Annotated in this window: 253 protein-coding genes and 1 other RNA gene (1 of these 254 only partly in view); 205 read left to right on the top strand and 49 right to left on the bottom strand. The window is 41.2% G+C overall.

The window, feature by feature from the left end:
- Window positions 1–77 precede the first annotated feature (77 nt).
- Window positions 78–1,300 (top strand): IS3 family transposase gene (locus tag ACQYAD_RS09440; RefSeq protein WP_430237610.1). Its coding sequence is split into 2 segments (ribosomal slippage): window positions 78–366 and window positions 366–1,300, totalling 1,224 coding nucleotides; the frame shifts between segments, so codons are not numbered across the junction.
- Between the two features lie 321 nt (window positions 1,301–1,621).
- Window positions 1,622–2,203, top strand: coding sequence for a nucleotidyltransferase family protein (locus ACQYAD_RS09445; RefSeq protein ID WP_430237611.1), 582 nt, complete (start codon window positions 1,622–1,624; stop codon window positions 2,201–2,203).
- 272 nt (window positions 2,204–2,475) lie between these two features.
- On the opposite strand, the gene ACQYAD_RS09450 is transcribed toward ACQYAD_RS09445, so the two are convergent.
- The gene (locus ACQYAD_RS09450) at window positions 2,476–2,679 is read right to left on the bottom strand and encodes a YqzH family protein (protein WP_430237612.1); all 204 of its coding nucleotides are present in this window, start codon (window positions 2,677–2,679) and stop codon (window positions 2,476–2,478) included.
- Between the two features lie 147 nt (window positions 2,680–2,826).
- Here ACQYAD_RS09450 and ACQYAD_RS09455 point away from each other — a divergent pair, with 147 nt between their 5' ends.
- Both ACQYAD_RS09455 and ACQYAD_RS09460 read left to right on the top strand, forming a co-directional pair.
- Window positions 2,827–4,086 carry a DNA polymerase thumb domain-containing protein gene (locus ACQYAD_RS09455; protein WP_430237613.1) on the top strand — a complete coding sequence of 420 codons (1,260 nt, stop codon included), beginning with the start codon at window positions 2,827–2,829 and terminating at the stop codon, window positions 4,084–4,086.
- Between the two features lie 20 nt (window positions 4,087–4,106).
- The gene (locus tag ACQYAD_RS09460; protein WP_430237615.1) at window positions 4,107–4,433 is read left to right on the top strand and encodes a YolD-like family protein; all 327 of its coding nucleotides are present in this window, start codon (window positions 4,107–4,109) and stop codon (window positions 4,431–4,433) included.
- A 46-nt stretch (window positions 4,434–4,479) separates the two neighbouring features.
- Here the strand turns inward: ACQYAD_RS09460 and ACQYAD_RS09465 are convergent, their stop codons facing one another.
- Window positions 4,480–4,686, bottom strand: coding sequence for a CDGSH iron-sulfur domain-containing protein (locus tag ACQYAD_RS09465; protein WP_430237617.1), 207 nt, complete (start codon window positions 4,684–4,686; stop codon window positions 4,480–4,482).
- Window positions 4,687–4,913: 227 nt separating this feature from the next.
- On the opposite strand from ACQYAD_RS09465, the gene ACQYAD_RS09470 reads away from it, so the two are divergent.
- Complete coding sequence (locus ACQYAD_RS09470; RefSeq protein WP_430237618.1) at window positions 4,914–5,240, top strand: iron-sulfur cluster biosynthesis family protein; 327 nt, start codon at window positions 4,914–4,916, stop codon at window positions 5,238–5,240.
- Here the strand turns inward: ACQYAD_RS09470 and ACQYAD_RS09475 are convergent.
- The 3 genes from ACQYAD_RS09475 to ACQYAD_RS09485 form a co-directional block, all read right to left on the bottom strand.
- Window positions 5,237–6,163 (bottom strand): alpha/beta hydrolase, encoded by a 927-nt coding sequence (locus tag ACQYAD_RS09475; protein ID WP_430237620.1) that lies wholly within the window; start codon window positions 6,161–6,163, stop codon window positions 5,237–5,239. The genes ACQYAD_RS09470 and ACQYAD_RS09475 overlap by 4 nt on opposite strands.
- 85 nt (window positions 6,164–6,248) lie before the next feature.
- Window positions 6,249–6,389 carry a hypothetical protein gene (locus ACQYAD_RS09480; protein WP_430237622.1) on the bottom strand — a complete coding sequence of 47 codons (141 nt, stop codon included), beginning with the start codon at window positions 6,387–6,389 and terminating at the stop codon, window positions 6,249–6,251.
- Between the two features lie 57 nt (window positions 6,390–6,446).
- Window positions 6,447–7,364, bottom strand: coding sequence for a hydroxymethylglutaryl-CoA lyase (locus tag ACQYAD_RS09485; protein ID WP_430237623.1), 918 nt, complete (start codon window positions 7,362–7,364; stop codon window positions 6,447–6,449).
- A gap of 179 nt (window positions 7,365–7,543) precedes the next feature.
- Here ACQYAD_RS09485 and ACQYAD_RS09490 point away from each other — a divergent pair, with 179 nt between their 5' ends.
- Window positions 7,544–7,783, top strand: coding sequence for a YqkE family protein (locus tag ACQYAD_RS09490; protein WP_430237624.1), 240 nt, complete (start codon window positions 7,544–7,546; stop codon window positions 7,781–7,783).
- Window positions 7,784–7,870: 87 nt separating this feature from the next.
- Here ACQYAD_RS09490 and ACQYAD_RS09495 read toward each other — a convergent pair whose 3' ends face one another.
- Entirely contained in the window at window positions 7,871–8,782 is a 912-nt protein-coding gene (locus tag ACQYAD_RS09495) for an aldo/keto reductase (protein WP_430237626.1), read from the bottom strand.
- A 13-nt stretch (window positions 8,783–8,795) separates the two neighbouring features.
- Window positions 8,796–9,032: a Z-ring formation inhibitor MciZ gene (gene mciZ, locus ACQYAD_RS09500; protein ID WP_430237628.1), complete on the bottom strand. Its 237-nt coding sequence runs from the start codon at window positions 9,030–9,032 to the stop codon at window positions 8,796–8,798.
- 71 nt (window positions 9,033–9,103) lie between these two features.
- Here mciZ and ACQYAD_RS09505 point away from each other — a divergent pair, with 71 nt between their 5' ends.
- From ACQYAD_RS09505 to ACQYAD_RS09595, 19 genes are all read left to right on the top strand, one after another.
- Complete coding sequence (locus ACQYAD_RS09505; protein WP_430237629.1) at window positions 9,104–9,658, top strand: NUDIX hydrolase; 555 nt, start codon at window positions 9,104–9,106, stop codon at window positions 9,656–9,658.
- The gene (locus ACQYAD_RS09510) at window positions 9,655–10,818 is read left to right on the top strand and encodes an endonuclease Q family protein (protein ID WP_430237631.1); all 1,164 of its coding nucleotides are present in this window, start codon (window positions 9,655–9,657) and stop codon (window positions 10,816–10,818) included. Before ACQYAD_RS09505 ends, ACQYAD_RS09510 begins: the two co-directional genes overlap by 4 nt.
- 98 nt (window positions 10,819–10,916) lie before the next feature.
- On the top strand, window positions 10,917–11,561 hold the full coding sequence (spoIIM, locus tag ACQYAD_RS09515) for a stage II sporulation protein M (RefSeq protein WP_430237632.1): 645 nt from the start codon (window positions 10,917–10,919) through the stop codon (window positions 11,559–11,561).
- A gap of 110 nt (window positions 11,562–11,671) precedes the next feature.
- Complete coding sequence (locus ACQYAD_RS09520) at window positions 11,672–12,133, top strand: Fur family transcriptional regulator (protein ID WP_430237634.1); 462 nt, start codon at window positions 11,672–11,674, stop codon at window positions 12,131–12,133.
- A 336-nt stretch (window positions 12,134–12,469) separates the two neighbouring features.
- Window positions 12,470–12,697 carry a YqzK family protein gene (locus tag ACQYAD_RS09525; protein ID WP_430237635.1) on the top strand — a complete coding sequence of 76 codons (228 nt, stop codon included), beginning with the start codon at window positions 12,470–12,472 and terminating at the stop codon, window positions 12,695–12,697.
- Between the two features lie 8 nt (window positions 12,698–12,705).
- Window positions 12,706–13,599, top strand: coding sequence for a site-specific tyrosine recombinase XerD (xerD, locus tag ACQYAD_RS09530; RefSeq protein WP_430237636.1), 894 nt, complete (start codon window positions 12,706–12,708; stop codon window positions 13,597–13,599).
- Between the two features lie 324 nt (window positions 13,600–13,923).
- Complete coding sequence (deoB, locus tag ACQYAD_RS09535; protein WP_430237637.1) at window positions 13,924–15,111, top strand: phosphopentomutase; 1,188 nt, start codon at window positions 13,924–13,926, stop codon at window positions 15,109–15,111.
- A 14-nt stretch (window positions 15,112–15,125) separates the two neighbouring features.
- On the top strand, window positions 15,126–15,944 hold the full coding sequence (locus tag ACQYAD_RS09540; RefSeq protein WP_430237639.1) for a purine-nucleoside phosphorylase: 819 nt from the start codon (window positions 15,126–15,128) through the stop codon (window positions 15,942–15,944).
- 35 nt (window positions 15,945–15,979) lie between these two features.
- Window positions 15,980–17,287: a pyrimidine-nucleoside phosphorylase gene (locus ACQYAD_RS09545; RefSeq protein WP_430237640.1), complete on the top strand. Its 1,308-nt coding sequence runs from the start codon at window positions 15,980–15,982 to the stop codon at window positions 17,285–17,287.
- A gap of 109 nt (window positions 17,288–17,396) precedes the next feature.
- Window positions 17,397–18,569, top strand: a complete 1,173-nt coding sequence (locus ACQYAD_RS09550; protein WP_430237642.1) for a D-alanyl-D-alanine carboxypeptidase family protein — start codon at window positions 17,397–17,399, stop codon at window positions 18,567–18,569.
- A 151-nt stretch (window positions 18,570–18,720) separates the two neighbouring features.
- Window positions 18,721–19,071: an anti-sigma F factor antagonist gene (gene spoIIAA / locus ACQYAD_RS09555; RefSeq protein WP_430237645.1), complete on the top strand. Its 351-nt coding sequence runs from the start codon at window positions 18,721–18,723 to the stop codon at window positions 19,069–19,071.
- Between the two features lie 3 nt (window positions 19,072–19,074).
- Window positions 19,075–19,515 (top strand): anti-sigma F factor, encoded by a 441-nt coding sequence (gene spoIIAB / locus ACQYAD_RS09560; protein WP_430237646.1) that lies wholly within the window; start codon window positions 19,075–19,077, stop codon window positions 19,513–19,515.
- Window positions 19,516–19,527: 12 nt separating this feature from the next.
- Window positions 19,528–20,286 carry an RNA polymerase sporulation sigma factor SigF gene (gene sigF, locus ACQYAD_RS09565; protein WP_430237648.1) on the top strand — a complete coding sequence of 253 codons (759 nt, stop codon included), beginning with the start codon at window positions 19,528–19,530 and terminating at the stop codon, window positions 20,284–20,286.
- Between the two features lie 92 nt (window positions 20,287–20,378).
- Entirely contained in the window at window positions 20,379–20,999 is a 621-nt protein-coding gene (locus ACQYAD_RS09570) for a stage V sporulation protein AA (RefSeq protein WP_430237649.1), read from the top strand.
- A 1-nt stretch (window position 21,000) separates the two neighbouring features.
- Window positions 21,001–21,411 carry a stage V sporulation protein AB gene (locus tag ACQYAD_RS09575; protein ID WP_430238766.1) on the top strand — a complete coding sequence of 137 codons (411 nt, stop codon included), beginning with the start codon at window positions 21,001–21,003 and terminating at the stop codon, window positions 21,409–21,411.
- A 29-nt stretch (window positions 21,412–21,440) separates the two neighbouring features.
- Window positions 21,441–22,019 (top strand): stage V sporulation protein AE, encoded by a 579-nt coding sequence (locus ACQYAD_RS09580; protein ID WP_430237650.1) that lies wholly within the window; start codon window positions 21,441–21,443, stop codon window positions 22,017–22,019.
- Window positions 22,003–23,487 carry a spore germination protein gene (locus ACQYAD_RS09585; protein ID WP_430237652.1) on the top strand — a complete coding sequence of 495 codons (1,485 nt, stop codon included), beginning with the start codon at window positions 22,003–22,005 and terminating at the stop codon, window positions 23,485–23,487. The genes ACQYAD_RS09580 and ACQYAD_RS09585 overlap by 17 nt, the downstream gene beginning before the upstream one ends.
- A 126-nt stretch (window positions 23,488–23,613) precedes the next feature.
- Complete coding sequence (gene lysA / locus ACQYAD_RS09590; RefSeq protein WP_430237654.1) at window positions 23,614–24,918, top strand: diaminopimelate decarboxylase; 1,305 nt, start codon at window positions 23,614–23,616, stop codon at window positions 24,916–24,918.
- 1,392 nt (window positions 24,919–26,310) lie between these two features.
- Window positions 26,311–26,670, top strand: a complete 360-nt coding sequence (locus ACQYAD_RS09595; protein ID WP_430237656.1) for a GNAT family N-acetyltransferase — start codon at window positions 26,311–26,313, stop codon at window positions 26,668–26,670.
- A gap of 16 nt (window positions 26,671–26,686) precedes the next feature.
- Here ACQYAD_RS09595 and ACQYAD_RS09600 read toward each other — a convergent pair whose 3' ends face one another.
- Together ACQYAD_RS09600 and ACQYAD_RS09605 are read right to left on the bottom strand one after the other, a co-directional pair.
- On the bottom strand, window positions 26,687–27,217 hold the full coding sequence (locus ACQYAD_RS09600; protein WP_430237657.1) for a DUF309 domain-containing protein: 531 nt from the start codon (window positions 27,215–27,217) through the stop codon (window positions 26,687–26,689).
- A 101-nt stretch (window positions 27,218–27,318) separates the two neighbouring features.
- Complete coding sequence (locus ACQYAD_RS09605) at window positions 27,319–27,411, bottom strand: YjcZ family sporulation protein (RefSeq protein WP_430237660.1); 93 nt, start codon at window positions 27,409–27,411, stop codon at window positions 27,319–27,321.
- 207 nt (window positions 27,412–27,618) lie between these two features.
- On the opposite strand from ACQYAD_RS09605, the gene ACQYAD_RS09610 reads away from it, so the two are divergent.
- From ACQYAD_RS09610 to ACQYAD_RS09690, 17 genes are all read left to right on the top strand, one after another.
- Window positions 27,619–28,392, top strand: a complete 774-nt coding sequence (locus tag ACQYAD_RS09610) for a segregation/condensation protein A (RefSeq protein ID WP_430238768.1) — start codon at window positions 27,619–27,621, stop codon at window positions 28,390–28,392.
- Complete coding sequence (gene scpB, locus ACQYAD_RS09615; RefSeq protein ID WP_430237661.1) at window positions 28,379–28,966, top strand: SMC-Scp complex subunit ScpB; 588 nt, start codon at window positions 28,379–28,381, stop codon at window positions 28,964–28,966. Before ACQYAD_RS09610 ends, scpB begins: the two co-directional genes overlap by 14 nt.
- Window positions 28,967–29,046: 80 nt before the next feature.
- Complete coding sequence (locus tag ACQYAD_RS09620; RefSeq protein ID WP_430237664.1) at window positions 29,047–29,466, top strand: hypothetical protein; 420 nt, start codon at window positions 29,047–29,049, stop codon at window positions 29,464–29,466.
- A gap of 15 nt (window positions 29,467–29,481) precedes the next feature.
- The gene (locus ACQYAD_RS09625; protein ID WP_430237665.1) at window positions 29,482–29,970 is read left to right on the top strand and encodes a YpuI family protein; all 489 of its coding nucleotides are present in this window, start codon (window positions 29,482–29,484) and stop codon (window positions 29,968–29,970) included.
- Window positions 29,971–30,089: 119 nt separating this feature from the next.
- Window positions 30,090–30,983 (top strand): superoxide dismutase, encoded by an 894-nt coding sequence (locus tag ACQYAD_RS09630; RefSeq protein WP_430237666.1) that lies wholly within the window; start codon window positions 30,090–30,092, stop codon window positions 30,981–30,983.
- A gap of 102 nt (window positions 30,984–31,085) precedes the next feature.
- Window positions 31,086–32,228 carry a D-alanyl-D-alanine carboxypeptidase family protein gene (locus ACQYAD_RS09635; RefSeq protein WP_430237668.1) on the top strand — a complete coding sequence of 381 codons (1,143 nt, stop codon included), beginning with the start codon at window positions 31,086–31,088 and terminating at the stop codon, window positions 32,226–32,228.
- Window positions 32,221–32,808 (top strand): nucleoside recognition domain-containing protein, encoded by a 588-nt coding sequence (locus ACQYAD_RS09640; protein WP_430237669.1) that lies wholly within the window; start codon window positions 32,221–32,223, stop codon window positions 32,806–32,808. The genes ACQYAD_RS09635 and ACQYAD_RS09640 overlap by 8 nt, the downstream gene beginning before the upstream one ends.
- A 65-nt stretch (window positions 32,809–32,873) precedes the next feature.
- Window positions 32,874–33,350, top strand: coding sequence for a spore maturation protein (locus ACQYAD_RS09645; protein WP_430238769.1), 477 nt, complete (start codon window positions 32,874–32,876; stop codon window positions 33,348–33,350).
- Window positions 33,351–33,612: 262 nt separating this feature from the next.
- Window positions 33,613–34,344 (top strand): 23S rRNA pseudouridine(2605) synthase RluB, encoded by a 732-nt coding sequence (rluB, locus tag ACQYAD_RS09650; RefSeq protein ID WP_430237670.1) that lies wholly within the window; start codon window positions 33,613–33,615, stop codon window positions 34,342–34,344.
- A gap of 163 nt (window positions 34,345–34,507) precedes the next feature.
- Window positions 34,508–35,032 carry a thiol-disulfide oxidoreductase ResA gene (gene resA / locus ACQYAD_RS09655; protein WP_430237672.1) on the top strand — a complete coding sequence of 175 codons (525 nt, stop codon included), beginning with the start codon at window positions 34,508–34,510 and terminating at the stop codon, window positions 35,030–35,032.
- Window positions 35,033–35,052: 20 nt separating this feature from the next.
- A complete protein-coding gene (gene resB / locus ACQYAD_RS09660) occupies window positions 35,053–36,675 on the top strand; it encodes a cytochrome c biogenesis protein ResB (protein WP_430237674.1) in 1,623 nt (540 codons plus the stop codon).
- A 13-nt stretch (window positions 36,676–36,688) separates the two neighbouring features.
- On the top strand, window positions 36,689–37,876 hold the full coding sequence (gene ccsB, locus ACQYAD_RS09665) for a c-type cytochrome biogenesis protein CcsB (protein WP_430237676.1): 1,188 nt from the start codon (window positions 36,689–36,691) through the stop codon (window positions 37,874–37,876).
- A 223-nt stretch (window positions 37,877–38,099) separates the two neighbouring features.
- The gene (locus ACQYAD_RS09670) at window positions 38,100–38,816 is read left to right on the top strand and encodes a response regulator transcription factor (protein ID WP_430237678.1); all 717 of its coding nucleotides are present in this window, start codon (window positions 38,100–38,102) and stop codon (window positions 38,814–38,816) included.
- A complete protein-coding gene (locus ACQYAD_RS09675) occupies window positions 38,813–40,597 on the top strand; it encodes an ATP-binding protein (RefSeq protein WP_430237680.1) in 1,785 nt (594 codons plus the stop codon). Before ACQYAD_RS09670 ends, ACQYAD_RS09675 begins: the two co-directional genes overlap by 4 nt.
- Window positions 40,598–40,816: 219 nt before the next feature.
- On the top strand, window positions 40,817–41,368 hold the full coding sequence (gene sigX / locus ACQYAD_RS09680) for an RNA polymerase sigma factor SigX (RefSeq protein WP_430237682.1): 552 nt from the start codon (window positions 40,817–40,819) through the stop codon (window positions 41,366–41,368).
- The gene (locus ACQYAD_RS09685; protein WP_430237684.1) at window positions 41,346–42,521 is read left to right on the top strand and encodes a hypothetical protein; all 1,176 of its coding nucleotides are present in this window, start codon (window positions 41,346–41,348) and stop codon (window positions 42,519–42,521) included. Before sigX ends, ACQYAD_RS09685 begins: the two co-directional genes overlap by 23 nt.
- A gap of 200 nt (window positions 42,522–42,721) precedes the next feature.
- The gene (locus ACQYAD_RS09690) at window positions 42,722–43,654 is read left to right on the top strand and encodes a LysM peptidoglycan-binding domain-containing protein (protein ID WP_430237687.1); all 933 of its coding nucleotides are present in this window, start codon (window positions 42,722–42,724) and stop codon (window positions 43,652–43,654) included.
- Window positions 43,655–43,718: 64 nt separating this feature from the next.
- Here the strand turns inward: ACQYAD_RS09690 and ACQYAD_RS09695 are convergent, their stop codons facing one another.
- On the bottom strand, window positions 43,719–44,213 hold the full coding sequence (locus tag ACQYAD_RS09695; protein WP_430237688.1) for an inorganic diphosphatase: 495 nt from the start codon (window positions 44,211–44,213) through the stop codon (window positions 43,719–43,721).
- A 193-nt stretch (window positions 44,214–44,406) separates the two neighbouring features.
- Window positions 44,407–44,655: a ferredoxin gene (locus ACQYAD_RS09700; RefSeq protein ID WP_430237689.1), complete on the bottom strand. Its 249-nt coding sequence runs from the start codon at window positions 44,653–44,655 to the stop codon at window positions 44,407–44,409.
- A gap of 247 nt (window positions 44,656–44,902) precedes the next feature.
- Here ACQYAD_RS09700 and ACQYAD_RS09705 point away from each other — a divergent pair, with 247 nt between their 5' ends.
- From ACQYAD_RS09705 to ACQYAD_RS09725, 5 genes are all read left to right on the top strand, one after another.
- Entirely contained in the window at window positions 44,903–45,955 is a 1,053-nt protein-coding gene (locus ACQYAD_RS09705) for a helix-turn-helix domain-containing protein (RefSeq protein WP_430237690.1), read from the top strand.
- A complete protein-coding gene (locus ACQYAD_RS09710) occupies window positions 45,949–47,436 on the top strand; it encodes a RecQ family ATP-dependent DNA helicase (protein ID WP_430237692.1) in 1,488 nt (495 codons plus the stop codon). Before ACQYAD_RS09705 ends, ACQYAD_RS09710 begins: the two co-directional genes overlap by 7 nt.
- Before the next feature lie 4 nt (window positions 47,437–47,440).
- Window positions 47,441–48,040, top strand: a complete 600-nt coding sequence (locus tag ACQYAD_RS09715) for a CPBP family intramembrane glutamic endopeptidase (protein ID WP_430237693.1) — start codon at window positions 47,441–47,443, stop codon at window positions 48,038–48,040.
- Entirely contained in the window at window positions 48,041–48,481 is a 441-nt protein-coding gene (locus tag ACQYAD_RS09720; RefSeq protein ID WP_430237695.1) for a hypothetical protein, read from the top strand.
- Between the two features lie 102 nt (window positions 48,482–48,583).
- Entirely contained in the window at window positions 48,584–49,042 is a 459-nt protein-coding gene (locus ACQYAD_RS09725) for a DUF2663 family protein (RefSeq protein ID WP_430237696.1), read from the top strand.
- Window positions 49,043–49,070: 28 nt separating this feature from the next.
- Here ACQYAD_RS09725 and ACQYAD_RS09730 read toward each other — a convergent pair whose 3' ends face one another.
- Genes ACQYAD_RS09730 through ACQYAD_RS09740 form a run of 3 tightly spaced genes read right to left on the bottom strand, consistent with a single transcriptional unit; the run spans window position 49,071 to window position 50,152 of the window.
- A complete protein-coding gene (locus ACQYAD_RS09730) occupies window positions 49,071–49,640 on the bottom strand; it encodes a manganese catalase family protein (RefSeq protein WP_430237698.1) in 570 nt (189 codons plus the stop codon).
- Between the two features lie 24 nt (window positions 49,641–49,664).
- On the bottom strand, window positions 49,665–49,925 hold the full coding sequence (locus ACQYAD_RS09735; protein ID WP_430237700.1) for a spore coat protein CotJB: 261 nt from the start codon (window positions 49,923–49,925) through the stop codon (window positions 49,665–49,667).
- Entirely contained in the window at window positions 49,922–50,152 is a 231-nt protein-coding gene (locus tag ACQYAD_RS09740; RefSeq protein ID WP_430237701.1) for a spore coat associated protein CotJA, read from the bottom strand. The genes ACQYAD_RS09735 and ACQYAD_RS09740 overlap by 4 nt, the downstream gene beginning before the upstream one ends.
- 211 nt (window positions 50,153–50,363) lie before the next feature.
- Here ACQYAD_RS09740 and ACQYAD_RS09745 point away from each other — a divergent pair, with 211 nt between their 5' ends.
- From ACQYAD_RS09745 to fni, 14 genes are all read left to right on the top strand, one after another.
- Window positions 50,364–51,002 (top strand): CBS domain-containing protein, encoded by a 639-nt coding sequence (locus ACQYAD_RS09745; RefSeq protein WP_430237702.1) that lies wholly within the window; start codon window positions 50,364–50,366, stop codon window positions 51,000–51,002.
- Window positions 51,003–51,153: 151 nt separating this feature from the next.
- Window positions 51,154–51,921: a metallophosphoesterase gene (locus ACQYAD_RS09750; RefSeq protein ID WP_430237704.1), complete on the top strand. Its 768-nt coding sequence runs from the start codon at window positions 51,154–51,156 to the stop codon at window positions 51,919–51,921.
- A 101-nt stretch (window positions 51,922–52,022) separates the two neighbouring features.
- On the top strand, window positions 52,023–52,607 hold the full coding sequence (locus ACQYAD_RS09755) for a genetic competence negative regulator (protein WP_430237706.1): 585 nt from the start codon (window positions 52,023–52,025) through the stop codon (window positions 52,605–52,607).
- 236 nt (window positions 52,608–52,843) lie between these two features.
- Window positions 52,844–54,121, top strand: coding sequence for a Glu/Leu/Phe/Val family dehydrogenase (locus ACQYAD_RS09760; RefSeq protein ID WP_430237709.1), 1,278 nt, complete (start codon window positions 52,844–52,846; stop codon window positions 54,119–54,121).
- 96 nt (window positions 54,122–54,217) lie between these two features.
- The gene (locus ACQYAD_RS09765; protein ID WP_430237711.1) at window positions 54,218–55,189 is read left to right on the top strand and encodes a YpdA family putative bacillithiol disulfide reductase; all 972 of its coding nucleotides are present in this window, start codon (window positions 54,218–54,220) and stop codon (window positions 55,187–55,189) included.
- Between the two features lie 86 nt (window positions 55,190–55,275).
- Window positions 55,276–56,232 carry an asparaginase gene (locus ACQYAD_RS09770; protein ID WP_430238770.1) on the top strand — a complete coding sequence of 319 codons (957 nt, stop codon included), beginning with the start codon at window positions 55,276–55,278 and terminating at the stop codon, window positions 56,230–56,232.
- 117 nt (window positions 56,233–56,349) lie between these two features.
- Window positions 56,350–57,195 carry a spore cortex-lytic enzyme gene (gene sleB / locus ACQYAD_RS09775; RefSeq protein ID WP_430237714.1) on the top strand — a complete coding sequence of 282 codons (846 nt, stop codon included), beginning with the start codon at window positions 56,350–56,352 and terminating at the stop codon, window positions 57,193–57,195.
- Between the two features lie 13 nt (window positions 57,196–57,208).
- On the top strand, window positions 57,209–58,558 hold the full coding sequence (gene ypeB, locus ACQYAD_RS09780; protein ID WP_430237716.1) for a germination protein YpeB: 1,350 nt from the start codon (window positions 57,209–57,211) through the stop codon (window positions 58,556–58,558).
- Window positions 58,559–58,639: 81 nt separating this feature from the next.
- Window positions 58,640–59,302: a flagellar brake protein gene (locus tag ACQYAD_RS09785; protein WP_430237718.1), complete on the top strand. Its 663-nt coding sequence runs from the start codon at window positions 58,640–58,642 to the stop codon at window positions 59,300–59,302.
- A gap of 56 nt (window positions 59,303–59,358) precedes the next feature.
- Window positions 59,359–59,538 carry a YpfB family protein gene (locus ACQYAD_RS09790; RefSeq protein WP_430237721.1) on the top strand — a complete coding sequence of 60 codons (180 nt, stop codon included), beginning with the start codon at window positions 59,359–59,361 and terminating at the stop codon, window positions 59,536–59,538.
- Window positions 59,539–59,728: 190 nt separating this feature from the next.
- Entirely contained in the window at window positions 59,729–60,409 is a 681-nt protein-coding gene (cmk, locus tag ACQYAD_RS09795) for a (d)CMP kinase (protein WP_430237723.1), read from the top strand.
- Window positions 60,406–60,999, top strand: a complete 594-nt coding sequence (locus ACQYAD_RS09800; protein ID WP_430237724.1) for a lysophospholipid acyltransferase family protein — start codon at window positions 60,406–60,408, stop codon at window positions 60,997–60,999. Before cmk ends, ACQYAD_RS09800 begins: the two co-directional genes overlap by 4 nt.
- Before the next feature lie 149 nt (window positions 61,000–61,148).
- Window positions 61,149–62,288, top strand: a complete 1,140-nt coding sequence (gene rpsA, locus ACQYAD_RS09805) for a 30S ribosomal protein S1 (protein WP_430237726.1) — start codon at window positions 61,149–61,151, stop codon at window positions 62,286–62,288.
- 12 nt (window positions 62,289–62,300) lie between these two features.
- On the top strand, window positions 62,301–63,332 hold the full coding sequence (gene fni / locus ACQYAD_RS09810) for a type 2 isopentenyl-diphosphate Delta-isomerase (protein ID WP_430237728.1): 1,032 nt from the start codon (window positions 62,301–62,303) through the stop codon (window positions 63,330–63,332).
- Between the two features lie 59 nt (window positions 63,333–63,391).
- On the opposite strand, the gene ACQYAD_RS09815 is transcribed toward fni, so the two are convergent.
- Window positions 63,392–63,535 carry a YpzI family protein gene (locus ACQYAD_RS09815; protein ID WP_430237729.1) on the bottom strand — a complete coding sequence of 48 codons (144 nt, stop codon included), beginning with the start codon at window positions 63,533–63,535 and terminating at the stop codon, window positions 63,392–63,394.
- A gap of 110 nt (window positions 63,536–63,645) precedes the next feature.
- Between ACQYAD_RS09815 and ACQYAD_RS09820 the strand changes: the two genes are divergently transcribed.
- The 30 genes from ACQYAD_RS09820 to ACQYAD_RS09965 all read left to right on the top strand — a co-directional run bounded on the left by ACQYAD_RS09820 (window position 63,646) and on the right by ACQYAD_RS09965 (window position 90,221).
- A complete protein-coding gene (locus tag ACQYAD_RS09820) occupies window positions 63,646–64,254 on the top strand; it encodes a YphA family membrane protein (RefSeq protein WP_430237730.1) in 609 nt (202 codons plus the stop codon).
- Window positions 64,255–64,522: 268 nt separating this feature from the next.
- Complete coding sequence (der, locus tag ACQYAD_RS09825; protein WP_430237732.1) at window positions 64,523–65,833, top strand: ribosome biogenesis GTPase Der; 1,311 nt, start codon at window positions 64,523–64,525, stop codon at window positions 65,831–65,833.
- A 17-nt stretch (window positions 65,834–65,850) separates the two neighbouring features.
- On the top strand, window positions 65,851–66,894 hold the full coding sequence (locus tag ACQYAD_RS09830) for an NAD(P)H-dependent glycerol-3-phosphate dehydrogenase (RefSeq protein ID WP_430237734.1): 1,044 nt from the start codon (window positions 65,851–65,853) through the stop codon (window positions 66,892–66,894).
- Window positions 66,895–67,115: 221 nt separating this feature from the next.
- A complete protein-coding gene (locus tag ACQYAD_RS09835; RefSeq protein ID WP_430237736.1) occupies window positions 67,116–67,301 on the top strand; it encodes a DUF2768 domain-containing protein in 186 nt (61 codons plus the stop codon).
- Between the two features lie 141 nt (window positions 67,302–67,442).
- The gene (locus ACQYAD_RS09840; protein ID WP_430238772.1) at window positions 67,443–68,096 is read left to right on the top strand and encodes a hypothetical protein; all 654 of its coding nucleotides are present in this window, start codon (window positions 67,443–67,445) and stop codon (window positions 68,094–68,096) included.
- 255 nt (window positions 68,097–68,351) lie between these two features.
- Complete coding sequence (spoIVA, locus tag ACQYAD_RS09845) at window positions 68,352–69,830, top strand: stage IV sporulation protein A (protein ID WP_430237738.1); 1,479 nt, start codon at window positions 68,352–68,354, stop codon at window positions 69,828–69,830.
- A gap of 430 nt (window positions 69,831–70,260) precedes the next feature.
- Entirely contained in the window at window positions 70,261–70,533 is a 273-nt protein-coding gene (hbs, locus tag ACQYAD_RS09850) for a non-specific DNA-binding protein Hbs (protein WP_034676225.1), read from the top strand.
- Window positions 70,534–70,780: 247 nt separating this feature from the next.
- Window positions 70,781–71,350: a GTP cyclohydrolase I FolE gene (folE, locus tag ACQYAD_RS09855; RefSeq protein WP_430237740.1), complete on the top strand. Its 570-nt coding sequence runs from the start codon at window positions 70,781–70,783 to the stop codon at window positions 71,348–71,350.
- Between the two features lie 26 nt (window positions 71,351–71,376).
- Window positions 71,377–71,613, top strand: a complete 237-nt coding sequence (gene mtrB / locus ACQYAD_RS09860) for a trp RNA-binding attenuation protein MtrB (protein ID WP_430237743.1) — start codon at window positions 71,377–71,379, stop codon at window positions 71,611–71,613.
- A 256-nt stretch (window positions 71,614–71,869) separates the two neighbouring features.
- On the top strand, window positions 71,870–72,709 hold the full coding sequence (locus ACQYAD_RS09865) for a heptaprenyl diphosphate synthase component 1 (protein ID WP_430237744.1): 840 nt from the start codon (window positions 71,870–71,872) through the stop codon (window positions 72,707–72,709).
- 5 nt (window positions 72,710–72,714) lie between these two features.
- On the top strand, window positions 72,715–73,419 hold the full coding sequence (locus tag ACQYAD_RS09870; RefSeq protein WP_430237745.1) for a demethylmenaquinone methyltransferase: 705 nt from the start codon (window positions 72,715–72,717) through the stop codon (window positions 73,417–73,419).
- A 43-nt stretch (window positions 73,420–73,462) separates the two neighbouring features.
- On the top strand, window positions 73,463–74,425 hold the full coding sequence (gene hepT, locus ACQYAD_RS09875) for a heptaprenyl diphosphate synthase component II (protein WP_430237747.1): 963 nt from the start codon (window positions 73,463–73,465) through the stop codon (window positions 74,423–74,425).
- Between the two features lie 111 nt (window positions 74,426–74,536).
- The gene (gene ndk / locus ACQYAD_RS09880) at window positions 74,537–74,983 is read left to right on the top strand and encodes a nucleoside-diphosphate kinase (RefSeq protein ID WP_430237749.1); all 447 of its coding nucleotides are present in this window, start codon (window positions 74,537–74,539) and stop codon (window positions 74,981–74,983) included.
- A gap of 101 nt (window positions 74,984–75,084) precedes the next feature.
- Window positions 75,085–75,858 (top strand): CheR family methyltransferase, encoded by a 774-nt coding sequence (locus tag ACQYAD_RS09885; protein ID WP_430237751.1) that lies wholly within the window; start codon window positions 75,085–75,087, stop codon window positions 75,856–75,858.
- Between the two features lie 132 nt (window positions 75,859–75,990).
- Complete coding sequence (aroC, locus tag ACQYAD_RS09890; protein WP_430237752.1) at window positions 75,991–77,163, top strand: chorismate synthase; 1,173 nt, start codon at window positions 75,991–75,993, stop codon at window positions 77,161–77,163.
- A gap of 1 nt (window position 77,164) precedes the next feature.
- Complete coding sequence (gene aroB, locus ACQYAD_RS09895) at window positions 77,165–78,253, top strand: 3-dehydroquinate synthase (RefSeq protein ID WP_430237754.1); 1,089 nt, start codon at window positions 77,165–77,167, stop codon at window positions 78,251–78,253.
- Between the two features lie 4 nt (window positions 78,254–78,257).
- Entirely contained in the window at window positions 78,258–78,629 is a 372-nt protein-coding gene (gene aroH, locus ACQYAD_RS09900) for a chorismate mutase (RefSeq protein WP_430238773.1), read from the top strand.
- 98 nt (window positions 78,630–78,727) lie between these two features.
- Window positions 78,728–79,825, top strand: a complete 1,098-nt coding sequence (gene hisC / locus ACQYAD_RS09905) for a histidinol-phosphate transaminase (RefSeq protein WP_430237756.1) — start codon at window positions 78,728–78,730, stop codon at window positions 79,823–79,825.
- 25 nt (window positions 79,826–79,850) lie between these two features.
- Window positions 79,851–80,954 (top strand): prephenate dehydrogenase, encoded by a 1,104-nt coding sequence (locus tag ACQYAD_RS09910; protein WP_430237759.1) that lies wholly within the window; start codon window positions 79,851–79,853, stop codon window positions 80,952–80,954.
- Entirely contained in the window at window positions 80,954–82,270 is a 1,317-nt protein-coding gene (gene aroA / locus ACQYAD_RS09915; protein WP_430237760.1) for a 3-phosphoshikimate 1-carboxyvinyltransferase, read from the top strand. The genes ACQYAD_RS09910 and aroA overlap by 1 nt, the downstream gene beginning before the upstream one ends.
- A gap of 106 nt (window positions 82,271–82,376) precedes the next feature.
- Entirely contained in the window at window positions 82,377–83,288 is a 912-nt protein-coding gene (locus ACQYAD_RS09920; protein ID WP_430237762.1) for a hypothetical protein, read from the top strand.
- A gap of 43 nt (window positions 83,289–83,331) precedes the next feature.
- Entirely contained in the window at window positions 83,332–84,597 is a 1,266-nt protein-coding gene (locus ACQYAD_RS09925) for a tetratricopeptide repeat protein (RefSeq protein WP_430237763.1), read from the top strand.
- Window positions 84,598–84,629: 32 nt separating this feature from the next.
- Window positions 84,630–85,178, top strand: coding sequence for a ReoY family proteolytic degradation factor (locus ACQYAD_RS09930; RefSeq protein WP_430237764.1), 549 nt, complete (start codon window positions 84,630–84,632; stop codon window positions 85,176–85,178).
- Window positions 85,179–85,309: 131 nt separating this feature from the next.
- Window positions 85,310–85,774: a YpiF family protein gene (locus tag ACQYAD_RS09935; protein WP_430237765.1), complete on the top strand. Its 465-nt coding sequence runs from the start codon at window positions 85,310–85,312 to the stop codon at window positions 85,772–85,774.
- 134 nt (window positions 85,775–85,908) lie between these two features.
- Complete coding sequence (locus ACQYAD_RS09940) at window positions 85,909–86,412, top strand: ubiquinol-cytochrome c reductase iron-sulfur subunit (protein WP_430237766.1); 504 nt, start codon at window positions 85,909–85,911, stop codon at window positions 86,410–86,412.
- Window positions 86,413–86,415: 3 nt separating this feature from the next.
- Entirely contained in the window at window positions 86,416–87,090 is a 675-nt protein-coding gene (gene qcrB / locus ACQYAD_RS09945; protein ID WP_430237767.1) for a menaquinol-cytochrome c reductase cytochrome b subunit, read from the top strand.
- A gap of 57 nt (window positions 87,091–87,147) precedes the next feature.
- A complete protein-coding gene (locus ACQYAD_RS09950) occupies window positions 87,148–87,921 on the top strand; it encodes a c-type cytochrome (RefSeq protein WP_430237768.1) in 774 nt (257 codons plus the stop codon).
- A 95-nt stretch (window positions 87,922–88,016) separates the two neighbouring features.
- Complete coding sequence (locus ACQYAD_RS09955; protein ID WP_430237769.1) at window positions 88,017–88,610, top strand: DUF1405 domain-containing protein; 594 nt, start codon at window positions 88,017–88,019, stop codon at window positions 88,608–88,610.
- A gap of 76 nt (window positions 88,611–88,686) precedes the next feature.
- Window positions 88,687–89,481 carry a sporulation protein YpjB gene (ypjB, locus tag ACQYAD_RS09960; protein ID WP_430237770.1) on the top strand — a complete coding sequence of 265 codons (795 nt, stop codon included), beginning with the start codon at window positions 88,687–88,689 and terminating at the stop codon, window positions 89,479–89,481.
- A 59-nt stretch (window positions 89,482–89,540) separates the two neighbouring features.
- On the top strand, window positions 89,541–90,221 hold the full coding sequence (locus ACQYAD_RS09965; protein WP_430237772.1) for a zinc metallopeptidase: 681 nt from the start codon (window positions 89,541–89,543) through the stop codon (window positions 90,219–90,221).
- Window positions 90,222–90,265: 44 nt separating this feature from the next.
- Here the strand turns inward: ACQYAD_RS09965 and ACQYAD_RS09970 are convergent, their stop codons facing one another.
- Window positions 90,266–91,138 carry a YitT family protein gene (locus ACQYAD_RS09970; RefSeq protein ID WP_430237775.1) on the bottom strand — a complete coding sequence of 291 codons (873 nt, stop codon included), beginning with the start codon at window positions 91,136–91,138 and terminating at the stop codon, window positions 90,266–90,268.
- A 168-nt stretch (window positions 91,139–91,306) separates the two neighbouring features.
- On the opposite strand from ACQYAD_RS09970, the gene ACQYAD_RS09975 reads away from it, so the two are divergent.
- The 17 genes from ACQYAD_RS09975 (at window position 91,307) to ACQYAD_RS10055 (ending at window position 106,250) form a co-directional block, all read left to right on the top strand.
- Window positions 91,307–91,642 (top strand): nucleotide pyrophosphohydrolase, encoded by a 336-nt coding sequence (locus tag ACQYAD_RS09975; protein WP_430237776.1) that lies wholly within the window; start codon window positions 91,307–91,309, stop codon window positions 91,640–91,642.
- A 22-nt stretch (window positions 91,643–91,664) separates the two neighbouring features.
- On the top strand, window positions 91,665–92,465 hold the full coding sequence (dapB, locus tag ACQYAD_RS09980) for a 4-hydroxy-tetrahydrodipicolinate reductase (RefSeq protein WP_430237777.1): 801 nt from the start codon (window positions 91,665–91,667) through the stop codon (window positions 92,463–92,465).
- Window positions 92,466–92,477: 12 nt separating this feature from the next.
- Entirely contained in the window at window positions 92,478–92,909 is a 432-nt protein-coding gene (gene mgsA, locus ACQYAD_RS09985; protein ID WP_430237779.1) for a methylglyoxal synthase, read from the top strand.
- Window positions 92,890–93,606 (top strand): bacillithiol biosynthesis deacetylase BshB1, encoded by a 717-nt coding sequence (gene bshB1 / locus ACQYAD_RS09990; RefSeq protein WP_430238774.1) that lies wholly within the window; start codon window positions 92,890–92,892, stop codon window positions 93,604–93,606. Before mgsA ends, bshB1 begins: the two co-directional genes overlap by 20 nt.
- Entirely contained in the window at window positions 93,603–94,748 is a 1,146-nt protein-coding gene (gene bshA, locus ACQYAD_RS09995) for an N-acetyl-alpha-D-glucosaminyl L-malate synthase BshA (RefSeq protein WP_430237781.1), read from the top strand. The genes bshB1 and bshA overlap by 4 nt, the downstream gene beginning before the upstream one ends.
- Complete coding sequence (locus ACQYAD_RS10000; protein ID WP_430237784.1) at window positions 94,699–95,943, top strand: CCA tRNA nucleotidyltransferase; 1,245 nt, start codon at window positions 94,699–94,701, stop codon at window positions 95,941–95,943. The genes bshA and ACQYAD_RS10000 overlap by 50 nt, the downstream gene beginning before the upstream one ends.
- Window positions 95,928–96,905, top strand: a complete 978-nt coding sequence (locus tag ACQYAD_RS10005) for a biotin--[acetyl-CoA-carboxylase] ligase (RefSeq protein ID WP_430237786.1) — start codon at window positions 95,928–95,930, stop codon at window positions 96,903–96,905. Before ACQYAD_RS10000 ends, ACQYAD_RS10005 begins: the two co-directional genes overlap by 16 nt.
- A 269-nt stretch (window positions 96,906–97,174) precedes the next feature.
- Window positions 97,175–98,011, top strand: coding sequence for a 3-methyl-2-oxobutanoate hydroxymethyltransferase (gene panB / locus ACQYAD_RS10010; protein WP_430237788.1), 837 nt, complete (start codon window positions 97,175–97,177; stop codon window positions 98,009–98,011).
- Window positions 98,008–98,853 carry a pantoate--beta-alanine ligase gene (gene panC / locus ACQYAD_RS10015; protein ID WP_430237791.1) on the top strand — a complete coding sequence of 282 codons (846 nt, stop codon included), beginning with the start codon at window positions 98,008–98,010 and terminating at the stop codon, window positions 98,851–98,853. Before panB ends, panC begins: the two co-directional genes overlap by 4 nt.
- A gap of 36 nt (window positions 98,854–98,889) precedes the next feature.
- Entirely contained in the window at window positions 98,890–99,273 is a 384-nt protein-coding gene (gene panD, locus ACQYAD_RS10020) for an aspartate 1-decarboxylase (RefSeq protein WP_430237792.1), read from the top strand.
- Window positions 99,274–99,395: 122 nt separating this feature from the next.
- Window positions 99,396–102,200, top strand: a complete 2,805-nt coding sequence (gene dinG / locus ACQYAD_RS10025; RefSeq protein ID WP_430237795.1) for an ATP-dependent DNA helicase DinG — start codon at window positions 99,396–99,398, stop codon at window positions 102,198–102,200.
- A gap of 184 nt (window positions 102,201–102,384) precedes the next feature.
- A complete protein-coding gene (locus ACQYAD_RS10030) occupies window positions 102,385–102,555 on the top strand; it encodes a YpmA family protein (protein WP_430237798.1) in 171 nt (56 codons plus the stop codon).
- Between the two features lie 13 nt (window positions 102,556–102,568).
- Window positions 102,569–103,042, top strand: a complete 474-nt coding sequence (locus tag ACQYAD_RS10035) for a DUF5590 domain-containing protein (protein ID WP_430237800.1) — start codon at window positions 102,569–102,571, stop codon at window positions 103,040–103,042.
- Between the two features lie 29 nt (window positions 103,043–103,071).
- A complete protein-coding gene (locus ACQYAD_RS10040) occupies window positions 103,072–104,268 on the top strand; it encodes a pyridoxal phosphate-dependent aminotransferase (protein ID WP_430237802.1) in 1,197 nt (398 codons plus the stop codon).
- Between the two features lie 155 nt (window positions 104,269–104,423).
- The gene (locus tag ACQYAD_RS10045) at window positions 104,424–105,125 is read left to right on the top strand and encodes a DnaD domain-containing protein (RefSeq protein WP_430237804.1); all 702 of its coding nucleotides are present in this window, start codon (window positions 104,424–104,426) and stop codon (window positions 105,123–105,125) included.
- Between the two features lie 116 nt (window positions 105,126–105,241).
- Complete coding sequence (nth, locus tag ACQYAD_RS10050) at window positions 105,242–105,904, top strand: endonuclease III (RefSeq protein WP_430237806.1); 663 nt, start codon at window positions 105,242–105,244, stop codon at window positions 105,902–105,904.
- A complete protein-coding gene (locus ACQYAD_RS10055) occupies window positions 105,897–106,250 on the top strand; it encodes a YpoC family protein (protein ID WP_430237808.1) in 354 nt (117 codons plus the stop codon). The genes nth and ACQYAD_RS10055 overlap by 8 nt, the downstream gene beginning before the upstream one ends.
- Window positions 106,251–106,264: 14 nt before the next feature.
- Here ACQYAD_RS10055 and ACQYAD_RS10060 read toward each other — a convergent pair whose 3' ends face one another.
- Together ACQYAD_RS10060 and recU are read right to left on the bottom strand one after the other, a co-directional pair.
- A complete protein-coding gene (locus ACQYAD_RS10060) occupies window positions 106,265–108,907 on the bottom strand; it encodes a PBP1A family penicillin-binding protein (protein ID WP_430237810.1) in 2,643 nt (880 codons plus the stop codon).
- Window positions 108,908–108,957: 50 nt separating this feature from the next.
- On the bottom strand, window positions 108,958–109,563 hold the full coding sequence (gene recU / locus ACQYAD_RS10065; RefSeq protein WP_430237813.1) for a Holliday junction resolvase RecU: 606 nt from the start codon (window positions 109,561–109,563) through the stop codon (window positions 108,958–108,960).
- A 104-nt stretch (window positions 109,564–109,667) separates the two neighbouring features.
- On the opposite strand from recU, the gene ACQYAD_RS10070 reads away from it, so the two are divergent.
- The 3 genes from ACQYAD_RS10070 (at window position 109,668) to ACQYAD_RS10080 (ending at window position 111,659) form a co-directional block, all read left to right on the top strand.
- On the top strand, window positions 109,668–110,648 hold the full coding sequence (locus tag ACQYAD_RS10070; RefSeq protein ID WP_430237816.1) for a DUF2515 domain-containing protein: 981 nt from the start codon (window positions 109,668–109,670) through the stop codon (window positions 110,646–110,648).
- A 342-nt stretch (window positions 110,649–110,990) separates the two neighbouring features.
- On the top strand, window positions 110,991–111,248 hold the full coding sequence (locus ACQYAD_RS10075; RefSeq protein WP_430237818.1) for a hypothetical protein: 258 nt from the start codon (window positions 110,991–110,993) through the stop codon (window positions 111,246–111,248).
- Window positions 111,249–111,302: 54 nt separating this feature from the next.
- Window positions 111,303–111,659 carry a DUF1798 family protein gene (locus tag ACQYAD_RS10080; RefSeq protein ID WP_430237821.1) on the top strand — a complete coding sequence of 119 codons (357 nt, stop codon included), beginning with the start codon at window positions 111,303–111,305 and terminating at the stop codon, window positions 111,657–111,659.
- A gap of 69 nt (window positions 111,660–111,728) precedes the next feature.
- Here ACQYAD_RS10080 and yppF read toward each other — a convergent pair whose 3' ends face one another.
- Complete coding sequence (gene yppF, locus ACQYAD_RS10085) at window positions 111,729–111,938, bottom strand: YppF family protein (protein ID WP_430237824.1); 210 nt, start codon at window positions 111,936–111,938, stop codon at window positions 111,729–111,731.
- 290 nt (window positions 111,939–112,228) lie between these two features.
- Here yppF and ACQYAD_RS10090 point away from each other — a divergent pair, with 290 nt between their 5' ends.
- Complete coding sequence (locus tag ACQYAD_RS10090) at window positions 112,229–112,786, top strand: YppG family protein (RefSeq protein WP_430237827.1); 558 nt, start codon at window positions 112,229–112,231, stop codon at window positions 112,784–112,786.
- A 77-nt stretch (window positions 112,787–112,863) separates the two neighbouring features.
- On the opposite strand, the gene ACQYAD_RS10095 is transcribed toward ACQYAD_RS10090, so the two are convergent.
- Entirely contained in the window at window positions 112,864–113,352 is a 489-nt protein-coding gene (locus ACQYAD_RS10095; protein WP_430237830.1) for an Hsp20/alpha crystallin family protein, read from the bottom strand.
- A gap of 191 nt (window positions 113,353–113,543) precedes the next feature.
- On the opposite strand from ACQYAD_RS10095, the gene hcp reads away from it, so the two are divergent.
- Window positions 113,544–114,842, top strand: a complete 1,299-nt coding sequence (gene hcp, locus ACQYAD_RS10100; RefSeq protein WP_430237832.1) for a hydroxylamine reductase — start codon at window positions 113,544–113,546, stop codon at window positions 114,840–114,842.
- Window positions 114,843–114,930: 88 nt separating this feature from the next.
- On the opposite strand, the gene ACQYAD_RS10105 is transcribed toward hcp, so the two are convergent.
- A complete protein-coding gene (locus ACQYAD_RS10105) occupies window positions 114,931–115,623 on the bottom strand; it encodes a Crp/Fnr family transcriptional regulator (protein WP_430237834.1) in 693 nt (230 codons plus the stop codon).
- A gap of 187 nt (window positions 115,624–115,810) precedes the next feature.
- Between ACQYAD_RS10105 and ACQYAD_RS10110 the strand changes: the two genes are divergently transcribed.
- The 11 genes from ACQYAD_RS10110 (at window position 115,811) to ACQYAD_RS10160 (ending at window position 129,002) form a co-directional block, all read left to right on the top strand.
- Window positions 115,811–118,111: a DEAD/DEAH box helicase gene (locus tag ACQYAD_RS10110; RefSeq protein WP_430237836.1), complete on the top strand. Its 2,301-nt coding sequence runs from the start codon at window positions 115,811–115,813 to the stop codon at window positions 118,109–118,111.
- Window positions 118,095–119,369 carry a ribonuclease H-like domain-containing protein gene (locus ACQYAD_RS10115; RefSeq protein ID WP_430237837.1) on the top strand — a complete coding sequence of 425 codons (1,275 nt, stop codon included), beginning with the start codon at window positions 118,095–118,097 and terminating at the stop codon, window positions 119,367–119,369. Before ACQYAD_RS10110 ends, ACQYAD_RS10115 begins: the two co-directional genes overlap by 17 nt.
- Window positions 119,370–119,732: 363 nt before the next feature.
- The gene (locus ACQYAD_RS10120; protein ID WP_430237839.1) at window positions 119,733–119,990 is read left to right on the top strand and encodes a CotD family spore coat protein; all 258 of its coding nucleotides are present in this window, start codon (window positions 119,733–119,735) and stop codon (window positions 119,988–119,990) included.
- Between the two features lie 118 nt (window positions 119,991–120,108).
- Window positions 120,109–120,669, top strand: a complete 561-nt coding sequence (locus tag ACQYAD_RS10125) for a DUF1273 domain-containing protein (protein WP_430237841.1) — start codon at window positions 120,109–120,111, stop codon at window positions 120,667–120,669.
- Window positions 120,670–120,817: 148 nt separating this feature from the next.
- Entirely contained in the window at window positions 120,818–121,120 is a 303-nt protein-coding gene (gene gpsB / locus ACQYAD_RS10130) for a cell division regulator GpsB (protein ID WP_430238775.1), read from the top strand.
- An 81-nt stretch (window positions 121,121–121,201) separates the two neighbouring features.
- Window positions 121,202–121,592: RNase P RNA component class B (gene rnpB, locus ACQYAD_RS10135), an RNA gene on the top strand.
- 137 nt (window positions 121,593–121,729) lie between these two features.
- Window positions 121,730–122,887: a THUMP domain-containing class I SAM-dependent RNA methyltransferase gene (locus tag ACQYAD_RS10140; RefSeq protein WP_430237843.1), complete on the top strand. Its 1,158-nt coding sequence runs from the start codon at window positions 121,730–121,732 to the stop codon at window positions 122,885–122,887.
- Window positions 122,888–124,413: 1,526 nt separating this feature from the next.
- Window positions 124,414–125,310, top strand: coding sequence for a metal ABC transporter solute-binding protein, Zn/Mn family (locus ACQYAD_RS10145; protein ID WP_430237844.1), 897 nt, complete (start codon window positions 124,414–124,416; stop codon window positions 125,308–125,310).
- Window positions 125,300–126,154 carry a metal ABC transporter ATP-binding protein gene (locus ACQYAD_RS10150; protein ID WP_430237845.1) on the top strand — a complete coding sequence of 285 codons (855 nt, stop codon included), beginning with the start codon at window positions 125,300–125,302 and terminating at the stop codon, window positions 126,152–126,154. Before ACQYAD_RS10145 ends, ACQYAD_RS10150 begins: the two co-directional genes overlap by 11 nt.
- Window positions 126,155–126,170: 16 nt before the next feature.
- Window positions 126,171–126,995 (top strand): metal ABC transporter permease, encoded by an 825-nt coding sequence (locus ACQYAD_RS10155; RefSeq protein WP_430237846.1) that lies wholly within the window; start codon window positions 126,171–126,173, stop codon window positions 126,993–126,995.
- Window positions 126,996–127,058: 63 nt separating this feature from the next.
- The gene (locus ACQYAD_RS10160; protein ID WP_430237847.1) at window positions 127,059–129,002 is read left to right on the top strand and encodes an ATP-dependent DNA helicase; all 1,944 of its coding nucleotides are present in this window, start codon (window positions 127,059–127,061) and stop codon (window positions 129,000–129,002) included.
- Window positions 129,003–129,035: 33 nt separating this feature from the next.
- Here ACQYAD_RS10160 and ACQYAD_RS10165 read toward each other — a convergent pair whose 3' ends face one another.
- The 5 genes from ACQYAD_RS10165 to ACQYAD_RS10185 are packed head-to-tail and all read right to left on the bottom strand — an operon-like array spanning window position 129,036 to window position 131,774.
- Entirely contained in the window at window positions 129,036–129,335 is a 300-nt protein-coding gene (locus tag ACQYAD_RS10165) for a metal-sulfur cluster assembly factor (protein WP_430237848.1), read from the bottom strand.
- Between the two features lie 13 nt (window positions 129,336–129,348).
- Window positions 129,349–130,593 carry a hypothetical protein gene (locus ACQYAD_RS10170; protein WP_430237850.1) on the bottom strand — a complete coding sequence of 415 codons (1,245 nt, stop codon included), beginning with the start codon at window positions 130,591–130,593 and terminating at the stop codon, window positions 129,349–129,351.
- Window positions 130,594–130,605: 12 nt separating this feature from the next.
- The gene (locus tag ACQYAD_RS10175; RefSeq protein ID WP_430237852.1) at window positions 130,606–130,812 is read right to left on the bottom strand and encodes a DUF2249 domain-containing protein; all 207 of its coding nucleotides are present in this window, start codon (window positions 130,810–130,812) and stop codon (window positions 130,606–130,608) included.
- A 6-nt stretch (window positions 130,813–130,818) separates the two neighbouring features.
- Window positions 130,819–131,055 carry a DUF2249 domain-containing protein gene (locus tag ACQYAD_RS10180; RefSeq protein WP_430237855.1) on the bottom strand — a complete coding sequence of 79 codons (237 nt, stop codon included), beginning with the start codon at window positions 131,053–131,055 and terminating at the stop codon, window positions 130,819–130,821.
- A gap of 26 nt (window positions 131,056–131,081) precedes the next feature.
- Entirely contained in the window at window positions 131,082–131,774 is a 693-nt protein-coding gene (locus tag ACQYAD_RS10185) for a Crp/Fnr family transcriptional regulator (RefSeq protein ID WP_430237858.1), read from the bottom strand.
- 266 nt (window positions 131,775–132,040) lie between these two features.
- On the opposite strand from ACQYAD_RS10185, the gene ACQYAD_RS10190 reads away from it, so the two are divergent.
- Window positions 132,041–134,371 carry a nitric-oxide reductase large subunit gene (locus tag ACQYAD_RS10190; protein WP_430238776.1) on the top strand — a complete coding sequence of 777 codons (2,331 nt, stop codon included), beginning with the start codon at window positions 132,041–132,043 and terminating at the stop codon, window positions 134,369–134,371.
- An 18-nt stretch (window positions 134,372–134,389) separates the two neighbouring features.
- Here ACQYAD_RS10190 and ACQYAD_RS10195 read toward each other — a convergent pair whose 3' ends face one another.
- Window positions 134,390–134,542, bottom strand: a complete 153-nt coding sequence (locus tag ACQYAD_RS10195) for a hypothetical protein (RefSeq protein WP_430237861.1) — start codon at window positions 134,540–134,542, stop codon at window positions 134,390–134,392.
- 187 nt (window positions 134,543–134,729) lie between these two features.
- Between ACQYAD_RS10195 and ACQYAD_RS10200 the strand changes: the two genes are divergently transcribed.
- From ACQYAD_RS10200 to ACQYAD_RS10215, 4 genes are all read left to right on the top strand, one after another.
- A complete protein-coding gene (locus ACQYAD_RS10200) occupies window positions 134,730–134,963 on the top strand; it encodes a DUF2249 domain-containing protein (RefSeq protein WP_430237864.1) in 234 nt (77 codons plus the stop codon).
- A 253-nt stretch (window positions 134,964–135,216) separates the two neighbouring features.
- A complete protein-coding gene (locus ACQYAD_RS10205; protein ID WP_430237866.1) occupies window positions 135,217–136,545 on the top strand; it encodes an MFS transporter in 1,329 nt (442 codons plus the stop codon).
- Window positions 136,545–137,918, top strand: coding sequence for an amidase (locus ACQYAD_RS10210; protein ID WP_430237868.1), 1,374 nt, complete (start codon window positions 136,545–136,547; stop codon window positions 137,916–137,918). The genes ACQYAD_RS10205 and ACQYAD_RS10210 overlap by 1 nt, the downstream gene beginning before the upstream one ends.
- A 111-nt stretch (window positions 137,919–138,029) precedes the next feature.
- The gene (locus tag ACQYAD_RS10215; protein ID WP_430237870.1) at window positions 138,030–139,535 is read left to right on the top strand and encodes a carboxypeptidase M32; all 1,506 of its coding nucleotides are present in this window, start codon (window positions 138,030–138,032) and stop codon (window positions 139,533–139,535) included.
- Window positions 139,536–139,725: 190 nt separating this feature from the next.
- Here ACQYAD_RS10215 and ACQYAD_RS10220 read toward each other — a convergent pair whose 3' ends face one another.
- Window positions 139,726–139,875: a cytochrome c oxidase subunit 2A gene (locus tag ACQYAD_RS10220; RefSeq protein ID WP_430237871.1), complete on the bottom strand. Its 150-nt coding sequence runs from the start codon at window positions 139,873–139,875 to the stop codon at window positions 139,726–139,728.
- A gap of 1,035 nt (window positions 139,876–140,910) precedes the next feature.
- Between ACQYAD_RS10220 and ACQYAD_RS10225 the strand changes: the two genes are divergently transcribed.
- The 3 genes from ACQYAD_RS10225 to ACQYAD_RS10235 all read left to right on the top strand — a co-directional run bounded on the left by ACQYAD_RS10225 (window position 140,911) and on the right by ACQYAD_RS10235 (window position 146,428).
- On the top strand, window positions 140,911–144,573 hold the full coding sequence (locus ACQYAD_RS10225) for a dynamin family protein (RefSeq protein ID WP_430237872.1): 3,663 nt from the start codon (window positions 140,911–140,913) through the stop codon (window positions 144,571–144,573).
- Between the two features lie 19 nt (window positions 144,574–144,592).
- Entirely contained in the window at window positions 144,593–145,423 is an 831-nt protein-coding gene (locus ACQYAD_RS10230) for a sulfurtransferase (protein ID WP_430237874.1), read from the top strand.
- 72 nt (window positions 145,424–145,495) lie between these two features.
- Window positions 145,496–146,428, top strand: a complete 933-nt coding sequence (locus ACQYAD_RS10235) for a 5'-3' exonuclease (protein WP_430238777.1) — start codon at window positions 145,496–145,498, stop codon at window positions 146,426–146,428.
- Between the two features lie 84 nt (window positions 146,429–146,512).
- Here the strand turns inward: ACQYAD_RS10235 and sspL are convergent, their stop codons facing one another.
- On the bottom strand, window positions 146,513–146,650 hold the full coding sequence (sspL, locus tag ACQYAD_RS10240; protein WP_430237875.1) for a small, acid-soluble spore protein L: 138 nt from the start codon (window positions 146,648–146,650) through the stop codon (window positions 146,513–146,515).
- A gap of 83 nt (window positions 146,651–146,733) precedes the next feature.
- Between sspL and ACQYAD_RS10245 the strand changes: the two genes are divergently transcribed.
- Window positions 146,734–147,228, top strand: coding sequence for a divergent PAP2 family protein (locus ACQYAD_RS10245; protein ID WP_430237877.1), 495 nt, complete (start codon window positions 146,734–146,736; stop codon window positions 147,226–147,228).
- Window positions 147,229–147,266: 38 nt separating this feature from the next.
- Window positions 147,267–147,536, top strand: coding sequence for a DUF6123 family protein (locus ACQYAD_RS10250; RefSeq protein WP_430237880.1), 270 nt, complete (start codon window positions 147,267–147,269; stop codon window positions 147,534–147,536).
- A gap of 16 nt (window positions 147,537–147,552) precedes the next feature.
- On the opposite strand, the gene ACQYAD_RS10255 is transcribed toward ACQYAD_RS10250, so the two are convergent.
- The gene (locus ACQYAD_RS10255) at window positions 147,553–148,479 is read right to left on the bottom strand and encodes a DMT family transporter (protein ID WP_430237881.1); all 927 of its coding nucleotides are present in this window, start codon (window positions 148,477–148,479) and stop codon (window positions 147,553–147,555) included.
- Between the two features lie 7 nt (window positions 148,480–148,486).
- A complete protein-coding gene (locus ACQYAD_RS10260; protein WP_430237882.1) occupies window positions 148,487–148,885 on the bottom strand; it encodes a reverse transcriptase-like protein in 399 nt (132 codons plus the stop codon).
- A 117-nt stretch (window positions 148,886–149,002) separates the two neighbouring features.
- Between ACQYAD_RS10260 and ACQYAD_RS10265 the strand changes: the two genes are divergently transcribed.
- Window positions 149,003–149,659 (top strand): reverse transcriptase-like protein, encoded by a 657-nt coding sequence (locus ACQYAD_RS10265; RefSeq protein WP_430237883.1) that lies wholly within the window; start codon window positions 149,003–149,005, stop codon window positions 149,657–149,659.
- A gap of 25 nt (window positions 149,660–149,684) precedes the next feature.
- Window positions 149,685–149,870 carry a zinc-finger domain-containing protein gene (locus ACQYAD_RS10270; protein WP_430237885.1) on the top strand — a complete coding sequence of 62 codons (186 nt, stop codon included), beginning with the start codon at window positions 149,685–149,687 and terminating at the stop codon, window positions 149,868–149,870.
- A gap of 47 nt (window positions 149,871–149,917) precedes the next feature.
- On the opposite strand, the gene cspD is transcribed toward ACQYAD_RS10270, so the two are convergent.
- Window positions 149,918–150,118, bottom strand: a complete 201-nt coding sequence (gene cspD / locus ACQYAD_RS10275) for a cold-shock protein CspD (RefSeq protein WP_256234034.1) — start codon at window positions 150,116–150,118, stop codon at window positions 149,918–149,920.
- Window positions 150,119–150,409: 291 nt separating this feature from the next.
- Here cspD and ACQYAD_RS10280 point away from each other — a divergent pair, with 291 nt between their 5' ends.
- The 5 genes from ACQYAD_RS10280 (at window position 150,410) to cydC (ending at window position 156,849) form a co-directional block, all read left to right on the top strand.
- Entirely contained in the window at window positions 150,410–150,697 is a 288-nt protein-coding gene (locus ACQYAD_RS10280) for a hypothetical protein (RefSeq protein WP_430237886.1), read from the top strand.
- A 288-nt stretch (window positions 150,698–150,985) separates the two neighbouring features.
- Complete coding sequence (locus tag ACQYAD_RS10285) at window positions 150,986–152,392, top strand: cytochrome ubiquinol oxidase subunit I (RefSeq protein WP_430237887.1); 1,407 nt, start codon at window positions 150,986–150,988, stop codon at window positions 152,390–152,392.
- Window position 152,393: 1 nt separating this feature from the next.
- Window positions 152,394–153,407 carry a cytochrome d ubiquinol oxidase subunit II gene (cydB, locus tag ACQYAD_RS10290; protein WP_430237889.1) on the top strand — a complete coding sequence of 338 codons (1,014 nt, stop codon included), beginning with the start codon at window positions 152,394–152,396 and terminating at the stop codon, window positions 153,405–153,407.
- The gene (gene cydD, locus ACQYAD_RS10295) at window positions 153,407–155,125 is read left to right on the top strand and encodes a thiol reductant ABC exporter subunit CydD (RefSeq protein WP_430237891.1); all 1,719 of its coding nucleotides are present in this window, start codon (window positions 153,407–153,409) and stop codon (window positions 155,123–155,125) included. Before cydB ends, cydD begins: the two co-directional genes overlap by 1 nt.
- Entirely contained in the window at window positions 155,122–156,849 is a 1,728-nt protein-coding gene (gene cydC, locus ACQYAD_RS10300) for a thiol reductant ABC exporter subunit CydC (RefSeq protein ID WP_430237892.1), read from the top strand. Before cydD ends, cydC begins: the two co-directional genes overlap by 4 nt.
- A gap of 153 nt (window positions 156,850–157,002) precedes the next feature.
- Here cydC and ACQYAD_RS10305 read toward each other — a convergent pair whose 3' ends face one another.
- Both ACQYAD_RS10305 and ACQYAD_RS10310 read right to left on the bottom strand, forming a co-directional pair.
- Window positions 157,003–157,596 (bottom strand): hypothetical protein, encoded by a 594-nt coding sequence (locus ACQYAD_RS10305; RefSeq protein WP_430237893.1) that lies wholly within the window; start codon window positions 157,594–157,596, stop codon window positions 157,003–157,005.
- A 92-nt stretch (window positions 157,597–157,688) separates the two neighbouring features.
- Window positions 157,689–158,051, bottom strand: coding sequence for a hypothetical protein (locus ACQYAD_RS10310; RefSeq protein WP_430237895.1), 363 nt, complete (start codon window positions 158,049–158,051; stop codon window positions 157,689–157,691).
- Window positions 158,052–158,895: 844 nt separating this feature from the next.
- Here ACQYAD_RS10310 and ACQYAD_RS10315 point away from each other — a divergent pair.
- The gene (locus ACQYAD_RS10315) at window positions 158,896–161,076 is read left to right on the top strand and encodes a DNA topoisomerase III (protein ID WP_430237896.1); all 2,181 of its coding nucleotides are present in this window, start codon (window positions 158,896–158,898) and stop codon (window positions 161,074–161,076) included.
- 94 nt (window positions 161,077–161,170) lie between these two features.
- Window positions 161,171–161,593 carry a transcriptional regulator MntR gene (gene mntR / locus ACQYAD_RS10320; protein ID WP_430237897.1) on the top strand — a complete coding sequence of 141 codons (423 nt, stop codon included), beginning with the start codon at window positions 161,171–161,173 and terminating at the stop codon, window positions 161,591–161,593.
- A gap of 41 nt (window positions 161,594–161,634) precedes the next feature.
- Here the strand turns inward: mntR and ACQYAD_RS10325 are convergent, their stop codons facing one another.
- Complete coding sequence (locus ACQYAD_RS10325) at window positions 161,635–161,847, bottom strand: DUF3892 domain-containing protein (RefSeq protein ID WP_430237900.1); 213 nt, start codon at window positions 161,845–161,847, stop codon at window positions 161,635–161,637.
- Between the two features lie 137 nt (window positions 161,848–161,984).
- Entirely contained in the window at window positions 161,985–162,893 is a 909-nt protein-coding gene (metA, locus tag ACQYAD_RS10330; RefSeq protein WP_430237902.1) for a homoserine O-acetyltransferase MetA, read from the bottom strand.
- Between the two features lie 166 nt (window positions 162,894–163,059).
- Between metA and ACQYAD_RS10335 the strand changes: the two genes are divergently transcribed.
- The 12 genes from ACQYAD_RS10335 to ACQYAD_RS10390 all read left to right on the top strand — a co-directional run bounded on the left by ACQYAD_RS10335 (window position 163,060) and on the right by ACQYAD_RS10390 (window position 175,895).
- Entirely contained in the window at window positions 163,060–164,742 is a 1,683-nt protein-coding gene (locus ACQYAD_RS10335; protein WP_430237904.1) for a formate--tetrahydrofolate ligase, read from the top strand.
- A 64-nt stretch (window positions 164,743–164,806) separates the two neighbouring features.
- Window positions 164,807–165,337, top strand: coding sequence for a hypothetical protein (locus ACQYAD_RS10340; RefSeq protein ID WP_430237906.1), 531 nt, complete (start codon window positions 164,807–164,809; stop codon window positions 165,335–165,337).
- Between the two features lie 140 nt (window positions 165,338–165,477).
- Window positions 165,478–167,364 carry an ABC-F family ATP-binding cassette domain-containing protein gene (locus tag ACQYAD_RS10345; protein ID WP_430237908.1) on the top strand — a complete coding sequence of 629 codons (1,887 nt, stop codon included), beginning with the start codon at window positions 165,478–165,480 and terminating at the stop codon, window positions 167,362–167,364.
- Between the two features lie 82 nt (window positions 167,365–167,446).
- On the top strand, window positions 167,447–168,586 hold the full coding sequence (locus ACQYAD_RS10350; RefSeq protein WP_430237911.1) for a conserved virulence factor C family protein: 1,140 nt from the start codon (window positions 167,447–167,449) through the stop codon (window positions 168,584–168,586).
- A gap of 77 nt (window positions 168,587–168,663) precedes the next feature.
- The gene (locus tag ACQYAD_RS10355) at window positions 168,664–169,098 is read left to right on the top strand and encodes a BrxA/BrxB family bacilliredoxin (RefSeq protein WP_430237912.1); all 435 of its coding nucleotides are present in this window, start codon (window positions 168,664–168,666) and stop codon (window positions 169,096–169,098) included.
- A gap of 157 nt (window positions 169,099–169,255) precedes the next feature.
- Entirely contained in the window at window positions 169,256–169,840 is a 585-nt protein-coding gene (locus ACQYAD_RS10360) for a YpjP family protein (RefSeq protein WP_430237915.1), read from the top strand.
- Between the two features lie 103 nt (window positions 169,841–169,943).
- On the top strand, window positions 169,944–170,525 hold the full coding sequence (locus ACQYAD_RS10365; protein ID WP_430237916.1) for a TerD family protein: 582 nt from the start codon (window positions 169,944–169,946) through the stop codon (window positions 170,523–170,525).
- An 82-nt stretch (window positions 170,526–170,607) separates the two neighbouring features.
- Window positions 170,608–171,378, top strand: coding sequence for a TerC family protein (locus ACQYAD_RS10370; RefSeq protein ID WP_430237918.1), 771 nt, complete (start codon window positions 170,608–170,610; stop codon window positions 171,376–171,378).
- Between the two features lie 81 nt (window positions 171,379–171,459).
- Window positions 171,460–172,656 (top strand): HpcH/HpaI aldolase/citrate lyase family protein, encoded by a 1,197-nt coding sequence (locus tag ACQYAD_RS10375; protein WP_430237920.1) that lies wholly within the window; start codon window positions 171,460–171,462, stop codon window positions 172,654–172,656.
- The gene (locus ACQYAD_RS10380) at window positions 172,598–173,971 is read left to right on the top strand and encodes a phosphoribosyltransferase family protein (RefSeq protein WP_430237922.1); all 1,374 of its coding nucleotides are present in this window, start codon (window positions 172,598–172,600) and stop codon (window positions 173,969–173,971) included. The genes ACQYAD_RS10375 and ACQYAD_RS10380 overlap by 59 nt, the downstream gene beginning before the upstream one ends.
- On the top strand, window positions 173,968–175,080 hold the full coding sequence (locus tag ACQYAD_RS10385; RefSeq protein WP_430237923.1) for a cysteine protease StiP family protein: 1,113 nt from the start codon (window positions 173,968–173,970) through the stop codon (window positions 175,078–175,080). The genes ACQYAD_RS10380 and ACQYAD_RS10385 overlap by 4 nt, the downstream gene beginning before the upstream one ends.
- The gene (locus ACQYAD_RS10390; RefSeq protein ID WP_430237925.1) at window positions 175,080–175,895 is read left to right on the top strand and encodes an HAD family hydrolase; all 816 of its coding nucleotides are present in this window, start codon (window positions 175,080–175,082) and stop codon (window positions 175,893–175,895) included. The genes ACQYAD_RS10385 and ACQYAD_RS10390 overlap by 1 nt, the downstream gene beginning before the upstream one ends.
- On the opposite strand, the gene ACQYAD_RS10395 is transcribed toward ACQYAD_RS10390, so the two are convergent.
- A complete protein-coding gene (locus ACQYAD_RS10395) occupies window positions 175,879–176,124 on the bottom strand; it encodes a hypothetical protein (protein ID WP_430237927.1) in 246 nt (81 codons plus the stop codon). The genes ACQYAD_RS10390 and ACQYAD_RS10395 overlap by 17 nt on opposite strands.
- 197 nt (window positions 176,125–176,321) lie before the next feature.
- Between ACQYAD_RS10395 and ACQYAD_RS10400 the strand changes: the two genes are divergently transcribed.
- The 22 genes from ACQYAD_RS10400 (at window position 176,322) to ACQYAD_RS10505 (ending at window position 195,336) form a co-directional block, all read left to right on the top strand.
- The gene (locus ACQYAD_RS10400) at window positions 176,322–177,959 is read left to right on the top strand and encodes a YceG family protein (protein WP_430237928.1); all 1,638 of its coding nucleotides are present in this window, start codon (window positions 176,322–176,324) and stop codon (window positions 177,957–177,959) included.
- Between the two features lie 3 nt (window positions 177,960–177,962).
- Window positions 177,963–179,066 (top strand): toxic anion resistance protein, encoded by a 1,104-nt coding sequence (locus tag ACQYAD_RS10405; protein ID WP_430237931.1) that lies wholly within the window; start codon window positions 177,963–177,965, stop codon window positions 179,064–179,066.
- A gap of 91 nt (window positions 179,067–179,157) precedes the next feature.
- A complete protein-coding gene (locus ACQYAD_RS10410; protein WP_430237933.1) occupies window positions 179,158–179,769 on the top strand; it encodes a TerD family protein in 612 nt (203 codons plus the stop codon).
- Between the two features lie 104 nt (window positions 179,770–179,873).
- On the top strand, window positions 179,874–180,452 hold the full coding sequence (locus ACQYAD_RS10415) for a TerD family protein (protein WP_430238778.1): 579 nt from the start codon (window positions 179,874–179,876) through the stop codon (window positions 180,450–180,452).
- A 111-nt stretch (window positions 180,453–180,563) separates the two neighbouring features.
- A complete protein-coding gene (locus tag ACQYAD_RS10420; RefSeq protein ID WP_430237935.1) occupies window positions 180,564–181,358 on the top strand; it encodes a thymidylate synthase in 795 nt (264 codons plus the stop codon).
- A complete protein-coding gene (locus tag ACQYAD_RS10425; protein WP_430237937.1) occupies window positions 181,355–181,843 on the top strand; it encodes a dihydrofolate reductase in 489 nt (162 codons plus the stop codon). Before ACQYAD_RS10420 ends, ACQYAD_RS10425 begins: the two co-directional genes overlap by 4 nt.
- Window positions 181,844–182,071: 228 nt before the next feature.
- Window positions 182,072–182,266 carry a twin-arginine translocase TatA/TatE family subunit gene (locus ACQYAD_RS10430; protein WP_430237939.1) on the top strand — a complete coding sequence of 65 codons (195 nt, stop codon included), beginning with the start codon at window positions 182,072–182,074 and terminating at the stop codon, window positions 182,264–182,266.
- A gap of 78 nt (window positions 182,267–182,344) precedes the next feature.
- Window positions 182,345–183,103, top strand: a complete 759-nt coding sequence (gene tatC / locus ACQYAD_RS10435) for a twin-arginine translocase subunit TatC (RefSeq protein WP_430237941.1) — start codon at window positions 182,345–182,347, stop codon at window positions 183,101–183,103.
- 187 nt (window positions 183,104–183,290) lie between these two features.
- A complete protein-coding gene (locus ACQYAD_RS10440; RefSeq protein ID WP_430237942.1) occupies window positions 183,291–184,367 on the top strand; it encodes a hydrogenase small subunit in 1,077 nt (358 codons plus the stop codon).
- A complete protein-coding gene (locus tag ACQYAD_RS10445; protein WP_430237944.1) occupies window positions 184,364–186,088 on the top strand; it encodes a nickel-dependent hydrogenase large subunit in 1,725 nt (574 codons plus the stop codon). The genes ACQYAD_RS10440 and ACQYAD_RS10445 overlap by 4 nt, the downstream gene beginning before the upstream one ends.
- Window positions 186,089–186,101: 13 nt before the next feature.
- The gene (cybH, locus tag ACQYAD_RS10450) at window positions 186,102–186,911 is read left to right on the top strand and encodes a Ni/Fe-hydrogenase, b-type cytochrome subunit (protein WP_430237945.1); all 810 of its coding nucleotides are present in this window, start codon (window positions 186,102–186,104) and stop codon (window positions 186,909–186,911) included.
- Window positions 186,898–187,392, top strand: coding sequence for a HyaD/HybD family hydrogenase maturation endopeptidase (locus ACQYAD_RS10455; protein WP_430237947.1), 495 nt, complete (start codon window positions 186,898–186,900; stop codon window positions 187,390–187,392). The genes cybH and ACQYAD_RS10455 overlap by 14 nt, the downstream gene beginning before the upstream one ends.
- The gene (locus tag ACQYAD_RS10460) at window positions 187,370–187,786 is read left to right on the top strand and encodes a hypothetical protein (protein WP_430237949.1); all 417 of its coding nucleotides are present in this window, start codon (window positions 187,370–187,372) and stop codon (window positions 187,784–187,786) included. The genes ACQYAD_RS10455 and ACQYAD_RS10460 overlap by 23 nt, the downstream gene beginning before the upstream one ends.
- 17 nt (window positions 187,787–187,803) lie before the next feature.
- Window positions 187,804–188,160 carry a hydrogenase maturation nickel metallochaperone HypA gene (locus ACQYAD_RS10465; protein ID WP_430237950.1) on the top strand — a complete coding sequence of 119 codons (357 nt, stop codon included), beginning with the start codon at window positions 187,804–187,806 and terminating at the stop codon, window positions 188,158–188,160.
- On the top strand, window positions 188,160–188,813 hold the full coding sequence (gene hypB / locus ACQYAD_RS10470; RefSeq protein ID WP_430238779.1) for a hydrogenase nickel incorporation protein HypB: 654 nt from the start codon (window positions 188,160–188,162) through the stop codon (window positions 188,811–188,813). The genes ACQYAD_RS10465 and hypB overlap by 1 nt, the downstream gene beginning before the upstream one ends.
- On the top strand, window positions 188,804–191,116 hold the full coding sequence (gene hypF / locus ACQYAD_RS10475) for a carbamoyltransferase HypF (RefSeq protein WP_430237951.1): 2,313 nt from the start codon (window positions 188,804–188,806) through the stop codon (window positions 191,114–191,116). The genes hypB and hypF overlap by 10 nt, the downstream gene beginning before the upstream one ends.
- Complete coding sequence (locus ACQYAD_RS10480) at window positions 191,089–191,325, top strand: HypC/HybG/HupF family hydrogenase formation chaperone (protein ID WP_430237952.1); 237 nt, start codon at window positions 191,089–191,091, stop codon at window positions 191,323–191,325. The genes hypF and ACQYAD_RS10480 overlap by 28 nt, the downstream gene beginning before the upstream one ends.
- Complete coding sequence (hypD, locus tag ACQYAD_RS10485) at window positions 191,297–192,409, top strand: hydrogenase formation protein HypD (protein ID WP_430238780.1); 1,113 nt, start codon at window positions 191,297–191,299, stop codon at window positions 192,407–192,409. Before ACQYAD_RS10480 ends, hypD begins: the two co-directional genes overlap by 29 nt.
- The gene (gene hypE / locus ACQYAD_RS10490) at window positions 192,409–193,410 is read left to right on the top strand and encodes a hydrogenase expression/formation protein HypE (RefSeq protein ID WP_430237954.1); all 1,002 of its coding nucleotides are present in this window, start codon (window positions 192,409–192,411) and stop codon (window positions 193,408–193,410) included. Before hypD ends, hypE begins: the two co-directional genes overlap by 1 nt.
- Window positions 193,411–193,567: 157 nt before the next feature.
- Complete coding sequence (locus tag ACQYAD_RS10495; protein ID WP_430237957.1) at window positions 193,568–193,819, top strand: DUF2535 family protein; 252 nt, start codon at window positions 193,568–193,570, stop codon at window positions 193,817–193,819.
- A 105-nt stretch (window positions 193,820–193,924) separates the two neighbouring features.
- Window positions 193,925–194,752 (top strand): SGNH/GDSL hydrolase family protein, encoded by an 828-nt coding sequence (locus ACQYAD_RS10500; protein WP_430237959.1) that lies wholly within the window; start codon window positions 193,925–193,927, stop codon window positions 194,750–194,752.
- Window positions 194,753–194,754: 2 nt separating this feature from the next.
- On the top strand, window positions 194,755–195,336 hold the full coding sequence (locus ACQYAD_RS10505) for a YpmS family protein (RefSeq protein WP_430237961.1): 582 nt from the start codon (window positions 194,755–194,757) through the stop codon (window positions 195,334–195,336).
- A gap of 25 nt (window positions 195,337–195,361) precedes the next feature.
- Here ACQYAD_RS10505 and ACQYAD_RS10510 read toward each other — a convergent pair whose 3' ends face one another.
- On the bottom strand, window positions 195,362–196,735 hold the full coding sequence (locus ACQYAD_RS10510) for an RsmF rRNA methyltransferase first C-terminal domain-containing protein (protein WP_430237963.1): 1,374 nt from the start codon (window positions 196,733–196,735) through the stop codon (window positions 195,362–195,364).
- A gap of 148 nt (window positions 196,736–196,883) precedes the next feature.
- On the opposite strand from ACQYAD_RS10510, the gene ACQYAD_RS10515 reads away from it, so the two are divergent.
- The 12 genes from ACQYAD_RS10515 (at window position 196,884) to ACQYAD_RS10570 (ending at window position 207,940) form a co-directional block, all read left to right on the top strand.
- Entirely contained in the window at window positions 196,884–197,498 is a 615-nt protein-coding gene (locus tag ACQYAD_RS10515) for a DUF4397 domain-containing protein (RefSeq protein ID WP_430237966.1), read from the top strand.
- Window positions 197,499–197,583: 85 nt separating this feature from the next.
- A complete protein-coding gene (locus tag ACQYAD_RS10520) occupies window positions 197,584–198,561 on the top strand; it encodes a S66 family peptidase (RefSeq protein WP_430237967.1) in 978 nt (325 codons plus the stop codon).
- 114 nt (window positions 198,562–198,675) lie between these two features.
- Window positions 198,676–200,022 carry an aspartate aminotransferase family protein gene (locus ACQYAD_RS10525; RefSeq protein WP_430237969.1) on the top strand — a complete coding sequence of 449 codons (1,347 nt, stop codon included), beginning with the start codon at window positions 198,676–198,678 and terminating at the stop codon, window positions 200,020–200,022.
- Window positions 200,023–200,715: a CoA transferase subunit A gene (locus ACQYAD_RS10530; RefSeq protein WP_430237971.1), complete on the top strand. Its 693-nt coding sequence runs from the start codon at window positions 200,023–200,025 to the stop codon at window positions 200,713–200,715.
- Entirely contained in the window at window positions 200,700–201,362 is a 663-nt protein-coding gene (locus tag ACQYAD_RS10535; protein WP_430237972.1) for a 3-oxoacid CoA-transferase subunit B, read from the top strand. Before ACQYAD_RS10530 ends, ACQYAD_RS10535 begins: the two co-directional genes overlap by 16 nt.
- Before the next feature lie 17 nt (window positions 201,363–201,379).
- Window positions 201,380–202,651 (top strand): peptidase, encoded by a 1,272-nt coding sequence (locus ACQYAD_RS10540; RefSeq protein ID WP_430237974.1) that lies wholly within the window; start codon window positions 201,380–201,382, stop codon window positions 202,649–202,651.
- A gap of 93 nt (window positions 202,652–202,744) precedes the next feature.
- Window positions 202,745–203,539 carry a putative beta-lysine N-acetyltransferase gene (ablB, locus tag ACQYAD_RS10545; RefSeq protein WP_430238782.1) on the top strand — a complete coding sequence of 265 codons (795 nt, stop codon included), beginning with the start codon at window positions 202,745–202,747 and terminating at the stop codon, window positions 203,537–203,539.
- A gap of 63 nt (window positions 203,540–203,602) precedes the next feature.
- The gene (locus ACQYAD_RS10550; RefSeq protein ID WP_430237976.1) at window positions 203,603–204,988 is read left to right on the top strand and encodes a sigma-54 interaction domain-containing protein; all 1,386 of its coding nucleotides are present in this window, start codon (window positions 203,603–203,605) and stop codon (window positions 204,986–204,988) included.
- A gap of 124 nt (window positions 204,989–205,112) precedes the next feature.
- Entirely contained in the window at window positions 205,113–206,561 is a 1,449-nt protein-coding gene (gene ablA / locus ACQYAD_RS10555) for a lysine 2,3-aminomutase (protein ID WP_430237978.1), read from the top strand.
- Window positions 206,554–206,835: a YokU family protein gene (locus ACQYAD_RS10560; protein ID WP_430237980.1), complete on the top strand. Its 282-nt coding sequence runs from the start codon at window positions 206,554–206,556 to the stop codon at window positions 206,833–206,835. The genes ablA and ACQYAD_RS10560 overlap by 8 nt, the downstream gene beginning before the upstream one ends.
- Window positions 206,836–206,887: 52 nt before the next feature.
- Window positions 206,888–207,115, top strand: coding sequence for a YozE family protein (locus tag ACQYAD_RS10565; protein ID WP_430237982.1), 228 nt, complete (start codon window positions 206,888–206,890; stop codon window positions 207,113–207,115).
- A 129-nt stretch (window positions 207,116–207,244) separates the two neighbouring features.
- The gene (locus ACQYAD_RS10570) at window positions 207,245–207,940 is read left to right on the top strand and encodes a hypothetical protein (RefSeq protein WP_430237983.1); all 696 of its coding nucleotides are present in this window, start codon (window positions 207,245–207,247) and stop codon (window positions 207,938–207,940) included.
- Between the two features lies 1 nt (window position 207,941).
- On the opposite strand, the gene ACQYAD_RS10575 is transcribed toward ACQYAD_RS10570, so the two are convergent.
- The gene (locus ACQYAD_RS10575) at window positions 207,942–208,109 is read right to left on the bottom strand and encodes a hypothetical protein (protein ID WP_430237986.1); all 168 of its coding nucleotides are present in this window, start codon (window positions 208,107–208,109) and stop codon (window positions 207,942–207,944) included.
- Between the two features lie 150 nt (window positions 208,110–208,259).
- On the opposite strand from ACQYAD_RS10575, the gene ACQYAD_RS10580 reads away from it, so the two are divergent.
- Window positions 208,260–208,433, top strand: a complete 174-nt coding sequence (locus ACQYAD_RS10580; protein ID WP_430237988.1) for a YozD family protein — start codon at window positions 208,260–208,262, stop codon at window positions 208,431–208,433.
- Window positions 208,434–208,506: 73 nt separating this feature from the next.
- Here the strand turns inward: ACQYAD_RS10580 and ACQYAD_RS10585 are convergent, their stop codons facing one another.
- Window positions 208,507–208,641 carry a hypothetical protein gene (locus tag ACQYAD_RS10585; RefSeq protein ID WP_430237991.1) on the bottom strand — a complete coding sequence of 45 codons (135 nt, stop codon included), beginning with the start codon at window positions 208,639–208,641 and terminating at the stop codon, window positions 208,507–208,509.
- Window positions 208,642–208,809: 168 nt separating this feature from the next.
- Between ACQYAD_RS10585 and deoD the strand changes: the two genes are divergently transcribed.
- From deoD to ACQYAD_RS10610, 5 genes are all read left to right on the top strand, one after another.
- Window positions 208,810–209,511 (top strand): purine-nucleoside phosphorylase, encoded by a 702-nt coding sequence (deoD, locus tag ACQYAD_RS10590; protein WP_430237993.1) that lies wholly within the window; start codon window positions 208,810–208,812, stop codon window positions 209,509–209,511.
- Between the two features lie 155 nt (window positions 209,512–209,666).
- Window positions 209,667–210,518, top strand: coding sequence for a M15 family metallopeptidase (locus tag ACQYAD_RS10595; protein WP_430237995.1), 852 nt, complete (start codon window positions 209,667–209,669; stop codon window positions 210,516–210,518).
- 86 nt (window positions 210,519–210,604) lie between these two features.
- Window positions 210,605–212,110, top strand: a complete 1,506-nt coding sequence (locus tag ACQYAD_RS10600) for a S41 family peptidase (protein WP_430237998.1) — start codon at window positions 210,605–210,607, stop codon at window positions 212,108–212,110.
- A 137-nt stretch (window positions 212,111–212,247) separates the two neighbouring features.
- Complete coding sequence (locus ACQYAD_RS10605; protein ID WP_430238001.1) at window positions 212,248–212,631, top strand: hypothetical protein; 384 nt, start codon at window positions 212,248–212,250, stop codon at window positions 212,629–212,631.
- A 110-nt stretch (window positions 212,632–212,741) separates the two neighbouring features.
- Window positions 212,742–213,566: a hypothetical protein gene (locus ACQYAD_RS10610; RefSeq protein ID WP_430238003.1), complete on the top strand. Its 825-nt coding sequence runs from the start codon at window positions 212,742–212,744 to the stop codon at window positions 213,564–213,566.
- 86 nt (window positions 213,567–213,652) lie between these two features.
- Here ACQYAD_RS10610 and ACQYAD_RS10615 read toward each other — a convergent pair whose 3' ends face one another.
- On the bottom strand, window positions 213,653–213,901 hold the full coding sequence (locus ACQYAD_RS10615) for a DNA alkylation repair protein (protein ID WP_430238006.1): 249 nt from the start codon (window positions 213,899–213,901) through the stop codon (window positions 213,653–213,655).
- 97 nt (window positions 213,902–213,998) lie between these two features.
- Between ACQYAD_RS10615 and ACQYAD_RS10620 the strand changes: the two genes are divergently transcribed.
- Window positions 213,999–214,289 carry a hypothetical protein gene (locus tag ACQYAD_RS10620; RefSeq protein ID WP_430238008.1) on the top strand — a complete coding sequence of 97 codons (291 nt, stop codon included), beginning with the start codon at window positions 213,999–214,001 and terminating at the stop codon, window positions 214,287–214,289.
- A gap of 120 nt (window positions 214,290–214,409) precedes the next feature.
- Here the strand turns inward: ACQYAD_RS10620 and ACQYAD_RS10625 are convergent, their stop codons facing one another.
- The 5 genes from ACQYAD_RS10625 to ACQYAD_RS10645 form a co-directional block, all read right to left on the bottom strand.
- Window positions 214,410–214,724, bottom strand: a complete 315-nt coding sequence (locus ACQYAD_RS10625; RefSeq protein ID WP_430238011.1) for a hypothetical protein — start codon at window positions 214,722–214,724, stop codon at window positions 214,410–214,412.
- A 68-nt stretch (window positions 214,725–214,792) separates the two neighbouring features.
- Entirely contained in the window at window positions 214,793–215,266 is a 474-nt protein-coding gene (locus tag ACQYAD_RS10630) for an Hsp20/alpha crystallin family protein (protein ID WP_430238013.1), read from the bottom strand.
- A gap of 77 nt (window positions 215,267–215,343) precedes the next feature.
- Window positions 215,344–215,814, bottom strand: coding sequence for an Hsp20/alpha crystallin family protein (locus ACQYAD_RS10635; protein WP_430238015.1), 471 nt, complete (start codon window positions 215,812–215,814; stop codon window positions 215,344–215,346).
- A gap of 23 nt (window positions 215,815–215,837) precedes the next feature.
- Window positions 215,838–216,080 (bottom strand): spore germination protein, encoded by a 243-nt coding sequence (locus ACQYAD_RS10640; protein ID WP_430238018.1) that lies wholly within the window; start codon window positions 216,078–216,080, stop codon window positions 215,838–215,840.
- Between the two features lie 15 nt (window positions 216,081–216,095).
- On the bottom strand, window positions 216,096–216,338 hold the full coding sequence (locus tag ACQYAD_RS10645; RefSeq protein WP_430238021.1) for a spore germination protein: 243 nt from the start codon (window positions 216,336–216,338) through the stop codon (window positions 216,096–216,098).
- A gap of 175 nt (window positions 216,339–216,513) precedes the next feature.
- On the opposite strand from ACQYAD_RS10645, the gene ACQYAD_RS10650 reads away from it, so the two are divergent.
- A complete protein-coding gene (locus tag ACQYAD_RS10650) occupies window positions 216,514–217,284 on the top strand; it encodes an SDR family oxidoreductase (RefSeq protein WP_430238024.1) in 771 nt (256 codons plus the stop codon).
- A gap of 129 nt (window positions 217,285–217,413) precedes the next feature.
- Complete coding sequence (locus ACQYAD_RS10655) at window positions 217,414–217,572, top strand: hypothetical protein (RefSeq protein WP_430238027.1); 159 nt, start codon at window positions 217,414–217,416, stop codon at window positions 217,570–217,572.
- Window positions 217,573–217,622: 50 nt separating this feature from the next.
- On the opposite strand, the gene ACQYAD_RS10660 is transcribed toward ACQYAD_RS10655, so the two are convergent.
- Together ACQYAD_RS10660 and ACQYAD_RS10665 are read right to left on the bottom strand one after the other, a co-directional pair.
- Window positions 217,623–218,183, bottom strand: a complete 561-nt coding sequence (locus ACQYAD_RS10660; RefSeq protein ID WP_430238030.1) for a GNAT family N-acetyltransferase — start codon at window positions 218,181–218,183, stop codon at window positions 217,623–217,625.
- A 282-nt stretch (window positions 218,184–218,465) separates the two neighbouring features.
- Window positions 218,466–219,593: an amidohydrolase gene (locus ACQYAD_RS10665; protein WP_430238033.1), complete on the bottom strand. Its 1,128-nt coding sequence runs from the start codon at window positions 219,591–219,593 to the stop codon at window positions 218,466–218,468.
- A gap of 159 nt (window positions 219,594–219,752) precedes the next feature.
- Between ACQYAD_RS10665 and ACQYAD_RS10670 the strand changes: the two genes are divergently transcribed.
- The 4 genes from ACQYAD_RS10670 (at window position 219,753) to dapF (ending at window position 223,457) form a co-directional block, all read left to right on the top strand.
- Window positions 219,753–220,073, top strand: a complete 321-nt coding sequence (locus ACQYAD_RS10670; RefSeq protein WP_430238036.1) for a DUF4870 domain-containing protein — start codon at window positions 219,753–219,755, stop codon at window positions 220,071–220,073.
- A 166-nt stretch (window positions 220,074–220,239) separates the two neighbouring features.
- Window positions 220,240–221,022, top strand: a complete 783-nt coding sequence (locus tag ACQYAD_RS10675) for a hypothetical protein (RefSeq protein ID WP_430238037.1) — start codon at window positions 220,240–220,242, stop codon at window positions 221,020–221,022.
- Between the two features lie 122 nt (window positions 221,023–221,144).
- Window positions 221,145–222,401 carry an EAL and HDOD domain-containing protein gene (locus ACQYAD_RS10680; protein WP_430238784.1) on the top strand — a complete coding sequence of 419 codons (1,257 nt, stop codon included), beginning with the start codon at window positions 221,145–221,147 and terminating at the stop codon, window positions 222,399–222,401.
- A 72-nt stretch (window positions 222,402–222,473) separates the two neighbouring features.
- Window positions 222,474–223,457, top strand: coding sequence for a diaminopimelate epimerase (gene dapF, locus ACQYAD_RS10685; RefSeq protein ID WP_430238039.1), 984 nt, complete (start codon window positions 222,474–222,476; stop codon window positions 223,455–223,457).
- 8 nt (window positions 223,458–223,465) lie between these two features.
- Here the strand turns inward: dapF and ACQYAD_RS10690 are convergent, their stop codons facing one another.
- Window positions 223,466–225,298 carry a DNA ligase D gene (locus ACQYAD_RS10690; protein ID WP_430238041.1) on the bottom strand — a complete coding sequence of 611 codons (1,833 nt, stop codon included), beginning with the start codon at window positions 225,296–225,298 and terminating at the stop codon, window positions 223,466–223,468.
- A gap of 140 nt (window positions 225,299–225,438) precedes the next feature.
- Between ACQYAD_RS10690 and ACQYAD_RS10695 the strand changes: the two genes are divergently transcribed.
- The 3 genes from ACQYAD_RS10695 to ACQYAD_RS10705 all read left to right on the top strand — a co-directional run.
- Complete coding sequence (locus ACQYAD_RS10695) at window positions 225,439–226,269, top strand: Ku protein (RefSeq protein WP_430238042.1); 831 nt, start codon at window positions 225,439–225,441, stop codon at window positions 226,267–226,269.
- A 130-nt stretch (window positions 226,270–226,399) separates the two neighbouring features.
- Window positions 226,400–227,056, top strand: coding sequence for a phosphatase PAP2 family protein (locus ACQYAD_RS10700; protein WP_430238043.1), 657 nt, complete (start codon window positions 226,400–226,402; stop codon window positions 227,054–227,056).
- A 214-nt stretch (window positions 227,057–227,270) separates the two neighbouring features.
- On the top strand, window positions 227,271–227,457 hold the 5' portion of the coding sequence (locus tag ACQYAD_RS10705; RefSeq protein WP_430238044.1) for a cold-shock protein. Its footprint extends 17 nt past the window's final position; the window shows 187 of its 204 coding nt (coding positions 1–187); its start codon is at window positions 227,271–227,273; its stop codon lies beyond the right edge, outside the window.

The raw sequence follows: 227,457 nt of genomic DNA on the forward strand, positions 1-227,457 counted from the left end.
TCATTAGCCCCAAAATGAACTTGGACAATAAGAGTGATCTATTTTATACTACTTAATGTACCAAGGAGGTTGTCATCATGGCACGAACAAAACATTCAAAAGAATTTAAACTACAAGTGATAAAAGAGGTTTTGGAGACTGGCAATAAAGCAATAGTGGCTCGTCGCTATAATCTTAATGCTAATATGGTAGGCCGTTGGTGTACCGAATATAAAAACGGGCAATACGGGGATGTAGATGTCACAGTTATGCCTGATCTTGATCCAAAAGAGATGTCAAAAGAAAACGAAAAACTAAAAATACTACTAGGTGAAAAAGATCTTGAAATCGCGATTTTACGTGATCTTATAAAAAAGAAAAACCCTCACTTGCTGAAAAACTTGAAGTAGCTGAAAAGTGGATTCAAAAAGGCTACTCCATTTCAGTGGTGCTAAAAATCATTGGTATTCCTCGTTCCACCTACTATTATCAAAAAAACTACCGTGTGGAAGAGAAAAAAGTAAGTGAGGGACGTCCAGCACCAGGCTATTCTTACAAAGAGGACGGCCAAAAAGTATCAGATGAACAGATCAAGGAGTTTTTATTAGAGGGGATTGCCGGCGATGCCTATAACTATGGCTATCGCAAGCTCACAAAGTTTCTTTATCGGAACCATAACCTCGTCATTAACAAGAAAAAAGTGTACCGATTATATAAAGAATTAGGGATCTTACGTCCACAGCGTAAGAAAAAAGTCTCGCATCCTAGAAAACTAGCACGAAATCGCATCATTACTAGCTCAAATCAAATGTGGGAAGCCGATATAAAATACGGATTTGTTGAAGGTGAAGACCGCTTTTTCTTTGTCATGTCAATTATTGACGTTTATGACAGGGGGATTGTCGATTATCATATGGGCTTGAGTTGTACAGGCAGCGATGTCAATCAAGCAATGCAACGAGCACTACTGAAACGCCAACTACTTAATGCTTTGGAAAAACCTGTTATCCGAACAGATAATGGACCACAGTTTATTTCTCATACTTTCGAGGAGTTTTGTGAAAATTATAAAATAGAGCATGAAAGAATACCGCCCAAAACGCCAAATATGAATGCCCATATCGAATCATTTCATCGGATTTTTGAGGACGATTGCCTATCTAGATGGCAATTTGAAACATATGCACAAGCATATGAAGTCGTCACAGAGTTTATGGTATTTTATAACGAAAGACGAATGCATTCAAGCATTCTAGATCTATCACCAAAAGAATTCTATGAGAATCAGGGTTCATTAGTAATTAAGGAAGTTCGAGTGTAACAGTGCCAAACTTCAGCCAAAGCACCAGCTTGATTAGGAGTGGCGGGCATGATAGCCTTGTTTGGCGATGCCGATGTTGTGACATCTGGCTGCTCGGCTGGGAAGTCATGCCCGCAGAGGCTCCTTGTCAAGCAGCATGGCCTTTTTGAAGAATAACGAAAGACAATCCAATTTTAAAAAACAATGGAAATGAGAGAATAAGAGAGATATTGTCCAAAATTCGGGGGTTAATCCGAGGAATACCTCTTTTGTCTTGCTCGAATTGCAATGAAAGAGGACAAAGAATGGTGAACGGAATACATGTTTGAGGAGCATTCTAAAATGTTGAATGAAGAAACAATTATTTCGATAATTAAAGATGATCAATGGATGATGGAAATATTGCAATCGGTAAGATCATTGAATTTGCCTGATTGGTGGATTTGTGCGGGATTTGTTCGATCGAAAATTTGGGATGCCTTACACCATTTTACTGAAAGAACTCCTCTGCCGGATGTTGATGTCATCTATTTTGCACCGGCAAATACGGATGAATTTGCAGAAAAGAAACTTGAAAAGGAACTTGAATTTCTTATGCCTCATGTTCCTTGGTCAGTAAAAAATGAAGCAAGAATGCATGTTAAAAGCAAAATGTCCCCGTATTCTTCAGCTGTGGACGCTATTTCCAAATTTCCCGAAACAGCGACAGCATTAGGCGTAAAATTGGATGAGAAAAAGCAAGTAATCATAACAGTTCCTTGGGGCATTGATGATCTTGTCAATTTAAAGGTGAAGCCGACTCCCTTTTTTACTGAGACAAAAGAACGAGCGGCCATTTATGAAGACAGGATAACAAAAAAGAATTGGAAAGAAACTTGGAATAAACTGAAAATTTACCACATTCACGATTTTATATCAAAATAAAGATGTTGCAAAAAGGAAAAAAGTGTTAAAATAAAAGAAGGTATTGCTCATTAAAGGAGGGGCTTACTATGAGTGCGGTTTTAACATTAATTGGTGATTTATTTGCGGTCATCTCCGTTTCGCTTGGGGCGAAAAAGAAAAAGAGCGAAAAAGGTAGCAAGAAGAATTAATTTTGAAAAATACTCGGATCTTTTAGAGTATTATTTTTTTTGCAATTTGCTAGGATATCTTTCGAACGCATGGCCGGAAAAGTTAAACAAGACCGCAAATTTTCAATTTTCCCCCGCTGTTAAAAATTCATAAACAACATCATTGACGATTTCATACAAATCCGCCTCAGGTTCCGCTGCTTTCACTGCATAAATTTGGCTGTAAAGCTTGTCCATTTCCCTTAAACCAACCGGCAGTGTTTCCCGATCGGAATCATATTGTTTTAAGCAATTTTGAATCATCTTCTCAATCAATCGTTTATCCATTGCATCCACCCCGTATACCTATTATAGCGTAAATTTTTCCATCCGAACCATCCCCAATAAAAATTTCCATTGAATACGAACGAATATTCGCCTAAAATAATGGGTAGAATGGTATAGAACTTATGTTTGGTTTTTGGAGGGGTTTCTATGATTGAGTATCAAGCATTGCCGCAGAACAAAATTTTATGCGTGGATATGAAAAGCTTTTACGCAAGCTGTGCGGCTGTGATCGAAGGACTTGATCCGCTTACTTGCTATGTAGCGGTTGTCGGCAATCAGGAGCGGCAAGGGAGTGTGGTGCTTGCCGCTTCACCCCGTTTAAAAAAAGAATTTGGCATCAAAACCGGTTCCCGGCTGTTTGAAATCCCAAATGATCCGCGAATTCGCGTAATCGAACCGAAAATGGCAACGTATTTGCGGATTTCCACGGAAATTTCCCGTGTTTTTAACCGCTATGTGCCGAAAGAGGCGATCCATACGTACAGTGTCGATGAAAGTTTTATTAAAGTCGATGGTGCCCTGCATCTGTGGGGGGATGCTAAGACGATCGCGCGAAAAATAAAGGACGATATTGAACGGGAATTTCAACTGCCCTGTGCGGTCGGGATTGGGCCGAATATGCTGATGGCAAAGCTGTGTCTGGACATTGAAGCAAAGAAGAAAGGGATTGCCGAGTGGACGTTTGCCGATGTTCCTGAAAAGCTGTGGAGCATTGCCCCGCTCCGCGAAATGTGGGGAATTGGCAGACGCCTTGAAAAAACGCTCAACAGCATGGGGATTTTCTCCGTCGGCCAACTAGCCCGCTATGATTTAGAAAAATTGGAAAAGAAATTTGGAATTATGGGCAACCAGCTTTATTATCACGCCTGGGGAATCGATCTTTCCGATTTGGGGGCACCGCTTATTGAAGGGCAAATCAGCTTTGGCAAAAGTCAAATTTTGCTGCGGGATTATAAAGATGATGCAGAAATTAGGCATGTCATTTTAGAAATGTGTGAGGAGGTTGCACGCCGGGCAAGAACCCATCGGAAAGCAGGAAGAACGGTCAGCCTTGGAATTGGCTACAGCAAAGAAGAATTCGGCGGTGGTTTTCATCGCGCACGAACGATCGAGCAGCCGACAAATGTGACGATGGAGCTTTATCGTGTCTGCCTTGAGTTATTTTATGAAAATTATACTGGGCATACGGTTAGAAATATTTCAATTACGCTTGGCGCTATCACCGATGATCGCGAAGTGCAGTTAAGCCTTTTTGATCTTGGTGCAGAGAAAAGAAGGCAGCTCGGCTATGTTGTCGACCGCATCCGCGATCGTTTTGGTTCAGGCGCACTGTTGCGTGCGGTTTCGTATACAGCTGCCGGAACCGCCAAACAGCGGGCAACGCTTGTTGGCGGGCACAAAATGTAATAAAGAAAGAAGTGAGGACCATGATTCGCGACCGTGGGAAAATTAAGTGGACAGCGATGATGCTTCCGGAGCATGTGAAATTGCTGCGGGACTGGGTAAAGGAAGATACGTATGAACAGAAAAAGGAGCTGGATGAGCAGCAGCTTGAACACATTAATGAGATTGCTGCTGAGGCGATGGAATTCAACGAGTGGGTGCATATTACGCACTATCAAAATCGAAACTATGAAATTTTGATTGGAAAAATTCATTATTGGGATGCGATTACCCAGACATTCCATGTGGTTGACAAGTTTGATGAACTGCATCGGGTTTCTTTGAACTCAATCGCAGATATCCGCTTTTAGCTAAGCATAAAAAGAGCGGCTTGTAAAAACCGCTCCCACCAATCCATTATTCATTTTCAGCAACGCGGACTTTCGACTCAAATTTGCCTTTGTGGCTGCCGTCGCAAAACGGCTTGTTATTGGATAAACCGCAGCGGCAAAGGGAAAAGCTTGGCTTCGTTTCGTACACATTGCCTTCGCCATCAAGCAATTCAACATCGCCCGTGATACGAAGCGAACCATTATCATTTACTTTAATTTGAACTTTTGACATGTTTCCACCCCTTTTTTGGCTAATCAGAATTTATATGGATAAATTCTGAACGCATAAATTCAACTACGCCTCTGTCTTCGTCCAAAGGACTCGCCAGTCGGCAAGTGTTCATTTAAAAATAGTTTCGTTTTTAAGAATAGTAAAAATAGGTTGAAGATGCAACAGTACAGCAGCCTGAAAAAACATGTGATACAATCATCTTATACCGATAAGGGGGAGATTTAAACATGGAAATTGCAATCACAGAGACAGCAATCACGAAAATCAATCAGAAAATCGGAGAGCAGACAGGTTATTTAAAACTTGTTTACGATACAGATGATTGCGGCTGCGCGGTAAATGGCGTTGTAGTCTTATGGTTTGTGCCAGAGCTGGAAGCAGACGATATCAAAATCGAAACGAACGACCGCCCCGTGTATATACCGAAAGCAAAGGAAGTCTTTTTTGATGAAAACATGACGATCGATTTTTCCAAAACGTCACAGGTATTTCAGCTGAAGAGCCCGCAGCAATTTTTAAATGGCCATATGAGCTTCATCCTGCAGAAAAATTAAGTCGGCATGGCCACGGATTCCGCATAGGTTTGCAGAAATTGATCAATTGCTTTTTCATATTCCTGGCTGTTTTCATTGAACGACTGGGCATGCAGGCCTTCTTTTGCAAGATAAAGCATTTTCGACCCCTGTTTTTGTTCGTATAACTCTTTTGTCATGGATGGCAGAATAAAATCATCTTTTTCGCTGTGAATAAATAGCACGGGTTTTTGAATGTTCTGGATGACCGAAATCGGTGCAATGTCAGCAAATGAATACTTGTCACGCAGCCGTAAAAAGAGATCGGTCAGCGGGACAAACAGGGCGGGCGGCAGCAGTTTGATTTCTCTTTTCAGCCGGTAGCGGAACTGTTCCTTGAAATCGGAAAATGGACAGTCGGCAATGTAAAAGTCTGCTCCGTCCTCAAGCATGCCGGCGTACAAAAGCATGGTTGCCGCCCCCATTGATTCGCCGTGAATTCCGAGAAAAAGATCAGCACCCTTTTCTTTTTTCAGCCAATCAACGACGGCTTTCAAATCAAACTTTTCGTAATAACCGTAGCTCGTTGTTTTTCCGCCGGATTCCCCGTGGCGCCGGTGGTCATAGATCAGCGCATTATAACCGCGCTTAAGGAAAAGATTCATATATTTGACCGAATTGAATTTATTTTCAGTTACACCATGAGCAATAATGATATAGCGGTTTGTGTCATGCGGTTCAACAAGGAACGCATGAAGCGGATAGCCGAAGGGAGAATGGATTTTGACCTCCCGTTTTGGAAGGGAAGAAAAATTCTTCATATTTAATCTTCCGGCCTTTACCTCTCGTTCAAGAATTTGCTGCTCTTCTTTCTTTTTTATGTACATCAGCCGATTGGAAATATACAAACCAATGGAAAGGAAAAAGAAGAGAGCGCTAACCAATATGCCCAAGGTTTTTTTCATCGAAAACACCTCCAGAACAAATCTATTCTCATTGTAGCATGAAAAAAAGCCGCTTCAACCATCAGCGGCTTACAAACAAGTGATTCTATTGCTCGGAATTTTGCCGTTTTGTCGGGTGAAGGGCTTTCTCCAGCTCTTCCGCCGCAATCAGTCGCTTTCCGCCACCTGCTGATTCTGCGTAGTCTTTTCCTTTTTGGCTGTATCCTTTATCACGCTTCTGACTCATGGTTCTTTCTCCTTCCATACTGGTGTCATTTCTTAAGATGGTTCATTGCAGCAAGGCTTATTCGCTGAAAGAAGCCGTTTGTTGATAAAAGCGAAAATACGTGCTTTCAATCGGTCTGGAAAGATGGGGTCGAATCACTTCAACCGCCCGAATCAGTTTCCCAAGCTCCACCCCGGTGTCAATCCCCATTCGCTCTAGCATGTAGACGACATCCTCTGTTGCCGCGTTGCCAGCCGCCCCCGGAGCAAACGGGCAGCCGCCCAGTCCTCCGGCAGAGGTATCGAAACGGTCGATTCCAGCTTGTAGACAAGCGAGGATATTGGCAAGAGCAAGCTTACGTGTATCATGAAAATGGGCGGTTAAAAGCGTGCGGGGAAATTCCTGCTTTAGCTGGGAAAATAAAAAATATGCTTCATTCGGCACAGCCATTCCGATGGTATCGGCAACACTCAATTCATCCACCCCAAAACGGACAAACTGACGGCATAACTCAAGCGTATCCGTAGAGTTGATTTTTCCTTCATAAGGGCAATAAAACGCAGTGGAAATGCAGGCGCGAACGAAATAACCTTTTTCTTTCAGCTCGCTGATAATGGGTTGAAGCTCAGAAAGGCTTTCCTTTGTCGTTTTGTTGATATTTTTTTGATTAAACGTGTTGCTGACGCCGACAAATACAGCAACGGCTCTGCAATTGGTCATGTAGACGCGGTCGATTCCTTTGCGGTTAGGGGCAAGAACGATGCTGCGGGCACCGCTCCCGAGACAATCGGCAACAATTTCAGCAGCATCGGTCATCTGCGGCACCCACTTAGGGGAAACAAAAGATGTTAACTCCATTTCTTTGATTCCTGCATTTCTAAGTTCGGCAATAAATTGCTTTTTAATGTCTGTTTGGATCAAGCTTTTTTCATTTTGCAAACCGTCGCGCGGTCCCACTTCAACAATCGTCACCTTTTTCGGCAGTTGAAAAGTCAAGATGTTCCCCTCCATTCGTTTTTATTGTATGGAAGGGTATTTCGGAAAAGAATAAATAATCTGAATTCTGGAAAATAAATACGGCAACGGCAGTGAAAAGCAGATGGTTGTTTGTTTCTAAGCTTTTCTATTGGAAAATGATATAATAGGTTTGAACGAGTTAAAGGAGTGCGTAGTGAATGAAAAAACACCAGAGGCAAAAACCAAAAAAAGACGATGCTGCGGTAACGCTCGGGGATCGTATGAATCAGGAGTTAGTAAAGCTGTTAAAGGAAAAGCAGCGAGAGCTAAAGGCGGCGGAGGAAAACCGCATGGAAGAAGAACAAAGAAAACGGGAAGAAAGAAGATTAAAAGAAAAAAAGAAATCCTTTGAAGAACTTTTGCAAGAAAGCGATATGAACTGGAAGGATTTTAAATAATGCTGCCGCGAAAGGTGGCGAGCTTTTGAGTGGAGCGGCCGCAAAAAGTAAAGGGCTCTGCTTCGATCAGCATGGAGCCCTTTTCGTTTACCGGTGTTCTTTATAAAGGGAATTCTTTGAAATTTCGCGGATCAAGACTAGTTCTTCCTCGGTTAGCGGTTTGCTTTGCACTGCTTTGACATTTTCTCTTACTTGTTCAGGACTGCTTGCGCCGGCAACAACAGAGGCTACAGCAGGATGGGCAAGATTGTATTGAAAGGCAATTTCATTAAACAGGCGGGAAGGTGCCAGTTTTTCTTTAAGTGCTGGCAAAAGCATATTTAACTCCTCTAAGCTGTAATCCAGATAACCGTTCGCAGACGCTTTTTCGAGCATTTTTTCACTTAAAAGGCCTTTCGCCAATGGCCCGCGGGTAACAACGCTGATCCCATGTTTATGGAGAAGCGGCAGCGCCTCTTCTTCCGGGCGGCGATCTAAAATACTGTATTGCATCATGACAGAGACGATGGAAGACTTTTTTATGTATTCCCGAATTACGTTCGGGCGAATGGATGAGATTCCATAATAGCGGATAAAGCCTTCAGATTTCAATTCTTCAAAAGCTTCAATCGTTTCTTCAATCGGATCCTCGATTGTCCCGCCGTGAAGCTGGTACAGATCAATATAATCGGTGCCAAGCCTTTTTAAGCTGCTTTTCACTTCTTCTTTTATATAGGCTTTTGATGGATCCCAGAACCAGCCCGCACCATTTTTATTCCAGCGATTACCAACCTTTGTTGCAATAACCACTTGGTCACGTACAGTTTTTAAGGCGTTTCCGACAATCCGCTCATTTTCGCCATGGTCATATAAATCGGCTGTATCAAAATAATTAATGCCTTCTTCTAAAGCTGTTGCAATAATCGTTTGGGCCGCTTTTTCATCTGTTCCAATCGACATGCACCCGAACCCTAATTCTGTCACATATATATCTGAGTTTCCAAGCCGGTTTTTCTTCATATTTCACCTCAGTCTAGTCTGTTTTCTTTATTTTAATAAAATTCGAGTGAGGTGACAAATTTTTCTGATAACGATTCAGCCGATATGTCATTAAATCGACTGGTGTGTCAGTTGATTCCGATCTATTTGCTTGTCCCGCCCATTCCGCTACCGTTGAATACAGCTTTTGATATTCTTTTAATTTTTCCCCAACCTCCCAAGCCTTTCCAGCCAAAACAACTCCTTGCGCATGAACATAGATTTTCACCATTCAACGCCTCCAATCGAATTATGATAAAATGTATGAGCAGATCTTAGTGGATTAGAACAGGAGTGAGGAATTTGAACCGCCTTGAAGAAAAAACGATCCAAACGAAAGAACTATTTTCAGGGAGAATTATTCGCCTGCAAATTGAAGAGGTGGAGCTCCCAAACGGAAAAATAACGGAGCGGGAAATCATTAAGCACCCGGGAGCCGTGGCAGTTATAGCATTAACAGATGACAATAAAATCGTCATGGTTGAGCAATACCGGAAAGCATTAGAACGAACAATCGTGGAAATCCCTGCGGGCAAGTTGGAAAAGGGGGAAGAACCAGCCGTTTGTGCGCGTAGAGAGCTGGAGGAAGAAACCGGCTATGTTTGTGAAAAGATGGAGCTGCTTGTTTCGTTCTATACTTCACCCGGGTTTGCTGATGAATTGGTTCACGTCTATATCGCAACCGGTCTATCAAAAAAAGAAAACGCCGCCTCTCTTGATGAAGACGAATTTGTGAACCTTGAAGAATTGACGCTTGAGGAAGCAGTCCAGTATATCAAAGATCAAAAAATTTATGATGCTAAGACTGTGTACGCGGTGCAATACCTTCAACTGCAAAAGGCGCTTGAACAAAAATGAACCGTTATTATGTTGATTTGCATATTCACATTGGTCGGACATGGACAGGCAAACCGGTCAAAATAACGGGAGCGAAATCGTTAACCTTTACAAACATTATTGAGCATGCCCGCAATGAAAAAGGGCTGAATATGATCGGTATTATTGACTGCCACTCGCCTGAAGTGATTCTTGAAATCGAAAGCCTGATGGAAAGTGGTGAAATCATCCAGCATCCTAACGGGGGATTGATTTACGATACATTGACGATTATCCCCGGTTCAGAGCTGGAAATTTATGATGAATATTGCCACGGACCGATTCATTTGCTTTGCTATTTTCCAACAATAGCAATCATGAGATCGTTCTCTACCTGGCTTTCAGGCCATTTGAAAAACGTTACGCTTAGCTCACAAAGGGTGTACACAACCGCAAAAGAGCTGCAGCAAAAGGTAAAGGAATTTGGCGGCCTATTTATTCCCGCCCATGTATTTACTCCATTTAAAAGTTTATATGGAAAAGGTGTTCAACGTTCGTTCAGTGAAGTTCTTGACCCGGGTCTCATTGATGGGATTGAGCTTGGACTAAGCTCTGATACGGAAATGGCGGATCAATTGGCTGAATTGCACCCATACCCATTTGTAACCAATTCAGATGCCCATTCACTAGCAAAAATTGCCCGGGAATATCAAGTCGTCGCGATGAAAGAACCAACTTTCAAGGAATTGGAAAAAGCTTTAAAAGGACAAGAAGGCAGAAAAATCCTTGCCAACTATGGATTGGATCCAAAGCTTGGAAAATACCATCAAACGGTTTGTGCCCATTGTTTAAACCAGTTGAAAACAGAAACGGGGAGCTGCCCGCATTGTGGCAAGGAGAGAATCATTAAAGGTGTGGCGGATCGAATAGTAGAATTAAAAACAGCAGAAGAGGGTCCAATATCAAGGCCGCCATATATCCACCAGATTCCGCTTGAATTCATCCCGGGACTTGGTCCAAAAATACTTGATAAACTTCTGCAACACTTTGGCACAGAAATGGCGATTTTACACGAAGTTCCATATGAAGCAATGAAGGCAGTTATCCCCGAAAAAATAGCCGATTTCATAATGAAAGCAAGGGAAGGAAATTTGAACTTGCACGCGGGAGGCGGAGGCAAATACGGAAAAATAGCTGAATAAGACAAAAACCGGTTGTTAAAAACGACATCCGGTTTTTTTGTCATAGTTGCGGCGGACAGGCATACAATTTAGTAACCAAATGTCAGGAGGAACCGCAATTGAAAAAACGAATCTACCAGAACGCTGCCGCCAGTTATTTCCGTGAGCATTCCTCAATTTTTTTATTTGTTGTCGTACTGTTTTTAATGGGGGTTATTTTTGGCGCGATCGTCGTCAACAGTATGAGCATTACCCAAAAGCAAGATCTCTTTTATTATTTATCACAATTTTTCGGACAAGTTTCCGATGGGAATATCCAGGAATCGACCGATCTGTTTATCCAAAGCCTTTTGCACAATAGTAAATTTATTGGCTTAATGTGGGTGCTTGGCATTTCAATCATCGGCCTGCCGATTATTTTGATTCTTCTCTTTTTAAAAGGAATGGTTGTCGGCTTTACGGTTGGTTTTTTAGTCAGTCAAATGAGCTGGAAAGGCTTCCTGTTGGCGGGAGTATCCATTTTGCCGCAAAACCTTATTATCATTCCGATTTTTATTATCATGGCCGTAATGAGCATCTCTTTCTCGATAAAAATGATTAAAAAGCAATTCATGAAAAAATTTGCACAGCCAATCTTGCCATTATTTAAGCAATACATCGTGGCTCTAACTGCTGCCGTCCTTTTACTTTCAGCAGCAGCAGCGGTTGAGGCATATCTTTCGCCAGGTCTAATGAAATCTGTTATCCATTCAATCAAACTATAATCATTATTATCTAATAAAAATTTTCGCATTGAGATTATAATAATTTTATTTTGAATCTAGTTTCCCATCTGTTATAATGAGAAAGAAAAGAGGCGAGGGAGGCACTTCGGATGGAAACTAGAATCGAGAGAATAAAAAAACAGTTGCATTCATCAAGTTATAAGTTGACACCACAACGTGAAGCAACCGTTCAAGTTTTACTGGAAAATGAAGAGGATCATTTAAGTGCGGAAGACGTATACCTCCTCGTGAAAGAAAAATCGCCTGAAATTGGTTTGGCAACCGTGTATCGAACGCTTGAATTGCTGACTGAATTGAAAATTGTCGATAAAATAAATTTTGGTGACGGAGTCTCCCGCTATGATCTGCGCCAAGAAGGAGCTGCTCATTTTCACCATCATCTTGTTTGTATTGAATGCGGAGCAGTGGATGAAATTCAGGAAGATTTACTCGAAGATGTGGAAGCAACTGTCGAAGAGAAATGGAAGTTTAAAATAAAAGACCACCGTCTGACCTTCCATGGCATATGCCATCGCTGTCAGGAAAAAAACCATTCAAAGGAAGAATCGTAGTAAAGTGTAAAAAGCCTTTGCAAAAGCAAAAAGGCTTTTTTCTTATACTATCAGAATTTATTTGTTGCCCCTTTTTTGTGAAAAGACGCCTTTATAGGGAAGAGCATTTCTATTAACCGATTCACCTGTTTTTCAGTGTAAACCGGTCACTACTGGCTTCGCCCGCACGTCGCCCGGAAAGCGAGTGCCTGGAGCGGAAATCAACAGCCTCCGTTTATCCGCCAAACTAAAAAGGACCGGGCGGTTTTTGCTGAGTTTTCTTTATAACGGGAGAGGTATAAAACCTGTCTAAATTGGCATACCTTGTACTAAACGTTTGTAACGGGGGAAAAAGGTATGTTTTCTTATTTGAAGCTTTTTTTGCAATCCTTAAAGGTTTTTATTTTATTCACAGGGTGCACGATTCTGTTTTATTATGGTATTATGTGGGTGAATGAAGAGTATCAAAATTATCATCGCTATGATGCACCAAAAGGGTCTGCGCTGAAAGTGTCGAACCCAGTCCAAGACGGGAATTCGTCTATGCTGGACCGATTAATTTTGTTTTATTTAAGTGGGGAGTAATGAATCGGATGGAAGATCAACTGAAAGACTTTATCCACTTTGTCATGGTTGAAAAGGGGCTGGCGAAAAATACAATCGCCGCTTATGAGCGTGATTTAAAAAACTACACGCAGTATTTGAAAAATGTTGAAAAAATAAACAGTCTGAACGAAGCACAGCGGGTACATATCGTTCATTTTCTTGGTTTCTTGAAAGAGCAAGGGAAGTCATCCAAGACGCTTGCAAGACATGTTGCATCAATAAGAGCTTTCCATCAATTTTTAATTCGGGAAAAGGCAACAGACCATGACCCGTCCGTCCATATTGAAACCCCCAAGCTCGAAAGATCCCTTCCAAAAGTATTGAATCAGCAAGAAGTTGAAACCCTACTGGAAGCGCCTAAACAAAATGATCACTACGGACTAAGAGACAAAGCAATGCTTGAAATTCTATATGCAACCGGAATGCGCGTGAGTGAACTAATCGGATTGAACATGGGAGATGCGCATTTAACAATGGGGTTTGTCCGCTGTATTGGAAAGGGTAACAAGGAGAGAATCATCCCGATTGGCCAAACAGCCACAAAAGCTCTCCAACATTATTTGGAGAACGGCAGACCAAAATTTATTTCGAAAAAACACCGAGAGAATGCCTTGTTTCTCAACCATCATGGACAACGCCTGACGCGCCAAGGATTTTGGAAAATCCTCAAGAAGCTGGCGAAGGAGGCCGGCATTGAGAAAGAACTGACACCGCATACTTTGAGGCATTCTTTTGCTACCCATTTACTTGAAAACGGGGCAGACCTGAGGGCTGTTCAGGAAATGCTGGGGCATGTAGATATTTCGACAACGCAAATTTATACCCATGTAACAAAGACGAGGTTGAAAGATGTGTACAGCAAATTCCATCCGCGAGCTTAACAGATTACCAGAATTAGAAGAACAGAAAGAAAATTCGCCGATTGGCGATCCTTCGAGCGATGATTAAGCTGCCGAAGAATTCCTTATCCTGCCCGTCGTGCGTTTAGAATTAATGGATATAAATTCTGTTGAGAACACAGCTATAGCTGCCAGAAAGAATGGCAGCTTTTTCTTGTGTTTTCAAATTCATTTGTTAAAATAAAGATGTCAGACTTCTGACATGTTACATCTATTTTTCGTTTAATCCATTCTAGAAAGGGAAACCCTAGTGATAGGAAAATGATTGATTATGGGAACGCATCCACAGAGGGAGGAAAAACATAAATGAGCTTACATACATTCAAGCGAATTTTTCTAATCGTAATGGATTCTGTTGGGATTGGCGAAGCGCCAGATGCCGAAAAATTCGGCGATAAGGGAGCAGATACATTCGGTCATATCGCTGAAAAAATGAACGGCCTTCATATGCCGAATATGGGAAAACTTGGGCTTGGTAATATTCGGCCAATAAAAGGGATAGAAAAGGCGGAAAAACCGCTTGCAGTGTATACAAAAATGATGGAAGCATCGAACGGTAAAGATACGATGACAGGACATTGGGAGATCATGGGGTTAAACATCAAAACACCTTTTAAAGTATTTCCGGAAGGATTTCCGCAGGAACTGATTTCTGAATTGGAAAAAAGAACGGGAAGAAAAGTGATTGGCAATAAGCCTGCAAGCGGAACGGAGATACTAGTTGAACTAGGTGAAGAACAGATGAAAACCGGGGCCTTGATTGTTTACACTTCAGCGGATTCCGTCCTGCAAATTGCCGCCCATGAAGACATTGTTCCAATTGAAGAACTGTACACAATTTGCAAAATCGCCCGCGAATTGACGCTTGATGAAAAATACATGGTAGGCCGGGTAATTGCAAGACCGTTTATCGGAAAACCCGGTAGCTTTAAACGAACTGCCAACCGTCATGACTATGCTTTAAAGCCATTTGGACGCACGGTCATGAATGAATTAAAAGACTCAGGCTTCGATGTGATTGCCATTGGCAAAATTTCTGATATATATGATGGAGAAGGGGTTACAAACGCAATCAGAACCGTTTCCAATATGGATGGAATGGATAAGTTGATTGACACCTTAAAGATGGATTTTACAGGTTTAAGTTTTGTCAATTTGGTTGATTTTGACGCACTGTATGGGCACCGCCGCGATCCAATTGGGTATGGGAAGGCGCTGGAAGAATTTGATGCCCGCCTGCCGGAAGTCTTTGCCAAGATGGAGAAAGACGATCTTTTGATCATTACCGCCGACCATGGAAACGATCCCGTCCATCATGGAACAGATCATACACGTGAATTTGTTCCATTGCTTGTGTATTCAAAACAGATGCAGGCAGGAAAAGAAATACCGCTCAGACAGACATTTGCGGATATAGGGGCGACTGTTGCCGAGAACTTCCAAGTAAAGCAGCCGAATTACGGGAAAAGCTTTTTGGATGAATTGATTCGTTAACTGGGGGAATAAAGATGGAATTCGAAAAAATTCAAAATGCTGCGCAATTTTTAAAAACGAAATACAGTCAAACACCGAAAATGGGATTGATATTGGGTTCAGGACTCGGTATGCTGGCAGATGAAATCGTCGATCCTGTTAAAATTCCGTATCAGGAAATTCCCGATTTCCCTGTATCAACGGTAGCGGGTCATGCGGGCCAGCTTGTCTTTGGACAATTGAATGGAGCAGAAGTTGTGGCCATGCAAGGGCGCTTTCATTTTTATGAAGGGTACAGTTTTGACAAAGTGACCTTCCCTGTACGGGTGATGAGACAACTGGGAGTAGAAATGTTAATTGTGACGAATGCAGCCGGCGGTGTAAATGAACGTTTTTCACCAGGAGACTTAATGCTGATCACAGATCATATCAATAATATGGGTTCCAACCCGCTAATCGGTCCGAATGATTCCCGTCTTGGGGTACGCTTTCCGGATATGTCCGAGGCTTATTCAAAAAAACTAAGGACAGCGGCGAAAGAAATTGCTTCCCGCTTGCAAATTGAAGTAAAAGAGGGTGTTTATGTCGGCAACACAGGGCCATCCTATGAAACCCCTGCAGAAATTCGAATGCTGCGAACGTTAGGCGGGGATGCGGTTGGAATGTCAACGGTTCCTGAGGTAATTGTTGCCCGCCACAGCGGTATGAAGGTTTTAGGAATTTCCTGCATTTCCAATATGGCTGCTGGGATTCTTGATCAGCCATTAACCCATGACGAAGTGATCGAAACAACCGAGAGGGTCAGGGAAAACTTCCTTAAATATGTAAAGGAAATTGTCGGCAATCTCGCTTAGAAAAGCTTTTAATTTCGATTGAAGTGGTGATATGAATGAGAATGGTGGATTTGATTGCAAAAAAACGGGATGGCTGCGAATTATCATCGGATGAAATACACTTTATGATTCAAGGTTATACAGAAGGTTCGATTCCTGATTACCAGATGAGTGCTTTGACAATGGCGATATTCTTTAAAGGGATGACTGAAAAGGAATGTGCCGATTTAACAATGGCGATGGTTCAATCGGGGGAACAAATCGATTTGTCGAAAATTAAAGGAATAAAGGTCGATAAACATTCAACAGGAGGCGTCGGCGATACAACGACCCTTGTTTTAGGCCCATTAGTCGCATCAGTCGGCGTACCAGTCGCGAAAATGTCGGGACGCGGCTTAGGACATACCGGTGGAACGATTGATAAGCTTGAGTCGGTTAAAGGATTCCATGTTGAAATTGCAAACGATGAATTTATTGAACTTGTTAATCAAAATAAAATTGCGGTTATCGGTCAAAGCGGGAATCTAACTCCAGCTGATAAAAAGCTGTACGCTTTAAGGGATGTGACAGCAACCGTTGACAGCATTCCGCTAATTGCCAGTTCGATTATGAGCAAGAAGATTGCCGCGGGTGCAGATGCAATTGTTCTTGATGTCAAGACCGGTGCCGGGGCATTTATGAAATCGCTCGACGATTCAAGGAAATTGGCCAAGGCAATGGTTCAAATTGGCAATAATGTTGGCAGAAAAACGATGGCCGTCATCTCAGATATGAGCCAGCCGCTTGGCTATGCAATTGGCAATGCGCTTGAAGTAAAAGAAGCCATTGATACGCTTAAAGGAAAGGGCCCAAAAGATTTAACAGAGCTATGCGTAACCCTTGGCAGCCATATGGTCTTTCTCGCAGAAAAAGCTGGTTCGCTAAAAGAAGCCCGTGAACGGCTAGAAAAGGCAATCGAAGAGGGAAAGGCATTGGAAAAGTTTAAAACGTTTGTACGTTCGCAAGGCGGAGATACATCGATTGTCGATCATCCTGAAAAATTGCCGCAGGCAAAGTATCAAGTTGAACTTGAAGCCCAAGAAGATGGCTATGTTGCAGAAATGACTGCCGATGAGATTGGAACGGCGGCCATGCTTTTAGGAGCAGGAAGAGCCACAAAAGAATCCTCGATCGATCTTGCGGCCGGGCTTGTCTTAAGAAAGAAAATTGGCGACAAAGTCGTAAAAGGGGAATCATTGGTTACGCTATACAGCAATTTTGAAAATATAACAGAGATTAAAGAGAAGCTTAACCACGCTATTACCATTTCCGCTTCAAAAGTAGAAGCGCCGATTTTACTCTATGAAGAAATAACAGAGCCATGATGATTCGGGAGAACTCTCCCGGATTTTTTTTACAAAAGAGGAGGAAAAGATTGTATAAAAGTGTCCGATTTGGAAAAAATGGTGCGTATAAAGAATGGAGGGTTATGGAATGAAACGTATCGCCACCGTATTTTTCGTGATCACTAGTCTGCTTTTAGCAATGTGGAATCCTTCGGCCTTTGCGAAGGAGAGCAGTAGTCCGGATTTAGTCAATAATGTTCGCTCTGCAATTTTGATCGAGCGGGATACCGGTAAAGTTTTATACGAAAAAAATAGCAATCAAGAGCTTCCACCGGCGAGCATGACAAAAATTATGACCATGCTGCTAATTATGGAAGCAATGGATGAAGGGAAACTCAGTTGGAATGAGAAAATTCGTGCAAGTGAATATGCCGCTTCAATGGGCGGTTCGCAAATCTTTTTAGAGCCGGGCGAAGAGATGACAGCAAAACAGCTGTTAATGGGTATTGCGATCGGTTCCGGAAATGATGCATCTGTTGCCATGGCCGAAAGAATTGCCGGTTCTGAACAGGCTTTTGTTGAAAAAATGAATGAAAAGGCAAAAGAATTAGGATTGAAAAATACGCATTTTAAAAATGTTACCGGTCTGCCAGTCAGCGGCCATTACAGTACTGCCCACGACATGGCCATCATGGCGAAAGAACTTTTAAAGTATGAAGATATTACAAAGTTTACAGGAATGTATGAAGCATACCTCCGTGAAAATACCGATAAAAAATTCTGGCTTGTTAATACCAATAAATTGGTTCGTTTTTATCCGGGGGTAGACGGTTTAAAAACCGGTTTTACGGCAGAAGCCAAATATTGCTTGACTGCCACTGCACAGAAAAACGGTATGCGGGTGATTGCGGTTGTGTTTGGGGCACCTACTTCCAAAGAACGGAACGCTCAGGTGACGAAAATGCTCGATTACGCTTTTAGTCAATATGAAACCCATCCGGTAATGAAACGCAATCAAACGGTAGGAAATGTCCGTGTAAGCAAAGGAAAAACAAAAACAGTTGAAGCTGTTACAAGTGAGCCCCTTTCCCTGCTTACAAAAAAAGGTGAAAAAACAGATGCCATTCAAAAACAGGTTGTTTATAACAAGAACATAAAAGCCCCCATTCAAAAAGGCGACACATTGGGGACGATCAGGCTTGTAAAAGACGGGAAGGTGCTGCTCGAAAGCCCGATTGTTGCCAAACAAAATGTAGCAGAAGCTGGCTGGTGGTCTCTTTATAAACGTGCCTTCGGTTTGTTTACAAGAGCGGGAGAATAACAGCAGGCTCTCTTAGTTGAACAAGTCATTGTCGAATTCTTGCCGTCAGACACTTTTTTTAGCGAATATCAACTAGTTTTGTCTTAGATGAAGGAGATTGAGCTATCGATAGAGAATTGACTCACTATACCAGATAAGGAGGCCAGGCATAGTGAGTCTAACTGTCGAAATGGAAAGAATCCATGATGTTTTGTGCATTCGATTAAGCGGAGAATTGGATCATCATACTGCTGAAGAGCTTCGCGAAAAAGCATCGGAAGCGATTGAAAGGAATCATATTCGCCATCTTGTCTTGAATTTGGAGCAGCTGACTTTTATGGACAGCTCAGGGTTAGGTGTGATTTTGGGCAGATATAAACAGATCAAGCAAGCGGGCGGAGAAATGGCAGTATGCGCAATTTCCCCAGCAATTCAAAGATTATTCGATATGTCGGGCTTGTTTAAAATCATCCGCCTGGACCCGACAGAAGAATTTGCTTTGCAAAGATTGGGGGTTGCTTAATCGATGAAAAACAAAATGAAGCTTCAATTCAGTGCTCTTAGCCAAAATGAATCATTCGCCCGGGTAACAGTTGCGGCTTTTGTCGCACAGCTAGACCCAACAATGGACGAGTTAACCGAAATTAAGACGGTTGTTTCAGAAGCGGTTACGAATGCGATTATTCACGGATACGATCATGATCCAAATGGCATTGTCTATATTGAGGTAACGATTGACGATCAAGTTGTTGAACTCAGTATAAGAGATGTTGGAATTGGCATTGAAGATGTGGAGGAAGCTCGTCAGCCATTATTTACAACAAAGCCGGATTTAGAACGTTCCGGTATGGGTTTTACAATCATGGAGAATTTCATGGATGAAATAGAGGTTCATTCACAGCCGGGCAGCGGAACCGAGGTCAAATTACGAAAGCATTTACAATCCCGCAAAATGCTGTGCAATTAAGGAGACTTGCCTATGGATGTGGAGGTCAAGAACAATAAAAGTCAAACGTATTTAAAAGATCATGAGGTCAAGGAACTGATTAAAAAAAGCCAGGAGGGAGATCAGGCTTCCCGCGATAGGATTGTTGAAAAAAATATGCGGCTTGTTTGGTCAGTTGTCCAACGCTTTTTAAATCGGGGATACGACCCAGACGATCTCTTCCAAATTGGGTGTATCGGTTTACTTAAATCGGTTGACAAATTTGATTTAACCTATGATGTGAAATTCTCAACGTATGCGGTGCCCATGATTATCGGGGAAATCCAGCGATTTATCCGTGATGATGGGACAGTCAAAGTGAGCCGATCGTTAAAAGAAATGGGAAATCGAATCCGAAAAGCAAAAGATGAATTGTCCAAGATTTTCGGTAGAACGCCGACAGTAAATGAACTATCCGAACATCTGCAACTTTCACCTGAGGACATCATTCTTGCCCAGGAAGCAAGCAGAGCCCCCTCTTCCATCCATGAAACCGTCTATGAAAATGACGGCGACCCCATCACACTTTTGGATCAAATTGATGATGGGAATGAAGGAAAATGGTTCGATAAATTTGCTTTAAAAGAAGCAATTCTTGAATTGGAAGAACGTGAGAGACTCATTGTTTATTTGCGGTATTATAAGGATCAAACGCAATCAGAAGTTGCCGCAAGGCTGGGGATTTCCCAAGTACAGGTATCAAGGCTCGAAAAAAAAATCTTAAAACAAATGAAAAATCGTATGGATTCTTAATTCATACGATTTTTTATTTTTACTTTTATAAAATACTTCTGATTTACTCATACTATCCATACGAGGAAATCAATGTTTGGGAAGTGAGTGTCTTGGAGAAAACGATTTACATTCGCATGCGTAATCGCGTACAAGCCCGGCTTTACGAAAAAGTGCGATTAGAGGATACAGCCCAAATTATTGCCCCAGAACAGATATTACCCGCATTACAAAACCTTGTTGTTCATCAAGTTTCGAAACAAGATAAAAACATTGTCATCATTGATGTGATGAAAGTAATTGGGATGATCACCGAATTGATCACCGAAACGGATATTCAAACCATTGGTCCTGCGCAGACTATTATTGAAGTGATCTATAAGAAAAAGGGAGTCTCCATTCCTTTTTTTCTTTTAATTTGGTTTTTGTTATTTTTCGGGTCGGCAATGGGAATTATGAATTTCCATGATGATGTAAGTATGCAAAGTGTGCAGGAAAAGCTCTACACGATGATTACTGGTTTGAAAAATCCGAAACCCCTTCTTTTCCAAATCCCCTACTCAATTGGACTAGGTCTTGGGATGATCTTGTTTTTTAACCATGTGTTTAAAAAGCGGATCAACGAAGAGCCGAGTCCATTGGAAGTGGAGATGTTCAACTACCAGATGGATTTGGATAGTTACGTGATTATTCATGAAAACAAAGAGAGTATGAAACGCCTTGATAATCATTAAAATGGCAGCAGTGGTGTTTATTGGGACAGCGAGCGGGTTGGCCGTTGGTGCTGGGTTTGTAGCATTCCTGTCCGTGCTTGGGATTATCCCCAGATTGACTCAACTATCGAAGACGATGAAAATGATTCATTTGTATGAATGGGCTGTAGTGATCGGGGCGCTTGCAGGCGTGATGGCCAGTCTAAGAAATCCTGTTATAGGGCTATCCAAGTATTTTTTAATTCCGATTGGACTAACAGGGGGAGTGTTTTACGGAATGCTGGCAGCCGGTTTGACGGAAGTGCTGAATGTGCTTCCGATTTTGGCGAAAAGAATGGGGATTGATGGGAAAATTATCTCTTTGTTGATGGCGATTGTACTCGGTAAAATCTTTGGCTCTATTTTTCAATGGGTATATTTTATTCACCACTAGATGATTTCGCCAAGAAAGGATAGTTAGGTATGAGTATTCAAAGGCGCGTGATTTTAATAACAGATGGGGATGAATATGCGAGGCGCACAGTAGAATATGTAGCAAAAGAAAACGGCGGACGCTGCATTTCGATGTCACAAGGAAATCCTTCTGTTCATACCGGGCCAGAACTTGTTCACTTAATCAAACAGACACCTCATGATCCAGTGCTTGTGATGTTTGATGATAGTGGATTAGTTGGGGAAGGTCCTGGAGAACAGGCCTTGAAATACGTTGCCGGGCACCCCGACATTGAAGTACTTGGGATCATCGCAGTTGCCTCGAAAACAAGACAGGCAGAATGGACAAGGATTGACGTTTGCATTGATCGTGATGGTGAATTAACGCCATATGGCGTTGATAAATTTGGCATACCGGAACTTGAAATGGGCCGGTTAAATGGCGATACGGTTTATTGTCTTGATCATTTAGATGTCCCATTGATTGTCGGAATTGGCGATATTGGAAAAATGGCAAAACGGGATCATTTTGAACGGGGAGCGCCGATTACGAGAAAGGCAGTTGAACTGATTTTAGAAAGGAGTGGTTTTTTTGACAAGAGAAACTGAGCAAAAATGGCCTATTCCGGAATCTGTACATGAAGTAGAAAATTTCATGAAACAGCGGGTTGGCTTGGGAATTAGCTTTGATTTAGGTGTCAGAAAGCTGAAAGTATTAAAAAAAGATGTACATATCTACTATGTAAATGGTCTGTGTGACACCCGCTATATCATTGAGCTGATTGAAGAATTAGTCGAACTGAATGATCATGAAAAACTGTCAACAAATTTATACAATCTTGTTTATAACAGGCTTGTCAACCAATCGGTACAGCCAATTGAAACGCTTGATGAGCTCGTGCTTTTTGTTCTTTCAGGCCAGATTGTCGTTGTTTTGGAAGGAACAGGAACTGCTCTTGCAGTAGATGTCAGAAGCTATCCAGGGAGACAACCGCAAGAGCCGGATACGGAAAAAGTTGTCCGAGGCTCACGCGACGGGTTTGTTGAGAATATTATTTTAAATACGGCATTAACAAGAAGAAGAATTCGCGATGAACGGCTAAGGTTTGAAATGCTAAAGGTTGGTGAACGTTCTAGGACGGATGTATCCATTGCGTACTTGGAGGATGTAGCTGACCCGGAGTTGATCAATATTATTCGCAAAGAGATTACATCGATTAACACTGATGGAATACCGATGGCAGATAAAACCATTGAGGAGTTTTTGGTAAAGCAAGGATTTAACCCATATCCGCTTGTTAGATACACAGAACGGGCAGATGTAGCAGCAGCACACCTTCTTGAGGGGCATGTTATTATTTTTACCGATACATCACCGAGTGTGATCATCGCTCCGACAACTTATTTTCACCATGTACAACATGCCGAAGAGTACCGGGAATCACCGGCGATGGGTACATTTGTCCGTTGGACGCGCTTCCTCGGCGTACTTACTTCGATCTTTTTGCTGCCGCTTTGGCTTTTATTTGTATTAGAGCCATCGATGCTGCCGCCAAATCTTTCGTTTATCGGGCCAAATGAACAAACGAATATTCCGATTATCATCCAAATTTTCCTTGCTGATTTCGGAATTGAATTTTTAAGGATTGCCGCGATCCATACACCAACACCTCTGTCGACGGCGATGGGTTTAATTGCAGCCGTGTTGATCGGGCAGATTGCGATCAGCGTTGGCCTGTTTGTACCGGAAGTGATTCTGTATGTTGCCGTAGCTGGTATCGGTACGTTTACAACACCAAGTTATGAATTAAGCGTAGCCAATAAAATTGCCAGATTAACGCTGCTTATTTTAGTATCGCTATTCCATACCCCTGGTTTTGTAATAGGAACAGCATTGCTTTTCATCTTCCTTGTTCATACGAGGGCACTTAATACGCCGTATTTTTGGCCTTTTTTGCCATTTGAACCAAAAGGTTTTCTGCAAATTATTATCCGTCGGGCTGTCCCGGGGTCGATGCTTAGACCAAGTATTGTCCATCCGAGAAATCAATATCGGCAGCCGCCAAATGAACAATAAAATTTCATTGCAGAAATTGCTTTGTTATGCTAAAGTAATTTTAATTATATAAGGTGACTATGGATGGAATAGGCAGCATCTTTATGGGATTCTGCCTATTTGTTTATTGAAAAGAGAGGGAAAGCAATGTATTTGTATGGAACGACAAAAATCAACCAAAATGGACATTTGGAAATAGGCGGCGTTGATACGGTTCAACTGGCAGAGCAATATGGAACACCGCTTTACGTATATGATGTAGCATTGATCCGCGAAAGGGCAAGAGGGTTTAAACAAGCGTTTATCGAGCAAAATGTCACTGCTCAAGTTGCTTACGCCAGCAAGGCATTTTCAACCATTGCGATGGTACAGCTTGCTGAGGAGGAAGGATTATCACTTGATGTTGTTTCAGGCGGTGAACTTTATACGGCGCTGACGGCGGGATTCCCGGTTGAACGCATCCATTTTCACGGCAATAATAAAAGCCGCGAAGAGTTAGCGATGGCTTTAGATCATGAGATTGGCTGTATAGTTGTTGATAATTTCACCGAACTGCAGCTGCTGAAATCGCTTTGTTTGGAAAAAAATACTACTGTGAAAATTTTATTAAGAGTTACCCCTGGCATTGAGGCCCATACCCATGATTATATTTTAACAGGACAGGAAGATTCGAAGTTTGGCTTTGATCTGCAAAACGGTCAGGCGGAAGAAGCCCTACAACAGGTACTTTTATTTCCATCATTTGAGGTTTTAGGGATTCATTGTCATATTGGATCGCAAATTTTTGAAACGACAGGCTTTTTACTGGCGGCAGAAAAGGTCTTCGAAAAGCTGCATGAGTGGAAGCAGAAGCTTTCGTTTGAAGCGAAAGTATTAAATTTAGGCGGCGGCTTTGGCATCCGGTATACAAAAGAGGATGAACCGCTTGCTCCTGCGCAATATGTTACTGAAATTATTCGCGACGTAAAAAAATGGTCCGACCTCTACTCAATGAAACTGCCGGAAATTTGGATTGAACCCGGACGCTCGCTAGTTGGGGATGCAGGAACCACTCTTTACAAAGTAGGTTCGCAAAAAGAAGTTCCCAATGTCAGAAAGTATGTGGCTGTTGACGGCGGAATGAGTGACAACATCCGCCCGGCACTGTATCAGGCGAAATATGAAGCGGTTCTGGCCAACCGCCCATTAGCGGAGTCAAAAGAAACAGTTTCAATTGCGGGGAAATGCTGTGAATCCGGGGATATGCTGATTTGGGATTTACCGCTGCCTGCTGCTGAGCAGGAAGACCTTCTTGCTGTTTTTTGCACAGGTGCCTACGGTTATTCAATGGCAAATAACTACAACCGCCTACCGCGCCCTGCAGTCGTCTTCGTCGAAAAGGGCGAAGCCAGACTTGTTGTAAAAAGAGAAACATACGAGGACCTTGTCCGACTGGACGTTTCATTAAAATAATAGAAAGCATTGATAGTGTGTAAACTAAGAAAAACCGGGCAAAAACCGCCCGGTCCCTTTTAGTTTGGCGGATAAACGAAGTCTGTTGATTTCCGCTCCAGGCACTCGCTTTCCGGGGGGCAGAACGCCTGAGCCTCCTCGTCGCTAACGCTCCTCGAAAATGCATCCGCATTTCCTTCGTGCGATGTTATTTCTAGGAAGCTTATTCAATGTCCTGCGGGGTCTCGCCTGTAACGCTAATCCCCCAGGAGTCGGCGCCTTCCGCTCCAATCAACAGGATGCCATAAACGAATGAACCCTAGGATTCGAAGCAATCTTTTGCTAGAGGACATCAGATCGTTTGTACTCCTTTGCGGAACACTTTTTTCCTTATTCGCATTGCTTTGGCAATGATGAAATACGCAATCATCCCTTGTGCTCTTAGTAACATAAGCAAATTGATCAGGCCATCGGGTCTTTACCAGTTTGACTCTTTATTCCTTGGCTCCAGATTCTCATTCGAAGCTCGTCATTTGATAACTGTAATACCAAGAAGAAAGGCGTTAGCCGTACTTACAAAGGTGACGACGGCTATAACCCTATTTTTGCATATCTTATGTTGTTCAAGAAACACAAAGGCTAAGGAGTCTCCGTTGAAAAAATATTTCGCAGAAGAAGTGAGACTGTTATACAAAATGGTGTAGCATGCAAGATTGAAATCGTTGAAGTTGGAGTACATAGAAGACATTTACGCAAGTATATCTCTCATTTTTAACCTAAACCATGCATGTGAATAGCCTGAAAAGACCTGATACATGCCTATTTGGCAATCCAAAAAATTTAGTATCGTAGAAATTTGATAAAGAATCACTCTCATTTTACTTATGGTTGGTTCCGCTCACTTTTTGGAGCGGAAATCAAACAGTCAACCACGAAACACCCTACTAATAGAATAAATTCTTTTCATGTCACAGATTCATGATTTTGGTCAAAAAGATTCGTTTCAGAATATTGGACTCCATGTCTTAGTCTTCCGGCAATCGTTAAAAAGGGTCAACATATAAATTCAGATATTATAAAGAAGGATAATACGCCTATAAACTGGCATTTATCCTTTTTTTATGAAGAAATTCGGCTTGAAAACGAAAGAAGAAGCAACTTTCTATAAAAACAACTTAACCTTTTTTCCCGAAAGGTTTATAGTTGAAACTGAATAGGAAGGAAGCTTACAACTTATGAGAAATGGAAAAAATCAATAAAATAGTGTAGAATGATGTTTAAAGGTCGTAAGAATCCTCAAGAGGATTGCTGAATGGTGAAGAATTATGTATGATGGTGTGGAGCGCACAATTCGAAAATTTACATACACTAAAGAAACGAAAATATTGGCTATTCAAATAATGAGGGGTCTATATGTTAATTCGCTATAAGAAGACATTTGAAAAAATTGCAATGGGTTTATTGTCCTTTATGCCAAATGAAAAGGATTTAAAGAAATTGCAGCAAACAATGAAACAGTATGAAACAGAGGAAAATTGGCAACTCTTTCTGTGGAAAGAAGAAGACATTATCGGCTTAATTGGGGTTCAATTTATGGGTGCAGGCCAACTGCAAATTCAGCATATTTCGGTTAATCCATCGCATCGGCAGCAAGGGATTGGGAAAAGAATGGTAAAAGCTCTGCAAGAAATGTATCCGGAAAAAGAAATAACCGCTACTGTGGAAACAGCAGCTTTTGTGGAAAAATGTGAACATTGTGATCCAGGAGAATGAGGCGGCAGCGAATGACTTACTCGCTGCCCCTTTTCTTTTTGAGAGCTTCCTTTCGAGCACGGATCACCCATGTTCGATCGCGCAACCGATGGCGGTGAACAATTTTCTCATCCGTTACGTCACTCGTTTGTTTCATATCGAATCCGTGAAGATCGGCTGCCCTTTGACATTCATCCATTAAAATAGGATCCCAAACCGGCAAGCGGAAACTTTTATATGGATTGTGATGATCGATTCTGTCGCGAAGCTGTTCGAGTATCGCGGCCATCTCGTCTGGATCCATTCCAAGGTTAAGAAGGTTTTGCTCCTGCTGTGAAAAAATACGTTTTGCTTTTGCCAGCGTTTTTTGGGCACCGGCAAAATTACCACGGCGGTGGTGATAGCAGGAAACAGCCAATTGAATAAAACCGACCCAGATTGACTCCTTGTTTGCGGCATCAATCCGTTTCCAATAATCTTCAAGAATTTCATGGCATTCAAAGTAATCCCGGCTTCCATGAAAATGAACTAAGTATTCAATGTATTCTTTTGGGTACAGGAAAAACACCCCCGGATTTGTTGATTACGTATAGTTTACCATACGTTTTGTTAAAAACGAGATGAACAAATGCGAAGAACCCGCCTTGCTTGACGGGTTCTTCTGCATTCTTAGTAAATCCAAGCAGCACCAACGATAATTAACAAAATGAATAAAACAACAATTAACGCGAATCCGCCGCCAAATCCAACGCCATCAGCCATGTGAAATACCTCCTATTGATTTAATTTCTTTTCCCTCCCATCATATGTTGCGGTTTTCAAATATGTTATGGGCAAATCACCTGTTTTCGTCATCCTGCGGCGCTGCAGGTTGATTTTTCTATTGGATAACGTATTTGAATCCTCTATACTATTAATAGTCATACGAAGACATAAATGCGATAAATGATGGAATTTTGGTGAGAAATGATGCAATATAGCGTAAAGATTGATGCATTTGAAGGGCCGCTTGACTTGCTCCTTCATTTAATCAATCGCCTGGAAATAGATATTTATGATATCCCGGTAGCTCAGATTACAGAACAATATTTCATGTATATTAAAACAATGAAAGAGCTGCAGCTTGATTTGGCGAGTGAATTTCTCGTTATGGCAGCCACTTTGCTTGCAATTAAAAGCAAAATGCTGCTGCCGAAGCAAGAGGAAGAACTGCTTGATGACGATCACCATGAATTTGAACTAGATGGGGATCCACGGGAAGAACTGGTCGAACAGCTCCTCGAATACCGCAAATTTAAAGAGGCGGCACATGGCCTTAAACAAATGGAAGAAGAGCGTGGCTTAATGTACACAAAGCCTCCGAGTGATCTTTCCGTCTATGCGCAGGAAATCGAACCGGAGAAAACCGAGCTGAACGTTACGTTGTATGATATGCTGGCAGCTTTTCAAAAATTGTTGCGCCGCAAAAAATTACAGCGCCCGCTCACAACAAAAATAACCCGCCAAGAAATTTCGATTGAAAAACGAATGAGCGAAATTATGAGTGAGTTAACAGGAATAAAGGGGCGGAAAAACTTTACCGAGTTATTTCCGCATCCGGAAAAAGATCAAATTGTCGTTACTTTTCTTGCGATTCTTGAATTAATCAAAAGAAAGGAAATTGATGTGACTCAAGAAGCGAATTTTAGCGAAATTTATATTGAAGCTGTAGTGGAAGGAGAAACAATGGTTGGAAATTATTAATTGGAGCAGTATCCTTGAAAGCTTATTATTTGCAGCGGGCGATGAGGGACTCTCGTTGAAACAAATTGTTGAAGTGCTGGAGGTTGACGAGCCAATTGCAAGAAATATTATTGAAAGTTTGCGGCAGGAATATGAGCAGGATGCGAAGCGGGGATTGACAATTGTTGAATTGGCAGGAACGTTCCAGCTCGCTACCAAGAAAGAACATGCTGACTATTTAAAGCGTTTAGTTGACTCGCCAAGCACAACGACTCTTTCGCAGGCATCACTTGAAACGCTTGCGATTATTGCATACAAACAACCGATTACCCGGGCTGAAATTGAAGAAATTCGCGGTGTAAAAACAGAACGTCCGCTGCAGACGCTCATGTCCAAAGCGTTAATCAAGGAAGTTGGCCGGGCAGAAGGTGCCGGAAGGGCATATTTATATGGAACAACGAAAGAGTTCCTGGATTATTTTGGGTTGCGGAGCCTGAAAGAACTTCCTCCATTACCGGAAAAAGTCCAAGAGGAATTTGTACAGGAAGAAGCGGATCTCTTTTTCGAGAAGTTTCAGGAATCCATCAACTCTTAATTTTCAAAACATTAATTCTCCTTTTGTGGTAAAATAGAGATGCGGTTTCATTGTAAATTGTCGATAAGGAGAGGGGAAAGTTGGAAATTATTCAATGTTCGGGATATGAGCTGGAAAAAGAAAAATCAAATACTTCTGAGGATTTTTTTAATAGAAGCGAAATCACATATATTGATGATGGTGTGGAAAAAACCTTGCATGTGCTGTACGTAAGGTATTTTGATGAAATTTTTACAGAATTCACCCCATTTCAGCAAGACCCTGTTTTTTCAGCAGGAGAAAACCCCGTTTATTTTAAAGAAATTGTTGCCCTTGTCTGTCTGCTGAAAAATCCAAGTTTGCGGCAGAGAAAACGGGTTTATGTAAATGATCAGCAAGAGTTTGCCGCCTATTTTAAGAATGTGAACGTGGAAAAGATTGCTGACGTATTTCAAGCATTGAAGCAAAATCAAAGCTACAAACTCCGATCTCCGCTTGAGTTTATTTTACAGCCAAATTAATTGGGGGTGTTGATGATGGGAAACACACTGGTAAAAACACAGCTAAATGAAGTGGATTCGTTTTTAACGAATACGATTAAGACGCTTGAAGATTTTTTAAACGAGACAACCCTCAGCAAGCTTCACAATGAAGAAGCAGAAGATCGAAACTATTTAAAAGTGGTTCTTTCCAATTTACGCAAGCTGCTCGTCTATAGTGAGGAAAGTCTTGATGCATGTAAAGTGATTTTGCAAAGCGAGCCATTTCAAAAAGCGGCTGCAGAAAAAACGCTTTATCGAATCTATCATCAATGTATCGTAGAATTTTTCTCGCCAAAAAACGATGCTTGGTATGAAGACAGCCGTTCGGCCTATACAGGTAGAAATTCAATCAAGTTTTACAAAGGTGTACCGGAGGATCTTCGTCAGCTAGTCAAAGGGCTTGAAGGGGAATTTCAGCGAATTCGTGAGGACTTGGAGTTTTACGAAACGGACTACCGCACAAAAATTATTCAATCAAAATAAGAGTTCAAAGAGGCTTGCCCAATGAAAAAAGGCGGCCTCTTTTTGTTCTGTTTAAAAAGAATATTGTTGCGAGTTTTTCATACCCTTTACTAATCAAAAGACGAGAGGGGGAAGTTCCCTTGGACCGTTTTAGCAAGTATGTCCACGATCTGTTTCAATGGAATGAGGAGATGAAGAAATTCCTTGAAACAGAGAATGCGCGAAAAGATTCAGCAGAACTTTGGGGAAAGCTGGATGGGTTTACCGAAGTAATGGAGAACCTCAATCAACCAATGACCGATCAGGATCTGTTGGAGCTGCAAGCAAAAGCAGAGGTAATCCAAGCAGAAATGGAAGGATATTTCACAAGAAAACAAGACGCAGGAAATATATGGGTGGTTGGGACGGTTCTCTCGCCAGGCAGCCATAGGCTTCCAAATTTACCGTATGAATACTCTGCACTTGAACCCTATTTTTCAGAGCAAATGATGAAACTGCATCATCAACACCATCACCTTGTACATGTAGATGAATTAAATAGAGCTGAACTGCAGCTGAAAAAAGCAAGAGAAACGAATGATTACCGTTTACTCAAACATTGGTCGCGTGAGCTGTCCTTTCATGGCTCAGGACATTATTTGCATATGCTATTTTGGAACAATTTATCGCCCGCTGGTGGAGGAAAACCGAACGGCCGGCTATTAAAAGAAATCGAAAGCTATTTTGGCAGTTTTGCTGCTTTTAAGAAACACTTTACAGAAGCGGCGATTCAAGTAGAGGGGAATGGGTGGGCACTGCTCGTATGGTCGCCAAGGGCAAGGCATTTGGAAATCGTGCAAACTCAAGAAAATACCCACTATGCGCAGTGGGATACGATTCCACTGCTAGCAGCCGATGTATGGGAACATGCCTATTCATTGCAGTATAAACAAAAGCGGGAGGAATATGTCGAAAATTGGTGGAAAATCGTTAACTGGAGCGAGGTTGAAAGACGCTTTGAGCAGGCATCTGAATTAAAATGGCAAGCCTATTAATCGTAAAAAAAATTCCTCCCCCTTTATTCTGCTTTTTTCTGTCATAATGACCCTTGTCCAGCATAAACTTGTACAAACTAATCAAAGAGACGGGGTTGCATAATGAACATGAACCGAAGATTGATCATTTTTTCCCTCGTGTTCATCTTCTTCATCGCGAATATTCCAAAAAAGGCTGAGGCAGCTGTTTCGATGAGTGTAAATGCGCAAAGCGCTATTTTAATGGAACAGAAATCAGGCCGGATTCTTTTTGAAAAAGATGCGTATACAAAGAGAAGAATTGCTAGCATAACAAAGATCATGACAGCAATCCTTGCAATTGAATCAGGGAAAATGAATCAGTACGTTACAGTAAGTGAACAGGCAACAAGGACAGAAGGATCCTCTGTCTATTTAAAGCCGGGGGAAAAAATAAAGTTAAAAGATTTAGTCTATGGGCTGATGATGAGATCGGGAAACGATGCGGCTGTCGCTATTGCTGAGGCTGTTGGCGGGAGTGTAGAGGGCTTTGTGTATATGATGAACGAGCGAGCCCGGGAAATTGGAATGCTGAACACCCATTTTGCAAACCCACACGGACTTGATGATTCAAAAAACCATTATTCAACTGCATATGATATGGCATTGCTAACTAGATATGCAATGGACAATAAGACCTACCGGCAAATAGCCGGGACAAAGGAGTACCGGGCTCCAAATCCTACTGAGAATTGGGATCGAATCTGGAAAAATAAAAATCGGCTGCTGACAATGTACCGCTACACCACCGGCGGAAAAACAGGATTTACAAAATTGGCGAAGCGTACGCTTGTTTCAACAGCTGCAAAGGGCGATATGTCATTAATCGCCGTCACACTTAATGATCCAGATGATTGGAACGACCATATTGCAATGTATGAGAATGGCTTTAAAAATTTTGATATGGCGGAAGTCCTTCCAAAAGGGGATATTGATACCGGGAAAAAGAATTCGTACAACGGCCGTTTGTATTTGAAAAAGGCTTATGATTATCCGGCAACAGCAAAGGAGATGGATTTGTTCAGGGTCGAATACAGACTGAAAAAGCCTCCATTGGCCAAGACGGAAACCGTTGCAGGTAAGGCAATGATTTTCCTGGATGACAAATTAATTGATGAGGAACCGATATACTTTCAAAGCAAGCAGCCCAGAAAAGAAAGAAAAGGCTTGTTCTCTTTTATGAAAGAAATGTTTCTGGCAATTTTAGGTGTGAAAACGGATGGTTAATTATATTTGGGTGATTTTAACAGTTGTTGGTATTGTATTTGGAATGATCAATGGAACAATGGATGAGATCAATAAGGCGATTTTTACGGGAGCAAGTGAAGCAGTCACCCTTTCAATTGGTTTGATTAGCATTCTCGTTTTTTGGTTAGGGATGATGCGAATTGCCGAACAAGCAGGGCTGCTAAACGCCCTGGCTAAAGTTTTTCGTCCTCTCGTCAGACGGCTTTTCCCGGAAGTCCCTGCAGAACACCCCGCATTGGGGTATATTTTATCCAATATGATTGCCAACATGTTCGGGCTGGGAAATGCGGCGACACCACTTGGGATAAAAGCGATGGAGCAATTGCAGGAATTAAATGGAGGCGACATAACTGCGAGCAGGTCAATGGTTACCTTTTTAGCCATCAATACTGCGAGCATTACAATCATTCCCACAACAGTCATCGCAATCAGAATGCAGTACCATTCATCTTCACCAACGGAAATCGTGTTTCCAACATTCATTGCTACGATCCTATCAGCAATAGGAGCCATTTTAATTGATCGCTATTTTTATTATCGAAGAAGCCGCAAAGGATGATTCACATGGAAATCGTATCGTATCTATCTCTTGCGTTTATTCCGGTTCTCATCGGGTTTATTTTAATCTATGGCACTTTTAAGCGTGTTCCGACGTATGAAACGTTTGTCGAAGGAGGCAAAGAGGGGATCAAAATTGCGATCTCGATTATTCCTTTTCTTGTTGGAATGCTTGTAGCGATTTCCGTCTTTCGTGCATCCGGGGCATTAGAAGCCTTAATGAATTGGATTCGTCCGCTAACCGACAGGTTCGGAATACCGGCAGAAATAGTCCCGCTTGCCTTGATTCGCCCGATTTCCGGAACAGCCGCACTTGGCATGACAAGTGATTTAATTGCGACCCATGGCCCGGATACGTTTATTGGCCGGCTTGTTTCTGTTTTACAAGGGAGTACGGATACGACGTTTTATGTTTTAACTGTATATTTTGGCGCAGTTGGAGTCAAAAAAATGAGTGATGCCTTAAAGGTCGGGCTTTTGGCAGATGTAGTCGGGATCATTGTTTCCATCGCCGTAGTTGCATTCCTTTTCGGAACGAAATAAATAGCACAGCGTCATCCTGCTCTTCGGATGGCGCTTTTTCATGGATTTATAAAGAAGAGCCTGAAAACTGGCTGCGTGCAGATTGGCAGATATCTTTCCCGAGAAAAGATCATTGCTTTGAAAAGCGGGTCAATTATGGCATAATTCATAAAGAAGTGAATGAATTCCTTGAATGGCAAGTAAGTGAAACAATGGTAAAAGAAGAGCAAAACGATAAACCAGCTGGCATGCTGAATCAGATTGATTGAGGTGGAATTATAGAATGGAAAGATTACAGAAAGTGATCGCAAGAGCCGGGATTGCGTCAAGAAGAAAATCAGAAGAGTTAATTAAAGACGGCAAAGTAAAGGTTAATGGAAAAGTTGTAACCGAGCTTGGCGTAAAGGTCGGAGCATCGGATAAAGTGGAAGTAAATGAAATACAAATAGAAAGAGAAGAACCGGTGTATTTTCTGCTGTATAAACCGCGCGGAGTGATCTCGAGTGTACGTGATGAAAAAGGGAGAAAAGTGGTGACCGATTTTTTCCCTGAAGTAAATGCGAGAATTTATCCAGTCGGCCGATTGGATTACGACACTTCCGGCCTGCTGATCGTAACAAATGATGGGGAATTTGCGAATTTGCTTATGCACCCAAGCGGCGAAATTGAAAAATTGTATGTCGCAAAAATTAAGGGCATACCGACAAGAGAGAATTTGCGAAAGTTGGAGCGCGGCATTCGTTTAGAGGACGGAAAAACAGCTCCTGCTAAAGTAAAACTGCTCTCGGTTGATCGAAAAAAGCAAACGTCCATTGTTGAAATTACGATCCATGAAGGCCGGAACCGCCAAATAAGGAGAATGTTTGAGGCAATTGGGCATCAGGTGATGAAGCTAAAGCGAGAGCGATATGGTTTTTTAGCCTTAACAGGCCTTAATGCTGGCGAAGCTCGGGAACTGACTCCCCATGAGGTTAAGCAGCTTCGCGCCTTAGCGATGAAGACGCCAAAAAAATAGAAATTTTTTCGCTCATTTCTTTTATTATTTTCACTATGAATTTATTGAAAAGTGATATAATTTAAATAAATCAAACTTTTCTTTTTTAAAAATAATGGGAAATTCATGAGTCATTTCGAACTAAAAAATGATGAAAGAACAATTCATTACTGTGGGGGGAACTATGAAAAGAAAGCGGTTGGTTGTCCGGTCTGTGATTTTACTTCTTTTAATTGGTGCAGTTGGTTACACATTGTACGCCAATTTCACGAAGGATCAACAAACGAAAATCGCCATCGGTGAACAAGCGCCCGATTTTGTGTTAACCGATATGCAGGGGCAAAAGCATCGCTTATCTGATTATAAGGGGCAAGGGGTGTTTTTAAATTTTTGGGCAACATGGTGCAAGCCTTGTGAAATTGAAATGCCTTATATAAACAACCAATATCATCAATTTAAGGACAAAGGAGTACAGGTTTTGGCTGTAAATGTTGGCGAATCCAAGCTGGCAGTGAACAAATTTGTCCAGCGGCATCAGCTTGACTTCCCGATCGTTATCGATAATGAAGCTCAGGTGCAAACCGCTTATGGAATTGACCCGCTTCCTGCGACTTTTTTACTAGATAAAAACGGGAAATTGGTCAGGTATTTTACCGGGCAGATGACGGAAGAAACAGTCAGAAAATTGATGAATGAAATCAAACCTTAACAATGTTGGGAGTTTTTTGAATGAAGGATGTAAAATGCGAATGTGGCCATGTCAATCCGCATGGAACCGTTTTCTGTGAAGCGTGCGGGAAAATAATGGAGGAACAAGCGCATGGCAAACAAGTCATCGATATGCGCTATGAAGGCAGTGCTAGAAGGTCGCAAACCTATCAAAAAACCATCATCGATAAGATTTGGAACTTCTTTTCTTCCGTTAAAGTTGGGGTTTGGCTTATTGTCATTACATTAATTGCTTCTGCAATTGGTACAATCCTTCCACAAGAAATGTACATACCGCCAACAGTGCCTGCCAACGAGTTCTATCAGCAGCAGTATGGCTGGATAGGAAAACTGTATTATCAATTGGGGTTTAATAATCTTTATAGTTCCTGGTGGTATTTGCTGCTAATTGCCTTGATCGGAATTTCCTTAGTGATCTGCAGCCTTGACAGAGTGATTCCGCTTTATAAAGCATTAAAAGCACAAGGAGTGACGCGTCATGAAGGGTTTCTTAAGCGGCAGCGGCTTTTTGGAATCGCCGGAGACACTGTTTCAAACAAGGATCTTGAGATGGTACGAGAACGGTTGAAGGCAAGGCATTATCGCGTGCGGGAAGAAAATGGCGATCTATTAGCCGAAAAGGGGCGGTTTTCCCGCTGGGGACCATATGTCAATCATATTGGATTGATTGTTTTTTTAATTGGCGGCATGTTGCGATTTATTCCGGGGATGTATGTGGATAAAGTGATGTGGATACGTGAAGGGGAAACGAAAGTTATACCGGAAACAAAGGATCAATACTATCTTATGAATAAAAAATTTATTCTACAAGTCTATGACAAGAACAAAGATCAGCAATTTGGGGCAGCAATTGAACGTGCCGGAAATGTCCCGAAGAATTATCAATCGAATGTCATTCTTTACAAAAAGGCCGGGAATACGATTGCAGGTGAGACGCCAAAGCTGAAAAAAGTAAAGGAATACAAGATCCGTGTCAATCAGCCTCTATCGTTTAATGGCTACTCAATTTATCAAGTAGACTACAAACTTAATGAACTGAACAAAATGACATTTTCCCTTCTCAACAAAAAATCCAATCAAGAGTTTGGTGATTTGACAATTGATTTAAATGACCCGAAATCAAAATATGATTTAGGTAATGGATATACAGTTGAAATATTGGGCTATTTCCCGGATTTCGAGTTTTCGGATAAAAACGAACCGACGACAAAATCAAAAGTGCCAAATAACCCCGCATTTGTTTTTCGCATGACCGCACCAGATAAGCCAAAAGGAGAAACAAGCTTTGTCGCGATTCGCCAAACGATTGAACCATTTGGTGATAATGAATACAAGATGAAATTTAAAGGTGTTGAAACAAAAAATGTATCCGGGCTGACTCTACGTAAAGATTCCACTTTGTGGGTGATTATTTTAGGCGGCATTCTTTTTATGTTTGGTGTCATTCAAGGTGCTTATTGGAATCATCGGCGCATCTGGATCCAGCGGAAAAATGGGGAGACATGGATCGCAGCCCACACAAATAAAAACTGGTACGGTTTAAAACGGGAAATTGAAATGCTGATGGAAGGGACGTATTTGTCGATGCCAGAGGATCAACTGGAAAATAAGAACAACGGGTAAGGGGGTTATCAGTTTGGTTGCAATCAGCAGTAATTTACTTTATTTTGCTTTTATTCTGTATTTAGTAGCAATTTTATTTTTTGGCGGGGCAATCAAAGGGAAAAAAGGAATGGATGATCAGAAAGGATTGAACCGTTGGGCAAGAATAGCCGAAATTCTTACGTTTATCGGCTTCCTTTCTCAATTGGGCTATTTTATCACAAGATGGATTGCGGCGGGCCATGCACCTGTCAGCAATTTATTCGAATTTACTACTTTTTTCGGAATGGCATTAGTCGGTGCCTTTATTGTGATCAATTTTATCTACCACACACCGCTTCTCGGCTTGTTCACCATGCCAGTGGCCGTCCTGGTCATTGCCTATGCGAGTATGTTCCCCCGGGAAATTACACCGTTAATTCCTGCTCTGCAAAGCGACTGGCTGAAAATTCACGTAACGACGGCGGCAATGGGCGAAGCCATCCTTGCCATTAGTTTTGCCGCCGGATTAATCTACCTAGTAAAAGCAATTGACCAATCAAAGGCAAGCATGCGTACTTTTTGGCTTGAGGTGATTTTGTTTGGTCTAGTGATGACAATTGGCTTTGTCGCTGTTTCTTCCGCTTTTGCGGGGATGGGCTACAGTGAGAAGTTTAATTGGGTGGATAAAAATAATGCCTCGGCAACGGTCGAATACACGATGCCGGCACTGGTGGGTCCCAACAAATATGAACTGGCAACAGCAGGTAAATTTAAGCCTTTGGTTGAAACACCGGCAATTGTCAATGCAAAGAAAATGAACACCGTTATTTGGTCTTTCATCGGCGGAGTGATCATTTACACACTTTTGCGCCTTCTATTGAGAAAACGGATTGCCGCCGCGTTGCAACCGTTCGTGAAAAATATAAAACTCGAGTTTGTCGATGAAATCAGTTATCGATCGGTCCTCATTGGTTTTCCTGTTTTTACGCTAGGTGCCATTATTTTTGCGATGATTTGGGCACAAGTTGCCTGGACCCGTTTCTGGGGCTGGGATCCGAAAGAAGTTTGGGCACTGATCACATGGCTTTTCTATGCTGCATTTTTGCATCTCCGGCTCTCAAAAGGCTGGCATGGAGAAAAATCCGCTTGGTTGGCTGTGATCGGTTTTGGAATCATCATGTTTAATCTGATTGCTGTAAATTTGGTCATTGCCGGTCTCCACTCCTATGCAGGTTCCTAACAAACAATTATAAATCATTTCTCTCCCAACCCTCACCTAAAAGGTAAGGGTTTTTCTTATGTTTTTATTTTGTCAACTATTTTTCACATTTTTAACACAAAATATTGTTTAGAATGTAACATTTTTGTGAAAACATAAATACTTTTTTCATGTGCTATTCCTTGAAAACCATAGCAAAACAGCTAGCCTTTTTGTAAAATAAACACTATGGGGGGATTTATTAATGGAAAAAGAAGTGAAAATTTTAGTGGTGGATGATGAAGAACGAATTCGCCGTTTATTAAAAATGTATTTAGAGCGTGAAGAATATTCCATTGATGAAGCAGAGGACGGAAACGAAGCGTTATCGAAGGCAATTGCCAATGATTACGATGTTATTTTATTGGATTTAATGATGCCCGGAAAAGACGGAATAGAAGTTTGCCGGGAGTTAAGAGAAAAGAAGGCAACACCTGTTATCATGTTGACGGCTAAGGGTGAGGAAGTCAATCGGGTTCAAGGATTTGAAGTTGGAACCGATGATTATATTGTAAAACCATTTAGTCCGCGTGAAGTTGTCCTTCGGGTTAAAGCACTTTTGCGGAGGTCATCCCAAACAACCTATTTGCAAACCGAAACAACCACGAAAGATGTCATCGTTTTTCCGCATTTAACAATTGATAACGATGCACATCGAGTGACAGCAGACGGGATTGAAGTGAGTCTAACACCAAAAGAATACGAACTGCTTTATTTCCTTTCAAAAGCGCCTGACAAGGTGTTTGATCGCGAACAATTGTTAAAAGAAGTATGGCATTATGAATTTTTTGGCGATCTGCGCACAGTTGATACGCATGTCAAGCGCCTTCGCGAAAAATTAAATAAAGTATCAGAACAAGCAGCGAGAATGATTGTAACGGTTTGGGGCGTTGGCTACAAGTTTGAGGTTGTAAATGAATGATCTTATTACGAAGCGTTGTTGGTAAACTTTGGTTTACCATTCTTTTATTAGTATCTTTCGTACTTTTCATTTTAACCGTGATGTTGCTTGAGTATTTTAATAATTACAATATTGATTTGACTAAAAAAAATCTTGAAATAACAGCGGAAAAAATTGCCCATGTCCTTGAAGAACATGAAAAGGATAATTTTTCTCTCGGACTGGAAGTGTCATGGCAAATTATCGACGATGTTACAAAAGTCGTTGTCGTTAAAAGTGATCAAGAGATCTACTATTCCCCAAGTAAAACGAACACGAAATTGCTTACGATTGATGATATACGAAAAGATAAGGAACTGGCCAAAGTTTTAAAACAACACAAAACAGTCGAAAAAATCACTGCCCTTTCCACTTCCCCATTATCCAAAAAAGATATATCAAGTTACTCGATTATTGGGGTTCCGCTTGATCTGTCCAATGGTAAAAAGGGAGCGGTCTTTATTTACCAATCGATGAAGGTCATGAAAGAAACAACCCGGACCACAACTAATTTTATTCTTCTCGCTGCTGGTGTAGCCATTATTTTAACGACCATTTTTGCCTTCTTCTTATCAACCAGGATTACGGCGCCGCTTCGCAAAATGCGGGAAGCTGCTTTTGAGGTGGCAAGAGGGAAATTTGATACAAAAGTCCCGATTCTATCCCGTGATGAAATTGGCGAATTAGCAACGGCCTTTAATCAGATGGGCAGGCAGCTAAAATATAATATGAATGCACTTAGTCAAGAGAAAGAGCAGCTGGCAAGTATTTTAAGCAGCATGGCCGATGGAGTGATTACCTTTAATCGCGATGGCACCATCTTAATTACCAATCCTCCGGCCGATCGTTTCCTTCAATACTGGTATTATGAAAAAGGAAATTCGAGTTCCAATACGGAAGCGATCCCATCAAGAGTAATGGATTTATTTCAGTTAGCCGTTAACACAGAGAAGGAGCAAATCGGAGAAATTTCCTTGCAAGGAAGGCATTGGGTCATTCTTGTCAGTCCTCTTTACAGCAACCAATTTATTCGTGGTGCAGTTGCTGTTGTGAGGGATATGACAGAAGAACGAAAGCTGGACAAGCTGAGGAAAGACTTTATTGCAAATGTATCGCATGAACTGCGGACCCCGATATCCATGCTTCAAGGATATAGCGAGGCCATCGTGGATGATATTGCAGAAACGGAAGAAGAAAAGAAAGAGATGGCGCGAGTTATTTATGATGAATCACTTAGAATGGGCCGTCTAGTGAATGAGCTTCTTGATCTGGCACGGATGGAATCAGGCCATATTCATTTAACAATTGAAGAGGTCGATCTTACTTCTTTTTTCAATCGCATCGTTCGTAAATTCCAAGGAATGGCAAAAGATAATGGAATCTTTTTTGGCGTGCAAGTTGTTGGGGAAATCAGCCATTTTTCATTTGATCCTGATCGGATTGAACAAGTGCTGACAAATCTAATCGATAACGCATTCCGGCATACTCCGAAAGATGGAAAGGTGTTGTTAAGAATTATTCCAGAGGAAAAAGGAATTACGATCGAAGTGGAAGATTCGGGTTCTGGCATTCCAGAGGAAGATTTACCCTTTGTTTTCGAGCGCTTTTATAAAGCAGACAAAGCACGAACACGTGGCAGAGCCGGAACTGGACTCGGGCTGGCAATTGCCAAAAACATCATCGAAGCACAACGAGGCCATATTTCCGTACAGAGCAAAGTTGACCATGGAACGACATTTTCCTTCTTTATACCGCGAAAATAGGCAAAAAAACGATAATTGTAGCGATTTTTCTTGATTCACAAGAAACATTCTTTAAAACCCTATCCAACATTTGGATGGGGTTTTGTCTGTGTAAAACGACAGCTTTTTAGATAAATTCCAATTTATTCCTTCCATTATGTTAGGAAACAGTCTATATTAAAATAGTGAAACTTTTTAGATTTTAAGAACGACTAATTGAGTGAACGGGGAGGGGTATTGGTGAACTCCGTTTTTGATGAATTATACAAACAATATCATCATGATCTTTATCAGTTTTTATTTTATATGGTGCGAAACAAAGAACATGCAGAGGATCTGGTTCAAGAGGTTTATATACGTGTGCTGAAATCATATGATCGCTTTGAGAAGCGAAGCAGCGAAAAAACATGGCTGTTGTCGATTGCAAGAAATGTTGCAATTGATTTTTTCCGGAAACAAAAAGGCTGGAAACAACGATTGCTGGAAAAATTCGATTGGTCCGCGCAGCAAGTTAAAGATGAGTCACATCCGATTCCAGATGAGATTGCTATTCAAAAAGAAGAACTTAAATGGGTTTATGAATGTTTGAATCATTGTACATATGATCAGCGAATGGTCATTATTCTCCGCTATTTACATGATTTATCCATTGCAGAGACAGCGGAAGCGCTCGGTTGGACGGAGAGTAAAGTGAAAACAACACAACACCGTGCGCTGGGGGTTTTGAGGAAGCAGATGAAACAGCTGGATGAAAAGGAGGTGCGGTTAAATGAAAAAATTGGAGTGGAGTGACGAGCAGCTCGAAGCACTGCTGAGACAAATGCCTAAGCTTCAAGATCGGCGCAAACAGCAGGAAATTTACCAGTGCCTTACACTGAAAATGACACGGCGCAAGAAGATCGTATGGCTATTGCCAAGTACAGTAGCTCTGGGAGCTTTTCTGCTGTTCTTGCTCCTTGCTCCTTATTTAGATAATGATCAAAGCAAACTCGAGAGCCATCTAAAAATTGCATCCCTCACAGCTACTTCTCGTTTCAGCAACCTTTCGTTTGACCATGACCAGCTCGCCCAAATGGGTGCAAAAGCGCTAGGAACAAATGAAAGGCTTCCTGTATCAGATGGAAAAACGGCCGTTTATCAAAAAGATATTGGAAGCGGCAAAGTGTTGACCTATTGGATTCCCGATCAACAAGCAAAAATACTCGTGCCTGTGTCAACGGTTGTTCTTCATCTCGGAAGAAAAACGCGGCTGGAGCTTTTTACTGAAAAAATGCAGCGGCTTCGTGAACAAGAATGGGGACTGAGAGAATATTATCCAATTCATGCCAATCTGAAGCAGGATAAACAATCAAGCAGTGTATTGATCAATGTCCCGGCAGCGAGTCCATATAAGCTAGAATCAGATGCTGAAACGGGCTTTGTGCATGCGATGATAAGAAATGTTGACTCGAATAGCAATATGAAAAAAATTACGATCACTGCCAATGACCGGTCTGGAAATTTACTTGATAACAACGAAAAGAAATCAGAAATGATTGTCGGCCATGAACGAAACCGAGCCTATTTTTTCTATTTTCCTGCTGGTAAAAAAGTACCGTTTTTAGTGCCTTCAGTGAAGAGTTACCCAGACATAAAATCAGCTTTCGAGGCAATGGGTAAGGACAATGCCCGGTTAAGGCTGAGGGCATCGATTCCTCCTGGATTAAAAGTTTCGTTTTTTATGATGAAAAATAAAACCTTGTATCTAACAGTTTCCGGACACGATCCGTTAAAGAATACTGCCGAAGCGATCTACTCCTATGAAGCGATTCTGCTTACTGCAAAGGATTTTGGGATGGAACGCGTTAAACTTGAAAACCCAAATTTAAAGCACCTTGGGCCTTTTGATTTAACAAAAGAAAACCATGTGCCAGTAGCAGCAAACTTGCGGCAAATCGAAGACTAGCCAAACAGCTAGTCTTTTCTATGTCTTAGGATGCTATTTCGGCGATACGAAGAAAACCAACATTGTCTGACGGGGTTTTTTGAATAAAATCGCAAAAAATTCATATGCTATCAAGTATGCTTGAAGCCTTATTAGTCTAAGTTCTAAATGGGTCCAAGCTTTCATATTGTGAAAAAGGGACAAGATGAAGGAGGAATAGGATGCGTGACTACATAAAGAGGTTTTTAATTGCTGGCATTATGGCGATTTTTGTCAGCTTGTTATTTTTAGGTGGAAGACATCCACAAGCAAGTATGCTAAACCCTAATCCGGAAAAAAGCCAATGGATTTGGCCAGCTGATGGAGTCATTTCTGACACCTTTGGCACGAGACAAGGAAAACATAAAGGTCTTGACATTGCGGGCGAATTGAATTCGCCTATTTTTGCCGTTGAAGCAGGCACCGTTGAAAAATCTTATTATTCTGATACATACGGGAATGTTGTCTTTGTTAACCATCCGAGCGGATATGTGACAGTATATGCTCATCTAAGCAGCCGGCTCGCCAATGAGGGGCAGAGAGTAAAAAAGGGAGAAATCATTGGAAAAATGGGGATGACTGGACAAGCAACAGGCGTTCATCTTCACTTTGAAACACATAAGAGTGAATGGACGTTTGACAAGAAGTACGCGCTTGATCCGGAAGGGCTGCTAGGAAATGCAAAGATGGGAGATGTTGTTCAGGCGGGGGCAGTGAAAGAAGGGCAGCCTGTTTTGGAAGCTAGTTCCCATTTACGCGATCAAGCAGAAAAGCAAACCTTCGTGTCCGAAGTGCTCAAACAAAATCCATCCACCACTTCGCAGCAGCAAGCTTATCTTGTAAAAAACGGTGATACCTTGTGGTCGATTGCTGAAAAATTTCAACTGAATGTACACGAACTTCAGCAGCTTAATCATTTAACGGGATCCACGATCACGATAGGTGCAAAGCTAATTGTAAAAAATAAAGTAGAAAACCAATATACCGTTAAAGAAGGGGATACCCTGTCATCCATTTCCAGACAATATCATGTCTCAATCGAGAAAATAAAAGAACGTAATAAACTTTCATCTGACCAGATTTTACCTAATCAAGTTTTAACCATAACAAAATAGAAAAAGGCGCACCCGACTCGGGGCATGCGCCTTTTTATTTGGTCATACATCAGCGAAGCTTCGCCTATTTCGCTTGATAACGTGCTTTGCACTCTTCGATTAATTTTGCAGCAGCTTCTGGACCTTCCCATGCACCAATTTCTGTTTTTTTGCCTTGTAAGTCTTTATAGCGTTCGAAGAAATGGGCGATTTCTTTCAGTTTATGCTGCGGCAGATCCTCCAGTGAACGAATGTCTTCAAAACGGGGGTCTTCCACCGGAACCCCGATTAGCTTTGCATCTTCTTCACCGCTGTCAATCATATTTAAGAAACCAATTACTCTTGTATCGATAACGCAACCAGGGAAAGTGGGATTTGTCACAAGTACAAGAATATCTAGCGGGTCTCCATCAAGTGCTAACGTATTTTCAAGATAGCCGTACTCTGCAGGGTAGAACATAGGTGAAAACAGGACGCGGTCCAGTTTGAAAATCCCGCGCTCTTTATCAAATTCGTACTTATTTTGGCTTCCAGTTGGTATTTCAATAAATGCTTCAACTACTTTGTTTTCAAAAGCCATTCTATTTTTCCTCCTTTTTATGTACATATGCTTTACTATTATAGTTGAATGGGCTTTCGGCTGCAAATAAATTTAAGAGAGCAACCTTTAAAAGATGGATTGGGTAAAAAGAAGTAAGCCATTGTTTTGGGCAGAAAAATACCCCCAAAGCAATGGGGGCAAGAGCTTAACTATATTCGTTTTCTAAGCAGGCTTACTCGAACTTGTTTGGATTACCGTCAAATGATTCATCAGCTACTTTAATAGAGTCTGTAGGGCAGCCTTCAAACGCATCCATCATGTCGTCAATTAACACATCAGGAATTTCAACAATTCCTTGATTTTCATCCAATGTTACATATGCAATGCCTTCATCATCGTAATCGTAAATATCAGGTGCTGCTGCTCCGCATGCACCGCAGGCAATGCAAGTTTCTTTGTCAACGATTGTGTACTTTGCCATGGAAAAAACCTCCCGAGTTTATAAACATATGTACTGCTTACTGCAATTCCATTTTTTGAATGGAAACGCAATTCCCAATCTTATTGTAAAACTGAATCAAGAACTTTTCAATAGAAAATTGCTTATTCATAAGAGGGATAAATATCTCGATTCTTTGCAACTGATCAATTTTTAACAACCGAATGGCAAATTTCGTGCTAAAATAATGAGTGAAAAATGAAGAATAGGATCGAAAGGTGTGAAATGGATGAAGTTAATAGAGGGAATCATTTTATATTGCCTTTACCAATTAAATGGAGAAAGAACGATCTATTCCATTTATCACCTATTCAAAGGAAAAAAATCTTCACAAACCATTCAAGATGCACACTTATATGGAATCAAAAAATATTTTGGCGTCTATCATCCTATCACTCGTGAAATGCTTGAAGAATGGGTTGGCACAGCCTTCAATCGAGGAGTCCTAGAACAAGCCGGAGATCAACGCTTTATCTTATCGGCACAAGGAAAAATCGAATTGGAATCTTTTTTGAAAAACAATCACTCTCTTGCTTGGTTAAACGGATGGAAATACCAACAAACAGGTCTGTTTTGGGAAAGACTGTCCTTACTTGTACAAGTTATCTCGAACCTAGTAAAAAGGGAAACGAATTATCTTCCCATTCAAAAAAATAAAAACGCTCATGAATGGCTGAAACATTTTCTGCGAACAAGCGGTTATCCAAGAGCTGTAATCGGACGAAAGCTTTATGAAGAACTGGTTGCCTGTCTTGAAAATCCTAACGTCCCGGACCCTCATATCCTCGTTGTCCGGTTTACAGGGCATCAGCAGATTGGCTTAACTTCTTCGCAGGCAGCTGATTCGCTGCAATTGGATTTGCCAAGCTATCACATAAAATTTGCAACCTTACTGCATTATATGATCCGTCAGCTGGCCGAAAACGCAAAGGCATACCCGCTGCTTTCCCGTCTAGCAGCCGATTTAAACCCCGATCAGTCACTGACCCTTTCCGCAAGGCGAACACAATCGTTTCTTTATCAAGGATATTCCCTGGAAGAAATTGCGAACATTCGCGGGCTAAAAATAAGTACAATAGAAGATCACGTTGTTGAAATTGCTCTTAATGATGAACAATTCTCCATCGATCATTATATTGAGAAACCGGTCCAAGAGAAGATTCTCCTTGCTGCAAGGCAAGGGGGCAGCAGGCAATTAAAGCAAATTCGAAATACCGTACAAACGGCAAATTATTTTGAAATCCGGCTTGTGCTGGCGAAGTATGGTGTGGCTCAATGTTAGAGGAGATATTAGAAAAGTATTTTGGCTACCGGTCGTTTAAGAAAGGACAAAAAGAAACAATAGCCTCGATTTTAGCCGGGAAGCATACGCTGGCAATGCTGCCGACTGGTACAGGCAAATCGCTTTGTTATCAACTCCCAGGTTATCTCTTCGACGGTGCAGTAATTATTGTATCACCACTTTTGTCTTTGATGCAGGATCAGGTCGAACAAATGATGAAGTTTAAAGAAAAACGGGTGATCGCTTTAAATTCGTTTTTGACTGGAACGGAAAGAAGAATGGCACTCAAAGAGCTGGAAAACTACAAATTTATCTTTATTTCTCCGGAAATGCTTCAGACCGAGCCTGTGCTGAAAAAACTGAAAATGCTTTCGATATCACTTTTCGTCGTTGATGAAGCGCACTGCATCTCTCAATGGGGCTATGATTTTCGCCCGGACTATTTAAAATTGGGAGAAATCCGGCGGCAGTTGGGTTCTCCCTTAACCCTTGCTCTTACGGCAACAGCCACGAAAGAAGTACGTGAAGACATTTTGCGCTCGCTTCAGCTGCATGATGCTGCGAAAATTGAATCAACGGTTGATCGGCCGACGATTGCCTTTTCAATTGTGCAGACAAGCGATTATCTGGAAAAGCAGATGCATACCTTGGAGTATGCGCAAAATTTGGAAAAACCGGGCATTATTTATTTTTCCAGCAAGAAAATAGCGGATCAAATGGCGCAATTTTTAAGAGAGAATGGACTTGGCAGGGTGATGGCGTACCATGGCGGACTGGATCAGGAACAACGGACACTGATACAGCAGCAATTTATCCATCATCAGCTTGACATCATTTGTGCAACAAGTGCTTTTGGAATGGGAATTAACAAAGAGAATGTCCGCTTTGTCATTCATTTTCATATGCCGCTTCAAATCGAGTCCTATCTGCAGGAAATTGGCAGAGCAGGACGTGATGGACTTCCGAGCATTGCCATTTTGCTTTATTCTCCTGGAGACGAGCAGCTGCCAATCCAGCTCGTTGAAAGCGAGTTACCGGCCAATTGGCAAATAGACTGGGTCTTTCGCTATATAAAAGAACAAAGACCAGACAATCTTTCCTTTATGCAAAAGGAGCTGCTGGAGATGGGCGGTTTTTCCGAAACCCAGCTGCGACTGATGGAAGAATTTTTAAATGGCGTCCCTTTCCCTCTTTCCAACCTAGAAGAAATACAAAGAAGAATGGAACAATATGTGGAAAGACGGCTGAGTATAAAGAAAACCAATATTGCGAACGTGAAAAAATGGGTGGAGGCTAAGCGGTGCAGGCGGGAAATGATCCTCGACTACTTTAATGAAACGGTTGGAACGAAAGTAGCCAACTGCTGTGATCATTGCGGAATTGATTTAGAGATGTACGAGGCAAAACCGTTGAAGCCCGCTAAAGACGAGCCGGTTAGTTGGAAGAACTATTTGCGCAAGATTTTAGTAAATGAGAGTTGATTAAATGAAAAAGAAATACACGGATATGGTAAATGAATTAACTGATCGAGAATTGCTGTTTCATTTGTACGTCACTCAAGCCATTCTGTTCGGAATAACACTCGTCCTCGGAATGATTTTGTTTGAGCCATTCGCTTTTTTTCGTCATATTCGTTTGGATGATCGAAATATTATTACGGTAGGTGCAAGTGCAGGCGTTTTGGTTGTCGTCATTGACATCCTTTTAATGAAAGTGCTGCCGAATTCTTTTTATGATGATGGGGGCTTAAACGAAAGGATTTTTCGAAACCGATCGATCGGGCACATTGCCTTTATTGCGCTGCTTGTGGCCATTAGTGAAGAATCGCTTTTCCGCGGCATCATCCAAGTTAAATTTGGCTTGATGGCAGCAAGCATCCTGTTTGCTGTGATTCATTTTCGTTATTTATTTAACTGGTTTTTATTAGTGGATGTTGTACTGCTCAGCTTTTTTATCGGTATCGTTTTTTGGTTGACGAATAATTTAGCGGTAACAATTGTAATGCATTTTTTCATCGATTTTCTTTTAGGTATTTATTTGAGATGGAAGTGTAAAAAAACGAACAAGAACAGGCAGGGGTGCTGAATGAATAAGGAAAATCCATATAGAGACCAGGCTGAACGTTTGCGCAAGCGAATTGAAAAAGTTCAGGAGACGAAAAATCAAGCTGCCAGCTTGCCCCCTCGAAGCGAATTGCACCGTCATCAACGTAAAAGGACGAAATGGAAGCTGAAATATCCCGTCATTCGGTTACTCGTGTTATTTTTTATTTTGCTGCCGATTGTCAGCTTTAGTGTTTATTCATACTTTAGCGGTTCGAAAAATGGAAAAGCCGTAAAAGCAACAGTTGATTCAAAAGGCTACGAAACCATTAAATTTGAAAAAGCAAAACCGGAAAAAAAGCCAAAGAGTCAAAAAGAGAAAACTGCTAAGCCGGACAGCCAGCAACAACCAGATAATGCTGGAAAAAACGAAACAAAACCAAATGAAAATCCTGCTCCTGCCTCACCGAATCCCACAAGTTAAATACTATCGCTCACAGAAAAGCCGATCAGCAAATGATCGGTTTTTTGTTCTACTTTAACGGACAAGTTCATAAAGTTTAGAAGGGGAAATGGAGGGGACCATGTGGAAACGCCTATTTTGCTGTTTGATGATAAAATGGATAAAGCAACAAAGAAAATCCTTGAAAATGTGATAAAAAGAAAAAAGAAGTTTGACAAGTATAAACAACGCCATAATTTGGCGATTTGGGGAACATTCATTCTTGCTTTTATTTATATTAATTATTTATATTTTACCATTGCTAAAGTATACTCCTATTCATTTGCTGCCATGTTTTCGGCATTTGTGCAAGATTCAAATAATCTAATATTCCTGTTTATTACAATTGGAATGTACGGATGGATGAACTTGTTAAAAGAAAAGATGGATAAAGCAGAAAAAGAATTTCATGAATTGCGATGTGAAATTGTTGAACGCAGTAAGGATTTATGGGGGACTGAGGAAGAATGGAAAAATCGCCATGTTGTTTTTGAACAGATGAAAAAAATTTTTGATATTAATCTTTACCACCAAAAAAAATAAGAAGCAGCTTAAACTGCTTCTTTAATCATTAAAAAACCTTCTTCTGTTCACGGTCGTCTTTCAAAATTTCGACAGCCTCGCGAAAACGCTGGGAATGGATAATTTCTCTTTCCCTCAAAAAGCGGAGGCCATCGTTTAAGTCAGGGTCATCGCTTAAATTAATCAGCCACTGGTAGGTAGCCCGTGCTTTTTCTTCGGCAGCGATATCTTCGTACAGATCCGCAATTGGATCACCTTTTGCTTGAATATACGTGGCCGTCCAAGGAATACCGGCAGCATTATGATAAAACAGTGCTTTGTCGTGATCAGCATAATGACCATCCAGGCCAGCCGCTTTCATTTGCTCAGGAGTAGCATCTTTTGTTAATTTATAGACCATCGTTGCAATCATTTCTAGGTGGGCAAATTCTTCTGTTCCAATATCCGTTAACAGCCCAATTACTTTATCCGGAATGGTATAGCGCTGATTTAAGTACCTTAGCGCTGCAGCCAGCTCGCCGTCAGCACCGCCATATTGTTCGATGAGAAATTTGGCAAGAGTAGGGTTGCAAGTACTGACTCGTACCGGGTACTGCAGTTTTTTTTCATAAACCCACATGTGTTTCTTCCCTCCTTTTTGGATCTATACTTGCCAAGGCCAAGGGGAATCGCTCCAATTCCATGGATAGCCGGAATAACTGTTGCCATACTGCAGCAACGGCCCAAATTGGCTTTCAAACGACTTTTTGATTTTTTTACGTTCTTTTGCATAGTGGTTAAATTGATTAATGGCTTCAAAATCGTTTGGGTGGGTATCTAAATAAAGAGTAAGTTCGACTAGAACAAAGTCTACTGTTTGCAGTTGTTCCATTAATTGATAATACTCAGCCGGGACTTGCTTCATGACAGATCCCCCTCCTGTGTTCGTTCGTAAGGACTGTAAAAGGGGTCATAAAATGGTTTCCAAAGAGTTCCTGCCTTTAGTGCTTCTGCTGGAGTAAACTGCTGTAGGTTCGGCTGCTGATATCCCAAGTATAAATGCGGGGGAGTAGAATACGTTTTTGTTTTCATTGGCATGCAGGGATCAAATGGACTGATATAAGGTTCATACGTCTTATGATGGGTATACATCATTGCCCTCCTTTTTGTTCGCATCAGAAAAATGGGGAGTTTTGATCAAATACGAATTTTTCTGGCGCGATTTACTGGCATGCATCCTTTCCATCACTTCATTTTATGTCCTTTTTATGTATTCATGTCATTATTTTTCGCACAGGAAAGGGATTTGCCAGGATTTGTGGAATATAGTAACGAGGTAGGATTTTATGTTGAGGTGATGGAAATGTTTGTAAAAAGCCTGATGATTCCGAAGCATCATTGTGTTACGGTTGAGCATGATCAACCGCTTAAAGTAGCATTGGAAAAACTTGAAACACACAAGATTGACGGCCTTCCAGTTTTAAATGGCGATGAATACGCAGGAATTATGACAAGATATTCAATCTATGAGCGTTTTTTTCTTTCCGGTAAACAAAAAGAATCTTTTCTGAACGAAACAATGGTAGCGGATATTGCTATCCATTCTGAACAATTTTTAGAGGGCGGGGAAATTTTTGAAAAAACGCTTCTTGACTTAAAGGATTTTCCCTTACTCGCTGTCGTAGACACGAAAAGGAAATTTCTGGGCATCCTTACACGAGCAGATGTTCTTGATCAGTTTCGAAGCGCTTTTGGTGTCAACCGTCCTGGAGTCCGTATTGCATTCACCACAGTAGAGACAGAGGGCCGAATTGCCAGGCTGGCGGAAATTGCCCATCATTTTCAAGAACAAATTATTTCGCTTGTAACGTTTGATGAAACGGATAAGCTTGTAAGAAGAATTGTGATGAAAGTAGAAAAAAATCAAAACCTTGACCGGTTTACGAAAAAGTTGGAAGAACACGGCTTTCGAATTTTAAGTATTCAAGAAGATTTGGAGTAATCCAAAAGAAACAATCAAGGAACTTCCCATACATCGGTACGGGAAGTTTTTTTGCTAATGTCTAAGTTGGGAGGATGACGTTGCTTGTGCTTTTGTTTGCTTGTTCCTTTGTTTCATGATAGATTTTTACCATGAAAAGGGGCGATTTGCAATGGTGTTTTTGCTGATGATTGGAGCCGGGGCTTGTTTGCTTCTATCGAGAATGGTGTGGGAAGCGTTTTTAAACCGTGTGATCAAACATGAACTTGCCTTTCCTGATTTCCCGTCCACCTTAAGGGAAATTTCGATTTTTTTTATTTCTGATGTCCACCGCCGCACGATTTCAAATAAAATCATTGCGGATGTAAGCGGAAAAGCCGATTTTGTTGTCATTGGCGGGGATCTAACGGAAAAAGGAGTACCGATCCATCGCGTCCGAGCCAATCTGGAAAAATTAAAAATGCTCGGTCCGGTTTATTTTGTTTGGGGCAATAATGATTATGAGGGGGACTACCATGAACTCGATGCTGTGTTGCTTGAAAGCGGTGTGAAAATTTTGGATAATACGGCAGTCATTTTCGAGTCGGAACAAGGCGAAAAAATCAGTCTTCTCGGAGTCGATGACTTAAATCAGCAACGGGATCGAATTGACTTAGCCCTCATGGATGCAGAAGAGGATAGTTTTAAGATCCTGGCCTGTCATTATCCAAACATTGCCGAAAAAATTTTGCCGGAGCATAAGATTCGGCTCGTACTCAGCGGCCATACGCATGGTGGTCAAATTCATCTTCTTGGCTATAGTCCGTATGAGCGGGGATCCATCAAAAAACAAAAACATACCACTTTGTTGATCAGCAATGGCTACGGAACAACCGCAGTCCCATTAAGATTAGGAGCACCTGCTGAATGCCACCTGGTTACGATTCGAAACACCCGGTAAAAATGTGAAGACCATGATGAATTGGTGAATAGACAATTCACCAACCTTTTGCGGTGACATAAACTAAAGATTATAGAAATGTCACGGCAGGGGGCAAAAATATGCGGCTGGAACGCTTAACATCCAATAAAATTAAAATTTTTTTAACGACCGATGATCTTTACGACAGAGGATTGACAAAGGAAGATATTTGGGTTGATTCGATGAAATGGCGCCAACTTTTTCACGATATGCTGGAAGAAGCAAGTGAAGAATTTGATGTTGACTTTCATGGTTCTGTGGCTGTCGAGATTTTTTCGATCCAGGCTCAGGGGATGATTATGATTATTACAGTTGATGATATTGGCGGGGAAGAAGAAATGTTACTATATGACAGCTTTCTCGACATGCACGTAATGGGTGAAGAAAACGAGGGTCTTTTATATACTTTTGATAGTATTGAAGAGGTTATTGAGCTTTCCAAACGGCTGCTGCCGATGAATATTGGTGGCGGATGTTTGTACGGTTATGAAGAACGGTATTATTTATTTTTCAAGGATGTCCACCCAGATGAACTGGAAAAAACAGCTTCAATATTATCTGAATATGGGGATGCATCAATTTTAAGCCCGCATGTTCTTTCTGAATATGGGAAAAAAATCATTGAAAATCAAGCGATAGAAACCATTTATCACTATTTTGGCTAAGGGCTCCCCTGGCTAATGCCGGTTCTATCGTTTTTTTTGTTAAAAAATAAAGGGTAGCAGCATTTTTGTACCGATCCGCAAACAGGATACAACACACGATGTGGCAGCGTTTACATAAACCTGTTCAAAATCGTTGAAATGTGCGTATTTCATCTTGCATAAATCAAGCAAACGTGTATACTTGTGTCTGAAAGCGGACAACATTCGTAAAAGTGATTTCTTTAGGAGGTTTACAGATGGTAGCCGAGAATGGTACAGAACAGCAAAATCACGAGGAAAAGCACGATGTGTTAAAGTCAACACAGACGGTTATTCATAAGGCTTTACAAAAGCTTGGTTATCCAGAAGAAGTATATGAGCTCTTAAAAGAGCCGCTGCGTATGATGACGGTGAAAATTCCCATTAGAATGGACGATGGTTCGATCAAAATTTTTACAGGCTACCGTGCCCAGCACAATGATGCAGTGGGACCGACAAAAGGTGGAATTCGCTTCCACCCGGGTGTGACAGAGAAAGAGGTAAAGGCACTTTCCATTTGGATGAGTTTAAAATGCGGTATTGTCGATTTACCTTACGGAGGAGGAAAAGGCGGCATTGTTTGTGATCCGCGGGATATGTCCTTCCGCGAACTTGAAAGACTGAGCCGCGGCTATGTACGCGCAATCAGCCAAATCGTAGGGCCTACGAAAGATATACCTGCACCGGATGTTTTCACAAATTCACAAATAATGGCTTGGATGATGGATGAATACAGCCGAATTGATGAATTCAACTCTCCAGGATTTATTACCGGAAAACCGCTTGTTCTTGGCGGTTCACACGGGAGAGAATCGGCAACTGCCAAAGGCGTTACCATCTGCATTCGCGAGGCTGCAAAAAGGAAAGGACTTGAGCTAAAGGGAGCCAGGGTTGTTGTCCAAGGGTTCGGTAATGCAGGAAGTTATTTGGCAAAATTTATGCACGACGCAGGCGCAAAGGTCGTTGGCATTTCGGATGCATATGGAGCTCTTTATGATCCGGATGGCCTTGATATTGATTATCTTCTTGACAGACGTGATAGTTTTGGAACGGTTACGAAACTCTTTACTAATACCATTACAAACAAGGAACTTTTAGAGCTTGAATGCGATATCCTCGTTCCGGCGGCAATTGAAAATCAGATCACTGAAGAAAATGCCCATAATATTCGTGCCAGCATTGTCGTTGAAGCAGCCAACGGCCCGACAACCTTGGAAGCTACTCAAATTCTGACTGACCGTGGGATATTGCTTGTTCCCGATGTGCTCGCTTCCGCTGGTGGTGTAACCGTGTCGTACTTTGAATGGGTTCAGAATAATCAGGGGTATTACTGGACAGAGGAAGAAGTAGAAGAAAGATTGGAAAAAGTGATGGTAAAGTCCTTTAAAAATATTTACGAAACAGCGCGCACCCGCAGGGTAGATATGCGCCTTGCAGCCTACATGGTTGGTGTCAAAAAAATGGCCGAAGCAAGCCGCTTCAGAGGGTGGATTTAAAGCTTGTAAATATTCGGCACCATATCCATTGAAACGAAGTCTTAAATCTCCTATCATTAAATGATGGGAGTTTTTTATTTTCAAGGAGTGATTGAAATGAAGCATGAAGAGGTTATTATAATTGGCGCGGGACCATGCGGTATGGCGGCAGCCATTGCTTTACAAGAGATCGGGAAAAACCCGTTAATCATTGAAAAAGGAAATATTGTGAATGCAATTTACAGCTACCCAACACATCAGACTTTTTTCAGCACAAGTGAGAAACTGGAGATTGGCGACATCCCGTTTGTTACTGAAACATATAAGCCTAAACGGAACCAAGCACTTGTCTACTATCGCGAAGTGGCACTAAGAAAGCAGCTGCGCATCCATTCTTTCGAAAAAGTCAATAAAGTGGAAAAAAATAGAGACTTTTTCGAAGTCATAACAGACAAGGGAATTTACATTGCTTCCTATGTTGTCGTTGCCACAGGCTATTACGACCATCCAAACGAGATGGGCGTTCCAGGTGAAGAACTGCCAAAGGTCAGCCACTATTTTAAAGAAGCACACCCTTATTTTGATCAAGATGTTTGTGTCATCGGCGGGAAAAATTCAAGCGTTGATGCAGCAATTGAGCTTGTAAAAGCTGGAGCGAGAGTGACGGTGTTGTACCGGGGAAGCAGTTACTCGAGTAGCATAAAACCGTGGATACTCCCGGAGTTTGAGTCCCTTGTTCGAAATGAAAAAATAGCAATGGAATTTTCGGCGGAGGTGATTCGAATTACGGAAGATAAGGTTTATTATACAAAGGATGGAAAAGAAAAGGTCATTGCGAATGATTTTGTGTTTGCGATGACTGGCTACCACCCGGATCATCCGTTTTTAAAAGAAATGGGGATCTCGATTGACGAAGAGACTGGAAGACCTGTGTATGACCAAGAGACAATGGAAACAACTATTGAAGGCATTTTTATTGCCGGGGTTATTGCGGCTGGAAACAATGCCAATGAAATTTTTATCGAAAATGGCCGCTTCCATGGCGAACAAATAGCCAAAGCCATTGCCGCAAAAGAGTTGAAAAAATAAGCACCGTGGGGAACTTTCGAACCGAATCGCGGGCTTGCAAGCAAAAACTAACAAGGAAAATTAAGGAAAGATAGCTGGTGAGAAAATTGAAAAAAGTTATTTTATTAACAACCGGTGGAACCATCGCAAGCAAACCGAATAAAGAATCAGGTAAATTAGCGTCAGGAGCTATTACTGGAGAAGAATTGGCGTCTATGTGCCAGCTCCCGGAAAATATTGAAGTGATTATTGAATCGGTTTTTCAAAAACCTAGTATGCATATTACATTTGACGACTGGATTGTGTTAAAAAAGAAAATTGAAGGTTATTTTCGAGACCAAAATGTTTCTGGTGTTGTTGTAACGCATGGAACAGATACAATGGAGGAGACTGCCTACTTCCTTGACTTAACCATCCAGGATGATCGGCCTGTTGTTGTTACAGGCTCACAGCGCTCACCAGAAGACTTGGGCAGCGATGTCTACATCAATTTGCGCCATGCTATTTTTTCTGCTTGTGCAGATGATCTGAAGGGTGCAGGAACGGTTGTTGTATTTAATGAACGGATCTTTGCCGCGAGGTATGTAAAAAAAGAGCATGCTTCAAATATCCAAGGATTTAACGCTTTTGGATTTGGTTATTTGGGGATCATTGATAACGATGAAGTCCATGTCTTCCAGAAACCAATAAAACGTGAATTTTATTCCATTCAATCAGCGATTCCAGCTGTAGATATTATTAAATGCTATATCAATTCAGATGGAAAGTTTATTAAGGCTGCAAGGGAGGCTGGAGTAAAAGGAATGATCCTTGAAGGGGTCGGCCGCGGGCAAGTTCACCCGGATATGGTTGAGGAGATTGAAAAAGCGATCCAAGCAGGGATAAAAATCGTGATCACAACAAGTGCAGAGGAAGGGGCTGTCTACACAACATACGACTACGAAGGCAGCGCATATGATTTATATAAAAAAGGCGTCATCCTTGGCAGTGACAGCGATTCAAAAAAAGCAAGAATAAAACTGGCAACAGCACTAGCGAGTGGGGTTGAGGCTATCAAGTTTTAATTTTTTTTTAGGAAACTCTTCATTTCGAAAATGAAGAGTTTTTTTTGAATAAAATTTCCTGCCAAACAAAAAATAGGATCATTGAACAAAAGTTTTACATCATGGGGGTTGCTTTGCATGAATCGGAAACAAATCATACTCAAGTTATTCATTCTTTTCTCCCTTTGTGTGCTGCCGTTTACAATGCTCGCGGAACGAAACAAAGTCTATGCCTTTACAAATCAAGTAATCCAGCGTGGTGCAGTTGGGGACGATGTGATTGAGCTTCAATCAAGACTCCAATACATTGGTTATTTTAAAGGTCAAATTGACGGCGTATTTGGCTGGGGAACCTATTGGGCGTTAAGAAATTTTCAAAAGGAATACGGTCTGCCAGTTGATGGCCTTGCAGGCGCAGATACAAAAGCAAAACTTGTTAAAGCGAGTAAATATAATGAACAGTTTGTTAAAAACCAAGTCCGCCAAGGAAAGAAATTCACCTATTATGGCGGTGTGGACTTAAAAAAGCAAACATCGCCAAATGCCAACAAGAATGCAAATAACAATCAATCTGCAAACCAAGCGCCAAAGCCGAACAAACCAACCGCTGCCAATACACCGAACGGCTTCTCGCAAAACGATATTCAACTAATGGCAAATGCAGTACACGGTGAATCAAGGGGCGAACCCTATATTGGCCAAGTAGCTGTTGCAGCTGTCATTTTAAACCGCGTTAAAAGCCCATCTTTTCCAAACACAGTTTCAGGGGTCATTTTTGAGCCAGGTGCCTTCACGGCGGTTGCGGATGGGCAAATTTGGCTTACTCCGAATGAAACTTCGAAAAAAGCGGTGTTGGACGCAATCAACGGCTGGGATCCTTCAGGTGATGCGTTGTATTATTTTAATCCAGCTACGGCCACAAGCCCTTGGATCTGGAGCAGGCCGCAAATCAAAAAAATTGGCAAACATATATTCTGTAAGTAAGAGGTGAACTATTTTGATTAGAGGAATTTTAATCGGCATTCTTGCTCTTGGTGTTGCGGGTACGGCCTACTGGGGTTACCAGGAGCATCGGGATAAAAATGCGGTCCTGTTAAATGCTGAAAATAACTATCAACGGGCATTTCATGATTTAACCTATCAAGTCGATTTGCTTCATGACAAAATCGGCACGACGCTGGCGATGAATTCGCGGAAGTCGCTTTCTCCGGCACTTGCCGAAGTTTGGCGAATCACTTCGCAAGCACACGGGGATGTAGGGCAATTGCCGCTAACCTTGCTGCCGTTTAATAAAACAGAAGAATTTCTGGCGAATATCGGAACTTTTAGTTATAAAACAGCGGTTCGCGATTTGGATAAAACGCCGCTTTCAGATCAGGAATACAAGACATTGCAAACCCTTTATAAACAATCCGGGGATATTCAAAATGAGCTCCGCAATGTTCAACATATGGTTTTAAAAAATAATCTGCGCTGGATGGACGTGGAAATGGCGCTCGCTTCAGGCAAGGAAGCAGCGGATAATACGATCATTGATGGATTCAAGACAGTTGAAAAAACCGTTTCCGGCTATGATGAAACGAATTTTGGTCCAACGATGACCAATATGAAGAAAACAGATCTAAATTATAAAAAAGTCCAAGGCAAAAGAATTTCTCGTACAGAGGCTGTAAAGATTGCAAAGCAATATTTGCACTTCGATGGAGATACAAAGGTAAAAGTAACGGAAAACGGCAAAGGTTCGAATTATGGTTTTTATAGCATTGCTTTAAAAAACACAAATACTGGGATGGAAGCCAGCATGGATCTAACAAAAAAAGGTGGACACCCGATTTGGTTTATCAATGCAAGGGATGTAAAAAAACAATCGATCAGCTTAAATGAAGCAAGTAAAAAGGCGGTTGATTTTTTGCAGCAAGCCGGTTTTAAAGGGTTGGAACTATACGAGAGCACACAGTATGACAATATAGGTGTTTTCAATTATGTTACAAAGCAAAACAATGTGCGGATTTATCCTGAAGCGATTAAACTGAAAGTTGCGTTAGACGATGGAAGTATTATCGGTTTTTCGGCTGAAGAATACTTAAAATCATTGCAGAAAAGAAAACTTCCTGCGCCTGCAATGACAATTGAGCAAGCGCGGACAAAGTTAAATCCCGGCTTGAAAGTCATGGAGGAAGGACAGGCGGTAATCGTAAATGATTTAAATGAAGAAGTTCTTTGTTATGAGTTTTTAGGCACGATTGGCGAAGATACGTACCGGATTTTTATCAATGCGAATACAGGCCAAGAAGAACAAGTTGTAAAATTAAAAAATGCTGAAGCCGTTTATAAGGATGTTCTCTAGGAGAAGCAAGAAGTGCTTTTCCTTTTTTTTTTTAATGTAATAATAAGGATGCAGGATGGGGGAAGGAAGTGATGGTACGCCATGATCCAAATTGGCGATAGTTTAACATTGGAACTGAAAAATGCGGAGCAGGTTGAAAAGCTGAAATGCCGCATAGTCGATCGCAAAGACAACTTGCTTTATATAGACTATCCAATTAATTTACGTACAAACAAAACGGCTTTTTTATTTGACGGAACTCAGTTGAATGCCACGTTCATTGACCAAGATGGAACCTCTGTTTATTTGTTTAAATCGGAGATTGTCGGACGGGTGAAAATCAATATTCCAATGCTTGTTCTTACGTATCCGGGTTCAGATGGTTTAATCAAAATTCAGCGAAGGAACTATGTTCGAATTGAAGCGGCAGTGGATGTTGCGATCCATCCATTGGGAAATGAATTCGAACCGTTTACTGCCGTTACGGATGATATTAGCGCAGGGGGCGCTGCTGTGTTGATTCCGCATGAAATAACGCTGCAACCGGATATGATGGTTAAAACATGGATTGTACTTCTATTACAAAATGGAGAATTCCATTATCTGTCGCTTCGAAGCCGAATTGTCAGAGTCATCCGCTATAACGAGACGATGAACAAACTTTCATTGCAATTTAATGACATATCCAATATGGAGCGGCAACTGCTGCTTCGTTTTTGCTTTGAACGGCAGCTTGAAATCAAGAAGAAGGGGCTTCTCACCTAGAATAAAAACGCCATCGGGTTGAATAATAGAAATAGATTAAGTGGCGGGGTGTTCGCATGAAAACAGTTGAGAGAATCATGATAAAAGTTGTGATCATTCAATTTGGTGTTCTTTTGTTTTCACAATGGTTTTTTCATCAGGTGAATGCTTTTCCGAAATTGACGCAAATGGCAAAATATGAAGGGGTAAACGAAAATACCAAGGTGGAAATCCTTGAAACGTTTAAGCGAAAATAAATTTGACACTTTTTGAATAAGGGCAAGCGAAAAAAGACAGGTTCATTTGTTCTTATGGTACAATAAATAACGGGATACATAAGTGAGCTTTTTTGCGTTTTCTTTCTAAATGATTCTGTATATTTTTGCTTCAGACAAATGGGAAAAGCCGTAAAAAGTGTTTGACTAGCTTTTGAATTTAGGAGGAACTATGGAGAAAAAATTATCCATTGCAATAGATGGCCCGGCAGCTGCCGGAAAAAGCACTGTAGCGAAAATTGTTGCTGAAAAATTGGCTTATATTTATATCGATACGGGTGCGATGTACCGGGCTTTAACATATAAAGCAATTGCCGACCATGTGAACCTTGAGGATGAAAATGCTTTATTAAATGCATTGCTTGCCATCGATATTCAGCTCGTTCCATCTGAAAACGGCCAGCTTGTTTATGTGGATCATCAAGATGTTACAATGGCAATTCGAACGAGTGAAGTGACCAATTCTGTTTCGCTTGTGGCCAAACAAGAGAAAGTCCGGAAAGAAATGGTGAAAAGGCAACAGGAATTTGCCAAAGAAGGCGGAGTTGTGATGGATGGCAGAGATATTGGCACCTATGTTTTGCCGCATGCGGAAGTAAAAATCTTCTTACTTGCCAGTGTCGAGGAACGGGCGAAACGCCGCCATGAGGAAAACATTCAAAAAGGATTTTCTTCCAATCTTGAACAGTTGAAGGATGAAATTGCTAAACGGGATCAGATTGATTCAGAACGGGAATTTGCCCCCTTAAAAAAAGCTGATGATGCAGTCGCAATTGACACCACGTCGCTTACCATTTCCGATGTTGTTGGAAAAATAATGGCCATTGTGTATGAAAGGATGGAAAATGAATGACCTTTTATTCATTTGCACGATCGGTTGTTAAATCGATTTTCACGCCTCTATTTCGCATTGAAATTATTGGACTGGAAAATTTTCCGAAAGAAGGGGGGGTGCTTCTCTGCACGAACCATATCCATAATTTTGATCCGCCGGTAGTCGGAATCACGACACCAAGACCCGTTTATTTTATGGCAAAAGAAGAGTTGTTCAACGTTCCTGTACTAGGTGGAATCGTTGGAAAATGCAATGCTTTTCCGGTGAAAAGAGGAATGAGTGACCGTGAAGCGTTACGAAAAGGTTTAAATGTATTGAAAGAAGGGCATGTATTAGGGTTGTTCCCGGAAGGAACAAGAAGCAAGACAGGCGAACTAGGAAAGGGTCTCGCTGGAGCGGGCTTTTTTGCATTGCGTTCACAGGCAGCAGTTGTTCCTTGTGCGATCATCGGTCCATATAAGGCTTTCCGGAAACTAAAAGTCGTTTATGGAAAACCGATTGAGATGGATGAATTAAGAAAAAACAGGGCGTCGGCGGAAGAAGCGACTGAATTAATTATGTCCGAAATTCATAAACTTATTACTGGGCATAAACAGTTTTCTGCTTGACAAAACAAGGCTTTTATAAGAAGTTTATTAAAAGGGTCTTTTTTTGAATTTTCTTTTTGTTGCTGAATCTGTTTTTTATCCAGCGTGCATGTTGGACATGCACCAAAAGATATATTTTTTATCAGTCAAGTGATTAAGGAGGAGTACATATGACGGAAGATATGAACCAGATCGAAGTTAAAAATTTTGAAATTGGTGACACTGTAACCGGAAAAGTTACAAAAGTAGAAGAGAAACAAGTGATTGTCGATATTCAAGATAGCAAGCTTGATGGCATCATTCCGATTAGCGAGCTTTCAAGCCTCCATATTGAAAAAGCATCAGATGCTGTTGCTGAAGGAGATGCGCTTGAACTAGAAGTGCTAAAAGTAGAAGAAGATGCGCTAATTTTATCAAAGCGCAAAATCGATGCAAAAAAGGCCTGGGAAAAATTGGAGCAAATGTTTGGAAAGGGCGAAATTTTCGATGCTGAAGTGAAGGATGTTGTAAAAGGAGGCCTCGTAGTTGATTTAGGTGTGCGCGGCTTTGTTCCGGCTTCCCTTGTTGAAGCCCATTTTGTTGAAGATTTCTCCGACTATAAAGGACGTACTCTTTCCTTTAAAATTGTAGAATTGGACAAAGAGAAAAACCGCTTAATTTTATCCCATCGTGCAGTAGTGGAAGAAGAAAAAGGAAGAAAAAAACAAACCGTTCTTGACTCCCTTGCTCCTGGACAGGTACTGGAAGGTACGGTTCAGCGGATCACGGACTTCGGTGCGTTTGTAGATCTTGGCGGGATTGACGGCCTTGTGCATATCTCCCAGCTTTCCCATGAGCATGTTGATAAGCCTGCCGATGTTGTTCAAGAAGGGCAAAAGGTGCAAGTAAAGGTTTTAAATGTGGATCGTGACAATGAGCGAATTTCGTTGTCCATTAAGGAGACATTACCGGGGCCATGGGCGAATGTTGCAGAAAGAGCGCCTAAAGGCAGTGTGCTTACAGGTGCAGTCAAGCGCCTTGTTTCCTATGGTGCGTTTGTAGAAGTCTTCCCTGGAGTAGAGGGACTTGTTCACATTTCCCAAATTGCCCATAAACATATAGGAACACCGCATGAAGTACTGAAAGAAGGACAGGAAGTAAAAGTAAAAGTCCTTGATGTAAATGAAGGAGAACAGCGTTTATCCTTAAGTATAAAAGATCTATTGGAAAAAGATGTGGAAGAAAACTTGGATTACGAGCTGCCGGAAGAATCCAAGGGCTTCCAGCTTGGTGAAATGATCGGGGATAAATTAAAGAATCTGCGAAAATAATGGTGATAATTCGTGTCTAGGTCAGATCGGAAATGGGATCACATCCGCTATGCCGCTGAAGAAGAACAAAAGCATACGAAAGCTTTTGCTGACATTCATTTTGTCCACCAAAGCCTGCCGAATTTAAGTGTGAACGATATTCAATTCGATTTAAAAATTGGCGAACTTTCTTTAAGTTCGCCAATTTTTATCAATGCCATGACAGGTGGCGGCGGTGAGAGGACTTACCAAATAAATAAGGGACTTGCGCAGGCAGCGAATTTGTCGGGTGTAGCAATGGCAGTCGGTTCGCAAATGTCAGCCTTAAAAAATGCCAAGGAAAAATATACATACGAAGTGGTTCGCGAGTACAATCCAAACGGCATCGTCATCGCCAATCTTGGAAGTGAAGCAACGGTTGAGCATGCGCAACGAGCCATTGATATGATCGAAGCAAACGCTTTGCAGCTGCATTTGAACGTAATTCAGGAATTGACAATGCCAGAGGGGGATCGCGATTTCACAGGTGCGTTGAAAAGAATCGAAACCATTGTAAAAAATGTTTCTGTCCCTGTAATCGTAAAAGAAGTAGGATTCGGAATGAGCCGCGAAACCGTTTTGTCGTTGAACTCTGCTGGAGTGACGATCATTGATATTGGAGGCGCAGGTGGCACCAACTTTGCAAAAATTGAAAATCGAAGAAGAAGTCAAGCTCTTTCCTTCTTTAATGATTGGGGCATTCCTTCTGCAGTATCGATTGCAGAGGTAGCCGATAGTGCGCCGGAACTGGCAATCATTGGTTCAGGAGGAATTCGTTCTGCTCTCGATGCAGCGAAAGCCATTGCCCTTGGAGCGGATGCAGTCGGGATCGCGGGGGCTTTTTTAACCATCCTTTTGGAGCAGGGGTGTGAAGGCCTTCTCGAAGCGATTAACACCTTTCATATGGAATTAGCCTTGATCATGACCGCACTTGGGACTAAAACAGTAGCTGAACTGCAACAAGCTCCACTTGTCATTGCTGGAAAACGGACCATTGGCTTAAACAAAGAGGGATTGACACAATAAAATACAGCATCAGATAAAAAGGTAAAAAGCTCTCGCGGCTGCGAGAGCTTTTTGCCTTTTTAGTCCGCTTTGGAATCGTTCATTGAGCGGGCTTCTTCCGGGCTTTGCAGCTTTGTTGCTCCCGGGTAGTGCAAGGCCTGATCACGGTCAGACTCAACTCTTCTGCTTGCTTTAAGTTTTTTTTCCTGACGATCTTTACCCATCATCCTACACCTCCTCTTTTTAAGATGGTGCAGATTGGAAAGATTATTCCGGGAAGTATGAAACTCCTGTTGTTGTACCGATAATGGAAAACATAGGAGGTATGCAGGGTATGGAAGGATCCATGTTTTATTTTCTTTTTTGGTGTTCGTGGATTTATATAACATTTATAATGAAAAAAGAAAATCCTTTTCGGACAAAACTGGCTGCTGCTGTGTTAATCGTCATCATCTTGGCTGATTTTTCAATACCAATCGGAAATAATAAGGTGTATGCAGGCGGTCTTTTTTTATTAATCATCACCTATATGGCTGCAAAGAAAGTGAAAGGGAAATCTTTGGCCTATTTTTTTATTTGTTCCTTCATCATCCTGATTGCTTACGTAACATTCCACTTGTTCGAACTATTTGATCCAGTATGGCTTATTTTAAAAAAAGAGTGGATGATGGGCATCATCCTCGGTTATTTAGCCATTTTGCTGCAAAAAAATATTTGGGGGCGGCTTTTCATTTTGATCAGCGGAACGATGCAAGGTGAGATTCTCTATGCTTTTATATTAAGTAAATATGGTTTCGGTTATCCAATAGCAGGTCTGGCCTATTTGGATTCGTTTTCCTTAACAGCAGTGCTGCTGATTCTTTGGAGTGGAATGGAGAATTTCAGCGTTTTATTTGAAAGGCATATCAATGTTGCGGAACGCGGAAAAGAAAAATCATCTTAAGCCTACGCAAGAAGAGGTGTTGATGTTGCGCTCACCAAGGGCGAGAAGGCTCTTAATCGACGGGCTGACCAGGATCCTTTCGCCTTTTGTTCTTGCGGGAGAGGATTAACATTTGTTACTATAATAAAGTTAAGCCCTTCTTCTTCAGGAAGGGTTTCTTTAGCGAAAAGGCATTTAATTTAGAAATGATACTGCGGATAGCTTTTGTTATCGTTGAAAAAAATAGATGGAGCATTTGTTGTTAGTAGTAGAGAAAGGGTGGTTTTAAATGGTGAAACCTGTGATTGCGATTGTTGGCCGTCCGAACGTCGGTAAATCAACGATTTTCAATCGGATTGTTGGCGAAAGAGTCTCCATTGTCGAGGATATTCCGGGAGTAACACGTGACCGGATATACAGTTCGGGAGAATGGCTGACACATGAATTTAATGTAATTGATACAGGAGGCATTGATATTGGCGACGAGCCTTTTTTAGAGCAAATTCGCCAACAAGCTGAAGTTGCGATTGATGAGGCAGATGTCATTATTTTTATTACAAACGGGCGTGAAGGTGTGACAGCTGCTGATGAAGAAGTAGCCAAGATTTTGTATAAGTCAAAAAAACCGGTTGTATTAGGTGTCAATAAGATTGATAATCCGGAAATGCGGGATCAGATCTATGATTTCTACTCCCTTGGATTTGGAGAACCGATCCCGATCTCCGGGTCACACGGGCTAGGTTTGGGAGATCTTCTTGATGAGGCGGCAAAGCATTTTCCGAAAACGAATCAGCAGGATTATGATGACGACATGATTAAGTTTTCCTTAATTGGGCGGCCGAATGTTGGTAAATCTTCGTTAGTAAACGCCATTCTTGGTGAAGAACGAGTGATTGTCAGCGATATAGCTGGAACGACAAGAGACGCGGTTGACTCCATTTACACGTATAATGGGGAAAAGTATGTCATAATTGATACGGCGGGAATGCGAAAAAAAGGAAAAGTATACGAAAATACCGAAAAATACAGTGTACTCCGGGCATTAAGAGCGATTGAGCGGTCGGATGTGGTACTTGTTGTTATAAATGCAGAAGAAGGAATTATTGAACAAGATAAAAAAATTGCCGGATATGCTCATGAAGCAGGCCGAGCTGTCGTAATAGTTGTCAATAAATGGGATGCTGTTGAAAAAGACGAAAAAACAATGAAGGAATTTGAAGAAAAAATTCGCGATCATTTTCTCTTTCTCAGCTATGCACCTATCGTGTTTTTGTCGGCCAAAACAAAGAAACGAATCCATACGTTGTTGCCAATGATTAATCTGGCGAGTGAGAACCATGCAATGCGGGTCGAAACGAGTGTATTAAATGATATCATTATGGATGCAGTAGCAATGAATCCGACGCCTACTGACAAAGGGAAACGGCTGAAGATTTACTATACTACCCAAGTTTCGGTTAAACCGCCAACCTTTGTGGTTTTCGTCAATGATCCGGAATTATTGCACTTTTCCTATGAACGGTTTTTGGAAAACCGGATCCGCGATGCTTTTGGATTTGAGGGTACACCCATCCGGATTTTTGCAAGGGAAAGAAAATAAGAGAGGGCGTGAAAGAAATGCAGCGAACTGGCGAGAATATGACTGTGCTGGGAGCGGGAAGCTGGGGAACAGCACTGGCCATGGTGCTGGCTGATAATGGCCATCAAGTAAGGCTGTGGAGCCACAATGAAAAGCAAGCTGAAGAGATTAACCTCCATCATACGAATAAAAAATATTTGCCCGGAATCTCTTTGCCTGAGTCAATCAGAGGTTTTGCATCCTTGAATGAAGCATTAGCAGAAATCGAAACGATTATTATAGCCGTTCCGACAAAGGCAATCCGCGATGTTGCCGCGAAAATTCGCTCTGTGCAAAAAAAGCCGCTTACGATTGTCCATGTAAGCAAAGGAATAGAGCCAAATACGCTTTTACGTATTTCGGAGATGATTAAACAAGAGGTTCCGAAAGAAATGGTAAAAGATGTAGTGGTTTTATCCGGTCCAAGCCATGCGGAAGAAGTCAGCTTGCGCCATCCAACGACCGTAACGGTTTCTTCGGAAAATATGGCTGCGGCGGAAAGGGTTCAAGATCTGTTTATCAACCAAAACTTTCGCGTTTATACGAACCCGGATATCATTGGGGTGGAAATCGGCGGTGCTTTGAAAAATATTATCGCCCTTGCTGCAGGTATTACGGACGGTCTCGGTTATGGCGACAATGCGAAAGCGGCGTTAATGACAAGAGGATTGGCGGAAATTGCCCGCCTTGGAACGAAAATGGGGGCAAATCCATTAACGTTTTCAGGCTTAACAGGAATCGGCGATTTAATTGTTACGTGTACAAGCATACATTCTCGAAATTGGCGCGCAGGGCATTTGCTGGGAAAAGGCCGTACCCTTGATGAAGTTCTTGAAAATATGGGCATGGTGGTTGAAGGAGTTCGAACAACCAAGGCCGCATACCAGCTTGCTGAAAAGTACGAAGTTTCAATGCCGATCACGACTGCTCTTTACCATGTCCTATTTGACCATGTAAAGCCAAAAGAGGCTGTTGACGCTCTCATGGCACGCGGAAAAACAAATGAAATGGATGATCTGATCAACATTTTGGTAGAACGATAATTTTAATGCACAAATTCAGCTAAAATAGGCATTCTAACGATACCTAAAGCATTGGAATTGCATAAAATGCAACGAAGCAAACTGGTAAAATGAAACGGGAGTTTGGGTATGTTTAGTCAATGGACTGAAGTCAGAGTTTCGCCCCTCTAGCTTTCAGTCTTTTTCTTTTTTTGAAAGTTATGACTATGGTATAATAAGCCTCTAGAAGGGGAGGGGTTTGTTTGTCGCCAGGGATAGTGAAAATGTGGATTTCCATTGTTGGGATGGGGTTAATGTTTATGGCAATTGCTGCGATTTACTTAAGCCGCTTTAAACTTAAAGGGGTACTGCGCATTTTCACCGCTGTACTTGCTTATATCTTCTTGATGATTTCGGGAATCATTCTATTTCTTGTCCTTTTTACATAACGAAAATTGCTGATCGTATCACATTCTTGCTTTACTTAATCCAAAGAAAAAATCCTGCTATAAAACAAAGGGTGAAGGACATTGAGGGTTGCCGCAATAGCAATAGTGCTTGCCGGGGTGGCGGTATTTTTATCAGGGTGCATGTACCCTAAAGAAGAACTTGCAAAAAATCGAACACCTTACAAGGATCAAGTCCAAGCAGTACAAACCGCAGTCGATTCGTTTCAGAAGGATAATGGGGGAATTCTGCCGATTAAAACGAAAGACGCTGACACGCCAATCTATCAAAAATATCCGATAGATTTTAAAAAAATAGTTCCAAAATACCTCGTCGATCCTCCGGGAAATGCTTACGAAAACGGGGGCGTTTTTGAATATGTTCTGATTGACGCAGAAACAAAGCCAACGGTAAAGTTGCTTGATGTTCGCATGGCCGATGCGATACGGGATCTCAAATTAAGAATAAAAGCCGGCGGATACCCTCCGTATAAAAAAAGACTGGCAGATAATGTGTATACGCTTGATTATCATCAATTAGGGCTTGAAAAGCCGCTCTATGCAGTTAGTCCTTTCACACACCGAAACCTTCCATTTGTCATAACTGGAACAGGTGAAATTTTTGTCGATTACCGTGCAGACCTCTTTCAGGTAATCCAAAAAGGAAGGTATACGCTAAAGCCGGGGGTGGATATCCGATGGATTTTAACGAAAAATTCGCTTTTCGTTCCTGCCTACTCGCTGCCGTATACGATTGATGCCAAAACGCAAGAGCCGGTTTTTTTAAATGGGAAATAAGAACCTTTTCGCTTTTAAAAGTTAACACATGAAAAAAGTCATAACCCTTTTCCTTAGAAATATATTGTAGGAGAAGGGTTATTTGTTTTGTGTACTCTTATTTTTTGAATAAATAGGTGAGTATCGGTAAGGAGGTAAATAAATTTTTAGAAAAAATGTCATAACAGCATAGGACAACATCATAAATATATACTGTCCAAAAATACCTAGATGGATAATATTATCCCACTAACTCTATGATCGGGAGGGGATCATTTGGAAAAAGTAGATATTTTCAAAGATATTGCGGAACGAACTGGCGGCGATATTTATTTAGGCGTTGTTGGTGCGGTTCGGACTGGCAAATCAACGTTCATAAAAAAATTCATGGAACTGGTTGTTTTGCCAAATATGACAAATGAAGCCGAGAGAACACGTACACAGGATGAATTGCCGCAAAGTGCGGCAGGCAAAACCATTATGACAACTGAACCGAAATTTGTTCCAAACCAAGCGACGACGATCCATGTTGATGAAGGTCTTGAAGTAAATATTCGTCTTGTCGACTGTGTCGGCTATACGGTTCCAGGAGCAAAAGGATACGAAGATGAGAATGGGCCAAGAATGATCAACACTCCATGGTATGAAGAGCCGATTCCGTTCCATGAAGCAGCAGAAATCGGTACCCGAAAAGTTATTCAAGAGCATTCAACAATCGGTGTAGTTATCACAACAGACGGAACGATTGGAGAAATTCCGCGAGCCAACTACTTGGAGGCGGAGGAACGGGTTATTGAAGAACTGAAGGAAGTCGGTAAGCCGTTTATTATGGTCGTAAACAGCGCCCAGCCGCACCACCCAAATACGGAATCATTAAGAGCAAGCCTAGCAGAGAAATACGATATTCCTGTTATTTCGATGAGTGTTGAGAGTATGCGTGAAAGCGACGTATTAAACGTATTAAGGGAGGCGTTGTATGAGTTTCCGGTGCTCGAAGTCAACGTCAACCTTCCTAGCTGGGTTATGGTGCTTCGAGAAAATCATTGGCTCCGTGAAAACTATCAGGAAGCCGTTAAAGAAACGGTTAAAGATATTAAAAGGTTAAGAGATGTAGATCGAGTGGTCCAACAGTTCAGTGATTTTGAATTCATTGAAAGAGCTGGTCTTGCCGGAATTGAAATGGGGCAGGGGATTGCGGAAATTGATCTTTTCGCACCTGACGAGTTATACGACGAAATTTTGAAAGAAATTGTCGGCGTCGAAATCAGAGGGAAAGATCATCTGCTTGAACTGATGCAAGATTTCGCCCATGCGAAAGCGGAGTACGATCAAATCGCGGATGCTTTGAAAATGGTGAAACAAACGGGGTACGGAATCGCTTCACCATCGCTTGCAGATATGAGCCTGGAGGAGCCGGAAATTATTCGGCAAGGTGCCCGCTTTGGTGTCCGCTTAAGGGCAGTAGCTCCATCGATTCATATGATTAAAGTCGATGTTGAGTCTGAATTTGCCCCGATTATCGGTACAGAAAAACAGAGTGAGGAACTGGTTCGCTATTTAATGCAAGATTTTGAAGAGGATCCACTATCCATTTGGAATTCTGATATTTTTGGACGCAGCCTCAGTTCCATCGTCCGCGAAGGAATTCAGGCAAAACTGTCATTAATGCCGGAGAATGCAAGGTATAAATTAAAAGAAACCCTTGAGCGCATAATCAATGAAGGTTCAGGCGGATTGATCGCAATCATTTTATAATCAGACTCTCTCAAGCAGAGGGTCTTTTTTTTATATATGAACAGAAAACAAACTTCATCAGCAAGAAATCATCCGTCAAATGAAACACCTAAAAACAAAAACCGCATTGCGTATGATTCGCCAGAAACAGACAGGATATTACAAATTTATTGCAACCATGAAAAGATTGCCATTATTTCTTGAAATGTTCTTGATATGGGGAATTGATTATGATAATCTTTTAACAGAATTAACGTCATAACGCTAAAAAACCTTTATTTTACAAGGTTATTGTCAAAAATGATTTGCAGTTTGGCAACCGTTCCTTTAAACTATTTTTTAGAAGTAAAAAAGGCATCATGACGTATAGAAACATGCAAATTTGTTTAAGAATGTAGATAAGTAAACTTATTTACTATGAATTCAACTTTTTTGGGAGGAGGTGAATGGCATGAACAAGACAGAACTAATTAATGCAGTTGCTGAAGCTAGCGAACTTTCTAAAAAGGATGCTACAAAAGCAGTTGATGCTGTTTTTGATTCAATTCTAGATGCTTTAAAAAATGGTGATAAAGTGCAATTAATCGGTTTTGGTAACTTTGAAGTCCGTGAGCGTGCAGCCCGCAAAGGCCGCAATCCTCAAACTGGCGAGGAGATCGAAATCGGAGCAAGCAAAGTTCCAGCATTTAAACCAGGTAAAGCGCTTAAAGATGCAGTTAAATAATTACATATTCTAATTGTTTTAAGCGAATGTTTAACCAGAAGGCCATGGAAAAATTCCATGGTCTTTTCACTTAAACGAAACCTCGACAGTTGGAGCATCGGACAAAGTCAGAGGTACTTACGTCTGCTAAAGAAATATAGCTACTCTTTCATTCGGCTGACGAGAGAAAGTTTTTCGTTTTGCTTGCGGTTAAAGGGTTATGCTAAGATGTATTATATTAGATGGATGTTTGCTAGGAGGCTGTAGGATGACAGAAGTCAATCGTGCCCAAATTGAAGATGCGGTGCGTTTAATATTGGAAGCGATTGGAGAAAACCCCAATCGAGAAGGATTGCTTGATACTCCAAAACGTGTTGCAAAAATGTATGAGGAAGTTTTTAGTGGGTTGAACGATGACCCGAAACACTATTTTGAAACCATTTTTAGCGAAGACCACGAGGAACTTGTCCTTGTAAAGGACATCCCTTTTTATTCAATGTGTGAACATCATTTGGTTCCGTTTTATGGGAAAGCGCATGTAGCCTACCTTCCGCGCAATGGACGTGTTACCGGTTTAAGCAAACTGGCAAGGGCGGTTGAAGCTGTCGCCAAACGTCCGCAGCTTCAAGAAAGGATTACTTCTACGATCGCGAATGCCATAATGGAAAAGCTGGAGCCGCAAGGTGTGATGGTCGTAGTGGAAGCGGAACATATGTGCATGACGATGCGCGGTGTGAAAAAACCTGGTGCAATCACGGTCACTACTGCTGTTAGGGGATTGTTTAAAGAGAATGCCGAGGCACGGTCTGAAGTTCTCGCCCTTATCAAGAAAGGGTAATCACGAATTACCGAATGGGGGATAATATGGAAAAGGTTAACTCGCAAAACAATGATTATGTTGTCATTAAAGCAATTGAAGATGGGGTTAGTGTGATCGGTTTAACAAGAGGGTCCGATACAAGATTTCACCATTCGGAAAAGCTTGATAAAGGTGAAGTCATGATTGCGCAATTCACTGAACATACTTCAGCGATAAAGATTCGTGGAAACGCGAAAATCTTTACGCGGTTTGGCGAAGTAAGCAGTGAATGGAAAAAATAATCAATTGATACGTGCTCGCCAGTTGGCGAGTTTTCATTTCGCATAACAAGCATACGTCTCTTTGAACCTCATTTATACAGATAATTGTTTTTATTTTGTGAAACGCTGCTCAGGAGAAGTCTTTTATGATATAATTGTGACTGCCTTGTTTAATGTGGAAAGAATAGTGAAAATAATAGTACAATGAATGGAAGTTTTTAAAAATCGGATGTTGATCGGGAACATTCAGTATAAATGATACTTTGGGGAAGCAAGGGTGATCAATTTGCAAGACATTCGACAAAAGTTAAAGGATATTAAGGAGCAGGTGGAGCAAAGAGTTACCCATCCCTACTTGACTCAATTTATTCAAACGCCCATTATTGATGAAGACAAACTTCTACTCCTTATCTCGATAATGGATCAGCTTGACTTGCCGTACAGCCAGCTGAAAAATTACGCAGTCACTACCATGTTAATCCAAATTGCCCTTGATACCCATGAAACTGTCTCCAATTCACCTGTTACCGAAAGCGAAAAGAACAGCCGGATAAGCAGGCAGCTGACCGTACTTGCCGGAGATTATTATAGCGGTTTATATTATAAACTTCTGGCAGAAACAAGTGATATTTCTTTAATTAAGATTTTGGCGCATGGAATTAAAGAAGTAAATGAGCATAAAATCTCGGTTTATCAAAAAGAGTATGATGGCATTGAAAACCTCATGACAAGCATCAAATTAATTGAAAGTTCGCTGGCTAATAAAATTGTAGACTATTTTCAAGTGACAATTTGGGATGAAGTGGCGGCAAACTTTCTGTTTGTCAAGCGTCTTCTCTTTGAAAAGAAGCAGTATAACCAGAAGGGAAATTCCCTTGTTTTTGAAGGACTGAAAAAGATTGTTTTTCCAAAAAACGGCTCAAAGCTATCGGATCTTTCTAATGAGCAAAGCCGCTATTTAATGCATATTTGTGACCGTTATATTGAGTTTTCAAAAAATATCATTGAAGATGGAATCAAACAATTACCCGGAATCAGTCAAGTGCTAAAAGATCGAATTTTAATGATTCTACATCAGCATCAGCCTATTGCCAAATCTTTTGTGGAAGAAGGTTAGGATTCATGCAGCAGTCGAAAGAAGAAAGAGTTCATCACGTTTTTGAAACAATATCCGAAAACTACGATAAGATGAACTCTGTCATCAGTTTTCAACAGCATATTAAATGGCGCAATGATACAATGAAAAGAATGAATGTGCAGCAAGGTTCAAAAGCGCTTGATGTTTGCTGTGGAACAGCGGATTGGACCATTGCATTAGCTGGGGCTGTCGGACCTTCCGGAAAGGTTATCGGGCTGGACTTTAGTCAAAATATGCTTAAAGTCGGAAAAGAAAAAGTGAACGAATTAAAGTTGGAGCAAGTAGAATTGATCCATGGAAATGCAATGGAGCTTCCCTTTCCAGATCATCAATTTGATTATGTAACAATTGGATTTGGTCTTAGAAATGTCCCTGATTATATGCAAGTTTTAAAAGAGATGCATCGGGTTTTAAAGCCCGGAGGCATGGCTGTATGTCTTGAAACATCACAGCCAACAATGAGTGGATACAAACAGCTGTATTATTTTTATTTTCGGTATATTATGCCATTATTTGGTAAATTATTTGCTAAAAGTTATAAGGAATATTCATGGCTGCAAGAATCGGCACGCAGCTTTCCAGGGATGAGGGAGCTTGCGCGAATGTTTGAACAGGCAGGCTTTAAAGATGTATATTATAAGCCGTATAGCGGTGGGGCAGCCGCTGTTCATATTGGTTTCAAAAATTAAGACAAATGAGTGCAAACAGGATGAAAAAGCAGGGTGAATACAAATGAAATTAAAAATGATGTATTCATTTTTGAATTCGGATATTGACATAATTGAGAATACGCTAGAAGAGACGATACAAGCGGATTCTCTTCTTTTAAGACAAACTTCATTGCATACATTGCAAGCCGGAGGAAAAAGGATTCGTCCTGTTTTTGTTTTGCTTGGTGGGAAATTTGGCCATTATGATATACATATCATGAAAAATGTGGCTGTTGCCCTGGAACTGATTCACATGGCATCCCTTGTGCATGATGATGTGATCGACGATGCCGAAATTCGCAGGGGTAAACCGACGATAAAGGCAAAATGGGGAAACCGGGTTGCGATGTATACGGGTGATTATATTCTTGCACTTTCTTTAGATATGATCACCAATATTAACAAACCGGTTGCGCACCAAATTCTGGCAAATACGATTGTTGAGGTATGTATTGGCGAGATTCAGCAGATTAAGGATAAATACCGTTTTAATCAAAACTTTCGCGATTATTTCCGCCGAATCAAGCGGAAAACAGCACTCCTCATTGCAACAAGCTGTCAATTAGGGGCAATTGCAGCAGGTGTGGAGGATACGATACATAAGAAACTTTACCGGTTTGGGTACTATGTGGGCATGTCTTACCAAATTATTGATGATATTTTAGATTTTACGTCTACAGAAAAAACTTTAGGCAAACCTGCTGGAGGCGATCTATTACAGGGAAACGTAACAGCGCCTGTTCTGTTTGCGATGGAAGATGAAACGATTCGCAAACAGATTGAAACAGTGACTGAAAATATGGGGCAAGCGGGAATTGAAAAAATAATTGCTCTCATTAATCAATCGGGGGCAATCGAGAAATCAATGGCATTAAGTGACCTGTACTTGGACAAGGCGCTTAAAATCCTTGAAGAGCTGCCCGCAAATAAAGCAAAACGAACATTGCAGGATATAGCAAAATTTATAGGCAAGCGCAAATTTTAATTCTAAATGTTTTCTCAATTCGGAGTTGCGAAATTTTCTAAACAATGGTACTATTTTCGTGGATTGTTCACTTAGGCAATCAGTATACATAATGATTTAGGAGTGGAGTTCATGGAAAAGACATTTTTAATGGTAAAACCAGATGGAGTGCAGCGTAATTTAATTGGCAGTATTGTTTCCCGTTTTGAAAGTAAGGGCTTTCAATTGGTCGGTGCAAAGCTCATGCAAATTTCGACAGAGCTTGCCGAGGAGCATTATCGCGAGCACAAAGAGCGTCCATTCTTTGGCGAGCTTGTCGGCTTTATTACATCTGGACCGGTGTTTGCAATGGTTTGGCAAGGGGAAAATGTTATAGCAACTGCACGGAAAATGATGGGCTCAACCAATCCAAAGGATGCTGCCCCGGGAACAATTCGCGGCGATTATGGTTTAACGGTTTCTAAGAATGTAATCCATGGCTCTGACTCTCCGGAGAGTGCTGAGCGGGAAATCGGCCTATTTTTTAAAGATGGCGGTTTACTTGAATATTCGAAGCTGGCTGACGAGTGGGTTTATTAACTTGAAAAAAAAGCGCTTGTATCCTATTGCATACGAGTGCTTTTTTTTGCATCCGTTTCCAAGTTAGAAACTTATGCTGGTTAAAATAAGGAGAAAGAAAGATGTCACAAGACTATCAGGAATTTATTGCAAACATCAAGAAAATGACCGGGATTGATCTTTCGCAGTACAAGGAAGCTCAAATGAAGCGCAGGCTGACTTCTCTTTACGAAAAAAAAGGACTTGCTTCATTTCATGAATTTTTTCGGGAAATAAGGAGAAGCCAGCACCTTTTAACTGAGTTTCTTGATCGAATGACCATTAATGTCTCTGAATTTTATCGGAATTATAAGCGCTGGGAAGTCCTTGAAACGAAAATCATACCAAAAATCTTGGATAAAAATAAGCGGCCGAAAATATGGAGTGCCGCCTGTTCAACGGGGGAAGAACCATACACGATTGCAATGGTGATGTCGCGGTTTTTGCCTCTTCAGGACATTTCAATTACAGCAACTGATCTTGATGAAAATGCGCTGATCCGGGCAAAAATGGGACACTATCATGAAAGATCGTTAAATGAAGTTCCGGATGTAATCAAACGCAAGTATTTTAAAAAAAACGGTGAATTTTATCAAGTTGTCGATGAACTAAAACAGACGGTCACCTTTAAAAAGCATAATCTCCTGGCTGATCCATTCGGTGGGCCATATGACCTGATTGTTTGCAGGAATGTGCTTATTTATTTTACGGAAGATGCGAAAGATAAACTATATACAAAGTTTAGTGAGGCATTACGGCAAGATGGCATCTTTTTCGTTGGCAGCACCGAACAGATTTTTAATCCAGGCAATTATCAGTTTGAAACAGAAGATACATTCTTTTACCGAAAAAAATAAGGAGTCCAAAAGGCTCCTTATTTTTAGTTAACAGAGCGAAATTATATTATTTTGAATAATTTTACTATGTTTCTTTTTAGCCATATGGTATATTGATACAAAATCCTTTAATGAGTTGAAGGGGGAAAGAGAATGAGATATTTAACTGCGGGAGAATCACATGGTCCGCAATTAACGACCATTTTAGAGGGTTTGCCGGCTGGAATGCCGCTTGAAGCAACAGATATTAATCAGGAACTGGCCAGACGGCAAAAGGGATATGGTCGTGGTAGAAGGATGCAGATCGAAAAAGATACTGTCCAGATTACATCTGGTGTTCGCCATGGCTATACACTAGGATCACCAATTGCGTTAATTGTCCAAAACGACGATTGGAAACACTGGACACAAATAATGGGTGCTGAGCCACTGGAACAAGGGGCTGAAGAAGAAGTAAAAAGAAAGATTACAAGACCCCGCCCAGGTCATGCTGACCTAAACGGAGCCATTAAATACGGACATCGTGATATGCGGAATGTGCTTGAGCGATCATCAGCGCGGGAAACGACTGTCCGGGTAGCTGCCGGAGCTGTAGCCAAAAAACTGTTATCCCTAGTAGGTGTAGAAATAGTTTCCCATGTTGTCGAAATTGGCGGGATAACCGCAGAAGTGGATTCCTCGCTGCCAATTGATGTTTTAAAAGATCAAACGGAGGCTTCCCCTGTCCGCTGTGCGGATCCTGATGCAGCAAAGAAGATGATGGAGGCAATTGACATTGCGAAATCGAATGGCGATTCCATCGGAGGCGTGGTTGAAGTGATTGCAACCGGGATGCCGGCTGGTGTTGGAAGCTATGTTCATTACGACCGTAAATTGGATGCGAAAATTGCTGCAGCCATTGTTAGCATTAATGCGTTTAAAGGGGTGGAGTTCGGGATAGGCTTTGATGCTGCTAAAAAACCTGGAAGTGAAGTCCACGATGAAATTACATGGAATAGCGAACAGGGGTATTCTAGAAGGACAAATCGTCTCGGCGGATTCGAAGGTGGCATGACAACCGGGATGCCAATTGTGGTACGCGGCGTCATGAAGCCGATCCCAACCTTATATAAACCGTTAAAAAGTGTCGATATTGAAACGAAGGAACCATTTTCCGCCAGCATTGAACGGTCGGACAGCTGCGCGGTTCCGGCAGCAAGTGTTGTAGCTGAAAACGTTGTTGCATGGGAATTGGCCAGCGCGTTGGTCGAACAGTTTTACAGTGACCGCTTCCAAACGTTTGCAGAAGAAATCGAGCGAGAGCGGCAATTTGCGAGGGATTTTTAAAATGGATACAGTTCAAATCCAAACCGATTCAAAAAGCTATGATGTCTATATTGGCGAAGGGGCATTGGACAGGATCCTTCCTTTTTTAAAGAAGCACTTCCCTCGGCTTACAAAACTGCTGATCATCACGGATGAAACTGTTGCAGCATTGCATCTTGAAACATTGCAGGAAGCTTTACAAGGGAGCAAGTCCAGTGTGTTTATCGCTCCTAGCGGTGAAAAAGCAAAAACGTTTGATATGTTCTACCAGGCGCTAACGACCGCTTTGGAGAACAGGCTTGACCGCTATTCCGCTATTCTCTCTTTTGGAGGCGGTGCAGTTGGCGACCTTTCCGGGTTTGTAGCGTCTTCATTTATGAGAGGAATTCCGTTTATCCAAATTCCCACAACCATACTGGCTCATGATAGTGCAGTTGGCGGAAAAGTCGCGATCAATCATCCGCTTGGGAAAAATATGATTGGTGCTTTTTATCAGCCCGAGGCGGTTTTTTACGATTTGAAACTAATCAAGACGCTGCCGCAGGCCGAAATTCGCTCGGGTTTTGCCGAGGTCATTAAACATGCGCTTATTCGGGATCCTGATTTCTATCAATCGCTTGTAAACGATATTCAAAATCTTGGTTCGTTATCGACCGAGCAGCTTCGAAAGGCATTAGTCCGCGGCGTTGAAATCAAAAGGGAATTTGTTTCAAGGGATGAGCGAGAAACAGGTGTTCGGGCATATTTGAATTTTGGCCATACTCTTGGTCACGCAATTGAAGCCGAAATGGGATACGGGAATAGTACCCACGGCGAAGCAGTTATGATCGGAATGATCTTTGCGTTATCGCTGAGCAGGGAATTATTTGATTTGACCTTTGATTTGCAACAGTTTAGAAAATGGGTTCGCAGCCTTGGATATGAAACAAACATTCCACCGCATCTTCTAGATGATCGTTTAGTGCAAAGAATGAAGCAAGATAAAAAGGCGATTGGCGAGTCGATTCACTTTGTTTTGCTTGAACGGCCAGGCAGCCCTATACTTCAAACCATTTCGGATGAGTTGGTACTGGAGCAGCTGAAACGGTTTAAATTACAAAAGGAGGATTAAGATGGTGCTCAGAGGGGTGAGAGGAGCAACGACAATCGAGCAAAACTCAGAAACCGTCATTCTTTCAGCAACGGAAGAACTTTTGGCGAAAATGATCGAGGTGAATGGCATTGAACCTGAAGCGGTGGCCTCGGTGTTTATTTCAGCAACAGATGATGTAAACGCCGTTTTTCCTGCTAAAGCTTTAAGAAGGTTTCCTGGGTGGACATATGTGCCTGTCATGTGCATGCAGGAGTTGCATGTTCCCAATTCACTGGAATATTGTGTTCGGGTAATGATGCATGTGAATACCGATAAAACACAGAAAGAAATTGTCCACGTTTATTTAAAGGATGCTCAATCGCTAAGGCCGGACTTAAACGAACCGAGTTTATAAAAAAGAGCGAACAATTCTCCTTGATTATGATAAAATAAGGATGGAAATTGCTTTAATCTATTAGTAAAGTAAAGTGAGTTTAAATGAGGTGAAGAACCATGAGGTGGAAAGAACAACTTCTTTCATTAAAACCTTATCAACCGGGAAAATCGATTGAAGAGGTAAAAAGACAATTTCATTTGGAAAAAATAACGAAGCTTGCGTCAAATGAAAATCCGTTTGGATGCTCAAAAAAGGTTTTGAATGCAATCACAGATTACCAAAAAAGTCTGGCAATTTATCCGGATGGATATGCTACAGATTTAAGAGAAAAAGTAGCTTCCATACTAAATGTGGGACAAGATGAGCTGATTTTTGGCAATGGTTCGGATGAATTGATTCAAGTCATTTCAAGAGCCCTCCTTGGACCAAATGCTAATACGGTAATGGCTGCCCCTACTTTTCCACAATACCGCCATAATGCTACTTTGGAGGGAGCAATTATAAAAGAAATTCCGCTTGTTAACGGGAATCATGATTTGGACGGAATGCTCGCCGCCATTGACGATCAGACAAATGTCGTCTGGCTCTGCAGTCCTAATAATCCGACAGGCACCTATATACCCGAAGGGGAATTAGTTGAATTTTTGGAGAAGGTGCCGGTTGATACGCTCATAGTGCTTGATGAAGCCTATAATGAGTATGTTGTGGCGGATGACTACTACAATTCAATTGAATTAGCCCGTCAGTTTGAAAATTTGATCGTGCTAAGAACTTTTTCGAAAATTTATGGTCTTGCTTCCTTACGAGTTGGGTATGGTATTGCCAATCCGGCCATTATTCGTGCATTAGAGCCGGCAAGAGAACCATTCAACTTGAATACATTTGCACAACTTGCTGCACGAACAGCGATTGAAGATCAGGAATTTGTTCAGAATTGTAAAGATGTGAATCGCGAGGGATTGAATCAATTTTATCAATATTGTGATGAACATAAGCTTTTTTATTATCCTTCTCAAGGAAACTTTATTTTAATTGATTTTCAGGTTGATGCAGACGAAGTCTTCCAGTATTTACTGCAAAAAGGATATATCGTCCGTTCCGGAAAAGCGCTCGGCTTTCCAACTTCTGTGCGGATAACAGTCGGTTCAGCCGAGCAAAACGAAGGGGTACTAAGCGCAATCAGTATGTTTTTGGCAAGAGAGCTTCAGAAATAAAGATTGGAAAAATGGGGGAAAGCAATTGAATGGCCGTGTTTTTGTTATAGGGTTGGGATTAATTGGCGGCTCGTTGGCGTTATGCATTAAAAAAAAGCATCCGAATGCTGAAATAGTCGGCTACGATATTAACAGCAAACAAGCAGGTCTTGCAAAAGCGCTTGGTGTGATTGATGCAAGCGTCCAGACCATCCGAGAAGGTGCTGTGAGAGCCGATTTAATTATCATTTCAGCACCGGTAAAAGAAACAGCTGACATTATCCGGCAGCTTGCCGATCTTCCGTTAAAGCAGGATGTGTTAATAACTGATACGGGCAGTACAAAACAAAAAATTGTTGCCCAAGCTGAAAGCCTAAAGACCCGCAAGATCACCTTTATCGGAGGTCATCCGATGGCAGGCTCGCACAAAAGCGGGATCACAGCAGCAAAACAAATCCTGTTTGAAAATGCTTTTTATTTGTTGACACCGGATGATCATGTTCCAGCAGAAAAAATTCAATTACTAAAAAAATGGCTAGCCGCGACGAAGGCAAAATTTTTAATCCTTCCGCCGGACCAACATGATTATCTTACTGGAGTTGTGAGCCATTTCCCCCATATTATTGCTGCATCGATTGTCCAGCAAACGGAGAAACTTGCCCATTCCCAAGGTTTAATCCCGCGTTTGGCAGCTGGCGGTTTCAGGGATATTACTCGCATTGCTTCAAGCAGTCCGGGAATGTGGCGGGATATCTTGCTTGAAAACAAAGATGTATTACTGGAACTTCTCGATCAATGGCAAAAGGAAATGGATGCAGTAAAATCATTGTTGGAGGAAGAAAGCGGCCAGCGAATTTATCAATATTTTCAAGAAGCAAAGCAATTTCGCGACGGCCTACCGGTTCAGGAAAAAGGAGCCATTCCTGCTTTTTATGATTTGTTTGTTGACGTTCCGGACTATCCCGGGGTCATTTCAGAAATTACTGGTTACTTGGCTAAAGAAGAAATCAGCATCACCAATATTCGTATTCTGGAATCACGTGAGGAAATCTATGGAGTGCTCGTGATCAGTTTCCAAACAGAAGAAGATCGATTGCGAGCCGAAAATTGCATTAAAACCTATACAACTTACGCTACTTTTATTAGCTGATGAATGGCAGGATAGGGAGTGGTTTTTTGGAATCATTAAAAATTCAGGCGAATCTGAAACGCTTGCAAGGTTCGCTCCGCATTCCCGGAGATAAATCGATTTCCCACCGGTCGGTGATGTTCGGTGCCATTGCCCATGGTGTGACGACTGTTTCAAACTTCCTCCCCGGGGATGATTGTCTAAGTACAATTGCCTGTTTTCGGCAACTCGGAGTGAAAATTGAAAGAAACCAAAAGGAATTGCGCATCTACGGAAATGGCTTTGCCGGGCTTACTGAGCCTGGTGAAATGCTGGATGTCGGCAATTCAGGCACAACGATCCGGTTAATGCTTGGGATTTTGGCAGGAAGGGATTTTTTTGCCGCGTTGCAAGGCGATTCCTCGATTGCCCGAAGGCCGATGACAAGGGTTGCAAAGCCGTTAAAAGAAATGGGAGCTTTCATTGATGGGCGAAAAGGCGGGGGGTATACACCGATCGTGATTCGCGGCGGTCATTTAAAAGCGATAAACTACCAACTCCCCGTTGCCAGTGCACAAGTAAAGTCTTCACTGATCTTTGCCGGTCTGCAGGCGAACGGAACAACTACCATTATTGAAACGGAGCAAACGCGGGATCACACGGAACGAATGATCCGCCATTTTGGTGGCGAAATTGAAAAAAGGGGAACTGTAATCGCGGTGAAAGGCGGTCAGGAGCTGGAGGCTCGCGATGTTCAAGTTCCCGGCGATATTTCATCTGCTGCATTTTTCCTTGTTGCCGGAGCAATTGTACCCAATAGCGAAATCATATTGGAAAGGGTGGGCTTGAACCCTACAAGAACGGGGATCCTTGACGTAATGAAAAAAATGGGTGCCCAGCTTGAAATTTTCGAAGCGGAAGATGGCGGCTTTGAGCCGTATGGCGACATTCTTGTCAAAACCTCTGAGCTCAAAGGGACAGTAATTGAAGGAGAGATGATTCCGCGGCTAATTGATGAAATACCGATTATTGCCCTGCTTGCAACCCAGGCAGAAGGAACGACCATTATAAAAGATGCACAGGAACTTAAAGTAAAGGAAACGAATCGGATTGATACGGTTGTCAATGAACTGTCAAAGCTCGGTGCAAAAATTCAAGCAACCGAGGACGGTATGATTATCCATGGCAAAACCCAATTATCGGGCGGAAGGGTTTCCAGCCACGGCGACCATCGAATTGGCATGATGCTCTCCATTGCCGCGTTCATTTGTGATGGTGATGTTTTCCTTGACAAATCGGAGGCAATTGACGTCTCCTACCCAGAATTTTTCGATCACTTAAAAAAATTGCAAGATTAAAAGCCGTGTGTCCATCACGGCTTTTCTTTTTTAAAAATTGCTTTACGTTGGCATATTTTCAGTTTTGTGACATAGCTTGTCTTAACAACAGAAAAGGATGGGTTATATGGCGTACATTATTGAGAATGCCGCAATTTTAAAAGAGGATCAATTCTGGCCGGAACAATCGATTTTAATTGAAGAAAATCGTATTGCTGGACTGCACAACAGCTATAAGCAATACCAATTTATGAAAATGAATGCTGAATCGTTTCTAATGACCCCCACATTTGCTCTTTTAGACACCAAACTTCCGCTAGCCGCTTCTTATCAAACTTTTAAAGCATATATGATTGAACATTTTTTAGCAAAAGGCTGTACAACACTAGTAACGTATGTAAATGTTTCTTTCCACTCGGAGCTTTCCAAAAAAGTGAACGATGCAAAAACCGCGTTAATCAGCAGCCCTGTTGATTTTCTAATTGGCGTACGAGTTCCATTGAAGCTTGTTACCTCCCAATTGATCCGAATTTGTAAAAAAGAAAGGATTCCGGCCATTTTTGTAGAAGTTATAGACAAGCAAGAACTTGAGGCAATTCCGTGGAGCTGGATTCGCGAGGCACTTTTTCCTTACAATTGCCCGCTCATTCCAATTTTTTTGGAAAGTAAGCAAAAAAGCTTAAAAGAAATCCAAAAAAATTGGACGGACATCATGCAAAAGGAGAAAATCCCGGCTCTTTATGATGAAATGAAAGAAAATATCCCGCTTTCAGCAGCAGTGCTAAATCAGATCGGAGTTTATAACAAAAAATTAAGCCTGCACCACGGAGCAGAAGTTAGCTATAATTTATATGTAAAATGCAATGAGATCAAGAATGTTGATACTCGGCAATTATTTCTTTATCATAGGGATAGGCTTGCCATTACTGTTCATAAAGGAAAAGTCATTCGAGCCGGGAATCAAGTGGAATTCAAACCGGGAAATGGAGAATTTGTGAAAGTGATTACCCCAGCTTATTTTTCCTTTTCGAAACAGTGAAGGTCTGATGAATTGTTTGTACAGGAATGAGAGGATATCAACGATGGAACAGATGAAAAAAATAATCGCATTACTTGAAAACGGTCAACATAAGGAAGCATTAAATGAATATAATGAAGTATTAAAATACGGCATGCCGGATGAGAAATTCCTTCTTGGAGAAGAACTGTTTCAGTTAGGATTTTTGGATGAAGCAAAGGCTTTGTTTGAAAACTTATTGGAATTGTATCCGGAGGAGGGAGAATTGCTAGTCCTTCTGGGTGAAATTTTCATCGAGGCAGGGGATGAGGAAGAGGCAATCTTAATGCTTGAGCGTATACCGGAAACCGATTCGGTTTTTCCAGAGGCGCTCTTGCTGCTGGCAGACTTATACCAATTTCAAGGACTATTTGAAGTCAGTGAACAAAAACTTTTACAGGCAAAGGAAATCCTTCCAGATGAAATTGTGATTGATTTTGCCTTAGGGGAGCTCTACAGTGAACAAGGAGAGATTACAAAGGCAATACTTGCTTATGAAAGCGTTTTAAAAGAGAAAACAGAAGTAAATGGTGTCAACATTTATCACCGCCTGGCTGATTTACTCAGTACTTCCGGAGCGTTTGAAGAGGCATTGCCTTACTATGAAAAAGCTTTGGATGAAAAATTGGAGATCGATACATTGTTTGGGTATGCATTTACAGCTCTTCAAGGGGAATATTATCGTGCCGCAATCGAAAAATTTCTCGCTTTAAAAGAACTGGATCCAGAGTATCATTCTCTTTACTTGCCGCTCGCCCAAGCATATGAACGGGAAGAGGAGCTGGAAAAAAGCTTTGAAACCATAATGCTAGGGATCAATCAAGATGAATTTAATAAAGAATTATATCATTTTGGCGGTCGTATTGCTGTTAAATTAGGCAAGGAACAAGAGGCGGAAGAGCTCTTTCGTGGTGCACTGGCACTGGATCCAGGCTTTATTGAGGCTGCCTTAGCATTAAATAAGCTGTTTCTTCACCAAGAAAAGTATGAAATGGTGGTAGACTTAATCAGGGCGCTCGAAATTCAAGAAGAGGAAGAACCCCAGTTGATTTGGGATGAGGCTGTCGCCTTGCAAAGGCTTGAAGATTATCGAAATGCATTAGACAAATATGAGCTGGCATATACTTATCTTAAGAATAATGAAGGATTTTTGACAGATTACGGTTATTTTCTTATCGAAGAAGGAAAAACAGAGCGCGCTGGCGAAATTTTTAAGCAGTTAGTCAAAAAAGATCCAACAAATGAAGAGTATTTAGATGTACTTGCAAGATTGACTGACATGGAATATTAGCCAAGAAAAGGATGCAGAGGAGGGAATCGAATATGGCAACCCCTGTTTCTGTCAACGAGAAGAAGGACTTTATTCGCTGGTTTTTAAATCATTATCAGTTAAAGCGCCGTGAGTGCGTGTGGATTTTAAATTATTTGATGAGTCACGATCAATTAATGGAAAAGGTTCATTTTGTTGAACAGGCGCAGTATTGTCCAAGAGGGCTGATCATGTCTACCCATTGTGTAGATAAAGTACCGTTTCGATTCTATAAGGAAAATGTGATGACAACCGATGCAGAAAAATCGTTTCATGATATTCGCCTAAATCGGGACGAAGATATCTTTATTCAACTGAACTTCCATGCTTCGAACCAAGTACCGCAATATGCTGCGGTTCTTGAGGAAAATCCTTTTATGCCAAAACACTTGCAGATAAACGAAAAGGATGGCTTGCTGGCTGAGCAGATTTTGCAATACAGCATTGAACGTTTTCAGCATGAAAAACTTCTAGCCCTTATCGACGAAGCGCTGGACCGCCATGATGAAGAAGCGTTTAAAAGGTTAACAGATCAACTGAATCAGATCGCTAATCCGCAATAAAGTGAAACTTCAATCAGCGGGGTTTTACTGTCCATTAATGGGAGATAAAGTGGAAGCTTGCATCAGCAAGCTTCCACTTTGTTACTAGCAAAAATCGCTCTTCCACATCAATTTTTCATGGAGGGATGAAGATGAAATGGGCGGCAAAAGATATAGAAATTTACATAAAAGAGAAAGCCTTTATTGATACCGTGGTGATTCCCCTCCTGCCGGTTTCCTTTGGGGAAGAAATAAAGGAGAGTGCATCACAATCAGAATTTATAACACTGCTTTCAACATTGCTTGAAAAGCAGTTTGCCGGCCGGGTTTTACTGGCTCCGCCGTTTACCTATTTGCAGGTGGATGGGATAAAAACAGCAGCTTTATCCTTAGAAAAATGGGCGATGAACATAAAAGAGAATGCGATTCCCCATATTTATTATTTGACGTCTGACAGCGGATGGAAAATGATAGAACAGCATCTGAAAGGGACACTTCTTTGGGTGCCGGCATTGCCGATTGATCAGTTCAATCATTCTCAAAAATGGACAATAGTAGAAAATCAGGCGAACCAGCTTGTCAATTTTTTTATCAAAAAATGGCATGAAAAAGAATAGGGAATATTTACACTATTCTGTTTTATTGTATTGACCTAGTTGAAATATTGATATATCATGATTATGTCCTAGTTTAATCTGTGTTTTGTAAAGGTCCAATATGGACTTATTATCGGTACAGAGGGGGGATAGGTATGAGTAACCAACGAGTTTCAAGACGCCAATTTTTAAGCTATACGCTAACAGGTGTAGGCGGTTTCATGGCAGCGGGGATGTTAATGCCAATGGTTCGCTTTGCTGTAGATCCTGTTTTGAAGGCGGATTCAAGTGGGGATTTCACCGCAACAAAGCAAAAAGTTTCAGAATTGACGGACGAACCTGTTCGTGTCGACTTCACATTTAAACAGAAAGACGCCTGGTATGTGTCAGAGGTTACCAATACCGCCTGGGTATACAAAGAGAAAGATAAAATTGTCGCACTTTCGCCAATTTGCAAGCATTTGGGCTGTACGGTCAACTGGAACACAGATAAAGCTCATCCAAATCAATTCTTTTGCCCATGCCACTTTGGCAGGTACACGAAAGACGGTACAAATGTACCCGGGACACCGCCGCCGGCTCCGCTTGATGTATATCCATACAAAGAAAAGGATGGATACTTGTATTTAGGAAAAGCACAACCACGGAAGGAGGCGTAATAATTGTTAAACAAAATTTACGATTGGGTAGATGAACGTTTGGATATTACGCCGCTGTGGCGCGATATCGCCGACCATGAAGTGCCTGAACATGTCAATCCTGCGCATCACTTCTCCGCGTTTGTATACTGCTTCGGCGGTCTGACATTCTTTGTAACGGTTATCCAAATTCTTTCAGGAATGTTCCTCACAATGTACTACGTACCAGACATTAAAAATGCCTGGGAATCTGTGTATTATCTGCAAAATGAAGTAGCCTTCGGCCAGATTGTCCGCGGAATGCATCACTGGGGTGCAAGCCTTGTCCTGGTTATGATGTTTTTACATACATTGCGCGTATTTTTTCAAGGTGCGTATAAAAAGCCTCGTGAACTAAACTGGATTGTGGGCGTTTTAATTTTCTTCGTTATGATGGGGTTAGGCTTCACTGGCTATTTATTACCGTGGGACATGAAAGCGCTTTTTGCAACGAAAGTCGGTTTGCAAATTGCAGAAGCAACACCGTTGATAGGATCCTATATTAAGATTTTGCTTGCTGGTAACGAACACATTGTCGGTGCTCAGACATTGACCCGGTTCTTTGCCATCCATGTCTTTTTCCTGCCTGGGGCATTGCTCGGTTTAATGGGTGCCCATTTCTTAATGATACGCAAACAGGGGATATCAGGCCCCCTTTAAACATGCATGTTTAAAATATGCGCAGGTTAGTTTTCTATGAAGGAGGGGGATTGATCGATGCATCGCGGCAAAGGCATGAAATTCGTCGGTGATTCGCGCGTGCTGGCACCATCGGAACGAAAGCCGAACATTCCAAAAGATTACTCGGAATACCCTGGCAAAACGGAAGCATTCTGGCCAAACTTCCTTTTAAAAGAATGGATGGTAGGAGCGGTTTTCCTTGTCGGGTTTTTAAGTTTAACTGTTGCAAATCCGGCTCCGCTCGAGAGGATAGCGGATCCGACTGATACAGGCTATATTCCGCTGCCGGACTGGTATTTTTTGTTCTTGTACCAATTGCTGAAATATTCATATGCTTCAGGTCCATACACGGTTGTCGGCGCAATGGTTATCCCTGGAATTGCTTTTGGTGGATTGCTGCTTGCTCCGTTTATCGATCGCGGACCGGAACGCCGGCCAATAAAGCGCCCTGTTGCAACTGGATCGATGCTGTTGGCCCTTGTAGCAATGGTATTTTTAACCTGGCAGGCCGTTGCCACCCATGACTGGAAAAAAGCCGAAGAACAAGGCAAGATCGTTGCCAAGGTAAATATCAATAAAGCAGATGAAGGTTATCAAGTCTTTAAGAATCAAGGTTGTATCAATTGCCACGGGGAAAACCTTCAAGGGGGAGCAGGAGCACCTACGCTAATTAATACTGGCCTTAAGGCGGAAGAAATCGCTAAAATCGCCAAAAATGGTAAAGGAAAAATGCCGGCTGGAATTTTCAAAGGAAATGACGAACAATTGAAAAAACTCACAACCTTCATCGAAGGACTCAACAAAAAATAAACAATAAAAAAGGCTGACGAAGTTTCGTCAGTCTTTTTTTCTTTTAAAAATCTGTTATGATACATTTATAACGATGATGGAAATGAGGTATTTTAGTGGGAATGATTTACACTTTTTTGGCCAACCGAACTTTTTTAAAGCTATTATTGGTTGTTAATATCGCCGGAACGATTTACGGTTATTATTGGTACGGCTGGCAGCTTGCTGAAACGCCGCCGATTTTTCTGCCATTTGTTCCGGACAGCCCTACCGCCAGTTTGTTTTTTGTTCTTGTTCTGCTTGGATTTTTATTGAAAAAAAACTGGCCGATATGGGAAGCGTTGGCCCTTGTCACCTTGTTTAAATACGGGATATGGGCAGTGGTCATGAACATTCTTGTTTACTTTGTTCAAGGACAATTGGATTTTGCCGGTTATATGCTGATTTTTTCCCATTTTGCGATGGCCGTGCAAGGAATCTTGTATGCCCCTTTTTACCGGATGAAATTATGGCATCTTGTCATTGCTGCAGTTTGGACGCTTCACAATGATGTGATTGATTACGTATTTTTTATGATGCCACGCTATAGCATGCTGGATAAGTTTACACCACAAATTGGCTATTTTACTTTTTGGCTCTCTGTTTTCTCGATTGGAATAGCGTACTATTTGGCTGTCCGTTCCAGCCGTTTCAAGCTTTCGCTAAAATAAGAAAGTTGTTTGATAATCATGGTCTAACCTTGTCCATCCCTTCATACATTTTAATAGAATGAAAGGGGGGACAAGAGTGAAAGGAAAATGGCTACTCATCGTTGTTGTGATTATGCTTTTCGGTCCAACAATGACCCTGGCTGCACAGCAAACGCCAATCGAAAAACTCGACAATATTTCGGACGAAGCACTGCAAATGGTGAAATCGAAGCGTTATGATGACGCAAAGAAATTGCTTGATTATTTTACAGATCAATTTCCAAAACTAGCTAGTAGAGAACGACCCCTTACATTGGATCAACTGCGAATTGTAAATGTTTCTCGGAATGAAGCTGTTGAGGCTACTGTTAACCCGAACATGAAATACGAGGAAAGAATAAATAAATTAACGAAGTTCAGGCTTGTGATTGATGCGCTGGCAACGAGCAAACGGCCATTATGGACCGGGCTGGAGGAACAGATTTTAACGACTTTTCATCAAGTACAGAATGATGCCAGTCAAAATCAAACGGCTGAATTCAACAGTCATTTTAATTCGTTTTTGTCATTGTATAACATGATTTATCCAAGTATGAAAATCGATGTGCCGGCAGAAACGATCCAACAGTTGGACACGCGTATCAATTTTGTGGATGATTATCGGTTGCAGATCATTGGAAACAAGAAAAAATCACAGGAATTGGCTAGTATAGAAACAGATTTGAAACGCATATTTGAACAAGTCGACGATGATCAAACAGAACCGTCCATATGGTGGGTTATTATTTCAACTGGCAGCATAATTATTATGACCTTATCATATGTCGGATTTAGAAAATATCAAGGCGATCCTATTGCGAAAAAGAACCGCTCACGAGAGTCTAAATATTGACATGAATGAACACCATGAATACAATGTTAGCAAGAAAGGCTTAAAAAGGAGGTTCTCAAATGTCTTATCTTATTTATTTTGCGATTATCATTTTAATTCCACTATGGGCACAAGCCAGGGTTAAATCGGCATTCGCAAAATATTCCCGAGTACCTTCTTCCAGGCAGCTTCGCGGTGCCGAGGTGGCGAGGGAGATTTTAAATGCGAATGGTTTATACCATGTCAGCATTGAAGAAGGAAGAGGGTTTTTAAGCGACCATTATGATCCAAGATCAAAGACGGTTCGTTTATCCCCGGAAATTTATCATGGTCATTCCATTGCAGCTGCAGCGGTCGCTGCCCATGAATGCGGACATGCGATCCAAGACGCCCGGGAGTATGCTTTTTTGCGCTTTCGTCATGCGCTTGTACCTGTGGCCAATATTGGTTCCAACTTTTCATGGGTTTTGATCATGATTGGTATTTTTGCGCAAATGAGCGGTATGCTGCTTTTAGGTATTATTTTTATGGCAGCGGCTGTTTTGTTTCAAGTCGTAACCCTTCCTGTGGAATTTAATGCATCCAATCGTGCCATGCAGCAAGTTGTTTCGCTTGGCTTGATTCATGGCAGCGAAAAACCTGAAACAAAAAGAGTGCTGGATGCAGCGGCGTTGACATATGTTGCAGCCGCAGCAGTCGCCGTGTTGGAATTGCTGCGGCTTGTGCTTATTTATACTGGCATGAGCCGGAGTGATGATTAAAAATTGCTAAGAAAAGCGGACGCCCTATGTCGGGTGCCCGCTTTTTAGCTTTCAATCGGCTTTTTGTTTTCATCTAGGGTAAAACCTTCGCCGTGAACGTCATGGACAATCGTAATCGAGACAAATGCATGCGGATCAATCGAAGTGATTAAATTTTTCAACCGGACGATTTCATTTTTGGCGACAACACAATACAGCACATCCCGCTCGTTTTTCGTGTACGAACCAAAACCTTTAAGAATGGTAACCCCGCGATCCATTTCGAGCATGATTTTGTCAGCAATCGCTTCATTTTGTTCCGAAATAATCATTGCACCCCTTGCAGTATACGCACCTTCCTGCATGAAATCAACCACTCTTGCGCCAACGAGCACAGCAACAAGGGTATACATTGCCTGCTTGTAATTGAGGTAAGCAAGAAGTGAAAGCGTGATAACACACGCATCAAAAAGAAACATCGTCTTCCCCATACTCCAGCCAACATATTTATGTACCAACCGGGCAATAATGTCAACGCCGCCTGTTGTCCCGCCATATCGAAAAATGATTCCCAAGCCAATTCCTGTGAAGCCTCCCGCAAACAGAGCGGCAAGTGTTAAGTCATTCGTTAAAGGCATATTGATTGTGTTGCGTTGAAAGATCCACAAAAACAAGGAGACACTAAAGGTGCCTATAAGTGTGTAAAAAAACGTGTTTCGACCCAATAGCTTCCAGCCGATAAAGAAGAGGGGAATGTTTAATAGCAGATTTGTGTAGGAAGGATCCCAATGAAACAAAAAGTAGAATAAAAGCGTGATGCCGGTAAAGCCGCCTTCGGCCAATTTGTTTTGCATATTGAAATTAACTAGTCCGAATGACATGATCGCCGCACCAATTAAAATGAAGAAGATATTTTTGAGTTTTAAATGAAACAACATAGCGATTCTCCTTGTCCAAAAGTCTCGGTAAAGCGGTTTAATTATAACCAATTAACCGGCCAGGGGCAATCTCGGCAGAAATAAAACATAGCATAGGGAAAAACATTTGTAAAACCGGACTAATTTAGCTAACATGAGAAATGTAGCTGGATTTAAAGAGGTGAGGAAATGGCAACAGAAAAAACGGTAAAAGACTTGCAGATGGAAGTTGATACATACATAAGTCAATTCAAGGAGGGCTATTTTAGCCCGCTCGCCATGCTTGCGAGAATGACAGAAGAACTCGGCGAATTGGCACGGGAAGTCAATCATTATTATGGAGAAAAACCAAAAAAAACGGATGAAGTCGAAAAATCGATAGAAGAGGAGCTTGGCGACCTGCTTTTTGTCCTGATTTGTTTTGCGAATTCATTAAAGATTGACCTTCAGCAAGCACACGACATTGTGATGGAAAAGTTCAAGACACGTGATCAGAATCGCTGGACGAAAAAGGATGCGGAATAAGGAATAAAAGGAGAAGACAAAGATGAATACAATTCGAATCGCTATTGCCGGTCCCCGTGGACGAATGGGACGAGAGGCTGTAAAACTTGTGCAGGCAACAGATCAGTTTGAACTTGCTGCTGTGGTTGACCATAAATACGACGGCTTGTTGCTTAGTGAACTTGATGGATTTTCCCAAGTCAATGTTCCTATTTACACCGATTTGGCCAAATGCCTTCAAGAGTCAAATGCGGATGTTCTTGTTGATTTAACTACCCCTGAAGTGGGAATGTACCATGCGAAAACGGCGCTTTCCTATAATGTCCGTCCTGTTGTGGGGACAACCGGGTTTTCGAAAGAAGACTTAAAAGAATTAGAGAATATTTGCCGGGAAAAAGAGCTAGGCTGTATCATTGCTCCGAATTTTGCGATTGGTGCAGTTCTAATGATGAAATTTTCACAAATGGCCGCAAAATATTTTCAAGATGTTGAAATTATTGAATTGCACCATGATCAAAAACTGGATGCACCATCCGGTACAGCTGTAAAAACAGCAGAAATGATTGCCGAAGTCCGCGAGCGAAAGGTTCAAGGTCACCCAAATGAAAAGGAAACCCTTAGAGGGGCAAGAGGAGCCGATCTTGAAGGGATGCACATCCATTCTGTCCGTCTGCCTGGATTGATCGCCCATCAGCAAGTATTGTTCGGCTCAGATGGACAAACACTGACAATCCGCCACGATTCTTACCATCGCGGCTCGTTTATGTCTGGCGTAAAAATTGCGGTTGAAACGGTCATGAAACTTGATTCGTTTGTTTATGGGCTAGAAAATATTTTAGAATAAGGGGTTTTTGCCATGAACATTGCACTAATCGCACATGATAAAAAAAAGGATGATCTTGTTCAATTCGTTACTGCCTATCAGGCGACTTTTTCAAATCATACATTGTATGCCACCGGAACAACGGGTCTGAGAATTAGTGAAGCAACAGGGCTGAATGTTCATCGTTTTCAATCAGGACCGCTCGGAGGAGATCAGGAAATTGGAGCAATGATCGCGAAAAATCAAATGGACGCTGTTTTCTTTTTCCGTGATCCGTTAACTGCCCAGCCGCATGAGCCTGACGTTACCGCACTTGTTCGCCTTTGCGACGTTTATTCAATACCGCTTGCCACCAATATGGGCTCAGCGGAACTATTAATTCGGGGGCTGGAACAAGGCATGCTCGAGTGGCGAAATATTGCGAAAAGAAACAGTGGTGATGAAAATGGAAACAAAATCGTTTGATATTCTTGCATTTGGCGCCCATGCTGATGATGTCGAGATTGGTATGGGCGGAACGATCGCAAAATATGCAGCTTTAGGGAAAAAAATCGCCATTTGCGATTTAACCGATGCTGATTTGTCATCGAACGGAACAGTCGAATCAAGAAAAATCGAAGCTCGTGACGCGGGCCAAATTCTTGGAGTGGCTGAACGCATTTCCCTCGGCATGCCCGATCGCGGGTTGCTGCTGAACAAAGATTATATTCGGACAATTGCCGGGGTAATCCGCATGTTTCGTCCAAAGCTTGTCTTTGCTCCGTATTTTACCGATCGTCATCCGGATCATGGCAATTGCGCCCGTCTTGTTGCAGAAGCTGTTTTCTCTGCAGGAATCCGGAAATTTCAAACGGAGCGGGGGGAAGCTTCCCATCGCGTTCAAAATGTTTATTTTTACATGATTAATGGATTTCATCATCCCGATTTTACAATTGATATCTCGATGTACATGGAGACCAAAAAGAAGGCCCTCAACGCCTACAAAAGCCAGTTTGTCAAAACGGAGGGAACGGTTGATACACCACTTGTCAACGGATATATCGAAACAATTGAAGCGCGGGAAAAAATGTTTGGGCAGCAGGTTGGCGTTGAGTTTGCAGAAGGGTTTAAAACCGACAAGCCGCTTCTTCTTGATCGGGATTTGTTAGGAGAGTCATCATGAAAAAATTAAAGATTGGCATCACGTGCTACCCTACGGTTGGCGGCTCGGGGGTTGTTGCAACAGAGCTTGGAAAAATGCTCGCTGAAAAAGGCCATGAAATTCATTTTATATCATCAAGCCTTCCTTTTCGTCTAAAAAGGATGTACCACAATATCTCATACCATCAGGTGGAGGTGAATCAATATTCTGTTTTTCAATACCCTCCATACGATATTGCTCTGGCCAGTAAAATGGCAGAAGTAGTAAACCGCGAAAAATTGGATCTGCTCCATGTCCATTATGCAATTCCCCATGCCGTGTGTGCGATTTTGGCCAAACAGATGGCAGATCATGATATAAAAATTGTTACAACCCTGCATGGAACCGATATCACCGTGCTTGGCTATGACCCATCGCTTTCGGATGCAATTAAGTTTGGCATTGAGAAATCAGATATTGTGACCGCTGTGTCAAACGCCTTAATTGAGCAGACATACGACTTGATTAACCCGGACAAACCGATTCAAACGGTCTATAATTTTATCGATGAACGCGTATATCAAAAAAGTGATGCTGCCCACTTAAAGGAAGAATTTTCGATTGCTGCTGACGAAAAAGTTATCATTCATGTGTCGAATTTCCGGACGGTTAAACGGGTTCCGGATGTTGTAAAAGCATTTGCAGAAATTGTAAAAGCCATGCCAGCAAAGCTATTGTTAGTCGGTGACGGGCCGGAAGTAACAACAGTAGCCAAACTTGTCAAAACACTTGGAATAACAGATAAAGTATTGTTTTTAGGAAAGCAGGAAAATCTTGAAGAATTGTACTCCATCAGCGATTTAATGCTGCTGTTGTCTGAGAAGGAAAGCTTTGGACTCGTGCTTCTTGAAGCGATGGCTTGCGGTGTTCCGTGTATCGGCACAAATGTCGGCGGAATCCCCGAAGTCATTACAGATGGTGTAAATGGGTATATCAGTCAACTTGGCGATATTCAGGATATTGCTCAAAAAGCGATCCATCTTTTACAAGACGAGGATTTTCATCAAAAAGTTTCGCAGCAAGCCCTTGAGACAGTGAAGCAAAAATTTAAAGCAGAAGCGATTGTGGCACAATATGAAGATATTTATTCCACGCTTCTGGATCAAGGTGAAACCAATGCTTGAGCCGTTTGTATCGGCGGTGCCGCTGCTTGAAAAATTGGAGAATGCAGGGTTCGAGGCGTATTTTGTAGGGGGATCTGTCCGCGATTTTCTTTTAGGGAAGCCGATTAACGATGTTGATATTGCTACTTCGGCAACACCTCTAGAGATGAAGCGGATTTTTCCGAAAACGGTTGATGTGGGCATCGAGCATGGAACAATACTTGTCCTTGCAAATGGTATCGGCTATGAGATCACCACCTTTCGGGCAGAAGCGGAATATGTAGATTACCGAAAACCGAAGCAAGTAATCTTTATCCGATCCTTAATAAAGGATCTAAAGCGCCGTGATTTTACGATGAACGCGATCGCCATGGATCGCCACGGAAAACTGATTGACCCTTTTAACGGGCAAATTGCTATTAAGCAAAAGCGGATTGAAACGGTTGGCAAGGCGAAGGAACGTTTTCAAGAGGATGCTCTAAGAATGATGAGAGCGGTTCGTTTTGTCAGTCAGCTTTCTTTTTCGGTAGAAGCTAAGACTTTACAGGCTGTAGCGGAACATGGATATTTGCTAGAGAAGATAGCTGTTGAGCGGAAACAAGCGGAGTTTGCCAAGCTATTGACGGGAAGTTCAAGACGCGAATCGGTAAAAGTATTATTGGAAACCAATCTATACCGATTTTTACCAGGACTTCAACAGCAGAGAGCAGTGTTTGAAAAACTTCTTCACTTCCGCTGTGAGACACTCAATCTGAACGAAATGTGGGCGTTATTAATCCATTTGGCCGAATATAACACCGCTAAAGAAACCGATGATTTTCTGCGCAAATGGAAGCTGCCTGTAAAACAAATCAAGGAGATTAACTCGATCTTGGCATTTTTGAAAATCAGGCTGAAGCATGATTGGACTTCCTATGATTTATATTGCGCCGGGCGAAATAAAATTGAATCAACTGAAAAACTTTTTCAAGTGATTTCCGGTGTTCAAGATGATGCAGTTCTAACACAAATTTTAGCCCGGTATTTGCAATTGCCAATCAAAGAACGTTCACAGTTGAATGTTACAGGCCAGAATTTAATTGATTGGCTGAAAAAACCGGGCGGACCATGGGTTAGAAAGTTAATTGAACAAATCGAGCTTAAAATTATTGAGAATGAATTAAAGAATGAAAAACAGGCAATAAAGGAGTGGCTGCTGAAGTGCAATCAGAACTAAGGAAAGAACTGCTTGATGCCTTCACAAAAGCTGGCGATTCGTTTCTGTCAGGGCAATCGATTGCTGAACTGATCGGCTGTTCCAGAACAGCTGTATGGAAACATATTGAAGAACTCCGCAAAGACGGTTTTGAACTAGAAGCGGTACGAAGAAAAGGGTACCGGATTATTAAAACACCTGATAATATAAAGCCGGATGAAATTCGTTTCGGGTTAACAACGAAATACATTGGGCACAACCTGTATTACGAAGATCAAGTAGATTCAACCCAAAAAATTGCACACCGGCTGGCAAATGAAGGTGCTAAGACAGGAACGGTTGTCATTGCTGAAGAACAATTATCGGGGCGGGGAAGAATGGAGCGTAAATGGTATTCGCCAAAATTCACTGGCATCTGGATGAGTCTGATTTTAAGGCCGAATATACCATTGATAAAAGCCCCGCAATTAACGCTGCTAGCGGCGGTTGCAATCGTTCAAGCGATGGAAGAAATGGCGGGCGTTTCTCCGGAAATTAAATGGCCAAATGATATTTTGGTTAACGGCAAGAAAGTCACCGGAATTTTAACAGAGCTTCAAGCCGAAGCAGACCGCATCCACTCGATTATCATCGGTATAGGGATCAATGTAAATCAGCAAATAACTGATTTTCCTATAGACCTTCAAAATACGGCAAGCTCCCTAGCGATTGAAACAGGTAAGAAAATTTCCCGCTCAGACCTAATTCGCAGCATTTTCTCTCATTTTGAAAAAATGTACGAGCTTTATTTGGCTGAAGGCTTCTATCCAGTCAAGCTTCTCTGGGAAAGCTATGTCCGCAGTATTGGCCGGGAGATCACTGCTCACACATTAACGGCGACAATTAAAGGAAAGGCGCTTGGAATAACGGATGATGGCGTCTTGCAGGTGGAGGATGAGAACGGAAAAATCCATTCTATTTATTCTGCCGACATAGAAATCTAAGATTGGAATGAATTCATAGTAGTAAATTTTCTTGCGTTTCTGCTATAATGCAATTGGGCGGTATCTTATCGAACTGCACCTGAATGACTCGTCTTAGAAAATGAAAAGGTTTCTGCCTAGATCCGTTTGGACGGACCGGGACAGAGGGATAAAGCACATCGACTTTGGGTAACGAAGATCCTCTCTGCCTTTTGCAGAAGGGTCTTTTTTAATTGCTGCAAAAGGGTGAGCGTTTTATCTCCTCTTCCGAAAATAAGGGAGGGAAAAGAATGAGGAAAACAACGGATTTTTTGCAAATGAAACAGCGGAACGAAAAAATTGTCATGCTGACGGCATATGATTATCCATCTGCGAAACAGGCAGAACAAGGTGGCGTCGATATGATTTTGGTCGGCGATTCACTCGGAATGGTCGTTCTAGGCTATGATTCGACGATACCGGTAACAATTGAGGACATGGTTCATCATGCCAAAGCGGTAAAACGAGGGGCAAAGGACACGTTTATTGTAGTTGATATGCCCTTTTTAACGTATCACTTGTCGATAAACGATACGCTTTTTAATGCGGGGCGATTGATTCAGGAAACAGGTGCCCATGCTGTAAAAGTAGAGGGTGCCGATGAAGTCATTGAAAAAATTGCCGCATTGACAAAAGCGGGGATTCCCGTTTGTTCCCATTTAGGTCTGACGCCGCAGTCTGTCGGTGTGCTCGGAGGCTATAAAGTTCAAGGTAAAGAATTAGATTCTGCAAAAAAATTAATGGAGGATGCAAAAAATTGCGAACAGGCAGGTGCGTTTGCACTTGTTCTTGAGTGCATTCCAAAGCAGCTTGGAGCGGAAATCGCAAGAGCCCTATCGATTCCTGTAATTGGAATTGGCGCGGGAAAAGATGTGGATGGTCAAGTGCTTGTGTATCATGATGTACTTGGTTACGGCGTTGATCGGGTGCCAAAATTTGTAAAAAAATACCATTCGCTTGAACCATTGGCAATAGAATCAATTCAGTCGTATGTACAAGAAGTTAAACAGAATCAATTTCCTGAGGAACAACATACGTTCACAATGAAAGAACAAGAACTGCAAGGTTTATACGGAGGAAAAAAATGAAGGTTGTAACAACAATTAAAGAAATGCAGGCATTGGTCGCCCGAGAGAAAGCCAGCGGGAAGACGGTTGGCTTTGTACCGACAATGGGTTTTTTGCATGAAGGGCATTTAAGATTGCTTCGCCAAGCAAGGGAAGAGAACGACCTAGTTGTGTTAAGCATATTTGTAAATCCGATCCAATTTGGACCAAATGAGGATTTTTCGACCTATCCAAGAGACTTTGAGCGTGATCAGTCTCTGGCGGAAGGGGAGAATGTGGATTACCTTTTTTATCCTTCTGTTGAGGAGATCTACCCAAGTTCAACTTCTGTAAAACTTACCGTTCATCAGCGTACAGGCGTGTTGTGTGGAAAATCAAGACCCGGTCATTTTGACGGAGTTGCAACCGTGTTAGTAAAATTATTCAATATCACCATGCCCACCCGCGCTTATTTTGGGAAAAAAGATGCACAGCAGGTGGCGGTTGTCGAAGGTTTAATTGCTGATTTCAATATTCCAATTCAGCTTGTTCCGGTGGATATCGTCCGGGAAAAGGACGGCTTGGCCAAGAGTTCGCGAAATGTGAATTTGCTTCCAAACGAACGAAAACAAGCACCGGTTCTGTTTAAATCCTTGCAAACGGCGAAAGAGCAAATCGAGCGAGGGGAACGCGATCCTAAGGTGATAAGGAAGACAATTTGCCGCATGATTGAAGCAGAAACGGACGCGGTGATCGATTATGTTGAAATCTATATTTATCCTGAATTAACACCGCTTGATCAATTGGCTGGCACAATCATCATTGCCCTCGCTGTTAAATTTGCCAATGTTCGTCTCATCGATAATATCATCTTAACCATTTGATCATTGAAAACGATCAAGGAAAATAGGAGGTAAAAAATGTTTCGCACCATGATGAATGGCAAAATTCACCGTGCTCGGGTGACAGAGGCCAATTTAAACTATGTAGGAAGTATAACAATCGACGAAGATCTGCTCGATGCTGTCGGAATGACCGCAAATGAGAAAGTAGCAATTGTGAACAACAATAACGGAGCTCGGCTAGAAACCTACATTATTCCAGGTAAAAGAGGCAGCGGGGTTATTTGTTTAAACGGTGCAGCCGCTCGGCTAGTGCAAGAAGGAGATATCGTCATTATTATTTCGTATGTTCTCGTTCCAGAGGAAAAAGTAGCTGACCACAAACCAAAAGTAGCTATAATGGATGAACACAATCGAATCAAAGAACTCCTACACGCAGAACCAGCCCATACCATTCTCTAAATCCCCGTAATCGGGGATTTTTCTTATTTGTTTTCTCATTTTTCATCTCAGGGTCGTCTTTTTCTTTGTTGGTTTTTATGATACGTTTATGTTAAGAAAGTTTTAAAGGTGTTGTTACGCTCATGTTTAATAAATTTGTGGTAATCGATTTAGAGACGACTGGCAACCAGCCAAAAAAAGGTGACCGGATTATTCAATTTGCCGCAGTTATCGTCGAAAACGGAAAAATAACTGATAAATTTTCTACTTTGGTAAATCCATACCATCCGATTCCGCCGTTTATAGAGGAATTGACCGGAATAAACAATGAAATGGTTCAAGAAGCTCCAGAATTTGCAGAAATTGCGCCGAAAGTGGTTCAAATGCTGGATGAAGCTTATTTTGTTGCCCACAATGTGCTATTTGACTTGTCGTTTCTGCAAGAAGAACTGATCCAAGCGGGATTTGCTGGTTTTTATGGACCTGTGTTGGATACAGTCGAGATGGCGCGAATTCTGTACCCAACTGCAGACGGGTACAAATTGGGCGATTTGGCAGAAATGGCAAACATAGTGCATGAACGCCCGCACCAGGCAGATAGTGATGCAGAAGTGACCGCTTTGCTTTTACAGCTCATGCTTGACCGGTTTTTTCAAATTCCCCGGAAAACCTTGACCCAGCTTGCCAAGCTGTCAGGCGGGTTAAAAAGCGATCTTGATCTATTGCTGGAGTCCTTCCTGCGTGAAAAAGAAAAGACGATTGAAGAACTTCCCGCTTCATTAGAAGCAGTGCATCACCTAATTTTAAAAAAATTACCTTCTCTCGACATAATGGCAGAAAACAGCGAAAACGTCCTGGAATATCCATCGAGAGTTGAAGAAAAATTGGCGCTTTTCGAAAAAACGTTTGCCGGGTTTGAAAAGAGGTCTGGACAGTTTCAGATGATGGATGAGGTGTACAGTGCTTTTCAATCAAACTGCCATTTGCTGATCGAAGCGGGAACTGGGATCGGGAAATCGCTGGGCTATTTACTCCCGGCTGCATTTTTTTCCATTCATAGAAATCAGCGTGTTGTCATTAGCACCCATACAACACAGCTGCAAGAACAATTAATCCGGAAAGAAGTGCCTATACTAGCTTCATCCATTCCACACAAAATTAGAGTTGCTTTGCTAAAAGGCCGAAATCATTATCTTGATCTTGAAAAATTCAGCCGATCCTTATTGGATCCCCAAGATAACTATGATTCTGTGCTGACCAAAATGCAAATTCTCATTTGGCTGACTGAAACAGAAACGGGTGATAAAGATGAACTCAATTTACCCAGTGGCGGAGAAATTTTTTGGGACAAGGTTAAAAAAGATGATTCCAAACTTAGAGGATCCGAGAGCTGGGCGGGAAGGGATTTTTATGAAAGGGCACGAAAATATGCTAATCATGCAAACCTCATTATTACCAATCACTCCTTGCTTTTAAGGGATGCTACGGAAAGAAAAGGTATTTTGCCGCCGTTTTCCTATGCGGTTATTGATGAAGGCCACCATTTAGAAAAAGCTGCGGCAACGTTAGTAGGCGAATCGCTTGATTATATGTCTGTCCGCCTTCTTTTGTCCCAGCTGGGTCAGTATGAACAAGGCCAGTTATTTTATAAGCTTGAACGGGCTATCGAGCCGCTGAATGTGAGCAAAAAATTAATTTCCCAAACGTTTGAAGTTACCCAGTTAATGACTGATTTACAGTATGAAATGGATGAATTTTTCAAACTTCTTGCTTCCTATGTTCAAAAAAACAAGGGGAATAACCAAAGTGGAACAAAAGTAAAAGTGAGATTTTACCGCAATCGGCACGATAAAAAGACTGCTGCCATCATGAACAGTGGGGAACGGTTTGCCTTCATGCTCAAAGATTTAGCTGCTATGTTAACGGAAAGAGTCCAATTAGCCGAGAAAGAAAAGCAGATGGCAACAACGCAAGATCTTCTCTTTCAAGAACTAACTGCTTTTTTGGAGGAAATAGGAAAATTATCACAAGCAATCCATCGTCTCATGTTAACTGAATCCGACATGGTTCTTTGGATAGAGGTTGATTTTCGGGCGCCGCAAAATACAACGAGTCTCTATGCACAACCAGCTTCTGTTGCTGAATATTTGCAAAATAAATTTTTCGAGGCAAAGAATAGCATTGTGCTCACATCAGCAACCTTGACAGTCAATCAATCATTTTCCTATATTTTGGAAGTATTAGGATTAAAAAGGGAGAAAACGAACGTTTCAGCCATTCCCTCTCCTTTTCCTTACAAGCAACAAGTGCAGCTTTACATACCAGAAGACTTGCCTGACATAAAAGCGGTATCCATTGATGAGTACGTCATCGCGATTACCGAACAGATTATTACCATCGCTGAGGCGACAAAAGGAAGAATGCTTCTTCTCTTTACATCGCACGAAATGCTGAAAAAAACATACGAGTTAATTAAGGAAAGCGGGTTTTTAGAGGATTTTGTCCTGGTTGCCCAAGGAATAACCGGCGGAAGCCGCTCAAGGTTGACAAGGAATTTTCAAAAATATGATAAAGCAATCTTACTTGGGACAAACAGTTTTTGGGAAGGGATTGATATTCCCGGTGAAGATTTAACCTGCCTCATTATTGTCCGCCTCCCATTTAGTCCACCAAATGAGCCGTATACTGAGGCGAAATGTGAATATGTTAAACAGCGTGGAGGAAATCCGTTTATGGATTATTCTTTACCAGAGGCTATCCTTCGATTTAAACAAGGGTTTGGGCGGTTGATTCGTACAGAAACTGACCGGGGGATTATCTTTGTATTTGACCGGCGGATTATCACAACGAAGTATGGACAAGTGTTTCTACAGTCCATACCAGAGATTGAAGTAAAGGAGGCACCGATCGGAGAGCTCGTAAAAAACATCCACTTATGGCTTAGTTAGCTCATTTAAATGGAAATAATTAAATAGAGCGCAAAAAGACATAAAAAGTTTACTGAATTCTTTTTGTTTTGCTGGCTAATTTATTTGCAGCTGTTATAATGATTGAGTAGAATTCTTCTGTAGTGGCTGTTCGGATCAATGATCGGTTCAATAAAGATGAGAAAAATTGGAGGAAACGCTCTAGATGGAAAGCAAAATTGAAATTCTTTCAACTGTTAAAGTTCAGCATAGCCCTGATTTATATAAAATTGTTGATTTATTAAATCGAACACTGAAAGAAAAAGATTTAATGTTTGGACTCGCTCTTGATAGTGAAAACCAAGAGAAAGCTGTTTTTACGATATATCGTACATAGTGAAGTGAAAAACGTGAAAAAATGGATTACGATTTTGATTGTTTTTGTAGTTATTTTGGTAGGAGTTTTTGTCAAAGTGTACATTACTGCTCGGGAACCGTTAAAAGCAGCTGAAAAGAAGGCTGTTGCGATTGCTGAAAAAAAGGCAAGTCTTGCAAAAGTCACCTCCTTCCATCTCTATCATGGGCTTGAAACGGTTGATGTCATTGAAGGAACAAACAAAAAAGGCGAGAACATTGTTATTTGGATACCAGAAAAGACAAAACAAGTAATTGTGAAAAGCGCTAAAAGCGGGCTTTCGAAAGCAGATGCCATTAAAAAATTGCTGCAGGAGAAAAATCCGAAAAAAATTGTCTCTGTACGTTTAGGGATGGAAAAAAACATACCATTTTGGGAAATTTATTATCTTTCAGATAATAATTTAATAAATTATTATTATGTTCACTTTCAAACGGGTGAGTGGCTAAAAAAGATTGAAAATCTATAATATTTTTCGGTAGAACGGAGGAAACAAACATGGAAGTAGTGCTGGCAAACAGGGTTAAGGCGCTAACCCCGTCATCGACATTGGCCATTACAGCCAAGGCAAAAGAATTAAAAGAGCAAGGTGTGGACGTAATTGGTCTTGGCGCTGGAGAGCCCGATTTTAACACACCACTGCACATCATTGAAGCAGCATATCAATCAATGACGGAAGGGAAGACGAAATACACCCCTTCTGCAGGATTACCGCTTTTAAAACAAGCGATTATTGAGAAATTCAAGCGCGATCAGGAGCTTACGTACGAACCATCAGAAATTATCGTAGGCAGTGGTGCAAAGCATGTGCTTTACACACTGTTTCAAGCTATTTTGAACGAAGGTGACGAAGTTCTGATTCCGACACCTTACTGGGTAAGTTATCCCGAGCAAGTAAAGCTGGCTGGAGGGGCTCCAGTCTATATTGTCGGAGAAGAAAGCAATGAATTTAAAATCACTGCCAAACAATTGCAGGGAGCATTGACTGATAAAACAAAGGCAATCATTATTAATTCTCCGAGCAATCCAACAGGGGTTTTGTATACAGCAGATGAGCTGAAGGAAATCGGTGAAGTCTGTTTGGAAAACGATATTCTGATCATTTCAGATGAAATATATGAAAAATTGATCTACAATAACCAAAAACATGTTTCCATTGCCCAGCTGTCTCCGGAATTAAAAGAGCAAACAATCGTAGTAAATGGTGTATCCAAATCGCATTCAATGACAGGATGGAGGATTGGGTATGCTGCAGGGAATGCAAAAATAATTAAAGCAATGACAAACCTTGCCAGCCATAGTACCTCGAACCCGACAACGACTGCACAATATGGAGCAATCGCGGCCTATAATGGACCGCAGGAACCTGTTGAAGAAATGCGCCTTGCCTTTGAAAAGAGACTCGAAGTTATTTATGATCACCTCGTATCGATCCCGGGTATTAGTTGCGTAAAGCCGCAAGGAGCTTTCTATTTGTTCCCAAATGTTAAAAAGGCAGCTGAGCTTGCGGGATTTGACAATGTCGATGATTTTGCCACAGCGTTGCTGACAGAAGCAAACGTCGCTGTCATTCCTGGTTCAGGATTTGGAGCAGCAGACAATATCCGCCTTTCATATGCCACTTCATTGGAACTTTTACAAGAGGCAGTTAAAAGAATCCGTGAATTTATCCAAGCAAAAGCACAAGTGAACTAAATAAGATTTAAAACAAAAAAAAGATGGATCCACAGACCTGTGGCCATCTTTTTTTAATCATGACGAGGTGTGGCAGGGAGCTGCTTTAGCGGAAATCAAATCCAGCTACCTTCTTGCTGTTTGTTCGTGTTATACTAGAAAGGAGGTGTCATGTTATGAAGACAAGTTTAATGTCATGGGTACAGGAAGGCCATCTAACAGTACCAGCCGTCCTTTTTTCAGAATACAAAAATCTTCATTTAGATGAGTATGAATTAATTTTACTTTTACAACTGCTATCATTTATTGAAAAAGGGAATGAATTCCCTACTCCCGAAGAACTTTCCTCACGAATGACCATTTCCACTACGGAATGCACAAAAATGCTAAGAAAGTTGATTCAAAAAGGGTTTATCGAAATAATCGAAGGATTTTCCCAAGATGGAATCCGATTTGAAAAGTATTCACTTGCGCCATTATGGGAAAGATTAGTAGAACAATTTCTATTAAATGAAAAGAAAACGGCCAACATGCAGGTGCAGGCAGAAGAAACTGATTTATACACTTGCTTTGAAAACGAATTTGGCAGGCCGCTATCACCGTATGAATGCGAAACGCTCGCATTGTGGATGGACGATGACCATCATGATCCGTCAATTATAAAGGCGGCGTTAAGGGAGTCTGTCATGTCTGGTAAGTTAAATTTTCGCTATATCGATCGAATTTTATTTGAATGGAAGAAAAATGGAATTAAAACAGTCGAACAGGCAAAACAGCAAGGACGAAAGTTTCGGCAAAAGCAAACACAAAGCCGGACAGCTTCCGCAGAATCCCAGTCTTCTGTATCGGTGTCTTTCTATAATTGGCTTGAGCAATAGAAACGGCTGATCACTTAAGTTTTTCATTTTCTCTAAGGATATTGGATTATGGCGAGGGAAGCCACTTCTCTCGTTTTCTTTTTGTAAATAAACTATACTGGATTGTGGGTGATTCGATGTTAAATAAGATGCAAATCCGTTATTGTCTTGATAAAATGGGCGAAATGTTTCCAGCTGCGCATTGCGAGCTGGTTCATTCAAACCCGTTCGAGCTTGTGATTGCTGTTTCGCTGTCAGCCCAATGTACAGACGCACTCGTGAATAAAGTCACAAAAGATTTATTTCAAAAATACAAAACACCTGAGGATTATTTAAGCGTCCCATTGGAGGAATTGCAAAACGATATTCGCTCAATTGGACTATATCGCAACAAAGCAAAAAACATTCAAAGCCTTTGCCGGATTCTTTTAGATAACTATAATGGACAGGTTCCAAAAGATCGGGACGAACTGACGAAGCTTCCGGGAGTTGGCAGAAAAACTGCGAACGTGGTTGTCTCTGTCGCTTTCGGGGAACCGGCGATTGCCGTCGACACACATGTTGAACGAGTAAGTAAGCGATTGGGGATCTGCCGATGGAAAGATTCCGTGTTAGAGGTTGAAAAAACGCTTATGCGAAAAATTCCAAAAGATGAATGGTCGATAACCCATCACCGCCTGATTTTTTTCGGCAGATACCATTGCAAAGCCCAAAATCCTAAATGTGCGGAATGTCCATTGCTTGATCTTTGCAGGGAAGGCAAGAAACGGATGAAAGGGAAGGCGGATCACGATGGATAAAGTTGTCGAAGAACTGCTAGGGGAATGGGAAAAAATAAAAGCAGTACTTATAAATGACCAACGATCCCGAAACAGAGAAAAGGTGATTGAACGAATGGAAGCAGGAATCAAGTTATTTAAACAGTTTTTGCTTCACAGTAATGAAATGAACCAAAATAAAGGCTCGGCAATTGTCTTTTCTGAATTGGATGTTAAGCCGATCAATGTTGCTGAACGATTGGAATTTATCTCTTCAAGACCCGTGCTTTACCATTCCTTTATCCAGTTGTCGGAATTGATGGTGGAACAGGAAAAACTTTATCGAAAGAAATTGGCCATGAAAAAAGCGTCTAGGAAAACTACCTAGACGCTTTTTATTTTTTATTGGCCAGTTTTGGGAGAAGGTGTTCCGGTTGGATTGGTAGGAGTTCCGTTCGCCGGCGTTCCTGTACCGCTAGTAGGGCCGGTGCTTCCGGTTCCGGAAGTTGTGCCTGTACCGCTTCCCCCATTTCCACCGCCAGTTCCGTTTCCATCTCCACCATTGCCATTTCCATTATTTGGATTACCTGCATTTGGATTCCCGGTATTTGGATTTGCCGGAGGCGGTGTTGTTGCATTCGGATTTCCCTGACCTCCTTGGCCTCCGTTTGCATTTCCTTGGTTGCCTGAAGGCGGTGCAGGGATGTCAACAGCAGCAGTCGCTGGGTCACTTGCCTGCTGGCCGTTTACTGCAATGATTTTGAACAAATACTTTGCCCCTGGTGTTGGGTTTGCAATCTTTAAGCTCTTATCGGAAGTCGTTGTCAATTTTTGTTCGGCTCCGTTGTTGATTGAAACCGATACATCAAATTGAGCCGATTTTCCGTAATCCCATGAAAGGGTTATTTCATTTTTCGCCTGATCAAAGTTTGCTGCAGCGTTTCCAGGTGCATCAGGTTTTGCAAACTTGGTAGATACTTCTTTAGGTGCATAGCCTTTTACGGCATATTCTGTAAGAACTTCGCTATCCGGTGTATAATCGCTGGCCAATTGCATGGTCCCTTTTTCAATTCTTACTTTTTGAACGCTCTTTGGCATCGTAAAGTCAGGTGTGTTTTTATCTTTTGAAACATAGGCCATTAAATTTTTAAAGATCAGTTGTGCGATTTTTTGGTCCGACCCTGGCTCAATCGGTGTTGAGCGGCTGCTGTAACCGGTCCAAACGGATGCAGTGTAATTGGTTGTATAGCCAGTAAACCAGGCGTCAGGAACGGCTTTCTTGTTCGTGATATTGTATTTTTTCATATCCGCCTCAGTATAGTTGGTTGTTCCAGATTTACCGGCAATCGGAAGCCCGGGCACTTTCGCTGCCGTACCGGTTCCCGGTGGTTCTAAGACGCTTTTTAGCATATCCGTAATCATGAAGGCCGTGTAATCTTTCATCACGACTTTTGTTTCCGGTGTAGTATTAATTTCTGTTCCGTCACGAAGCTTAATTTTAGTAACAGTATGCGGCGGTGTGTAAAAACCGTTGTTGCCGAATGCGCTGTAGGCGCCTGCCATTTCCATTGTTGATAACCCATCGCCCAAACCGCCGATTGCATACGATTCAAATACTTCCTTTAAAGGAATGCCAAGTTTATTTGCAAACGTTTTTGCTTTGTCCGTACCAACTTGCTGCAATGTTTGAACAGCCGGCGTATTGCGCGACATTTGCAGCGCTGTCCGAATCGTCATCGGTCCCAAATAGCGGCCATCCCAGTTTCCATAAGATGTACCGTTTGAATACTTACTTGGCTTATCGACGATCATATGGTACGTTCCCCATTGCAAATATTCGATTGCCGGACCATAATCAAGAATCGGTTTAATCGTTGAGCCTGGCTGGCGCATGCTGTCAATCGCATAGTTAAACCCGCGGCGGACTTTTTGATTGCGGCCGCCACCAATTGCCCGGACTTCGCCTGTTTTTGTATCAAGCAGGGTAATGCCGGCTTGAAATTTGTCATCCGGATATTTAACAACTTCATTTGTGTTTAAAATTTTATCAACATAAAGCTGAGCGTTTGGATCCAATGTCGTATAAACAGTTAGTCCATCGGAAAATATATCAAAGTCGCCGGCTTTTTTAACCTCATCGATTACTGCATCTACAAAAGAATCATACGGTTTTTCGTTCAGTTTCCGTTGATCTTCTTTTGCAAGGGTGGACTGTACCGGCACTTTTTGCGCTTGCTCCATTTGCGCCTTCGAAATATAGCCGTGCTGATACATTAAGGATAATACAACATTGCGCCGTTTTTCGGCTAAATCAGGATGGACAAATGGGTTGTAATTATTTGGACTTTGAGGAAGTCCTGCGAGCAATGCCGCCTCCGGTAAGGTGACATCTTTTAATGGCTTGCCAAAATACACTTTCGCTGCGGTTGCAACCCCATAAGTATTTCCGCCCATTAAGATTTTATTTAAATACATCTCTAAAATTTGGTGTTTCGTGTACTTTTGCTCGAGCTGATAGGCGAGCCAAGCTTCCTGTACTTTTCTTTTTAATGTTTTTTCTCTGGTTAAAAATGTATTTTTGACAACTTGCTGCGTGATCGTGCTGCCGCCCTCAGAACCAAAGCCATTTTTAAAATTGGCTAGTACGGCTCCGCCAAGACGAATAGGGTCAATCCCATGGTGCTGGTAGAAACGATAGTCCTCCGTTGCTAAAAACGCGTTCTCGACAACGGATGGTATATCCTTATAAGCAACATATTCCCGGTTTTCGGCTCCGACCTCGGCAATAAGCTTGCCGTTCATGTCCAAAACCTTTGAGGCGATTGGGTCTTTTAATAATTTTGGATCAAGTTTCGGAGCATCCTTTACCATATAAGCAACTGTAGCTACTCCGGCAAGCATTCCAACGATACCAAGCGCAATCAGTGTCAAAAATATTTTTTTGAAAATTCCGCCTGATTTTTTCTTTTGCTTTTTGCTGCCTTTAGCGTTGTTCGCCTTAAGTTGCTTCCGGCGTTCCTCCCTTGATTGAGATTGTTCTGCCATTCTAAAGTTCCTTCCTTTCTAAACCTCACCAAACTTTAGCCTAAGACAAGCTATAAGAGATTGTCTATTACTTTAATATAGTCAATTCTCGGCTGAAATCCAAGCGGAATGTAGTGAGCCAATTGTTCTATTTCTTTTTTTGTGATCGATTTCCTGCCGCCAGACTCCATTCTCTTCCAAAAATCCAATAAATGCTTTGCTTCAAGTAAATAGACTTGTTGAAAAACGGAAAAACGAACAATGACGAAGCAAACACCACCTTGCCGGATAACGGCCTCCATATGGCGGATTTGGTGTTCATGAAAATTTTTTAACGGGAAGGAAGTTGCACTTTCCGTTTCTTTTGCTTCAAAGTCAATGTATTTTCCTTTGTAAATTCCATTGTAATCCGTTGTAGATGCTTGTTTGAAATACGCTTCAGTTATCACCGCCGCGCTTCTCTTTGGATAATTGACGTGAACAATTTGCACCGGAGTTGGTTTTTTATGGATCACGGCAATATTTTGCGACAGATAGTACTCGTTCGTCTCATTTAAATCATCTTCAAGGGTCATCCCCCTGTTGCTGAATGAGACATTTTTTTGCCGCGGTAATGAAGTTTTTGCATGATTTTCATTTGGGATAAATCGTTTTCCATTCGGATAATGATAAGTCAATTGGAACACCTCGCAAACTATTACTTATCATAACAAATCTCGGCGGACTTTGGAGGTATAAAATCCATTCCATGCCGCAAGCTAACGGTAAAGGAAAGAGGCCAATGAACCATTTAACATTACAGGATAAACAAATTATTCGTCAAATTCAATCAATAACCGAGCAAAAAAACATGGACAATATTTCGCGAACAGACGCCTATTTTGCCTATTACAAAAGGAATCCCGAAATTTCCTGGTTGTTCCTCGCCAGTATGGTATCCAGAAATGGCGGCTGGAATATGTGTGACCTAAAGGGTTCGATTTTTCCCCAATTCCTTTCGCCTAATACGATAAATCAGCTGTTTTTAACATATGAAAGGGCAAATTGGTTAATTTTTCATGATGTATACCCTCAGCTTTTGCTGTATGAATATTCGACGAAACAAAATAAGAGGTTGTTTCACTTGCTTCCCTATTTTCATGTTTCCGTTTTTATGCAAAAAGAGTGGGAAAAATATTGGCGGGAAAAGAATTCACTAAGGTTGTTGACATCTTTGATTATTAATGAACAAAATGTCATTCAAAAGCCGGTACTTGAGCATCCGGTCTATCGAAACAAAGTGTTTCATTCCCTAATTTTCTCCTTTCAAGATTGGCTGCATTTTAGCAGTGTTTTGTTTCCGACTTGCGGCGGGGAAGTTTATGGAGCAAGTGTGAATGGTTTTCGCCGTCTTTCCAATCGCATTTATTTAGGTAAACGGTTGGCAAAAATCCTTTTTGATCAAAGGCTGTTTCCTTACTTTTTAGAGTTTGCTGAAAAAACGGCACATACGGGTTCAAGATATGATTATGAACAATATTTTAGAAGTTCAAACCAGAAAAGGGATACCCCGTTTTTGCGGGCAACTTTCCCCGTTGTCCAACATCATCGTCATCAAGTTGAGGATTGGAGTTTAACAAGGCGTGTTCCGTTTTTCTGGCGGTATAGCCGGATCAGTCATAAGCATCCAATTCATTTAACAGACTGGTATTTAACAAAGAAAGATCAGCTTAACGGCCTAGTGATCGCGAAGCGGCTGCTGCATCTGAGCCAAAAATGGTAAAAGCAAGGGGATGCCCCTTGCTTTTTGTGATGGTCTGATTATTCTGCCGGACGGTTTGGACCTTCCAATTTTTTATCGCCATAGCCTGCCTTTTTCTCAGCACCTGTTTGCATTTGCTTTTTGTTATTGTTTGCTTTTTTTGCCATTGTCTAACCACCTCCAACTGTAGCTTGCACCCATTGCCTTGATTTCATTCAAGGCTTTGAAAATGTCGAAAAAAATAGGAAAAAGGCTGCTGCAGCCACTTTCTTTGCCGAATTGCTTCTAGTTTTGTCAACGCGGAAGGAAGCAGGAAAAAAGGGGAGAATAAAGTATAGCATTAACTGGTAGGAGGTCTGGAAAATGACAAACACGGCGGTCCCGAAAGAAACCCTTGTTGCAATGCTGAGTGAGATTTACAGCCAGCTTGAAGAATTAGAGAATGAAATCGAAACAAGTTTTTCCAAACTTGAGGACCAATTGAAAACGGAAGAAGCGAATAAACGATTCAGGGCAGAACAAAGGTTGGCTATGCTGGAGCAAAAAGTTTTTGCTAAAAAGGAAGCAAGTGAATATCTCGATTGTCACCACGTACCACTAAAACTTGAACTTGGTTATTAAAATAGCCATAATGGAAGTAGCTACTTTTATTTTCGCAGCAGGTGGGATTTAGGGATGCAGGAACAGCTTGTTTACTTAACAAAACAGCTTTACGAGTACAATCAAAAATTTTTGGTTTATTACAATGAAGTCAGGGGAACAAAGGAACAAAAACCCTTTTTTGAATTTGTTAAACCGTTCGCCGATGAGGTTGCCAAAGTGACCGGCGATTGGAAGACCTTGATGAAGGCGTGGCTGATAGAAAATGAAACAAGCCATATCCATTTGCATCAGCTGGAATCCGTCTCAGAGCATCTCGAGCGATTGGCGATTCAGGCTTTTTTCCCGGAAACAAGACGATCGAGATTTTTAAACGCTCAGCGGACAGTTGAGTACTTTCTAACCGAAACAATCAATCAATTGAAAAAATAAAACCGGGATGGCTTTAGAATTTAAAAGCAAACAGCATCCCGGTTGAGTATATACCGTCATTCATTCATTTTATTTTTTTTCAAAGGAGAGATGGAGTTCATCATTGAGTGGACTTACTGCGCCTTGCGCTTCTAAATCGCGAACAAGTAATCGATATTCGTTGATGGTGATTTCATTGTGAACATAAGCCTTTTTAGCAAAATCCATTAATTCATTAACATGCTCTGCTGGATAATTTCGGACTTGAATAAACATGTTCTTTAATTCGCGAATGTCCATATCGATCCTCCTCAATAAAAGTAGGTAGTTTAAATGAATTGAGCCTAGCGCCTTGCTATAATCAACTATTGAACGTTTAGTTGTTTAAGAATGTAAGCGCTGTCTGTTTTTTTAAAAAGTTTTGTCCTTTTCACTATCTTAACATGGAAAAACATATTTCTTTTGTTTTTAAAAAATTGAAACTTTCGACACTTTTCGTCACTTCCCATTGTTTGCCATTTGTGATTTTTTTTCACCTTTTTGATGAAGAAGCATAAGGTGTAGTAAAAAAGCGGAGGAGATGTTTGCCCATGTTTGCGAAATGGAATCGGAAAACCCCCTTTTACAATCAATCTCCGGGGCAAATAGTGTATAGAAATCCGTATGAATTTCGCATGTTTCAACAACCCTGGCGGCAAACCTTTTATCCTGTACCTGCCCAGCAAGCGAATTGGCAAGCTTACCCAGTGCAAAATCCTTATTATCCGCAACAATATCAGCCGCTCGGGCAAAGCTTTCAGCAAGGGTACAATCAGCAGCCTCAGCCATATTCCAATCAAAACCAATATTATCCGCCAAAAGATGCCCAGTTTCTTTTTCAAAATCCATTGCAGCCTCAAGAGGAAATGTACCCGATCCCGAATCAGTACCCGCAGATGATGAACGGTTTTCCTAACGCCAACCCTTATCCAAAGCAAAATTATATTCCGAAGACTTCTGGTGGGATGCAATCATTGATTAATTCTTTTAAATCACAGGATGGTTCGGTTGATTATACCAAAATGATGAATACAGCCGGGCAGATGATGAACGCAGTTAATCAAGTTACCTCTTTGGTGAAAGGGTTGGGTGGAATATTTAAAGTATAGAATCATAAACAGAAAGAAAACAGGCGATCAACAAACGCCTGTTATTTTTTTGAAATGAAATGAATTAGGGGCAATAACTATCCATCAATCTGAATGGTTTTACCTTTATCGTGGCGGATGCGAATTTCGAGTAGTCCGTCTTGATAGGCAGCTTTGACGTTCTTTTCTTTAACTGGACGTGGAAGGGAAACGGTTCTTGAGGATTGCTGCCAAAATTGACTTTGGCGGAATACGTTGTTGACTTCATCTTTTTCTGTCGAAACCTGTTTGTTATCAACCGTAATTGTTAATAAATTTTCGTAAAGATCAAGATGGATTTGTTCTTTTTTAATCCCTGGAAGCTCAGCGGTAACAATGTACTCTTCTCCATTATCAATGGTTTTTACCGAAAATGCTCCAGCTGATCCAGGTGGGAACGGAGACCGAAAAAAATCATCAATCGTTTGCAAAAAACCCTTTACTGGCTTTTCGTTGAAAAAATTGTTCATCGACTTAATCAGTTCATTAAAAGGCTCTGGTTTGCCTTTTTTTTGATTATTTTGGTCACTGGGCAGCATCGACGACATGTTGAATCCCTCTCTTTTCGAAATTTCACATAATAACATATGACATATTTTAAGCATCTGTGACATTTTCGGATCAACTCCAATATTTGAACGAATTATTACAATTGATTTTTGAGTGACAAATATCACATGAAATTGACCCGGGGGTTTGTATGCTAGAAAAGTATTGAAAAGGAAAGCGAGGAAAAAGGATGTTTTGTTATCAATGTGAGCAAACCCCTACAGGAGGCTGCAAAGTGGTTGGTGTTTGCGGAAAAGATGAGACGATTGCAAGCTTGCAGGATACGATTATTTTTGGTTTAAAAGGAATTGCCGCCTATCGCACGCACGCAAATCAGCTTGGATTTACAGATCCTTTTGTTGATGCAACAACTCATGAAGCGCTTTATATGACTTTAACGAACTCAAACTTCAATGTTCAAGAACATATTGACATGGCCATGAAGGTTGGCCAATCGGCTGTAAGAGTAATGGAGCTGCTTGACGAAGCCCATACGTCAAGACTTGGAATCCCTCAGCCAATTCGCGTTAGCCAAAATAAAATTGAAGGCAAAAGCATCGTTGTAACCGGGCATAACTTGTTTGCGCTTGAAGAGCTTTTAAGGCAGACAGAAGGGATGGGCATTAACATTTATACCCACTCGGAAATGCTTCCAGCCCATGGCTATCCTGCATTAAAAAAATACTCCCATTTAAAAGGGAATATCGGGAAAGCGTGGTATGACCAGCGTCGTCTGTTTGAGAAATTCCCTGGCGCCATTTTAGCAACAACTAACTGTGTCATGCCAATTAAAGGTACATATGCTGACCGCATGTTCAGTTATGAAGTGGCAGGACTTGAAAATGTTCAAAAAATTGTCAATGATGATTTTTCGCCACTGATTTCAAAAGCATTGGAACTTCCTGAAGCCAATATTGAATCGGATGAAACTTTAACGACTGGATTCCATCATCAAACAGTCCTGAATCTTGCACCTGAAGTAATCGAGGCAGTGAAATCTGGAAAAATTAAACGATTTTTTGTGATTGCAGGTTGCGACGCTCCTGGAAAAGGGGGAGAATACTATCGGGAACTGGCAACATCACTTCCTCCAGAAGCCGTTATTTTAACAACATCGTGCGGAAAATTCCGTTTTAACGATGTGGATTATGGAGTGGTGCCTGGCACGAATATTCCTCGTTATATGGATCTTGGCCAGTGCAATAATTCGATTTCAACTGTGAAAATTGCGAAAGCTCTTGCAGATGCGTTCGAATGCAGTGTAAATGAACTACCAGTAAGTATTGTGCTTTCATGGTTTGAACAAAAAGCAGTTGCCATTCTGCTAGGATTGTTCAGTCTCGGCATTCAAGATATCCGGATTGGACCAAAGCCGCCAGAGTTCATATCAGAAGGCGTCATGAACGTACTCCAAGATACATTCAATTTAAAACTGATTGGGACAGCAGAAGAAGATTTAAACGACATGCTTCAACTCTCAAAATCATAAAAAAACAAAGCGCAGACCTGGATTCAGGCTGCGCTTATTTAATCTTTGGTTCAATTCAGAGTGTGCAAAACAGAACAGTACCGTCGTTTTAAATAATTTCATCAAGAAGCTCGTCGGGGTTTAAAATGATATTTCCGTTTTCGTCTTCTTCAATTAATTGTTCCTTCTTCATTTTCGTTAATGTCCGGCTGATTGTTTCTCTCGTTGTCCCAATCATATTTGCCAAATCTTTATTCGTAAAATCTGCTTTAAGCCATATTTTGCCGTCATCCCGCTCTTTCCCGTCTTTTTGAGCAAGCCGAATCAACAACTTAACGATTTGTTCGTATGTATTGTTTAAAATTTGCTCTTCAAGCCGGTTTTGTAAGTCAATGATTTTTTCCCCGAGAACTTTAAACACTTTAATCGAAAGCTCGGGATTTTCAATTAATACATTTTCAAACTTTGAGATCGGGATTGCAATCAAAATGGATGGTTCGAGCACTTCTGCATAGGCAGGATAATCGCCTTTACGGAAAAAACCTACATGTGGGAACATTTCGCCTTTTTTCATTATCCCAACAATTTGTTCTTTTCCGTTAACATCACTTTTATATATTTTTATTCGGCCATCAAAAATGAAGTATACGTTTAACAAGGGATCTCCTTGCAAGAAAACATGACTATGTTTTTTCCATTCCCTCGTAATGGCTATTTCTGTAATTTTATTCAGTTCGTAATCATTTAACTCGCGAAACAAGGAAAACTCCGAAAGGACTTTTTTAATTTCTTCTATTTTCATTCTATTCATCTCCACAACTGATCGATGTTTATCTTTATTTTAACAAAAGTGGATCATCTAGAAAAATATTTGTTTGCCAATATTGCAGGATGGTTGAAACTGGTAAGAATTGAAAATAAAAAAATTGAGCCAGATGCTTTCGCCGCGAACGTCTATTCGCTAAAATAAAGATATTGAGGTGATAAAAATGTTCGGTAAAGCTGATTTACAAGAACTCATTGCGATGCTAAAGATAGATGACCAATACAAAAGGAATATTGTCAGTTGGAAAACAATTGAAGCAAAACAAGCGCAGACAGATGATCTTCCGGAAAACTTGCATCCCCTTTTGATGCGGGCACTAACAGGAAAAGGAATTGAAAGGTTATATACGCATCAAAAATCGGCATACGAGACCATTTCGGCTGGGCAAAGCATTGTCGCCGTGACGCCTACTGCATCAGGGAAAACATTGTGTTATAATTTGCCAGTTCTTCAGCGGATTTTAACCGATTCGAATACAAGAGCCCTTTATCTGTTTCCTACAAAGGCACTGGCACAGGATCAAAAAAGTGAAATAAACGAATTGATTCAAGCTGCCGGAATGGAGATTAATAGTTATACATATGATGGCGATACACCGGCGAACATCCGCCAAAAGGTTCGAAAAGCAGGCCATGTTGTGATTACAAACCCCGATATGCTTCATTCGGCGATCCTGCCGCATCACACGAAATGGGTTTCGCTTTTTGAAAATTTGCGATTTGTGGTGATTGATGAGCTGCATACTTATCGCGGTGTGTTTGGAAGCCATGTCGGAAATGTAATCAGGAGATTAAAACGAATTTGCCGCTATTATGGGAGCAATCCGATCTTTATTTGTACATCTGCTACCATTGCAAATCCATTGGAGCTTGCAGAGGCGCTAACAGAGGAGAAAATGTGCTTAATAGACAACAATGGAGCACCGAGTGGGAGGAAACACTTTGTTTTTTACAACCCGCCCGTTGTCAATAAGCCGCTAAACATCCGCCGAAGTGCAACCTTGGAGGTTCGCAAGATTGCCGGGGAACTTTTAAAGAACAAAATTCAAACCATTGTTTTTGCCAGGAGCAGAGTCAGAGTAGAGATCATCCTAACCTATCTTCAGGAATTGCTGAAAAATCAATTGGGTTCCAAATCGATCATGGGCTACAGGGGCGGTTATTTGCCAACAGAGCGAAGAAAAATTGAAAAAGGACTTCGCAATGGAGACATTTATGGGGTTGTCAGCACGAACGCATTGGAATTAGGTGTCGACATCGGTCAATTGCAGGTTTGTATAATGACCGGTTATCCCGGAACGATATCGAGTGCATGGCAGCAAGCGGGACGGGCTGGCAGACGGCATGGAGAGGCGCTAGTGATTATGGTGGCAAGCTCCAGTCCGCTTGATCAATACATCATTCAAAATCCTGATTATTTTTTTCATAACAGTCCGGAAACAGCACGGATCAATCCTGATAATTTAATCATCTTACTTGATCATATGAAATGTGCGGCATATGAACTTCCATTTAAAAAAAATGAACAGTTTGGCTCTGTTGAGACAGAAGAGCTGCTTGACTATTTAGTGGAAGAGCGTGTCCTTTATCAAAATAGAGACAAATGGTATTGGATGAACGATTCTTTTCCAGCGCATACTATTAGCCTTCGTTCTGCATCGCAGGAGAATATTGTCATTATCGACCAAACGAATAGAGGAAAAGTAAAAGTGATCGGTGAAATGGATCGCTTTTCTGCCATGACCCTCCTTCATGAAGAAGCAATCTATTTACACCAAGGCGTTCAATTTCAAGTGGAAAATCTGGATTGGGAAGAAAAAAAGGCCTATGTCCGGGAAGTAAGTGTGGACTATTACACAGATGCCAATCTGGCAGTTCAGTTGAGAGTACTGGAAATTGATCGGCAAAATACAATGAAGGCAACGGAGATCGGTTATGGGGATGTAAGTGTTCGGGCAATGGCAACGATCTTTAAAAAGATTAAATTTGAAACCCATGAAAATATCGGTTCTGGTCCAATCCATTTGCCAGAGGAAGAACTCCATACAAATGCTGCTTGGATTTCACTCGACAAAACGTTAAAAGAATTTTCAGCGGAACGTTTGGAACAAGGGCTTATTGGTGCAGCTCATGCCCTTAACCATATTGCGCCCCTGTTTGTTATGGCCGACCCGCAAGATCTTCACGTTATTCCTCAGGTAAAAGCAGACCATAATGAAAAACCAACGATATTCTTTTATGACCGATATCCTGGCGGCGTTGGCCTGAGCGAAAAAATATTTGAAGGAATGGCCGAAATTCTTGAAGAGACAAAGAAAATGATGCATCAGTGCCAATGCGAACACGGTTGCCCATCGTGTATTGGAGCTGAAATTGCAAGTGAAACGGCCAAAGACGATGCCCTTAAAATGATTCAGATTTTTTTACAAACTAGCGAGGAGAAGCAAGATGTCGCTGAAAAATAAGTTAGCCAGATTAAAACCGCATCTCTCCGCAAACCCAGTGGCAAAAGAAGATGAGAAAGTTAAAACGAATCAAACGAGTATGGCTGGTCAAATTCCATACCAGGACCACTGGGAAAAGGAGAATGTGTATCCCTTTTTCTTTGACAACAATTACTGTCTTGTTCGGGAAACAACTTATCCTCTGGATCAGCAGCATGGAAATTATTGTTTCAGAGACTTTCTGAAGGCCGTTGAAATGTGGAATGCTCATTCAATTGAGCATCCGTTATCTGCCAAAGAGTATTTGCCAGAAGAGTTGTTTTTCTTTGACACAGAAACAACTGGCCTTGGCGGTGGAGTTGGCAACACCATTTTTTTGCTTGGGTATGCCAGCGTATCGGGCGATCAGCTGATCCTCAGGCAGCATATTCTTGCCAATCCGGGTGCAGAGGTGCCGCTCTATCAAAGTTTTTTGGAAAGCATCAATTACAAAACGCTTGTTACATACAATGGGAAATCTTTTGACTGGCCCCAAGTAAAAACGCGTCATACCCTTGTTAGGGACCATGTTCCAAAGCTCCCGCAGTTTGGTCATTTCGATTTGTATCATGCTGCTCGAAGGCTCTGGAAACACAAGCTGGAACGATTGAAATTATCCGTTGTAGAAAAGGAAATTTTAGGCGTAGAAAGGGTCGATGATGTACCAGGCTTTTTGGCGCCAATGATCTATTTTGATTTTGTAGAGAGCAGGCAGCCTGACGGAATGCTTGGCATTTTGAAACACAATGAAATCGATATTTTGTCGCTTGTCACATTGTATGCTCATTTAACATTCCAAATATTTGGTTACGATACGAAGCAAACGAGGAGAGAGACATTCGAAGTCGGCCGCTGGTTTGCTCATTTAGGTGACAGCAGTGAGGCGGAAAAAGTGTTTAACAAACTTTCAGACGGCACAGATTGGAGCTCACAACGCGCCAAATTCGAGCTTGCCATGCAGCACAAAAAACAGCAAAAATGGGATCTGGCTCTTGAATTATTTAAAGAGCTTGCAAGTGAAATGGACGGAGAAGATGTGGCAGAAGCTTGTATTGAAGCAGCCAAGATTTTGGAGCATCGATATAGAAATTACTCATTGGCCTTGGATTATAGTTTAAAAGCAGGGGAACTGCTAAAAAAAATGGCCTATCGTGACCGGAAAAAGGGCTTGAAATTTCAGAAAGCGCTTCAAACACGAATAAGCCGCCTTGAAAATAAAAGAAAGAAATTTCCCGGGTAACCGCAAATTTCGCTATATTTTCATTGTTTATGCCAACATTCAACAAGCTTCTACTTTTTGTAACAAATTGTTCATATTATTTTACCAAAAAACCAGAATTTCCATATTGTCTGTACAGTCAGAACAGCGTAAAATAAGAATCTGTATTGACGTAACAACTATAAAATATGGGGCTGGTTCTATGTATAAAGCAATCTTGTATTTGTTTTTTGTTGTCGTTTGTTTGACTGCCGTGATGTTTACTAGCTTGAAAGACAGCTTCTATTCGATTCTATAAAAAAATAGGTATTTTCATTAGTACAAGAATATCCCCTCTTACATAGGCTGTTAATGTAAACAGTACAGAGGAAAGGGGAGCTAAAAATGTATCTTGGAACAAATTATATGCCGCCAGTCATTCATCCGACAAAATTCAATGTGAACCACACTTTTTCAACAACTGTGGTACCGCACATCCATCCAACACACACAACAACCATTAATCACCATCTGTATCAGCATAAACACTATTGTCCGCAAACCTATTCATGCGAAAATGAGGTGTGCAACCAGCAGTACAATTGTTGTGCACCAGGAATGATGCCACCGGCAGGACCAGGATTCGGGCCTATGCCTTATTGATTTAAAACTTTTACAAGGGCTATTGGCCCTTGTTTTCTTTTCTATACAATATGTTATGCTTTTACATGGAAAATGTTTGTCCATTTTTAAAAATTTTTTACCATGGGGAGAAGGACAAGTGTATAAAGTGATCGCATTATCGGGGTACAAACCTTATGAAATTGGCATTTTTCAAAAAGATCATCCTTCTGCTGCGTATATTAAAAAAGCGATTCAAAAGGAGCTATTAAGGATGATCGATAATGGTCTGGAATGGGTGCTGATCAGCGGGAAATTAGGGGTTGAATTGTGGGGGGCGGAAGCGGTGTTTGCAATTCAAACGGATTATCCCAACCTTAAACTGGCTGTTCTTACCCCGTTTTTAGGTCAGGAAGAGAATTGGAATGACGCGAACAAGGAATGGTATGAATCGGTGCTTGCACAAGCTGACTTCGTTGATTCCATTACCAAGAAAAGCTATGAAAAGCCATGGCAATTTCGCCTGAAAAACCAGTTTTTTATTGAAAAAAGCGATACGCTTCTCCTCGTTTATGATCATGATAAGGAAGGCAGCCCGAAATATTTATACGAAATGGCGCAAAATTATCAAACACATCAAGAATATCCAATCCATTTAATCACATTCGCTGATTTGCAAGATTTAATTGAAGAAGATGCATCGAATCATTGGAATCCATAAATTTTTTTGGAAAGTCTGCCAAAATGCTACATATAATGGAATTGGCTTGCAAGTCCGTAAAATGGAATTCGTACCGTAAAAATTGACAAAAGCAGTTATTTTAGAAATAATAATAGGAAATGACGGGTGAAATACTGAGGTGAATGAAATGCTGTCTGATAAAGTGAAACTAACAGCAAAAGACATTTTAGAAAAAGAGTTTAAAACAGGTGTCCGTGGCTACAAACAAGAAGATGTGGATAAATTTCTCGATCTAATTATTAAAGATTATGAAACATTTCACCAGGAAATTGAAGAACTGCAGCAGGAAAACCTTCGCCTTCGCAAGCAGTTGGAAGAAACAGCCAGAAGGCAGCCAGTTGCCCAGCCGGCAGGAACAACCAATTTTGATATTTTAAAGCGGCTTTCGAATTTGGAAAAACATGTATTTGGCAACAAATTGTATGATTAATCATTGATTGTTTTTTTAACAATAATTTACCATTGCTTGATTTGAATCGAATACATATAATAGAGAATGTATTCAATAATAGCGTTCGGGTAATCGCTGCATCAATTTGATGCAGAGGAAAGTCCATGCTCGCACGGGCTGAGATGCCCGTAGTGTTCGTGCCTAGTGAATTCATAAGCTAGGGCAGCCGGCCATCATCCCGGCTGACGGCAAGGAAAATGCCTAAGTCTTCTAAAGATATGGCATGATACCTTTTAAAGTGCCACAGTGACGTAGCCTTTTCAGAAATGAAAAGGGTGGAACGAGGTAAACCCCGCGAGCGAGAAACCCAAATTATGGTAGGGGCGCTTTCTCTGAGGAAATCAACAAGGAGAAAGACAGATTCATTCAGAATCTGTAGATAGATGGTTACCACCTGAGTACGAGATGAAAATCGTTTGGAGTACAAAGGTACAGAACATGGCTTACAGAACGCTGTTCAAGTGATGATTTGAAAATGTGCTTAAAAAGGGCTCTCCCATAGGCGGAGGGTTTTTTTATTTGCTTCTCTATCCGGTATAATAGGAAAGATGCAAAAGAATTATACATAAACTTGCTAAGGGTGAAAATATGGGAAAATATCAATTGATCGCTACGGCGGCGATGGGACTTGAAGCGCTTGTCGCAAAGGAAGTCCGTTCGCTCGGATATGAATGCGAAGTGGAGAATGGGAGAATATCATTTGAGGGTGATGAATACGCCATTGCGCGCAGCAACCTGTGGCTTCGCACAGCAGATCGAGTAAAGATTAAAGTAGGCGAATTTAAGGCATATACTTTTGATGAACTATTTGAAAAAACGAAGGCATTACCATGGGAGAAGTATTTACCGGAAGATGCAGAATTCCCTGTTAGCGGGAAATCGGTAAAGTCAAAACTTTTTAGTGTATCTGACTGCCAGGCAATTGTAAAAAAAGCAATCGTCGAACGGATGAAAAAACAGTATAAGCGCAATAGCAGGTTTGAAGAAAATGGTGCCTTATTTCGGATCGAGGTTGCTTTATTAAAAGATGTTGCAACCATTACGCTTGATACAAGTGGTCAAGGACTTCATAAGCGGGGCTATCGGACGGATCAGGGAGAAGCTCCGTTAAAGGAAACGCTTGCGGCCGCTTTAGTTCAATTGACAAATTGGAAGCCGGAATTTCCATTTGTTGATCCGTTTTGCGGTTCTGGAACCATCCCGATTGAGGCAGCGATGATTGGTCAAAATATCGCACCAGGCTTTAACCGCGATTTCGTTTCAGAAACGTGGGGCTGGATACCAGGCCAAGTTTGGGATGATGTCCGAAATGAAGCTGAAAGTCTTGCCAACTACGACCAAGAACTGGACATAACTGGAACCGACATCGACCACCGCATGGTAAAAATGGCTCAGGAAAATGCGTTTGAAGCAGGGTTTGGAGGAATCATACAGTTTAAACAAATGCGTGTTCAGGATTTCACAACGGCAAAGCAATATGGTGTTATTGTTGGAAACCCCCCATATGGTGAAAGACTTGGCGAGAAAAAAGCAGTCGAGCAAATGTATCAAGAAATGGGGCAAGCATTTGCCAAATTGGATACATGGTCGATCTATATGCTGACATCAAATGAAAATTTTGAACAACTATATGGGAAGCCGGCAACAAAGAAAAGAAAGTTGTTTAATGGATTTATTCGTACAGATTATTATCAGTATTGGGGTAAAAGGCCTCCGCGTATCGGCGCGGAAGAGAATAAGGAGTAATTGATGTAAAACGTTGTGCATTCTTCGCCAACGTTTTTTTCAAAAATCATTTTTTAGCTAATCAAAATTTATATGGATAAATTCTGAACGGACGATGGACAGGGCGTCCTAGTCAGGCGAGTGCCACAGGATGTGGCAGGTATACGAGCGTGGTAAATTCAACTACGCCTCTGTCTTCGTCCAAAGGACTCGCCAGTCGGCGAGTTTTCATTTATAATATCAGAATTTATATGTTGCCCCTTTTTAACGATTGCCGGAAAAGTAAGACATGAAGTCTAATATTCTGAAACGAATCTTTTTGACCAAAATCATGACTCTGTGACATGAAAAGTAAACATGCAAGGAATTTATTCCATAACTAGGGTGTTTCGTGGTTGACTGTTTGATTTCCGCTTCAGGCGGCTTCGCTTTCCGCGGGCGTGCCGGGGAGCCTCCTCAGCGCTTTGGCGCCTGCGGGGTCTCCCCTGCCCCTTACTCCCGCAGGACATTGAATAAGCTTCTTGAATCATCACCGCACGAAGGAAAGGCGATAGCATTTTCGAGGAGTCTTCGCCGCCTTCCGCTCCAATCCAAAAAGTGAGCGGAATCGACCAGAAGTAAAATGATAGCGAATCTTTATCAAATTTCTACGATAATATATTTTTTGGATTGCCAAAAAGGCATGTATCAGGTTTTTCAGGCTATTAACTTGCATGGTTTAGGTTAAAAATGTGTCTTAAATGAGGTATATGGTTTCCAAACTTCAACGATTTCAATCTGGCATGCATCACCATTTTGAATAACCGACTTACTTGTTCTGTGAAACATTTTTTTAACGGAGCTTCCTCAGCCTTTAGCGTTTCATGACCAGCATAAGATATACAAAAGTGGTGGCATATCCGTCGTCACCATTGTAAGTACGGCTGACGCTTCCTTCTTGGTATTACAGTTATCAAATAACGAGTTTCAAAAGAGAGTTTGGAGCTAAGGAATAAAGGACCAAACTGGTAAAGACCCGATGGCCTGATCAAAGTGCTTATGTTGTAAGAGTACAAGGGATAATGCGTATTTCATCATTGCCAAAGCAATGGAAATAAGGAAAGAAATGTTTCGCAAAGGAGTACATGGCGTAGTGTACAAACTATCCGATGTCCTCTAGCAAAAGATTGCTTCGAATCCTAGGGTTCATTTGTTTAGGGCATCCTGTTGATTGGAGCGGAAGGCACCGACTCCTGGGGGATTAGCGTTACAGGCGAGACCCCGCAGGAGCGTTAGCGACGAGGAGGCTCGGCGAACGCCCCCCGGAAAGCGAGTGCCTGGAGTGGAAATCAACAGACCTCGTTTATCCGCCAAATTAAAAGGATCGGCGGTTTTTGCCCGGTTTTTCTTAATGCGAAATATATAATCGTAATTATTCTTATTTACATTTTACTGTCCTTTCTTATATAATGAATGAGTTAAATCGTATTTATTACGATTTTTCGATATGTCTAAGAAAACCGGAATGAACGAAGAATATGTAAATTAGTACATAAGGAGGAGTTACAGTGAAATTTCGCTTTATTTATATTCTATCCCTTATCGGGTTAGTATGGTTTTTATCTGGATGTGCTTCATCTTCTGCTCCAACGCCAGCAGAGGGAAAGAAAATGAATATTGTTGCTGCCGAAAATTTCTATGGCGAGGTAGCGAAAACGGTTGGAGGGGACAAAGTTAATGTTCGTTCCATTTTAAATGAGCGCGTCATGGATCCGGAAGATTTTTCGCCTACACCACAAGATGCACGGGAAGTCGCGGGAGCGTCCATCGTCATTTATAATGGAATAGGATATGATGCCTGGATGGAGAAGCTTCTATCTGCCTCAAAAGAAAACAATCATCGGGAAATAGCAGTAGCAACGGATTTGCTCAAGCTAAAAAAAGGAGATAACCCGCATGTTTGGTATAATCTTGAAATGATGCCCAAGTTAGCTTTATCATTAGCCGATGAGTTAGCAAAAATGGATCCGCAAAATGCTCAGACTTATCAGCAAAATGCCCAAAACTATGTGAAAAAGCTGGATGCATTAATTGGAAAAGAAACAGCGCTTGTTCAGTCTGCACCAATTCCAATTGAAACAACGGAAACCATTTTTGAGTATATGGCAAAGAAGTTAAATCTTGCCGTGCAAACACCTGGTTTTGCACAAGCAATATTTAATGGGGTCGATCCTACTCCTGAGGAGCTTATCTCAATCGAAAAAAATATAAAAGAAAAAAAGATTAAACTTTTGATTTATAACAAGAATACAAAAAGCCAAGAGGTTGATCGGTTGACTCGCCTAGCAAAAGAAAATGGAGTCCCAATTGTTTCGGTTACTGAACAAAAACCGGCTAATACAACGTACATTTCATGGATGACAGATGTATTAAATAAATTGGAGGCGGCATTAAATGGTGACTGATGTTCTTTCAAAAACCGAGAAGAAAACAAATAAGGAAAAGTGTACGATCGATTTGTCCCATGTAACGGTCTCGTTCGGACACAAAGTAATCCATCGCGATCTAACCTTTTCTGTTGCTGAGGGAGAGCTGCTTGGAATAATCGGTCCTAATGGAGCAGGAAAGACAACATTGCTTCGGATGCTGTTGGGGTTGTTAAAACCGGAGAAAGGCTCTATCACCATCTGCGGGAAAGAAGTGAGGGGCCGAGGATCTTCCTTGCTCGGATACGTTCCACAATCCCGACTGATCGATCCTGATACACCGCTTGAAGCATGGGATTTTGTCAGCTTTGGTCTAAACAAAGGTTTCCTCCGCCCATGGTTAACGAATAATGAGCGAGCGCAAATTAAGGAAATCTTTCGGTTGGTTGGAGCAGAGGCTTATATGCACAAATCAATTGGTCTTCTTTCAGGCGGTGAAAGGCAGCGTCTGTTTTTGGCTCAAGCACTATTATCAAATCCGAAATGTTTGCTTTTAGATGAGCCCACAGCTGCACTTGATCCTGGTTCCCAGGAAAGGATAGTGGAATTAGTGGATCATGTGCGCCGGCAATTGGGAATTACCGTTATTTTTATCAGCCATGATATTAATTTAATTGCCCGATATGCCGACCGTATTTTGTACTTGGCTAATGGAGAATACGCACTTGGCACCCGTGATGAAGTCATGACCGCAGAAGTGTTATCACGTTTATATCGAATGCCAACGGAAGTGATCCGATCTGAAGGCAAAATTATTGTGTCAACAGCAGCTTCAAAGGATCACGCTTCGATTTGCGTGCATCCCGATTCTGACACGTTTTGAAAGGAAATGAGCTAGTATGGAGATATTTTCTTTTCCATTTATGCAAAATGCATTTATTGCAGGGACATTTGTGGCAATACTCGCTGGAACAATTGGCGTCTTTGTCGTAGCAAGAAATCTTTCGTTTATTGCGCAAACTTTTTCAGAAATTGGTTTTGCCGGAGCCTCTTTGTCCATTTTTATGGGCTGGGATCCGATGGTTGGCTTACTGGCATTTACGACTGGGAGTGCTCTCGCAGTTTCCCAGTTAGGGTTAAAAACCTTCCAGCGAGAAGTTGCAATTGGTGTTGTTTTCAGTTTTTTTATGGGCTTAGGCCTCTTATTTCTATCTCTTTCCACAAGACAATCCAATTCAGCGGTCAGTCTGTTATTTGGCAGCATCTTAGGTATCAGCCGTAGCCAAGTCTGGATTTTGCTCGTTTTGTCAATGATCGTCCTGCTCGTTTTGTTTTTAGGATATCGTCTGCTCGTTATCGATACTTTTGATCCAATCGGAGCAGAGGCAAGAGGGTTACCGGTACGAGTGATTTCTTTAAGTTTTCTATTGATTTTATCGCTTGCAGTTGCAGGCACAATCCAAATAGTTGGCGCATTGCTCGTATTTGCTTTAATGATTACTCCGGCAGCGGCTGCTCGGCATTTAACACACCGGTTGCCGCTGATGATTTTCCTGTCGGCATTTCTTTCTGTTGCCGGTGTTTGGCTCGGCTTGTTCCTAAGTTATGTTGCAAACTGGCCTGTTACCTTTTTTATCACCTTGATCGAGACAATCTTTTACTTTGCTGCATTCAGTTGGCAAAAATATCGCTTTATCTTGCCTTTCGCAAAGAAAAACCATTAATCAACGAATCGATTCCAAAGTCATTAACAGGATGGCCGAGAGAATTGTTTTTGGAGGGATTTTGTGCAAAATCGACTGCCGTTTACGGTTTCAAAAAAAGAATCATTTTATGATAAATTAAGTGAATGGGTTGGCGATTTGTTTTACGATGTATTGCCAACGGCTGGATTTGAAGAAAGAGATGAACAAATTTATATGGCTTTTCAGCTTGAAAAAGCCTTTAAAGAGAAAAAAATAATGTTTGCCGAAGCAGGCGTCGGAACAGGGAAGACGATCGCTTATTTGCTTTATGCTATTATGTATGCCCGTTATACCAATCAGCCGGCAATTATCGCGTGTGCTGATGAGACACTGATTGAGCAATTGGTGAAGAAGGAAGGGGATATTGCCAAGCTGGAGAAACTATTGGGTCTTGATATCGATGCTCGGCTGGCAAAATCCAGGGAGCAGTATTTGTGCTTGCAAAAGCTGGACAATGAACGTCTTTCAAATACAGTAGATGAAATCAATGAGATCAATGAAATTAATCAATTGCTGCCGGATTTTGTCCATTCTGGCGCGTCGATGCAGACCTTTGAACGATATGGGGATCGCCGCGACTATCCGGCGCTATCGGATGAAAAATGGGAGAAAATAAGCTGGGATCCTCTGCAAGATTGTTTTGCTTGTGAAAAGCGGCATCGCTGCGGGCTTACATTGCATCGCGAATACTATCGCCATGCGAAAGACTTAATCATCTGTTCCCACGATTTTTACATGGAGCATATTTGGACAAAAGATTCTCGCAAACGGGAAGGCCAGCTTCCCCTTTTGCCCGAACATTCAGCCGTTGTGTTTGATGAAGGGCATTTAGTGGAGTATGCCTGCCAGAGAGCCTTAAGCTACCGGTTTACTGAACAAACACTCGAAACGTTGCTAACAAGGCTGTTGGAAAACGATGTTCGGGAGGAAACATTAAATACGATTGAAGACATCTTGATAGAAAATGAGAAGTTTTTTACCGTTCTCTCGGAACAGTCTTACTTAGTAAATGGATCAGAGAAGCAATTTATTAAAAAGACAGATCGGGTCGTCAAGCAGGGGAAAAAACTGCTGAGCCAACTAGAACGGCTTGAAGAAGAGTTAGTATTTGACAGTGAGCTCTATGTCATCAATGAATATGATTTGAAAATTGTTGAGGAATACATCGAACAGATTACTCATTCGCTAAGACTTTTCTCGCAAACCATCAATGGGATTACTTGGTTTGAAGAAAAAATGGCGGAAAGAACGCTTGTGATTATGCCGAAGATGGTAGAAGAAGTGATGCGCGATGAAGTATTTTCGCAAAAGAAACCGTATATCTTTTCGTCGGCAACTCTTTCCAATCAAAAGTCATTTGACTATATTGCTTCAAGCTTAGGTATTGATGATTATTTGTCTTTTTCAGTTGCCTCACCCTTCCAGTATGAAGAAAGAATGCGCATTTACTTGCCCAAGTTCTCCGCTGGGGATTTCTTAGGGAAAGTTGACTATTTAATGGAGCAAATTCAGCAGACAGATGGCCGGGCATTGATTTTGGTTACGAACAAACAAGAATTAACCGATCTCAAGAAAATGCTTGGCAATCGACTAAGTTATCCACTTTATTTTGAAGGAGATGCGGAAATTAGTACACTTGTCTCCAAATTCCAAAATGATGAACACGCTGTTTTGGTTGCCATGAATTTATGGGAAGGACTTGATATCCCGGGCCGTTCACTGGAAAATGTGCTGATTTTTTCTTTGCCTTTTCCTCCAAATGATCCAGTATTTACTGCAAAGCGGGAAGGGGTTCGTAATCCGTTTGCAGAAGTTGAGCTTCCTTACATGCTGCTTCGTTTGCGGCAAGGAATCGGGCGCTTAATTCGCAGTGAAGAAGATTATGGAGAAGTGCATATTTTATTGGATATCGATATTGATCCAATGCTGGAAAAGTCCATTATTGAAATACTGCCAACCGCACCGGAAAATGAAGAAAAGCCCTAGCTAAATTGCCAGGGCTTTTCTTCATTTAAAAGTTTATCCGCGCAACTGTTTTAATCCTTCTGGGGTCATTCTTTCTGGTGTCCATGCCGGTTCCCAGACGAGGTGAACATCAACGCTTCTTACTTCTTCAAGACCTTCAATCCGGTAACGTACGCCTCTTTCAATGCTATCATGCAGCGGGCAGCCTGGAGTTGTTAAAGTCATTGTGATCTCAACGTCCGCATCATTGCTGATTTCAATATTGTAAATCAAACCAAGATCAATGACATTGATATTTAGCTCTGGATCGTAAACCGTTTTTAATTCATCTCTGATTTTTTCGAGTAATTCCATGATAAACACCTCACTATTTTTTGATCACACTGATAATATTGAGCGCCATTGTAATAAATACGACCGCAATGATGATCTGACCGATCGTAAACAGCAGCGAAAGTTTTAAACTTAAGGCAAAGAAAACGAGAATGGCTGACCCGATGAATACGCCGAACAAAGGCAAAATAGTTTTCTCATTGATCATTTCTTTAAGTGTTGGGACAGATTTTTTGCCTATATTGCTGCTGTATTTATGGGTCCACCAAAGGAAAGGCACAATTTTATACAAATAGCCAAGAATGCTAAGCACAATCCATAACATTAAATAGGCATAAATCAGTGGACCTAAAAAATCGGAAACATAATTTGTCCACAACAATAAAAAGGCAAGTAAATGGATGACATTCCCAAACCCTATAGCTGCAATCGAAAAGCGGAATGGTTTATCCAGCTTTTTTTTCAGTCTTTTTTTCAAGATGATTTTTACATGCCAACTAAATGTTGTAAAACCCAACAGCATTAAAAAGAAACCGAGTTTCAAAAGGATCGGGCTTCCGCTAAATAGGGCGGCAAGCGTAACCAAAAGGCCGGAAACGTAAAATCCGTAAACATATCTTGCCTGGATCATTGAGAAGCCATGTGATAATGAAAACATCGGCACCATTTTATAGGAAAACCCGAAAATCAGTAATGTAAACCAGCCGGTTATGCCCATTAACATATGGCTTTTAAAAATTGCCTCATGGCTTTCCCCGCCCATGCCTGTTTTAAAGAAATAAATTAAGTTGAGCCCCAAGAAAATGGTTACGAGCAAGCTAACAAGTGCCGAGCCGACAAAGGCAGTAAGAATAGTTGGCTTTGCCTGCTTTTTTAAGGTCATAAACATCTGCAGCAAGAACATTAAAATTCCTATCAAGGCGATGATTCCCGGGATAAATGCCTTCTGCGGCGACCAATAAAGCATGGCGGCAAAGGAAATGACCCCAATTGCCATCGTAAAAAATTGCACAAAACCGAAGCGTTCATTCCAAATTTTAGTTAAAAATGCAACAGGGACAAGCTGGTACATTGCTCCCATTGCAATCATGAGTGCCCATCCCAATATAAGGAAGTGAGCAGCAGACCAGATAGCAGGATTTTCAAAACTTCCTTGAACCATCAGCTTTCCGTCACCCAATAGGATAATTTGGGAGATGATGAGTGCTAGCAAACTGAAAAAGATAAAAGAAAATGGAAGTTTAATATTTGTTTCACTGCTAAGATTTTGCTGTATCATGTTACCACCTGCTTACCGGAAGATCTCAATCTTGAAACTTCCATCATTTTGCGGTTCTGTTCGATGCTTCAACCCAAGCTCCTCAAGCTGTTCATAAAGGAACATCGGCCGGCGGTCATTAATGATCGTTAAGGTCTCACCCGGTTCTAAATCCTCAAGGGCGGCAAGGGTTCGCATCATTGGCTGCGGCGGTTCCAACCCGCGGTTATCCAATATCATATTGCGTCACTTTCCTTTCTTCGTGAATGTGATCTTCCAATGCTTTTTTTCCAATTCTTCTGCCTCATGTGTAAAACCTTTTGCCTTCATAACTGCAAATAATGGGACGGGTTTAAAAGTGGCATGCAAAACAAATACGTCATTTTCTCCTAGCCCTGAGATGGCATCCATAATTTTTTGAAAAGGCTCCAGCTTATTGTTTAAATCTTCGCGCACATCAAGTTCAATTGTTTTTGATTCCATTTATTCCATCTCCTCTTTTGAGTTAATTAATAAAATAATTCTTGCTTCAGTGCTTCTTGATCGATTAAGTAGCAACCATTTTCATTTTGTGAAATAAATTGTTTCTTTTTCAAATGGTTAATTGTCCTGCTCACTGTTTCACGAGACGTGCCAATCATATTGGCGAGCTCCCGGTTCGTGAACTGTGTCGTTAACTGATACAATTGCCCGGTTTTTTCCCCATTTGATTTGCAAAGTCTAATCAAAAGCAAAATAATTTGTTCATACGTATTATGAAGAATCTGTGCTTCCAGCCTGCCTTGCAAATCAACAATTTTCTCACCCAATACTTTAAACAATTTAATACACAGTTCAGGATAGGAAATTAAGATCTCCTCAAACTGATCAATCGGTATAACAATTAAGGTTGCATCTTCGGTAACCTCAGCGTGTGCCGGGAATTTTCCTTGCCGGAAAAAACCGGCATGCGGGAACATTTCCCCGGGTTCAAGCACGGAGACAATCTGTTCTTTTCCGGAAAAATCGGTTTTATAGATTTTGATCTTTCCAGTATGGATAAAAAACACCCGATCAAGGGGATCATCCTGCATAAATACATACATCTTATGCTTATAAAAGCGGACTTGAGCAATTTCGATTATCGGCTCCAATTCCTCGGCCGATAACTCTTTAAACAAAGGCACCGCCGCGAGCCTTTTTCGGATATCTCTTTGCTCCATTAAGTTAATCACCTTCTCCAATACGAAAAATTTATCCAAGAATTTTCTATATCTGCTATTTTACCAGTGTTGTTTTTCTAAATAAGTGACCTCCATCATAGAAATGAATTTTTTTGAAAATCATTCTCATTGATATGAGAAAAATCACAGTAATGGAATGAGGAGTTTCACTTAATGCTTTTTCCTTGAACGGTACAATATGGAATGTAAACAAACAGGAAGGGGTGTAGGAATTGGATATTCAACCAGGAATTCCAACAAAAAATATGGTGAAGACAAATAAGAATGCACTATTAAAATCCATTTTAATTTTTACGATTTTAATTAGCTTCACCGTACTGCTTGGCGGCGGATATTGGATCTTTAAAGAGCAAGCGCCAAGACCGCTAAAAGTAACAAATGTGAAAGGTGATTTGCTTTTCTCAAAAGAAACCATTATGGGAGGCCAGGCTGTTTTCCAAAAGTATGGTTTAATGGATTACGGAACTGTACTTGGCCAAGGTTCCTATATGGGGCCTGATTATACTGCCGAAGCGCTTAAGATTTATACAGAAGGAATGCAGGACTATCGGGCGAAAGAAAAGTTCGACAAACCGTTTTCTTCCTTAAATGACGATGAAAAGGCCGTAATTCGGAGCAATGTTATCAAGGAAATGCGTGAAAACCGATACGACAGCAGTAAGGATACGCTTCAGTTAACAGATGCGCAGGCGTATGGACTTGAAAAAGTAAGAGCGTATTATAAAGGCGTATTTACAAAAGGCGATGGCTGGGGATTGAAGGCCGGCATTATTAAGGATAAAGATATGCCAAGCCAAAATCGGGCCTATGTTGCCAGCGGTGATCAAATCAAACAAATCTCCGACTTTTTCTTTTGGACAGCATGGCTTTCAAGCACTGTTCGTCAAGGGGATAAAATAACGTATACCAACAACTGGCCATATTATCAGGATGCCGGAAACAACTTATCTTTCTCGGCCATTTGGTGGAGCGGAGCAAGTGTTACCATTTTAATCTTAGCAATAGGGATTATTCTTTTCGTATTCTATAAATATCATCTTGGAATGCAAGAAGCTTATAAAGAAGGAGAATTTCCGCAAATCAATATAAGGAAGCTGCCGGTTACTTCCTCACAAATAAAGGCTGGTAAATATTTTGTTATTGTTGCAGCGCTATTCTTTGTCCAATCCATGTTTGGGGCATTGCTTGCCCACTATTACATTGAGCCGGACAGTTTCTTTGGGATTAAGTGGATTAATGATATTCTACCGTTTAATATTACAAAAGGCTTTCATTTGCAACTGGCGATTTTCTGGATTGCTACAGCTTGGCTGGGCATGGGGATTTACGTCGCACCGCTTGTGGGTGGACATGAACCGAAGAAACAAGGCTTGCTCGTCGATATTTTGTTTTGGGCGTTAGTCGTTCTCGTCGTTGGAAGCTTAATTGGAGAATGGCTTGGTGCAAAAGGATATTTAGGGAACAACTGGTTCCTACTCGGAAACCAAGGATGGGAATACTTAGAACTCGGAAGAATATGGCAATACATTCTTGCGATTGGTATGGGTATTTGGTTAATCATTGTCTATCGCGGCATTAAATCAGGCTTAAAGAGGGAGAACGATAAAGGCGGCTTGATCCATCTATTGTTCTACTCTGCGATTGCGGTTCCGTTTTTCTATATTTTCGCGTTCTTTATTAATCCAAATTCAAGTTTTACGATGGCTGATTACTGGCGCTGGTGGATTATTCACCTATGGGTTGAAGGTATTTTTGAAGTGTTTGCCGTTGTGGTCATTGGTTTCTTAATGGTTCAAATGAAGCTTGTAACAAAGAAATCGACCATAAAGGCCTTGTACTTCCAATTGATCTTATTGCTCGGCAGCGGTGTTATCGGCATTGGCCACCACTACTACTATAATGGATCAGCAGAAGTATGGATCGGTTTGGGAGCGGTATTTTCTGCATTAGAAGTCATTCCGTTAACCTTGTTAATTCTTGAAGCATATGACCATTATAAAATGATGCGTGCTGGTGGAATCGACTTCCCATATAAAGGCACATTCTGGTTTTTAATCTCTGTAGCGATCTGGAACCTTGTTGGTGCCGGAGTGCTCGGATTCCTAATCAATCTGCCTGCAGTTAGCTATTTTGAACATGGTCAATTTTTAACGCCGACACATGGCCACGCTTCAATGATGGGCGTATATGGTATGTTTGCGATCGCTGTTCTTCTCTATTCGCTTCGCAATATTGTAAAACCGGAGGCATGGAACGACAAATTGATTAAGTTCAGCTGTATCATGCTGAACATCGGTCTTGCCGGAATGGTATTTGTAGCCTTGTTGCCGACAGGATTTTTGCAAATCAAGGAAGCGTATTTTAATGGATATGCAGCATCGCGCTCAGCCTCGTTTTTACAGCAAGGCATTGTCCAAAACTTATTAACATGGCGTGCTGTTCCAGATACGATTTTCTTAATTGGTGTTGTCGCCTTGCTTGTCTTTGCCGTTAAAGCTCTTTTCAATTTACGAAAACCAACACATAATGAAAATGAAAAACTGCCGGTAAAAGACTTGGCTGTTGACGAAGAATAGATAAAAATCCGCAAAGCCTTAGCTTTGCGGATTTTTATTTTCTTTCCCTTCTTGTTCCAGGCAGTCATAGCAAAGAATTTTTTGTTCATCTGTATGAACGCCATTAAAAAAACCGTCCATGCAAAAGAGTTCTTTCCCGCATTTTGAACACAATCCAACCAATTCCCGCATTTCCATTCCCCTTTAATTATTTTTCCATCCATTAGTACAGTTAATGTTAATTGCTGGCAGCACGGCTGTCAATCACTTCTTACTATTAACAAAATCATCTTAAGAGTGTGATGTGACTCACTAGTAAATGATATTCATTTTCATATAATAAAAAAGAAGTAGTGATACTATTTAAGGAGTGAAAAAGATGCAAACTTTTGCAAAAGTCATCAATGTACCGGATTATCCACCACGGGAAAAGCACCCAACAATTTTAAACGCTTTTGACGAACTGAAACCAGGGGAAAAGATTCAAATTGTGAATGATCATGATCCTCGTCCGCTTCAGTATCAATTTATGATGGAACGAACCGATCAATTCACATGGGAATACCTTGAAGAAGGTCCCGAAACGTGGAAGGTTGCCATCGGCAAAAAATAACCAAGATTAACGAATAAAATATAAACGTGACGAACCATCGGAGCTTCCCTTTCCCCCTACACAATTTTGCAACAGAACATGTTTCTGTTGTTTTTTTATTGTCTGAGTTTTTTTGTTTACAAAAATTTCGAATAGTTGTAATGTTTTCTGTGAAGGAGGCGGTCAAACAGAAGGGAAGAACAACAAAAGGGGAAGCAAAATGTTTTACTTAAATTTGTAAGGGTTTACATCGAGAATGGGGAGGAATTTTATTATGCGGGAAAACTATCGTTATAAGATTATGTTGATGATGGTTCTCATGGTTATTATCAATTACATTGACCGCGGAGCCATTTCCTATGGCTCAAAACAAATTATCGGGGAATTTGGTTTTGATACCATCGCCTGGGGGGCAGTGCTAGGATACTTTGGTTACGGCTATTTATTTGGTTCATTATTTGGCGGTGTCCTTTCAGACAAAAAAGGTCCGAAGTTTGTCTGGATTATCATTGGGATCAGCTGGTCCGTTTTTGTTATTTTAACTGCATTTGCAGGCGATATTGGAAAAGCGCTATTTGGCGGTTCGGCTTTAGCCGGTTTCGCTGTTGTCCGTATCCTGTTCGGGTTTTCCGAAGGACCGACGTTTTCAACAATCAATAAAACAAATGCAAACTGGGCTACGCCGAAGGAACGCGGCTTTGCAGCTTCTGTCGGACTGTTGGGAACTCCGCTTGGGGCGTTGTTAACAGCTCCAGTTGCAGTCGGACTGTTATCAATCGCGAACTGGAAAACGGTTTTTATTATCCTTGGCAGCTTGGGATTGGTATGGATTATCGGTTGGGCAAAAATGTTTAAAGATGTTCCGGAAAAGCATCCGAAAGTTTCAAAAGAAGAGCTTGCCAAAATTCGTGCCGAACAGGATTTATTGCCAGATGAAAAGTTAATTACCCAAACGGATCATTCTGTTAAATGGTATTATTTCTTTAAAAATCCTACATTGGTGTTCAATGCAATTGGTTACTTCGCTTTCCAATACGTAAACTTTTTGCTGCTTACATGGACGCCAAAATATTTGCAGGACCAGTTCCACTTCGAATTGTCTTCCCTTTGGTACTTGGGAATGATCCCGTGGATTGGCGCTGTCTTTACCGTTCTACTTGGTGGGAAAATTTCAGACATGCTCCGTTTAAAAACAGGCAGCCTGCGGATTGCGCGCGCGGGACTAGCGGTTGTTTCATTATTATTAACGGCCATTTGCTTTTTGCTTATTCCGACTCAGCAAACAATTTTTGGTGTGATGACATTAATGTTCATTGGCAATGCCTTTAACTTTTTGCCAAACTCAGTTTACTGGACAGTTATTATCGACACAGAGCCAGGACGCGCTGGTACTTTTGGCGGGATTACGCATTTCATTACGAACACGGCAACGATTATTGCTCCAACATTAACCGGATTCTTGGTTGTTAGCTTCGGCTATTCCTCCATGTTTGTAGCAGCAGGAATTGCCGCCGCAGTTGGAATGTTAGCAATGGCTTTCGTTAAACCGGGAGCAAAGAAAGCAAGCACTGAAAATCTTGCTTCTGCACAGGTGAACAGCTAATGGATGTTCTCACAACGTCAGAACTTATTCGAAAAAGAGAATGCTCACCTGTTGAACTCGTAAAAAAAACATTAGCTAAAATTGCCGAAGAAAATCCGAAAAACAATTCGTTTATTACAGTTTCTGAAGCGGAATCTATTCATGAGGCCATCAAGCTTGAAGAGGAGTTAATAAGTGGAAAATATAGAGGCATTCTGCACGGGATTCCAATTGCGCTAAAGGATTTAATTTTCACAAAGAAGCTTCGAACAACGATGGGCTCAAAAGTGTTTAAAGATTATGTTCCGGATATTGACGCAGCCGTTGTTGAAAAATTAAAGGAAGCCGGAGCCATTATCATCGGAAAAACGAATACTCATGAATTTGCCTATGGTCCAATCGGTGACCGATCCTACTTCGGTCCATGCCGGAACCCGTACAATTTGGATAAAATCTCGGGCGGGTCAAGCAGCGGTTCTGCTGCGGCCGTTGCCTCCGGGATGGTCATGGCGGCATTGGGAACAGATACTGGCGGTTCGATTCGGATTCCTTCAGCTGCTTGCGGTGTTGTTGGCATGAAGCCAACGTTTGGGCTTGTCAGTAAAAGAGGCGTCTTTGACTTGGCTTACACGCTAGATCACGTCGGCCCGATTACAAATACAATTAAAGACAACGCGGTCGTTTTGAATGCGATCGCCGGCTTTGATTCAAAAGATCCTTATTCAATTTCTACTGCCCAAAAGGATTATGCTTCATTAATTGGGAAAGAACTGAAAGGGTTGAAGATCGGGCTTCCATCGTTTTACTATCATAAGATTGATAAAGAAGTTTTTGCGGCGGTAACTAGCAGTGTGAAACAATTTGAAACTATGGGAGTCAGCAGCAAAACGGTCGAGATCAGTTGCTTGGAAGAAATTGCGGCAGCTCAAACGATTACGATTCAGGCGGAAGCTGCAGCAGTCCATATTGACACAATCCAACAACACAAAGAAGCAATGGATGAAGAGGTATATGAACGATTGCTCGCGAGTAGGGACGTAAAGGGATATGAATATGTTCAGGCACAAATAAAAAAGAATCAATTAATCAATCAATTTAATGTAGTCTTTCAAGATGTCGATATATTGGTTGTTCCTGCCCTTCCAATCCTGCCGACAAACATTGGTCAAAGAGAAGTAGAAATCAACGGGGAAAAGGAATCTGTCCGGCATGCATTGTTACGATTAACTTCGCCAACCAACTATACAGGAAATCCATCCTTAACAATGCCTTGCGGTTTTTCAAAAAGCGGCTTGCCGATTGGAATTCAGATGATTGCCAAACATGGAAACGAAGAAATTCTTTACCAGGCCGGATACGCATTGGAGCAATCGAAGGGAAAGGAAAAAATGTAAGAACTAGGTTTCAACATTGAGCCGTTAAGGGCTCTTTTTTTTGTTTAATTGAAAGTTCGCTAGAAAATTATGCTAAAATATGGAGGAAGCCAAAGGAGGGATTGGATCCGTATGAATGTAAATCAATTGGAAACAGAATTTTTTGACTACATCAAGAAAATGTCTGCATACAATGAGGCGCTTGCGCTTATTTATTGGGATCTTCGCACTGGAGCGCCAAAGCAGGGGATCGATCAAAGATCAGAAGTGATTGGAATGTTATCTTCTGAAGTATTTCAGATGTCTACTTCAGAAGAAATGGCGGCATACATAGCCAATTTATCAGGGGAAGCGGTTTCGGATATTGCAAGAAAGACACTTGAAGAATGCCGGAAAGAGTATGAACGCAACAAAAAAATTCCCGCAGAAGAATACAAACAATATGTGATCCTTCAGTCAAAAGCAGAAAGTGTTTGGGAAGAGGCGAGAGCGAAATCCGATTTTGAAATGTTTCGCCCCTATTTGGAACAATTGGTTGCGATGACAAAACGGTTTATTCACTATTGGGGATACGAAGGGAATAAATACAATACCTTATTGGACATGTATGAACCGGGTATTACGGTAGAAACTCTCGATCGTGTTTTCGGCGAATTGAAAGAGAAGCTGATCCCGCTTGTACAGCAAATATCTCAGTCTGCAAATAAGCCTAAGACCAATTTTTTGTTTAAATATTTTCCAAAAGACCAACAGCGGCAATTCAGCATTGAAATTCTTAAAAAAATGGGATTTAATTTTGATGCTGGCAGATTGGATGTTACTGTTCACCCATTTGCAACCGGAATAAACCCGGGAGATGTGCGGATAACGACACGATACGATGAGCAAGATTTCCGAACCGCAATTTTTGGAACGATTCACGAGGGCGGACATGCAATATATGAACAAAATATTTCACCGGAGTTAATCGGTACGCCGTTATGCGCCGGAACCTCAATGGGAATTCATGAATCCCAGTCTCTTTTCTATGAAAATTTCGTTGGCCGGAATTTTCATTTTTGGAAAAATCATTACCCGCTTTTGAAAAAGTACACGAATGGGCAGTTTGAACAAGTTGCACTAGAAGATTTTTATTGGGCAATCAATGAATCAAAGCCTTCATTAATTCGGATCGAGGCCGATGAATTGACGTATCCGCTTCATATAATCATTCGTTATGAGATCGAGAAAGGATTGTTCAATGATGAAATCGAAGTAAAGGACTTGCCGGGTATTTGGAACGAAATGTACGAAAACTATTTAGGCTTACGCCCCGAACATGATGCAGACGGTGTGTTGCAAGATGTTCACTGGTCAGGCGGAAGCTTTGGCTATTTTCCATCCTATGCGCTAGGGTATATGTATGCTGCCCAATTTAAACATACAATGCTCTCCGAACTGCCAAATTTTGATCAATTATTAGCAGAGGGAAATTTAAGCCCGATAAAAGAGTGGCTAAACAAAAAGATTCATCAATACGGGAAAATGAAAAAGCCGCTCGAAATAGTGCGGGACGTAACTGGAGAAGGCTTAAACGCCCGGTATTTAATTGAGTATTTATCCAAAAAGTACAGCGAAATATATCAATTGAAAAACTAACCACTTAAAAAGGCTCCCCATTTTGCTGGAGCCTTTTTAAGTTACCATGTTTTATATTCTTTTGAGCCAAATTGGCACTTCGGAAACGCTTATATTAATAGCTATTGAAAGACAATGGGTAGAAAATCAAAACTTTTCAATTTGTATATGTACTGTTATTCACTCTTTTGTAGCTGGGCAATTCGATAGTTTAACGAAAATGAATGAAAAATAAATAAACTGCAAGCCACGAAATGACGATGAAAAGCCCCAAAAAGAAAATAGAGGCCAATGATTTATTTAATGATGATTGATCTACTATTTCTGCCTTTTGTTTTGTTTTCAATTCACTAGTCGCCATTCTCTTAACGCTCCCTTCCAAATCTTTTAAAGCAGAAAAAAACTTATAGTTCATAAATCGATTATCTAACTACTATGGTAATGGTGAAAATTTAAGATAACAGTGAGTAAACTCACATTGAATGCCACAAATTGTGAATATATTGTGAATTATCGCAACATTTATGTAATGAAAGGACTGGATCATGACTGGGGTTAAAAATGATCTGAAGACAGATTGGACTGTCACCTAATCTGTTTTCGATAAATATAAATAGTAAGATAGATAAATGCTGCAAAAATGTTTCTGAAAGTGGTGTGCCGTATGGAAAAATATTATTGTGACTCTTGCCGGCTGCTTTATAACAAAGAGGAATGGTGCAAAGTGTGCGGATCACTTGCGAAAAACAAAATTATCATTGAAGTCCAAAACCAGAAAGAAACTAAATAAGGAAGAAACTACTTTCCACTGGAAAAGATTTTGTAATGTTTTCAGAAAAAATGAATAGTATAATGGATCTGCACAACAACAAACCTTCAAAACGCATTGCTTCCCGTCATATAGGGAGGCTTTTTTTGTGAATAATAATTGTTAATAAGCGGAAATAATAAAATGTAACGAATTTGTCCTAAAGATGTTAAAGAATTGTGACAGTTCCTAAGGCTTTATTGAAAATGATTATCGCTCTATGTTAAACTAATAGCAACGATGAAAATCATTATCAATAATGATTCGGTTAAGGGGTGTTCTGGGTGACTTTTGCGCTTGTTGGTGGAACGGTTATTGTCTATGCATTTGTCATGAAACACGTATTAAAACATATCTTGCATTAAGGATTGTTCCTTAAGTGAAATGATTTTTAAAAAGGCGAAACTGTTCCAATCCTTTGCTGCATCTAGGCCAAAAACCAGAGTCTTCTCTGGATTTTGGCCTTTTTGTATGTCAATGGCAAAATGTGAACAAATCTTGTCTGACCTGTGCAGTAAGGATGGGAAAACGTTGAATAATCGTTTAAAATAGAACTAATACGAAACAGGGATAAGGGGAAATATCAGGATGATTCGAATTGCAGGCCAAACGGTAACCGAGGAAGTAGTAAAACGAAAACTAGTGGATATACACGATTATTTGGAAAAACAAATGGATGGGGAAAATGCCAATAAAATCAAGCAGCTGGCAAAAAAACTGCTAAAACAGGAGTTTACAATTGCTTTCTGCGGTCATTTTTCTGCAGGCAAATCGACAATGATCAATAAAATACTTGGTGCAGATATTCTGCCGTCAAGCCCGATTCCGACGAGTGCCAATCTCGTTAAGGTAAAGTCGGGAGAAGATTACGCAAAGGTCTATTTTAAAGCAGAAAAACCGCGTATTTATTTAGCACCGTATGATTACAATTTAGTAAAAAATTATTGTAAAGATGGCGATCAAATCGCTGAGATCGAAATAAGCGATTCAAGGACAAGTTTGCCTGTGTACACGGCGATCATGGATACACCGGGGATTGATTCTGCCGATGATGCCCATCGGATTGCTACGGAATCTGCCCTCCATCTTGCCGACCTTATCTTTTACGTGATGGATTATAATCATGTGCAAGCAGAGCTGAATTTCCTGTTCACAAAGGAATTAATGGAAGCAGGTAAAGAGGTCTGTCTTGTAATCAACCAAATTGACAAACATCGGGAGGAAGAAATTCGCTTTACTGAATTTAAGCAAACGGCAGCGGCTTCATTTGCAGCATGGGGCGTTAAACCAGGGCGTATTTTTTACACATCGCTGAAAAAAAACGACCATCCTTTGAATGAATTTTCCGAATTGCAGCGGTTTATCACAGGGAAAATCGCTGCTAAAGACGAATTTTGGCTGCAGGCAATTGATCAGTCATTGAAAAAAATTGCCGTGGATCATTTGAACCAAAAACGCATCCGGGTCGAAGAAAAGCTGCAAGCAACAAAAGAATTTCTCAATCACTTGCCCCAGGATGAACAAGAAAAAATACCGGAAACTTTTCGTCAACTGCGTACCGAGCTGGAACAGCAGAATGAAAACAAGGACGAAGCGGAAAAAACTTTTGACCAAGAGATTAGCAAAATTATGAAAAATGCTTATTTGTTTCCATTTGAAACGAGAGAATTGGCCGAAGCCTATTTAACTGCAAGGCAGCCTGAGTTTAAAGTTGGATTTCTTTTTGCAAAGAAAAAAACGGACATGGAACTTAAAGCAAGGCTTGACCGTTTTTACCAGGACATCCTTGCCAAAACAAAGTCGCAAATTGAATGGCATATTAGGGAATACTTGGGTCAGTTTTTAAAAGAAGCTATGTTGAATACTCCGGAACGAACGATGCTTGTCCAATCATTTACTGTAACGTTTCCGCCGGAATTGCTGATAAATGCAGTAAAACCGGGAGCCGGGCTAACTGGGGAATATATTTTACACTATTGCAATGATGCAGCAGATGCAATTAAAGCAGCTGTAAAAAAACAATTAACGCCGATAAAAGAGGCGTTTCTGAAGGCTCTCACTGAAACGCAAACAGAACAAACGAAGCGCTTTGTTCAAAAGTTTAAAGAGGCAGAACGATATTTTCTTGCCTATCAAGAGATCGAACAGCAAGAGATCGAGTTGCAAGGTGAACAAAGGAAACTGCAAGAACTTTTACAGCAAACAAACCCGATCGAAGGAACTGTGCATGAACCGCTATTTGTCGAGGAAGAAGAGGAGTTTGAAATTGTTGCTGACGGAGGAGAAAAGGAAACCATTCAATTGAATCCTTCAGTCGGGACAATGGATCCGAAGACATTGATGCCGCAAGCAGTTGTCAGCCTTTCGAATCAATCTGTCAATCGTTTGCGGCAAGTAGCTGACGAATTGAAAATGGTATCCAAGGTGATTGAAGATCTTCCCGGTTTTCAGAAGACGGCACAAGAATTGGCAGAAAAAGCCTCAAGGCTTGAGCAAAAGGGATTTACCGTCGCATTGTTTGGAGCCTTCAGCGCCGGCAAATCGTCGTTTGCCAATGCATTAATGGGCGAAAAGGTTTTGCCCGTTTCACCGAATCCAACAACAGCAGCCATCAATAAAGTGATGCCGGTAACAGATGAAAATCCCCATGGCACAGTGCTGGTTAAATTTAAAGTTCCAGATGGGATGCTTGGGGATGTGAACCACGCGTTGAAAATTTTCGGTCTGGAGGCGGCCTCTTTTTCAGAAGCACTCGAAATGATTGACACCAGCCTTGCGTCAGAATCCCTAGAGGATGGTATAAACAAGACCCATCTCTCCTTTTTGCAGGCATTTAAAAAAGGATTTAGATCGTTTGATAAACAGCTTGGAACGGTCTATAAAACAACTGCAGATGAATTTGCCGAATTTGTTGCTAACGAAGAAAAATCGTGTTTTGTTGAATTGATAGAATTGTATTTTGATTGTGAATTAACAAGAAAAGGGATAACTCTTGTTGATACACCGGGGGCTGATTCAATCAACGCCCGCCATACCGGTGTATCGTTTGATTATATTAAAAACGCGGACGCCATTTTATTTGTAACGTACTATAATCATGCGTTTTCGAAAGCAGATCGTGAATTTTTAATTCAGCTCGGCCGTGTGAAAGATTCGTTTCAGCTCGATAAGATGTTTTTCATCATCAATGCTATTGATCTTGCTGAAAACGACGAGGAAAAGGAAGTGGTTGAACAGTATGTTTCCGGGCAGCTCAATGCCTACGGGATTCGAAATCCCCATCTTTATTCACTATCCAGCCTACTTGCGCTGAAAAACAACAAGGCTGCTGCCGACCCAAATTCGGGCATGCCGCCATTTCGGAACGCTTTTTATACCTTTATTGAAAAGGATTTGACGAATATGGCTGTTTCTGCCTCAGTAGCTGAATTGAACAGGGTTATCAAGCTCGTTGATAAGCTTGTGCGAAGTTCAAAGGAAGATGCGGCGGCAAAGCAGCAAGAAAAGTTAAAACTGGAACGGGAAAAACAGCAAATTCACACCCTTTTAAGCGGGCAATCGGCCGATACGTTAAGAATGCGGCTGGATCAAGAGGCCGAAGAACTTTTGTACTATATGAAACAGCGTGTCTTTTACCGTTTTGGGGATTTCTTTAAAGAAGCATTCAATCCTTCCGTATTAAAGGATGATGGAAGAAATCTAAAAAAATCATTAAACCAGGCATTAGATGAATTTCTTCAAAGCATCGGGTTCGATTTTGCACAGGAGATGAGAGCGACAACCATACGATTGGATCGGTTTGCTGAGAAAATATTAACCGATTTTCAGGCAATGATTGGTCGAAAGCTATCTGAAATCAATCCTGATTTGTCATTGGCTGCGTTTGAATTTAAAAATGAAGGGCAGCTCTTGTTCGAACCGGCTTTCGAGGAGCTTGATCAACGTATTTTTGCAAAAGCCCTGGCTTATTTCAAAAATCCTAAATCCTTTTTTGAAAAAAATGAGAAAAAACGGATGAGTGACGAAATTTACGATCAGTTAGGCCCACAGGCAGATGACTATTTAAAAATCCAATTGGAACGATTAAGCGATTATTACCGGGATGTGTTGGCAAAAGAGAGTCTCCGGCTAACAGATGAGATTGCCCAACAGGTGGAAGGCTTTTATGTAAGCCTGGAATCCACACTTGGCGGCGGAGTTGCATTAGACCGGTTGATCGAAATTCAGCAAATCCTGCAAATGAAAAAATAAATCCAATGGGGGAGTAATGATGAAGTATATCGTAAGCAGTGAATGGCTGTTAGACCATTTGCAAGACCGCAATGTCCGAATCGTTGATTGCCGTTTTTCCTTAAGCGACTCAAGGTTTGGGAGAGCTTCCTATCACAATGGGCATCTTCCTGGCGCTGTCTTTTTTGATCTGGAGAAGGATTTGTCTTCTCCAACCGGTAAGCATGGCGGACGGCATCCGCTTCCTTCACTCGATGCACTGGTTGAAAAGTTGGAAGCCTCAGGGATTGATAACAATACAATCGTTGTTGCATATGATCAGGGCGATGGTGCTTTTGCTGCCCGATTTTGGTGGCTGTTAGGATACATCGGTCATCAAAACGTTTATGTTTTGGATGGGGGCTTTCAAAATTGGCAAGCGAAAAAGTATGAAGTAACCACTGTGGTTCCCGAAACAGTGAAGAGCCGTTTTGCTGTCAGCATTCAACATGATTGGCTTAGTGATATCAATGAGGTGAAAGCAGTTGTAGATCGAAAAAGAACGGATTGTGTATTGATTGACTCAAGAGAGGAAAAACGATTTTTGGGGATTGAAGAGCTGATTGATAAAAAGGCAGGCCATATCCCTGGTGCGGTAAATAAACCTTGGTTTAAAGGATTGGAGAATGGATTGTATCATTCGGCAGATGTTCAGAAGCAGCGGTTTGCCGGTATTGACCCGGCAAAAAAAGTCATCGTCTATTGCGGTTCGGGTATAACTGCTTGTCCTAATTTTCTTGCTCTGAAAGAAGCCGGTTATCCATCAGTGAAGCTGTATGCCGGCAGCTTTAGCGACTGGATTTCCTATGATGATAACAAAATTGAACCGTAAGTTGTGCAATTGACGGAAAATGGAAATAACTATTCACTGATTGAAGTTTCACTATATGTTATAATGAAGGACATGTTTTTAACTACCATTTCGAAACAGGAGGATCTTTCCTTGCAAGATCAAAAGCCTACTCTCATGCTTGTTGACGGTATGGCATTGTTATTTCGGGCATTTTTTGCAACCGCGGTAACAGGCCAATTTATGATAAATTCAAAGGGTATTCCAACAAATGGAATCCATGGCTTTGTCAAACATCTAATGATGGCGATTGTCTCGTTCAAACCTTCCCATGTTGCCGTTTGTTGGGATATGGGAAGCAAAACTTTCCGCATGGAGCTGTATCCGGAATATAAAGCCAATCGATCAGAGCCGCCAGTCGAGCTTTTGCCCCAGTTTGAACTGGTTAAGGAAGTTGTCACTTCATTTGATATTCCGAATATCGGGGTTGCTGGGTTTGAAGCAGATGATTGTATTGGAACAATCGCTCGTCAGACAAAGGACACTGCAAAAGTGACCATTTTAACAGGAGATCAAGACATCCTTCAGCTTGTGGACGAATCCATTTCGGTTGCATTGTTGAAAAAAGGATACGGAAACTATCTTGTCCACACACCTGATTCTTTTTTTGAAGAAAAGGGCATTTCTCCAAAGCAAATGATCGATTTAAAAGCCTTAATGGGGGATACAAGTGATAATTACCCCGGTGTAAAAGGAATTGGCGAAAAAACGGCTTTGAAGCTGCTCCAAGAATTTGAACATATTGAAGGGATTCTTGCCAATTTAGATCTCTTGTCAAAAGCAAACAAAACAAAGATTGCTCAAGACTTGGAGATGCTTCATCTTTCAAGAGAACTTGCAAAAATAAAATGCGATGTTCCGGTAAGCTGCACCTTGGAAGAAGCCAAGCTGGAATTTTCTAAGGAAAATGTACTGAACAAATTTTCAGAATTAGAATTGCGAGGTCTTCATCGGATCCTTCCGGCGGAAGCTGCCAGTGTTTCATAATATTGTTAAAAAGGCTGCCTATCCATGTCAACGGCAGCCTTTTCTTTCGCAGTCTTTGGTGACGACAAGGTCACGTTACATTCGTTATTTTGTGTTTTTCTTTTTAGCTGCGTTTTCTAATTTGCTTTTCGGCTCTTCGGCAAATTCCGCATCTTGTCCATATCCTTGCGGCGTCACACCAGGAGCCTTTACACCGCGATTCGTGTGATGCTTTTTACTCATCTAATCCTCACCTCCGTTTAATAGTGTTTCCTAGTGGAATAATAAAACACCGGCTTCACAACATTCAAAAAGAGGTGAATGAGATGAACAAAGGGGTATATTTTGCCCTTTTAAGTATTGTTCTTGCCCAAGGTCTAAAAATCCCGATCCATTATGTGAAAAAGAAAGAATGGCGTCCACAAGCTTTTTTTGAAACAGGCGGAATGCCAAGTTCCCATTCGGCTGGGGTTTCTACCCTGACGACGTATATCGCTTTAAAGCGCGGTCTTCCAACCTTTGACTTTGCCCTCTCTCTTATTTATGGATTAATTGTGATGTATGATGCTCAAGGAATTCGCCGGCAAACGGGCGAACTGACACTGAAAGTAAATTCCATGGATGAGCTGCTGGAAAAAATTCATAAAGAAGAGACGGTGCCTTTCAAAGAGGAAACACCAAAAAAGCTGAAAGAAATGCTTGGTCATCAGCCGGAAGAAGTGGTCGGCGGTGCTCTATTCGGTTCTGTTGTTGGTATCATCGGCCACTTGATAACAAAAAAAGATAGAAAAAGCCTCATCCATAAGGTAAGATTTAAGTAGTGATTTTTAGACTATGGAGAGAGGAATGACACAGCCGGGTGCAGACGGTGGATCAATACATGCTCGACTTAAAAGGACGGGGATTTCATTTTCAAGAAGATGTGATTGGGTTTATTTATTTTGGTAAACGCTATACAAATGCATCGGATGAAATCACGAATACGGCTATCGAACTGACGTTGAAAGCCCAAAAAGGTTTTGACGGCAGTTTTTATATCGCCTTGCTTGAAACCTTAACAGCCAATAACATTCATACACGAAAAGCCGCATTGCGGTTTGTAAAAGATAAAGAACTTTTACCAATTTAACAAAATAACTCCCTTTTTAAGAAAGGGAGTTATTTTTTAACTGTTTTTTTGGAAAAGAAAATTTTGGGCCAGGTACTTCTGAAAAGATCATCCCTGCAAAAATTAACAGGCAGCCGATCAGGGCTCCGGTCGTTAAACGTTCATTGGCCCATACATACCCGGTTACTGCCGCAAAAACAGGCTCCATTGCAAAAATAAGCGCCACCCGTGTTGTCGTAGTATATTTTTGGAATCGCGTTTGCGCCAAAAACGCAAACGCAGTGGCAAACAATGATGTAATCAATAGTGCAATATAAACATTTTGTGATAATAACACTTCCCATCGGAACGTATTTCGCCAATCTTCAACGAACAAAGATGTGATCGAAGAGAGAAAACCGACGGTGGCAATTTGAATGACTGTCAGTAATAATGTCGGATAATTGGTCGTAAACTTACCAGTAAAAACAATATGCAGCGCAAAGCTGATCGCGCAAAAAAAGACTAAAACGTCCCCGGTATTAAGCGGCGAAAAGTCGGCAGCTGTTAACAAAAAAAGTCCGGCTGTTGCAATGATAACGCCCAAAAGTGCATTGCGGCCAAGTGCCTGTTTTAAAAAAAACATTGAAAACAATGGAACAAGGACAACGCTTAGGCCAGTAATAAAGCCTGCTTTGGAAGAGGTCGTGTAAAGGAGCCCGATTGTTTGGGTTGCATAGCCTAAAAAAAGCCAAAAACCGATAAAACCGCCTGCCAACATTGCATGCTTATTCAGCTGCCTTAGCTGTTTTTTTTCAAAAAGAAGTAACCATAAGGATAAAAGGATTGCGGCCATCAAAAAACGAATCCCGTTAAACGCAAGGGGATTAACGGTATTGATGGCATTTTGTACAAGTACAAAAGTAGTTCCCCAGATAAATGTAACAAATAACAAACTGCTGTCGGCAATGATTGATTTGTGCATGGACTTATTATTCCTCCAACTTATTTGCCCGGATTGCTTTACGCGCGAGCTCATCCGCTACTTTGTTTTCGCGGCTTGGGATCCATTTCATAAAAAAAAGCTCAAACCTTTTTGAAAGCAGAAGAGCGTTGTCGAGCAAGGGGGCAAATTGCTTGTTTTTTGCAAATTCCTTTTCTACGGCCCGGTTGACTAACTCGGAATCGGTTCGAAAGGAAACCGCTTTGTAGTTGTTTTCAAGGCAAATCTCAAGGGCTTTAATCAATGCATGGAATTCCGCTTCGTGGTTTGATATTACCCCGAGCGGAATTGCATGTTTTTCATGGATTCCTTGGCCTTTGATAAAGATCCCTGCACCGCTTGGCCCTGGATTGCCGGCACTGGCCCCGTCAATATAAACTTCGATCAATTTTAGTTCCTCCATTTGATTTGTTACAAAAATTTTATCATAATTTTTATGATTTTTTCTAATCTCTTTGCATGGGTATGATAAGAGTATAGAATCGAAAAGAAAGGTTTGAAGAAAATGAAATATAAAATAGAATGGAACTATCCTGTAAAAGGAAAAGGGACAGTGCCATTTACTTCGGAATACATTTCCGGAGAACTGGCGATACAGACGGGTGAAGAGATTGAGAAAGCAGGGAAAGCAGGCGAGCTATTATTCACCGACGAGATGGGAACGACGTGGACGTTAAAAGAGATGAAAAAACTGGTGAATGAAATTGAAGAGGATCCGCATGAATTATTGGTCTATTTTGATGGCGGATTTAAAAAAGATTCAGCTGTGGCAGGACTTGGGACCGTGATTTTTTTCAAACAAGGGAAAAAGAAATTTCGTATCCGCGCCAATCAGCGCATTGATGAAATGGAAACAAACAATGAAGCGGAATATGCTGCGCTCTATTTTGCTCTCTCCATTCTAGAAGAGCTAAAAGTTCATCATTTACCATGTGAGTTTCGTGGAGATTCCCAAGTTGTTTTAAAACAGCTTGAGGGGGAATGGCCATGCTACGAAGATGTATTGAATAAATGGCTTGACCGAATTGAAGCGAAAATCAAAAACCTTGGCCTTGACCCAAGGTATACCGTTATTCCAAGAAATGATAATAAAGAGGCTGACAAACTGGCAAGTCAGGCACTTGAAGGAAAAGAGATTTTTTCCAAAACCCAATTGCTATAATGAAAATCGAAAGGAACGATATACAATGAAAGAAAAGAACAGGACCGAGGTATTTGAGACGCTGCAATCGATGATGTCTCACTATTGCGATGGGTGTTTCCTGTATAACTATTTGCGGAAATCGGAAGGAAAAAGGGCTGCCCATCGATTTTGCATTTCCCAGTGCACTGTTGGGGAGAAAGTAAAGGAATATGGTAAACAGCTTTCATAAAATAAAAAGGCTGGCAGTGTTTGCCAGCCTTTGAGTTGTATTTTGGATTAAAGTTTTACCACGTTTGCTGCTTGTGGTCCACGGTTACCTTCAACGATTTCAAAAGAAACTTCTTGGCCTTCTTCTAAAGACTTGAAGCCATCACCTTGGATTGCGCTGAAGTGTACGAATACATCGTCTCCACCTTCGACTTCAATAAAACCGTAGCCTTTTTCATTGTTGAACCATTTTACTTTACCGTTTTGCATAATGCTTCTTCCTCCTAAGCCTATCAAGACACAACTAGCGTCTTCGTTAAATATTGTCATGGTGCAGACATTACCGGCAATTGACTTGCGACGATTTTTCTGTATCATGATGATTTTAATATACATGAATAAAGTGGGACAGTCAAGGAATGGAAGCGTTTTTTCACTTAATCTTAACACAAAATCTGCAAATATTAAAAAATGTCTGAAATCAGTTTTGTTTTAAACATAAATTTTCCTCATGCTCATACTTTTTAATAACCAATGCATGGCGGATTGAGGGAGGAGTATATGTACCGATTTTCGATTGAGGGTCAAGAATGGATACTAAGGTTTTCCCCCCAGATTTCAGTAGGAGCAGAAGAGAAACAAGCCATTTTAACTTCCCTGCTTCAAATAGAAAAAGACTTGCTGGCGTACTCACACGGCGAAGCTTTTATGATGCTTGATAAAAAAATCGGCGCCATTGTTTTTATTGTTGAAAAAGTACCTTCATTCATTTTAACAGTATCAACCATTATTCCGATTGATCATTGGTATATTCAAGACCCTACATTAAAACTATTTAAAACTTGTTAACCCGCTCAAATGGTTGAGCGGGTTTTTTGTTGCGGCAAACAACAGCCCCTGCATTATAGATGTCATAAATTAGACAAAATAATGGAGCTGAAATGTGATAAATGTCTGCTAATATAATATTGAGATTTTGATACAATAGCAATTTTAAATAAATAATTGTTATTGTCATCATTTTTTCAAAAGCCGGCTTTGTTATGTATTTCAGCAGTAATGTTAGGTTTTTTTATTGTGAATTTGCGAGCATGATTTATTGGAAAATGTTAAAAATTTATCGAGGAGGAAATGCATATGGATCCAGTTTTTTTGGCCAGAGTTCAATTTGCTGTGACCACAGTTTATCACTTCTTCTTTGTTCCGCTTACGATTGGCCTTGTATTTATGGTTGCACTTATGCAAACGTTGTACGTTGTGAAGAATAATGAAATTTACAAAAAAATGGCGAAATTCTGGGGGCATTTGTTTTTAATCAATTTTGCCGTCGGTGTTGTCACCGGTATTATTCAAGAATTCCAATTCGGGATGAACTGGTCGGATTATTCCCGTTTCGTCGGGGATGTATTCGGTGCACCGCTTGCGATTGAAGCATTGCTTGCCTTTTTTATGGAATCTACTTTTATCGGGATATGGATTTTTGGCTGGGATCGTTTGCCGAAAAAAGTTCATTTAACAAGCATTTGGCTTGTTTCGATTGGAACAATGCTATCAGGATTTTGGATTTTGACAGCCAATTCTTTTATGCAACATCCGGTTGGCTTTGCGCTAAAGAATGGCCGAGCCGAAATGAATGATTTTTTGGCCTTAATTGCCAATGGTCAAGTATGGGTCGAATTTCCACATGTTATAACAGGGGCACTAAGCACAGGAGCCTTTTTTGTAGCTGGAATCAGCGCCTATAACCTATTGAAGAAACGGCATATGGAATTTTATAAAAAATCATTAAACATGGCTTTAGTCATCGGTTTGATTGGAAGCTTGGGAGCAGCATTAAGCGGCCATGGTCAAGCACAATATCTTGTGAAAACTCAGCCGATGAAGATGGCCGCGGCGGAAGCCATTTGGAAGGATACTACCGACCCGGCTCCATGGTCAGCGTTTGCCATTATTGATTCGGCAAAAAAAGAAAACAAATTTGAGATCAATATTCCGTATGCATTAAGCTTTCTGTCTTATTCGAAATTTGAAGGCGGCTTAAAAGGTATGGAGACATTGCAAAAGGAATATTCGCAAAAATATGATGCGAAAGTCGGCAAAGATACGAATTACATTCCACCGGTTAAAACAACCTATTGGAGCTTCCGGTTAATGATCGGCTTTGGAACCTTGATGATTTTGCTCTCGATAATTGGTCTTTTCCTTTGGAAAAAAGAAAAATTGGAACAAAGCAAGACTTTCTTGAAATTTTTAGTTCCGGCGATTTCATTCCCATTCCTTGCAAATACATTTGGGTGGATCATGACGGAAGTCGGCCGCCAGCCTTGGACTGTTTTTGGCCTAATGACAACAGCTGACTCCGTTTCGCCGAACGTTTCCGCAGGTACCGTGCTGTTTTCAATTATTATGTATGTCTTGATTTTTACGATTCTGGCAACCGTGATGGTCTATTTGATGGTTCGTGAAATTAAAAAAGGCCCTGGGGCCCATCAAGGCATTGAAAGTCCGATTTCCGCAGATCCGTTCAATAAGGTAGGTGCCTAAAATGCAATTAAACGAATTATGGTTTGTCTTAATTGCCGTAGTATTTATTGGTTTTTTCTTCCTGGAAGGTTTTGATTTTGGTGTCGGGATGTCAACAAGATTTTTAGCCCGCAATCAGACGGAACGATCCGTCATGGTCAATGCCATCGGGCCTTTCTGGGATGCGAATGAAGTATGGCTGCTAACTGGCGGGGGTGCAATTTTTGCTGCTTTCCCACATTGGTATGCAACCATGTTCAGCGGTTACTATATCCCATTGCTTGCGGTCTTACTGTGTTTAATTGGCCGAGGTGTATCATTTGAATTTCGCAGCAAGGTTGCAAACTCGAGCTGGACGAATATTTGGGACTGGACGATCTTTTTCGGCAGCCTGTTGCCTCCGTTCCTATTAGGTGTTCTCTTTACAAGCATGTTAAAAGGAATGCCAATTGAAAAAGATATGAACATGGCAGCCGGGTTTTCCGACTTTATCAATATCTATTCGATATGGGGCGGACTGACTGTTACATTACTAACGTTCCTGCACGGTTTAAATTTTTTAACGTTGAAAACAGATGGCGATCTTCGCAAACGTTCAGCTGCATTAGCGAAAAAAGTCGTCTTTGCTGTTCTTGGCTCACTTGTCGTTTTTGTGATTTTGTCGTGGTCGATGACAGATATTTTTGAGGTTCGCCGCGTACCTGAACTCATTCTTGTTGCACTGATTGTAGTGTCGTATGTACTTAGCTTTGCGTTTATATCGCAAAAACGTGAAGGACTGGCGTTTACGATGTCCGGTCTTGGATTAGTGTTTACCGTATCAGCCATTTTCGTCGGTCTATTCCCAAGGGTGATGATCAGCTCCATCAGCAAAGCGTATGATCTAACCGTTTATAATGCATCTAGCGGTGGATACTCACTAAAAGTGATGACCATTGTTGCATTGACGATCTTACCGTTTGTATTAGGGTACACGATTTGGAGCTACTATGTTTTTAGAAAACGCGTGACAGACAAGGAGCATTTAACGTACTGATGGATAAATCATTATTCTCATACAAGGGAATCAAACCAGTACTTGTTTTGCTTGCAGTTTTAACGGCTATTCAAGCTGTGATGATTATCATTCAAGCCTATTTCTTGGCAGATTCAATCTCCTCCCTCTTTGGGGGAGATTTGTTTCGTCATACTTTTGAAAAAATAGCCATTTTTTTTCTTGCCCTTATATCCCGTCAGGCCATGACTTTTTTGAAAAAAAAGCTTGCATATCAATTTGCGGTTAAAACGAGTGTGAATCTTAGAAAATCGGTAATTAATAAATTATTCCAGTTGGGTCCGCGGTTTGTGAGGGAAGAAGGCACCGGGCAAACAGTCACATTAATTTTGGAAGGTACCATGAAATTTCGCCGCTATCTCGAGCTATTTTTGCCAAAATTGATGAACATGACCTTTATTCCGGCGATGGTGGTCATCTTTATCTTTTTTGAAAATGTAAGGTCTGCGGTTATCTTAATTCTTGCTTTTCCTATTTTAATTATCTTTATGATTTTGCTTGGATTGGCGGCCCGCAGCAAAGCGGATCGCCAATATCAATCCTATCAAATGCTTTCCAACCATTTTGTCGATTCGTTAAGAGGACTTGAAACATTAAAATATTTAGGGCTTAGCCGAAAGCATAGCGAAAAAATCAGCCTTGTCAGTGAGCACTACCGGCATGCAACAATGGCTACATTAAGGGTAGCATTTTTATCGACTTTTGCGCTAGACTTTTTTACGATGCTCTCAATTGCAACGGTTGCAGTGTTCCTTGGGATGGGGTTGATCAATGGAACAATGGATCTGAAACCGGCACTAACCATTTTGATCCTTGCACCGGAGTTCTTTTTGCCGATTCGGGAAGTCGGAGCCGATTATCACGCCACATTGGATGGCAAAGAAGCTGGTAGGAAAATTCAGGAGATCGTGAATAAAAATTCAGCTGAACAACAATCTGAGTCACTTCCGCAATGGAATGCAACGAGCATGTTAACAGTGAATAACGTGAGTTTTCATTATGAAGATAAAACTGAATCAGGATTGTTTGACCTGCAATTTTCACTTGCAGGCATAAAGAAAATTGGGATTATCGGTGCAAGCGGTGCCGGAAAATCAACAATGATCGATTTACTGGCCGGATTTTTGTCTCCTTTTAAAGGAGAAATTCTTATCGACGGAAAAAAACTGTCTTCTCTATCACAGAATGATTGGCACAGGCAGCTGACATACATCCCGCAGCATCCGTATTTGTTCCATGATACCATTCTGAACAACATCCGCTTTTATCATCCTGAAGCAGCTCAAAGTGAAGTGGAAAATGCGGTTCGAGCCGCGGGACTTCATAAGCTGATTGAGGAACTTCCAAATGGATTGGAAACGACGATTGGAGAAGGCGGACGCACGATCAGCGGTGGACAAGAACAGCGGATTGCCCTTGCCCGGGCGTTTTTGGGAAATCGTCCCATCCTTTTGCTTGATGAGCCGACCGCCCATTTAGATATTGAAACGGAAGCGGACCTGAAAGAAACGATGCTTCTTCTTTTCGAGGGAAAGCTTGTTTTTCTTGCGACCCACCGGCTGCACTGGATGAGGGATATGGATCAAATTCTTGTCCTTGATCAAGGGAGATTGGTTGAGACAGGAAACCATGAGCAATTAATGAATAAAAAAGGTTATTATTTTCGATTAGTTATGGCGCAAAAGGAGGGCCTGCAGTGAATAAAGATCAATGGATTTTTCCATACCTCAAACAATATCGAGGCTTATTTTTGCTAGCCATTTCACTTGGCGCCCTTACCGTCCTGTTTGGCGCTGGTTTGATGTTTACTTCCGGATATTTAATTTCAAAAGCAGCAACCCGGCCGGAGTCGATCTTAATGGTATACGTTCCAATTGTCGGCGTTCGTACATTTGGGATTGGCAGAGCGGTTATAAGCTATATTGAAAGGTTGACTGGCCATCAATTTATCTTAAAAATTCTCTCTGAAATGCGCACCCGGCTCTATAAAATTCTTGAACCACAGGCGATTTTTCTAAGGGAGCGGTTTGCGACTGGCGACCTGCTGGGTGTTTTAGCAGATGATATCGAGCACTTACAGGATTTTTATTTAAAAACCTTGATTCCATCTGTGGTCTCGCTTGTTGTCTATGTTATCATCATTGTTCTTGCAGGAGCTTTCTCCATTCCATTTGCCATCTTGCTCGGCGTGTTGATCGGATTGCTTGTTTTGGTTGGCCCGCTTCTTTCTTTTGTTTATTTGAAAGCAAAAAACGAACAGTTAAAGCAGAGGAAAAGCATGCTGTACCGGCAGTTAACCGATGCGGTGTTTGGAATGAGCGACTGGGTTTTCAGCGGTAAATACCCGGATTTGATCGCAAAGTATGAAAAAAACGAGCAGGAATGGCAGCAAATTGATGTGATAAAACAATCCTTTATCAACTGGCGCGAGTTTTTTAGTCAAGCTGTTCTGGGAATTGTTGTCATTTTAGCGGTTTACTGGGCGAGCAGCCAGACGCAAGCTGGAGAATTTCCGGCTACCTTTATTGCAGCTGTGGGCCTTGTAATGATGTCTTTACTTGAATCGTTTTTGCCGCTTTCTGGTGCAGTGAGTGAGGTTTCATCCTATAAAGAGTCTGTGGACCATTTAACTTCTATCGAATCTAAAAATTCGCCGAGTGCGACACAATCGTCTGTGGCATCCTTTGAAGAATTTTCCAATATTTCAATTCGGTTTGCAAATATCACGTTTGCCTATCCGGGAGAGGCATCACTGATAAGAGATTTTAACCTTGAGGTAAATCAAGGGGAAAAAATAGCGATTCTCGGGCCGAGTGGTTCGGGGAAATCTACATTGTTAAAATTGCTCCAAGGGGTTCTTTCTCCTAAAAGTGGTGAAGTCCTTTTGAATGGCATCAGAGCAGATGAAATAGAATCGTTCATTCCTGAAATCATCTCCATATTGAATCAAAAACCGTATTTGTTCAATACAACTGTATTAAACAACATTCGGCTTGGCAGGCCTGATGCAACGGATGAAGAAGTTTATCTGGCCGCAAAACAAGCCCAGATTCATGAACTTATTGAAAGTTTGCCAAATGGCTATGAAACAAATATGCACGAAACTGGAGGGCGGTTTTCTGGTGGTGAGCGGCAAAGAATTGCGCTTGCCCGAATTTTGCTGCAAAATACGCCGGTGGTCATTATGGATGAACCAACAGTTGGACTGGATCCACTAATGGAACAAAAATTGCTCGAGACGATTTTTGCAGCGTTGAAAGGAAAAACGATTATTTGGGTGACCCATCACCTTGCCGGAATGTCCAAAATGGATCGCATTCTATTCATTGACCGCGGCTTGATCACAATGCAAGGTACACACAGGCAGTTGATCGAAAAAGTAGAGCGCTACCGGAGACTTTATCAGTTAGATCGGCCGTTTTAACGACTTTTGTAGCAAGCCCGGCGTTTTTCCGGACTTGTTTTTTGCCCTTTTATTTAATTTTTGTAGTTCTCTCTCCCTCAAAAAAATCCCGCAACTTGGTAAATCCTTCTCTAACACTAACCTAAAAAGGATGTCCGTTGTTCGAAGGCCATCCTAATCACTTTCATTTTTTGTTACTTCTACAGTATAAATCTTTGACCAGCTCAAGTTTTTTCCATACTTTTTTTGGTAGAAAGAAAAAACTACATAAAAATTGTCGTTCCTAACAACTTTTTGTTTCTGAATAAAATAATACTCCATTGAAATTTGAGGCGCTCTCCCCAAATACATAAAACCAGGTGTTTCAACTATACCATTCTTATATGATATAGGAATGTTTGCATTTTTTAAATCTTTAATCACCCGTTTTTTAGTGCGTGAATCAGAACCTAATAAAAGTTCTTTTGGGTTTAATTGGTTAGCATATTCAATCTTTAAAAATCTGTAGCTAGATGGGTTATAAAGATAAACCGTATATAAATAATCTTTTTTTTTGTTAAATAAAGGTTTTGATGACTTGTTTTTAAGAAGGATACTTACCTCTAGTTTATCAACTTGGTTTTTATCTGACTGCCCTGAGGTAGAAATTATTTTTATATCATTAGTCAGTTGTACATCATCCTCTGAAATAGATGGAGATAATAAAGACCAAAAAAATATACCGAATATAAGAAAAGAACCCAAAAAAATCAATAGAAATTTTTGCAAATTCATATTCCTCCATAGAGTGTAAATTTTTAATAAAAAATAAAGTAATTAGATACTGAAAAAACTATCTAATTACTTTATTTTACTTTTCTTTAATTTTCTGGCCAAGCGGAAAATCTATCCCAATAATATGAAAGTGATAGTGTAACGTTGCTACCATAGCTTAATGGAGTGATGAAATTATTGGTACTTGTGTTATAATTAATAGGAGAAGTTTCAACGGTTGAACCTAAATATTCAACTCCTAGTTTTTGTAATTTTTGGATAACGTCGTTATCATTACGTTTAGTGTAGGCCTCAATCATAGCTTTCTCAATCATTTTTTTCCTTTTTTTCCAAGAGGAATCTTTTGTTTGAGCCTGAATCTTATTAAAAACTTTGGCGTTGGCGTAAATCGGAATTTGTAATCCTAAAATTAGTAATAGACTACTAAACAACACGAATAATTTTTTCATTTCCCATCCACTCCTTTACAAAAAATAGAAATCATACAAAAAATCTATTCCTAAGAACTATATTTATTCCAAAAAAACGGAATATTTTGTGTTTTTATAAACCACAAAACCGCCATCCACCTATGATAATTTGGATGGACTTCAACCAAATTTTTAGACACAAACAACTGAGAATGTAGCAGAATGAGAAATAGGATGACATTCAAATGGTTTCACTCGATGTTGAATACATCCCTACTTGATAGCCCAAAAACCAAAAAGGAAAGCGTGAACGTACAACTGAGAGAAGACAGTACACATGTTCAAAAATGAAACAGCTTCTTTTCTACAAGATAGCACAAATGCCGTTATTTCTTCTAAAACTTTTTGGGAAAAAGAGTTTCCTCTATTTAATATTAATACTTAAAGAACGTCACTTCAAAGTAAAGAAGTTTTGCATATTTCTAATTAATTGGAGCGAAAAATCAAGTGTTAGTTTTACAAAAGGAATGTGGTGAGAAGAGGAAAAGTTATTTAGGAGCGTTGAACTTATATTACATTTGAACAAGAATTTGTTACAATAGAGAATGCCATAAGACATTCATTTTGTGATAGCATTCTTTTCTCTAACTTAGCAAAAAGAGTAGCATTGGTTTTAAAAAAAACAGATAATGTTTCTGTTTCTCTAAATTCCTGCAAAAAAAGGTTAATGTTAGTCTCATCCCCTATAATTAACATTTGACTAATCGGCTTTGGTATACGAGAGCGAGTCCTGTTGAAACAAATCTCAAATTCTATTGATTTTTAAAATTCTAGAGGAAAAATCGGTTTGCATATTGGGAATTAAAAGGAGAATGACCATAAAATGGGAAAAACAATAATAATTGCAGAAAAGCCGGATCAAGGGTCAACATTAGCGTCCGTGTTTCAGCATAAACGGCAAAATGGCTATATTGAAGTTTTCGCAAATGAGATTTTTCCCGACGGTGCGTATGTGACATGGGCGATTGGCCATTTATGTCAATTGGTTCCGCCGGAAAAGTATCAGCCAGAGTGGAAAAAATGGTCATTGGATTCATTGCCGATCATTCCTGAACAATTTCAGTATGAGGTAACGAAAGACAAAGCAAAGCAATTCGCTGTCATTAAAAAATTACTTTCCAATCCAGCGGTAACGGAAATCATCCATGCCGGGGACGCCGGGAGAGAAGGCGAGTTAATTATCCGCACTATCCTTCGTTTGACCAACACCAAAAAGCCGATGAAAAGGTTATGGATCTCTTCGCTAACCCCTAATTCAATTAAAGAGGGATTTCGCAAACTGCTAACTGAAGGCGAAACGCGCCATCTTTTTTATGAAGCTTATACCCGTGCTTGTGCCGATTGGGTTGTCGGAATGAACGCCTCAAGATTGTATAGCTTGCTTTTGCAAAAACAAGGCTTTTCTGATGTTTTTTCAGTTGGAAGAGTTCAAACCCCGACCTTGGCACTGATTGTAAAACGGGAAAAGGAAATTGAAGATTTCCAATCAAAGCCTTTCTGGGAAGTACAGGCGGAATTTTTAATTAATGGCAAAAAATATCAAGGTAAATGGGAGAAAGATGGGGAAACCCGGATCGATTCAAAAGAATTGGCTGAGAAAATCGCCTCTTTTTGCAAGGAGAAGCCTGCGGTTGTTGCAGATGTTCAAGCAGAAAGGAAAGAATTCTTCCCCCCGCTTTTGTACAACCTATCTGCATTGCAAGCTGAAGCAAACAAGCGGTACAAGTTTTCTCCAAAGAAAACCCTCGATCTTTTGCAAAAACTTTATCAAAAAGGCAATCTTTCATACCCCCGTTCCGATTCTCGGTATGTTACAAAAGAAGAGGCTAGTCAATTTCCTGAAATCTTAAACAAGCTGGCTTTACTGGATGTGTATCAACCATTTTTTCCTCTCCCGATTGTCTCGATTGCCGAAAACAAACGGTATGTAAATGAAAAGAAAGTAACGGATCACTATGCCATTATTCCTACCGAGCAGATCCCAAGAAAACTTGATGCTGACGAACAAAAAATCTACGATTTAGTCGTGCTGAGTTTAATTGCAGCCCATTATCCTAAAGCGATTGCAGAATATACTACTGTAACAACATTGGTTGATGGCCGGGCCTCATTTAGTTCAAAAGGAAAAGTTCAGCTTGAAGAAGGATGGCGAAAAGTAATCCATCCAAAGGACCGTGAAGAAGAGAAAGCGCTGCCAAAGCTTGAAAAGGGTGAACAGGGAAAAACAGAAAAGGTGAGGGTGAAAGAAGGACAGACACAGCCGCCCAAGCGCTACACAGAAGGGCAGCTCATTACCTTAATGAAAACCGCAGGCAAGCATATTGACGATAAAGAACTGGAAAAAGTTTTAGCCCAAACAGAAGGATTAGGAACAGAAGCAACAAGAGCAGGAATCATTACCATGTTAAAAGACCGCCGCTATATTGAAGTCAGGAAAAATCTTGTTTATGCAACGACTAAAGCGAAAATCTTAATCGATGCCATCGGCAGCCAGCTCCTTGCTGCTCCGGATATGACAGCAAAATGGGAGCAAAAGCTAAAGGAAATTTCAGAAGGAACGGCATCACCAAGAAATTTTATGGAACAAACGAATAAAATGGTGAAGCATTTGATTCAAGCAGGAATAGAGCAATCGGACGGCTGGAGCTTTTCGGAAGAAGAAAGGGAACAATTTACACCTGGGAAACAGCAAAAAAGAGGCAGCGCAAAACTTGGTCCTTGCAAAAAATGTGACGGCTACTTAGTTGATAAAGGCAGTTTTTACGGCTGCACCAATTATAAGACGAATCACTGCGATTTTACCATTTCCAAAAAAATTTTAGGAAAAACCGTTACCCAAAAAAATCTAAAAAAACTGCTGGCCGAAGGCAAAACAGACATTATCGAAGGATTTACAAAAAAGGAAAAAACATTCAACGCTAGGCTTGCATGGGATTCGCACGAAAATAAGCTAAAATTTTTGTTTGAATCAGAAAAACAAAGCCACTCGATGAATACCTTGTGAAAAAAGCGGGGATCGTGACATAGTACCTTGTCTGTCTTTTGCAGATATAGTAAACTTTTAATGAAATTTTTAATATTGTAATGGAGGGTGCGGAATGCCAACACCAAGCATGGAAGACTATATTGAACAAATTTATATTTTGATTGAAGAAAAAGGGTATGCAAGGGTGTCGGATATTGCCGAAGCGTTGTCAGTTCATCCATCCTCCGTAACAAAAATGGTTCAAAAGCTTGATAAAGATGAATATCTTGTGTATGAAAAATACCGTGGTCTTGTCTTGACACCAAAAGGAAAAAAAATCGGTAAGCGTCTTGTTTATCGCCATGAGCTGCTTGAACAAATGTTAAAAATCATTGGTGTAAAAGAAGAAAATATTTATCGCGATGTTGAAGGGATTGAACACCATTTAAGCTGGGATTCGATCGACCGGATCGGCGACCTCGTCCAATTTTTTGAGGAAGATGAAAACCGGATTGCTGCCTTAAAAGATATACAAAAGCAAAATGAAAATAATTAAATAAAGGAAAAAAGCATCTGGTGTCGAAGACCCAGATGCTTTTAAAATAGATTGGGGTATTCATCAAACGATTCGGCGGTTGTAGGTATTAAGAATGCATTTCCGTCCGCATCTTCTTTGATTTCGATCCCATCAATCCAGCCGTTTTCAGCTTCCTGTACGGCCTTCTGATACGAAATGACACGGCCTGACGAAGTAACAAAACTGATAATCTCTCCAAAAAAATTCCGGTGCAGCGCCGTAATTTTTTCCACTTGCAATCCCTCCTCATTCACGTTTCTATTTTCAGTGTTGCTTTATTTTATGTGATTTAATCAAAATGGATAATAAACAGTGTAAGAAGGTTGCACACTCACGGCAAAATAAAAAAAGCATTGGTTCTCCAATGCTTTTATTGCCATGAGTAAGGTGTTTCTTGATATACATAATAGTTTAACCAGTTGGAAAACAGCAGGTGCCCATGCGAACGCCAGCAGTTTACAGGCGGTTGGTCCGGGTCATTGTTTGGAAAGTAATTTTCCGGGATATGTATTTCTAACCCTTTTTTGATGTCACGGGCATATTCTTGTGCCAGCGAATCAGCATCATATTCCAAATGACCTGTAATGATGACATGCTTGCGATCGCGAGAAGCAATCAGAAGTGCACCCGCGTCTTTCGAAGCTGCTAAAAGTTTTAAATTTTCATTGTTGGTGATTTCTTCTATGGAAACATCCGTATACCGTGAGTGGGGCGCATAGAATTGATCATCAAACCCACGCAGCAAAATCTCATTTTGTTCATAAATGCTATGGGCATAAATACCCGAACATTTCCGTTCAAGTTCAAATTTTTTGATTCCATAATGGTAGTAAAGGGCAGCTTGAGCACCCCAACAAATGTGAAGGGTGGACGTGACATTTTCGTTTGCCCAATCCATGATTTCCGTCAGCTCTTCCCAATATTTTACTTGCTCAAATTCCAGCAATTCAACCGGTGCTCCCGTTATGATCATCCCATCAAACTTTTGTTTTTTTATCTCGGAAAAAGTCGTGTAAAATTGTTCAAGATGTTGCTTGCTTGTATTTGTAGATTCATAGGATTGGGTTTTTAGAAAGCGGACGTTCACTTGCAACGGCGTATTCCCCAGTAACCTTAAAAGCTGTGTTTCCGCTTTTTCTTTCTCCGGCATCAAATTTAGTATTAAGATATTGAGCGGCCGAATGTCCTGGCTGACGGCCCGCTCATCGTCCATGATAAAAATATTCTCTTTCTCAAGAACTTCCCGGGCCGGAAGCCGTTTTGGTATGTTGATAGGCAACAGAACATCCCCCTTTTAAAAAATTTTCAGTATTTCCATTATAAGCATTTTTCTAAATTAGGAAAAGACGTATATTCTTTTTCAAAATATTTTTCGAAAAAAGCCTAAGTTTTGGTACAATAGATTCGGAATTCAATTTGACGGAATGAGGGGCAGTGAAAGAGAGATGAAAACCAAAGTGAAAACGGATATCCAAATCGCTCAAGCATCGCCAATGAAGCCAATTGTGGAAATTGCCGAGAAGTTAGGATTAGATGGGGACGATCTTGAGCTTTTTGGGAAATATAAGGCGAAGATTTCAAACGAGGCCTTGGCAAGGATTAAGAAGAACAATACCGGAAAAATAATTCTCGTTACTTCGATTAATCCCACTCCCGCAGGCGAGGGGAAATCGACCGTGACGGTAGGACTTGGTGATGCTTTTACGAGAATCGGTAAAAAGGCAATTATTGCCATGCGAGAGCCTTCGATGGGACCAACAATGGGAATCAAAGGCGGTGCAACAGGCGGAGGATATTCCCAAGTATTGCCGATGGAAGACATTAATTTGCATTTTACTGGTGATTTTCATGCGATTACAGCTGCAAATAATGCACTTGCTGCCCTGATTGATAATCACCTTCAACAGGGGAATGAACTTCGAATTGATCAGCGCCGAATTGTGTGGAAACGGGCAGTTGACTTAAATGACCGTGCATTAAGAAAAGTGATTGTCGGGTTGGGCGGACCGATGCAAGGTGTGCCGCGGGAGGATGGATTTGATATCACTGTCGCTTCTGAAATTATGGCTGTTCTTTGTCTTGCCACAGACCTTAAAGATTTAAAACTGCGTTTATCCCGCATGGTCATTGCGTATAATGACAAAAAAGAGCCTGTTACGGTAGGCGATCTTGGTGTAGAAGGAGCTTTGGCATTGCTGTTAAAGGACGCAGTGAAGCCAAACCTTGTTCAAACGATTGAACATACCCCCGCACTTGTTCATGGTGGCCCATTTGCGAATATCGCTCATGGTTGCAACAGTGTAATCGCAACACAGGCCGCAGCGAAATTGGCGGATTATGTTATTACGGAAGCTGGCTTTGGCGCCGATCTAGGTGCAGAAAAATTTCTACATATTAAGTCAAGGAGTGCTGGGATTAAGCCCGAGGCAGTTGTTATTGTTGCGACCATTCGTGCATTGAAAATGCATGGCGGCGTGCCAAAGGAAGACCTTGCAAGCGAAAATATTGCTGCGCTTACCCTTGGCTTCGCAAACTTGCAAAAGCATATTGAAACCATTAAAGAATTTGGCTTGCCCATTGTTGTTGCGATTAATAAATTTATTACCGATACGGATCAAGAAGTTCAAACCTTGTTGGACTGGTGTAAGCGGGAAGCTGTCCCAGTAGCGTTAACAGAAGTATGGGAAAAAGGCGGAGAAGGCGGAATAGAGCTGGCCAACAAACTTCTGGATGTGATCGAAAAAGAACAAAATCAATTTCATCCTCTGTACGATTTAGCCGACTCGATCGAGCAAAAAGTAAGGACCATTGTGCAGCAAGTTTATGGCGGAAGAAATGTGGAATTTTCGCCAAAAGCTAAAAAGCAGCTTGTTGATTTTGAACGATTCGGTTGGTCCAACTTAGCAGTCTGTATGGCGAAAACACAGTATTCCTTATCAGATGATCCGGCAAAATTAGGTCGTCCAGCTGATTTTACTGTCACAATCAGGGAGTTTAAACCTTCGATCGGTGCCGGATTTATCGTAGCTCTAACAGGTGAAGTGATGACCATGCCTGGTCTGCCGAAAAAACCTGCAGCGTTAAATATGGACGTGGACGAAGAAGGGCATGCAATGGGCTTATTTTAATGAGATCATACAAAACAGCTCGAGTGCGGATTATCCACTCGAGTTTTTCTAAAGGGGTGGGAGAATGTTTGATCCGACAGCATTTGAGAATATGAAGGTAGTTCTCGAAGGTGCACTTTACGACTTGGATTTAAGCGGCGAAATAAAAATATCGGATCGAAATGATCTCGTGAATACGGCAAAACTGTCCAGAAGCTATGATTTGTCTTTTACATTGGCAAACAATAATGACAAACCGATTACCGCAAAACTTTCATTGCAATCGCATTTAAACAATCTTGCTGCAGAGTTGCTTGATGACTCGCTCTCTAAAAGTCTCGCCGGCAGCTATCTCCACTTGGAATTTATCGTGCCGCATCAGCAAGAATTCGCTGACTACAATGAAATAGTGAAGATTTTAACAGAAATTTGGGGTACCAATCGAAAAATGAGCATACATACCATTTTTGATCCGTTGGCAGGGCATTTTGTAAAAAGCATCGCTGCCGTTGAGTTTGCAAGACTGATCCGGGAAGAACAGATGGAAGATTTGATCGAAATGATCGACTTTATGAAAATAACATTGTATCGGCTTCAAACATTACACGATCGATAATACAAGCGAAATTCTTTCAGGACATGTCCATACCGGGGTGTCCTTTTTCTTTTTATGATAAAATAGCAAAGACAGTCGAATTGCCTTTATCAGCGATCTCGTTTTATATAAGAATTTTTAGAGAATGGAATGGACAAATCATGAAAATGCTTACGGTCGAAAACGTTACAAAAACATATGGAGAAAAAAAGCTATTTAACGAAGTATCTTTTACAATTGTGGAAAAAGAGCGGGTCGGATTGATTGGAATAAACGGTACCGGCAAATCGTCTTTGCTAAAAATTACAGCTGGCCTTGACGTGCCGGATGAAGGCCAGATTTTACATGGAAAAGATTATACGATTTCCTATTTGGATCAGCAACCGGAATTTGACACCGACCGAACCGTACTAGAGCAAGTATTTTTTGGTGATGCCCCTATTTTAAACTTAATGCGGGAATACGAAAAAACATTGTTGGAATTAAACGAAGCATCACACAACGAGAGACTTCAAGAGAATCTTTTCGAGCTGCAAAAACAAATGGATGCTCTTAGTGCCTGGGATGCGAGCACCAATGCGAAGTCCATTTTAACGAAGCTTGGAATTGAAGAATTTGATAAGAAAGTCAGCGAACTTTCTGGGGGGCAAAAAAAGCGGGTAGCATTGGCCCAAGTGTTAATTCAAGCGGCTGATTTGCTCGTACTTGATGAGCCGACAAACCATCTTGATTTTCAGACAGTAAAGTGGCTTGAGGATTATTTGAGCAGATATAGCGGTGCCATTTTGCTTGTGACTCACGACCGTTATTTTCTCGATAAGGTCGCAAATAAAATAGTTGAATTGGACGCAGGAAAGCTATATAGCTATAAAGGAAATTATGCTGCCTTTCTTGAAGCGAAGGCAGTGCGGGAAGAAAATGAAGCAGCTGTAATCGAAAAACAAAAAAATCTTTTTCGAAGAGAACTGGAGTGGATTCGGCGCGGTGCTCAAGCAAGATCGACGAAACAAAAGGCGCGGATTGACCGTTTTCAGCAGCTTGAAGGGCAGCTGGCCAATGAAAAATCAAAAGATAAATTTGGCATAACCTTAAATGGGAGCAGGCTTGGGAAACAAGTGTTTGAGCTTAAATCAGCAGATAAGAAGTTTGGCGATAATGTCATTTTACATGCGTTTGATTTGCTTGTTAAGCCAGGGGATCGCATTGGAATTATCGGCAGTAATGGTACAGGAAAATCGACGTTGTTGAATATTCTTGCCAAACGGATTCCGCTTGATGCAGGTGAATTGATTATCGGCCAAACGGTTAAAATTGCCTATTATACACAAGAAAACGTTGATATGGACGAAAACCAGCGAATGATTGAATATATAAAGGAAACGGCACAAGTTGTGGAAACGTCGGATGGTAAAACAATTTCTGCGGCACAAATGCTGGAACGGTTTTTATTCCCGCCATACACCCATGGAACTCCGATTCGCAAGTTATCTGGGGGGGAGAAACGCAGGCTATATCTATTAAAAATTCTTATGTCAAGCCCAAATGTTTTATTGCTGGACGAGCCGACGAACGATCTAGATACACAAACCCTAACAGTACTGGAGGATTATTTAGAAGAATTTCCAGGTGTTGTAATCACGGTATCCCATGACCGCTATTTTCTTGATAAGGTGGCAGATCAGCTGCTCATTCTAAAAGGAAATGGGGAAATTGCTACCTATTTTGGCAATTACTCAGAATACCTTAACGAAGAGAATACTACTGTTTCCGCTAAAATGGAAGTGGCTGCCCCTGCAGGTGGAAAAGCTCCAGAAAAAGAAAAAAAGAAGAAAATGACGTATATGGAGAAAAAAGAATGGGAGGAAATTGATAAGGTCATTGCAGCAGTTGAAGCCCAGCTTGAAGATATCACCAATCAGATGAACCAAACGGGAAGTGATTTTACAAAAGCCCAGGAGTTGATGAAGCAGGAAGCTTCGTTAAATGAAAAACTTGAACAGCTGATTGAGCGCTGGACATATTTGGCTGATTTAGCTGAAAACGAATAAATGGATTACTTGTTTGGTTGAGGACTACACATTAACAATGTGTTAAACTAATAAAGAAACTAGCAGAAAAAAGGTGAAGACGGTGAAAATAAAATCCATTGAACCAACACCAAGCCCGAATACAATGAAAATTAGTTTGGATGAAGAACTTCCAATGGGAACAAGCCATAATTATAAAAAAGACAATTTTGCTGGTGCTCCGGCAGTGATCAAAGAAATTCTAACGATTGATGGTGTAAAAGGTGTGTACCATGTTGCCGATTTTCTTGCGGTTGAGCGGAATGCAAAATACGATTGGCAGGAAATTTTGCCAAAGGTTCGAAAAGCTTTTGGTGAAGAAGTAGCTGAGGATGTTGAAAAGGCAGCTACTCCCAATGAACATTTCGGGGAAGTTAAAGTTCAAATCCAAATGTTCAAAGGCATTCCACTGCAAGTAAAGTTGACAAACGATGGTATGGAACAGCGGTTTGGTATGCCGGAATCCTTTTTGCAGGCTAGAGAAAAAGCCCAACACCCTGAAGATAACTATATTTTATTGAGAAAATGGCAAGACCAGGGTGTCCGCTACGGTGAGTTTGATCAAATTGGAAGAGACGTTGTCGAGGAGCTAATTGCTGCCTACCCAATGGAACGGCTTGAGGAGCTTGTAAACAAAGCTCGCTTGGAAAGAGAACCATCAACGGAGGAAACGCCTGTAAAAAAACGCCAAAAGCCAACCGTAAAGGATTTCGATCATCCTGAATGGCAAACTCGCTACCAGCTTCTTGAACAAATGGATGATCCAACAATTGAAGACATCCCCATTTTGGAAAAAGCTTTATCGGATGAAAAAGTTTCGATTCGCAGACTTGCGACAGCCTATCTTGGTATGATTAAAAATCCAGCAGTACTCCCGCTTTTGTATAAAGCATTAAAGGATAAAGCGGTGACCGTGCGCAGAACTGCCGGGGATTGTTTATCCGACCTTGGATTTAAAGAGGCGTCAGAAAAAATGGCAGAGGCGCTGAAAGATGAAAGCAAACTTGTACGCTGGCGTGCGGCGATGTTTTTATACGAGGAAGGTGACGAGTTGGTGTTGCCCGCATTGAAAGCGGCTGAAAACGATCCTGAATTTGAAGTCCGCCTGCAGGCCAAGCTAGCGATTGAGCGGATTGAGGGCGGCGAGGAAGCGAAAGGGTCTGTTTGGAAACAGATGACGGAAGCTCGAAACTCGTCTAATTAACATTGTATCCTATCGTTGAAAATGGATCACTACTTATAGTATGCTTACAAAGCAACTAGTGAATGGGAGGGAATTGTATGTCTATGGCTTATGAAGAATACATGAGACAAATGGTTAAACCGATGCGCGAAGAGCTGACAAGGGTCGGATTTGAAGAATTAACTTCAGCGGAAAGTGTTGAACAATTTATGGGATCGGTTAACGGAACCACCCTAGTCGTTGTCAATTCCGTTTGCGGTTGTGCTGGAGGATTGGCACGTCCGGCGGTAACGCAAGCATTAGTAAACAGTGATAAAAAGCCGGATCATCTCGTAACCGTTTTTGCCGGTCAAGATAAGGAAGCAACAGCAAAAATGCGTGAGTATTTTGAAGGCTATGAGCCATCATCTCCATCAATGGCCTTATTAAATGGCAGGAACGTTGTTCATTTTATTCCACGCCACGAGATTGAGGGCTTTTCGATGGAAACAGTAATGGAAAACATCATGACAGCTATAAAAGAAAATTGCTAAAATGGACAAAAAGAGAGCAGACCATCCAAGGGGCTGCTCTTTTTTCTTTTAACGTCAATAAATGTATGATATTTTATAATAGTAATAGTTTAAAAGTTTGAAACGCATTGTAAGGAGAAAGAAAACCCTTACATCTATTTTTAAAGGGGATATTCAAATGAACAAGTGGATCCAGAAAATGCTCGTTGTGACGGTGTCAATCCTAACGTTTGGCCTCGTAACACCTGCACAGCTAAACCATTATGTAAATGCCGGAAAAACCGATAATGAAGCGATTGAAACAAATATACAGACAGCAAGCATCGAACAGCCACCGCTTCCCGAACCGCTTGCCCAAGAAGAAAATGTAATAGAAGAATTTAAAAAACAGGCAGAGATGCTATCCTTTCAAAAATTTGGGACGAAAATCAAACCTGTAATCGAAGATGAATTTCGCGAAGTGATTTTGCCAAATATTAATAAAGTCCTTGAAAGTATGGCGGGTCAAATCCCCGCGGAAGAATTGCAGAATTTAGCCATATCTGAACACCCTGGTAAAGGCCGTTCAGAGAAAATTTTCCACGTGACCAATCGGGAAACAAACACAGACCTGCTTCGTTTTCATGTCCGCCGCGATAATCCGCCGCAAGCAGGGTATTGGTTTAATTTTCATTATCATACGGCCAAAGACAACTTTCAAAGCCATCAGGAACTCGGCGCCATTTATTGGGCGAAAAATACTCCGCCTAAATGGATGAGTTAATAGGTTTCATTTGCTGGTTAATAGGAAAAACTTTATGAAGTATGAAACCTTTTTGTAGGAGAATCCGTAAATAAATTTATAACGCAAATTGGAGGTAAAACAGATGACAGTTAGTTTATCAAAAGGACAAAAAGTTGATTTAACAAAAACAAACCCTGGTTTAAAAAATGTTGTGGTCGGTCTTGGCTGGGACACAAATAAATACGATGGTGGATTTGATTTTGACCTGGATTCTTCCGTCTTCCTACTTGGAGAAAATGGAAAAGTCACAGCCGAAAGCGATTTTGTCTTTTACAATAACCCCAACGGTGGCAATGGATCGGTTTTCCACACAGGTGACAATCGTACAGGCGCTGGCGAAGGCGACGATGAGCAAGTAAAAATTAACCTTTCTGCCATTCCTGCAAACATTCAACGGATTGCCTTTACGATCACAATTCATGAAGCGGAAAAGCGAAACCAGAATTTTGGACAAGTTTCCAACGCATATGCCCGGATTTTCAATGAAGAGACCGGCCAGGAATTAATCCGCTATGATTTAGGGGAAGATTTTTCAATCGAGACCGCTCTTGTTGTCGGTGAACTGTACCGCCATAATGGAGAATGGAAATTTAGTGCAATCGGCAGCGGATATCAGGGCGGCTTAGCAGCACTTGCTACCGATTTTGGATTGCAGGTTGGTTAACTAAAAAAAGCTGGGAGACCTGGCAGTAACGCTCTGCCAGGTGTTTTTATCGGACAGAATAAAAAGTGGAGGAAGTTTTTGAATGTCATTTTTACAAGGAATTTTAAACACCTATGCAGAATTCTTTCAATGGGATATGTGGGTGAAAGTTTTAACAGACCCTGTCAGCTGGGGGCTGATCGGTACATTAATCATTCTTGAGGGGCTACTCTCGGCCGACAACGCGCTTGTTCTCGCTGTTATGGTGAAACACTTGCCGGTGAAAAAACGGCGGAAAGCATTATTCTATGGTTTGCTCGGAGCATATAGCTTCCGATTTTTAGCAATCGGCTTAGGTGTATTCTTGATCAAACTTTGGTGGATTAAAGTAATTGGCGCAGGTTATCTAGCATGGTTGTCCATTAAATATTTCATCGATAAGCAAAAAGATGGAGATGGTGGAGAAGAAGATGCCCATGAAGTAAACCAGGGCGGTTTGCTGATCCGCTTGTTCGGTACTTTTTGGGGAACGGTTGTATCAGTTGAGCTAATGGATATTGCTTTCTCTGTTGACAGTGTATTGGCGGCATTTGGCGTAAGTAATGAAGTCTGGATTTTATTTGTTGGCGGTATTCTCGGTGTGTTGATGATGCGGGGTGTTGCTGGTGTTTTCCTCACCTTGATTGACCGGGTGCCAGAGCTTGAAACAACTGCATATATTTTAATTGCGATCATTGCCATCAAAATGTTCCTTGGCGTGTTTGGATTTGAACTGGAGCCGTTGTACTTCTTTATTATTCTTGTGCTTACATTTGGCGCAACCTTCATTGTTCATTACTTAAACAGAAAAAAAGTTTCCGAAAGCGGAAAATAAATTTTATAGAATTGAAAAAAAGGGAAACTAGCTCATGCTTGTATCCCTTCTTTTTTAACATTTAAAAAAAGGAGCACTCGGATGAAATTTTTTTCATATTACATGGGAGAGGAATTAGAGTCCTTGTTTTATCAGCCGCCGCAACCCTTTACAAAACATTCCGACCGGGAGCTACTTTCCTATGGGTTAGGTGCGACGCTTTATATGCCTGCTACACGGAAGAATATTCATCAGGAAATTTTATCAAAAAAACATGCCGGCTTAACGTCGATTGTGCTTGATTTGGAAGATGCAGTCGGTGACCGTCAAGTAGAAACTGCAGAAGCAGCTGTGATTGCTGAACTAAAGATGCTCCAGCAAGAAATTGAAAAACAGTACATAGACTTGGAAGACTTGCCATTGCTGTTTATTCGCATTCGCTCATTCGAGCAATTTTGCCGTATAAAGGAAAGGTTGGAGGAATCCGTTCATGTGCTTACCGGTGTGGTCATTCCCAAGTTTTCAGCCAATGAAGGTAAAGCAATTCTTGAAGAGGCTTCGGTGATTTCAACAGACGAGCACCCGTTTTATGCGATGCCAATTTTGGAATCAGCAAAGGTTATGTACCAAGAAACAAGAATGAGCGAGCTGCTAGGAATTAAAAAAATAGTGGATCAATACAGAGAGAACATTTTAAATGTGCGGATTGGCGCCACCGATTTCAGCGGAATTTATGGACTCAGAAGAAGTGCTGATCTGACTGCATATGATATTGCAGTATTAAGGGATTGCATCGCTGATATTATCAATGTTTTTCAGCGGGTGGAATCTCCCTACGTCATTTCCGGGCCGGTGTGGGAGTATTTCTCTGGGAATGAACGGTGGCTGAAGCCGCAGCTAAGACAAACTCTATTTCGTGATCATTTCGGAGAACGGGGCTTGAAATGGCGGGCAGATTTAATTGATCGCAATCTCGATGGGCTTATTCGAGAAGTGCTAATGGATATCGCCAATGGTTTAATCGGAAAAACGATTATTCATCCATCCCATATTAAGGTTGTTCAAGCCCTGCATGTTGTTTCTTTCGAAGAATACATGGATGCCCTCAGCATTATCGAATCAGCTACAGGGGAAGGGGGAGTAGCAAAGAGCTCCTTTTCCAATAAAATGAACGAAATGAAGCCCCACCTATATTGGGCGCAACGAATCATTCAAAAATCTAACGTTTACGGGGTGCTGCATGAGAAGTACACAAACATTGACCTCTTACAAAAAGAAGTACTCGTTTCCAATCCTTGACTTGTTAAATATAGAGGTAGAGGTGACCGATAATCCATTTAGCCTTCCAGTCGATGAACTATTTACAATGGCTGCAAGAATCAATAACAAGCGCTCGTTTTTATTTATGAGCAAGCTGATAGGCAAGCATATACCAATCCATCCAAACAAAGCCTTGTTAACATCGGCTCTGCTCGCCGTCCGCTATTATGAAACAAAAATGAATGCTGAATTTGACGGGAAAACGATTTTTCTGGCAGAGTTTTTAAAAACAAATCCGGACTTCAAAAGGGACGCATTTATTCCAATGGCCGTCTGCCCAATGATTATCGGCTTTGCGGAAACCGCGACAGCACTTGGACATGCTTTTTCCGATTGTTTTACAAATGCCAGCTACGTCCATACAACGAGGGAGGAACTTGAAGATCAGGAACCGGTCATTGTTTTTGAAGAAGAACATTCACATGCCACTTCTCACCGTTGTTATTTTCCACTCGACATGATTCAAAATGACCGGGACATTGTTCTCGTTGATGATGAATTGACAACGGGCAAAACCGCCTTAAATATCATTCGCTCGATTCATTCTCGTTTTCCGCGAAAATATTATACGGTTGCCGCAATCCTCGACTGGCGCACCGCTGAGAGCAAGCGTGCCTTTACGAAGCTTGAATTGGAATTGGGGATAAACATACACGTCATCAGCCTTGTAGCCGGAACAGTGCACATCGATTCCGTAAAAGAAGTACCCGACGAGGATGAAGATAGCCAAGTGGGATCAAAGACAGCCGTTAAAATTGAAAGAATTGCAGTATCGCAGTTTTTTCCGCAAAAAAGGAATTCTCCGGTTGCCAAAAAGGGAAAGATGGGCACTGCATGCTTTATCGAAGAAACGGGGCGGTTTGGTCTTAAAACGGATCAAGTTCTAGAAATTACCGAGAAAGTAAACCGGGCTGCTGCTTATTTGGCAGAAAAGCGTTCCGGCAAGCGAACGCTTTGCCTTGGCACAGGAGAGTTTATGTATTTGCCATTAGCAATCGCTGCAAAATTGGGGAATGGCATTTTCTATCAATCTACAACAAGAAGTCCTATTTTCGTTCACAATGAGAAAGGATACGGTGCAAGATATAAGGCCGCTTTTCCAAATCCGGAAAATGACGAGATCACAAATTATGTTTACAATATTCCCGAGGGGTTTTACGATGAAATGTTTGTATTTTTTGAACGGGAAGTACCTGACTCAGAGCTTGAACCGTTTTTGGAACAACTGAAAAACACGGGTGTCCAAACCATTAAACTCGTTTTCTTTTCGCAAAATGAGGTGGGAGCAATATGATAAAAAGCAAACAGCCGGCAAAAATCGGTTCATATAAACGAGAGGATGTCGTTTTTTTATTAAAAGATTTAAGTTCAATCCAGCTTGAGGACTCACTCGAGAAGCGGGAAAAAAAGGTTCAAGCGGGCGGACATTATAGCGAATCATTGCCAATCGAGTATCAGCCCCCAAAAAAATATATGGATTTATTTTGGCAGTCACTCGATCAATATAAACAAAAAGTAGCGTTAAATATCGGAATCGTTGCCGAACAAATCGTCCATCAAAAAGGGGCAAATACCGTTCTCGTTTCATTAGCCCGTGCCGGGACGCCGATTGGCATCCTGATGAAAAGGTATATCCAATTTCGTTTCGGATTTAACATCCCCCATTATAGCATTTCCATTATTCGCGACCGGGGGATTGATGAAAACGCGATTCGCTATATTCTTAGCATGCACCCGAACCACCGCATCCAATTTGTCGATGGCTGGACAGGCAAAGGGGCAATTTCGCTTGAACTAACAAAAGCTTGCCGTACATTTGAAGAGAAATATGCTATTTCCCTTGACGACACGCTTGCCGTTCTAGCCGATCCAGGTCATTGCACGACATTGTTCGGCACAAGGGAAGATTTTTTAATTCCATCCGCCTGTTTAAATTCAACTGTCTCCGGTCTTGTCAGCCGGACTGTGTTAAATAAAGAATACATTGGCGAAAATGATTTTCACGGAGCAAAATATTATCGAGAATTAGCTGAGATGGATGTCTCCAATCAATATATCGACTTGATTAGTGATGAATTTCCGTTTATTTCCGATCAGGTAAAGAAAACGGTCGGAGAAAGGCTACTAGAGGGCCTTCAGGCGGATTTTATCGGTATGAGAGAAGTTGAACGGCTTCAGAAGGAATTTGATCTAACCAATTCGCATCTCATCAAGCCTGGCGTCGGAGAAACAACGAGAGTGTTGCTGCGCAGGGTGCCATGGAAAGTGCTCATTCGGGATTTGGAAAGCCCATATGTGAAGCATGTTCTTTTACTTGCACAAGAAAAAAAGGTTAAAGTGGAACATCAGCCGAACCTTGGTTATCTTTGCTGCGGCTTGATTAAACCAATGGAGGGCGCTTAATGATGATTATCGCTTCCGATCTCGACAGGACATTGATTTATTCAAACCGGGCAATCGCAGAGCTTGGTTGTCCTGATCCATTGCAAGTGAAGCCTGTAGAACAAAAAGATGGAAAAAATATTTCCTATATGACGTTGACTGGACTTCGGATTCTTGAGGAAGTATGCCGGAAAAGTATGTTTATTCCGGTAACAACAAGAACAACGGATCAATTTAAACGAATTGGGATTTTCCGGGAAACTTTTACAACTTCCTATGTGATTACAACAAACGGAGCTGAGATTTATTACAAAGGTGAAATCATTCGCGAATGGTCTGAACATTTGGCAGTTCTGCTGAAACAAAACGCAGCAGCTAAAGAGGAAGTAGCAGCCTATTTTCAAAACCAATTCAGTTGCCAATCAGCTGTTTTAAGGCATGTCAACGATGCATTTTTTTATTTTGTATTCGACAAGATCCCCTATTGGCTGGATAAACAAACAATCATGAAGACTGCGCATTTATTTGGCTGGAATGCTTCCATGCAGGGAAGAAAACTGTATTTTATCCCTAAGCCGATCAATAAAGGGGATGCGCTAAGCTATATTTGCGAACGGCAAGGTGAACAGGCAATCGCTGGGGCCGGTGATTCCATTCTTGACTGGGATTTTCTTGCACGCTGTAAAGTTCGGCTGATCCCTCGCCACGGTGAGTTGGCAAATGAAAGGCTAGCAGCGGATGTACTTCAAACAAAAAGCCAGGGAATTGAAGCGGGAGAAGAAGTTTTGCAACAATTTCGATCGCTTCTTGCAGCAAACGCTACTCTTTCACGCTAGAGCGTTTAAAGACAAAATGATAAAGACAGCTAAAAAAGGCGTAGCAGCTTAAGAATATAATGACAAAGAAAAGAAAAGAATGAACAATTGGTGAAAGAAGCAAAGAGAAAATCAAACTATACCAAAACAAGTCGATATAGATAAAGAAATCGGAGAGCATGACGTCCATTACTGTATCCAATTCTTCCTGAATGGTCTCAATTCTTGGCCGTCGATAAAGAAATCTCATAATTGTTCACCTGCTTTTTGTTCTGAGTACTTAATAGTATGAAAGGACAGAGAAAAAGGTGAAAATGCAAATGGGCTTGTGAACAATGAAACATTTCTTTTTTTGATTCGTAAATAAATGAACACAATAAGCAACTATGTTATGATGGAATGGTAGCAGATTTAAAATCTTTCGCTTTCAGAGGGAAGGGACCGAGGATGTTTCCATCATATAATCAATTAAAAGTTCATAAAATTGCCCTCTCAATTGAAAATTGGCTCAATTTGGCAAAAAAAACGCTGCCCGAACGGCCAAAGTTTTCAATGGAAAATGGCGTAATTGAAATTGGGCAAGTTGTCGCCACCTTTCTTGGTATTCCATTTGATGCCGACGAATACTATAACCAGTTGTATGAGTATGTTCATTTGCCAGAATTCGGTTTCTCGTTATTAAGCGAAGGAACGCTTGACAAAACAATTGATAATCGGCAGTTTCAGGCGGTTCAAAAGGTTTTGACGATTAACAAAGAGCAAAATCTGTCCATCAACAGATTTGTCGCATTCCTTGATGGGGAACAATTGATTTTAAAATCTGAAAATCCGCTCCTTCATCGCAAATTACGGGAAGCAATGATTGAAACAGTCAGTCTCTTTGAGAAAAGAGAACCCGGCGGCTTGCATCATCCCGATTTAAGAAGAGTTTTAGTCGATCTTGTGAAATGGTCGAAAAACCATTTGCTAGAGCCGCTTACAAAAGCAGATCCAAAAACGTCCATGCCCAAATTTTTATGGTATGGTGATTTTAAAAAAAGCCATCAATATTTTCTTTATTATTTAATGCTTCTTGGCTGCGATTTGGTTCTATTTCATCCTGATGGCAAGGAACCGCTCGCGGGAATCGTGGAAGAACAGACATTTGTTTATCAATATCCAAACAAGCAAACGCCAGATCCTTTTCCAACTGAAAAACGAAGCAGGAAAACAACAGTAGCCTACCGTGCTTCGAAAGAAATTGAATCGATTCTCCATCAGGACGGCTCCGGGCTGTATAAGCCATGGCAGCTGAGAGAATATATCCCTTCATGCATAACGTTAAAAACGACGTATGATGAGCTGTTTCTTTTGGGAAAGGAACTTGCTATGATCCGGCCGGGCTTCGAAGTGGAGAACGGTCATGTGAAAATCCCATCCCTTTTCGCAAAAATACAAGGTGTAAGCAAAAATAAAAAAGAATATTGGGAACGAATCAATGGACTTGTTCAAACCAGCCACAGCCTTTTGATTCAGCAATTTCCATTTACAACCGAGACAGCCAATGACTTTCGTTTTCATTATCGCAGCGCTCTTAACAAAGATGGCAGTTTAAATCCGGAAAAAATGATCCAAGCCCATTATTGGACATACTCTCATCTGCCTTTAGGACTGCAAATGGGAATTGCCCATACTGTCAAACAAGTTTGTGAAAATCCTCGTCTTAAGAAATTGCCAAATGAAAGCGATGAGGAGATACGAATTTATTTGTTCAGCACAGCCATGCATATTCCAAAAAATATCATTCAGCTGCTGGAGAAATTTGATTACTCGCAAACCGTACCTAAATTTGTTTTATACAATAATGAGCGGTACGGCCAACTTTCAAGATCTGACGCCGCATTGCTCTTGCTGCTGAATCATTTTGGAGCCGATGTGGTTGTCTATAACCCTGCAGGCCATAATGATATCGAAAACTATCTTGATGAAGAGTTATTTGATACCCATTGGCTTGAAGATGTTGTCTTTGATCAGGAATTTCGGACAGCTTCCAAGTTGAAGAAAAACTTTCTGCACGGGTTTCTAAAAAATTTAAGGGGAGAATGAATAATGAGTCCATCAGCCAATTCATTTGAAGGATTGACGCCCGCTCATGTTGAAGATCAATTAACTGAAGCGAAGGCTGAAGATATTAAGCTCGCTCTTCGGAAAGAGCCTGAGGTTCAAAATTTGGCCAATTCGATCGATGAACGCGATCAAATTCAAGTCTTGTCATTTGGAAAAGAGCCGGCCGAACAAATTTCGCGTTTTTCGGATCAAATTTTAAACAATATGCGTACAACGAAAATTGAAGACTCAGGGGAACTTTTGAAACAGCTTGGCAGAATCATGGACAAATTTGATCCAAAGGACTTTCAGAAAACTTCTACGGGATTTTTCGGAAAGCTTTTTAAAAAAGGGGAAAAAGTCGTCGAAAAATTGTTTGGAAAGTATCAAACAATGGGCGGTGAAATAGACAAAATTTATGTAGAAATATCGAAATACCAGCATGAGATGGTCGATTCCACTAATATGCTTGAGCAAATGTATGAGCAAAACTACCAATATTATTTGACGCTAGAAAAGTATGTTGTAGCGGGTCAAATGAAGGTAGAAGAATTAAAAAACATTCAGCTTCCCCAGCTCGAAAGCCGCGCTGCCGCAGGAGACCAGCTGGCATCCATGCAGCTTGACAGTTTAAAAAATGTCATCGAATTGCTGGAACAAAGAATCTATGATTTGGAAATGGCTAAAATGGTGGCATTGCAAACGGCACCACAGATCCGCCTGCTGCAAAGAGGAAATACAAAACTTATTGGGAAAATTAATTCAGCCTTTGTCACCACCATTCCCATTTTTAAAAATGGCTTAATTCAAGCTGTAGCCGCAAAAAGACAGAAACTTGTTGCGGACTCAATGAGTGAGCTTGATCGAAGAACAAACGAAATGCTTGTGCGAAACGCGCAAAATATTTCACAGCAAAGTGCTGATATTGCCCGGCTGGCCGGCGGTCCAAGTATAAAAATTGAAACGATTGAGGAATCGTGGAACATTATTATCAAAGGAATGCAGGAGACAAAAGCAATTGAAGAAGAAAACAAGCGACTAAGGGCAGAAGGTACAAAACGTTTGGAACAGCTGCAGGAAAACTTTAAACAGCTGAAGCAAAAATAAGCAGCAATCAACGCGGCGATTCCGCCCGGTGATAATGATAAAAACTACATATTGGCTAGGTTCCCATTACTTATTTTATGAGGTGATTGATTTGGCAATTAATTTACAAAAAGGACAAAGAGTTGATTTGACAAAAGGTAATCCCGGACTCTCCAAAATCTTGGTTGGTCTCGGCTGGGATCCGGTTCAAAGCGGTGGAAAAGGATTTCTCGGTTCCCTGTTTGGTGGTGGCAGTACATCGAATATTGACTGTGACGCCTCGGTTATTATGCTCGGCGATAATGAGCGGCTTCAAAACAACAATGATGTAATTTATTTTGGCAATTTGAAAAGCAAGGATGGCAGTGTTCAACATTCCGGCGATAATTTAACCGGGGATGGAGATGGGGACGATGAACAAATCGTTGTCGATTTAAATCGAGTTCCCGCCAATATTCAAAAGCTCGTCTTTGTTGTAAATATTTATGATGCCGTTAAACGCAGACAGCACTTCGGGATGATCCGCAATGCTTTTATTCGGATTGTCAATGCGGGCAATCAACAGGAATTGCTGCGTTATAATTTAACAGAAGATTACAGTGGAAAAACGTGTTTAGTTGCCGGTGAAATTTACCGGAATGCCGGAGAATGGAAGTTTGCAGCTGTTGGCAATGGTACAAATGCGGCAAGCTTGGGCGAAGTCGTTCGCGCCTATACAATTTAATCAATTCAGGAAATAATGCACGCGTTGGAGCTAGATTCAAACAACTAGTTCAGGTTACCTATAGAATGTCCTATGGCACAAAAAAAGACAATGAGGTGAGAGAAATGGGGATTAATTTAAGCAAAGGTCAAAGAATCGACTTAACGAAAACCAATCCCGGTTTGACAAAAGTAATTGTTGGTCTGGGCTGGGATACGAACCGGTACTCGGGAGGCCATGATTTTGACCTTGATGCATCCGCATTTTTAACCGATGCAAATGGAAGAGTTACTGAAGACAATGATTTTATTTTTTATAATAATCTTGCCCATCCATCCGGCGGCGTAGAACATACAGGTGATAATCGGACGGGAGAAGGCGAAGGGGATGACGAGCAGATCAAAATTGATTTTAGCAAGGTTCCTTCGCGTGTTCACCGTATTGCCATAACCGTAACGATTCATGATGCAGAAGCAAGGAACCAAAATTTTGGCCAAGTATCCAATGCGTTTGTCCGATTGGTAGATGAGACAACGAATCAAGAGGTTCTCCGCTATGACCTGGGGGAAGATTTTTCTGTAGAAACGGCAGTTGTCATTTGTGAACTGTACCGTCACAATGGTGATTGGAAATTTAGTGCGGTAGGCAGCGGCTTTTCCGGCGGTTTAGCAGCCCTATGCCGCAATTTTGGACTAGAAGTGTGAAAAAAAGCTGCCAACTTGGCAGCTTTTTTTCTGAAAAATTCAAGAATAGGAATTGGATAATAAGTCTGGTAGAATGAATTAGATGAATGACGCTAAAGGAGAGTAGTTGGTTTGAAGCAATATTTGCAGCTTTGTGAACATGTTTTGAAAAATGGACATTTCAAAGAAGATCGTACAGGGACAGGAACAATCAGCATGTTTGGCTATCAAATGAGGTTTAATCTTGCTGAAGGGTTTCCACTCGTTACCACGAAAAAGCTTCATTTGAAATCGATTATTTATGAATTGCTTTGGTTTTTAAAGGGCGATACTAATGTGAAATACTTGCAAGATCATGGCGTTCGAATCTGGAACGAATGGGCAGATGAAAACGGGGAGCTAGGCCCAGTTTATGGACATCAATGGCGTTCATGGACAGGAGCAGATGGATCAACCGTTGACCAAATTAGTGAGCTTGTAGAGCAAATTAAAAAGAATCCGAATTCTAGGAGATTGCTTATCAATGCTTGGAATGTTGCTGAGATTGAAAAGATGGCGTTGCCCCCATGTCATTGTATGTTCCAATTTTATGTAGCGGACGGGAAGCTCTCCTGCCAGCTTTACCAACGTTCCGCAGACGTGTTTCTTGGAGTGCCTTTTAATATTGCCTCTTATGCCTTGTTAACGTTAATGATTGCTCAGGTTTGCGATCTCGAGCCAGGAGAGTTTATTCACACATTTGGTGATGTTCATATTTATAAAAACCATCTTGAACAAGTGAAAATACAAATGGAGCGTGAACCGAGACCGCTGCCAAAAATGATTCTTAATCCCAATGTAAAAGATATTTTCTCGTTTTCATATGAAGACTTTCACTTAGAGGGGTATGATCCGCATCCACATATTAAAGGGGTGGTCAGTGTTTGATTTCATTTATTTGGGCAATGGACGAGAATTGGGTAATCGGAAAGGGCAATCAGCTGCCATGGCGGCTTCCAGAGGACTTAAAATTTTTTAAAAGGGTGACAATGGGGCACCCGGTCGCTATGGGGAGAAAAACACACGAATCGATTGGTCGTTTGCTGCCAGGAAGGGAAAACATGGTTATTACCCGCAACCCGGATTTTTCTTGTGAAGGTTGTAAAGTATTTCATTCGATCGAAGAATTTGCTGACTTTGCAAACAAACAGGATGAAGAAATTTTTGTGATCGGGGGAGCGGAAATCTTTCGCGCTCTTCTGCACTCTGCCAGTCGGCTTTACATCACATATATTCATGAGCAATTTGATGGGGATACTTTTTTTCCTCCGCTTGATCTAAACAATTGGGTTTTACTGTCACGGGAAAAAGGACTGAGAAACGAGCAAAATCCATACGATTATGAATTTTGTATTTATGAAAGAAAACACTAGATTCTGAAAGCTGTCCCGCTTTCAGAATCTTTCATTTTATGTTATTGTTAGCATGTAAAAGTTTGAATCACGAATTTCTTTTTTTTTAAATGCTTTTAATCACAGTTCTTGTATTTTTGATCGATATTGTGAAATTCCTATGACTTTTCGTTTGGATTGCAGTAAAAACAAGATAAACATACTATAATCAAGTTAGATTGAGACATCAACAGAAGGGGATGTATGTCCATGTTTTCGAATATTGGGATACCCGGATTAATTTTAATTTTAACGCTTGCTTTGATTATTTTTGGGCCAAAAAAACTGCCGGAAATCGGCCGTGCCTTTGGACAAACGCTAAAAGAATTTAAAAAATCCACTCGAGAATTAACGGAAGACGTTGTTCAGGATCTTGAAGAAGAAAAGAAAAAGCTGACAAAATAAGGTGTAAGATTCGTCTTACACCTTTTTTAAGACGAAGATTTAAATTTGCAACCTTTTGAAATTGGCAGGGGAAGGAAAATGGAAGATAAAGAATTAAATATCGTCGAGCATTTGGAAGAATTAAGAAAGAGAATAATTATCACTGCTGTTGCTTTTTTGGTTTTTTTCGGGATCGGCTTTGTTTATGTTGAGGATATTTATCACTGGTTTGTAAAGGGACTTGATGTGAAATTAATCGTGTTAGGTCCGGGTGATATCATATGGGTTTATTTAATGCTCGCTTCGGTTGTAGGAATTGCCGGAACCATCCCTGTATTGGCTTTACAAGTTTGGTTATTTGTCCGGCCCGCATTAAGACCGGTTGAGAAAAGGGTAACTCTCGCCTATATTCCTGCACTTTTTATTTTATTTATTCTTGGGATCAGTTTTGGCTACTTTGTCATTTTCCCTTCGATTTTATCATTTTTAGTTCATTTAAGTGGAGATATGATGGCAACGAATTTTACGGCACAAAAATATTTTAGTTTTATTATAAACATGACATTGCCGTTCGGATTTCTATTTGAACTCCCGGTTGTCATCATGTTTTTAACTTCCTTAGGAATCATTACACCAGCTGTTTTGAAAAAACTGCGCAAGCTGGCTTATATGGTTTTGGTGATCATAGCAACCATTATCACCCCTCCAGATTTCGTATCTGAAACATTAGTGGCATTGCCGTTACTGCTGTTATATGAAATCAGTGTCAGCTTTTCCAAGATTGTCTATAAACGAAAGTTGCGAAAGGATCGGGAATGGGAACAATCAAGTGTTGAAGCAAGTGAAACAGTGGAATAGGGAAAAACCTCTGGAACGCATCTCCAGAGGTTTTTTGTTTTACCATCATTCGAAAAGTATTAATGGAAATAAGAATTCTTTGTGTATTTTTTGGGAATTTCCAGACGAAGCGCCTATAAGTATGATAAATTTACCATGAATTAGAGAATCTTCATATCTTTAAGCAATAGGTGGAGGGGAATAGCGGATGAAGAGGCAGAAGACCGTATATGAGACCGCACTTGAACGCGGGTATACCCGTCGTGATTTCCTAAAGATGTGCACCGCACTCGCAGCCACGCTTGGATTGGAGTATACCCAGTCTGATCAAGTGGTAAAAGCCATGGAAACGAAAACGAGAATTCCGGTTGTATGGCTGCAATTTCAAGACTGCACTGGCTGTTCGGAATCATTTATTCGCTCATCACAACCAAAAGCTGAAAGCGTTTTACTTGAGATGATTTCACTTGAATATTCTGAAGTCCTCTCTGCGCCATCCGGCTATCAGGCTGAAGCCAATATAGAAAAGGTCTTTCAAGACTACAACGGACAATATATTTTGGCTGTTGAAGGAAGCATTCCAGATGATGATGCATTCTTAACGGTGGCCGGCCGATCAAGAAAAGAAACTTTCATTAAAATGGCAGCGGGAGCAAAAGCGATTGTTGCCTATGGGACTTGTGCTTCATGGGGCGGTATTGCCGCCGCAAAGCCAAATCCGACTGGTGCCCGTCCAGTAACCAGTTTTGTAAACAATACTCCTGTTATTCTTGCCCCTGGCTGTCCGCCTATTTCAGAAGTCATGACGGGAATTGTTGCGTATGTCATCACATTCGGCAAATTGCCTGAATTGGATCCGTTTGGTCGGCCAAAGGCATTTTACCGGCACCGCGTTCATGATAAATGCAATCGCCGCGCTTATTTTGATGCAGGTCTTTTTGTCGAGTCTTTTGATGATGAAGGGGCAAAGCAAGGCTATTGCTTATATAAAGTTGGCTGCAAAGGCCCAACAACCTATAATTCCTGTGCAGAGATGCGCTGGAACGGTGGAGTAAGTTATCCAATTCAATCCGGAAATCCATGTATCGGCTGTTCAGAAGATGGATTTTGGGATAATGGCCCTTTTTATACGAGAAGAGCAAAAATTCCCGGCACGCAAACGACCATTAATCCCGATGAGATCGGTTTGGCTGCTGTCGGTCTGACTGCTGCCGGAATTGCCGTACATGCAGCAGGAACTGTAATCAAGAAAAAGCTAGATGACAAACGGAGTGAAGACGAATGAGCGAACGTATAGTAGTAGATCCAATTACAAGAATAGAAGGCCATCTCCGTGTGGAAGTGGATATTGACGAAAAAGGCATCATCCAGGATGCCTTCAGCTCAGGAACAGCAGTAAGGGGGCTTGAGTTGATTGTCCGAGATCGCGATCCCCGCGATGTATGGGCATTTGTTCAACGAATCTGCGGTGTTTGTACAACGGTGCATGCACTCGCCTCAATCCGTGCTGTCGAAGATGCGTTAAAAATTAAAATCCCGCGAAACGCACATTTAATTCGCGACATTATGAATGAAACGTTGTTTGTTCACGACCATGTTGTCCATTTCTATCACCTGCATGCGCTAGACTGGGTAGATGTTGTCAGCGCAATTAAAGCAAATCCCGCAGAGACCTCCAAAATTGCTCAATCGATTTCGAATTGGCCGAAGTCGTCACCGGGCTATTTTTCCGATGTGCAAAACAAGGTGAAAAGGCTTGTTGAAAGCGGCCAGCTTGGGATTTTTGCTAATGGCTATTGGGGCCATAAAGCTTATAAACTGCCTCCTGAAGTCAATCTTTTAGCCGTAGCACACTATTTGGAGGCACTTGATTGGCAGAAGGAAATTGTCAAAATTCACACGATTTTTGGCGGCAAAAATCCCCATCCGCATTATGTCGTTGGCGGTATGGCTACACCTCTTGACATTGACAGTGACAATGGGGTGCATGCCGAGCGGTTAATGCATGTATCCCAATTGATCGACCAGGCAAAGGAATTCGTTAACCAGGTCTATATTCCAGATTTATTGGCAATAGGGTCTTTCTATAAAGACTGGACATTTGGTGGTGGATTGAACAATTATCTTGTTTATGGAGATTTCTCCACAGGTGATTTATACGATATAAAACAATATCGGATGCCAAGAGGAATCATCCTAAATGGAAATTTAAACGAAGTTCTCGACATTGATTTGAAGGATCCAAAACATGTTCAGGAATTCATCGATCACTCTTGGTATACGTATGATGGAAAAGTAGGAGATGGGGTAGGAAAACATCCATTTGAAGGCGAAACGGCATTGAACTATACAGGTCCGAAAGCGCCATTTAAAAATCTGGACACAAACCAGCAGTATAGCTGGCTAAAATCACCGCGCTGGAAAGAGCATCCAATGGAGACAGGTCCGTTGGCACGGATGATGGTTGGATATGCATCCGGTAAAGAAGAAATTGTCACAATTGTTGATGAAACGTTAAAAAAATTGGATCAGCCTATTACAGCACTTCAATCAGCGCTTGGCCGTACCGTGGCCCGCGGGCTTGAAACAGTGTTAATTTCGGGATGGCTCCGTAACGATATGGATGAACTCCTTAAAAATATCCGAAATGGAAATCAAGTCACATTTGATCGGACGAAATGGGAGCCTTCTACATGGCCGAACCGTGCCCAAGGTGTCGGCTGGATGGAAGCACCAAGGGGAGCACTTGGACATTGGATTGATATTGAAAACGGGAAAACAAAAAACTACCAGGCTGTTGTTCCTTCAACATGGAATGCTTCTCCAAGGGATCATAAAAATAATCTTGGAGCGTATGAAGCAGCGCTTAAAGGAACACCAATGCTTGACAAGCAACAGCCCCTTGAAATCATGCGGATCATCCATTCCTTTGACCCATGTTTAGCTTGTGCTGTACACTTAACTGATTTGGAAACGAAAAAGACAACTGAAATCCACTTAGGATAGGAGGGGAGGCAAAATGTCAGAGCTTATACCTCATTTGCCGAATCAACCGGCGAATCCGCCGCTAAAGGATTCTTCTAATCCAGGAGTGAACAGCGAGAATTCTTTTTTGCCAAATAGACCGCTCGAATTTCAGCAAATAAACAACTCGGTTAAAGTTTACGTTTGGGAATTGCCGGTTAGGATCTTTCATTGGGTAAACATGGTTGCGGTCTTTCTGTTAATCGTCACAGGTATTTACATCGGCCAGCCGTTTGCAGGGGCTTCCATTCAAGGTGAGGCATACTACTCCAATTTGATGGGGTGGGCACGATACGTCCATTTCTTTTCAGCATTTTTATTTACCATTAATCTAATCTATCGGGCTTACTGGGCTTTTAAAGGGAATAAATTTGCGATATCGAATCCCTTTCGTTTGATTTTTTGGAAAGAAACCATTGAGACGCTTAAGTTCTATTTGTTCTTAAAGAACAAAAAACCCCATTATGCCGGACATAATCCGCTCGCACAGCTAAGTTATTGGATTGTCCAGGGATTTGGCTCCATGATCGTTATTTTTACAGGTTTCTATCTGTATTTTGAACCGCAGCAAGAATCGTTCTGGTCCAAACTTTTTGCGTGGGTGCCTGCCATTTTCGGTGACAGCTTTTCGATTCGCTCGTGGCATCATCTTACTGCATGGGGGTTCATTCTGTTTATCGTTATCCACATTTATATGGCCATACGAGATGATTACTTGGAACAAAATGGAGCAATTTCATCCATGTTTACCGGCTATAAACAAGAGCCAAGAAAAGTAGTGGGTGGCAAAGATGAAAACGAATAAAATTACTATTTTGGGAATCGGCAACACCCTCTTTTCGGATGAGGGTGTTGGCATTCATCTTTTGCCAATATTGGAAGAAACACTAAGAAAATATAACAATATTGAAATTATTGAAGGGCTTACAGATGGGATGAGGCTTCTTGGACCAGTTGAAGATGCGGAGAATTTAATAATTATTGATGCCATTAATGCGGGGAAAAAAGGCGGCACGATCGTTTCGTTATATGGGGATGACATCCCAGCCTATTTTGGAGTAAAGATGTCAATCCATCAGCTCGGATTTCAAGAAGTATTATTGGCAGCCAAAATGCGCGAGCGCTACCCTAAAAAAATTGCCATGTTCGGAATGCAGCCAACATCCCTCGAACTCGGCGTTGAACTGTCGGAGATCAATCAGAAGAAATTGCCTGAACTGGCACAAGCAGTGCTGGATCAAGTGAGAGAATGGAGAGAAAGTCATGAACCGGATCGAGTTTTTTAAGGAAATGAGGGATGGTTTATTCCGAACGGTTCAATCGGTATATGAACCGTTTTTAAAAGAAGATCTGGAAAAAATCGAACGAGCTGCCGACAGCGCCTTGGGAATTGTATGGTATCCTGTTGTGAATAGGTATGGACAGAGAGAAAATTTGGAAATGAAATTTGTTGCTGGACAGCCGGTTATTCTCGTGCGACAAGGGTCAAACATTGAAGCGATGAGCGGTGTTTGTCCCAAATGTTCGAATCTTATTACCATTACATCACTATACTTAACTGGGAAATGTTTGAATTGTGGAAAAACATTCAACTTTACCAGTCATGAAAAAGGGCTTCAGTTGGAGACCTTTCCGTTAAGAAGAAAAGAAGAAACAATCTTTATTGGAATTAAACGTTAGCAAATAAGGTGATCGCAATGCATGAAATGGCGTTAATGGGAGATATCTTGCAGATTGTTCAGGCAGATGCAGCGCAAAAAGGAATGATAAAAATTGATCGTGTAGACTTAATCGTTGGAGAGCTTGCAAATGCATTGCCAGAAGCATTACAAATGGCATTTGCTATTTTTCGTGAGCAAAACCCCTACCTTTTTACGGAATCAGCAGAAATGTTTATCCATTTTGAGAAAGCAAGCGCAAAATGTGTTATCTGCGGAGAAACGTACAGACCAAACCAAAAAATTGCTTTGTGTCCAAATTGCAAGATTCCCTCTGGGAAAATCCTTACAGGGGAAACATTTCAGATCTTATCATACGAAGGGAGCAATTCATGATGAAAATAACATTAAAAACAGATGTGTTAACGAATAACAACAAAGCAGCAGAATTTAACCGCAATCTTTTCGAAAGTACAAATACCCTTGTAATAAACATCATGAGCTCCCCCGGTGCTGGAAAGACAACATTGCTAGAAGAAACAGTTCGGGCTTTATCCGGAAAATACAAGATTGGGGTAATAGAAGGAGATTTAGCGACGGAGAAAGATGCCAACCGGATACGGGCAATGGGTGCCAGAGCAACCCAAATTAACACGTATGGCGGCTGCCACCTTGACGCAAGAATGGTAGCTGCAAGTCTAGCAGAATTTGATCTGGAAGAAATTGATTTGCTGTTCATTGAGAACGTTGGAAATCTTGTCTGTCCATCAGGCTATGATTTGGGAGAGCATCATAAAGTGGCAGTCTTAAGTATTCCAGAAGGAAATGATAAAATTTCAAAATACCCACAAATGTTTATGCGAACCGAATTAGTCCTGCTCAATAAAATTGATTTGCTGCCGTACTTAGATTTTAATGTGGCGGAGGCTCGAAAGGATCTCTCTGAAATTAACCCGGAATCCGAACTCATTCCTCTCTCGGCAAGAACAAAAGAGGGGCTCCATGAGTGGTTTTCCTGGATTGAGGGAGCATATGCCAAATGCATATAGCAGTGAAAATAGCCGTAAGCGGCCGGGTTCAAGGGGTTGGCTTCAGGCCATTTATCTTCCAGCTGGCGAAAGAATTGCATCTAAATGGGACAGTGCAAAACAATATGGACGGCGTGAAAATTTACTTGGAGGGTGAGTCAGAAAAACTCCAGCAGTTTCAGGCCTTATTAGCCAACAGGGCACCAAGACTTTCAAAAATTGATTCAATTGCTGTTGAAGAAACCGAGTCCCGAAATATACAGGATTTTAAAATTATCGAAAGCGAGCGCAGGGGAACATCAACGCTAGTGATTCCAACTGATTCCGCCGTTTGCGATGATTGTTTAAAAGAAATGCATGATCCAACAAATTTTCGCTACCGTTACCCGTTCATTAATTGCACACAATGTGGGCCGCGCTATACGATTATCGAAGAATTGCCATATGACCGGCCATTTACAACAATGAAAAATTTTCCAATGTGCCCGGATTGTAAAAAGGAATATGAGAATCCGGAAAACCGCCGCCATCATGCACAACCGATCGCCTGTCCAACATGTGGGCCAAAAGTTCAACTGTTGAACGATGAAGGAACCATTATTGATCCAGATCAACCGATCAAAAGGGCTATAAAGCTATTAAATCAAGGGAAAATTATTGCCATTAAAGGAATTGGCGGCTACCATCTGAGCTGCGATGCAAGGAATGAACAGGCTGTGCAATTACTGCGAGAACGGAAAAAACGGCCGCAGCGGCCGCTTGCAGTCATGGCCTCGTCAATTGAGGCGGTTCGCCAGTTTGCAGACTTTGGTGATGAAGAGGAAACATGTTTGAGCAGTCCTGAAGCGCCAATCGTGATTTTAGCAAAAAACAAAAATAATTGTTTAGCAGCCAGTGTTGCACCCGGCATGTCTACGGTTGGAACGATGCTGCCATATACTCCTTTGCATCATTTGTTGTTTGAGGATCCGGGTTTGTCCTGCCTTGTGATGACGAGTGCCAATCCTTCGGGGATGCCTATTTTATATCAGGATGACAAAGCAGAAGCTTATCTAAAAGGAATTGCCGATTATATACTCGTTCACAACCGGGAAATTATGCATCCGGTGGATGACTCGGTTGTTCAATTGACAGATGGGGGAATTGACTTTCTTCGCAGATCACGGGGGTATGTGCCAGATCCATTGGTAACGAAACTGGATGTTTCGGGAATTGTTGCTTTTGGCGGCCAGCAAAAATCGACATTTACGATTGGCAGGAACCATCAGATTTTTGTCGGCCCCCATATTGGTGATTTGGAAAATGTTGAAACAATCCAACATTACCACCAAGAATTTGAGCATCTCATTAAATGGATCGATACACCAAAAAAACTGGCCGTAGTGGATGCCCATCCTGGCTACACTGTACATACGCTCGCAGAAGAGTATGGTTTTGCCGAAGTAGTCGAGGTACAGCATCATCACGCCCATATGGCTGCGTGCATGGAGGAACATCAAATACTCGGCAAGGCATATGGCATTATTTTGGATGGAACTGGCTATGGACTTGACGGAAAGATATGGGGATTTGAACTCTTTTATGGTGATGCAGTTCAGTTTGAACGTATCGGCCATTTACACTATACTCCTCTTCCCGGGGGTGAAAAGTGTATTCTTGAACCGTGGCGTAATGCAGCCGCTATGCTGATATCATTTCATGGGGAAGAGGGGAATGTTTTAGCTAAAACAATTTTTTCGGATAAGACATATGAGATTGATATTTTACGAAATATGATTAACAAAAAGATCAATAGTATTGAAGCGGGCACTTGCGGCAGGCTGTTTGATGCGGTTAGTGCGCTCTGCGGCATAACGAAACTAGCAAGCTATGATGGTGAAGCGGCTATCCGTCTGGCAGAACTGGCTGATATGGATCAACAGAGGCCTCCATATCCGTTCGAGTTCGAAAATTTAGATGAAGGGTTGACGATCACCTTTTCTGCAATGTTGAAAGAAATCGCCACTGATGTGTTAGCAGGGGTAGATGTTCGGATCATTAGCAACAGATTCCATGAAACAGTCGTTCAGGCGATAGTAAGTGCAATGGAATTTTTGCATGACAAACGGCCGAAATCAACCAAAAGCATTGTTTTATCGGGGGGCAGCATGCATAATCGCTATTTGCGAAGGAGATTGACGGAAGAATTAAGTAAAAGATCATTTAACGTATTTTTCCCTAAAAAAGTACCGTGCAATGATGGCGGGTTATCTTATGGGCAGCTGGTGGTTGCCGCAGCAAGGAGGAGGGCCAATCAATGTGTGTTGGTGTACCAGGAAAAGTAGTTGACATTTTCGAGTATTCTGCGGTTGTTGATGTAATGGGATCGCAAACAACTGTTGGCATCATTTTTGTACCTGAAGTTCAACTTGGCGATTATGTTGTCGTTCATGCGGGTCAGGCAATGAGTATTGTGGACGAAGAATATGCGAGGATAAGTGTGGAAGAATGGAGGAAGCTGATTGATGCTCGAAATTCTGAAACAGTCGAATAATCCTGAACTATGCCTGCCGCTTGTCGATGCTGTCATTGCAAAAGCGAAAGAATTTTATTTCAAATTTGGCCGCAAACCGGCTTTTATGGAAGTGTGCGGATCCCATACAATGGCGCTTGCAAGAACAGGAGTGAAACAAAAGTTAAAAGAACATGTGAATTTGATTTCAGGACCAGGCTGCCCTGTCTGTGTAACCGATCAAAGATCGATTGATGCCATGATTGCTCTATCTGAAGGAGCGAACCGGATTATTTGCACATTTGGTGATATGATGAGAGTACCAGGCTCGAATCGGACACTTTTGGATGAAAAAATAGCCGGGAAGGATATTCGTGTCGTCTATTCACCAACAGATACAATTCAGATTGCAGAAGCCAACCCGGATAAGGAAGTCATATTTTTAGGGATTGGTTTTGAAACAACCATACCAATTTTTACCTTAATGGCAGGTGAAGCCATCCAACGGGGTATTAGCAATTTTTCCATATGGATGGCCACGAAGCTTGTTGAACCGATTCTCAGATATTTACTGGAGACAGGAGAAGTAAACCTTGATGGTTTTATGCTGCCAGGTCATGTATCGATTGTATTAGGTGAAGATTCCTATCATTATTTGGTGGATGAATACCGTATTTCCGGGGTCATTACCGGTTTTGAATCGGCCGAGCTGCTCTCCGGAATTTATAAACTGATCGATCTTGCCATAAAAGAAAAACCGGCTATCTTGAATAATTACCGCTCCATTGTAACAAAATCAGGAAATCTGGTTATCCGCCAGTGGATGGATCAATATTTAACAGAAAGCGATGAAGCATGGAGAGGGATTGGCACGATTTCGAAAAGCGGCTTGGATTTAAAGCCAGAATACGATCAATTCAACGCGAAAAAACGCTTTGCTGTCACAATTGGGGAACCAAAGAAAACAAAATGCCGCTGTGGTGAAGTCATCAGGGGGTTGATTTCACCTGAAGAGTGCCCGTTGTTTGCAAAAGCATGCAGTCCAATGAAGCCGGTCGGCCCATGCATGGTTTCGACAGAAGGTTCATGTGCCGCACACTATCAATATATGAGGGAGAGTTTTTAATGGAGAAGTTTATCAGCCTGGCACATGGGGATGGCGGGGAATTAAGCCATCGTCTCATCCGCGACCTATTCATTGACGCTTTCGGTGAAAAGGACAGAGCAATGCTTGATGCGGCAATACTCGATATTGCCGGCGGAAAAATGGCTGTCACAACTGACTCCTTTGTGATTAAGCCTATTTTTTTTCCAGGGGGGTCAATTGGAAAACTAGCGGTCGCCGGTACGGTGAACGATTTGGCCGTAAGCGGTGCAACACCCGCCTATTTAACCTGCGGCTTTGTAATCGAGGAAGGCTTCCCTGTTGCCGATTTAAAGCAAGTTGTAACCGATATGGCCAAAGAAGCTAGAAAAACCGGGGTTTCAATTGTTGCGGGAGACACAAAGGTAGTTGAAAGAGGTAGTGCAGACGGTCTATACATTAATACAACAGGTATTGGCGTGTTCGAACCGAACAAAGGCTGCAGCTTCGAATGTTCTGAGGGAGATGCAATCATTGTTTCGGGCACAATTGGCGATCATGGTATCGCTGTTTTGGCAGCACGGGGAGAATTGGGAATAGCTGCCCCAATTAATAGTGACTGTGCTTCGTTAAACGGTATGGTTAGCGAAGTTTTATCGCAAACGAGTGGGGTAAGAATGATGCGAGATCCAACTAGGGGCGGTCTTGCAACAACACTCGTGGAGATTGCTGAAGATTTCCAGTTAACATTGCAACTAAAAGAACTTGCGATACCGATTCGAAGCGAGGTTCAAGGGGCATGCGATCTTCTAGGCTTTGATCCTCTTTATCTGGCAAATGAAGGAAAGGTCATTTTGATTGTTGCAGATTCGGAAAAGGAAAAAATCTTGGAAATCTTAAGGAAATTTCCGGAAGGGCGCGATGCAGCTGTTATTGGCTCTGTTATCGATAAACAAAAAGGCCGTCTTTTGCTGGAGACACCACTTGGATCGAGAAGAATGCTGACAAGATTAACAGGACCAATGTTACCGAGAATTTGCTAAAAAGGGAAAGTTTATAAATTAGAGGGGCGAGTGTAGAGAGCACGAGAGTAGGGAGAAAATTTCTGAAATTTTTTTACGATCTCCGCATAATTAGACACATTTCGTCGTAAAACTCATGTATAATAAGATCAAACGGGTATAAAAGAGGATTGATATTTTGTTGTTTAAAAGCCTGGAGTTCAAAAATGCTGTTGGACAGAAGGTTAAAGTTGTGGAAATTCCTGTATTGGGGGAAGATAACCCTTATAAATTTATGATCCATGTCCGTTTACAGACGTTTATCACGTCCATTTATGGAGAAATGCAGGCAAAGAAAGTGTATTCTTTTAAAGAGTATTTAAAAAGAGTTTTAAAGTGGCGCGATTACCAAGAAATTTATAAAGCCGATCAGTTAAAAAATAATGCATAAGGTAATAGAGCTTCGATATTCGAAGCTCTTTTTTTGGTGTTGCAAACTGTTTTGAATCAATTTCCTCGTGTTATAATAACATTAGTATAGAGAGCAGGTGATAAGATGAAAAAGACATTCACCCTTCTAATTGCTCTGACGTTCCTTTTAAGTTCATGCAGTCAAGCAGGGCCCTTCCAGCTGCATGCAGAAAAGAAGGCTGCCGCCAAAGAGTACCGGCCGATCCCAGCTGACTTTTTTCCAAGAAAGTTAACGGTTGTATCTGCTGGAGACTCCCTGACTGAAGGAGTTGGCGATAGCACAAATCAAGGCGGATATTTACCCTACTTAAAAAAGATGCTTGAAAAAGATAAATGGGTTAAGGAAGCTCATTTTTACAATTATGGTGTAAAAGGTAATCAGACAACAGACCTATTAAAACGGCTCCAGTCCCCCACCTTGAGCGGGGCAATTAAAAAGGCTGATATGGTAATCCTGACTATCGGTGGAAATGATATCATGCAAGTCGTGAGGGATAATATCTCCAATCTGCAAATTTCCGCGTTTACGAAGGAAAAAGAAGTTTACATCAGTCATTTAACCAGGATATTCGATATCATTTTAGCAGAAAATCCTCATGCATCTATTGTTTTGGTTGGCCTTTACAATCCGTTTGAAAAATGGTTTTCAAATGTGGAAGAGATGAATCAAATTGTCGACGATTGGAATAAAGCGGGCCAAACGGTTGTGGCAAATTATTCAAATGCATACTTTGTTTCCATTGAAGATTTATTTATAAAAACAAACGAAAATCTGTTATATACTGATAATTTTCATCCAAATGATAAAGGGTATAAGCTGATTGCACAACGGCTGCATGAGTCGCTTGAGGAACGTGCAATACCGGATCTTGAAAAGAGATCGTATATGGTAATCAAAGAGGGGAATTTCTAGTCATGAAAAATAAATGGAAGAAGGGATTTTTTCTTATACTGGGAATTGACCTTCTGATTGTACTCATTCTTTTATTTTTGGTAATTGCGCCAGGAACCAATAACCGTGAAAACCAACTGTCGAAAAAACCTAATGGTGAAAATGTATCTTTTTACATTCAGTCCAATAAAGAGGATCTAAATAAACTAATCAATTATTATTTAAAAAAACAAGCAGCTAATACCCCGATTGATTATCAAATCAAGTTGGCGGATGAGGTGGAACTATACGGGACTCTTCCGTTTTTTAGTGAGCAATTAAACATGAAATTAACCTTTGAGCCCGAAGCGCTGAAAAATGGCGACTTGATTTTAAAGCAAAAGTCAATTTCAATTGGAAACCTCCAATTACCGGCTGCTTACGTTTTGCAATTTATCAGTGAAAACTACAAGCTTCCACAAGGTGTTGAGATCAGGCCGAACGATAAATTAATTTATATGAATATGGATCAGTTCAAGCTAAAAAGCAATGCGAAAGTGAAAGTCAATAAATTTGATTTAAAAAAGAACGATATAGCGTTTACCCTGCTCGTTCCAGTTAAATAAAACTCGCCAGCCGGCGAGTTTTTATTCATGCTCCCCGAATTCGCAATCCTTTCGGGTAAAAATTTTTAATGACTCCTTTAACCTCCTTCCCCCAGCCGAGGGGGTAGCCGTCAATCGTGACCAAAATCCACCCGCGGTCTTCACCGGAGGAAATCGTTTCCCCTTTCAAATACGGAACCCATTCCAATTCAGAAGAGGGCAAAGAATAAAAATGATAGACATCTTGATTCTTCAAAGACATCGCAAGGGCATGATTGGGTTCAAAGCGATTCTTTTTGAATTCGCCTAGATGAAGCCCTGCACGCAACACTTTTAGACCTTGAAAGGAAGGGAAGTTTTCAGTAAGGGCAAAGAGTTGCTGGTGAAAAAGAAAAAGGTTAGCAAAATGGTTCTTTTGGATTGTTGTTTCAACAAAAAGTTGAAAATCTTTCATTTGCGATTTGGCAACCGTTGAAACAGCATTTTTTATGTTGGCTGTCTCGCTGGCAGCATTTTTTTTAAATTTAGCGACAAAATGCCCCTCACCTCGCAGGTGATGTGGCCAAAGTCGAGCTGTTTTAAGAAGTTCCGGATTATGCTCATACCCCCATTCAGGCTTGCCATTCTGAACCCCATCCGGCTTTTGGATAGGAAGCAATTGTAAATCTGGGTATTTTTTCAAAAATGCTTCAACTGTCTGCTCGTTCTCTTCAGGTGAAAATGTACAGGTGGAATAGACAAGAATTCCCCCTTCATTCAGCATTTGATAGGCTGAGTCTAAAATGTTTTTTTGCTGTGATGCACATGCAGCCACATGTTCATCACTCCAATAGTGAACGGCGTCGGGGTCTTTCCGGAACATGCCTTCCCCCGAACATGGGGCGTCTACCAGAATTTTATCAAAATAGCCTGGAAAATGAGAAGCAAGCCTTTCAGGTGTCTCATTAGTGACAAGGCTGCCTTCAATGCCAAGTCTTTCAATATTTTCCGATAATGCTTTGGCACGCTTTGGATGAATTTCATTTGCTAGCAGAAAACCTTCCTGATTCATCATACCAGCAAGCTGGGTTGTCTTCCCGCCGGGTGCTGCGCATAAATCAAGAACTTTTTCGCCCGGTTTAGGTGCCAGCTGTTCCGCCACAAACATCGCACTTGGCTCTTGAATATAATACAAGCCCGCAGCATGATAGGGGTGTTTTCCCGGCTGATCTTTTACAGAATCATAATAAAATCCGTTTGGCACAAACGGAATTTTTTCAAGGGAAAACGGTGAAATATCAAGCCAGTTTTGTTCGGTTATTTTTAAAGGATTGATGCGTAACCCGCTTTTCTTTTCATCGTCATATGTACGAAAAAACGACTCTGCTTCTTGCTGGAGCAATTGCTGAAATTTTACTATAAAATTTTTTGGCAAATCCACGTTGCTATACACCTCTTCGGACAATATACTATCATGATTATTGTCGTTTCCCTGTATCAAGTCAAGGATAAAAAGGAATGTGGCTGCCAAGAAATAATGAATAAATTGCTGTCTATTATGATATATAGGAAAAAAAGGAGGGAATCATATGGATGGAATTGTCCGATTCGGGTCAAAGGCTGAAGAATATGGTACAGTTATCCGTTTTGTGCATGCAGCTTACAAAGTGGGCAATATCGATATTTATTTCAATGGTCAATTAATCTTTCACGATGTCTCTTATAAATCAGTTGGCGGGTATTTCCCGCTTCCTCCCGGTTGTTGTCAGATTACCGTCTATCCGTCGGGGGAAAAGAAGAATTCCCTTGTGAACAAGTTGTTATCGACCGAACATCCGTCTTATACGCTGGCGGTAGTTGGAAAAGCGAAGACCGTTCAAATCCTTCCATATGTAAACTGTCCTGAGGTGCCGGCTGGCGAGGCAAAAATCCGTTTCTTGCATTTGTCATCCGATTCACCGGCAGTCGATATTGCGGTCAAAGGAAGAGATGTTGTTTTTCCAAGGCTTTGTTATCAGGCGGCCACCGATTATCTCGGTTTAACGCCGATGACGGTTGACCTTGAAGCACGTGTTTCAGGAGGAAAGGAAGTTGTTCTGCCGCTTCCGAAAATGAAATTTCTGGCTGATTGCACATACAGTATTGCATTGATCGGCAGCGCCAGCCATACGCCGAACCTTGAAGCGATTTGCCTACACGATTAAAGGGTTTCGGCTGCACCGCCGCAATGTTTTTTCCAAATTATTCTGTTATAATAGGCTCGAAGAATAAGAGGGAGAGATGGTTTGCATGCTGCCGAAACGATTAGCACCAGGGGATGAGATAAGGGTCATTGCCCCATCAACAAGCATGGCTGTTGTAAAAGGAAAACAAATTGAAATTGCCAAAGAACGTTTAAATCAGTTAGGATTTGAGGTAACATATGGAAGGAACACTTCTGAGCATGACGAATTTTTCTCCACGTCAATTGAAAACCGGCTTGAGGATCTCCATGCCGCATTTGCTGATCCGAATGTGAAAGGCATTTTAACAGTACTCGGTGGTTATCATGCCAATCAGCTGCTAAAATACATCGATTATGAACTGATAGCCGCTAACCCAAAAATATTTTGCGGCTATAGCGATATAACGGTGCTACAGGCAGCTATGTATAAAAAAACCGGGTTAATTTCTTACTACGGTCCACACTTCTCCAGCTTTGGAATGAAACATGGATTTGATTATTCATTGCAATCATTTATTGAGGCGGTAACAAATGATGCTCCGTACGAACTAATGCCTTCAACGGAATGGAGCGATGATCCATGGTACTTGGAACAGGATACCCGGACATTTATGAAAAACGATGGACCGATTGTTATTCAGGAAGGAAAAGCTGAGGGGCGTTTAATCGGCGGGAATCTGTGTACCCTCAATTTGCTGCAGGGAACTGAATTTATGCCCTCGCTAAAAGAATCGATATTGTTTATTGAAGACGATGAAGAATCACATATCCACATATTTGACCGAGATCTTCAGTCATTATTGCATTTACCGGATGCGTCGGGTATTCAAGCCGTATTGATCGGACGTTTTCAAAAAGCTTCAAATGTAACCGAAGCGGCAATTCGAAAAATGATCTTGGATAAACGTGAATTGGCTGGAATCCCGGTGATTGCCAATGTGAATTTTGGACACATTCAACCAATTGCCACCATCCCGTTTGGCGCAAGGGCATTCATTTCAGCAGAAGGGACAAAAACAAAAATCAATATCGAGCAAAACTGAGTTAAAGACACGCATGTGTCTCTTTTTTTATTCTGGCAAAAATGAAAGGTACAATCTTTTGCCACATACACTTTACTGTATGAATCATATCTTTTGACAAGGCGGGGTATGGGGATGAGCCGATCTTTTTTAATAAAACCGATGCTTGATGAAGTCTACCCAGTGATTGATTATGGTAAAGGCGTTTATTTGTATGACAAGGCAGGAAATAAATATTTAGATGCCGCATCAGGAGCCGTAACAGCCAATATCGGTCACGGCGTTGCGGAAATTCTTGATGCAATGCAGGAACAAGCCAGAAAAGTCTCTTTTGTTTACCGTTCGCAATTTACAAGTGAACCCGCTGAAAAACTTGCTGAAAAGATCGCACAATGGACGCCAGGAGATTTGAATTGGTGTTTTTTTGTCAATAGCGGTTCTGAAGCAACTGAGACTGCCATGAAGATGGCAATTCAATATTGGCAGGAAAAAGGGATTACGACAAAGACGAAAGTGATTTCCCGCTGGGTCAGCTATCACGGCATCACAATGGGTGCACTGGCTATGTCAGGACATCCGGCAAGAAGAGCAAGGTTTGTACCACTTTTGGAAGACTTTCCGGCTGTTCATCCACCCTACTGCTTCCGCTGTCCTTATCACCAAACGGCTCCTGGCTGCGGTTATCTTTGTGCTTACGAACTCGAAACGGCCATTAAGCGGATCGGCGCCGAACAAATTGCCGCTTTTATTGCTGAACCAGTGATTGGTGCAGCCGGCGGTGCGATTACCCCTCCCAAAGATTATTACAAAATCATTCATTCCATTTGCAAAGAAAACAATATTTTGTTTATCGCCGATGAAGTCATGACAGGGTTTGGCCGAACCGGAACGATGTTTGCCGTCGAACAGTGGGGCATTGTACCAGATCTGCTGGCTTTAGGAAAAGGTATGGGTGCCGGTTATGCGCCAATTGCAGCCGCTGTTGCAAGTGACAAAGTGATCGAGCCGATTCTTGCAGGTTCAAAATCAGTCATGAGCGGGCACACTCTTAGTGCCAATCCGCAGGCTTGTGCTGTTTCCCTTGCTGTTCTCAATTACCTAGAAAAGCATGAGCTTGTCGACAAAGTGGAATCAAAAAGTTTATTTTTACAGGAACAGCTGGCAGCGTTAAAAACTCACTTTCCTTTTATTGGGGACATCCGCGGAAAAGGTCTTTTGTTAGGCATCGAATTTGTCAAAGATCCGGTCAGTAAAGAACCGTTTTCAAGAAAGGAACTGGTGACACAAAAAATCGTTCAAATAGCGAAAGACCGTGGCCTTCTTGTTTATCCGGCCAGTGCCGGTATTGATGGAATAAATGGCGATTCGATCATCCTTTCCCCGCCGCTTACGATTCGCCAGGAGGAAATGGAAAAACTAATTTCTTTATTGACGGAAGTTTTCCAAGATTTTTCCATTCAACTTCAAAACGGGGGCGTGTAAATGGAAAATCCTTATGGAAAAATCGTACAGCTTGAAACCGTAATGCCCTTCTTCCATGATGGAATGACGCTGATGTTTGGAGGGTTTGGCGGTATCGGTTCCCCGCCAACCATCATTCAAGCCATTAGTGAAAAAGGTGTTAAACAATTGACATTAATCGGAAATGATACTGGATTTCCGGATATTGGGATTGGAAAGCTGATCTGCCTTGAAAGAGTAAAGAAGGTGATTGTTTCACATATTGGATCAAACCCATTCGCAGGAGAGCAGATGAGTGCCGGAAAATTAGAGGTAGAATTTTCGCCTCAAGGGACGCTTGCAGAAAGAATCCGAGCGGGCGGGGTTGGGTTACCGGCAATTGTGACAGACGTTGGGATCGAGAATGAAATGGTTAACAACAACAAACCCTTGCTTCAACTTAATGGGAAAAAATACCTGGTTGAAACCGCCTTAACTGCTGAGGTTGCAATAGTTTACGCGAAAAAAGCGGATGTATACGGTAATCTTGTTTACGACAAGAGTGCACGAAATACCAATCCGCTTGTGGCAATGGCAGGGGGGATTACGATTGCTGAGGTGGAGGAAATCGTACCTGCTGGCGAACTTGATCCGGAAGAAGTTGTAACCCCAGGAATCTTTGTCGATTATCTGATTTTGTCCAAAGGGGTGAACTGGAAATGGGCATGGGAGTAGATGCACGAAACCGTATGGCAAAAAGGGCGGCAGAAGAGATTCAAGATGGGATGGTTGTTAACCTTGGCATTGGCATTCCTTCACTTGTTCCAAACTTTTTGCCAAAGGAGCGAAATGTCGTGTTCCATGCGGAAAATGGCATTCTTGGCATGGGTCCGAGCCCTGTTCGTGGGATGGAAGATGCGAATTTATGCAATGCCGGGGGGTTTCCAGTCACGCTGAATAAAGGCGGTTCCTACTGTGACAGCGCCATTTCGTTTGCGATGATTCGAAGAGGGAAAATTGATTTAACGATTCTCGGTTCCCTGCAGGTCAGTCAGAACGGCGATTTAGCCAATTGGATTGTTCCGGGTCGCAAAATACCGGGAATGGGAGGAGCGATTGATTTAGGCCAAAAAGCGAAAAGAGTAGCTGTGGTAATGAGACAATGCGATAGGCAAGGAAGACCGAAGATCGTTGAAAGCTGCACGCTGCCTTTAACCGCAAAAGGCTGTGTAAACCGAATCATTACCGAGATGGCCGTATTTGAGGTGACAGCGAAGGGGTTATGGCTTATCGAGCTGTTTGAACCATACGGGGTCAAGGATGTGGTCGAACAAACGGATTGCAAAGTGCATGTAAGCGGTAGCTTGCGAAGAATTTATTGATCTAAGGGGGAGCGGCAATGGGATCAGATCAAAAAATGCGGATAAAAGAATGGCTGAAGGAAAACAGGGCAAGAGGAACAAGGCTTTTGCAAATCCTTGTTCAAGAAGGCAGTACCCGCGGCAATGAGAGCGGAGCACAGGCAATTGTGATCGAAAAATGCCGGCAACTCGGAATGAACTTGGATATTTGGGAACTCGATGGGGATGAATTATCAAAACATCCCGCCTTTTTTTGCGACCGCAAAGATTTCACGGGAAATCCGAATGTTGTGGGCGTTTTAAAAGGAACAGGCGGCGGAAAGTCGATTGTCTTAAACGGTCATATCGATGTTGTCCCGGTTGGGGATGAGAAATACTGGGGAGATGATCCATTCAGCGGGCGCATTCAATCCGGGAGGCTCTATGGAAGAGGTTCAACGGATATGAAGGGCGGTACAGTTGCGATGTTAATGGCGATTGAAGCAGTGAATGCCTTAGGGTTCCGCTTAAAAGGCGATATTATTTTTCAAAGTGTAATTGAAGAGGAAAGCGGCGGAGCGGGAACACTGGCTGCAATTCTTCGCGGGTATCGTGCGGATGGTGCCTTGATTCCCGAGCCGACGAACATGAAAATTTTCCCAAAACAACAAGGATCAATGTGGTTTCGAATCCTTGTCAGCGGAAAGGCAGCACATGGGGGAACGAGATATGAGGGTGTAAGTGCGATTGAGAAAGCCGCGTTGGTTGTCGAAAAAATTCAAGAGCTTGAAAAACTGCGTAATCAAAAGATTTCTGATCCCCTATATAAAACGATTCCAATTCCAATTCCAATCAATATTGGAAAAATGGTCAGCGGTCAGTGGCCCTCATCTGTTCCTGACCAAGCTGTAATTGAAGGCAGAATGGGGGTTAGTCCCGAAGAAACGATGGAACAAGCACAAAAGGAAATGGAAGCCTGTATCGAAAATCTTAATCAATTAGATGAATGGTTCAGCTTACATCCGTTAAAAATTGAATGGTTTGGTGCAAGGTGGATTCCCGGTCGTATAGATGAAGAACATCCTCTTGTTAAAGTACTGAAAGAAAGTTTCCAAGCAGTAAAAAACACAGCTCCAGTGGTGGAAGCAAGTCCTTGGGGAACAGACGGGGGCCTTCTCTCGACGATTGCCAATGTTCCCGTTGTTGTATTTGGACCGGGAATTACAGTAACAGCACATGATGCCAATGAGCATATTGAGCTTGAAGAAGTGTTTGCTGCCAGTGAAATCATTGCCCTCACACTAATGGAATGGTGTGGAGCGGCCGATTAGGAGGCTGATATCAAACGAAAAGGTGGTGAAAAAGTGGCCGAAATTGCAAAAACTGTAACGATTCACGGGGACCATTATTACCTTGAAGCATACATGGATCCATTTAATAAAAGAATGAGGATTGATGATTATCGCGGCAATCTCACCGATTTAATAAAAGCAGCGGATAACTTGGCGGAACGAATGGCTGCAGAGAAGATTATCTTAAAAGGGAGATCGGAACATCTAGTTGATTTTATTGAAAAAGGCTTCCAACTGGAAGCAATTGTTGATCACTATTTTTTAGGATCCAACGCCTATTTTTTAACAAACTACCGGTCGGCTGAGCGCAGGAAAAGTGAGAATTGGATAGCCGAAGATGCAATTATTCGCGGAATTTATGAACGAAAAGAGACGGATAAAGCCTCCTTCCCGCCGAAAGAATATGAATTAAAAAAGGCGGGTGAAGACGTTGCAGATGAGTTGGCGAACCTTTATCGCCACGTTTTTCCAATTTATCCGACACCGCTGCATGACCCGGAATATGTGCGAAAAACGATGAAGGAGGGAACAATTTATTACGCCTATTTTTATAATGGGAAAATTGTCAGTGCGGCATCGGCGGAAGTGCATTCTTTTTATAAAAATGCTGAGTTGACCGATTGTGCAACATTGCAAGCTCATCGAAAGCACGGACTGATGAAGTGGATTTTGAAGGAACTTGAGAAAGAATTGAGAAAACAGAATATTTATTGTGCCTATTCATTGGCAAGGGCGTTGTCGTTTGGGATGAACGCTGCACTTTTTCAGCTAGGGTATAACTATCGTGGCCGGTTGATCAATAATTGTTATATTTATGATAAACTCGAAAACATGAATGCATGGGTAAAGAATCTTGCGGACTGCTAAATTCCCGGCAGACTGTGACGATTTTTCGGCACCTTCTCAACATGGAAAGCGGGAGGCTGAAAAATGAGCCAATCAACGGAGCTGACGAGCGAAGTCCTTTCAGCCATTTTAAAGAGCATTGATGAGGGAATCCATGTTGTTGATACAGATGGGATAACGATTTTTTATAATGAAGTCGCCGGTCGCCATGACGGAATGGCGGTAAAGGAAGTGCTGGGGAAACCATTGCTGAAGGCTTTTCCTTCCCTTACAGGCGAAACGAGTACATTGCTGAAAGTAATTAAAACTGGGAAGCCAATCTACAATCAAACGCAAGTGTATGTGAATGCACATGGAAGAAGAATTGATACGATCAACACAACCTTGCCGCTTCTTTTAGAGAAAAGGGTGATCGGGGCGGTAGAAATTGCAAAAGATTATTCGCGCATAAAACTGTTGGCAAATCGGCTGCTGGAGCTGCAAAAAGGGTTGAACGACGGAAGAGGCAAGCAGGGGGGGAGCTACACCAAGTATACGCTTAGCGATTTAAAGACAGTGAATCCGAAATTTGCAAAAATGAAAGCGGAAGCAAAGAAACTCGCAAAATCTGTTTCTCCCATTCTCGTTTATGGTGAAAGCGGGACAGGGAAGGAATTGTTCGTCCAAGGTATTCATCAGGAATCAATGCGGGCGAATGGCCCGTTTATCGCTCAAAACTGTGCAGCCATCCCGGAAAGCTTGTTGGAGAGTATCTTGTTTGGAACGGCAAAGGGAAGCTATACAGGGGCAGTGGAACGGAAAGGACTGTTTGAACTTGCTAATGGCGGAACACTTTTTCTGGATGAGCTGAATTCCATGCCAATTGAGCTGCAGGCTAAATTACTGCGCGTTTTAGAAGAAGGGATGGTTCGCCGAGTAGGCGGTGGAGAAAGTATTTTTGTCGATGTTCGGGTGATTGCCGCGATGAACGAACACCCAGAAAAAGTTCTGCAATATGGCAAACTACGGCATGATTTGTATTATCGGCTGAATGTATTTATGTTTGCACTCATGCCGTTAAGGGAACGGAAGGAAGATATAATGTTGTTGACCGAATACTTTCGGCAAAGTTTTAACGAGATGTTAAACAAAAACATTCAAGGGTTCGATGAGAAATTGAAACAATTTTTTCTTTCGTACGCCTGGCCGGGAAATGTTCGCGAACTTAAACACGCAATGGAATACATGATGCATCTTGGCGAACATGCCCATTTAACGATTACAGATTTACCGCCGATGCTAAAACAAAAGGCTGTTCATACCCCTACATTGATGGAAAAATCCTGTTCCCTGAAAGCAAATTTAGCTGCAGTGGAAAAAGATTTAATTGAAAAAGCTATAGCACAATCAAACGGAAATATAAACCAAGCCGCGAAATTGCTTGAAGTACCGAGGCAAACATTGCAATATAAGCTAAAAAAATACCAATAAAAGCGCTGAAAATTCGGCGCTTTTTTACGTTATTTGCTTCGATCTTCAATCCTTCTCCTTCTTGCACGTTGGCACAAAACTTGCAGGAATTAAAAGCAGTACTTCGTGAAGGAGAAGATGAGAAGTGAAACAAACTTTATATAAACCAAAAAGGCATTGGAAAGAGATTGAACTGTGGAAAAAGGTGACAGATGAGCAGTGGAATAACTGGCTCTGGCAATTAACCAATACGATTCGAACAGTGGAAGACTTAAAAAAGGTGATTCATTTAACGCCAGAAGAGGAGGAAGGGGTGAGAAATTCGACAAAAACCATTCCGCTTAATATCACTCCTTACTATGCTTCATTAATGAATCCGGACGACCCGCGCTGCCCGATTCGTATGCAATCAGTTCCTATTTCAAAAGAGCTAACCAAAACGAAATATGATCTTGAAGACCCGCTTCATGAAGATGAAGATTCACCAGTACCTGGCTTAACACACCGTTACCCGGACCGCGTACTTTTTCTTGTAACCAATCAATGCTCGATGTATTGCCGCTATTGTACAAGAAGGCGCTTTTCGGGGCAGATTGGCATGGGCGTGCCAAAGAAGCAGCTCGATGATGCAATCGCCTATATTCGGGAAACCACGCAAGTAAGGGATGTGTTGATCTCAGGCGGCGATGGCCTGTTGATCAATGATCAAATTTTGGAATATATTTTAAAAAATTTACGGGATATTGATCATGTGGAAATCATTCGCATTGGCACAAGAGCGCCGGTTGTTTTTCCGCAGCGAATTACCGAAAACCTCTGCAACATTTTAAAAAAGTATCATCCGATTTGGCTGAACACGCATTTTAATACTTCCATTGAAATAACAGAAGAATCGAAACGAGCTTGCGAAATGCTGGCAAATGCCGGTGTGCCGGTTGGAAATCAGTCCGTCATCTTGTCAGGGATCAATGACAGTGTGCCAATCATGAAAAAATTAATGCACGATCTTGTCAAAATCCGCGTTCGTCCCTACTACATTTATCAGTGCGATTTATCAGAAGGGATTGGACATTTCCGGGCCCCCGTTTCCAAAGGATTGGAAATCATCGAAGGCTTGCGCGGACATACTTCGGGATATGCCGTTCCTACCTTCGTCGTTGACGCACCGGGCGGCGGCGGAAAAATCGCCTTGCAGCCGAATTATTTGCTTTCTCAAAGCCCCGAAAAAGTAGTTCTGCGCAATTTTGAAGGCGTGATTACTTCTTATCCGGAACCACAGGATTATGTTCCGGGCAGGGCGGAAGAATATTTTAAAGAAATTTTTGCTGACTTGGAGGAGAAACAATCGCAAACAGGAATTGCAGGGGTAATGAATGATCAGCACTTCAATCTTGTGCCAGAAGGGCTTGCAAGGCTAAATCGGCGAAAATCATATGCAGAGGATCCAACCCACCAATCATTAAAAGAAAAGCGAGACAAACGCGATGAATTAAAAGAAAAAAAGTTTAAAGCGCTAGTTGAAAAGGAAAATAATAATGGCATTAAGCGTCCTGCCGGTAATTCAGCTGAAAAGGATACACAAGAAAATGGATAAGTGTGTATGGTGCGATTGTACAAACATTTCAACGAATCCGGAAAGTGTTTTTTGGGAATTGCCAGATGGAACAAGAGCGCTTGAAATCAAAGAGGCCCCCGTTATTTCTTGTGCGAATTGTGCAATGAACTTTTTAGATGAACAAATCATAAAAGAAATTGAAGATCAATTGCTGTTAATTGACACAAAGCAGCTTGGAAAAACCATCACCTATCAGGATTTAATGAAACTTCCAAGAAGATTGAAAAAAAATTACTTTGATTTTTACACGTAAGAACAGGTATAGTAGCTGTAAGATAGAACAAGAAAAGAAAGGCGTTTGAATGATGAGCAAATCTTTTTATCATTTTTTAATGAAATACCGGCATCCAGCACCAAAAGATGCGATTAGCCGGTTTGCCAATCAGGCATATGAAGATCACAGTTTTCCGAAAACATCAGAAGATTATCATGAAATCAGCTCGTATCTGGAATTAAATGGCCTTTATTTGGAAAGTATGACTGTTTTTGATGATGCTTGGCAGCTCTATCAATTATCCGAAATGAAGCTCTAATGAATTTTTCTTAATCGCCCGTTTATCCCGGCGATTTTTCTTTTTTCAAAACTCGTGCGCTTCTCCTTAATCGGTGCATATAATATGGTAATTAACTTTCACGACGCATCATTGAGGGGATGGAGGAATATGGAAAAAAGGAAAAAGCCGAAATATAAAATCGGTGATACAGTCGTGATAACGATGTATGGGACGGTTGGAAAAGTAACAGATGTCAAATGGCTTGATGAAAAATATGTATACGAAGTGAATAAAAGTGAAGGACTTTATGTAGAAGCAGCACTGCAACTTCTCTCTGAATATGAGGGAAATGTTATGGAACAGGAACAAATCGATATTGAATATAAATATTTTTTCGGAGACTTAGTACAAGTCAGCGGGTATGGGTCGGATTTATTTAAAGTAGTTGGTTTTCGTACGGAAATATGGCGCTATAAAGAAGATGCCTGGGAAGACGTCATTTATGAGTTATCAAGAGTCAGTGATGGAGAATGGCTGGAAGCGGGAGAAGAAGAGCTTACCCTTGTTGCCGACGCGGAAAGTGCAGAAACATTTATTCAAAAATTAGGCCTGCTCTACTTAATTAATAAGCAGCAAAAGGCACTCCAACTGCCGAAACTGCAGAATATGCTGCGCAAAGCGGAAGCTGAAGAAATTGCCCGTAAAATGGAGAAAAAACAACTGATTGATCATTTGCTCGACATGTATAACGATTACCGGATTCTCTATGAACTGTTCCATGATCAGGAATATTATCATGTAATGAAAGTCATTTTACGAAAGTTGGAAACAATGGTAAACAATGACGGAAAAAGCCATGTATAATTTACAGTTTTAAAAACGCGATCAATACAATGATGAAGAAAGGAATTCCAACCCATTTTACCAGAAAAAAGAGAAATTGGGTTGTGCCCTCTGAGAATTGTTGAAATACGCCGTTTTCATCATTTACATCCGTGATAAAAGCTTTGAACATTGCTTGGATTTGTGCCATCTGAAATTACCTCCTGAAATCATTTGCTATCAAATCCTATGCTTGTCCGAGCTGTTCTAGACATTTTTTTAGTAAACATTTTTTTGTAAAAAACGTTTAGCATGAAAAAGCCATACACAACATACATTCTGTAAAAAGGGGGCGACGCGAATGAGAGAAATCGAAGTATTTATTGATACGGAGGAAATCGCAGAATTTTTCTTTCATGAGCTTGTGAAAAGGGGATACGTTCCTTCGGAAGAGGAATTAGAGGAACTCGCTGATATTACCTTTGAATATTTAGTTGAAAAAAGCATTATCGATGAAGAAATAGAGGAAGAGTAGCATTTACGTTTTTTTTATTTTATGAGCAAACAAGCCCTGCCGGAAAAGACTAGGCAGGGCTGTTTTCATGTTTCTAATGGTTATTTTTTCGCCCACCGGTAGCTGTCACATCTTTTGCGTGAGCTTCATGTTCTGCGACGATCTGTTCGGCAGGGATATGATTGTTTTTCTTTGGAGAATTAATTCGGTTTCGATGCTTTTTACCCATCGATTACTTCCTCCTTTTCGGAAAGATTGAACAAATCCTTACCTACTACCTAGCTTCCCTAAAACACGGAAAGGATATGCGGCCATTAGAAGGTTTTTTCTTGGCAATCATTATGATATAGTGGAGGGGCAAAACCAATTTTTCTTTCAATCGAAATAGGAGGAATTCATGAGTATACATATTGCAGCAAAAGAAAATGAAATTGCCGAAATTGTATTATTGCCAGGTGATCCACTTCGTGCAAAATATATTGCCGAAACATTTTTGGACAATGCCACATGTTACAACGAAGTTCGGAATATGTTCGGCTACACGGGAACCTATAAAGGGAAAAAAGTATCCGTGCAGGGAACGGGGATGGGTGTTCCGTCTATTTCCATTTACGTGAATGAACTGATCCAAAGTTATAATGTCCAAACGCTTATCCGCGTAGGTACTTGCGGTGCCATCCAGAAAGATGTAAAGGTACGTGACGTCATCCTCGCGATGTCAGCATCGACGGACTCTCAAATGAATCGTTTGACATTCAATGGAATTGATTATGCCCCGACAGCTGATTTCGAGTTATTAAAGAAGGCATATGACGCAGGTACTGAAAAAGGCTTGCACGTAAAGGTAGGCAATGTCTTTACGGCAGATATGTTTTACAATGACAATGCCCAATTGGAAAAATGGGCTCAGTATCAAATCCTTGCATTGGAAATGGAAACGGCTGCCCTGTACACATTAGCGGCTAAATTTGGCCGCAAAGCGCTTTCAGTTCTAACAGTTAGTGATCATGTTTTAACAGGGGAAGAAACAACTGCAGAAGAAAGACAGTTAACGTTTAATGAGATGATCGATGTCGCGCTCGAAAGTATCGTGAAATAAGTATTTCAAAATGACTCTTCCTAAAAAGGAAGGGTTTTCTATTTGTCAGCAAAAAATTCACCACGAAGCTAAATCCATAATTTTTCTCGCTAGCTTTCCTATCGTTTGATGGTAAAATAGGAGAGTGCGTAAAGAAATGAAATTAGGTGAAAGAAATGAAATTAAAAAATCTATTGATTGTGATCGGAAGTATTGTTTTCGCTGCAGGCTGCAGCAATCTTGAAGCAAGTGTTTTTAAACCAAATCAAGCAAAGCAGCAAGCGGAAACTGCCGAAAAAACAACTCAAAATGATCCTGGGAAGACGAAGAATCCGGGGGGGGAAATTCCTCAAAAAGCCAATACAAATGCATCGCAAGACGAACTGGCTCTTCCAGCCATGTATTTTAATTCAATCAAGCAAGTAGATGGTAAAAACCAAATTCAAAACCCGACAAATCCATTGGTTTTAGTAAACAAAGATTACGCTTTACCAGATCAATATGTTCCCGGTGATCTTGTTCGACCCAATGTGGCTTTCTCGTTCGGCGATCAAAAATTGGAACAAAGTTTAATGAGAAAAGATGCGGCCCAAGCACTTGAAAACATGTTTGCTGAAGCAAAAAAAGCAGGGGTTGAGCTTTTTGCAGTGTCAGGTTACCGCTCATTTAACCGCCAAAAAACCCTCTTCGATGCAGAAGTCAAAAAGGTTGGACAGCAAAAAGCGGAACAGGCGGTCGCAGTTCCCGGTACAAGTGAACACCAATCCGGTCTGGCAATGGATATTGCCGGCAGATCCACCAATTTTTATTTAACGGAAGATTTTACAAACACAGTGGAAGGCAAATGGCTTGCGGAAAATGCTTATCGATTTGGCTTTATCCTGCGTTACCCAAAAGGAAAAGAAGCGATCACCCATTATGAATTTGAACCATGGCACTTCCGTTATGTCGGTGTAAAAGCCGCAACGATAATCGATAAGCATCAATGGACATTAGAGGAGTATTTTCAAGAGGTAAAAAAAATCTAATCGCTATCGTTTTAGCTTTTTTTGTTCATTCATTGAAAAAGATGGTATTCTAATCAATAAGGATTTTTATTCTTGAGTCATGGCTAATGAAAGTGGTGAAAGTGTTGGACGAACATAAGCTTGAAAAAAATCAGCAAGGCACTGAACAAGAGGAGCAGGCTCCCGCAGGCAAATCGGGGTTCATTCGCATGAAGAAATTTCACTTTATCATGCTGCTCTTTCTAGCTGTTTTCTTATCTGCCGGTATTACCACCTTTGCTCTTGCTTTTGGAAAAGATAAGGTCGTAACAGTCGGCAAAGATCGGACAGAATTTGAAAAGTTCTATACCGCGTTTGATACATTAAAAAACGGCTATTACCAGAAGGTAGACGATAAAAAATTAATTAATGGCGCCATTAATGGAATGGTCGATTCTCTCGGGGATCCTTACTCGGATTATATGAGCAACGATCAGGCGAAAAATTTTAAAAACATGATTTCTTCCTCTTTTGAAGGAATTGGCGCCGAAATTCAAGAGAAAGATGGCCATATTGTCATTGTATCGCCAATAAAAGGGTCTCCTGCAGAAAAAGCGGGTCTAAAACCCAATGACATTATCGTAGCCGTTAACGGAAAAAGTTTGCAAGGAATGAATTCAAGTCAGGCCGTTACATTGATTCGCGGGAAAAAGGGGACGAAAGTGGAACTGACGATCCAGCGACCAGGAACAGAAGCACCGGTAAAAGTCCCAATCGTGCGCGATGAAATTCCGATTCAAACCGTTTATGGCGATATGGTAGGAGACGGTATTGCAAAAGTTCAAATCACAAGTTTTTCAAGCAATACATCAAAAGAGCTTGTAAAAACATTGAATGATCTTCAGAAAAAAGGGATGAAGGGTCTTGTGCTGGATCTCCGGCAAAACCCGGGGGGACTTCTTGATCAAGCAATCGATATTTCCAGCCTGTTTGTCCCAAAAGGGAAAGTGCTATTAAAAGTAGAGGATCGCAATGGAAAAATAAAAGAGTATACGTCACAAAATGATGGAACGCCTACGATGCCATTAGTCGTTTTAATCGATAAAGGCAGCGCCAGTGCCTCCGAAATTTTATCAGCGGCTGTAAAAGAATCCGCCGGTGTTCCGCTTGTGGGCGAAAAATCGTTTGGCAAAGGAACAGTACAGACAGCACAAGATTTTTCGGATGGTTCCAATCTGAAGTTTACAATGGCAAAATGGCTAACGCCAAATGGCAATTGGATTCACAAAAAAGGAATTATGCCTGATTTTCCAGTGGCACTTCCGGACTATGCATCCTTGCCGATTATGAATCCGGACAAAGAGCAAAAATTGTCGGATTCATCAGCAGATGTAAAAACAGCCCAAAAGATGCTAAAGGCTTTAGGATATGACCCAGGCCGGGATGATGGCTTTTTTGACGCAAAAACGCAAACCGCATTGATCGCCTTCCAAAAAGCGCAAAATTTACCTGCAGATGGCGTATTAAAAGGCGAGACAACCCTAAAGCTTATGGAGATGCTTCGAGACAAAATTCAAAAAAATGACACCCAGCTTCAAAAAGCAATTGAAGTTTTAAAAACAAGAATGAAATAGGTGAAAGGGCCTGAAGTTTCCAGATCGTATGGAAATTACAGGCCTTTTTGTCTCGTTTAAAAGCCGATGGTTTGAATAGGCAATGGAAATCCTATAAAATGGACAGACAGATTGAATTGATTTTATGGGGTGATAGGTTGAAACAAATCATTCAATTCGATAATCCATTGCGGGATAAAATTCACTTTTTTGAAATAAAACTTGAAAAAATTTGCGCTGACCTAAGACAAGCATATCAGGCAAAATTTGAGAAATCCGGGAAGCGTCTCGTTATTGAATTAATCCGCAACCAAAATAGGAAAAACGCTCACCAAATAGATGTTTTTGCAGACAAATACGAGTCATTTATTGAAATTGGGATCGAAATCGGAACGGAATACTACCCAAACGGATATATCCCTATTTGGAAGGTAAAAACTGAATGGTTTCAAAAAATAGGATATTTATCAAACCACAGTGAAGTGGAAATCCAACACATGATCCATTCGATGGTTGTGGAAATGCTCGAGGATCAAATTTAACAAAGTGAACAGCAATTCGCTTCACCCATTTCGGGATCCATTTCAGTGAATGATTATGTGTAATTCAGGTAACGCTTTAAATAGCTCATGTCCTGAAATGGGGGATTCCAATGAGAAAAGCAGCATTTTTTCTATTGCTCATTCTTTTATTTCTCAAAAGCAGCAATGCTGCCAGTGCGGAAACCGTTCAATTGAAAATTGAAATGCTTCCGTGGACAGAAGTGAATCACCTGCTGCCGAAATATTCTAAATTTGATGTTCTTGATGTTGAATCCGGGAAAAGGTTTCACGTTCAACGCAGGGCAGGAAGCAATCATGCTGATGTGCAGCCGCTTACTGCAAAAGACACCAGGATCATGAAGCAAATCTATAACGGAAAATGGAGCTGGAAACGGCGGGCTATTTATGTCATTTACCATGATCAATGGATTGCCGCTTCCATGCACGGAATGCTGCATGGTGCAGGTGCACTGAAAAATAATTTTCCCGGTCATTTTTGCATCCATTTTTATGGAAGCAAAACCCATCGAACCAAATCGATGGATTTAGCGCATATGTTGATGATTTTTAAAGCTGCCGGGGTGCTCGATGGATATTTAAACAAGGCAGATCCGTATGAGGCAGTACGGGCCTATATAGCCGGTATTAAGCAGCAAGATAAGCGAATTGTATCCGGTCTGTCATTGCAAACTTTTGCTTGGGATAAAATTCTTTCGCAGATTGATACGATAAAAATAGCGAGATTGCCTTTATTGCCGCCAGAAGATTTAACGGAAGAAATCAATCTAGAGATCCCGATTGAGCTTGATTTAGTGCAACAAAAAAAGGGGCGGCAGCAATTTAAGGGAACGCTCCGTTTGTTGAGATTCTCACCCATTGAGCGTTGGAAAATAGACTCCTCGGATTTTTTCCGGCAACTTGATGTGCAGCTCTGATTTCATTGAGGAAAATTAAACTCAATGAAGATGGAAACACCTCTTACTAAAGTAAAACGACACGGTAAGAGGTGTTTTTTTGAAGATTAAATTGTTTTTTCTCCGAATTTAATGAAAGTTCGTTCATCTTCGATTAGGCCACAGGCGGCGCATTGCACTTTCAGTTCAGGTCCGTTATAAGAAAGGTGAAATGGCGCAAGCTCTCCTTCCGTATATTCATTAACTACCATTCCCGTGTGCGGATCCAGTTTCACAGCCTTCGGGACTTGATGTATAATGTTAAAACGGCTGCGGTTCGTTTTGCAGTTAGGGCATCGATAAGGTGAATTTGACAATGCGTTCCAACTCCTTTAGGTCTATATTTACTTTTATTTTTTGCATAAGCTCTGCAAATATGTAACAATGCAAATGAGAATGAAAACGGAGTGAAGAATGTTGAATAAAGGGATCTCGGATTATGATTTTTTAGTGCAGGAATATCAAAAATTGTGGAAAAATCGCAGCCTCATCGGGGTGGAAAAGAATAGTGAATCGATTTTAAAACAATCGATTACAAAAGAGCTTCTTGACGAGTATTCCCATCCAAGAGTAAGAAAAAACAAGTATGAAAAATTTTATTTGTCGATAAAGAAAATTTTGGCCGCTCCAATTATACCAGAAGCGAAGCTGGAGCTGATCCGGTTATATGATGAACAAATGGAGAGACTAAGTAAGGAAGAATAGGTTTGTAGAACAAAATTGCTCGGGAATCGCCAGTCAAAACAAAACGAACACTTCATTTTGAATAAATGGTATGAACGAAAACCACTAAAAGAGGCAGCCGATTTAAGACTGTCTCTTTCATCACGTCTCTTCTTTTTTCGCGCGAATTTGCACTTTTGCTTTCTGGTTGATTTTTTCTTCCGCGGCTTTGGCGATGTCACCTTCAAAGCTTGTGCCAATATTTAATTTTCCAGATAGATCTTTTATGCCAAGCTGTCCAAAATTATTGGCATAATCGAGCTTTTCAATTACCACTTTGTCAATCTGTATGTTTTCAATATGAATTGTTGGCGGTTCTTCCTTCTTTTCAGGTGTTGTTTGTTTTTTCGGAGTGCTCTCTGTTTGTTTTTCTTTTAAAAAGGTTTCCATCTTGGATACTTTTTTCTCTAGATCCATTAGTCTCCTGACAACCCTATCGTCTTTTTTAAAAAAGCGATTGAAGAATCGCATAGCACGCCACGCCTCTAATCGGATGAGGATTCAAATGAAATTGGAATAGCTTCCATATCTTCGGCTTTAACCGGCATGGAAATCACTAAAACGCCATCGGCCACTTCATTTGTGCACTGGTCGGGAAGAATTGGAAAGGGGAGCGTTAGCTCTTTTTTAAACTTACGGTTTACTCTTTCTTTTAAATAGTATTTGCCGTTAGCTTGCAGTGCCTTTAGCTCCCCGGTAATAACTACCGTCTGCTCGTTAACGGCAACTTGGATATCATGCCTTTTTAACCCGGGTATTTCAATTTCAGCAATCAAAAAACCATCTGTCTCAAACAAATCGCATTTGGGCGCATATTCTTGCGGAAGGGAAAACGGATTTACCATCTGACCCATTTCATTTTTTTCTGCTGTTTTATCAGTAAAAATCTGATTCCAAAAACCTTGAGCCTGGTATTGCTGGGCGAGATCAAGCCACTGTTTTAATTTATCAATTTCCATAAAATCACCCCATAAGATGATGGCTACTTCCATCATATTTTTGAGTTAGAAAAAAATGCAAAAAAAATCGACGCTGGTTAAATTTCAGTCACGTCTATTTGGGAAAATTGCATATCGATGTTTTTCGGTATACGTACTTCAAGAATTCCATCCCGATAATTAGCTGCCGCCCCTTTTTTCCTAACGATTGCCGGCAGGGTGATTGAATGTTTATCCTCATAATTAGGAATGTGTTCGACAAGCAGTTTATTGGATGTATGGTAAATGGCCATTTGCTTTAACCATTCTTCATTTTTAATTGGAATCCGCACAAAAACAAAATCATGGGTTTCAAATGTGGTCGATTGAAGCGCATCCTGGCTTTGCTGGGATCCAATTGGTGATTGAAATTGATTGAGCATGTCTTGAGGATTCATCATTCCTCTCATCGTTCCTGGGATCATTTTTTCCATAATATCTTGAACGTACTTGTCGATTTCCTCCGGTTTCATTTGTTGGAGCATATTTTTGGAGTCTTTATTAAATGGGAATATATTCCATGGAAACATGTTGATTCATCCTTTCAGCCAAGTTAAAATTGGTTTGAAATAGGTGCAGAAGGGTTCGCAATTTGGTCCTGGTCACTGACGTCAAAATCGCCTACTCCATTTGCTGAGAAGGAGCCGTTTGGAGACAGATCGCCAAAGGCCATATTGGTGCCAACCCATTTGGAGTTTGCGGTATGGCTGTTATGGACGGCTGGGCCAAAGGCCATATTGGCATTGTTGTTGAGTGCGTTCGTTTTTATATTAAAAATATTGATTTGAAAAGGCATTTCATTTCAGTCCTTTTACATTTGATTTGAAAGGACGTTTGCCGGATTTGCGATGTCGCCCATATCGTTTACGTCCGGATCAATAAAAACATTTTCCATTGCTGCTGTTGGTGGAGCAAAATCACCGTAGGATGCATTGTGACCCTGGGACTTAGAATTGGCGGTAGGGGCGTTATGAAGGGCTTCACCAATATTTATAGACCCGTTATTCGAAACACTGTTGACTTTTAAACTGAAGATATTGATTACAGTCTGCATCCTGTCACTTCCTTTTGTCGGTCTTATCCCATATTATGCAGATAAACGCCCATTCGTTATTAAAACTTATCGGCAACCTTTTGAATTGGCAAATAAATATTTGCAAATCTTGAAAATTCTTTTTACCATAGAAGAGAATGATCGAACAAAATTGGGTATTGCGAGGTTATCGTTTGTGAAGGAAAAAATTGCACTGATTACCGGCGGATCGGCCGGGATTGGGAAACGAACAGCTTACTATTTAGCCAAACAAGGATACCAGCTAGCAATCAACTACAGGCAAAGTGAATCAGAAGCTTCTTCCTTGGCAAAGCATTTGACAGATACATACGGAACGAAAAATGACTGTTTTCAAGCGGACATTGCGAATGAAAAAGAGTGCATCCGAATGGTTGAACAGGTACTTTCTGTTTTTTCCTCCATTGATATCTTGATACATAACGCAGGTCCATATATTCATCAGCCGAAAAAAATGACTGAATACACTTTTGAAGAATGGAATTACTTAATGAACGGAAATCTGGCATCCGCTTTTTTCTTAGCAAAACTGATTATTCCTCATATGCGGGAAAAAAAGTGGGGTAGGGTTATAACGTTCGGTTTTGACCGGGTTGAGACGGCTCCAGGCTGGATTTATCGTTCTGCTTTTGCAGCTGCAAAAACAGGTTTAGCCTCGCTGACAAGAACGATCGCCCTTGAAGAAGCTGAAAATGGAATCACGGCCAATATGGTTTGCCCTGGTGATATTACAAAAGAATGGAAGGAAAAGAACATAGCTGATGCAGTCATTTTTGATCAGCAAACGCCTGTTGGCAGACCTGGAACAGGAGAAGATGTTGCGCGCGTGATTGCTTTTCTTGCTGATGAGCAATCCAGCTTTATAACAGGAAGCATCATTCCAGTTACAGGTGGGGTTGATGTTCTCAGCAAGCGAATGAAAATCTGATCATTGCCCAATAGATGGACATGTTCACTAAAAAGTCAAAAATTGCAATGAAACAGTTCGAATTACCTGAATAAAAAACTTCTTTTCGTTGATAATAGGAGGTAATCATCAACGAAAAGGGGTAATGAGATGAATTTTAAATTAAATCGAATTAATCCAAATCAAACACAAGTTTTTTTCGATGATGGAAGGTTTGAAACATTGACAGACGAAGAACTTGATGAACTTATGCTTTATATGGGATTGAGTGAAGCCAATGAGGGGATCAATATGAATCTCATTGAATAAAATCAGTAAAAAAAGACTAAATCGGCTGATTTAGTCTTTTTGCGTATTCTTTATGCTTCTAACCGATCGCTTTCGATTGGGCTATTGGCAGCTGTTCGCATGATGTGGAGTGTGTACTGGTCTTTGGAAATTTCGTACAAATCGTATACATCTCCTTTTGCATTAAGCTGTTCATAAATGGACTTTCTTGTCTCATTGGCTTTGACGACAAAAGGAAGTTTTTCAGCAGCTTTAATCGAGCGTATATTTTCTTTTTTGATTCGCATAAAGATGGTTTCAATGCCTAATTCAAAAAACAGTTCATTGAAAAACACTTCTTTTGCCGGGCTGTTATATCCTTTGCCATGGTAGGGCTTGCCGAGCCATGTTCCTAAAAAGCCAGCATGATTTTCAATATCGTATAAATTGATTGTTCCGATCGGCGATCCCCATTCATCTAAAATTGTTCGTGAAATTAACTCGCCGCGCTCTTCTGCTTCCATTGTTTGCTTTGTCATAAACAAAAATTCTTCATACGATGCTGCCTTTTGGCGCACAAAAGGGAAGACATCCGGATGCGTGATGAGTTCATATAAAATGTGACAATCTTGCAAATCACGTTTTTTCAGCACGATAATCCCTCCGATAAAGGGCATTCTGCTCCATACTAAAGAAGCAGCCCACCCTCGAAATTTTTTGTAAAGTATCCTAAAAAATTTCGGGGTGGGAATCGAACCCACTAGAACCAGTTCCCTGGTGGCGCACCATTTGCCTTCCCTATATGATTTTTGTCGGTAGTATAGAAACAGTAAACCTCCTAAGGCTAACTAAAAGAATCATACAAGAAAAACAATGAAAAAGATAGAGATTTTCGTTTAATTTTTTGTAAATATTATTGTAAATTTTTATCAAAATTATGTTTGTGAAAAAACAATTTCACCGCCAATCATTGTCCAAATCGGCTTGGCTAAATAATGAAACGGATGGTGACTCCATAACACCAAATCGGCATCTTTTCCAACTTCAATGCTGCCGAGTTTTTGGTCAATTTTTAAGTTTCTTGCCGGAAGAATGGTAATTCCCTCTAATGCTTTTTGTTCGGACAGACCTTCACGTACAGCAATCCCCGCACAAATGTTCAAATATTGAATCGGTGTATACGGGTGGTCTGTTGTAATTGACACTTCCACACCCCTGCTTGATAACTCATGATACGTTTTCCAAGTTTTATTTTTTAATTCAACTTTTGACCGGCGCGTGAACGTTGGTCCCACAGAAACTTTTAATCCACGTCCAGAAAGTTCATCAGCGATTAGATGACCTTCTGTGCAATGTTCAATCCGCAAATCGAGATTAAACTCATCAGCAAATCTTGTTGCCGTGATAATATCATCTGCACGATGTGCGTGAATACGAACGGGAATTTCCCTCTTTAATGCCATTAATATAGGTGCCATTCGCAAATCCTCCGGCTTATCGGTATGCATCGCATCATAAAAGGCTTCACGCAGCATCCCCATAATCCCCATCCGCGTGATTGAATCATTTTTGCCATTGCTGTGGATCCGCTTTGGGTTTTCCCCTAAAGCGATTTTCAGACCGGCAATCTCACGCACAATCATTTTTTTAATATTTTTTCCGGCAGTTTTAATTACCGACGTTGTTCCGCCGATGACATTGGCGCTTCCAGGCATAATGTGCACCGTCGTAATACCGCTTTTGATAGCATCTGAAAATGCTGTATCAAATGGATACACTCCATCGATCGCCCGGATATGCGGGGTCAGCGCTTCTGCTGTTTCATTTGCATCATTGCCCGCCCATCCTGTTCCTTCATCGTAAAGTCCAAGGTGGGTATGCACATCAATAAACCCGGGAAGGAGAAAATATTCGCCGCAATCAATCATTTTCACATTCGTACCCGTTGCAATTTTCTCACCAATTTTAATGATTTTTCCATTTTCAATTAAAACATCTGCGCGCCGCACCGGTTCAGATGTAATCGGATAAATGGTTGCATTTTTTAATAATGTCTTTGTCATAGTCAGCCTTTCCTTACGTTTAATGGTTGCAATATCCTTATTTTACAAAAAAAGCTTCTTTAAGGAAAATAACAAAATTGAAATGAACGAATCAATGAAACTTTTCGAGGCGGCAGCGTAACATTATAGTAGATGAATCAAGAAAGTGGGGGAAGGAACATGCCGAACAATGAAGAAAGGTTGCTGGCAGCAGCAATGTATGCAATCAGTTTTTTTGCACCGATCCTGGGACCGCTTGTCATTTGGCTATTGAAACGAGAGGAGTCTTCATTCATTGATTATCATGGAAGAGAGTATTTTAACTTTATGATTTCTTACTTTATTTATACGCTGATCAGCGGATTTTTGACCATTATCCTAATTGGATTTATCGGCTTGTGGCTTCTTGGTATTCTTGCCGCAGTTTTTACAATTATTGCTGCTATTAAAGCATATGAAGGATACATGTACCAAATTCCGTGGATTATTCGATTTTTTTAACCCATAAAATGAGTAAATGAAATAGAACCGAAGGATTAACCATCGATCGAAATAAAAAGAGGCCAAGCATTCCGCCTCTTTTTTCTATTCTTTTCGAATTTTAGATTCATTTTTCGGTAGGGATTTTAATAAATTGTATAGAAGAATAAAATGAGGAGTTTTCAATATGAACATCGACCGTTATTATCGGAATGCAGCAAAGATTAATTTAAACGGGAGTCTCGCTGCTTTAATTCCCGCATTGGCAATTGTTATTGGTAACATCCTTATTTTTAAACAGAATGAACTTATGCTTCTTGCCATACCATTTGTCATCTACAGCATTCTACTATTTCAATTGTATTTAAGGTGGTATAAGCAATCGATCGCTGTTCATCGAGAACTGTTAAAGACCAAAAAAAGAGATTGCTCATTTGACGAGACCGACCATTTTCTGATCTTCTTTCAAAATACCCAACGGCCGCGTCTGTTTCTTTTTTTTCCTAATGGAAGCCTGGCAGGAACCATTCAGGCAGAAAGAGGCAGAAAATACGGATTATTCGGTTCGGAACAACTGTATACAATACTGGACGCAAAAAATGAAAAGCTTGGATTTTATCAAATCAGCAAAAATCATCTTGTTATTCATGTTTATGACGAAGAGGAAAAATACATTGGCAGCTTCGAAAAAAAAGTTGAAAGAAATCAGCTAAAAAAAGAAGTCGTCGACTCGACCGGCAGAGTAGTGGGTACAGTGGAAGGCTCTCAAATTTTTATGGACGAGCATTTATTGAATATGCGAAATGATTCGATTGGGCGGCTTCGTCGCGGCTGGATGCCGCTGGAATGGGCTGATCTGTTCCCGGATCCAAATACCCCTGTTTTTACGCTGTCAAACCGCATGTCAATGAATGAAAAGCTACTGCAGTTTACCATTCTAGTAAACGAATATTTTATCCAAAGACACTAGAAAATCGAATCTTAAATAAATTCTGTTAATTGTAAAAAAACAGGTTGAAAACGATTTACAATTTTTAAACATTTTTGCATAATTAGAGGAGAGATTATTTTAGGTATGGGATAGATTGGGTGATGTGGATGGAGGTCTTCGTAGCGAAGCAACCGATTTTTACGTTAAATGAAAGGGTTTACGCATATGAAATACTATATCGAAATAATGGGGAAAACCACTTTCCAGACATAGACGGGGATGATGCCACAGCTGATGTCATCATTAATAGTTTTTTAAATATTGGTATTGACGAGCTGTCGAATGGAAAGCCATGCTTTATTAATTTTACCGAAAAATTATTAAAACGGAAGCTGCCGACAATGTTCAAACCCAAGGAAATTGTTGTTGAAATTTTGGAAAATGTGGAGCCTAGTCTTGAACTTTTGGAAGTTTGCCAGGAATTAAAAGCAATGGGATATACGATTGCATTAGATGATTTTGTGATGAACGAAAAAAATCCATTTTTTTATGCACTGATCCGATATGTGGATATAATCAAAGTCGATTTTAGACAGTCGTCCAGTTTGGAAAGAAGAAACATTGAAAAATTAGCAAAAAGCGCTGGCATTCAGCTGCTAGCCGAAAAAATTGAAACAAGAGAAGAATATAAACAGGCTTGTCTGGCCGGATATCACTATTTTCAAGGGTATTTTTTCGCTGAGCCTGTACTTGTTTCTTCAAAGGTTGTGCCAACGTATTTTTATACATATTATGAAATAATGCGGCATTTATCAGGAAGTGAGCCAAATCCAAAAATCATCAGTAAGTTGATTGAGCAGGATTTATCTTTGTCCTATAAATTGCTGAAATTAATCAATTCGCCTGGATTAAGACCAAAGCAGAAAATCAAGTCAATTCACCAGGCTGTTATTTTGCTTGGCTTTACTGAGATGAAGAAATGGATCTCTATTTTATCGGTACGGGAGACAATTGAAAAAAGAAATGATGCTGTTAAGGAGATGATTGCACTAGCGCTTGTCAGAGCCAAGTGCTGTGAGCTTCTATCGCCATTTCATAAAAAGGATGTTCCAGCTGCTTCGTATTTTATTACCGGTTTGTACTCTTTAATGGACGCACTTTTAAAGCTGCCGATGGAAAAAATCGTAAGCGAGCTGCCTCTTGATGATCGTATTTGTGACGCATTAACTGGAAAGCAAAATGAACTGAAGGATATTTTGGACATAGCGATAGTAGTGGAAAAAGGGGACTGGCAAAAGCTCTCTGCTGCTTGTCTGCATTTTGAAATAAAGGAAACCGATGTACTGGCTTCCTATCAAAAAGCGTTAAATTGGTCGAATCAGATTCTGCGTGTTGAGACAGACCCGGTTGAATTGTAACTACCACATTGGTTGTTCAAGCAACAACTATTTGATAAAATTAGGATCATGTTTTTTTTGGAGGTTTTTTTCGTGCAAATTGACGTTTTAAAATGTCACGGGTCAGGCAATGACTTTTTGTTAATTGATGAATTAACGAACCGTTATTCATTTACAGAACAGGAGAGAGCCGGGCTTGCCCGGCTGCTCTGCAATCGGGAATCGGATCTTGGCGCAGATGGAATTTTGTATATCATGGACAGCAGTCATGCCGATGGCAGAATGAGAATTTTTAATGCGGATGGTTCCGAAGCGTCGATGTGCGGGAATGGGCTTCGCCTTGTTGCCAGATATATATGTGAAATGAAACAGAAAAAAGAAGCAATCATCGAAACAATGAAAGCTGATTTAAAGGTCAGCAAACAGGAAGAAATTTTTCCCGATGTTGCAACATACCAGGTGGAAATTTCTCCGGTTTCGTTTAAGCTGTCCGATTTACCGCTGCAGCTTCCGCAGGAATCTTTGCGCAATGAAACAATTCCAGAACTGACAGAAGAAGTTGCTTTTACGGCACTAGCTGTTCCAAATCCGCATATTGTTGCCATAGTAGAGAAAGCGCAGCTTGATTCCAATCTGCAAAAAGATTTAAGCCAAATCGTAAATGGGCCGAACAAATGGTTTCCTGACGGTGTGAATGTCAGCTTTGTGAATTGGCTCAAGCCGGGACATATTTATGTCCGTACATTCGAGCGCGGTGTTGGGTTTACGAATGCATGCGGCACTGCAATGTCCGCTTCATCACTTGTCACCTGTTTAAATGATTTAAATGATTTTGAAAAGCCCATAAATGTATACAACAATGGCGGAAAAGTGCAATGTGTTGTTCATCAAAATGACAACAAATACTGGATTGACTTGATTGGCAATGCAACATATGTTTATCAGGCTGTGGTTGAAGTTGATCTTGCAAAGCAATCTTTCGTTGTCTCCAGTCAAACGAAATTTACGGAACAAAAAGCGTATGAAAAGTTACAAGCGGAAGTGCAAACATTTTTAAATACGGAAATGAAAGGATAAGGGCGGCCTTATCCTTTTGTTTTTAAAAACTCAAGGACGGGGTCAAATGGCTGGGTTGCTTTTACGGCAAAATAGTCTTGGAAAGGGTTTAATTTCTTTTGTATCCGTTCTAAAATCGCTCTCATTGTAAACATTTCCGGCTTTAGGCGTTGGCTGATTTCATCCCAAAACAATGGTGTTGCTGCCCCGGCAAACTCGTTGCCTCGTAACGAATAAGGTGCCACAATCGTTTTTCCTGCCCCATGTTGAACATAGTCGACATACAGCCGTTTGCCCCTGTTTTTCTTTAGCCGTTCGATTGTAAACGATTCAGGATCGCGGGAAACGAGATAGTCAGCGATAAAGCTGGTGAACTTTCGTGTGTCCTCATATGAATAAGTGTTATCCGGCAGTGGAAGATAAATTTGCAATCCTTTGTTTCCCGAAGTCTTCACAAATGCCTTAATGTTCAATTGCTCTAGGACGGTATTGATTTCCAATGCCGCTTTAACTGCAAGGTGAAAATGGTCTTTTGTGGGTGGATCCAAATCAAAGACGATTTCGCTTGGCCCTGAATTTTTGATTGTCTGAAAGGGTATATGGAATTCGATCGCCAATTGATTGCCAAGCCATGCAAGTGTCTCGATATTATTGCACAAAATGTAATTGATGTTTTCATGAGTCTGAGTTTGAATATAATCAGGTGCATAATCCGGGCAATTTTTCTGATAAAATGGTTCTCCGTCCATTCCGTGAGGATACCGAATAACAGTCAACAACCGGTCTTTTAAAAAGGGAAGCATATACGACGAGACGACTTGCAGATAATCAAGGTAGTCCCGTTTGTAAATCCCGAGACTGCGCCAAAGAGGTTTTTCAGGGTGAGTGAATTCAAGTGAAATCGTTGGACTACGCTGCTGTGCTTGAAATCGCTCAAATGTACAATCCTCCGGTTTAACATCGAAGCGAAAACGGTGGAAATGCGGTTCACGCAATTCTTTTTCATAAACCTCTAAATATTTTATCTCTAGGCAAATGGCAGGATGAACAAAAATAACGTGCTGATCCTCCTTCTGTTTGTTTTCGAGAATGATTTGCTTTAATGCTTGTTTTTCTTCCGGTTTAAATCCAAACAATACTTGGCCGATGCGAAAAATATCTTGATGGTGATACACAGATACTTCAAAATAGTCGTTTTTCTTATCATAAGCTGTTACAAAGCATGTGACATACTTCCAATTTTTGTATTTAAGCCATTGATTCGATCGTTTTCCTTCCTCCCAAATGCTTTCTTTTTGTTTGCAAACGATGCCTTCACCGTCATGGGAAACAACTTTTCTCCATACTGTTTGAAAATCAGATGAAGCCTCGACAAGCTGAAGCAGCTGGTTGTTATCCAAGCTGACAGCGGTTTGCAGCCCGGCTTCATTGAACAAGTCGTTCAGCCGCTCTTTTCGCTTGATGTATGGGATTTTTTTAAAAGAAGTTCCGTTTATTTTCAAAAGGTCAAAAACGAGAAATCGGCATGGCTTGCTGCTTGCGAGCGAGCGGATTTTTTGCTCTGATTTCATTCTTCCGCGCATTTGGATTGCTGCAAAATTGGCTTTGTATTCATTTTCCAGCAAGACAAGTTCTCCATCCAACTCAAGTGGGAAAAAGGGGCGGAACCTTGATTCATTTGAGCGAAAATAGTCATTAAGCTCCGGAAAAAGCCCGAGCAATGATTTTTCATTTCTGCTATTGAAATCGAGGTGGTCTTCATCCCATGTTAAAATGGCGCGAAAACCATCGTATTTTACTTCATAAAACCAATTGGGTCTTTCCGGCACAGTAAAACTCAGAGTAGGGAGCATTGGCTTCATCCGACTTGTATCCTTTCCTTTCCTTTTCATTTCATTTAGTTTTCGTAACGAATGTTCAATTCATTCGGTTTTCCAAATCTTTCAATGGCATGCCATTGGGATGAAGGCAAATACTAAAAGAAAAAAGGATGGATAAAAGAATGCATACAATGTGGAAAGGCAGCATCAGCTTTGGACTTGTCAATATTCCAATCAAACTCCATGCAGCAACAGAAGATAAAGATATAAAATTGCGCAACTTGCACAATAAATGTCATACCCCAATTAAATATGAAAAAATTTGCCCTGTTTGTGAACAAGAAGTCGCCAATGAAGACATTGTCAAAGCCTATGAATACACAAAAGGGAAATTTGTTGTCCTGGACGAAGAAGATTTGGAAAAACTGCGGAAAGAAAAGGAAGAAAAAGCAGTAGAGATCATTGATTTTGTAAGAATGGAACAAATCGATCCGATTTATTATGATAGAAGTTACTATATGTCGCCAAGTGAGGGTGGAAACAAAGCATACTCACTGCTTCGCAAAGCCTTGGAAGAATCGCAAAAAGTTGGAATTGCCAAAATAGTGATTCGTTCCAAAGAACAACTTGCCATTATCCGTGTTTTTGAAAATACCCTTGTAATGGAAACCATTCATTACCCGGATGAAGTGAGGAAAGCAGCAGACGTTCCGAGTATACCGGCAGGGGAGAATGTGACGAAAAAAGAGCTGGATACAGCCATCTTACTTATCGACCAATTAACGACAGATTTTCAACCGGATAAATATCAAGATGATTACCGAACAGCATTGTTGGAATTGATTGAGGCAAAGCGATCGGGAAAAGAAACCGTTGTACCAACAGTCAAAGAAACGGCTTCAAATGTTACCGATTTAATGGCTGCCCTTCAGGCATCAATCGACCGGACAAAACCAAAAAAACAAGCTGCACCGAAAAGGAAAACAGCAAGCCGTGTAAAAAAGCAAGCGTAGTCAAATATAGCAGCGGATATCATAAAAAGGAAACGATTTTGGTTCAAAAAAGAAAAGAACTGATTTGTGATCAAATCATTCTTTTCTTTTTTTGCCTTAAATGCAATACTATTGAATTGGAGGTGTTTGCATGGAAAAAAATGCAGCGAAACAAAATCTGCTTTTTCTTTTATATGTTTTTTTAATTTTTTGCTTTTTCATTATATCTTTTATCCTGATAGCGAATGAGATGAGTAGGAATAAACTTGCAGCCTTTGATAACCAAGTTATCGGAGCAGTCCAGTCCCAAATTTCGCCTGTGCTGACAGATGTCATGTTGACATTTACGTTTTTGGGATCGGTAAAATGGTTAACTTTTGCCGTACTCGCAGGGACACTTTTTCTTTTTATTAAGAGGAAGTGGTCTCTTGGAATCTTTTTTGTTCTATCAAGTGGTGTCGGTTCATTATTCAATGTGCTATTAAAAAATATTTTTAAACGTCAGCGCCCGGACCTTCACCGGCTTATTACCGAAACTAGTTATAGCTTTCCAAGCGGACATTCAATGGGATCCTTTATTTTTTATGGGGCGATCGCCTATATCATACTCCATTATGCCCGCAAAAAGAGTGCGAAAACATTTGGGATTGTTTTAATGGCGCTCTTTATTCTGTTTATCGGCATTAGCAGGATTTATTTAGGGGTTCACTATCCCAGTGATGTTGTTGGCGGCTATACCGCTGGTGGAGCCTGGCTGTCAATCTGCATCATAGGTTTTCGCTATTATGAACATCGTAGAAAATTGTAGAAAAAATTGCTTGAGAAAACTATCGCTTTTTGGTAAGATATATTTTTGATTTTTAATCAGAAATACGCTATAATAAAAGAGCAAGAGATGTTCGTCTATATTTAGGATGTAGTCGTATCTGCACGAATTTGTGGGCGATATTGATTCCACAACACAAGTGCGGGTGCGATTTTTTCTTTGGGAATGTCAGTTAAAACATGTGGAGGTGGCCAATTTGGCATTTGGCAGAAGAAATGAAGAGGAAATCAAGTTGGAGGAAACAAAAATTTGGAAATGCAATTCTGATCAATGCAAGTGCTGGGTTCGCGATAATTTTAAAAGCAGCGAAGTGCCCCTCTGTCCAATCTGCAAAAGCGAAATGACTTTAACTACAAGAGAGCTACCGGTTATTGCAAACTATA

This window comes from Neobacillus sp. SM06 (assembly GCF_050496765.1).
GTDB lineage: Bacteria > Bacillota > Bacilli > Bacillales > Cytobacillaceae > JAEVLT01.

What these genes read in the sequence shown, in the direction of transcription:
- ACQYAD_RS10575 (WP_430237986.1), bottom strand. Translation starts at nt 208,109, where the DNA reads ATGGCACAAATCCAAGCAATGTTCAAAGCTTTTATCACGGATGTAAAT.
- ACQYAD_RS10190 (WP_430238776.1), top strand. Translation starts at nt 132,041, where the DNA reads ATGGTGAAGACAAATAAGAATGCACTATTAAAATCCATTTTAATTTTT.
- ACQYAD_RS10340 (WP_430237906.1), top strand. Translation starts at nt 164,807, where the DNA reads ATGTTTGATCCGACAGCATTTGAGAATATGAAGGTAGTTCTCGAAGGT.
- ACQYAD_RS10640 (WP_430238018.1), bottom strand. Translation starts at nt 216,080, where the DNA reads ATGCCTTTTCAAATCAATATTTTTAATATAAAAACGAACGCACTCAAC.
- ACQYAD_RS09740 (WP_430237701.1), bottom strand. Translation starts at nt 50,152, where the DNA reads ATGTATACCCATCATAAGACGTATGAACCTTATATCAGTCCATTTGAT.
- ACQYAD_RS10040 (WP_430237802.1), top strand. Translation starts at nt 103,072, where the DNA reads ATGGAAGTAGTGCTGGCAAACAGGGTTAAGGCGCTAACCCCGTCATCG.
- hypE (WP_430237954.1), top strand. Translation starts at nt 192,409, where the DNA reads ATGGAGAAGTTTATCAGCCTGGCACATGGGGATGGCGGGGAATTAAGC.
- spoIIAB (WP_430237646.1), top strand. Translation starts at nt 19,075, where the DNA reads ATGAAAAACAAAATGAAGCTTCAATTCAGTGCTCTTAGCCAAAATGAA.
- ACQYAD_RS09815 (WP_430237729.1), bottom strand. Translation starts at nt 63,535, where the DNA reads ATGGGTAAAGATCGTCAGGAAAAAAAACTTAAAGCAAGCAGAAGAGTT.
- ACQYAD_RS09870 (WP_430237745.1), top strand. Translation starts at nt 72,715, where the DNA reads ATGCAGCAGTCGAAAGAAGAAAGAGTTCATCACGTTTTTGAAACAATA.
- ACQYAD_RS10000 (WP_430237784.1), top strand. Translation starts at nt 94,699, where the DNA reads ATGAAGATATTTATTCCACGCTTCTGGATCAAGGTGAAACCAATGCTT.
- ACQYAD_RS09940 (WP_430237766.1), top strand. Translation starts at nt 85,909, where the DNA reads ATGAGTAACCAACGAGTTTCAAGACGCCAATTTTTAAGCTATACGCTA.
- ACQYAD_RS09635 (WP_430237668.1), top strand. Translation starts at nt 31,086, where the DNA reads ATGAACATGAACCGAAGATTGATCATTTTTTCCCTCGTGTTCATCTTC.
- ACQYAD_RS09575 (WP_430238766.1), top strand. Translation starts at nt 21,001, where the DNA reads ATGGCAGCAGTGGTGTTTATTGGGACAGCGAGCGGGTTGGCCGTTGGT.
- ACQYAD_RS10335 (WP_430237904.1), top strand. Translation starts at nt 163,060, where the DNA reads ATGAAAACCAAAGTGAAAACGGATATCCAAATCGCTCAAGCATCGCCA.
- hisC (WP_430237756.1), top strand. Translation starts at nt 78,728, where the DNA reads ATGAGGTGGAAAGAACAACTTCTTTCATTAAAACCTTATCAACCGGGA.
- ACQYAD_RS10235 (WP_430238777.1), top strand. Translation starts at nt 145,496, where the DNA reads ATGTTTTTAACTACCATTTCGAAACAGGAGGATCTTTCCTTGCAAGAT.
- ACQYAD_RS09765 (WP_430237711.1), top strand. Translation starts at nt 54,218, where the DNA reads ATGAAGCATGAAGAGGTTATTATAATTGGCGCGGGACCATGCGGTATG.
- ACQYAD_RS09610 (WP_430238768.1), top strand. Translation starts at nt 27,619, where the DNA reads ATGCAATATAGCGTAAAGATTGATGCATTTGAAGGGCCGCTTGACTTG.
- ACQYAD_RS09510 (WP_430237631.1), top strand. Translation starts at nt 9,655, where the DNA reads ATGAACCGTTATTATGTTGATTTGCATATTCACATTGGTCGGACATGG.
- ACQYAD_RS10115 (WP_430237837.1), top strand. Translation starts at nt 118,095, where the DNA reads ATGTCGCTGAAAAATAAGTTAGCCAGATTAAAACCGCATCTCTCCGCA.
- ACQYAD_RS10195 (WP_430237861.1), bottom strand. Translation starts at nt 134,542, where the DNA reads ATGCGGGAATTGGTTGGATTGTGTTCAAAATGCGGGAAAGAACTCTTT.
- tatC (WP_430237941.1), top strand. Translation starts at nt 182,345, where the DNA reads ATGGAAGATAAAGAATTAAATATCGTCGAGCATTTGGAAGAATTAAGA.
- ACQYAD_RS09580 (WP_430237650.1), top strand. Translation starts at nt 21,441, where the DNA reads ATGAGTATTCAAAGGCGCGTGATTTTAATAACAGATGGGGATGAATAT.
- ACQYAD_RS10215 (WP_430237870.1), top strand. Translation starts at nt 138,030, where the DNA reads ATGAATGTAAATCAATTGGAAACAGAATTTTTTGACTACATCAAGAAA.
- ACQYAD_RS10505 (WP_430237961.1), top strand. Translation starts at nt 194,755, where the DNA reads ATGAAAAATAAATGGAAGAAGGGATTTTTTCTTATACTGGGAATTGAC.
- ACQYAD_RS10370 (WP_430237918.1), top strand. Translation starts at nt 170,608, where the DNA reads ATGTCATTTTTACAAGGAATTTTAAACACCTATGCAGAATTCTTTCAA.
- cmk (WP_430237723.1), top strand. Translation starts at nt 59,729, where the DNA reads ATGGAGAAAAAATTATCCATTGCAATAGATGGCCCGGCAGCTGCCGGA.
- panD (WP_430237792.1), top strand. Translation starts at nt 98,890, where the DNA reads ATGTTTCGCACCATGATGAATGGCAAAATTCACCGTGCTCGGGTGACA.
- mntR (WP_430237897.1), top strand. Translation starts at nt 161,171, where the DNA reads ATGCCAACACCAAGCATGGAAGACTATATTGAACAAATTTATATTTTG.
- ACQYAD_RS09475 (WP_430237620.1), bottom strand. Translation starts at nt 6,163, where the DNA reads ATGAAAAAAACCTTGGGCATATTGGTTAGCGCTCTCTTCTTTTTCCTT.
- ACQYAD_RS09840 (WP_430238772.1), top strand. Translation starts at nt 67,443, where the DNA reads ATGTACCCTAAAGAAGAACTTGCAAAAAATCGAACACCTTACAAGGAT.
- ACQYAD_RS09545 (WP_430237640.1), top strand. Translation starts at nt 15,980, where the DNA reads ATGAGAATGGTGGATTTGATTGCAAAAAAACGGGATGGCTGCGAATTA.
- ACQYAD_RS09540 (WP_430237639.1), top strand. Translation starts at nt 15,126, where the DNA reads ATGGAATTCGAAAAAATTCAAAATGCTGCGCAATTTTTAAAAACGAAA.
- ACQYAD_RS09700 (WP_430237689.1), bottom strand. Translation starts at nt 44,655, where the DNA reads ATGGCAAAGTACACAATCGTTGACAAAGAAACTTGCATTGCCTGCGGT.
- ACQYAD_RS10700 (WP_430238043.1), top strand. Translation starts at nt 226,400, where the DNA reads ATGGAAAAAAATGCAGCGAAACAAAATCTGCTTTTTCTTTTATATGTT.
- ACQYAD_RS10315 (WP_430237896.1), top strand. Translation starts at nt 158,896, where the DNA reads ATGGGAAAAACAATAATAATTGCAGAAAAGCCGGATCAAGGGTCAACA.
- hypD (WP_430238780.1), top strand. Translation starts at nt 191,297, where the DNA reads ATGCTCGAAATTCTGAAACAGTCGAATAATCCTGAACTATGCCTGCCG.
- rluB (WP_430237670.1), top strand. Translation starts at nt 33,613, where the DNA reads ATGGAAAGATTACAGAAAGTGATCGCAAGAGCCGGGATTGCGTCAAGA.
- ACQYAD_RS10080 (WP_430237821.1), top strand. Translation starts at nt 111,303, where the DNA reads ATGCAGGAACAGCTTGTTTACTTAACAAAACAGCTTTACGAGTACAAT.
- cspD (WP_256234034.1), bottom strand. Translation starts at nt 150,118, where the DNA reads ATGCAAAACGGTAAAGTAAAATGGTTCAACAATGAAAAAGGCTACGGT.
- ACQYAD_RS10270 (WP_430237885.1), top strand. Translation starts at nt 149,685, where the DNA reads ATGAAAGAAAAGAACAGGACCGAGGTATTTGAGACGCTGCAATCGATG.
- panC (WP_430237791.1), top strand. Translation starts at nt 98,008, where the DNA reads ATGAAGGTTGTAACAACAATTAAAGAAATGCAGGCATTGGTCGCCCGA.
- ACQYAD_RS10405 (WP_430237931.1), top strand. Translation starts at nt 177,963, where the DNA reads ATGAGTCCATCAGCCAATTCATTTGAAGGATTGACGCCCGCTCATGTT.
- ACQYAD_RS10515 (WP_430237966.1), top strand. Translation starts at nt 196,884, where the DNA reads ATGGATGGAATTGTCCGATTCGGGTCAAAGGCTGAAGAATATGGTACA.
- ACQYAD_RS09975 (WP_430237776.1), top strand. Translation starts at nt 91,307, where the DNA reads ATGGCAACAGAAAAAACGGTAAAAGACTTGCAGATGGAAGTTGATACA.
- ACQYAD_RS09490 (WP_430237624.1), top strand. Translation starts at nt 7,544, where the DNA reads ATGAAAAAACACCAGAGGCAAAAACCAAAAAAAGACGATGCTGCGGTA.
- ACQYAD_RS10120 (WP_430237839.1), top strand. Translation starts at nt 119,733, where the DNA reads ATGTATCTTGGAACAAATTATATGCCGCCAGTCATTCATCCGACAAAA.
- ndk (WP_430237749.1), top strand. Translation starts at nt 74,537, where the DNA reads ATGGAAAAGACATTTTTAATGGTAAAACCAGATGGAGTGCAGCGTAAT.
- ACQYAD_RS09525 (WP_430237635.1), top strand. Translation starts at nt 12,470, where the DNA reads ATGTTTTCTTATTTGAAGCTTTTTTTGCAATCCTTAAAGGTTTTTATT.
- hcp (WP_430237832.1), top strand. Translation starts at nt 113,544, where the DNA reads ATGTTTTGTTATCAATGTGAGCAAACCCCTACAGGAGGCTGCAAAGTG.
- der (WP_430237732.1), top strand. Translation starts at nt 64,523, where the DNA reads ATGGTGAAACCTGTGATTGCGATTGTTGGCCGTCCGAACGTCGGTAAA.
- ACQYAD_RS09625 (WP_430237665.1), top strand. Translation starts at nt 29,482, where the DNA reads ATGGGAAACACACTGGTAAAAACACAGCTAAATGAAGTGGATTCGTTT.
- yppF (WP_430237824.1), bottom strand. Translation starts at nt 111,938, where the DNA reads ATGGACATTCGCGAATTAAAGAACATGTTTATTCAAGTCCGAAATTAT.
- sigF (WP_430237648.1), top strand. Translation starts at nt 19,528, where the DNA reads ATGGATGTGGAGGTCAAGAACAATAAAAGTCAAACGTATTTAAAAGAT.
- ACQYAD_RS09755 (WP_430237706.1), top strand. Translation starts at nt 52,023, where the DNA reads ATGCGGCTGGAACGCTTAACATCCAATAAAATTAAAATTTTTTTAACG.
- ACQYAD_RS09925 (WP_430237763.1), top strand. Translation starts at nt 83,332, where the DNA reads ATGGAACAGATGAAAAAAATAATCGCATTACTTGAAAACGGTCAACAT.
- ACQYAD_RS09750 (WP_430237704.1), top strand. Translation starts at nt 51,154, where the DNA reads ATGGTGTTTTTGCTGATGATTGGAGCCGGGGCTTGTTTGCTTCTATCG.
- ACQYAD_RS10620 (WP_430238008.1), top strand. Translation starts at nt 213,999, where the DNA reads ATGTTGAATAAAGGGATCTCGGATTATGATTTTTTAGTGCAGGAATAT.
- ACQYAD_RS10630 (WP_430238013.1), bottom strand. Translation starts at nt 215,266, where the DNA reads ATGGAAATTGATAAATTAAAACAGTGGCTTGATCTCGCCCAGCAATAC.
- ACQYAD_RS10415 (WP_430238778.1), top strand. Translation starts at nt 179,874, where the DNA reads ATGGGGATTAATTTAAGCAAAGGTCAAAGAATCGACTTAACGAAAACC.
- ACQYAD_RS10560 (WP_430237980.1), top strand. Translation starts at nt 206,554, where the DNA reads ATGGATAAGTGTGTATGGTGCGATTGTACAAACATTTCAACGAATCCG.
- ACQYAD_RS10060 (WP_430237810.1), bottom strand. Translation starts at nt 108,907, where the DNA reads ATGGCAGAACAATCTCAATCAAGGGAGGAACGCCGGAAGCAACTTAAG.
- ACQYAD_RS09885 (WP_430237751.1), top strand. Translation starts at nt 75,085, where the DNA reads ATGTCACAAGACTATCAGGAATTTATTGCAAACATCAAGAAAATGACC.
- ACQYAD_RS10360 (WP_430237915.1), top strand. Translation starts at nt 169,256, where the DNA reads ATGAACAAGTGGATCCAGAAAATGCTCGTTGTGACGGTGTCAATCCTA.
- ACQYAD_RS09820 (WP_430237730.1), top strand. Translation starts at nt 63,646, where the DNA reads ATGGAAGGATCCATGTTTTATTTTCTTTTTTGGTGTTCGTGGATTTAT.
- ACQYAD_RS09935 (WP_430237765.1), top strand. Translation starts at nt 85,310, where the DNA reads ATGAAATGGGCGGCAAAAGATATAGAAATTTACATAAAAGAGAAAGCC.
- ACQYAD_RS10090 (WP_430237827.1), top strand. Translation starts at nt 112,229, where the DNA reads ATGTTTGCGAAATGGAATCGGAAAACCCCCTTTTACAATCAATCTCCG.
- ACQYAD_RS10180 (WP_430237855.1), bottom strand. Translation starts at nt 131,055, where the DNA reads ATGGAATCAAAAACAATTGAACTTGATGTGCGCGAAGATTTAAACAAT.
- sleB (WP_430237714.1), top strand. Translation starts at nt 56,350, where the DNA reads ATGAATCGGAAACAAATCATACTCAAGTTATTCATTCTTTTCTCCCTT.
- ACQYAD_RS09705 (WP_430237690.1), top strand. Translation starts at nt 44,903, where the DNA reads ATGAAGTTAATAGAGGGAATCATTTTATATTGCCTTTACCAATTAAAT.
- aroC (WP_430237752.1), top strand. Translation starts at nt 75,991, where the DNA reads ATGAGATATTTAACTGCGGGAGAATCACATGGTCCGCAATTAACGACC.
- ACQYAD_RS10345 (WP_430237908.1), top strand. Translation starts at nt 165,478, where the DNA reads ATGAAAATGCTTACGGTCGAAAACGTTACAAAAACATATGGAGAAAAA.
- ACQYAD_RS10395 (WP_430237927.1), bottom strand. Translation starts at nt 176,124, where the DNA reads ATGAGATTTCTTTATCGACGGCCAAGAATTGAGACCATTCAGGAAGAA.
- ACQYAD_RS09480 (WP_430237622.1), bottom strand. Translation starts at nt 6,389, where the DNA reads ATGAGTCAGAAGCGTGATAAAGGATACAGCCAAAAAGGAAAAGACTAC.
- ablB (WP_430238782.1), top strand. Translation starts at nt 202,745, where the DNA reads ATGGATCCATTTAATAAAAGAATGAGGATTGATGATTATCGCGGCAAT.
- ACQYAD_RS10225 (WP_430237872.1), top strand. Translation starts at nt 140,911, where the DNA reads ATGATTCGAATTGCAGGCCAAACGGTAACCGAGGAAGTAGTAAAACGA.
- ACQYAD_RS09495 (WP_430237626.1), bottom strand. Translation starts at nt 8,782, where the DNA reads ATGAAGAAAAACCGGCTTGGAAACTCAGATATATATGTGACAGAATTA.
- mgsA (WP_430237779.1), top strand. Translation starts at nt 92,478, where the DNA reads ATGAACATTGCACTAATCGCACATGATAAAAAAAAGGATGATCTTGTT.
- ACQYAD_RS09520 (WP_430237634.1), top strand. Translation starts at nt 11,672, where the DNA reads ATGGAAACTAGAATCGAGAGAATAAAAAAACAGTTGCATTCATCAAGT.
- ACQYAD_RS10205 (WP_430237866.1), top strand. Translation starts at nt 135,217, where the DNA reads ATGCGGGAAAACTATCGTTATAAGATTATGTTGATGATGGTTCTCATG.
- ACQYAD_RS10310 (WP_430237895.1), bottom strand. Translation starts at nt 158,051, where the DNA reads ATGAAAAAATTATTCGTGTTGTTTAGTAGTCTATTACTAATTTTAGGA.
- ACQYAD_RS10375 (WP_430237920.1), top strand. Translation starts at nt 171,460, where the DNA reads ATGAAATTTTTTTCATATTACATGGGAGAGGAATTAGAGTCCTTGTTT.
- folE (WP_430237740.1), top strand. Translation starts at nt 70,781, where the DNA reads ATGACAGAAGTCAATCGTGCCCAAATTGAAGATGCGGTGCGTTTAATA.
- ACQYAD_RS09800 (WP_430237724.1), top strand. Translation starts at nt 60,406, where the DNA reads ATGACCTTTTATTCATTTGCACGATCGGTTGTTAAATCGATTTTCACG.
- xerD (WP_430237636.1), top strand. Translation starts at nt 12,706, where the DNA reads ATGGAAGATCAACTGAAAGACTTTATCCACTTTGTCATGGTTGAAAAG.
- ACQYAD_RS10265 (WP_430237883.1), top strand. Translation starts at nt 149,003, where the DNA reads ATGAAATATAAAATAGAATGGAACTATCCTGTAAAAGGAAAAGGGACA.
- ACQYAD_RS09470 (WP_430237618.1), top strand. Translation starts at nt 4,914, where the DNA reads ATGGAAATTGCAATCACAGAGACAGCAATCACGAAAATCAATCAGAAA.
- aroB (WP_430237754.1), top strand. Translation starts at nt 77,165, where the DNA reads ATGGATACAGTTCAAATCCAAACCGATTCAAAAAGCTATGATGTCTAT.
- ACQYAD_RS10140 (WP_430237843.1), top strand. Translation starts at nt 121,730, where the DNA reads ATGGGAAAATATCAATTGATCGCTACGGCGGCGATGGGACTTGAAGCG.
- ACQYAD_RS10530 (WP_430237971.1), top strand. Translation starts at nt 200,023, where the DNA reads ATGGAAAATCCTTATGGAAAAATCGTACAGCTTGAAACCGTAATGCCC.
- ACQYAD_RS10230 (WP_430237874.1), top strand. Translation starts at nt 144,593, where the DNA reads ATGAAGTATATCGTAAGCAGTGAATGGCTGTTAGACCATTTGCAAGAC.
- ACQYAD_RS10540 (WP_430237974.1), top strand. Translation starts at nt 201,380, where the DNA reads ATGGGATCAGATCAAAAAATGCGGATAAAAGAATGGCTGAAGGAAAAC.
- ACQYAD_RS10385 (WP_430237923.1), top strand. Translation starts at nt 173,968, where the DNA reads ATGATAAAAAGCAAACAGCCGGCAAAAATCGGTTCATATAAACGAGAG.
- ACQYAD_RS10440 (WP_430237942.1), top strand. Translation starts at nt 183,291, where the DNA reads ATGAAGAGGCAGAAGACCGTATATGAGACCGCACTTGAACGCGGGTAT.
- ACQYAD_RS10690 (WP_430238041.1), bottom strand. Translation starts at nt 225,298, where the DNA reads ATGAAGCCAATGCTCCCTACTCTGAGTTTTACTGTGCCGGAAAGACCC.
- ACQYAD_RS09920 (WP_430237762.1), top strand. Translation starts at nt 82,377, where the DNA reads ATGGCGTACATTATTGAGAATGCCGCAATTTTAAAAGAGGATCAATTC.
- ACQYAD_RS09730 (WP_430237698.1), bottom strand. Translation starts at nt 49,640, where the DNA reads ATGTGGGTTTATGAAAAAAAACTGCAGTACCCGGTACGAGTCAGTACT.
- bshB1 (WP_430238774.1), top strand. Translation starts at nt 92,890, where the DNA reads ATGGAAACAAAATCGTTTGATATTCTTGCATTTGGCGCCCATGCTGAT.
- ACQYAD_RS09715 (WP_430237693.1), top strand. Translation starts at nt 47,441, where the DNA reads ATGAAAAAGAAATACACGGATATGGTAAATGAATTAACTGATCGAGAA.
- ACQYAD_RS09595 (WP_430237656.1), top strand. Translation starts at nt 26,311, where the DNA reads ATGTTAATTCGCTATAAGAAGACATTTGAAAAAATTGCAATGGGTTTA.
- ACQYAD_RS09690 (WP_430237687.1), top strand. Translation starts at nt 42,722, where the DNA reads ATGCGTGACTACATAAAGAGGTTTTTAATTGCTGGCATTATGGCGATT.
- ACQYAD_RS10075 (WP_430237818.1), top strand. Translation starts at nt 110,991, where the DNA reads ATGACAAACACGGCGGTCCCGAAAGAAACCCTTGTTGCAATGCTGAGT.
- sspL (WP_430237875.1), bottom strand. Translation starts at nt 146,650, where the DNA reads ATGAGTAAAAAGCATCACACGAATCGCGGTGTAAAGGCTCCTGGTGTG.
- ACQYAD_RS10365 (WP_430237916.1), top strand. Translation starts at nt 169,944, where the DNA reads ATGACAGTTAGTTTATCAAAAGGACAAAAAGTTGATTTAACAAAAACA.
- ACQYAD_RS10210 (WP_430237868.1), top strand. Translation starts at nt 136,545, where the DNA reads ATGGATGTTCTCACAACGTCAGAACTTATTCGAAAAAGAGAATGCTCA.
- cydB (WP_430237889.1), top strand. Translation starts at nt 152,394, where the DNA reads ATGCAATTAAACGAATTATGGTTTGTCTTAATTGCCGTAGTATTTATT.
- ACQYAD_RS10165 (WP_430237848.1), bottom strand. Translation starts at nt 129,335, where the DNA reads ATGGAATTACTCGAAAAAATCAGAGATGAATTAAAAACGGTTTACGAT.
- deoD (WP_430237993.1), top strand. Translation starts at nt 208,810, where the DNA reads ATGAGTATACATATTGCAGCAAAAGAAAATGAAATTGCCGAAATTGTA.
- ACQYAD_RS10070 (WP_430237816.1), top strand. Translation starts at nt 109,668, where the DNA reads ATGAACCATTTAACATTACAGGATAAACAAATTATTCGTCAAATTCAA.
- ACQYAD_RS09970 (WP_430237775.1), bottom strand. Translation starts at nt 91,138, where the DNA reads ATGTTGTTTCATTTAAAACTCAAAAATATCTTCTTCATTTTAATTGGT.
- ACQYAD_RS09760 (WP_430237709.1), top strand. Translation starts at nt 52,844, where the DNA reads ATGGTAGCCGAGAATGGTACAGAACAGCAAAATCACGAGGAAAAGCAC.
- hepT (WP_430237747.1), top strand. Translation starts at nt 73,463, where the DNA reads ATGAAATTAAAAATGATGTATTCATTTTTGAATTCGGATATTGACATA.
- ACQYAD_RS10185 (WP_430237858.1), bottom strand. Translation starts at nt 131,774, where the DNA reads ATGGAGCAAAGAGATATCCGAAAAAGGCTCGCGGCGGTGCCTTTGTTT.
- ACQYAD_RS10670 (WP_430238036.1), top strand. Translation starts at nt 219,753, where the DNA reads ATGCCGAACAATGAAGAAAGGTTGCTGGCAGCAGCAATGTATGCAATC.
- ACQYAD_RS10095 (WP_430237830.1), bottom strand. Translation starts at nt 113,352, where the DNA reads ATGTCGTCGATGCTGCCCAGTGACCAAAATAATCAAAAAAAAGGCAAA.
- panB (WP_430237788.1), top strand. Translation starts at nt 97,175, where the DNA reads ATGAGGAAAACAACGGATTTTTTGCAAATGAAACAGCGGAACGAAAAA.
- dapB (WP_430237777.1), top strand. Translation starts at nt 91,665, where the DNA reads ATGAATACAATTCGAATCGCTATTGCCGGTCCCCGTGGACGAATGGGA.
- ACQYAD_RS10200 (WP_430237864.1), top strand. Translation starts at nt 134,730, where the DNA reads ATGCAAACTTTTGCAAAAGTCATCAATGTACCGGATTATCCACCACGG.
- ACQYAD_RS10055 (WP_430237808.1), top strand. Translation starts at nt 105,897, where the DNA reads ATGGATAAAGTTGTCGAAGAACTGCTAGGGGAATGGGAAAAAATAAAA.
- hbs (WP_034676225.1), top strand. Translation starts at nt 70,261, where the DNA reads ATGAACAAGACAGAACTAATTAATGCAGTTGCTGAAGCTAGCGAACTT.
- ACQYAD_RS09695 (WP_430237688.1), bottom strand. Translation starts at nt 44,213, where the DNA reads ATGGCTTTTGAAAACAAAGTAGTTGAAGCATTTATTGAAATACCAACT.
- bshA (WP_430237781.1), top strand. Translation starts at nt 93,603, where the DNA reads ATGAAAAAATTAAAGATTGGCATCACGTGCTACCCTACGGTTGGCGGC.
- ACQYAD_RS09670 (WP_430237678.1), top strand. Translation starts at nt 38,100, where the DNA reads ATGGAAAAAGAAGTGAAAATTTTAGTGGTGGATGATGAAGAACGAATT.
- ACQYAD_RS10380 (WP_430237922.1), top strand. Translation starts at nt 172,598, where the DNA reads ATGAGAAGTACACAAACATTGACCTCTTACAAAAAGAAGTACTCGTTT.
- ACQYAD_RS09460 (WP_430237615.1), top strand. Translation starts at nt 4,107, where the DNA reads ATGATTCGCGACCGTGGGAAAATTAAGTGGACAGCGATGATGCTTCCG.
- ACQYAD_RS09675 (WP_430237680.1), top strand. Translation starts at nt 38,813, where the DNA reads ATGATCTTATTACGAAGCGTTGTTGGTAAACTTTGGTTTACCATTCTT.
- ACQYAD_RS10150 (WP_430237845.1), top strand. Translation starts at nt 125,300, where the DNA reads ATGGTGACTGATGTTCTTTCAAAAACCGAGAAGAAAACAAATAAGGAA.
- ACQYAD_RS10455 (WP_430237947.1), top strand. Translation starts at nt 186,898, where the DNA reads ATGAAAACGAATAAAATTACTATTTTGGGAATCGGCAACACCCTCTTT.
- ACQYAD_RS10570 (WP_430237983.1), top strand. Translation starts at nt 207,245, where the DNA reads ATGGAAAAAAGGAAAAAGCCGAAATATAAAATCGGTGATACAGTCGTG.
- ACQYAD_RS09450 (WP_430237612.1), bottom strand. Translation starts at nt 2,679, where the DNA reads ATGGATAAACGATTGATTGAGAAGATGATTCAAAATTGCTTAAAACAA.
- lysA (WP_430237654.1), top strand. Translation starts at nt 23,614, where the DNA reads ATGTATTTGTATGGAACGACAAAAATCAACCAAAATGGACATTTGGAA.
- ACQYAD_RS10550 (WP_430237976.1), top strand. Translation starts at nt 203,603, where the DNA reads ATGAGCCAATCAACGGAGCTGACGAGCGAAGTCCTTTCAGCCATTTTA.
- ACQYAD_RS10155 (WP_430237846.1), top strand. Translation starts at nt 126,171, where the DNA reads ATGGAGATATTTTCTTTTCCATTTATGCAAAATGCATTTATTGCAGGG.
- ACQYAD_RS10430 (WP_430237939.1), top strand. Translation starts at nt 182,072, where the DNA reads ATGTTTTCGAATATTGGGATACCCGGATTAATTTTAATTTTAACGCTT.
- ACQYAD_RS09745 (WP_430237702.1), top strand. Translation starts at nt 50,364, where the DNA reads ATGTTTGTAAAAAGCCTGATGATTCCGAAGCATCATTGTGTTACGGTT.
- ACQYAD_RS09830 (WP_430237734.1), top strand. Translation starts at nt 65,851, where the DNA reads ATGCAGCGAACTGGCGAGAATATGACTGTGCTGGGAGCGGGAAGCTGG.
- dinG (WP_430237795.1), top strand. Translation starts at nt 99,396, where the DNA reads ATGTTTAATAAATTTGTGGTAATCGATTTAGAGACGACTGGCAACCAG.
- ACQYAD_RS09790 (WP_430237721.1), top strand. Translation starts at nt 59,359, where the DNA reads ATGAAAACAGTTGAGAGAATCATGATAAAAGTTGTGATCATTCAATTT.
- ACQYAD_RS10110 (WP_430237836.1), top strand. Translation starts at nt 115,811, where the DNA reads ATGTTCGGTAAAGCTGATTTACAAGAACTCATTGCGATGCTAAAGATA.
- ACQYAD_RS10500 (WP_430237959.1), top strand. Translation starts at nt 193,925, where the DNA reads ATGAAAAAGACATTCACCCTTCTAATTGCTCTGACGTTCCTTTTAAGT.
- cybH (WP_430237945.1), top strand. Translation starts at nt 186,102, where the DNA reads ATGTCAGAGCTTATACCTCATTTGCCGAATCAACCGGCGAATCCGCCG.
- ACQYAD_RS09455 (WP_430237613.1), top strand. Translation starts at nt 2,827, where the DNA reads ATGATTGAGTATCAAGCATTGCCGCAGAACAAAATTTTATGCGTGGAT.
- mciZ (WP_430237628.1), bottom strand. Translation starts at nt 9,032, where the DNA reads ATGGTGAAAATCTATGTTCATGCGCAAGGAGTTGTTTTGGCTGGAAAG.
- ACQYAD_RS10665 (WP_430238033.1), bottom strand. Translation starts at nt 219,593, where the DNA reads ATGACAAAGACATTATTAAAAAATGCAACCATTTATCCGATTACATCT.
- ACQYAD_RS10045 (WP_430237804.1), top strand. Translation starts at nt 104,424, where the DNA reads ATGAAGACAAGTTTAATGTCATGGGTACAGGAAGGCCATCTAACAGTA.
- ACQYAD_RS10580 (WP_430237988.1), top strand. Translation starts at nt 208,260, where the DNA reads ATGAGAGAAATCGAAGTATTTATTGATACGGAGGAAATCGCAGAATTT.
- ACQYAD_RS10105 (WP_430237834.1), bottom strand. Translation starts at nt 115,623, where the DNA reads ATGAAAATAGAAGAAATTAAAAAAGTCCTTTCGGAGTTTTCCTTGTTT.
- hypF (WP_430237951.1), top strand. Translation starts at nt 188,804, where the DNA reads ATGCATATAGCAGTGAAAATAGCCGTAAGCGGCCGGGTTCAAGGGGTT.
- ACQYAD_RS10520 (WP_430237967.1), top strand. Translation starts at nt 197,584, where the DNA reads ATGCTGCCGAAACGATTAGCACCAGGGGATGAGATAAGGGTCATTGCC.
- ACQYAD_RS10625 (WP_430238011.1), bottom strand. Translation starts at nt 214,724, where the DNA reads ATGGATCTAGAGAAAAAAGTATCCAAGATGGAAACCTTTTTAAAAGAA.
- resB (WP_430237674.1), top strand. Translation starts at nt 35,053, where the DNA reads ATGAAGGATGTAAAATGCGAATGTGGCCATGTCAATCCGCATGGAACC.
- hypB (WP_430238779.1), top strand. Translation starts at nt 188,160, where the DNA reads ATGAAAATAACATTAAAAACAGATGTGTTAACGAATAACAACAAAGCA.
- aroA (WP_430237760.1), top strand. Translation starts at nt 80,954, where the DNA reads ATGAATGGCAGGATAGGGAGTGGTTTTTTGGAATCATTAAAAATTCAG.
- ACQYAD_RS10280 (WP_430237886.1), top strand. Translation starts at nt 150,410, where the DNA reads ATGTACCGATTTTCGATTGAGGGTCAAGAATGGATACTAAGGTTTTCC.
- ACQYAD_RS10610 (WP_430238003.1), top strand. Translation starts at nt 212,742, where the DNA reads ATGAGAAAAGCAGCATTTTTTCTATTGCTCATTCTTTTATTTCTCAAA.
- ACQYAD_RS10680 (WP_430238784.1), top strand. Translation starts at nt 221,145, where the DNA reads ATGTGGATGGAGGTCTTCGTAGCGAAGCAACCGATTTTTACGTTAAAT.
- ACQYAD_RS10390 (WP_430237925.1), top strand. Translation starts at nt 175,080, where the DNA reads ATGATGATTATCGCTTCCGATCTCGACAGGACATTGATTTATTCAAAC.
- ACQYAD_RS09465 (WP_430237617.1), bottom strand. Translation starts at nt 4,686, where the DNA reads ATGTCAAAAGTTCAAATTAAAGTAAATGATAATGGTTCGCTTCGTATC.
- ACQYAD_RS10675 (WP_430238037.1), top strand. Translation starts at nt 220,240, where the DNA reads ATGAACATCGACCGTTATTATCGGAATGCAGCAAAGATTAATTTAAAC.
- ACQYAD_RS10175 (WP_430237852.1), bottom strand. Translation starts at nt 130,812, where the DNA reads ATGATATTGGATAACCGCGGGTTGGAACCGCCGCAGCCAATGATGCGA.
- ACQYAD_RS10255 (WP_430237881.1), bottom strand. Translation starts at nt 148,479, where the DNA reads ATGCACAAATCAATCATTGCCGACAGCAGTTTGTTATTTGTTACATTT.
- ACQYAD_RS09605 (WP_430237660.1), bottom strand. Translation starts at nt 27,411, where the DNA reads ATGGCTGATGGCGTTGGATTTGGCGGCGGATTCGCGTTAATTGTTGTT.
- gpsB (WP_430238775.1), top strand. Translation starts at nt 120,818, where the DNA reads ATGCTGTCTGATAAAGTGAAACTAACAGCAAAAGACATTTTAGAAAAA.
- ACQYAD_RS09640 (WP_430237669.1), top strand. Translation starts at nt 32,221, where the DNA reads ATGGTTAATTATATTTGGGTGATTTTAACAGTTGTTGGTATTGTATTT.
- ACQYAD_RS10655 (WP_430238027.1), top strand. Translation starts at nt 217,414, where the DNA reads ATGAATTTTAAATTAAATCGAATTAATCCAAATCAAACACAAGTTTTT.
- ACQYAD_RS10565 (WP_430237982.1), top strand. Translation starts at nt 206,888, where the DNA reads ATGAGCAAATCTTTTTATCATTTTTTAATGAAATACCGGCATCCAGCA.
- ACQYAD_RS10535 (WP_430237972.1), top strand. Translation starts at nt 200,700, where the DNA reads ATGGGCATGGGAGTAGATGCACGAAACCGTATGGCAAAAAGGGCGGCA.
- deoB (WP_430237637.1), top strand. Translation starts at nt 13,924, where the DNA reads ATGAGCTTACATACATTCAAGCGAATTTTTCTAATCGTAATGGATTCT.
- ACQYAD_RS10355 (WP_430237912.1), top strand. Translation starts at nt 168,664, where the DNA reads ATGTCTATGGCTTATGAAGAATACATGAGACAAATGGTTAAACCGATG.
- ACQYAD_RS10220 (WP_430237871.1), bottom strand. Translation starts at nt 139,875, where the DNA reads ATGGCGACTAGTGAATTGAAAACAAAACAAAAGGCAGAAATAGTAGAT.
- ACQYAD_RS10170 (WP_430237850.1), bottom strand. Translation starts at nt 130,593, where the DNA reads ATGATACAGCAAAATCTTAGCAGTGAAACAAATATTAAACTTCCATTT.
- ACQYAD_RS09720 (WP_430237695.1), top strand. Translation starts at nt 48,041, where the DNA reads ATGAATAAGGAAAATCCATATAGAGACCAGGCTGAACGTTTGCGCAAG.
- ACQYAD_RS10595 (WP_430237995.1), top strand. Translation starts at nt 209,667, where the DNA reads ATGAAATTAAAAAATCTATTGATTGTGATCGGAAGTATTGTTTTCGCT.
- ACQYAD_RS10695 (WP_430238042.1), top strand. Translation starts at nt 225,439, where the DNA reads ATGCATACAATGTGGAAAGGCAGCATCAGCTTTGGACTTGTCAATATT.
- mtrB (WP_430237743.1), top strand. Translation starts at nt 71,377, where the DNA reads ATGGAAAAGGTTAACTCGCAAAACAATGATTATGTTGTCATTAAAGCA.
- ACQYAD_RS09785 (WP_430237718.1), top strand. Translation starts at nt 58,640, where the DNA reads ATGATCCAAATTGGCGATAGTTTAACATTGGAACTGAAAAATGCGGAG.
- ACQYAD_RS10645 (WP_430238021.1), bottom strand. Translation starts at nt 216,338, where the DNA reads ATGCAGACTGTAATCAATATCTTCAGTTTAAAAGTCAACAGTGTTTCG.
- ACQYAD_RS09930 (WP_430237764.1), top strand. Translation starts at nt 84,630, where the DNA reads ATGGCAACCCCTGTTTCTGTCAACGAGAAGAAGGACTTTATTCGCTGG.
- ACQYAD_RS10445 (WP_430237944.1), top strand. Translation starts at nt 184,364, where the DNA reads ATGAGCGAACGTATAGTAGTAGATCCAATTACAAGAATAGAAGGCCAT.
- ACQYAD_RS10285 (WP_430237887.1), top strand. Translation starts at nt 150,986, where the DNA reads ATGGATCCAGTTTTTTTGGCCAGAGTTCAATTTGCTGTGACCACAGTT.
- ACQYAD_RS09965 (WP_430237772.1), top strand. Translation starts at nt 89,541, where the DNA reads ATGTCTTATCTTATTTATTTTGCGATTATCATTTTAATTCCACTATGG.
- ACQYAD_RS09550 (WP_430237642.1), top strand. Translation starts at nt 17,397, where the DNA reads ATGAAACGTATCGCCACCGTATTTTTCGTGATCACTAGTCTGCTTTTA.
- ACQYAD_RS09735 (WP_430237700.1), bottom strand. Translation starts at nt 49,925, where the DNA reads ATGAAGCAAGTCCCGGCTGAGTATTATCAATTAATGGAACAACTGCAA.
- ACQYAD_RS10480 (WP_430237952.1), top strand. Translation starts at nt 191,089, where the DNA reads ATGTGTGTTGGTGTACCAGGAAAAGTAGTTGACATTTTCGAGTATTCT.
- rpsA (WP_430237726.1), top strand. Translation starts at nt 61,149, where the DNA reads ATGACGGAAGATATGAACCAGATCGAAGTTAAAAATTTTGAAATTGGT.
- ACQYAD_RS10460 (WP_430237949.1), top strand. Translation starts at nt 187,370, where the DNA reads ATGAACCGGATCGAGTTTTTTAAGGAAATGAGGGATGGTTTATTCCGA.
- ACQYAD_RS10585 (WP_430237991.1), bottom strand. Translation starts at nt 208,641, where the DNA reads ATGGGTAAAAAGCATCGAAACCGAATTAATTCTCCAAAGAAAAACAAT.
- ACQYAD_RS09710 (WP_430237692.1), top strand. Translation starts at nt 45,949, where the DNA reads ATGTTAGAGGAGATATTAGAAAAGTATTTTGGCTACCGGTCGTTTAAG.
- ACQYAD_RS10030 (WP_430237798.1), top strand. Translation starts at nt 102,385, where the DNA reads ATGGAAAGCAAAATTGAAATTCTTTCAACTGTTAAAGTTCAGCATAGC.
- ACQYAD_RS09950 (WP_430237768.1), top strand. Translation starts at nt 87,148, where the DNA reads ATGCATCGCGGCAAAGGCATGAAATTCGTCGGTGATTCGCGCGTGCTG.
- cydD (WP_430237891.1), top strand. Translation starts at nt 153,407, where the DNA reads ATGGATAAATCATTATTCTCATACAAGGGAATCAAACCAGTACTTGTT.
- ACQYAD_RS10400 (WP_430237928.1), top strand. Translation starts at nt 176,322, where the DNA reads ATGTTTCCATCATATAATCAATTAAAAGTTCATAAAATTGCCCTCTCA.
- ACQYAD_RS09685 (WP_430237684.1), top strand. Translation starts at nt 41,346, where the DNA reads ATGAAAAAATTGGAGTGGAGTGACGAGCAGCTCGAAGCACTGCTGAGA.
- ACQYAD_RS10600 (WP_430237998.1), top strand. Translation starts at nt 210,605, where the DNA reads ATGAAAGTGGTGAAAGTGTTGGACGAACATAAGCTTGAAAAAAATCAG.
- nth (WP_430237806.1), top strand. Translation starts at nt 105,242, where the DNA reads ATGTTAAATAAGATGCAAATCCGTTATTGTCTTGATAAAATGGGCGAA.
- resA (WP_430237672.1), top strand. Translation starts at nt 34,508, where the DNA reads ATGAAAAGAAAGCGGTTGGTTGTCCGGTCTGTGATTTTACTTCTTTTA.
- ACQYAD_RS10245 (WP_430237877.1), top strand. Translation starts at nt 146,734, where the DNA reads ATGAACAAAGGGGTATATTTTGCCCTTTTAAGTATTGTTCTTGCCCAA.
- ACQYAD_RS10525 (WP_430237969.1), top strand. Translation starts at nt 198,676, where the DNA reads ATGAGCCGATCTTTTTTAATAAAACCGATGCTTGATGAAGTCTACCCA.
- ACQYAD_RS10635 (WP_430238015.1), bottom strand. Translation starts at nt 215,814, where the DNA reads ATGTTTCCATGGAATATATTCCCATTTAATAAAGACTCCAAAAATATG.
- ACQYAD_RS09445 (WP_430237611.1), top strand. Translation starts at nt 1,622, where the DNA reads ATGTTGAATGAAGAAACAATTATTTCGATAATTAAAGATGATCAATGG.
- ACQYAD_RS10465 (WP_430237950.1), top strand. Translation starts at nt 187,804, where the DNA reads ATGCATGAAATGGCGTTAATGGGAGATATCTTGCAGATTGTTCAGGCA.